The organism is Sphingopyxis granuli, from assembly GCF_001559015.1.
Lineage (GTDB): Bacteria > Pseudomonadota > Alphaproteobacteria > Sphingomonadales > Sphingomonadaceae > Sphingopyxis > Sphingopyxis granuli.
Window position 1 is genome coordinate 1977356 of the sequence record NZ_CP012199.1, and the last position, 225108, is coordinate 2202463.

Below are 225108 nucleotides of genomic sequence, written 5' to 3' on the forward strand. Positions count from 1 at the left end.
AAAGCCGCTGGCTTCCCGCCCCTCGACGATCTGTGACCGTCACCCTCGGGTCGCAGAGGGTTGAGGGCTCCATCGCCGCATTTGCCGTGGGTGTCATACCCCAAATGGGTGATCTGACATGTTTTTTCAGGACGTGCAGCCGACGATCGCGCCGCTTCGCCGGCGCGTTCCCGGTCGATTTCGACGGTCACGCAAATAGGGCGGGGTTTACGCTTGTCCGTTGCCCGCCGCGTCCCGGACGCGAATCAGACCTGCGGAGCGCATCGTCATCACCGGCTCGTCATGCTGGTTGAGCACCGTGAGCTTCGAGGACAGGATACCCATGTCGGGCCGCTTCGCAGAGCGGCGCTTTTCGACCACCTCCATCTCGCAGCGCAGCGTATCGCCGGGATAGACGGGCTTCAGCCAGCGCAGTTCGTCGATGCCGGGAGAGCCGAGCCCGGCCTGTTCGTGTGCCTTCATGTGATCGACCATCATCCGCATCGCCATCGCACCGGTGTGCCAGCCGCTCGCCGACAGACGGCCGAAATAGGTCTGCGCCGCCGCCTCGTCGTCGAGGTGAAAAGGCTGCGGGTCGTATCGGCTCGCAAAATCGACGACTTCCTCGCGCGTCACCAGCTTGCTGCCGAAGCGCTGAATCTTCCCGACCGCTATGTCCTCGTAATAAAGCATGGCGCGCCTATGCGCGGAAAGGCGCGGGCGAGGCAAGGGGCTTGTCGTCGCCGACCGGCCGGGCGGATTGCGCCTTGATTTGCACCGCGCGCATGGTGCATCCGGTTGCAACGGCAACGAAGGGGAATTTCCGATCATGAGAAGGACTTGGATCGCCATGGCGATGGCGGGGGCGGCGTTCGTCGCGGTGCCTGCGGCAGGACAGAAGGCGGACGACGCCGACACCAACGCGATCATCGACCAGGGCTTCAACCACAGCCAGGTGATGCGCATCGCGCAGGAGATGACCGACGGGCTGGGTCCGCGCCTCACCAATTCGCCCGCGATGCGCCGCGCCGAGCAATGGGCGATCGACCGTTTCGCCGGCTGGGGTCTCGCCAATGTCCGCCGCGAGGGGTTCGAGTTCGGCCGCGGTTGGGAAATCCTGTCGGTCGACGTGCGGATGACGGCGCCGCGACCGCTTGCGCTGACGGCGATTCCGATCGCCTGGACCCCTTCGACCGGCGGCGCGATCACCGCGCCGATCGTCGTCGCACCGATGAGCAAGGAAGAGCATTTCGCCGAATGGAAGGGCAAGCTGGCCGGCAAGATCGTGCTCGTCACGCTCCCCGGCACCGGCGACGAGCCTGAAAAAGCCCCCTTCCGGCGCCTTGGCGGCGAGGATTTCGAGAAGCTCGACGCCTATCGCCAGCCGAAATATGATCCCGACGCGATCAACAAGCGCCTCGAACGCGTCAGCTTCGCCGAAAAGCTCGACGCCTTCCTCAAGGCCGAAGGGGCGGTCGCCTGGGTTCGGCAGTCGTACCGCGACGGCAAGCTGGTGCATGGCGAGGGCTATAACTATCGCGTCGGCCACACGCTGTCGCTGCCCGGTGTCGAACTGGCGGCGGAGGATTATCGCCGCCTCGCGCGCCTCGCCAAGTCGGGCCCGGCGCCGCAGCTTTCGATCGACAGCAACGTCCGCTTCGACGACAGCGACACGAAGGCGTACAACATCATCGCCGACATCCCGGGCAGCGATCCGAAGGCCGGTTATGTGATGGCGGGCGCGCATTTCGACAGCTGGGTCGCGGGCGACGGCGCGACCGACAATGCCGCGGGCAGCGCGGTGGTGATGGAGGCGGCGCGCATCCTCAAGACGCTGGGCGTCCGGCCGAAGCGGACGATCCGCTTCGTGCTGTGGACGGGCGAGGAGCAGGGGCTGCTCGGCAGCCTCGCCTATGTCGACAAGCATCTGGCGACGCGCCCCGGCCCGACCGAGGGCGAGGACGGCAACGCGCTCTATTACGGGTGGCCGAACCGCTATCCGGTGACGCCGCGGCCCGGCTACGGCGACCTCAAGGCCTATTTCAACATGGACAATGGCTCGGGCAAGCTGCGCGGCGTTTATGCCGAGGGCAATGTCGCCGCGGTTCCGCTGCTCCAGGCGTGGCTCGCGCCCTTCGCCAGCATGGGCGCCGGAAAGGTCGTTGCGGCGCCCACCGGCGGCACCGACCATGTCTATATGCAATCGGTCGGCGTGCCGGGCTTCCAGTTCATCCAGGACCCGCTCGATTACGGCTCGCGCACGCATCACAGCAGCGCCGATACCTTCGATCATCTGAAGGCCGACGATCTGCGCCAGGCGTCGGTGGTGATGGCGGGGATGCTGCTGGCATCGGCGAACAGCGACAAGACGCTGCCGCGCTTCCCGGTCCCGTCGCAGCCGGCCCCCTATGACCCGTTCCAGTACAAGGACCCGGATCAATAGGATCGCAGCCGCCTCTTTTCCGTTCGTGTCTCGACTTCGCTCGACACGAACGGAAAAGAGAACCGGATTTGGCCTTTAGAGCATCCGTGCCTTAAATATGCACCGTTTGCCCTGAGCTTGTCGAAGCCTGTCCTGAGCGCCTGCAAGGCAGTCGAAGGGGGCCGTTCTTTCTGTCAGGCGCCGCAAGAAGAAGTAGAACGGTGCTTCGACAAGCTCAGCCCGAACGGCTGAGAGGGTGTGTCAGATTTCAGGCACGTCGCTCTAAGCCGACATGGTGATCCCGGGCCGGCCGTTCTCGACCACGCCGGTCGCGCGTTTCGACAGCGTGTTCACCGGCGTCGTCACCTTGTCGACGACCATGAAATGCGTCTGCCACGCCTCGCGGCCGACCTCGCAGACCAGATAGCCGCGCTGGTCGTTGGCGAATTTCAACTCGGGGTTGCGCGCCAGCCATTCGTCGGTCCCGGCGCGCTTGTCGCTGCCGTCGCCGCCGCTGGAGATCGAGGTGCCGACGAACTCGGCCGCGACCACCTTGTCCTTCAGCACCAGGTCGCCGCAGAAATTCTGGTGCTCGTCGCCCGTCAGCACGACGCAGTTCTTCAATCCCGCAAAGCGCGACAGGATGCGCTCGCGCGGCGCTTCATAGCCCGCCCAGCTGTCGATGTTGATGATCTTCTCGGGCTCGTCGGGCCGGCGGCGGCGGTCGAGCGACATCATCGTCACCTGCTGCGCGATCGTGTTCCACGTCGCGCCGCCCTTGGCGAGGTTGCGCGCAAGCCATTCCTCCTGCGCCTTGCCGAGCACCTGCGCATCCTTCGCATAGACGTCGGGACAGGCAGGCTTGAAGCCGTCGCCGCACGGCTGGTTGCCGCGATACTGGCGCGTGTCGAGCACCTGCATCGCCATCAGGTCGCCATAGCGCAGCTCACGATGCGCCGCGACCATGCCGCCGCGCGGCAGCAGCGCCCGGCGCACCGGCATATGCTCGTACCACGCCTGCATCGCCGCCTGCTTGCGCAGCATGAACACCTCGGGCGGCGGCGCGTCGGGGTCGTTGCCGTCGAGCCCCAGTTTCCAGTCGTCGAAGGTCGATACCCAGTCGTTGCGGATTTCGTGGTCGTCGAAGCTCGAGATGAAGCCATGCGCCGACCGCGCCGCCTGCATGTCGATATCGAGCAAGGTCTGGGTATAGGCGGTGCGGAAATCGCCCAAATCCTGCAGCCCGCGCAGCGCATATCTGCGCACCGGGCGGATCGGCAGGCCGCTGTCGTAGAGATAGTCCTGCTGATATTCGTAGATGAAGTCGCCATAATGATAGACGAAGGCCAGGTCCTCGCGCGCGAGGTGGCGATAGGCGCCGTAGAAGCCCGATTCATAATGCTGGCAGCCGCAGACCCCGAATTTCAGCGCGTCGGCGCGCGCGCCGGGGGCGGGAAGGGTGCGGGCGCGTCCGCGCAGGCTCCGCTCGCCGCCCGCGACGAAGCGATAATAATAGGGGCGGTCCGGCTGCAGGCCCGCGACCTCGACATGGACGCTGTGACCGAGCTCCGGGCGCGCCAGTTCGGTGCCCTTCGCGACGACGTCGCGAAAGCCGCCGTCGCTCGCCACCTCCCATTCGACCGGCACCGGGACGAGCGGCATGCCGCCGTGCGGCGCCATCGGTTCGGGCGCGAGGCGGGTCCAGATGACGAAGCCGTCGCTCGCCGGATCGCCCGCAGCGACGCCGAGGCTGAACGGAAAATCGCGGAAAAAGCCGGCCTCGGCGCGCAGGATCGCGGGGGCCGACAGTCCGGCAAGCGTGGCGGTGGCAAGGAAATGGCGGCGGTTCAGCATGGCAGGCTCCGCGGACGGGAAGGACGAATCGGATAGTGCCAGATAGCCGAGCCCGATGCGACTTCAATGACAGGAGTGCATGATGCCCGGCCGCTCTCAGAACCAGAGGTGAACCCCCGCGACGAACGCGGGGTGCGAGGCCTTTTCACCGGCGGCGCGTGCGATCCGCGCGGTGCGGCCGAGCTTGCGTTCCCAGGCGATGCCGACATAGGGCGCGAATTCGCGCGCGACCTCATAGCGCAGGCGCAGGCCCAGTTCGATGCCCGACAGACCGCCGCCGACAGCACGCTCGGGCACGTCTTGAAAGGCCAGTTCGATTTCGGCCATCGGCTGCGCGATCAGCCGCTGGGTGATGCGCTGGTCGTAGCTCGCCTCCAGCCGCGCCGCCGCGTCGCCCTTGTCCGACAGGAACAGCGCGCCCTCGATCTCGAACCAATAGGGGGCGAGGCCTTCGAAGCCGATCACGGCATGCGTCGGCGAAGCGCCGGGGCCGAAGTCCTGCCGGACGCCCGCCTGCAGGTTGAAATAGGGGCCGATGGCGCGGCTCCACAGCGCCTGGACCTCGGCCCCCTCGACCGCGCCGCCGAAATCGCCTTCGCCCTCGCTCTTGACCACCAGCCGATCGATGTCGCCGCCGAACCAGCCCTCGGCCTCCCAGGCGTAGCCATCGTGGCCCTTGCGCGCCCGCCATTCGGCGCGGTCGACCATGATGCGCGAAAAGCGGCCGCCGCCATGCTCGGCATAAAGGCGCGCGCGCGGCCCCGCCATCGCCTCGGCGCCGAACAGCCGGTCGGCGGCATCGACGCGCGGCGCGGGAGGTGCGGGTGCATCGCCCACCGGTTGGTCGGGGGTCATGGGAGAAGGCGGCGCGGCTTCGGCTGGCCGGCAATGGCCCATCGCGGCGTGCTCGGGCGGGCAGGGGACGGCGGGCTTCGCCGGTACCGGCGGCGGCGCTTCCAGTGTGCAGTGCCCCATGGCAGCATGCTCCGCCGTGCAGCCGGGTGCGTTCGGTTCGTGGCGCGGAGGCGCCGGGTCCATCGTGCAATGCCCCATCGCCGCATGCTCGGCGGAGCATGCGGTCGTAGGCTCTTCCGGCGCCGGCTTTTCGGGCGGTGGCGCCATCGTGCAATGCCCCATCGCCGCGTGGTCGGGCGTGCAGGCGGGCGCGGCGGCGGCCGGATGCTGCGCCGCCATCAGCAGGATCGCGAGCAGGCTCATGCCGCATCCCCCGCCGGGCGCACCGTCACCACCTGCATCATTCCGGCGTGCATGTGATAGAGCAGGTGGCAGTGGAAGGCCCAGTCACCATAGGCATCGGCGGTGAGGTCGAAGCTCAGCTTGCCGCCGGGCTGCACGTTGACCGTATGCTTGCGCGGCGCATGGTCGCCCTTGCCGGTGACGAGCTCGAAGAAATGGCCGTGCAGGTGGATCGGATGCGTCATCATCGTGTCGTTGACCAGCGTCACGCGCACCCGCTCGCCCTGCGTGAAGGGGATCGGTGCCTTGACCTCGTTCATCTTCACCCCGTCGAACGCCCACATATAGCGTTCCATATTGCCGGTCAGATGGATCTGCATCTGCCGCGTCGGCGCGCGCGTGTCGGGATTGCGGTCGAGCGCGATCAGATCGCGATAGGTCAGCGCCCTCTCGACTCCTTCGAGGCCGATACCCGGTTCGCCTGTGCGATCCGCGGGCATCGGCGAGATGCTCTGCACCGCCGGCGTGTCCCTGACCGTCGGGGCCAGCGTCATGTCGCGCATGCCGTGATCCATGCCGCCGCCATGACCGCCGGCCGCATCGGGCGTGCAATGCCCCATTGCGGCATGTTCGGGGGCGCAGGCCGGGCCGCCGCCATGGTTCCCCCCATGGTTCATGCCGCCCATTCCCATATCCTTCATGGTCAGCACCGGTCGCGGGCGCAACGCCGGGACCGGGGCCGCCATGCCCGCGCGCGGGGCCAGAGTCGCGCGCGCCATGCCCGACCGGTCGGATGTCTCGCCGACCAGCGTATAGGCGCGGTCCTCCGGCGTGACGATCACGTCATAGGTCTCGGCGACCCCGATCTGGAATTCGTCGACCGTCACCGGGCGGACGTTGCATCCGTCGGCCTGCACCACGGTCATCGGCAGGCCGGGAATGCGGATGTTGAAGGTCGTCATCGCCGAGGCGTTGATGATGCGCAGCCGCACGCGCTCGCCGGCGCGGAACAGCCCGGTCCAATTGTCGGCGGGGCCGTGGCCGTTGACCAGATAGCGATAGGCGGCGGCGGTGACGTCGCTGATGTCGGTCGGGTCCATCCGCATCGCGCCCCACGCGATCCGGTCCTTCAGCGGCTGGTCGCGCCCCGCCAGCAGGCCCGAAAGCGTCTGCTTGCGGTGGTTGAAATAGCCGCCCATCTGCTTGAGCTTCCGGAAGATGGCGTGCGGATGCAGCGGGCTGAAATCGGACAGCAGGATCACATGCTCGCGGTCGTGCGCGACGGGGTCGGCGCCGGCGGGATCGATGACGATCGGGCCGTAATGCCCCATCTGCTCCTGCAATCCCGAATGGCTGTGATACCAATAGGTGCCGGCCTGCCGCACCGGGAATTCATAGGTGAAGGTCGCCCCCGGTGCGATACCCGGAAAGCTGATCCCCGGCACCCCGTCCATGTGGAAGGGCAGGATCAGGCCGTGCCAGTGGATCGAACTGTCCTCGTCGAGCCGGTTGGTGACGTGAAGGCGCGCCTGCGTGCCTTCGGTCAGGCGGATCAGCGGACCGGGGATGGTGCCGTTGATGCCGATCGCATGGTGATCGCGTCCGTCGATCGCCAGCGTCTGATGCGCGATCGTCAGCCGGACGTCGGGGCCGGAGACGGTCGGCAGGCCGGCCGAAACCGGCTTCGCCCACAGCGGCAGCCACGGGGTCAGCGCCGCGGCGGCTCCCCCCGCGATCAGCGCGCGGCGTCCGATGGCGTCGATCACGGCAGCGTTCCGATCATCCACAGCGCCATTGCGATCATGCCCAGATTCTCGGTCAGCGAGACGAAGCCCAGCGGCACCTTGCTGCCGCCGCCGACGCAGGCGCATTTGATCGATCGCCTGTCGATATAGACCGCCTTGAACACCGACACCGCGCCGATGCCGCCGATGAACAGCGCGACCGGAATCGACAGCCAGGGCAGGGCATGCGCGGTCATCAGCACCCCGGCCAGTCCCTCGGCAAAGGGATAGATGCTGGCATAGGGCACCCAGCGGCGCGCCAGCAGGTCGTAGTTCAGGAACATGGTCGCGAACTTGTCGACATCCTGCAATTTCAGCAGCGCGAGCACGATCATGCTGAACGAGACGAACCACTCGGCGGCGCGCAGCGTGAAGGCGTCGCCATAGGCCGCGAAGCTTGTCGCAAGCGCCATCAGCGCGGTCATCGCGAACAGCGCGATCACGGGCGTGTAGCTGGTCGCGTCGGGGTCGGCGACCTTCAGCCCGAAATGGCGCCGCAGATCGTCGTGACCGCCGATGCGCACCCCGTCGATGAAGGTCTGCGGGGTTGTCTTGACGCCATGCTCGGTCTTGAAGGCGTCGGTTTCGGCGCGCGTCGTCAGCCAGCGATCATCGACCGCGAAGCCGCGGCTTTTCAGCAGATGCTTCGCTTTCAGCCCGTAAGGGCAGATATGGTCGGGCATGACCATGCGATAGAGGATGGCCTGTTTCGTCATGCGGCTCCTATACCGTCCGTACCATGGTACGGAGTCAAGCGATGCAGCTCACGATCGGGAAACTGGCCTCGGCGGGCGGTGTCGGGGTCGAAACGGTGCGCTATTACCAGCGGCGCGGCCTAATGGCGACGCCGGTGCGCAGCGGCGGTGAGCGCTGGGGCGGCGGCATCCGCCGCTATGGCGCCGACGACCTGCGGCGCCTTCGCTTCATCCGCTCGGCGCAGGCGGCGGGCTTCACGCTCGACGAGATATCGGAACTGCTCGCGCTCGAGGAAAGCAACGACCGCGCCCGCGTACGCCTGCTGGCGCGCCAGCGGATCGACGCGCTCGATCGGAAGATCGCGCAGATGACCGAAACCCGCGCCGCACTCGCCCGCCTCGCGGACCAGTGCGCGGCGAGCGACGCCGGGGACGGCCGCGGGCCATGCCCGATACTGGCGGCGTTCGAGCCATAATACGCCGTCATTGCGAGGAGCGCAGCGACGAAGCAATCTCCAGCCGTCAGCCTATCCGCCGGCCAGTTCCGGAAACAAGTCGCGCCATCCGGGGTTTTTGGCTTCGATCAGCGCGATTTTCCTGGCTCGCGACCCCGCCTTGATCTGCTTCTCGCGAGCGATAGCCGAGAGCATGTCGTCATATATTTCGAACCAGACGAGCTTGTCGCATCGGTAGCGTGCCGAAAAGCCGCTAGCCTTCTGCCGATGCTGCCACGTGCGGCCGATCAGATCCGAGGTGACGCCCGTGTACAGTACGCCGTCCTTTCGGTTGGCCATGATATATACTGCGGGCTGAGCGTCGGGGTGCATGGCTGGAGATTGCTTCGTCGCTGCGCTCCTCGCAATGACGGAGTTTTTGGAGACGCAGTTCGGTCAGCTATGCAGAAAGTGCATCACGTCCCCGTCCTGCACGACATAGCCTTTGCCCTCGGCGCGCAACTTGCCTGCTTCGCGCGCCTTCGCCTCGCCGCCCAGCGCGACATAGTCGGCAAAGGCGATCGTTTCGGCGCGGATGAAGCCCTTCTGGAAATCGCTGTGAATCTCGCCCGCCGCCTCGGGCGCGGTCGCGCCGGCGTGGACGGTCCAGGCGCGCGCTTCCTTCGGCCCGACGGTAAAGAAGGTCAGCAGGTGGAGCAGTTCGTATCCGGCGCGGATCACGCGCGCGAGACCGGTTTCGTGCAGCCCCATCTCTTCGAGGAACAGCATCCGCTCCTCGGCCTCCATACCGACCAGTTCGCTCTCGATCGCGGCAGAGACGAGCACCGCCTGCGCGCCCTCGGCCTTCGCGCGCGCGAACACCGCGTCGCTGTGCGCGTTGCCCGTCGCGGCGTTCGCTTCCTCGACATTGCAGACATAAAGGACGGGCTTGGTGGTCAGAAGCTGCGCCTGGCGGAGGATGCGCTCTTCCTCGGGATCCTTCGGCTCGGTCAGTCGCGCGGGCTTGCCGGCGCGCAGCAGGTCGAGCGCCTGGCCGAGCACCGAGGCCGCGGCCTTGGCCTCCTTGTCGCCGCCGGTCGCCTTCTTCTGGAAGGCGGGGACGCGCTTCTCGAGGCTTTCGAGGTCGGACAGCAGCAATTCGGTCTCGACCGTCTCGGCGTCGGCGACGGGGTCGACCTTGTTCTCGACATGCTGGATGTCGTCATCCTCGAAACAGCGCAGGACGTGGACGATCGCATCGACTTCGCGGATGTTGCCGAGGAACTGGTTACCCAGCCCTTCGCCCTTCGATGCCCCGCGCACGAGGCCGGCGATGTCGACGAAGGCGAGCTGTGTCGGAATGATCTTCTGGCTACCCGCGATCGCCGCCAGCTTGTCGAGCCGGTCGTCGGGCACCGCGACATTGCCGATGTTGGGCTCGATGGTGCAGAAGGGATAGTTCGCCGCCTGCGCCGCCTGCGTCTCGGTCAGCGCGTTGAACAGGGTGGACTTGCCGACATTGGGCAGCCCGACGATTCCGCATTTGAAACCCATGAATCTCGTCTTTCGATCATATTCGGCGCCGGTCGGGCGCGGATGGCAGGCGCGCTAGCCGTTTCGCATCGCTTTTTCCAGAGCGCGATGATCCCGGCCCGTCGGTTCGTGCCGGACGGGCGCGAAAGAAGGGGGCAGGGAAGGGCGCTGGGCCGATCCTCAGTCGTGGACCGCACGGATCAGCGGCCCCAGCGGGCTGCCGCCCAGCCATGCGACCTGCACCTCGGCCGCGACGCGATTGATCGCCTCCTGCGGCTTGGGGCCCGGATGGACCGCACGGCGCAGCGGGCGCGTGCCCGCGGGCATCGCCATGATCTCCGCAATCGCGCGCGGCACGTCGGCGGGGTCGGCGCTGCGTCCGCTGCCGTCCTCGGTCCCCATGCCGCGCGTGAAGGGCTCATAGGCCGCCAGCCGCTCGGGATCGCTGCGTTCCTTCAGCGCGCCGGTATAGACGTTGCGGTTCTGCCAGACGCGGGTGGGGTAGCCGCCGGGCTGAATGATCGTCACCTCGATGCCGTGCGGTACCAGTTCATAGGCAAGCTGTTCGGACAAGGCCTCCACCGCGAACTTGGTCGCCGAATAATGGCCGCCCCCGGGGACGATCACCCGGCCGAGCTGCGAGGAGATGTTGACGATCTGCCCGGCCCTGGCGGCGCGCATTTGCGGCAGCAGCGCGCGGATCATTCGCTGCATGCCGATGACGTTCGTATTGAAGGCGAGGTGCGTCGCCTCCATGTCCTGCACCTCGATCGGGCCGGAGATGCCGACCCCGGCATTGTTGATCAGCGTGTCGATGCGTCCGCCCGCGGCCTCGAGCGCGCTTGCGGTGCCCGCGGCGACCGAATCGTCGCTCGTCACGTCGATTTCGACGATATGCAGGTCGAGCTTTTCCTTCGCCGCTTCGGCCGCCAGCGTGTCCGCCTCGGGACGCGGCAGGTTGCGCATGGTCGCGATCACCTTCGCGCCGAGCCGGGCATAATGCAGCGCGCCGATCCGGCCGAATCCGCTCGACGTGCCGGTGATCAGGACGGTGCGGCCCGTCAGCGATGGCAGGGCGGTGGGCGCTGCTGCATGGAGCAAAGTGGGCGCCGTGGCGGCGAGGGCGGCGGCGCCCGCGATCAGGTCGCGGCGCGCGGGGCGATTGCGGTCGGGCATGAGGAGGCTCCTTTCAGGGCGCCATCATGCACGGCTTTCGTCGAAGCGCAAAATCGGACCGGGACGGGGGCCTTGCGGATCAGGTCAGCCAGCGGGCGAACACGCGGACGTCCTGCGGTTCCCACCCCAGATGTTCGTAGAGCCCCGATGCCGGATTGCCGTCGCGAAGCATCAGTTCGACCTTGGGACAACCGCGAAGCCTGAGCCATTCGCAAGCGGCATCCAGCAACCGGCGCGCAATGCCCTGTCCCTGCCGGTTCGGCGCGACGCCCAGATAATAAATCCAGCCCCGATGCCCATCAAAGCCGGTCATGGCGGTGCCGATTATCTCCGCACTTCGTTCGGCGACGAATATTGTCGAGGCGTCGTGATCCAGCGCGCGCTGAAAATCCGCCGCCGGATCGTTCCATGGACGTGTGAGAGCGCAGATTTCCCAGATAGCGATGACGGCATCGCGGTCGGCCGCCGTCGCCGCGCGAGTGATGGTCACGCCTGCAACCGCAGCGCGAGGTCGTTCAGGAAGCGCGCGTCGTCGCCGTCCGCCAGGCCGCCCGCCTCGGCGGCGATTGCACCCAGCAGGTCGGTCAGCGGCTCGATCTCGCTCTTGTGGTAAGGACCCAGCACATAACCGGTCACCCGGTCCTTGTGCCCCGGATGGCCGATCCCGATGCGCACGCGGCGGAAATCGTCGCCGATATGCTGGATCAGGCTGCGGATGCCGTTATGCCCCGCCGCGCCGCCGCCGCGCTTCACCTTCACCTTCATCGGCGCAAGGTCGAGTTCGTCATAGAAGACGGTGACGTCCTGCGGCGTCAGCTTGTAGAAATCGAGCGCGGCGCGGACGCTGCGGCCGCTTTCGTTCATGAAGGTCGACGGCTTGAGCAGCAGGATGCGGTGGCGACCGATCCGGCCGTCCTGCACCCAGCCCTGGAATTTCTTCGCGGGCGCCGCGAATCCGTGCGCGTCGGCGATGACGTCGACGGCCATGAAGCCGACATTGTGGCGATGCATCGCATATTGGGGACCGGGATTGCCGAGGCCGACCCAGAGCTGCATGTCAAAAACCCCTCACTCCCTGTCTTGTCACCCTGAACCTGTTTCAGGGTCGATGGCCTGCCCTCGAAACTGGCGCGGCGCAGAGGGAGAGGTCGGACCATGGATGCTGAAACAAATTCAGCATGACGAAGCGGGAAGAGGCGGCGTTTCGCCGAAATCGCCGCCTCTTCGCATATGCCCCCTCCCCCGGAAGGGGGAGGGGTGAAGTGTCGGTGTCAGGCTTCGCCTTCGGCGGCTTCGCCTTCATCCTTGGTCGTGTCGCCGTCGCTCGACTTGAGCGCCGACGGGGCGACGATCGTCGCGATGGTGAAGTCGCGGTCGGTGATCGCGCTTTCCACGCCCTGCGGCAGGGTGACGTGGCTGATATGGATCGATTCGCCGACGTCGAAGCCGGTGACGTCGATCGTGATGTCGTCGGGAATCTTGTCCGCTTCGCAGATCAGTTCCAGTTCGTGGCGCACGACATTCAGCACGCCGCCGCGCTTCAGGCCCGGGGACTTCTCCTCGTTCACGAACAGCACGGGGACGCCGACCTGCACCTTGGTGTCCTTCGACACGCGCAGGAAGTCGGCATGGATCGGACGATCCTTGACCGGATGGAAAGCGACGTCCTTGGGCAGGGTGCGGATGGTCTTGCCGCCCACCTCGATCATCACCACCGAGTTCAGGAACACGCCGGTCATCAGCTGCTTCATCAGCAGCTTTTCCTCGACGTGGATCATCAGGGGGTCTTCGTTGCCGCCATAGACGACGGCGGGGACGCGGCCATTACGACGCAGCTCGCGTGAGGCTCCCTTGCCTGCACGTTCGCGCGTCTCGGCCGTCAGCGTCAGCTGATCGCTCATATCATTTCTCCGAGAAACGGTTGCACACTCCGCCACGCCTCCAGGGATGACCATGACGGAAGCGCGGGCGCATAACGGGGAAAGGGCGAAAAGGCAAGCCGTCGGCGCGAAATGGCGCGGCGTGTCTTGCACCTTCACCATTCGTCATGCTGAACTTGTTTCAGCATCCATGGTCTGTCTTCCCGGTTTACGTCGCCGTTTGCCGCGTGGTCCGGTCATGGATGCTGAAACAAGTTCAGCATGACGCAGGTGGGGAGGGTGTACCGAATTCCTACAAGCCGAATCGCCGCCGCCGCGAATCCCCGCGATCTACTGCACCCGCGTCACCGTCAAACCGTCGGCCTCCAGCAGCGCGGGCACGCCCTCGGGGCCGATCAGGTGCCCCGCGCCGACCGCGACCAGCAGCGTGCCGGGGCGGTCCATCCGCCGTTTCACCCACGCGCTCCACCGCCGGTTGCGGTCGGTCAGGATCGCCTTGCGCGCCGCGGGCACCGCCTCGACGTCGGCATTGATGACCGCTTCGAGCGCCGCGACGTCGCCGCGCGACCAGGCGTCGGCCAGCGCGCCGACCTCGCGCGGCGCGCTGTCCGCGCGGCTGGCGGCGCGCTCCAGCAGCGTGCGCTGCGCCTCGGGCGGCAGCGTCTCGAACAGCAGCAGTTGCGCCTTCGCGGTCTCCAGCCCGCCGATCGGTTTGTCCGCGTCGCGGAAAGCGGCGGTCAGGCCGGCTTCGACGCCGGCGTCGGGCGATAGCTTCGCGAGCGCGGCAGTGCGCTGGCCCATCAGCACCATCACCGCCCAGTCGTCGAGGCGGTCGCCGCCGAAGTCGCCGCCCTTCGCCTCCAGCCTGCGATAGCCGCCGAGCGCTTCGCCCGACAGGCGCCGGTCGATCGCAAGCGGCGCGCTGCGCGGCGCAAGCTGTCCGAAGACCGCCCCGGCCGCCGCCAGTTCGTCGGGCGACAATTCCATCACCAGCGCGTCGGCGGCGCGCATCGCCTCGGCGACCTTGCCGCCGTCCCAATCGGTCCCCCTGGGCAGTGCGTGCATCGTGCCGAGCAGATAGATGCGCGTATCGGGATCGGCGACCAGCCACATCGCGGGTCGCGCCTCGCGCGGCGGTTCGGCCGAACCGCACCCGACGAACAGCAGGAAGGCGAGGGCGGCCGCCGCGCGGCCGCCCCGGCGCCGATGCCAACGGCGCCGCGTCATCCCTATTCGACCCGCGTCGCGGCCAATCCGCGTTGCTGGAGATAGGTCTGCACGCTCTGCGGTCCGGCGAGGTGTCCGGCGCCGACCGCGACGAACAGGGTGCCGGGTTGCTCCATGCGCGCCTGCAGCGTCTCGGCCCAGCGCGCGTTGCGGTCGGCCAGCAGGATCTTCGCCAGTTCGGGCGTGGTGGTCATGCTTTCGTTCATCAGCACGGCAAGCTGATCGGGGTCGCCGTTGCCCCACAGCGTCACAAGTCTGTCGATCGTCGGGCCGAGCTGGTCGATGTCCTTGACCGTCGCGTTGAGGTAGGCGACCTGCTGATCCTCCGGCAGCGTGTCGAAGAAACCGAGCTGCTCCTCCAACGTCTCCAGACCCTCGACCGGCTTGCCGGCGGCCTTGGCCGCGCGCGTCAGCGTCTTTTCCGCGCCCTGTTCGGGATCGTAGCCGAGGTTGGTCAGCGGCAGCACCGACAGTGTGACCGCGGCGAACCAGGGCTTGAACGCGTCGAACTGCGCCGGCGGGATGCCCAGCCCGGCGAGCGCCGCCTGATAGGCTTTCAGCGCATCGGGTTCGAGCCGCGACGACAGCGTCCTGCCGCTCTGGTCGAGCGCGAGGGGGATCGTCGCCTTGGCGGCCGCCATCTCGTCCTCGGGCAGCACGACCTCGAGCATCAGCGAATCGGAGGCATCGAAGGCCTGCTTCACCGCGCCGTCGAACCAGCTCAGCCCCGGTTTCAGCACGTGGATCGAGCCGAAGAGGTAGATCGTCGTATCCTCGTCCTTCACCACCCACAGCGCGGGCGCGGCGCGGGTTTCGGCCGGCGCTGCTGGGGCGGCGGCAGCCGGTTCGCTGACCTGCGCGAAGGCAAGGGGGGCGGCCGAGCCAAGCGCGAGGGGAAGCAGCGCGCACGCGGCGGCAAGCGTCTTGAACCAGGGTTTCGTTCGGTTTTTCATTCGGGGAAAGCCTTTCATCCGTTCGGGGCTATGTGCCGCAAGGGAAATGGGGAAAGCAAGCGCGGCGGGGTCAGCGGAATTTGAGCCAGAGATAGACGACCGCATTGACGACGAGCGTCAGCAGGAACAACAGCATCGCGTCGGGCGACGGTGCCAGTCCGGCGCGGTGCAGCACCCACCACACGGGCGCGGGAAATATCAGGGCATACCATCCCGCCGTGCTCGCCCACAGCCAGGCATGCTCCTCATGATCGTCGATCGCGCGGTGATAGAGGATCATCGCGATCGCGAGCCCGATCGTCCAGCAAAGCGCGGCCGCGATCGCGAAGCCGGGGGTGAGCGAGCCGGTCGCGAGCATCTCGGTCAGGCCGCGCCCTTTGGGCTGATCGACCACGAGCCAGCCGCCGATAAGCCCGCCGATCAGCGCGGCAAAGCCCAGTGACGTCCAATAGCGACGACGGCGCGGCGACATCGGGCGGCGCGTGCGCGGAGTTTCTGCATCAGTCATCGGCATGTCCTTTCTGGCCATCGTCGAAGATTTCCTCGATCGGCATGCCGAACAGGCGTGCCAGCTTGAAGGCGAGCGGCAGCGACGGGTCGTATTTGCCCGTTTCGATCGCATTGACCGCCTGCCGCGAGACATCGAGCCGCTCGGCCAGTTCGGCCTGGCTCCAGTTGCGCATCGCGCGCAATATCTTCAACTTGTTGTTCATCGGCGCCTCCAGGGCTCGTCGTGCCGCCAAGCAGCCGCCATCTCATGCGCGCGGCGACAACGCCACCATCATCAGCGCCATCTGCGCTTCGCCCCTTGCGGCCTGCGCAACGGCGTTCGCCGCTTGCGGTTGCGCGCCGGCGACCGTCTCGGCGATGCACTGTGCCTCGATCGCGCGGTCGGCGACGCTGCGCAGACCCGTGCGGCACAATTGGCGCGCCGCGCTTTTCAGCCGCGCGTCGAGCTGCGTCCGGCCCCGCGCCGAAGCGAGGTCGAGGTCAGCGGTGCGGACCGCGATGCGGCCGGTATCGGCATCGGCGCTCGCGGCAAAGGCGGGCGAGCCGCCGAGGGCGAGCGTCAGGGCGAGGATGGCGGCGCGAGTCGTCATGGCATCGGTTCCTTCATCGAAGTGACAGTCATGTTGGCCTGTCGTTTTGTCAGGTTTCCATGACTATATGTCGCGATTCGCTGACTATATCAATAAAACATGACAAAAAGTTCGGTGAGCCTGACACGGCTGGTGATTTTCCTCCGTGCCGATCGGGAGCGGAGCCTTGACCCTGCGCCGCTGCTGCGCCAATGCGGCGGCGATTTTGCACCTGCGAAGGAAATGCGGCCGTGGCCGACGCCGAAGCGAAGCGACCCCTCAGCTTTCAGGACGTGATCCTGACCCTGCATGCCTATTGGGGTGCGCGCGGCTGTGCGATCCTTCAGCCCTATGACATGCGCGTCGGGGCGGGGACCTTTCACCCGGCGACGACGCTGCGCAGCCTGGGGCCGGAGCCGTGGAATGTCGCCTATGTCCAGCCGAGCCGCCGCCCGACCGATGGCCGCTACGGCGAGAATCCCAACCGCCTTCAGCATTATTACCAGTATCAGGTGATCCTGAAGCCGTCGCCCGCCGACATTCAGGACCAGTATCTCGGCAGCCTCGCCGCGATCGGCATCGACCCGCTGCTCCACGACATCCGCTTCGTCGAGGACGATTGGGAATCGCCGACTCTGGGCGCATGGGGACTCGGCTGGGAAGTATGGTGCGACGGGATGGAGGTGTCGCAGTTCACCTATTTCCAGCAGATGGGCGGCTATGACTGCAAGCCGGTCGCGGGCGAACTGACCTACGGGCTCGAACGCCTCGCCATGTATATCCAGGGCGTCGACAATGTGTACGACCTGCGCTTCTCCGACCCGGTCGGCGACGTGCCGGGGGTCAGCTACGGCGACGTGTTCCTCGAGAATGAGCGGCAATTCTCGAAATGGAATTTCGAGGTTGCCGACACCGACACGCTGTTCGCGGGCTTCAAGGCGGCCGAGGCCGAATGCGAGCGCGCGATCGCCGCACAGGTTCCGCTCGCCGCCTACGATCAGGCGATCGAGGCGAGCCATCTTTTCAACCTGCTCCAGGCGCGCGGCGTCATCAGCGTGCAGGAACGCGCCAACTACATGGCCCGCGTCCGCGATCTCGCCAAGGGAAGCTGCAAGGCGTGGATCGACAGCCAGTCCGACCGCTGGACCGCAGCCTATCCGGGGTGGGTGTTGTGATGCGCGCCGCAAATCGTGTCACGCCCTCTCTTTCCGTTCGTGTCGAGCCCTTCGACGCCGCCTGCGGCGGCGCTCAGGATAAACTTTCGCCTTCGGGCGAAAGTCGAGACACGCATCGGAATGGCGCCGTCCTTCGGGGCATCTCGACTTCGCTCGATGCGAACGGGGTTTGGGGTTCGGAGGATCTGGCATGACCGACTTCCTTCTCGAACTGCGCAGCGAGGAAATTCCTGCCCGTATGCAGGCCGGCGCGCGCGCCGAGCTGGAAAAGCTGTTCCGCGCCCGGATGGCGGCGGCGGGGCTGGCGGTCGGCGAGCTGACCGTCTGGTCGACTCCGCGCCGCCTCGCGCTGATCGCGAAGGGCCTTCCCGACGCGACCGCCGCGGTCAGCGAGGAGTTGAAGGGCCCGCGCACCAGCGCGCCGCCGCAGGCGCTCGAGGGTTTCCTGCGCAAGACCGGGCTGACGCAGGACCGGCTCGAAGACCGCGACGGCGTCTGGTTCGCGGTGATCGACAAGCCCGGCCGTGCAACGAACGAGGTGCTGGCGGAGGCGATTCCCGCGATCGTCCGTGCCTTCGCCTGGCCCAAGTCGATGCGCTGGGGCCGCGACAGCGCGAACAGCGACAGCCTGCGCTGGGTGCGGCCGCTGTCGGGCATCGTCGCGCTGTTCGGCGAACGGTTGATTGCGTGTGAAGTTGGCGGGATTTCCGCGAGTTTCGCAACGCGCGGCCATCGCTTCCATTGCCCGGGCGAAATCACCATCGGCTCGGCGGCGGATTATGCCGACAAGCTGCGCGCCTGCCATGTCATCGTCGATCAGGAGGAACGCGCCCGCATCATCCGCGAAGGCGCGGCCAGGGTCGCGGCCGACGCCGGGCTGACGCTCGTCGAGGACGAAGGGCTGGTGGTCGAGAATGCCGGGCTCACCGAATGGCCGGTGCCGCTGCTCGGCCGCTTCGACGAGACCTTCCTCGAGGTGCCGCCCGAGGTGATCCAGCTCACGGCGCGGGTGAACCAGAAATATTTCGTCGTGACCGGCTCCGACGGCAGGCTGGCGAACGGTTTCGTCTGCACCGCGAACATCGCCGCGAGCGACGGCGGCGCGGCGATCGTCGCGGGCAACCGCAAGGTCCTCGCCGCGCGCCTGTCCGATGCGCGCTTCTTCTGGGAACAGGATCAGAAGAAGACGCTGGCGCAGCACGCGGAGAAGCTGGCGAGCATCACCTTCCACGAAAAGCTCGGCACCGTCGCCGACAAGGTCGAGCGCGTCGCGAAACTGGCCGAATGGCTGGCGAGCGAAGATATCGTCCCGAACTGCGACCCCGCGCTGGCGCGGCAGGCGGCCGAACTGGCGAAGGCCGACCTCGTCACCGAAATGGTCGGCGAGTTTCCCGAACTGCAGGGCCTGATGGGCGGCTATTACGCCCGCGCCGAAGGCCTGCCCGATGCCGTCGCCGACGCGATCCGCGATCACTACAAGCCGGTCGGGCAGGGCGATGAGGTGCCGACCGCACCGGTGACGGTAGCCGTGGCGTTGGCGGACAAGCTGGATACGCTGCGCAGCTTCTTCGCGATCGACGAGAAACCGACCGGATCGAAGGACCCGTTCGCGCTGCGCCGCGCCGCGCTCGGCATCATTCGGATCGTGACCGAAAACGGCCTGCGTTTCCCGGTCGGGGAGGGGGATCTGCTCGACTTCTTCGCCGATCGCCTCAAGGTCCAGCAGCGCGAGGCCGGCGTCCGCCACGACCTGATCGACGCGGTTTTTGCTCTCGGCGGCGAGAGCGATCTCGTTTGTTCGCTCGCGCGCGTGCAGGCGCTGCAAGCCTTCATGGCGACCGACGACGGCGCCAATCTTCTCGCGGGCTACAAGCGCGCCGCCAATATCCTGAAGCAGGCGGGCGAGGTGACCGATGCCGCTGCCGCCACCGCGCCTACGGAAGTCGATGCAACCCTGCTCGCCGCGCTCGATGCCGCCGAACCCGCGGCCTCGGCTGCGGTCGCCGCCGAGCATTTCACTGAGGCCATGGCCGCGCTCGCGACGCTTCGCGCGCCGATCGACGCTTTCTTCGACGGCGTGATGGTCAACGATCCCGATCCGGCGGTCCGGGCGTATCGCCTGGGCCTGCTCGCCCGATTTACCGGCGCCGTCCATGGCGTCGCCGATTTCTCGAAGATCGAGGGCTGACGCCATGGCTATGCGGCATCCCTTATAGTGCGCGAAGCAAATCTGAATCGACCATAGGGCGTGGCGTCCCTATTTCCCCGCCAACCCTCCTCCCCGGGGCAGCAGGAGCATGACATGACGACGATGGTGCATTTGTTCGGCGGCACGGCCACGACGGCCGAGCGTGCGAAGGAATTGCTGGGCGGCAAGGGCGCGAACCTGGCCGAAATGGCCTCGATCGGCCTGCCGGTGCCGCCGGGCTTCACCATCACCACCGAAGTCTGCACCGCCTATTACGACAATGCGGAGCAGTTCCCCGCCGGCCTGGCCGACGAGGTCGCGAGCGGCATCGCGCATATCGAGGGGCTGACGGGCCGCGCGTTCGGCGACCCCGCCAATCCGCTTCTCGTCTCGGTCCGCTCGGGCGCGCGCGTGTCGATGCCGGGGATGATGGACACCGTCCTCAACCTCGGCCTCAACGACCGCACCGTCGCCGGGCTCGCCGAAGCGTCGGGCGACCCGCGCTTCGCGTGGGACAGCTATCGCCGCTTCATCCAGATGTACGCCGACGTCGTCATGGGCCTCGACCATGCGGCGTTCGAGGAAGCGCTGGAAACCGCGAAGGAAGACAAGGGCTTCTATCTCGATACCGAGATGGCGGCAGAGGATTGGCAGGCGCTCGTCATCGAATATCAGGCGATCGTGCAGCGCGAGACCGGCGCGCCCTTCCCGCAGGAGCCGAAGGATCAGCTGTGGGGCGCGATCGGCGCCGTCTTCGCGAGCTGGGAAAGCGACCGCGCGAAAGTCTATCGCCGCCTGAATGCGATCCCCGGCGAATGGGGCACCGCGGTCAATGTGCAGGCGATGGTGTTCGGCAACATGGGCGACACGTCGGCGACCGGCGTCGCCTTCACCCGCGACCCCGCGACCGGCGAGCGCGCCTGGTACGGCGAATGGCTGATCAACGCGCAGGGCGAGGACGTCGTCGCGGGCATCCGCACGCCGCAATATCTGACCCGCGCGGCGCGCGAGAAGGCCGGCGCCAAGCCGCTCAGCATGGAAGAGGCGATGCCGGAGACCTTCGCCGAACTGGGCAGCGTCTTCGACACGCTCGAAAACCACTATCGCGACATGCAGGACATCGAGTTCACCGTCGAGCGCGGCAAGCTGTGGATGCTCCAGACGCGGAGCGGCAAGCGCACGGCGAAGGCGGCGCTGAAGATCGCGGTCGACATGGCGGCCGAAGGGCTGATCTCCGAGCAGGAAGCGGTGCAGCGGGTCGATCCCGGTGCGCTCGACCAGCTTCTCCATCCGACCCTCGACCCGAAGGCACCGCGCGACGTGCTGACCAAGGGGCTGCCGGCGAGCCCCGGCGCCGCGTCGGGCGAGATCATGTTCGATGCCGACAGCGCCGAAAAGGCTGCGGGCATGGGCAAGGCGGTGATCCTCGTCCGCATCGAGACGTCGCCCGAGGATATTCACGGCATGCACGCCGCCAAGGGCATCCTGACCGCGCGCGGCGGGATGACCAGCCACGCGGCGGTCGTCGCACGCGGCATGGGCCGCCCCTGCGTCTCGGGTGCCGGCGGGCTCAGCATCGACGGCGCGGCGCGCGTGCTGCGCGTCGCCGGGCGCGAACTGCGCGAGGGTGACGTCATCACCCTCGACGGGTCGACCGGCGAGGTGATGGCGGGCGAGGTGCCGACGCTGCTTCCCGAACTAGTCGGCGACTTCGGCACGCTGATGGGCTGGGCCGACAAGGTGCGCCGGATGAAGGTCCGCACCAACGCCGAGACCCCCGCCGACGCGCAGGTCGCGCGCGATTTCGGGGCCGAGGGCATCGGGCTTTGCCGCACCGAGCATATGTTCTTCGACGCCGCGCGCATCGCCGCGGTGCGCGAGATGATCCTCGCCGACAGCGAGGATGGCCGCCGCGCCGCGCTCGCCAAGCTGCTGCCCGAGCAGCGCGGCGATTTCGCCGCGATCTTCCGCGTGATGGCGGGCCTGCCGGTCACCATCCGTCTGCTCGACCCGCCGCTGCACGAATTCCTGCCGACGCGCGAAGAGGATTTCGCCGAGGTCGCCGCCGCGGCGGGCGTCGGAATCGAGGCGCTCAAGGCGCGCGCGAGCGAACTGCACGAATTCAACCCGATGCTCGGCCATCGCGGCTGCCGCCTCGGCGTCACCTATCCCGAAATCTACGAGATGCAGGCACGGGCGATCTTCGAGGCGGCATGCGACGTCGCTGCCGAGACCGGCTCGGCGCCGGTTCCGGAAGTGATGATCCCGCTCGTCGCCACGCGCCGCGAATTCGACCTGATGAAGGCGGTCGTCGATGCGGCGGCGAAGGCGGTGTTCGCCGAAAAGGGCCGCGAGATTGCCTATCTGGTCGGCACGATGATCGAACTGCCGCGCGCCGCGCTGATGGCGGGGGAGATCGCGCAGGCGGCCGAATTCTTCAGCTTCGGCACCAACGACCTCACCCAGACCACGCTCGGCGTCAGCCGCGACGACGCGGGCCGCTTCCTGACCCAATATGTCGACAAGGGTATCTTCGTCACCGACCCCTTCGTCAGCATCGATGTCGAGGGTGTCGGCCAGCTGATCGAGATCGCGGCCGAGCGCGGCCGCGGCGCGCGCGCGGGCATCAAGCTCGGTATCTGCGGCGAGCATGGCGGCGATGCGCCGAGCATCCATTTCTGCGAGCGGACCGGCCTCGACTATGTCAGCGCCTCGCCCTACCGCGTCCCGATCGCGCGGCTCGCGGCGGCGCAGGCGGCGCTGAAACGCGGTTGATCGCCGCGGCGGCGCGATCCCCTGTTCGCCGGTCGAAAAAGGCGAAATAGGGGGTTGCGCCCCCCCGCGACTGTCCGTAAAGGCACCGCTCCACGCACCCGTAGCTCAGCTGGATAGAGCACCAGACTACGAATCTGGGGGTCGGACGTTCGAATCGTTCCGGGTGCGCCATATTTTTCAATGACTTAGCGAAGAATATGGCCCCTCAGCGTTGTTGCACCATGTTCCACGCAATTCCGCAGATTTCCGTGGGTTTCAAACCGGTGACGGCGACTCCATGCAACATGGATGCAACACGGCGTGACATGGGAAACGGCAAAAACTCAGCCGTTGCGGTGCGATTCGCCGATTATCCCATAAATGTTATATCCCTTGCTGGCCTTTTTGCCGCTGAGGGCTTCCCGGCAGGCCGCCACTAGATCGAGGAACGATTCGGCGTCCGACGCTTTAGGGGGGTGTTTATGTTCCTCTTCCCACAAGCGGAACGCCATTTCGGATACTGCGGCTTCTAAGTTGTTTTTGATGTGAGTCATCACTCTGCCCAATCAATGAAGGATAGCGCGTCTTCCACCGCTTGCGGATCGAGACCCGCCTCCTTGGCCTGTGTCAGTGCCTGAACCATCGCGCCAAAAGCACGGGCACGACCGCCCGCATCAAAGGCTTGCGCTGGACGCACGACGTCAATGGAGATTTGGCTGGCAAGCTTGTCGCTTGCTTCTTCTGCCATCATAACGGCCATGGGCTGCAAAATCCACTGCGCCAAATGCCGTTGAGCTTCCCTGACAAGCGGCCCCTGCGCGTTGCTCGCAAACATAGCGGGCAAAACACCGAACGCGGCAAAGATTGCGCCACGGGCTTCGCTGAGGGACTGCAAGGCCTGCGACGGCTGAAGGTCTGGCGTCACACCTTGGGGCTTCCAGTCCTGCGCTGGCGTCGGCCCTCCGGCAGCCGTCACGTTCACAGACTCACGGAGCATGACCCGGCCCCGGCGAGCGCGGAAACCACGGCCCAGCGTATCGAGGTCCACGTCGGGGGATTCGGGAAACGGAACGACTTGCGAGCCGAGCGGCGCGTTTTCGTAAACCTCAGCCAGCGCCGATTCCAACGTGTGAAGCAACCCAGCCGTAAGCTGTGCCCGGCGCAAGGGAGCCTGTCCTGCCCACGGTGCACCCGGATCAGGGGCTACGCGAAAATGCAGCACCTCGGCAGCCAGCACGGTTTCGTTCCGCCCGCCGCCAATCTCGGGAATGGCAACACGATAGGCCTTAGGCACGCCGTCACGGGTAGAGAGGTCATAGTCCACAATCGGGATGAGCTGGTCACGGATCAGAAACACCGCCTCGCCGCGCAGAGCCAGCGCACGGGCCGCGATGGCCATGTCCTGTCGCCGTAGCATGTCGGTGCCGGTAATGTCGGCCAGCGCAAAGCCGGATTCCCATAGGCTAACGCACGTTTGCACTGTCGCAGTCAGATCGCCCAGACCCAAGCGCCCCGCCACATACGCCTCCCGCGCGGCCATGACCTGAGAAGTATATCCCGCATTTGACGCCGAGCGGGTTTCGGGCTTGTTGAAGAAACGCTGTAACAGGCCCATTTTAGACCCTCCTGTATGGACGCAGCAGATCGCCAGCGCCAGAGTTCGCCATTGCCATCGACGGGGATATTTGATCGCCACGGATCGACACGTCGGCGGAGCCGGAGCTGAACCTGTTGACTCCCACGGGCAGCCTGCTTCCAGCTTCGATATATTTTGCATAGCGGCGGACGGCTTCCAGAACGACAGCAGGAGCAGGGCCAGCGCCGACCGAGCCGGTGATCGTCACCAGACCGCAGGGGAGAATATAGCCTCCCAGAGGGCCAGTTTCAGGCGCATAGGGCGCATCGTCGCCGACCTGAATCGTTAGCGATGTAACAGGAGCCAGCGGCGGCACAAACTCGCAGCCAGTGGACAGCACGCGCCATTCCACCGAGCGCGGCGTATAGCGAAAGGCGATGTGATACTCGATACGCTGCCACGCGACGGCCAACGCTGAGCCGGTCACGCCCTCGACGGCGGGATAGCTTTCTGGAATCCCCTCGAGTTGCGTCAAAATGGCTTGCTCTTTCCTCACGCCCTCCACCTCCGCAAGGCGTTGAGATACGCCGCAGGGGGCACATCTGGGGCAGGATTGAAGTGGCGAAGATCGGCCTCCGTGTCGTGATACGCTGGCCGCGTCACCATCGAGAGTTCAAACAGGATCGCCGCGAAAATGGTGCGGATCAGGGCTTTCCCCTCGGCTGGATTCTCTTCCGTCGTCTCTTCCGGCTTGGCGACAACCTCAGGCGGGGCAACGCGAAAGCCGGGGCTAATGCCGCCGATAAGGCCAGCTTCGAATGCCGCGATAAAATCCTGTGCCCATGTGCTTCGTAAGATTTCCGGCGTTAAGATCGCTTCGAAATTCAATGCCGCTGATGTGTCGGAGAGCAGCAGGGTGCCCGCCTTGCGTGACGCCAGCGGTTTGTCGAACGAATGCCCGATTAAGAGGTGAACATCCCGGTCGGCGTCTTCCACGGCGTAGGAAAACGCACGGGGTGCAAACTCTTCTTTCTTAGGCCGACGCCCATTGCCGCCTGCATCCATCACCGCGCGCTTGCGATAGGGAAAGCTGCCCCTCAGGCGGCGAGTGCCATCACCCGCCGCCCTCAGTTCCAGCCCCGCATCAAAGACGGGGGCCATCAGCTCGGGTCCGTGATCTCAAGGCCGGTCACAACCTGAAGCTGCGCCGGTCGAGCCACCGTAACGTCGGCAGTCGTGAGGGCCGTGAGCCGGAGACCGCCCGATTGCGCGTCCGAGAACGGATCGCGGATCAGATCGACCGCACCCCACAGGCCGACGAACACCGGAGCCACACCGCCCGCGCTTGTGGTCAGCAACGCCACCGGCGGCGTGCCTCCCGGCGTCGGCAGGGCATTGGCGGTCTGGACGATTCCCCCGAGCTGCGCCTTCGCGCGATCAAACTCGGTGACGCCGGAGCCGGTGAAGGCCTCGGTGCCATCCATGTAGCTCCACATTTCGGGACGAATCAGCGCCTTCACCGCCTCGGGGCCAGATGCCGCGTTCGCCGCCATGAACCGCACCACCGCAGCCCGCAGCGCTGCCCACGTTGCCGGACCCGCCGCGCTCGTGCTCGTAATGCCATAGGTGCCAGCGCCCGCGACGACGCCGAGGGGCTGACCGTTCGCACCCGTGCCGAGGAAAATCGCCTTGTCGAGTTCGGCGCCCATGGTGCCGGACATATCGCGACGGATTGCCTGTTCCAGCGCATCGCCCGATTGCAGCATTGCTTTTCGGCTGACACGCATGTGAATGCCCAGCGTCTGTTCGGGTTTCAGGGCCTTGTCGGTCGTCGCATAGGTCGTCGGACCGGCCACATTGGCAAGTTCACCGTTCGCCCAGCCTGCCGTGACCGCGCTGGTCGTCACCGGCCATTCAACTGCACCGCTGCCGATTTGGATCAACTGCGCTCCCATCTGCGCCGCCACGCTACCCGGAAAGAGCCGGTCTATGACGGGTCGGGTCTGGATCGGGTCGGGCGTGCCGCTGGCGATAGTTTCGCCGGCGCGGGTTTCCAACGCCATGAGCGGGACAGGGACGCCGCGATAGCCACCAGCGCTGCGAAGTTCCTGCACAACCTCAGCAGTTCGGCCCTCAAGTGTCCGGCCCTCGTCGAGAGCAAGCACAACCTGCCGCATCTCGAAACCGGCAACAAGATCAGCAAACTCGCGGTCGCTGCGGGTTTCGAGTTCGGTGCCAGCTTCGCGGCGCTCGCCATCTTCAGCGATCAACGCGGCCCGATAGCGAGTCTCGTTTGCCCGATATTCGGCGTCGAGCGTTTCCATCGACCGGATTTCGTCCGCCGTAGCATCGGCCTTCCCGGCTAGAGTGGAGAGTTCGGAGCGGATTTCGCTCTGGCGGCGAGAGATTTTAACGGATTCAAGCATTCAAGGAGTCCTATTCAGAGAGTGTGGAGGGAGGAGAGAGGCGCATAAATTCGCGCCATTGCTGCCGTTCTGGCGACAATTCTGGGTGCCCGCATTCGACGCGGGTTTTCTTGCTGTGACATGTGCCGCACAAGGTCTGGGTATTGTTGATGTCGAAGGCGAGTTCGGGATTGGACCGAAGCGGCTTGATATGATCGACCTGCAACCGCTGACTGGAACCGCACTTTACGCACGCGAAACCGTCGCGCCGCTTGGCCTGTTGGCGTATCGCTTTCCAACGCGCCGTTTTGTAAATGCTGGCTCCGTGGCGTTCCCATTTCATGCCCAGCCTATCCGTGCCTTTTGGCGAGCAGGCCGGGCAACTTGTCGGGCGCCCTCAGCAACCGCGAGCACCGTGGCGGCGGCAGCATCAATGCGACCGAGGGAGCGACCCTTGGCGAGCTTGGCGTTGCCTGCCGGATCGACAAGCGTAATGGCGTCCGCGAAAGCAGACCGGAGCAGGAGAGAGGGAAGTGTCTTGACCTGCCCGTCGAACAAAGCCCGCCTGAAGCGCTCGATGTCTTCCGCGCCGTCTTTCCATCCGAAACCGCGCCAAATGAAGGGGACGCGCGAGAGGCCTGCCTTGGCCATTGCTTCCGTGAATTCAGCATGACGGAACCGGTCGCCCACGATGCAAGTCACCGGATAACCGTCCAGTTGCCGAACCACGCTGGCCAGCCAAGGACCGGGGGGCACGGTATTTTCGCCCAGCACGGATAGTTCGCCGCGCTCGTGCATCTCCGAATAGCGACCAGATACGCCATCCGCTGCGCCACGATCAACGAGGCCAGGAAGCGCCGGGAAGGTGCCGATGGACTCAAGCCGTCCCGTCATCGGCCAAAACATCGCCGCCGCCGACATAGACCGCGAGCCGCCAAGATCGACGCCGAGCACGCACGGGCCATCCCGTTCCGGTAGTTCAGAAACCTCAGCAGATAGCCATTCGTCCACCGTCACCAAAACGGAACGATCCTCAGTCGAGACGCGCTCGTTTCTGTTGAGATTACGGAAGGACGCAAGGGCCGAGCCGCCCCGCGCAATTGCCCGCTGTGCCTGCGCTTCCAGCCATTCCAGCGACGCACCGATGCCCTCCAACGCCCCCGGGTTAGCCTGTAGCAGGGAGTCCCTATCGTCAGCAGGGAGGCCAAACGGGGGCCGATGCTCTTGAACAAAAGTTCCCGGCGGAGGTTCGTCTAGCCAGCGCGAGAAAGTGTTGGCGTCATCTGGGGCAGAGGTGGAAATGATGAGCGCCTTGCCGTTTCGTTTGCCCAGACCTGACAAAATAGCGTTTTCGAGCAGATCGCCTTTGTCGCGTTCCCATGCCGCCCGTTCGTCGAGGATAGCCAGATTAGGTGCCCCGCCCAGAATCGAACGCCCGTCGGCGGCAATGCAGCGCGCCAGACCCGTGCCGTTGTTGTCGTATTCGATTTCGAGCCGTGAGCCGCGCCGGATCGTGAAAAGTTCGCGCTCCTCCTCAGGCAGGCCGTCGATAAAGCCGACCATGAATCCAAATGCCGTTTTGGCCTGATCGCGGTTGCGCGCCGCCATGATAATCTCGCGACGCGGCTGGTCATCCCAGACACCCATGACTGCGCCAAGAGCTATTCCAGCAGACAGCGCCGTTTTGGCATTGCCGCGACCGATGCTTAGACACCCGACCATGACATCGGGGGCCATCGCCCCGCGCACAAAGTCTTTTTGGTATGAGGCCAGCCTGAGGGGTTCGCCCGCCTTCGGACCCTCGGGAATTTTGAGCGTTTCGAGGAAGGAAATGACGGCCTCAGCGGTCATATTTTTCCCCGGAATTTTGGGGAGAGAGAAAGGAAGACCCCCACCCCCGAAGCCCCCCCCCACAGGGATGCCTACTATTGGAACCAAGTCCGAGGGGGGTGTCCCCCGCCCGTTCCGCCCGTTTGTGACACCGGACGAGCGAGCGAGGGACGGGTCGGCGCTTTGGTTCTTCTGGCCGCATGGGCCGCGCCGACGTAACCAGCAAGGAGGCGTTCTCACCTTGCCGGATCTGGTCTCTTGAAACTGTGCTGGAGGTCGAACGCATGCGAACCATATGCCCGCAGCGCCGGTGCTGAGTTACCGCCGCACCCTAGCCTATCGCCCTCCCACGGCATTCCCATGCGAAACCCAAAGTGTCTCGGGATACCGAGAGGATGGAATAAGTCTGCCCGCCAAACGGCCCATCCGTCACGCTAACCGTCGGAACCGAATCCAGAGCATCCGGCCCAAGGATCAAAAGCCGCACGTCGCGCTCCTGAAAGTCTGCATCAAGGCGCATGGCTTCCGTCACGTTGTCAACCTGCACGTGAACCGCAATGCTGTAAGGCGTGCCGGGGTCGATGATACTCCCGCCCAGATCGTAAACGGGTTCGCCCGGATAGTTGAGCGTTCCCGGATGATACGGCCCACCGACCGCAGAACTGATAGATAGGGCTATGTCACGGAAAGCATCGTCGAGCATTGTGCTCAGATACGATACCGGTGCGCTAGCCTTTACGTCCCTAGTCGATGTAACAACTGCGGCCTGCGCCAAACCCATCAGCTATATTGTTCTTTCTGCGAGCTTCCACTCGCGTCCCTTCATCGACGGAGCTGAGAGTATAATGAAAAACCACCCCTGCTGGTCCAACAGAAAATGTTACCTCGGTTCGACTGTCATCGCCGACAGCCAGCGGCGTTCGACCTACTGTACCCAGAGTTTGTAGCAGGCAATCTCTGACGTGAGCGAGTGTCCGGGAGGTCACTACGTCATCTTGCACTTCTCGGCCGCGAATATCGTTAAGCGTTGTAACGCACCCAGCAAGGGATGCAGCCATCGCACCTAGTAATACCAATCGCATCGATGTCTCCCCCTAACAGGTACAAATCTACACGATTTGCGGTTTCTCGTCAAAATACTGGCCATTGCCGATAGAAGCCTGTGGCAAGGCCTTAGGACGGATCAAGCGCGCAACCCGCGCCATCGTCGCCAACTTCTATCGCTCGTGCCAATTCCATGAAGAACGGAGCGTCGGTTTGATTGTAAACTACGCCGTTGCTTGGCGTGGCAGCTTCCCGCAAATTCCTGGCTATTGCCTCTATGGTGTCGTCGCTGAGCTGACCGCCCTCGCGCAGGCCATTAACAATTGCCATGAGCGTCATCCGAAATGCACGATTGCTTATATCTAACGACATAAATTAATCCTCCCGAAAATTCTCTATCATTTTGTAAATTTATAGAGATACCCCGGAGCAGGGAAATGTAATTGTCAGGAAGTTGCATAAGAACCGCAACCTAACGGGAAACGCAAGCGGTGATGGTCTGCGCTGACACCACACCTAAGCACCCTCCTGCCCCAGACTTAGAAAACATCTCGGCAAGCGATAACGCTGGAACCTAAACACCGACAGTGAAGTTTTGTCTCTATATATATTTGGGCAAAATTCGGTGCCACGGTGCCACGCTTTTTATACTAAATTCGGTGCCACGCTTACGCGGCCTTTTGCAACGGTGCCGAAAAAAAATCGTCGAGGCATATCCGCGTTGCCTTGCCGTTGACCCGGAGCTTGATAAACGGTCGCCCCGTCCCTTTGCGGTGGACCTTGTATGTCTTCCCGGCATATTCAACGGATTCAGGAACGGGCGGTTCGTCCGGTTTGACTCCGCTACGCAGCTTCTTCGCCAGCGCGAAAAGCAAGTGTTGAAGGGTCTTGTACTCCTTTTTCTGAATCCGAATCCCTTCGCGCTCCACCATCGCCTCCAAAGCCTTTTTTCCACCCTTAGGTATTTTCTGATACCAAACCCAGTTTTCGATCTCGTGGCCGATATATTTCTCTATCGCCTCGCGCGTGTCCCTGACGTGATACGGTGCGAAGTCATGCGCGATCAGCCCCGGGTTGCAGATCACCGCTTCGACAACATGCTGCTCAATCTTCGCTAGGTGCGCTGGCCGAGGCGTTGATTTGAAGACTCGGATTTCCGCATCGAGGCCAGCTTGCCGCGCCGTGTCGCGCATTTCCCGCTGCATATTCATGGCCCGTTGGAAATCGACCAATGAAGGAAGGTTCGCCCTCGGTGGAGCGCCAGCGGCGGTTGTTTGCGCGTATCGCGCCGCTACATTTGAAAGTGTCAATCGTCAATGACTCCGCCGGGCGACGTTAGCGCGTCGCCCGGCATTTTTTGTTGCTGATTAGGCCGCTGCTGCCGTGAAGGCGCGTTCCAGCTCCGATTTCCGAAACAAAAGTTTTGCGCCCATCCGAATCGCTGGAATCCGGCCCTCTGCCGTGAGATGGTAAACGGTTCGCGCGGGAAGCCCGAGATAGTCAGCAGCCGCCTTCGCGCCGTCGAGCAAGTCATTCTTCAATTCACTCAATTCTTCGACCTTTCCACAAGATTTAGCCACCCCCGATGGATGACCCACCACCATAGTATTGCGCGGAATTCGCGCGGCAAGGGCGTAGCATCCGAAGTGAAACGCAATACCGCCGTATGAGCACGCTTTGACGCAATTAGATTGACTTGCTCTGGATCGGTCGGACCGATTCGACGTAGGAGAACGGAATGGCAACGATTCGTAAACGTGAATGGACCAGCCCCAAGGGCGAAGAGAAAACCGCTTGGCTGGTCGATTACCGCGATGGCAGCGGGGCGCGGAGGTTTAAGCAGTTCAGCCGGAAGAAAGACGCAGACGCGTGGCTGACAAGCGCGGCGTGGCAAGTGTCTCAAGGGACACATACGCCGGATTCCCAGAGCATTACAGTTGCCCAAGCTTGCGACATCTGGATCGCAGCGGCGGAGAGCAAGGGGCGTGAACGCGGCACCATCCAACAATACCGGCAGCTCGCCGACCTCCACATCGCGCCGCTGATCGGGGCCGAGAAGCTGTCCCGTCTCACCCAGCCCAAAGTTGCGGCTTTCGTCGATAAACTATTGGAAGCGCGATCACGAGATATGACACACAAAGCGGTCCGGGCGTTGGCGCGCGTTTTGGGAGAAGCCCAGCGGCGGGGCTTGATTGCGCAGAATGTTGCTGCCGGAGTTAAGGTTGAGCGATCGTCCCGCGAAAAGGCGAAGGTCGAGATTCCCGGCAAGGACGAATTGCGCGCCCTGATCGAGCATGCCGACGCGGATATGAAGCCGCTGGTTATGACGGCAATTCTCACCGGCCTTCGAGCATCAGAGCTTCGTGGCCTCCGCTGGGCCGATGTCGATTTCAAGGCTGCCACGATTTCGGTCAACCAGCGAGCGGATAAGTTTTGCCAACTAGGTCCGCCCAAGTCGAAAGCAGGCTATCGCACAATCCCGATAGGCGCGGCGCTCGTGAAAGCGCTGAAGGAATGGAAACTGCGCTCCCCTAAAGGCGAGCAGGGCCTCGTGTTCCCGAACCGGCAGGGCGGCGTGCAGGATTACGGCAACCTCTTGCGTCGGCGCTTTTACGGTTTGCAGATCGAAGCTGGTCTCGCTGATCCTGTCATAGAGAAGGGAAAGCCTAAACTGGACGACAAGGGCAGGCCGGTGATGACGCCGCGCTATGGCATCCACGCTTTGCGACACGCCTGCGCGAGCGGATGGATCAAGCAGGGGGTGGACCTCAAACGCTTGACCACTTGGCTGGGGCATTCGAGCGTTCAAATGTCCATCGACGTTTACGGGCACCTGCTCTCTGACCCAGACGGCGACGCTGCGCTGGTCAATGCTGCCCACGCTGAATTGCTTGGATAGGTGGAACATAGATGTAACATGGGTGGACGAAACCCGCATAAAACCTATATTACAAAAAGACTACGAATCTGGGGGTCGGACGTTCGAATCGTTCCGGGTGCGCCATTTCAGTACAGAACCACTAACGCCGAATGCCGCCGATTTCCCGCTGGAAGCGGCAACCAGCGTGCGTAGCAGTTCCGCTTTCGATCCCATGATGCGAACTTCGTCGTCAGCGACCTCAACGCGCTGCGCCAGGGCGCGAAGGTGCTCGCGCCGATAGCCGCCCTCTTCGAGCCGAAGTCCTGCGCGCGCGGCGCTGGATAGCGAATCGAGCATGTCGACGGTGATCGTCTGATTGCCGGAGCTATCCAGCGTCGCCTGCAACCGCTCGGCTTCGGCCTTCGCCTGATCGCGAATCGCCTTGAGGCTGGTCATCCGCTCTTTCAGGTTCTCGTCGTTCAAATCGGCAAGGCCGGCTTCGATCGCGTCATAGAGACGATTGAGCCGTGCTTCCGTTTCCGTGACGCGCCGGTTGATTTCGGCGAGTTGTTCCCGACGGCGCTCGGCACGATCGCTGCGACGGTCGAGCAGACTGGAGAGGATCTTTTCCAGGCGCGCGGGCACCAACAGGCGCTCGTCCAGATGGTTCGCGACCAGATCGTCGAGCTTCCCCATCTGGATCGTGCGGCCGACGCAGCCGGTCTTGCCCTGCCGGGCCTTGGTCGAGCAGGTGTAGTAGCGATATTCAGCGCCCGTGCTTCCCCTGCCGGTGCGCAGCGTCATCGCGCCCCCGCACTTCGAGCAAAAGCAGATGCCCGTCAGTAGGGTCGGCCCGCTGGTGACGCGGGCGGGCACCAAGCTCGGGTGACGAGATTTCAACCGGGCCTGCACCAAGTGGAAGACTTCGCGCTCGATGAGCGGCGGCACCTCCATGATCGCGACTTCGCTCTCCGGCTTCTTCTCCCGGTTCTTATGAGTGCGCGTGTTGAAGCGATGCTGGCCGATATAGGTCGTGCGGGTGAGGATCGCGTGGATTTGCGCGAGGCCCCAGCGCCCGCCGTCGCGGGTGAACAGGCGGCGTTCGTTGAGATAGCAGGTGATCGCCTTGACGCCCAAGGGGCCGGTGTTGCCGTCCCCCTCAAGGAACAGGCGATAGATCATCCGCACGGTCTCGGCGTGCAGCGGATCGATCTCCAGCTTCTTCTTGGTCTTCGATCCCCGCTGCTCGGCCGCGATGATGCGGTAGCCGATCGGCGGCCGCGCGCCGTTCCAGAAGCCTTGCCGTGCATTCTCGTTCATGGCGCGCAGGACGTGCTTGGCGTTTTCCTTCGACTGATATTCGTCGAACAGGGCCATGATCTGCCGCATCATGACGTGCATGGGGTCGTCGCCCATCTCCTGTGTGATGGAGACGAGCTTGACGCCGTTCTTGGCGAGCTTGCGGACGTAGAACTCCAACTCGAAGTGATCGCGGAAGAAGCGCGAGAAGCTGTGAACCACGACGACATCGAACGGCGCGGGCTTGCTGGTCCCGTCTTCGATCATCCGCTGGAACTCGGGGCGCTTGTCGTTGGTGGCGGATGCGCCGGCCTCAACGAAGGTCTCGACAAGCTCATAGCCGCGCGCGGCGCAATAGGCTTCGCCCTGCTTGCGCTGATCGGGGATCGACACGTCATGCTCGGCCTGGCGCGTCGTGGAGACACGCAGATAGAGGGCGGCGCGCAGGGCGACATGCGGGGACTGAATGTTCATTGCTGGCCTCCCTTGACCTTCTGAGGCGCTTTGGCGGCGGTCAGCGGCAGCACCAGTTCGATACGATCATATGCGAGCTTGGGGGTCAGCTTGAGGCCCCGGCCCTTTTCCATGCGGATGAGGCCGTAGCCGGCCATCGTCTTGAGGGTGCGCGAGACATTCGGTTGCGCCCGCCCGGTGATCTTCGCCAGCTCTTCCACGGATTCGGGCGCCTGCTCGTGAATGATGCGCAACAGGTCGCGGTTCCCGGTGGACAGTATCCGCGCAAAGGATTCCGTTGATGGGAACCAGACGGTCGGATCGCCCGGCGCGGGTTTCTTCTCGCCCGCCGCGATCTGCCGCGTCCGGTCCTTCATTTCCTCATAGTCGGCGATGCCGACTTTCAGTGTAGCCATAGTCAATTCCGCCCATCGTTCACTCTTTGTCCATATCGTTTTCTGATATGATTTTCAAGTTATTTTCTCCGAGCTTGCTATAGAGAGGGCCACCGAACAGGCGGTCCAGCAAGTCGCCGAAATAGCGCTCGAAGACGTCGACCTCTTCTTCCGTGACGGGCACGAGATCGGGCCAATCGTCGTAAACCGGTAAGTCGTGCTTGTCGGTGCGAGGCGCGCGCCGCCCCTTTTGCGAGCGCGGCTCGGGATCGGCAGCATAGTCGTAAAGGTCGGTGGGCGTCGCCTTGGGGGCAACCCTGCGCGCGCGCCGTCGAGGCGCTGCCGTTCTTTCTGTGCTCATGGGATTCCTCCATTGTTCGGCTTATCGGATTGCGGGCGTCACGAGACCCCGGCGATCGGCGAACAGTGGAGAGGAAACGGCGGCCTGTAGCGTGCCGCATTCGCGCTTGCGCGCTGGCGGCACCCCCGCAAATCGGGGATGCCGAGGGCCGATCAGTCGGCCGAGCGCCGAGCCTTCGCGAACCCCCTATCTGTCGCGATGAAGCGCTCCAGCATCGGCACGATCAGCTTGGCGGGCTCGACCGGCGCACCGGCTCCAGCGAGAAGACGGCCGTAGTCGGTGAGATCGCGATGGAGCACGGCGGGCAACTCCACCGTGATCCTGACGGGTTTGTCGTCCGCAATGGGGCCGAGTTTCAGCTTGGTCATGGTCAGCTCCTGTAGGGTTCGAGCACCAAATCCTTGGTGACGATGACGCGCACCGGGAAACCGGGCCGGATGGTCAGGGTCGGTGCAACCTGCAACTGGCGCTGGACGATCTGCTGACCGGCCTGGTTGACCGTATCCTGCGCGCCGTCGCGGATGGCACGGATCAGGCGGTCATTGTCGTCGGTGGCGAGCTCGGCGCCGACGCCGAGCAGCGTTGAGAGCGCGGCAGCCTTGGCGAGATCCCACCAGTGGTAGTCAACGCCATCCTCCAGGCCGGCATAGCCTTGCGTGTCCGCTCCCGGCTGGCGCTCGAGGACGATGGAGCGGCCGTTCGGCATGATGAGCCGGTTCCAGACGAGCAGGACGCGGCGCTGACCGAACTGAACGGCGTTGTCGTACTGACCGATGAGCCGAGTGCCCTGCGGCACGAGCAGGATGCTGCCGGTCGGGCTGTCATAGATGTTCTCCGTGACCTGCGCGGTGATCTGGCCAGGAAGATCGGAGCGGATGCCGGTGATGAGCGCTGCCGAGATGACGGCCCCGGCCTGAAGCACGAAGGGCGACGCCGGCGGCGTGACGCGATCGGGCGTGACAGTGCGCCGGTCGGCCGCGGCGTTAAGGAACGCAAGCTGCCTGTCCTGCGCGGTCGGCTGTCCCGTCGCGCTGGCGGGATCGAAGCCGGCAAGCCCTGGCATCGTGCCGGGCGTGTTGGTTGTCGTCGATCCCTGCCGGGACTGGAAGAACACGGTGCTGAGACGGGCGGCCTCTTCCTCGGCGCGGCGACGCTGTTCGGCCTCGTCGATGCCGGGCGTCGGGACCACGGGCGGCACGACCGGCTGACCGGCATTCTGAGCACTTAAGATGGGGCCGCCGAGATCGCCCGGTAGCGCCGGCCCGAGGACCGGGCCGGTATAGTCGCGTGGCAGGCCGGCAAGACCATCCGCGGGCTGACGGTTGGCGGTGGAATAAAGCTCCTCGCCGCCGTCGCCGCCGGTGCGCGTCTGAAGCGCGTAGATCAGCGCCCCGCCGATCCCGACCAGGGCGACGGCCGCGACGCTGGCGAGCATCTTGCGGGACAGGCGCGTGACGCGGGGTGCTTCGGCGCGCAGGCGCATGGGAGCTGCATTGGATTCGGCTTCGGTCATGATTGCGGTCTCTCGTCGGTGCGGACGATCCTGACGGTCTGCTGGCGGTCGCCGGCGCCAAGGCGCAGCTCGGCCGCGCCGAACAGGCGATCGACGATCAGGATATGTTGGTAGATGCGGGTATTGGCGATCTGCGCCTCGCCCTCGGGACCGATGACGAAGATCGGCGGCATCTCGCCTTGCACGATGCCGCGCGGGAATTCGACATAGACACGGCGGCCGTCGTCATAGACTGCGACGGGCTTCCATGACGGATTGCTGGAGCCGGTCAGGCCGTAGCGATAGTTGCGGGCGGCGACGGCCGGGATGACCGGCGTTGCCGGGGTGGCCTGACGCCCGCCGCCGGCCGGTTGCGGATAGGCCCAGGCGACGGCCGGCATATAGGGCTTCTCGCCCGAGCGCAGCTCGACCATGTAGGTGCGCCGGTCGGTGGTGATGACGAGGTTCGTGGTGATGTCGGCGCGCGTCGGCTTCACCAGCACATGGACGCGGCGAGCGACGCCGGAGCCGGATTCCGTGTCGCCGATGATCCAGCGAGCGGTGTCGCCGGCTGCGATCGGGCCTGCGCCGGTCAGGCTCTCGCCCGGTTCGAGCGCGATGTTGGTGATCTGGCCGGGGGCGGCATAGACCTGATAGAGCGCGCCTTCGCTCCATGGATAAACCTGAATGGCGTTGAAGTAGCCTTCTCGGCGCGGCTGCACGCGGGCGGCGGCATTGGCGTTCTCGACGCGTGCGGTCGGCGTGCTGCCCGCAGTGCCGCCGCGCGCAACAGTCCAGGCGGGCGGGACATGGATCGGCTTCAGCCGCTCATCCGTCACAGCGGCAGGAATGGCCGGCAGCGGTGGGACGCTGGCGTCGTAGGAGATTTCCGGCGGGCGGTTCGTGGCGCAGCCGGCGAGCATGGTCGCCGAGAGCAGAACGGCCGCCATTGCGGGTTTGCGAACAGCACGGTTCATTGGCCCATCTCCCGCGACCAGTTGATGGCGTTGACATAGATGCCGAGCGGATTGGCTTTCAGCCGTTCGGCGTCTCGGGGCGGCTGAAGCGCGATGGTCAGGATGGCGGTCCAGCGCTCGGTCGTGGCGAGCTTGCCGTCCTCGTAGCGCCGCTCGGTCCAGGCGACGCGGAACGAATCCGGCGAGGCGCGGATGACGCTGGAGACCTCGACCGCGATCTGCTGCTTGCCGACCTTGGCGAAGGGATCGTTGGCGCGGGCATAGTCGTTGAGCGCGCCTGCGCCGCGATCGGTGGTCCACTCATAGGCGCGAAGCCAGTTCTGGCGGACGATAACGGGATCGGCCGGGATGCTTCTGACTTGCTCGATGAAGCGGGCGAGATGCCATGCGATCTGCGGATCGGTCGGCCGATAGTCGGCCGTCGCCGGCGCAACGGCCTGCGAGTGGCCGAGATTGTCGACCTGCACCACCCAGGGCACGACGGTCCCGCGCGCCGACTGGATAACGAGCGCGGCGGCAAAGCCGGTCGAGAGGAACAGCGAGCCGAAGGCCATATAGCGCCAGTTCTTCGCCTGCACGCGGGCCGAGCCGATACGATCGTCCCAGACCTGTGCCGCGCGCTGATAGGGCGTCTCGGGCTGCGGCGTCTTGCCGTAATGCGTGGCGGGTCGTCTGAAGAGGTTCATGAGCGGTCACTTTCTAAGAGGTTGACGGAGGAGCCGGAGGCGTGGCTGTCGCCGGAGCGGATGGCATGGGCGGTCGCCTGAACGCCGTGGCTCGTGCGCTGCGAGCGCTGCATTCGCTTCGCCCAATCGGGCTGGCCCTTAGCGGTGCGGGTGGCGGAAGCGGCGTCGGCTGCTGCATCGACGGAACCGCCGACCGTCCCCATGGTCGAAGAGCCGCCCGTGACGCCGAAGCCGCTTTTCACGCCATCGGAGAAGCTGGACTTGACGCTGGCTGCTGCACGGCGCAGCGGCGACATGGCGGCGGAGCCTGCCGCGCGTCCGACGCCTCCCATGCCGGAAGCGGCACCCGCCGCGCCGGACTGGCCGAGCGAACCAAGGCTGAAGGCTGCGGATGCCGCACCGGCGGCTGTCGCACCGCCGCGCACGGCTGCGGCTCCACCTGAGAGCATGGCGGCTCCAACGCGCGCAGCGAGTATCGCGCCACCGCCTGCGGCCATGGTCGCGCCGGCGGCGCCGAGACCCGTGCCGACGGCAGCGCCTGCGCCGAGCTGCGGACCGCCGGAGACGAGGCCGGACGCAATGCCCGGTCCGAAGATGCCGAGACCAAGAAGCGATAAGGCTGCGAGGACGACGGCCATGGCATCGTCGATGCTCGGGGTCTGGCCGCCGAACCCTTGCGTGAATTGCGAGAACAGCGTCGAGCCGATGCCGATGATGACGGCGAGGACGAGAACCTTGATCCCGCTGGAGATCACATTGCCAAGCACTCGTTCGGCCATGAAGGCGGTCTTCCCGAAGAGGCCAAACGGGATCAGGACAAAGCCGGCGAGCGTCGTCAGCTTGAATTCGATCAGGGTGACGAAGAGCTGGATGGCGAGAATGAAGAAGGCGAGAATGACCAGCGCCCAGGCGAAGAGCAGGCAGGCGATCTGGATGAAGTTCTCGAAGAAGGCGACCCAGCCCATCAGGTCGGAAATGGATTCGAGCAACGGCCGGGCCGCGTCGAGGCCCGTCTGCGCGACCTTGCCTGGCCGCATCAGGTCGGCGGTCGAGAAGCCTGTGCCGGAGCCCTTGAGGCCGAGGCCGGCGAAGCTCTCGAAGACGATCTTCGACAGGTTGTTCCAGTTGCCGATGAGATAGGCAAAGACGCCGACGAACAGCGTCTTCTTCACGAGGCGAGCGATGATGTCGTCATCCGCGCCCCAGGACCAGAACAACGCGGCGAGCGTCACGTCGATGACGATGAGCGTCGTGGCAATGAAGGCGACCTCGCCGCCAAGCAGGCCGAAGCCGCTGTCGATATAGCGGGTGAAGACCCCGAGGAAATTGTCGATGACGCCAGCGCCGCCCATGGCTCATCTTCCTTCCGGTGCAGCCGGAGCCGACTGACGGCCGAGGAAGCGGTCACGGGTCTCGGCCCAGACGCGCAAGCAATCGGCGTCGTTCGCCGCAGCCTGCCCAAGCTGCTGACATCGGCGCTGGCCTCCGCGCAGCGGGTCGGAAGCGGGTTGGTGAAGACGCACCGGCGAAGATGCCGTCGCGTCCTCCTTGCGGGTCAGCTCGATCACCGTCGCCGTGATGGCGGCGGCAACGAAGACGATAGCGCCGAGGCGAGCCAGCATCTTGCCGTCCATGGGAATGCTCCTTTCTGGCCCTCAATTGCCGTTGCTGAACATCTGCGCGTTGCCCGGCTGGTAGCCCGAGCCGGGCGTCAGGAACCGGCGGCGCTGTTCGCGGCCCTGTTCGGCGGCGGCGGCGCGCTCCGCATCGGTCAAAGCGCTCGCCCGGCCATTGGCCGAGATCACCGCGACGAGATCGGAAAGCTGCTGCGACTGGAGAGCGAGGAGCTGGTTGCCGGCCTGCGTGGCCTGTAGCGCGCCGGTCGCGCCCTGGCTCTGGCCGATCAGCGCCGACATCTGCGCGCGGTTGCTGTCGATATTGCCGACAGCACCGGCCTGCACGCGCATGGCGTCCTGCAAGCCGCCGACCGTGTTCTGCCAGCGCGAGCGCGCATTGGCGACGAGTTGCTGGTCGGTGGCCGACATCGAGACATTGCCGTACTGGCTCTGGAACGCCTGATCGATCTTCTGGACGTCGAAGGCGATGTTCTGCGCCTGCTGCAAAAGCTGCTGCGTCTTTTGGACGGACTGCTGAATCTGCTGGAGCGCGGAGAACGGCAGGCTCGCCAGGTTCTTCGCCTGATTGATGAGCATCTGCGCTTCGTTTTGCAGGCTCGTGATCTGATGGGTGATCTGCTCCAGCGAGCGTGCGGCGGTCAGGACGTTTTGCGCGTAGTTCGTCGGGTCATAGACGATGCGGCCGAAGCCGAAGGCGTGCGCCGGCTGCGTCGCCAGCATCGGCGAAACGGCCAGCATGGTCGCGGCGAGGATCGCAGCGCGCGAACGGGTGGAACGGGTCTTCATGGCAGGGTCTCCTTTTCTGCTTGGGGGAAGTTCGGGATGAGATCGACGGCCCAGGTCGCGTCGCGGGCGGCGAGCCACGCGGCGAGGAAGCCTTCGCGGCCGTGCTCGGCGACGAGATTGGCGATCAGGGTCTGGTCGGATTTCGAGGAGGCGGCGCAGAGCGCGAGGCCAACCTCGCTGAGCCCCAATTCGAACAGGCGATTGCCGCGTCGCGACTGGCAGTAATAGTCGCGCTTCGGCGTTGCCCGCGCCAGAATCTCGATCTGCCGGTCGTTCAATCCAAAACGCCGATAGATCGCCGTGATCTGCGGCTCGATCGCGCGCTCGTTCGGCAGGAGCAGCCGCGTCGGACAGCTCTCGATAATGGCCGGGGCGATATTGCTGCCGTCGATGTCCGATAGCGACTGCGTGGCGAAGATGACAGACGCGTTCTTCTTGCGCAGCGTCTTCAGCCATTCGCGGAGCTGGCCCGCAAAACCTTCGTCGTCCAGCGCCAGCCAGCCCTCGTCGATGATGAGCAGCGTTGGGCGACCGTCGAGCCGGTCGCCGATGCGATGGAACAGGTAGGACAGCACGGCCGGAGCCGCGCCCGTTCCGACAAGCCCTTCGATCTCGAACGCCTGCACGGCGGCGCGGCCGAGCTGTTCAGCTTCGGCATCGAGCAACCGGCCATAGGCCCCGCCAACGCAGTACGGCCGAAGCGCCTGCTTCAAGTCGTTGGACTGGAGCAGGACGCTGAGGCCGGTGATGGTCCGCTCTTCGACCGGCGCGGAGGCAAGCGAGGTCAGCGCCGTCCAGATATGCTCCTTGGCTTCCGGGGTGATCGTGATGCCTTCGCGCATCAGGATCGCCACGATCCAGTCGGCCGCCCAGGCGCGTTCATAGGTGTCGTGGATGCGGGCGAGCGGCTGGAGCGCGACGGAGAACTCGTCGCCCTCGGTCAACCCGCCGCCGAGGTCGTGCCAGTCACCGCCCATGGCGAGCGCGGCGGCGCGGATCGAACCGCCGAAGTCGAAGGCAAAGACTTGCGACCGCTCATAGCGCCGGAATTGGAGAGCCATCAGCGCGAGCAGCACGGACTTGCCCGCGCCGGTCGGGCCGACGACCAGCGTATGGCCGACGTCGCCGACATGCAGGGATAACCGGAACGGGGTCGAGCCTTCGGTCTTGCCATACAGCAAGGGGGGAGCACCGAAATGCTCGTCCCGTTCCGGCCCCGCCCACACGGCAGAGAGGGGAATCATGTGGGCGAGATTGAGCGTCGAGATGGGCGGCTGGCGGACGTTCGCGTAGGCATGTCCGGGCAATGAGCCGAGCCAGGCATCGACGGCATTGATGGTTTCGATCATGGCCGTGAAATCGCGGCCCTGAATGACCTTCTCGACGAGGCGGAGCTTCTCGTCGGCAAGACGCGGATCGGCGTCCCAGACAGTGATCGTCGCCGTGACATAGGCCATGCCGGCGACATCCTGCCCAAGCTCCTGCAAGGCCATGTCGGCATCGGCCGCCTTGTTCGCGGCGTCCGTATCCACGAGGGCGGACGCCTCGTTGGTCATCACCTCTTTGAGGATCGCGGCAATGCTCTTCCGCTTCGCGAACCACTGACGGCGGATTTTGGTGAGCAGCTTGGTCGCGTCGGTCTTGTCGAGCAGGATCGCGCGGGTCGACCAGCGATATGGGAACGCGAGCCGGTTGAGGTCGTCCAGCAGACCGGGCGTCGTCGCGGTTGGAAAGCCGATGATGGTGAGGACGCGCAGATGCTCGGACCCAAGGCGCGGCTCCAGCCCACCGGTCAGCGGTTGATCGGCGAGCAGCGCATCGAGATAGACCGGCGTCTCGGGCACGCGGACGCGATGCCGGTTGGTCGAGACGGTCGAGTGCAGATAGGTCAGCGTCTCGCCGTCATTGAGCCAGTCGCATTCGGGCATGAAGCCGTCGAGCAGTGCCAGCACGCGGTCGGTGCGATCGGTAAAGGCGCGCAGGATCTCGTGCGGATCGACGCCGCTGCACTCGCGGCCATCGTATAGCCAGGTCTCGGCGCGGGCGGCTTCCTCGGCCGGCGGCAGATAGAGGAAGGTCAGATAATAGCCCGACACGAAATGCGCGCCGGCTTCCTCGAAATCCGCTTTCCTCTCGGCATCGACCAGGCCGGAGGCCGGATCGGGGAATTGGCTGTCGGGATAGGTCGCGGCCTCGGAGCGCTGCGCCTCCACGAAGATCGACCAGCCGGAGCCGAGCCGACGGAAGGCGTTGTTGATGCGGGATGCGACCGCGACCAGCTCGGCGGCGACGGCGCTGTCGAGATCGGGACCGCGAAACGATGCGGTGCGCTGGAATGAGCCATCCTTGTTGAGCACGACGCCGGGCGCGACCAGCGCGACCCAGGGCAGATAGTCGGCAAGGCGGCTGGCAGAGCGGCGATATTCGGCGAGGTTCATCATGGTTGCGCCTCCCTCAGACCGCGAGGAAAGCCGGGATGCGCAGATGCCTGCGCCCGACTTCGACGAAGAGTGGATCGCGCTTGGCGGCCCAGACCGCCGCGAAATGCCCGATGACCCAGATAGCCAAGCCGACCAGCCAGAGGCGCAGGCCGAGGCCCACGGCCCCGGCCAGCGTCCCGTTGAGGATCGCGATGGAACGCGGTGCGCCGCCGAGCAGGATGTGCTCGGTCAGCGCCCGGTGGACCGGCACGGTGAAGCCCGGCACGTCCAGTTGCTCGAACGCGCCCGCCATCAGACCAGCGCTCCGCCGCCGAAGCTGAAGAAGCTGAGGAAGAAGGAGCTGGCTGCGAAGGCGATCGACAGGCCGAAGACGATCTGGATCAGGCGGCGGAAGCCGCCCGACGTGTCGCCGAAGGCCAGCGCGAGGCCGGTGGCGATGATGATGATGACGGCGACGATCTTGGCGACCGGCCCCTCGATCGACTGTAGGATTTTCTGGAGCGGCGCTTCCCACGGCATGGAGGAGCCGGAAGCGTAAGCCGGCGGCGTGGCCGTCATCATCATGATGGTGACGAGCGCGGTCGAGGCTGCGAGGCGATCATAGGCACCGCGCAGGACCGAGGGTTTCGACGGTTTTTGGACATTGATCGGGGGCTTCATGCGGAGTCTCCTGTGCTGCTGGGGATGGCCAAAGGGATGGCTTGGGTGACGCGGTAATCGCCGTCGGCCGTGAGCCCTTCGACGCGGGCGAGTTCGGCGAGCCGGCGCGCGGAACCGCGGCCGGAGAGGACGGCAACAAGGTCGATGGTCTCGGCGATCAGGGCGCGCGGGACGGTGACGACGGCTTCCTGGATGAGCTGTTCGAGCCGGCGCAGCGCCCCGATGCCGGTTCCGGCGTGGATGGTGCCGATGCCGCCCGGATGGCCAGTGCCCCAGGCTTTGAGGAGGTCGAGCGCTTCCGCGCCGCGCACCTCGCCGATGGGGATGCGGTCGGGCCGTAGCCGCAGCGACGAACGGACGAGATCGGAGAGCGTGGCGACGCCTTCCTTGGTCCGCATGGAGACCAGATTGGGGGCGCGGCATTGCAGCTCGCGGGTGTCCTCGATGATGACGACGCGATCGGCCGTCTTCGCCACCTCGGCGAGCAGCGCATTGGTCAGCGTGGTCTTGCCGGTGGAGGTGCCGCCCGCGACAAGGATGTTTGCGCGGGCCGCGACGGCTTCGCGCAGGGTCGCGGCCTGATCGGCGGTCATGATGCCGGCCGCCACATAGTCATCGAGGCCGAACACCGCGAAGGCGGGCTTTCTGATTGCGAAAGCCGGCGCAGCGACGACGGGCGGCAATAAGCCTTCAAATCGCTCGCCGGTTTCCGGTAGCTCCGCCGAGACACGAGGAGCGCGGGCGTGAACCTCCGCGCCGACATGATGGGCGACCAGGCGCACGATGCGTTCGCCATCAGCGGCCGACAGCGTCTCGCCCGTATCGGCCAGACCTTCGGACAGCCGATCCACCCAGATACGGCCATCCGGGTTCAACATGACTTCGACGACGGAAGGCTCTTCCAGAAACCGTGAAATCGCCGGCCCCAGCGCCGTGCGAAGCATCCGCGCGCCGCGTGCGATGGCTTCCGGTTTTTGATGGCTGGTCGTCATATCGGCCCCGTTTCTCCACGAGGCGCAACAGACGGTCCCCGGATCGGGGTCGATTAAAAGAGCCTGAAATCAGGCCGAATCAACAAGTATTGAGAGCCGTGCGGCGGTCGGCGGCTGACGGCGGCGAATGGGATGGACAGCAAAGGCGCGGTGTGGCTCGCGGCCAATGCTTCGGGTAGATACCGACACCATGAAGATTACCACCGAGGCGAATATCCCCGCGCCGATAGATGCGGTCTGGCGGGCGTTCAATGACCCCGACGACATCGTGCGATGGGATGCTTCTGCCGACTGGCTGATTGCCAGCGCGTCGAACGATTTGAAGGTCGGCGGCTTGCTGAAACTGCACATGACACCGAGCGACGGCGGATCGGGCAGCGATTTTGCCGCAATCTACACACGGATCGAGCCGAACCGGCTGCTCGAATGGCAGCAGTTGGACGATGGGCGGCATGTGCGTGTGGAATTCATCGACGCCGGCTCAAGCGTCACGGTGCGCCAAATCTTCGATGGTGATCCGGCGATTCCCTGCGAGGTGGAGCGCGCTGATTGGCAGGGTGTGCTCGACAATTTCGCGCGCTACGTGATGACGATCTACACGCCCTGAAGCGGTCTTGGGCGATCGGCATTGCTCACGAAGCGTCCGGCGCGGTGTCAGCCGTAGATGTATCCGGCGAAATGTCGGCCGGCATGTCGCGCGAAAGCTCTTTGAGGAACCGATCCCCGCTCGCCAGCCGCTTGCCGAGCGTCTGCATGAACCCCTCGAACCGTTCCAGCCCCTTAGCGCGGCTGGAGGCGTTCGTTGCGTCGGGCAAGACCGGCGTGAAGGTCAGCCAGTAGCGGACGAACAGCGAGACGGCTTCGCCGAGCACGGCAACATCTTCGTCGAGCGTGTCGATCTGCCGGCCGAGCTTGTCGAGACGGCGCGACATCGCCGCCTCCAGCTTCTCCGTCGTGTCGCCAGACAGGAAGGACGCCACGGCGGCTTCGACAATGGCGGACTTGGATATGTTCCGGCGTAGCGCCAGCGCCTCGACCTGTTTAAGCAAGGCCGGGTCGAAATAGACGTTCATGCGGGTGCGGGTCGTCATGGCGGTGTCCTCAAAGCTCGATGCCGTCGCCGGGGTCCAAGGACGCCTGCCGGGCAACCATGCGCATCCGGGCGCGCATGGCGTTGGCCTTGGCGGCGTCCACATCGGGTTCATCGTCCAGAAGCTCGAACTCCTGTGCCGGCGACGGCGGCGGCGCGACGATTTCCTCATGCTCGGGCAATTCCGGCTCGCGGCGGATGCCGGCATTGGCCGGATCGCCGCCGTCGACGCCGCCGCTACCCGCGCCGGACTGGGCCGCTGCCGCGACGATGCGGCCGGACCAGTCATCGGTCGCGGCGGCATTGGTGGGCACGGCCGCCAACTCGGGCGGCGCGATGATGCGTTCCTGCAAGCGCCTGTCCTCGAAATACCGGGCCTTGGTGGCACGGATCGGCGGCGTACCCGCGACCATGACGATTTCTTCGGAGGGCGGGAGCTGCATGATCTCGCCCGGCGTCAGCAGCGGTCGGGCCGTCTCTTGCCGCGAGACCATGAGATGGCCGAGCCAGGGCGCGAGCCGGTGACCGGCATAGTTGGTGGAATCGCGCAGCTCCGTCGCCGTGCCGAGCGCATCGGACACGCGCTTGGCGGTACGCTCGTCGTTGGCCGCGAAGCTAACGCGCACATGGCAGTTGTCGAGGATCGAATTGTTCTGGCCGTAGGCGCGCTCGATCTGGTTGAGGCTCTGGGCGATTAGGAAGCCCTTGATGCCGTAGCCGGCCATGAAGGCGAGCGCGGATTCAAAGAAGTCGAGACGGCCGAGCGCCGGAAACTCGTCCAGCATGAGCAGCAGCCGATGGCGCTTGCCGGAGGTGGTCAGCTCCTCGGTGAGCCGGCGGCCGATCTGGTTGAGGATCAGACGGATGAGCGGCTTGGTGCGATTGATGTCCGAAGGCGGCACGACGAGATAGAGGCTGACGGCCCTCCTGCCGCCGACGAGATCGGCGATGCGCCAGTCACAGCGCGCCGTGACGCGCGCGACGACCGGATCGCGATAAAGGCCGAGGAACGACATGGCGGTCGAGAGCACGCCCGACCGCTCGTTGTCGGATTTGTTCAGCAGTTCGCGGGCGGACGAGGCAATGACGGGATGAACGCCGGCTTCGCCGAGATGCGGCGTGTCCATCATTGCGCGCAACGTGGCTTCGACGGGGCGGCGCGGATCGGACAGGAAGTTGGCGACGCCGGCCAGCGTCTTGTCCTTCTCGGCATAGAGGACATGCAGGATCGCGCCGACAAGGAGCGAATGGCTGGTCTTTTCCCAATGATTGCGCTTGTCGAGCGACCCTTCGGGATCGACGAGGATGTCGGCGATGTTCTGGACGTCGCGGACTTCCCATTCGCCCTGCCGCACCTCCAGCAAGGGATTGTAGGCCGACGATTGCGCATTGGTCGGATCGAACAGCAGGACGCGGCCGTGCTTGGCGCGGAAGCCCGCCGTCAATGTCCAGTTCTCGCCCTTGATGTCGTGGACGATGCAGCTACCCGGCCAGGTCAGCAGCGTCGGCACGACGAGGCCAACGCCCTTGCCGGATCGCGTTGGCGCGAAGCACAGGACATGCTCGGGGCCGTCATGGCGCAGATAGTCGCGATCATAGCGGCCGAGCACCACGCCATCAGGACCGAGCAGGCCGGCGGCACGGATCTCCTTGTCCTCGGCCCATCGCGCCGAGCCGTAGGTCGCGACGTTGCGCGCCTCGCGCGAGCGAATGATCGACATCATGATCGCCGCAACGATCGCGAGAAAGCCGCCGGACACGGCGATGATGCCGCCCTCGGTGAAGATCGCGGGCGCGTAGGCGTCGAAGGAAAACCACCACCAGAAGAAGGCCGGTGGATAATAGACCGGCCAACCCGCCAGCTCGAACCATGGGGTGCCAAGCTGCGCCTGAAAGCCGAGCCGCCATGCGGTCCATTGCGTCGCCGCCCACAGCATCACGAACACGATGGTCAGGACGACGGCAATCTGACCCCAAAGAATTCGGCCTCCACGCATACAGGCTCCAATCGGCAAAAATGTCGGAGCCGATCAGAGAATGGAGGTTTTCGGGAGGTGCAACAACCAGGATCGGGCTGGAGAGCTATCGGATACGATCGGCGGCAAATCGGATGGTCCGGAGTCAGTGAAAGCTCTTGCGCCACTCGTCGTCGGCGGCCTGTTCGAGAATACGGCGATAGCCAGTGTGGGTCATCCATTGCGCGCGGGCCAGATGGCTCGCCCAGCATCGTCGCGTGCGGGCCTCGTCGTTCGTGGGATCGCGATGAAGGACGATTTGCGCGACTTCCTTCCAGTCAGCCCCGTCGGCCTCGGCGTCGAGCAGGCGCATGTAAGTTACGAAATGCGCCTCGTCGTAGAGTGTGATGTCGGGGCTGGTCGGCGCCTCGTCTTCCACGTCGGGGTCGAGTTCTGGTTGAATGCGCATGATGCAATCCTTTCCAGCCGAGCGCGGTTCATACATACGATGTGGCGCCAACAATATTGCCGGATAGCAGTATAGCACACGAATAGGAACGATCGTTCCTGGAATGATCATTCCTATGCTGGTTCCGCTGTCCCCCATGGATCTCAAGGAGGTCATGGCGAGGAATCTGCGTCGGATACGTCATGCGAAGAAACTGACGCAAGAGGAGCTGGCTGACCGGGCAAGCCTGAGTATGCGCTATGTCGGCGCGATCGAGCGCGGCGACGTGTCCGCCAGCGTCACAGTGCTTGGTCAGATTGCCGAAGCTCTTGAGGTCGATCCTGCCGAGTTGCTGCGGCAGTCAACTGGTACCGATTGAACGCCCCATCTTTCGAGCCAGGTTGAGCAGGTTTCGCAGCGTGGCGCTTTGATTGTAGGGCGACCAGACGGCCGAGAACGGAACGGGCTCCGGTTCATCATGGAACGGACGGAAGGTGACACCGGGAACGTCGATCAGCGCCGCCGCCTGTCCGGCGACCGTCACTCCGAAGCCTTGGGCGATCATCTGCATCAGCGTGCAGCGTTCTACATCGCAACGTAGGATGGCCGGAGCGGAGGTCCAGCGGCCGGCGAGACGTTGGATGATAAGTTCATAGACCTGCGGCCCGGTCCCGCTGTGGCGGACGAGGAAGGATTCGCCCGTCAAATCGCCCCAAGTCACGCCGTCGCTATCGGCGAGCGGGTGATCGGCCGGCAGCGCGGCCAGGAGGGCTTCGTTCCAGATGCGGCGCGTGTGGCAATCGGGAACCTCGGGCGCACCAGCGATAAAGGCGATGTCGAGCTGATCGGCGCGAAGCTGGAAGATGATGTCGCGCGCCGTGCCCTCACTGATCTCGATGGCAACGCCGGGATGTTCCTTACGGTAGCGTGCAAGAAGGCCGTCGAGAAAGCTGCCCGGTGTCAGCGCATAGACACCGACGCGGATGCGGCCGAGTTCGCCTTGCGCGAACGCGCCCGCCGTATTTACGGCATGTTCGAGCTGGTTGATGCCGACGGCTACGTCTTCGACGAAATGGCGTCCGGCCTCTGTGAGCCGAACGCCGCGCGCATGACGCTCGAAAAGGAGGATGCCAAGGTCTTCCTCCAGCGTCCTGATTCGCTCGCTGACGCTGGACGCGCTGATACCAAGGACGTTCGCGGCGTGACGGAAGTTCAGATATTCGGCGACCGTCAGCGCCTGGATCAGCGAAATCATCGGGATTCGCGCGCCAAGCCGTGAGGACGACTGCCAAGTCTCGGAGAGTTTGGTGAGGCGCCGCATCGTCAAACACCTGAGGGGACGCATCTTATCGGGTTCCGGAGGCGGGCCACGAGAGCCACTGGCGGCGTGGGGGAGCGTGTCTCACAACGCCGCCGCTCTATGTTCGGGTCGCCGCTACGGCAGGCTGAAACGGATGAAATGGTGAGTGCGCTCGCTAATCTCATCGACCACGACGGTCTGTTATCCGCTACGTCGTTCAGTGGCGCACCCATCTCCACTCCCCCACAGTTGGGATCAGTTTCTGGAAGAGACATCCCTCACAAAAGCCCGAAGATCGTCGGCTAGAAGGTCAGGCACCTCGAAGCCAGGAAAATGCCCGCCACTTGGCATTTCGGTCCATCGCGTAAGGTCATACCACCGCTCTCCCCATGAGCGGGGTGCTGGCAGTATGTCCTTTGGAAATACGGCAACCGCGACGGGCACACCCTGTTTCGGGGGCGGGGACATGACCCCAGAATCCGAGAAAGCCTCGTGATAGAGGTACATGGACGGCCCGATTGAGTCTGTTGCCCAATAGATGGTGAGCAATGAGCAAATGGCATCAAGCGTGATGCCGTCCGCGTGAGAGCTGTCCGACCATGCGTCCAGTTTTTCACCAATCCAGGCCGCCAAGCCAACCGGCGAGTCTCTTAGGGCCGCGGCAATGGTCTGCGGTTTGCTGGCATGCAGCATCGCATAAGCCCCCTCCTGCATCTGCCATGCCTGCGCGGATTTAAGATAAGCCTCTTCGAGGGAAGTGATATCGTCTGGCCGTGGATAAAACCAATTCACGTTGACCATATGAATCCCTAGCAGACTATCGCCGTGATTTGCCCTTAACCGCTCGACCACTCCCGCTCCCATATCGCTGCCGTGCGCGAAAAACCGCGTGTAGCCGAGACCTTTCATAAGCGCCGTCCAGAGTTCAGCGATGCGAGTGATATTCAGGCCTGATTGCTTCGGATGCTCGGAAAACCCGTATCCCGGCAACGAGGGAATGACGACATCGAACGAAACGCCATCCACCTCGCGGGTCAGCAACGGAACCAACGGCATCAGTTCGATAAAACAACTTGGCCAGCCATTAGTTAGAACGATGGGGATACTATTTTCGCCTTGCCCCCGCACATGAAGGAAATGAATGTGGGTGCCGTCGATCTCCGATTGAAAGGCAGGAACAGAATTGATTTCGGCCTCAGCCTTTCTCCAATCGAATGAAATCCAATGTTCGATGATTTGATTCAAACGATCAGAGCAGGCACCTAACATAGCATTTGGATTGGGAAGAATATCGGACACACGACTTTGCTTTAGACGACTCTTGAGATCGTTGAGTACGTCGTCAGAAATATGAATTTGGAACGATTTGGCGGCAAAGGTATTCACATGGATTCTTTCTGTTAAAAGACATTCGCACCATCCTGCACGCCCTTACATGGAAAATAAATTGCATGTCCCTGTAGAGATGCTATTCATTTTTGAATGACAATCTCACCACCTGACTGGTCCCTTTACCGTTCGTTCCTTGCTGTCTTGCGAGAGGGTTCGCTTTCGGCAGCGGGGCGACTCCTCGGCATGAGCCAGCCCACTCTCGGTCGCCACATTGCTGCGTTGGAAGACGCGCTAGGCCATCGGCTATTTACTCGCTCTCCAGATGGTCTCATCCCGACAAGCGCTGCGGAAGCCCTTCGACCGAAGGCCGAAGCGGTTGCTGCGGCTGCGAACGCATTGTTGCGTGCTGCGTCTGGTTTGCCGGGAGACGACGTTGGCACGATCAGGATCACGGCGAGCGAGATCATTGCGGCAGAAGTCATTGCCCCGATAATTTCGGACTTACAATGTCGTCATCCAGGAATCGTCGTGGAGTTGCTCGTGACCAATCGATTGCAAGACTTGTTACGGCGAGACGCCGATATCGCAATTCGCATGTCACCGCCTCAACAGGATGCTCTCTTGGCCAAGCGAATAGGAGAAGTGGATCTGGGCCTCTTTGCTGCCCCGAAGTATCTCTTGCGGAGGCGGTCCCCCAGAACCGTAGAGGACTTAATTGATAGTCACGCTATTGTCAGTTTCGATACGCCTGTGCCCTACACCCGGACATTCCAGCTTGAAGGCAAGCTCATGACCCGGGACCATTTCTCCTTCCGCACTGATAGCGATACCGGGCAGTTTGCTGCAATTCGCGCAGGGTGCGGAATCGGCGTTTGTCATGGCCCTCTTGCCCGACGGGAAGGTCTTACGCCGATCCTTCCTGAAGTGTTCGCCCCCAAGGTGGGTATGTGGCTATGTATGCACGAGGATCAGAAGACTGTTCCCCAATGTCGCCTTGTCTTTGATAGTCTTGCCGATGGGCTAAAAGTTTATGTGAATAGCTAAAATGACGATTGCTGGGTGCTCATTACGAACTGTTTTGGCGTTGAACCGAATGCTCGTTTGAAGGACGTTATAAACCTGCTCGCACCGTCATAGCCCAAGGCAAAAGCAGTTTCGGTGACAGTCCTTCCTGCTATTAGCATTTCCATCCCGCGCTGAATCCTAGCGGCATCACGCCATTCAATGATCGACAGTCCCGTTTCCGCTCGAAACTGGCGCGTCAACGCCCGCCGCGACATTCCAACTGCCCGCGCGATTTCATCAAGTGATCGTTTTGTCGATAGGGTAGCCGCAATTTCCTGGCCGATTGCCGCAAGCTTTTCTGTCGTAGGCATCGGCAAATACATCGGCTCCGGCACTAATGTCGCGATCTCATCAATTAAAACCCCAATCAGCCGCTGTTCGCGGTCCCCGTGAACAGCAGGAACCTCGCTTCGGAGAAATTTGCCGAAGACAGCTTTCGATAACGTGGTCTGCTTGAATACCGCCGGCTGACTGGGCAAGCTGCCACACAGTGTAGGATGCAAGTATCCAGTCCAGCCCGACATTGCACCATGGATGCAGGCACCATGGCTTATATCCGGGGGAATCCAGCCTATCTGGCCAGGGGACATCATCCATTTTCCTCGGTCGGTCGAAACTACAATCAACCCGCGCGCAACGGCATATAGCTGGCCTTCGGGATGCCGGTGCTGCGGCATCGATATGCCAGATGCATGAGATTGTTCGCGCAGCGCAAAGAGACTGCCTTGAATGAGGCGTGAAGCGTCCGATTCCATGGCCCGATATGCGTATTTATTGCCCAAATCGCAGTATCATGCTGTTGCGGCCTCAAGCAAGTAGTTGTCCGGCGCCATCAATAAAGAAAGGAAAACCCATGCGCTTGGACATGGATTATTGCGGCAGTTGTTTGCGAGGTATCACGGATCAACTCGCCTCCCGTGCCGGAGGATGCACGAGCGATGCTCGTGGGATGATCGAGCGTGTGCAAGACGCGAATCACTGGGCACGCCACTCACTGGAATCGGCACTCGCCCATGCCTATCCGCTTGTTCGCTGGGCGCATAGTGAAAGAGAAGAAGGAGGGAGCGAGCACGCAACCGAAGGTTTCAACTGGGTCTATGATCCCATAGACGGCGCATATCATTTTCTCCAGGGGCTTCCGCTGTGGTCCTCATCGCTCGCACTGGTTGAGAATGGCCGCACGATCGCTGCGCTCGTTTACGATCCAGCCGCTGGAGAAATGTTTACTGCGACAGCTGGCGCAGGCGCATTCTCGGGAGAGCGGCGGCTTTCAGCCTCGAATAGAACAGCGCTGGATGGTGCCGTTGTTTCCACCACGATGCCGTCTTTTGCGTTCGACGGAAAGGAAGCGACAGATGCGACAATCGCTTCGATCACGAAAATTGTCCCGGAAGTTTTCTCTTTGCGGATCATGGCCTCGTCGTCTCTGCAACTAGCCTATGTTGCTGCCGGGCGTCTTGACGCCTATTGGTCACTTGACGGCGATGTGAACGATTGGCTCGCCGGCGCACTTCTGGCACGCGAGGCCGGCGCCTACGTGGCAAATTCTGTACCATCGGAATTGGCATTCGGCGACACGGAAGTTCTGGCTGCGGCTCCCGCCCTGGCAGGCCCGATATCAAAACTTCTTTGGGGCATTGGCTAAATCTGTTGGCGCCAGAAGATGCGGGCGGCGACATTACTCCCCGGAATCGAACGCTTGTCGCGCATCTTCTATTTCAGGAAGATGCGCGCTTACCCACGAGCAGATGCCGCTTACCAAGGCCAACAGACTATGACCGAGCGGGGTTAACCGATACTCGACCCGCGGTGGGACCACTGGATAAACCTTACGGTTGAGTAAGCCGTCTCGTTCCAACTGTCGCAACGTCTTGGTGAGCATCTTCTGACTAATTCCCACGATTCCATCACGCAATTCGGTGAACCGCATGTGGTCCCTCTCGCCGAGGGCCGCAATGATGAGCAAGGTCCATTTATCGCCGATCCGATCGATCATCTCTCGCGTAAGAGCCCGATCCTTGCTGTCGTCGACGGTGGCCGTATTTCTGACTGTTCGCTTGGTATCCATAAAGAAACAATAGCACCGTGAAGTGCCTTCTTTCCATCAGAAACATGCTCTCTTACAGAAAGTGATATAACCAAAGGAGACCAACATGCGTGCATTGATCGCGACTGGAAACATTGACCGTTTAGTAGAAATGGGAGAGGTGGCTGTGCCCTCACCATCTGAACACGAAATTCTGGTAGAGGTGGAGGCATTCTCACTTAATCGGCCCGACTTCCTGTGGCTCGCCGCACCTGGCTCGCAGTGGCGCGTTGGGATCGACTTCGTTGGACGCGTTACTGAACCGGCGCGCGATGGGACAGGCCCCGCACGAGGGGACAGGGTCATGGTTCATGCGCCCCATGGCGGTGGCGGCGCGGAATTTGCAGTCGCACACGCGCGGCAGGCGGTCACGCTCCCCGCTGAAATCAGCAATCCCGTAGCGGCGGCACTCCCCTTAGCTGGCCTGGTTGCCTTGCGCTTGGTAAGAGAGGCCGGCATTCGTCGAGGGCATCGTGTCTTAATCACCGGGGCAACGGGCGGCGTAGGTCATTTGGCTGTCCAACTCGCGTTGAATATCGGCGCAACAGTAACAGCTCTGGCTCGACCCATCGAGAAGACAGACAGCATTGAGGCACGCGGGGCCAGAGTCATCCATTCGCTCGATGATGTATCAGAACCGTTTGACGTAATTCTCGAATCGATTGGTGGAGATACTTTAACTCAGGCCCTCCTGAAACTGTCACACAAGGGCTTGGTTATGTGGTTCGGTGCCGCCAGTGGACAGGCAGCCAGTATCGACTTTTTCAGCTTCTTCCCTGATCGCTCGAGTTTCACCATAAAGCACTTCGTCTATAATGAAGTTGGCGGGGATGATTACTTAGACCTTAGCCATCTTGTCGATCTCGTGACCAAAAACGTTCTAACTATCGATGTTTCCAGAGAAGCCAGCTGGAGCCAGACCTCTGAGATATTAAATGCAATCAAACTGGGAGCAGTGGCGGGAAAGTCAGTTTTGATAGTCAAGAACTGATAATGAATACTGCAGACCAGGCATTGTACCGCGTTATTTTCTACGTACGTCGAACCCCAGAGCTTCGGCAATCACTATTGTCTGGTCAATGGTGATTATAGCGTCCTTGAGCCGGACATTTTCCGGCTCAATTGCGCTCAAATCACTCCCTCGTAGATCACAACGCGAAAAGTCCGCGCTATGTAGCCACGCACCAGACAGATCGACATCGCAGATTGATCCACCCTGACAACGCGCTCCTGTCAAGTCTGCTTCTCGCAACCTCGTTCCTTTGAAGGATGTCCTTCGCAGATCGGCTCCAGGGAGACCGACAAAAGACCAATCTCCATCAACCACTTGCATTCCGTCGAGCTGGCACCCGTCGAACATGCTTCCCATAAGTTTACATTCAGTAAATTTGCTATCGAAGAAGCTGCAAGAAATAAAAGTGCAATTTAGAAAAGCAGCGCTGTGATGAGTTGATGAACTGAATCGTGCCCGGCGAAACGTGCATTCATTAAAGATCGTTCCAACATTCTTCGCATCTGTAAGATCAAGATCAACAAACAACGTACTTTGGTATTGTCGACGGTTCAACTCCTGTCCATACCAGTCAGCGCCAGAGATAGTGTTGGTAGTTCTTGGCGCTGCCTCGCCATATTTCCGCTCTGCCATTGGGGTACCGTTTACAATGTGACTCTTGCGCTGTGATAGGGTGCATTGAAACTAATGGGAAGCGGCGGATAGTGCATTGCATTAAAGACATGTGCACCATAGAGCGTTCATAGGAAGCGAGCGTGCCAACAAACCATCATAAACCCAATCCCCGTTGCCGCCCCAACTGCCACGACACCGATCCGCCCCGAACGACGCCGCTGACCTCACGGCCAAGCTGTCGGTCGATGACGGAACGCCACGGGACCATTGTGAACTCGTGGCTCTGCTCGACCAGGGCGAACTTGCCGCTCGTTAGTTGGACGGTTCCGGTGAACTTGCCAGTGACGGTTTCGCCATCGGCGGCGGCGCGGAACGGCAGGCCCTTGGTCGCGGCCAACTCGCCGCCGACGCGGGCAATCTCGCGTTCGCGCAGCGTGGCGAGAAGGTTGCGCCGATAGACTATGCCGCCGTCGGGCTGGTGGGCCGCGTCGCCCCGGTCGATGTGATGCTCGCGGCGCCGGTCCATCGCGTCGCGGACCTGCTGGCCGAAGCCGATGTGCGCAAGGTCGGAAGCGTCGGGCGTCACCAGCCGCCGGTCGAGCCAGGTCGCACCGTCCGCGCCGATCTGTTGTTCGAGCCGGGCGGCCGAGAGGATGCGGATATTGGCCTGCCGGTTGCGGCCCGCGTCATAGGCGGCGGCGCGGCTCTCGAAATCCTCGGGGATGCGCCACTGGTCAGCGTCGATCCGCTCGGCGATGCCGGCGCGGCGCAGGGCTTCCAGCCGGCGCACATGGGCATCGACATAGCCGTCATAGTCGCCGCCCGGCACGCGGCCCTCGAACTTCGCCCGTTCGAGATGCCGGCTCGGCCGATAGATGCCGCCTTCGGCGATCGTCGCGATGGTGCGGTCGGACGGACGGCTCGCGGTGTCGGGCGGGCCGATCTCGACGACGCTGCCGATCCGGGCGTCGGCGACGCGGGCCGGGTCGATGCCGGCGACATGATGCGTGCGGCCGTCGATGCCGTCGACCACGACGGTCAGGTTCTCGCCCAGCTCGTCGGTCAGATATTTGTCGACGACGCGGCCGGTGATCGGGACTTCCGGCGCAGCGTCGTGAATCTGGAAGGTCATGGGGTCGCGCTCCAGCCCGTCGGCCTTCAGCGCCTTGTGCATGGTGCGAATGATGTCGCCGCGCTCGCCCAGGTCGCGTAGCGCCGGCTCCATCCGCTCGCCGAGTTCCCAGACGCCCGGCGCGTGCTCGGTGGCGAGCCCCATCTTTTCCAGCTTGGCGAGACGGCGAAGCCGGAGCGTGCGGTCGAACTGACGGCGATGATCGGTCGGCTCGTGGCGCAGGTCGAGGAAGCGGTCCTCGGCTTCCTCAGTCATGGCGCGGTCGATGCGGGTGAAGCGATCCTGATCGACTTCGGCCGAGAGCTTGCGGCTCTGCTCGATCTCGGTGACGGGACCAAGCTCCAGCGTGGTCAGCTCGCTCGCCCGCTCGCGGATGCCGTTGGCGAGATAGTCGCCATTGATGACGAGGTTTTCGCCCAGCTCGTCCGTGCCGCGCACGATGACATGGATATGCGGATGGCCGGTATTGTGGTGATTGACCGCAACCCAATCGAGCCGGGTGCCGAGATCGGTTTCGACCTGGCTCATGAGGTCGCGCGTATAGGCCGTGAGGTCGGAAAGGTCCGCGCCATCCTCGGGCGAGACGATGAAGCGGAACTGGTGGCGATCGTCCGCGCCGCGCTCGACGAAGGTGGTCCCGTCGGCGCGGTCCTCGGTGGCGGAATAGAGCTGGCCGCGCTCGCCGTCGCGCGAGGTGCCGTCGCGCTGGATGTAACGCAGATGGGCGGCGGATTTTCCGTTCTTGCCCGCGCCCTGAACGTAGCGGGTTTTGACGACGACACGGCGCTGACCGGGCGTGCTGTGCTTCCATCCACCCGACAAGGTTCGGGCGCGGACGAAGGCCGCACCGCGTCCGCGCTTGAGGCCCGGCCCCTTGGCGGAGCGTGTGGCCTTGCCGCCCTTCGTGGTCGCCGCCGGTCTGGAGCGCGGCGACGATGACGACGATGACCGCGACGGGCTGTTGCTCTGCTGGCGGGCGAGCTTCTTCGCCTGCGTCAGAAAGCTCTTGGCCTTGCCCGCCTTGGGCGTGTCGGCGCGGATGCGGCCGGCCTTCGGGCGGAAGCGGAATTCGTCGTCGGCGCTCAATAGTGCGCCTCCGGCCCGAAATGCGGAAAACCGCTCGATTTCGGGCCATGGTGCCGGTCGAAACCCTGCAAAGCCAAGGCTTTGCGCCGAGACGCGGCACGCGGGCTCCATAAACAAGGTGCCACCAGCGCCGCCCCAAAACAGTGTGCAGACAAGGGCTTACCCAGAAACCGCCGCCCCATGGTGCCGGTTTCCTTTATCTTGCCCTCCGCCCTTTCTTCCCTTCCTGTCCTGAGAACCGGGAATGCAGCCAGGCGCGACCCTGCCTGACTGCACACCGGAACCAGCGCAAGCGGGCGCGGGAGCGCCATCCTCATGGCGTTCTCCCATCGTCGGCGCGCGCGACGAACATGCTGCCGTCACGCGGCTCCGCATCGCGACGCTCACGCACCGGAACGGTCGAGCGGGCGTCGCCTGATGTGCCGATAGTCTGCGCCGGATCGGCGCTGTGCCTGTCGCCCGGACGCATGACGAAGAGCGGCGCATCGCGCCAGTCGGGTGGCGGCGCGGATTGTTTCTCCGGTGTCTCGGCCGCGACCGCGCCGCCGAGCACCGGGGCGAGCCCGGCGACATAGGCGCGGGTCTCGGCGGGCAGCGGACGGCCTGTCGCGCGGTGCTCGTCATAGCGGCCGGGACCGGCATTGTAGGCGGCGAGCATCGCCGCGACATTGCCGTAGCGGTCCCACATCTCGCGCAGATAAGCGGTGCCTGCGAGGATGTTGTCGCGCGGATCGTAGGGATCGCGGCCGAGCCGATAGCGAGCGCGCAGGCCCGCCCAGGTATCGGGCATGACCTGCATCAGCCCGATCGCACCCGCCGCCGAGATCGCGCGCACGTCGCCCGCGCTCTCGGCGCGCAGCACAGCGCGAATCCAGTGCTCGGGAATACCGAAGCGCTGCGACGCCTCGGCGATGTGGCCGCTATGCGGATCGGCTGCGACCGTGCGCGTAACGGGCGCGGACTGCGCCAAGGTCGTCGCCGGCCCTGCACCGAGCGCGAGCGCGCCAGCGATCAGGATAACGGCATAGCGCCGTGCTTGCCTTTCTCCGCCGAACCACCAGCCTGCCAGCGTGCTCGCTGCGGTCAAGGGTGCGCGCGAAGCGCCGGCCGGTGGCCGCCCTTGACCTTCGCTGCGCGCGCCGGCCGACTTGTGGTCGAGCGGGACGAAGGAATGCGACGGCTTTCCCGCGAACAAAGGAATGAGGGCTTTGAGCGCGATGATGACAGAGGACCGCATGACTTCAGTCCCGCTCTTCGCGCGGTTTCGGGCGCGTCCAGTGCAGCGACCATAACGATCCCGCATCGTCGTCGCGGAACAGGTTCGCGCGGATCGGCTGCGGCAAGCCGGGATCGTCGAGCAGCACCGACAGATATTCGCCGGCCTTCTCGCCGGTGCGTTTCCACGCCGCGCCGATCTCCGGGCCGTCGTCGGCTCCGTGATGGACGCGATAGTCCGGCACGTTCTCCGAGTCCGAAGGATCGGCGGGAACAATGGTGAGTTCGCGGTATAGCGTGAGGGTATGAACGTGCCCGGTGAAGCCGGACCCTTCGCGCGTGAATTGACCGATTTGCGGCATGATTGTCTCCATGCGGTGGTGTTGGGAAAGCCATCGGCGGACACCGCTTCCGTCGATGGGGAAGCGGTCAGTGGATCGGCGCGCGCCAGACGAAGCGGCCGTCGCCGTCCTCGTCGGTCCAGAGCGGCAGCGCGCGGCCGATCACGGAACTTGCGGGGATCGGTCCGAAGTAGCGGCCGTCGAGGCTGTCGGAGACATCCCAATTCATGAGGAAGAGCTGGCCGTCGGCGATGACGCGGCAGCCCTGCCAGACCGGCAGAGCGCGGCCGATCCGGTCACGGTCGAGCGCATCGCCCATCTCGACGCCATCGACCGTGATGGCGCGGCCGGTGCGGCAAACCCGTTGGCCGGGGAGACCGACGACGCGCTTCAAGAGCGGCACGCCGCGCCCGACATAGCCGCGCTCTATCATGAAGCCGGCGAGCGGTTCCGGCGGCCTGACGGCGACCAGCTCCGGCACTTCGATCCGGTTGGCCGGCTCGATGGTGTAGAAGCCGACCGGCGCGCTCGCCGTGGCGTTCCAGAGGAGTTTTGTCGGCATATCGGCTGCGCTGGTGGCGGCGATACCTATGACGGCGAGCAACGTCACCGCGAGGATGCGGCGGCGGCTCATGGGTCGATCCTCCGGCGGCCGATCCACGCAGCATGGCGCTCGGGCGTGTAGGCGCTCGGCTCCAGTCCGGCGGAAAGCCGGTTATGGACGTGCCGCCAGTGATCGGGCGAAGCGTCGGCCGGATCGAGGCGGAGCGCTTCCACCGCGTCGATCGCGGCAAGCGCACGCTGGACCTTGGGCCAGCCGTCGATCCGCAAGAGGATGTCGCCACCAGGCCGGACGAAGGGCAGCGTCTGGAACGTCTCGCCGCGGCGGATGGCGCGCACGATGTCGATGCGCGAGACGATCGTGCCATGCTCGCCCGCCGCCCAGCGGACGAAGGCGAAGATGCTGTCGGGCGCGAAGCCGACGACGCTGCGGCGACGATCGAGGATCTGTTCATAGCTCTTGCGCCCGAACCTGATCCAGTGCTCGACCTTGCGTTTCTCGAAGGTCAGTTCGGCCAGTGTGGTGAACGGCGCTGGCCCGTCCGTCAGCGGACGGCCATGCGCGCGGTGGGAAGCCCTGTCGCTCATGACCGGCCTCCATGGCGGTCATCGGCGGCAAGCATGTCGCGCAGCACGTCGGCGATGGAACGAGCGGCACCGGCACCACGCCTCGCGTGCGCGTGCGTCAAAGAAGAAGAGTTAGATTCTCTGTTAGACTCTAAGTTAGCAGTCGGATTCTGCTTTTCAGGCCATAGGCTTAGCTGCGGTCCTTGCGCCTGATGTGCCGATAGAGCTGCGCCCGATGTGCCGATACCCCGTGCGCCTGATGTGCCGATGGTATTCACATCCTTTTCAACAGGCACTGTGGACAAGGTTTCGGGGCGTATGCGCAGCAGCTCGCGGCCGTGCTCCCGCTCGATCTCAAGGCGATAGCCGGGAAGCGGCTGGCGGGCGGCGATACGGCGCAGGTCGAGCGCGAAGTCGGAGACGCGGGCGAGACTGCCGGACTTCACATGAAGGTGCGCGACCTCGAACAGCCAGCCGTGGCGCTGGTGGCCGGCGTGCTTGCGGGCGACGCGATAGAGCCAGCGTTCTATGCCCCCGGTCAGCCGGAAATAGGCGGGGTCGATGGTGAGGACGAGCGAGCGGTCGACGACGCTGTTGTAGAACCATTCGGGCAGGACGAATTCCATGCCCTCGACGCGGCCCGTGCGCGTCGTCATTTCCTCCCACTCGTTGATCCACGAGAATTGCCGACGCCGCCAATGTGGGCCGTTACGGATCGTCGTGGCGATGACGGTAGATTGCAGGCGCGCGAGCGCGGCCTTCAGCAGCACATATTGGCGGTTGCCGGTCGGCCGCCCGATAGCGCGCAGCAGGTGATAGGGCGTGAAGCGGAAGAAACGCGAGGTACGCAGGCCGTCGTTCTCGGCCGCCACGATCTGCGAGGCGGCCCATATCAGCACATCGGCATCCCAGATGGTCGCCATGCCGTGTTCGGGCATGGCGAGCACCTGCACCTCGACATCGGCGGCCTTGTAGAGAATGGGTTTTGTGCGCGGCGTCTTCGCCAGAGAGAAGAAGGGCCGCTCCATCAGGTCGCGCTGGTCGCGCGGGGTGGCATCGCCAGTCGCGACCACGAAGGGGTTGAGGTGGCTGCGCTCGCTCGCATCGGTCGGCTGCGCGGGGCTATGATCGTCGTCGCGCAGCATTCAGCACTTGCCCCGCTCTTCCGGCGTCAGGGGACGCGCGGGGAAAACCGTGCCGGCCGTCGTCTCGCGGGTGGATTTGCGGGTGCCGATCTCCGACCAGGATTCGAGATCGTGGACGGTGTAGAGGACGCGGCCGCCGATCTTGCGATAGGTCGGGCCGGTTCCGTAGGTCCGGTGCTTCTCAAGGGTGCGGATGGAAATGCCGAGGAAGCGGGCGGCTTCCTGCGTGCGCAAGAGTCGTGGCGGCAGGCCTGCCAAGGGGTTGGCCATGGGATCACCTCTGGTTCGTCGTTGATGCGCGCGGCCTTCGTGGCGGCGGGCTGTGGCGAACCATGGCGAGGCATCGGCGGCGGGTAGCGTGCCGAATTTGCGCATACGCGCTGACGGCACCCCTGATGCGGCTGGTTATTTGCGCGGGGACTTGATCGGATAGTGGAGAAGAAGACGATAGCCGCCGCGCATCATGGCGATGCCGTTGGCGACAAGGCGGCGCACCTTGTTCTTTCGGGAATCGACCTCCCAATCCTCCTTCGTGCCCTCGAATCCGAGCAGCACTTCGGCGATGGCGCGATAGCTCTCGCCATGGAGCTTCGCGTCGAGGGCGCGCAGCGCGAGGATGTGGAGCTGCCGAAGCTGTGTCGGCATCGCTCGAAAGTCGCGGCCCGGCCGGTCGCCGCGGAAGGAACGCCGGAGTCGCTGGGAGGCATGCGCGCGCAAGTCATGAAAATCGTCCATCGGCAGGATCGAGGCATAGAATGCGGGGGCATCGGGCACGGCGTCGGGAAGCCAGAACTGATGTGTCACCCCATCGACCTGCCAGATGCCGTGCCAGCCATCAGCGGCGTGGCGCAGGTCGAGGCCGTCGAGATGGGCGAGCGTTACTATCGGCTCGGTGTCGCCGTCGTGATGCTCGACAGGCAGCAGCTTCACGGCCTGCGGCCGGACGCCAGGACTCCAGAAGAGTGCCTGTTCGTCTGCGGAGGTTTCAGGGTCGCTCGGGAAATCGCAACCCCCAGCGCCGTGTGAACGCCTCCAGCACATCGGTGCTCGGCTTCCGGTCACGGCTGATGGCCCGATAATCGCGATGGTAATCCGCATCGCGGCGAAGATATTCCCAGGCGAAACCGGCGGCAGCAATACTCTTGGTATGCCTGTACGCTGCCGCTGAACGCCAGTCGATGTTCAGCATGGCGTTACCTCTTTACGCGGGCGATCTACTGTGAAACCCGAGCAAAGAGTGTCCGATGCAAGTCTAAGTGGTTGAAGTTAGTGAAGCACGAAACCTGGTGCGGCTCTGCCGACCGGGTGTGGTTACTCTATTCTTAAGATGAAAGCTGTTGTTTTGCGAGCCGGGCGCAGCCCGGCGAGCGCGGCCATGATCTCGGGCATGGCCGCACCGCCGATCCGCAAGGCCGGATCGGCGCGATTATTTCCGCCTCTTTGATTGCGGGAAGAGGTAGGGCCGCCGGGGCGGCGGCCCTGTCGCGCTCGGGGTCAATTCCCCTTCAAGCGCTGCATCCCCTCGGCCAGCGTCCAGAGCGCGCGATTGAGGCCGACATTCTGATCGATGCCGTTGATGGCGCGGGTTTGCGTGCGGCGGATACGGCCATCCGACGTCTGGCGTCGTCCGCGCAAGCCGCCCTTGGTCAAATGCTCCTGAATGACATTGAACGTGCTCCAGACGCTTTGCCCCGCATCCTCATGGCGGCGTGGCATGATGATCTGATCCGGCTGAACCGGGCTTTCCTCCTCGCCATAGCGGGCGACAAGGCTGGCTTCGGCCAAAACCCGCTGCTCGTCCCGCGAAAGCAGTGTTTCTTTCATGGTCTCGGTGGCGTCGATAAGGCGCGGGAAATCCTCCGCGACGGTATAGACCCCCTCGATGATCTGCTCCTGAATGCCGCCCTTGTGGGGAACGCGGATTTCCTCGAACCGCTCGCCTGCAATCATGCTGTTGGTGCATACGAAACGCAGCATCCCCGCGAACATCTGGTAAGCGCTGGTCCCGTCATGGCTGTTGACGATGATGACTTCCGCCGCCTCCGGCTTGCCGATGCCGCCATCCCGGCGCAGGCGCAGCATGTGCTTGGCGTGGCCGTGGCGCGAACCGTCGCGCGGAACCGACTGCACGGCGAAGAACGGGAACCATCCTTCCCGGCGCAGGCCCTCCACGATGTCGATGGTGGGGACATAGACGTAACGCTCGGAACGGCTGTCATGGGCTTCGCTGGCGAAGATCGAAGGGACGTGCCGATAAAGCGCCTCATTATCCAGAGGCTCGCGCCCGCTGATCTGATGGCTGTTGCGGCCGAACCGGGTGGCAAGCTGATGATACATGGTCTTTCTCCTATGGGCTTGGGTTGGAGCGCAGCGCTGCGCTCCAACCCTGCCCGTCGGCGAGACCGGGGGGTGCAAGGTGCAAGGGCGACCGGGGCGGAGGGGGATCACCCGGCCTGCACGGAACGGCGGAACGACGTGGAGGAAGGCCGGGGAGACCGCCCCGGTCGAGCGCCAGCGATCCCTTGCGCCGCGCCGGGGGGAGACCCCCAAGCAACCTGCCCGGCGAGAGCGGAGCGGACGCCGGGGACGAGATCCGATCGGGATGCGCGCGAGCGCAAAGCCTGAAGGCCCTGCATCCCGATTCCTTGTTCTGAAGGCGGCGGACATGAGCATAGAGAAACCCCGCGCTTGGCGGGGCTTCTGGAGGGCCGGTCTCAGTCGCCGTTGCGGCGGGACCAGATGAGGTTGTGACCGCTGCCATCCTCGGCTTCGACCAGGCTGGCGTAGATCGGGGCCGGGAAGCTCGGATCGTCCAGCTTGACGGAGAGGTATTCGCGCTGCGTATCGCGGGCGGTCTTCTTCCAGGCTGCGCCGAACTCGGTCGCGCCGGCGAAAATGCGGAAGTCGGGGCCGCGCTCGCTTTCGCCCTCGGAGGGGACGAACTTGGCCTTGACGTTGAGGGTCAGGGTCTTGACCGCGCCGGTGAAGCCCGCGCCGTTTTCGTTCTTGGTGAAGGTGCCGATGGTCGCCATTGTTGTATTCCTTTTCCTGTCGGGCCGCTCCATTGCGACCTCGATGGGGGTCGTGAGACCGAGGACGATCGGCCCGCACCCGCTCGGGGTCCACGTCGCGCTTGCGCGATGGGGTGGGCTCAGGGCTGGAACGAAGTGGAAGGCGGCCGGCGACGGCTTTTTTGCTTCGCGATGCAAAGCCGAAGGCGGCGGAAAAAAGTTGGTGACGGACGTTGCGGGAGACGAGCGAGGCGAAGCCGGTCCTCGGTCAGACCCATGCCAATCGAGATCGCGGATGGAGCGCCCGTTTCAGGAAGTCGGGGGAATACGGCAATGGCGGCCGTCCCTGCGCCTCGACGCTCGAGAACGGAATCGACGCGGGCCTTGCTGGGCGTTGCGCCGTCGTCTGATCCTCGCCGTCATGGCCCGGACCCGGCCTTTTCGGGAGTGATTCCGAACCCATGGCCTGTTTCGGCACCCTCACTGCGCTGACCCTGCACGTCGCTGCCGAAAGTCCACCCGCATGATGCCGCGCCTGATCCCGACCAAGCGGGCGATCCGAGCATCCCGGCGTTGCCCTGTCAGCGGATCGATTCCGGGCGTCATGCTCCCCAACTCGCCGGTCTCGGCATGATGGCGACTAAGGCCAGCCCCTCGACCGCCTCGTGCTTGCGGGGCTTTCGGCGAAATGATCGCCGCCGCCTCTGTCGCATTAGTGATCGAAGCCGAATGGCGGAAACGCGCCATAGGCGTGGTTCCGGCGCAGCCGAGAGCGCGGCCCGAAGGGCAACGCCAAAAATTTCCGTCTGTTCTGATCTGTCGATCTGGACGCATCTCAATATATCCATTATTCTCGATATATGGATTCAGAATCGACCATTCTCGCTATGAGCGCTCTGGCGCAGCCGACGCGGCTCGACACGTTCCGTCTGCTGGTACGGCACGAACCTGACGGCCTGCCGGCGGGGGAGATCGCCCGTTTGCTCGATGTGCCGCAAAACACCCTGTCGTCGCATCTCTCGATCCTGACACGGGCGAAGCTGGTCACATCAGAGCGGCATAGCCGTTCCATCATCTATCGCGCGGAGCTCGGCACGCTTCGCGCGCTCACCCTCTATCTCGTCAAGGATTGCTGTGCGGGTCGGCCCGAACTGTGCGCGCCGATTGTCGAGGAACTGATGCCTTGCTGCGAAGGACCGCGCCCATGACCGACATCATCATCTACCACAATCCCGATTGCGGCACCTCGCGCAACACGTTGGGGATGATCCGCAATGCCGGGATCGAGCCGCATGTCATCGAATATCTCAAGACGCCGCCGGCCCGCGCGCTGCTCGTCCAGCTCATCGACCGGGCGGGCATGAAACCGCGCGATCTGCTCCGCGAAAAGGGAACGCCCCATACGGAACTGGGTTTGGGCGACGAGGCTCTGCCCGACGACGTGCTGATCGACGCGATGATGGCGCACCCGATCCTCATCAACCGGCCGCTGGTCGTCTCGCCGCTCGGCGTGAAGCTCTGCCGCCCATCGGAGGCCGTGCTGGACCTCCTGTCATCGCCCCAGCGCGGCGCGTTCGCGAAGGAGGACGGCGAACGGGTTGTGGACGAACATGGCAACCGGATCGTCTGAGGTTTCCATGTCCACGGCTCCTCTCGCGGCGACCGCGCCGCCACGCCCCGGCATCGGCTTTTTCGAGCGCTACCTGACCCTGTGGGTGGCGCTCTGCATCGTGGCGGGCATCGCGCTTGGCCATCTGCTACCGGGCCTGTTCAGCGCCATCGCCTCGGCCGAGATCGCCCGCGTCAACCTCGTGGTGGCGGTGCTGATCTGGCTGATGATCGTGCCGATGCTGCTCAAGATCGATTTCGGCGCATTAGGATCGGTGCGGCAGCATTGGCGCGGCGTCGGCGTCACGCTGTTCATCAATTGGGCGGTCAAACCTTTCTCGATGGCGCTGCTCGGCACGCTGTTCATCGGCTGGCTGTTCGCGCCGCTGCTGCCGGACGGACAGGGCTCGTCCTATATCGCCGGGCTGATCCTGCTCGCCGCCGCGCCCTGCACGGCGATGGTGTTCGTCTGGTCGAACCTCTGCGACGGCGATCCGACCTATACCTTGAGCCAGGTCGCGTTGAACGACGTGCTCATGGTGTTCCTGTTCGCGCCGCTGGTCGGGCTGCTGCTCGGTGTCGCCTCGGTGACGGTGCCTTGGGACACGCTGCTGATCTCGGTCGGCCTCTACATCGTCGTGCCGGTGATCGTCGCGCAACTCGTGCGGAGCCGCGTCTTGGCGAGGGGTGGACAGGCTGCGCTCGACGCGCTGCTGGCCCGGCTCGGCCCGATCTCGCTCGCCGCGCTGCTGGCGACGCTGGTGCTGCTGTTCGGTTTTCAGGGCGAGGCCATCGTGGCGCAGCCGCCGGTGATCGCCCTGCTGGCCGTCCCCATTCTGATCCAGGTCTATTTCAACGCGGGGCTGGCCTATTGGCTGAGCCGCCGCCTCGGCGTGGCATGGTGCGTGGCGGCTCCGGCCGCGCTGATCGGCGCGTCGAATTTCTTCGAGCTGGCGGTAGCTGCGGCCATCAGCCTGTTCGGCCTCAAGTCGGGTGCCGCGCTCGCCACTGTGGTCGGTGTGCTGGTTGAGGTGCCGGTGATGTTGTCTGTCGTGACGATCGTGAAGCGCTCGCGCGGTTGGTATGAGAAGGGAATGAGTGCGTGACGCGCCTGCGAGACCTTGCCGAGCCGGATCATATGCCGGCGCTCGACTGCCGTCATATCCACGAGCGGCCAGCCCTCGGGCTTGGTGCGGATAGCCCGCCGCCGCGCATTCTGCTGCTCTATGGTTCTCTGCGCGACCGTTCCTTCTCGCGCCTCGCCGTTGAGGAAGCGGCGCGGCTGCTCCAGTTCTTCGGAGCCGAGACGCGCATCTTCGATCCGTCCGATCTGCCGCTGCCCGATCAGGTGAAGGGAGACGATCATCCCGCCATCCACGAATTGCGCGAACATGCCCTGTGGTCGGAAGGGATGGTCTGGTGCAGCCCGGAACGCCACGGCCAGATCACGGGCATCATGAAGGCGCAGATCGATCATCTGCCATTGGAGATGAAGGGAATGCGTCCGACACAAGGGCGCACGCTCGCGGTGATGCAGGTCTCAGGCGGATCGCAATCGTTCAACGCGGTCAACACGCTGCGCCTGCTCGGCCGCTGGATGCGGATGTTCACCATCCCCAATCAGTCGAGCGTGGCGAAGGCGTTTCAGGAGTTTGATGCGGCAGGCCGAATGAAACCGTCGAGCTACTATGATCGCATCGTCGACGTGATGGAGGAGCTGGTGCGCTTCACGGTGCTGCTGCGCCCGCACACGGCGCAGCTCGTGGACCGCTACTCGGAGCGGAAACAAGCCGAGATCATCGTGAATCCCGCGACCGATCTTTCCTCAATCGCTATCGGCCGAGGCTGATGCCGAAAAGGTGATATAGGTCTGACATGAGCGTCTTCAAGCGACACACTATGACCTATCCGACATTCGGGACGTTGCAATATGGCAGCGGCTATTGGGAGGGAATGGTCGAACTGGAGCCATTCGGCGGTTCGTTTCAAGTGATCGTGCGCGCTACACGCGACGGCCCCTCGGACGCGCAGATTGCTGCGATGTCCCGCGTCATTGCGGATGCCGTCGCGATCAGAAAAGTGGCGACCAAGGAAATGGTCGACGTGCATGAGGAAAGTGAACTTCTCCCTGACGATCTAGGGTCGGATGCCGATGGCATCTGGCGGCACCTTCATCCCTCGCAAGTGGAGGTCGCCGACGAAAGCTACTACGAGGACGGTCGTATCGCGGTCCTCATCATTTTTGAATCGACGCAGCACGGCGATTTCGCGCCTGCTATCGAGACGGCGGACGGCTCCTTCGTGGAAGTGCTCTCGGGAACCTGATCGCCACTCGATCTAGTCTAGGCGCTTGGCGCGTTGGCCGATCCCGCCAGCCGCAACAGCGCCGAGACGCCGACGAACGCGCCGCCGATGATGCAGAAGATTTGCCGCCAGATTTCAGACGGCACGGCTTCCTTGGTGACGCCGTGGACGAGCGCATAGCCCGCGACGGCGGCGGGCGCGGCGAAGACCAGCGCCACGATCAGGCGCAGGATCGGTGAGCGCAGCGTGTCGAACAACAGCGCCAGCACGCCGAAGGCGGCGACGGCGGCGACAAAACCGACAAGGCCCGCGCCGATGAATCCCGCGCCGGTGTGATAGGCGAACTGCGCGGCGGTGACGCCGAGCATGAAGGGCAAGGCGTAGGTGGCGAGCGTATAGGCCAGGACGCAAAGCCCGGCGATCAACACGACGCTCATCAGCATGACGGCAACCATGGTTCTCCTCCTTCATGGTGGTTGCGACCGTGGCGACGGTCGAGGTGATCGGGCCGCGCGACGGCGCGGCCCGCGATTTTTTCGGATGGAAAGAAAGCCGGGGCCCCTTGCGCGCCCCCGGCCTGCCTTCTTCATTCCGCTGCGATGGCGAAATGGTCATCATGGGCTTCCTGCGAGAGGACAGGCTCGACGGGTGCGAGGGCGAAGGTCTCGGCCTGCCGGTCGAGCCAAGCGGGACGCGCGGTGCGCAGCACGGGCGGAAGCCAGCCGGTCCCGGCCAGAAGCTGCTCGGCGGCTTCGGCCATCGCCACCTTCTTCTTGTCCGCGATCCGCTCCGCTGCCTCGTCGCCAAGGGCTTCACGAACAGCGGCAAGGATATGGGCCTTGGTGATGCGCCCGAAGTAGCTCCGCACGGTCGGCGTCCAGTGCGCCGTCATGTCGAGCGTCACCGCCGTCGCCAGCTTGTCCGCCGTTTCATGGGCGCGGCGCTTGCTGGTTTCCCACGGCAGTTTCACCGCATTGACGGTCAGCGAGGCGCAATGCGCGAGCAAGGCCATGAGGCTCGCATGGTCGAGACCGGCGACGAAGCTCCAAAGGTCGGCCACATCGCGCGGCATGTCCGTCGCCCATCCGGCATGGCGGTCGTTCAGCATTTTCGCCGCCGCCGTATCCTCGATGCCGTCCGCGTGGGCGGGGAGGTAATTGCTCGTCGGGCTGATTTCGAGGCAATGGGCCGTGCTGCCGCCTCGATAGAAGGTCTGCGCAGCCAGCGTGTGGATGACGGCGATCAAGGCCATATCCGGCTGCTCGCCAAGGGCGAGGCGCAGGCCAAGGGTGCGGTGTGCTGTCAGGTCGCGAATGAGGGAATCGGGCAGCGGCTTGCCCGCATCCCCGGCTTCTTCTTCCGGCTCGGCTTCGGCTTCGGAGAGGTCATCGCCTTCGCCGTCACCGTCGAGGATTTCGCCGTCACCGTTGACCCGCACCCCGTCAATGATGGTTTCGCCATCCTCTGCGGTTTTCGCTTCCGGCTCCGGTGCCTCGTCCTCGGCGCGAATGAAGCCGCGCTCGATCCGAACATCGCCGCTAGGGCCGACGACGACGAACGCGCCGCCGCGCGCGATCTCGTCGGGATCATAGGCATGGCGCTTGGCGTCGATCCGCTCGATCTCGGCTTCGAGCTCCGCGAACCGCGCATCCACCTCGGGCGGGAGGTCAATATCGGCATCCTCCCATTCCGCATTCAGGCGCTCAAGCTCGTCCTGCGCGGCGTCGTAGGCGGCGGCGTCTTCCTCCGAAAGCTCCACGGAATGCGGATAGACGCGGCGCATCCCATGCGCATGAGGGAAATCGAGATAGCCGGCGGTCCACTTCCAGCCTTCGGTCTCCCGCACCTCGGCGGCGATCCGTTCCAGCTTCTCGACGGCCAGCCGGTCCAGCAACGTGGGGTCTTCAAAGAAGCCGCCGCGATCCTCGGTGAACAGGTCGCGGATGATGTTGCCGCCTGCCTCGGCATAGGTTTGCGCGCCGACGAAGACCGCGCGGCGATCCGTCGCCGCGACGTTCATCTTGGTTAGGTCGCGCCGGATGATGGAGGGATCGCGGTTGTAGGACAGATTCTCATAGACGTGTTCCTGTCGAGCGTGATCGTCGGTGATGGCGAAGGCCATCAACTGGTCCAAGGTCAGTTCGCCGTCGCGATAGACCTGCAACAGCTTGGGGCTGACCGCGCCGAGCCGCATCCGCTGCTTCACCACATGGGCGGTCACGCCGAACCGGGCGGCGATTTCCTCCGCGCCCCATCCCCGATCCTCCGAAAGCTCGCGGAAGCGCTCGAACTGGTCGGCAGGGTGCAGGTCCTCGCGGGTCACGTTCTCGTCGAGGCTGATTTCCGCGGCGTCATTCGCCGTGTCGATGACGCAGCGGATCGGCTCGGTCTTCTTGATCTCCTTGCGCTTCACGCGCAGCATCTGCGCCAGCCTGCGGCCTTCCCCGATGCTGACGAGGTAGAAGCCGGTCGGCGCACCCTCTGCGTCCGCTTCCGGCTCCACCACCAGATTTTGCAGGATGCCCTTGGCGGCAATGCTCGCCGCCTTCGCCTCGATAGACGCCTCGCTGTGCGGGGTCTTGCGGGCATTCTTCGGGTGCTTCTTGAGCTTGTTGAGCGGGATGAAGACGGTCGCGCCGTGTTCGTCGGTCGGGGTGTTGGTTTCGGTCGTGGTCATGGTCTTTCTCCTATGGGCTTGGGTTGAAGCGCAGCGCTGCGCTGCAACCCTGCCCGTCGGCGAGACCGGGGGGTGCAAGGTGCAAGGGCGACCGGGACGGAGGGGGATCACCCGGCCTGCACAAGCGGATCGAAGCCATGGCGAGAGTGGGAAACACGCATCCGCGCGGAAGGCTGGGAAGACCGTCCCGGTCGAGCGCCGGCGATCCCTTGCGCCGCGCCAGGGGGCAGAGCCCCCAAGCAACCGGCCCGGCCGGAGCGGAGCGGCGGCCGGGCGAAAGGACCGGATCAGGATGTGAAGGCCGATTGGTCCCGAACACCTCCATCCTGATCTCCATCTGATTTTGTGACGGTGCGACCATGCGAAAGCGCCCCGCCTGCAGCTTGCAGGCGGGGCGCGATGACGATGGTTCAATCGGTGACGATCCTGTCTTTCGGGGGAGTATGACCAAGTTCAACCGCCTTGCGACGCTGGGCGGTCGTCAATGCACTCCAGAAACGGTGGATGCGTGCGGTCGGCATCTGTCTCAGATCATCGATATGCTGGGCACGACGAAGTTCGATCTGGAAGAACGACGGATGATGGTCGATGTTGAAGGCCTGAAGCTTCCAGAACACGACTGCGGCGTATTTCGGCGTAAGCTTCTTGTTCTTCCGATAGTAGTCCAGAGCGCCAGACAGGATCGGATTGCTCTCTTTCGCGGCAAGCCGCTCAAGCGTGCGGATATAGGATTCCAACTGCATCTGCTGGGTCAGCTTGGCGAGGTGGCTCTTTGCCTCGGTTGGAGATAGGCGCTGGCCTTTCTCGATGACCGCCACATCGAATTGAAGGATGCAGTGGGAGCCGACCCAAAGCGTCGCATCGGTATAGTGATTGGCGATCTCGAAGTGATAGCGAAGGTCTTGCTGGCCGCAGAGTTCACAGGTCTCGATGGGTTACTCGTGATCGACCGTGTTGTCGGTGAAGGACCACTCATCAAACGCAGCCGGCAAGGTTCCCGCCGATGAAAGCGGAAGAATACTGTCACGAACCCGTTGGGTGTACCCGCCCATGATGGTGCCGCCGATTATTTAAGAGCGCTTACCTTAGCTCAACCGCTATTTAAGCCAAGCGCCAATTGCTTAAATAACGCGGCACCCGCATAATGGGGCATGCCCGAATCAGCTTCCAACCACCGGCTAGGCCGCTTTGTAGAGACTCCTGTTGCGGGCGAAATAGTGCGCGCCTTCGTGCCCCCCTCACTGCCACCGGAACCGTCGATTGATGTCCTCGCTCTGCTAGAAAAGCTGAGTTTGGCGGAGCGGGCTTTGGGACGCTTGGACGGCATCACCATGCTGCTGCCACGCCAGGAACTGTTCCTCTATATGTACGTGCGGAAGGAAGCCGTCCTTTCGTCCCAGATAGAAGGAACGCAATCGACCCTTTCGGACTTGCTCCGCTTCGAAACCGAGGCGCAGGCTGGCCAGCCGATCGACGATATCCGCGAAGTCTCGAACTACGTCGATGCGATGATGTATGGGCTGGAGCGTCTGGAAGACCTGCCGCTGTCGCTCCGTCTGATCCGCGAGATGCACCAACGGCTGCTACAGAGCGGGCGCGGCGGCACGAAAAATCCCGGCGAGTTTCGGCGGTCTCAGAACTGGATCGGTGGCTCACGTCCAGGCAACGCACTTTTCGTGCCGCCGCCGCCGACCGAGATGGATGGTTGTCTCGATGCGCTTGAGCGATTCATGCACGAGGATGGTTCGCGTTTGCCCGCCCTCATCAAGGCCGGGCTGCTGCATGTCCAATTCGAGACCATCCACCCTTTTCTGGACGGCAACGGCAGGATCGGCCGCTTGCTGGTGACGTTGTACCTGTGCGTCAACGGCGTGCTGCGCAAGCCGCTGCTCTATTTGAGCCTCTACTTGAAAACTCATCGCGCCGACTATTATCGACTGCTTCAGGAGGTGCGCGAGCACGGGGCATGGGAAGCCTGGCTCGATTTCTTCCTCACCGGCGTTGCGGATACGGCCAATCAGGCGTTCGAGGCCGCTACCCGTATTGTCGATCTGTTCAAGGAAGACCGCGAGCGGATCACGGCTGAGAGCGACCGGGCAGGCTCCGCATTGCGTATCCACGATCTGTTTCAGCAGAACCCGTTCCTGACAGCCAACCAGCTCGTCCAACAAACAGGGCTTTCTGCTCCGACCGTAAATGCGGCACTCGCCGATCTGGAACGGTTCGGCATCGTTGAGGAAATCACCGGGCGCAAACGGGGCCGCGTGTTCAGTTACCGGCGATATCTCGCCATTTTGAGCGAGGGAACCGACCCGCTCCCCACCATGGCCTGAAGGGGGAGTCAGTGCCAATAAAAACGATATCCGCTGCCCAATTCGCGACCGCCTTCGATCTTAGGCCAAATCTCGTGGCATGGTTCCTTGGCGCTGGCGCATCGGCCGCCTCCGGCATTCCGACCGGCTATGCCATGATCCGCGATTTCAAGGCGCAAATCTTTTGCCGTGAGACGAACCTGTCAAAGCGGGAGATCGATACGGCTGATCCAGTGTGGATCGACAGGATCGATGCCTTTTTCCGGCAAACGTCACTGTTGCCGCCTGACGGCGATCCTACGGAATATGCCAAGGCTTTCGAAGCGGTGTATCCAGAAGCCCGGCATCGCCGGCAATATATCGACGATGCGATCTCCAAAGGTACTCCCTGTTTTGGTCACAAGGTACTTGGCAGTCTTATGGCTGCCGGCAAGGTCGATTGCGTTTTCACCACGAACTTCGATCCGCTCATCGAGGAGTCGGCGCTTTCGGCAAACGGGATTCTGCCAGTAGACAACCAGAACCGTCCGACTGTGGCGGCGATCGATTCTGCCGACCGTGCCATGCGGTGCCTCAATGAATCGGACTGGCCGTTGGTCGCTAAGCTCCACGGTGATTATCAGTCGATCGCGATTAAGAACACGGGATCGGAACTGGAGGAACAGGACGCCCGAATGCGGCATGTGCTGGTGGAATCCGGCAAGCGCTTCGGAATGATCTTCGTCGGCTATAGCGGACGCGACGCTTCGATCATGGAGGCGCTGAACACGGTTCTCGATGCGCCGTCGCCATTTCCGAACGGAGTGTACTGGCTCACCTCTTCAGCTTCGCGTTTACTGCCCGCAGTGATCGAATTCCTAGAGCGCGCCGAAGCGGCTGGCGTGGACGTGGCCGTCGTTGAGTGCGCTACCTTTGACGAACTGGCTGCCGATATCATCAAGGTAACCGATTTACCCAAGCCGCTTCATGATCGGGTGATGGAAGGGCGACCTACGCCGCGTCTCGTACCCGTTCAGATTCCACATGCCAAAGCCCGCGCCTTCCCAGTGCTGCGCTATTCGGCAATTCTGCTCCAGTCGATGCCGGCCGCAGCCAGACGCATCAGGCTGAGCCAATCGACGACGTCGGCAGAGGTGCGCGAGATCTTCAGGGCGAAGGGATGTCGCGCAACGGCGGCCGCTTTGGGGCGTGAGCTAGCGGCGTTCGGTCGGGACCAAGAAATCCTGGATGCCTTGGCTCCGCTCAGCCCATCGCTCGCTGGAACGATCGACCTGGATCCGGTCGCCGATAGCTGGGCGATGGGATTGTTATACGACACGCTCGTGCGATCTCTCGCCCGACAGCGCCCGCTCATCCCACGCTACAGACGTTCGGGCCATTCGCTCGTCGTTGCGACACCGCGCGACGGCGATGATCCTGATCGAACGCGGCGTCAGCAGCAAATCCTATCCCGGCTGCGCGACGCCTACGGCACCAGCCTGTTTGGTACAGTGCCCAAGCTTGGCTTCCCGTTTCAGGAGGGGGTCCACCTCAAGCTGGAACAAGTCGATGGAAAGTGGTGGTGCGGCTTCGAGCCTTACACGTTCGTCCAGTTGCCCCGACAAGATACGCCACAAACGGAAGGTGCGGAGAATCTGGTCGCGCAAGAAGCTGCGGCTGAAATGGGCATGCAAGCCGAACAACGGGGTGATCCTGCCGGTGACTGGCGCCGCGAACGATGGGCCCCGCGATATAATAGGAATTGGGCCAGCATTATTGGGGCCTGGGCCCAGCTTCTGACCGAGACGGGCGGCACGCTTAGAAGCGCTTTCGGACTCGAAGATGGCTCTGGCATTGACGCCGTGTTCACGGTGTCACCCGTCACAGGGTTTAGCCGACCGTCGCATCACCATACCTACTTCGACAGGAGCAAATGATGGCGAACCCAGCCCTCTCCGAGCTGCCGCCATTCACGCTCTTGGATGAGCCAAACCTGTCGTTTTCGCCATCCGACGCCACCCAGGTAGATGTCCATCCGTTGCGCGGCCTCCTGAACTTCGGACCGTATTCGAAAGGATCGTTTAGCGGATACACTCCCCGCATTCGAATCGCGACTGTTGGCCCGGAGAGCGCTTTCCATCGTCGTGGCGATCTGATGAAGCTGTTGCGCGGCGTGCATCGGCCTTCCGACCGATCAGAATATGTGCCGGAATATCCTGGTTTTGAGCGTCTGTTCCGCGTGGCACTTGATCCCGCGCCAGCGAGCGCGCACATCAAGTGGCCTGAACGCCTCGACCAGTTGCCGGGTGACGGCAACGCGCAGCATCGCCTATACCTTGCAATGGATGCCGCGCTCCGCCGCCTTGACGCCGTTCGCAACGAGTTCGACGTTGTGCTGGTCCACTTTCCCGACAACTGGGACACGGCGACACGCGGAAAATTCTTTGACGCACACGACGTGCTGAAGGCTCTGGGCGCGAAGTATAATATTCCGACCCAGGTTCTGAACGATCGCGTCTTCACCTTCAGCTTTAAGGCCTCGCTCGCGTGGCGTCTTTCAACTGCGCTGTATGTGAAGGCTGCGGGTACGCCATGGAAGCTCGCGCCGCTGAAGGGTGTGCCGGCGGACACCGCCTACATCGGATTGGCTTATGCCCTGCGCGGTGACCAACAAGACGCGCATTATGTGACGTGCTGCTCGCAGGTCTTCGATATGGACGGTGGCGGCATGCAGTTCGTCGCGTTCGAGGCGCGAGACCCGGTGGCCGACGTGGCCGAAGCCCGCCGGAACCCCTTTCTAAGTCGCGACGACATGCGCGCGGTCCTCGCCCGTAGCTTGGAACTCTATCAGGGGCGCAATGGTGGCAACCTACCAAAACGCATGGTCATTCACAAAACGACCGCCTTCAAGGAGGCAGAAATCGAGGGCGCGTTCGACGCGCTTACCGGTGTAGCCGAAATCGAGTGTGTCGAGGTCAGCTCGGCGTCGTGCTGGCGAGGCGTCTGGCTCATCAAGTCGGGAGTAGAGAAGCCGCCGTCAAAACCGTCGGGATTTCCCGTACCGCGCGGGACGATGGTGATTCGCACGGGCAATTCTGCCTTGGTATGGGTGGCGGGCAATGCTCCCGAGGTTTCAACCAAAGGTGATTACTATCAGGGCAAGAAGAGCATCCCCCGGCCGCTGCAGCTGATCCGTCATGCTGGCAGCGGTCCGCTGGAATTGACCGCTCATGAGGCGTTGGCATTGACTAAGATGGACTGGAATAATGACGCACTATACGACCCGGTGCCGGTCAGCATTCGTTACTCACAGAAACTAGCGCGCACGATCGCGAATGTCCCCGACCTGCCTCGGAACGTCTATCCTTATCGTCTATTTATGTAATAAGCCTGCGCCCGAACCCAAGAGGGATTTTTCCGATAGATATCGACTTATCGTCTACTAACGTACTTATCGTTCATAAATCGTTGACTCATTGCCAACCAAAACCATCAACATTATGACCGCTTAAGGTGGCGGTGGATTGGCTGCGTAGTCATTTAGAGCCGCGACAATGCGATCAAGCAAACCCGAAAATTTTGAAAAGTCGATTGTGTCTTTCTGCGGCTGCACAACCTTTTCGGCAAATCTCTGCTTTCCATATTTCCCAGGCTCGCCATGCTTTTTGTTGGCGTCGAACTTTTTACCGTCGATTTCCGTTTTCAGCAGCGCCGGATCAAATAGGTCTTCGATACAACTTTTGCCCTTGGAGCCGATCTCCGGGGTCTTGATGAGATAGAGATTGGGGCCGAGCCGGTAGAAGGCGTCCGTGGAGGTGAGCGAAATTCCAGCGGCACCATGCCCCTTGGCAGCGCCGAAAATTTCCTTGGCGCCATCGTCGTTGTCGATCAGCACAATCACCGGGTTGGGCAAGGGTCGATGACGGTATTGTTTCAGCGTCTCTGGATACTTCCTGATGAAATGGAAGAGGTCGCCCGCCCCGTTGCCAAGCTGAAGCACGTCATGCACGGTGCTCGAAAAGTTCATGAACTTGAGCGCGGGTTTGAATTTCGCCTTATCCATCGTGCCTAATTGCGGGTGATAGGCAGTGAGCTTTTCCATTGCCGCTCGAAGATAGATCGAGTCCGTCTTGCCTTCGGGGATGATGAGCGCCTTGGGGGCGACGACGAAATTTCTGTAGAAAAGAAATCGGTGATAGAGTTTACGTGTCGCTGTAGCCGTCAGCTCTTTCTTCTTTTCAGCGGAAGGCCGTTGATCGACCTGATCGCGCACATGGTAGACATGGCCAAGCATCCCTTGCAGCGGCGCGAGCGACGTTGCTGGCTTCTGCACATCGGGATCACCTAGCTTGCCGCCCACCAAAGCGGCAGGCACCACACGATAGTAGCTCCCCTTGTTGAATAGCGACCAGCACATCGCTCGGACGGTGCGATAGTACTCTGGCAGAATGTTAGGCTTTTCGTTGACCAGCAGGCCGGTCGTCACCTGACGCGATCCACGATATTGCATCCGGGTCTTGGCTGGATTGATCACGAAGCCAGCTTTGCCGACCTCTTTGAGCAGCGCCGCGCCTAGCGTCCACTCGTGCTCCGATCCAACGATAGGGGCAGCAACGTCACTAGGAAATGTCTTGGCGTTCGTGGAGAAAGTGATGTCATCGGCATAGCGTGAATAGGTGCACTTCTGCGCTTTAGCGAAGCGGACGAGCCGAATATCGAGAAGGTGGCCAACGATGTTCGAGATGACGGGCGAGCAAGGGCTGCCTTGCGGCAACACATCTTCGTGACAAGCGATCTGCGCAATCAGGGTCGCGATCTTCGGTTCCAGCCCGAAGCGCTTGTCCTTTATGAACATACCGCGCACACGGCCGAAGTTGATCGAGGGGAAGAAATCCTTGAGGTCGAGGTTCAGCACATAGCGTCGCCGCCTGTGAGTATTTGCGTTGGTGACAATCGACAAATGCTTGGCGAAGCCGTGCGACAGATGCCGGCGGGGCGGCCCCGCTTTGTCGATGTCCGCCAGCGCTAGATAGAGGACGTTTGCGAGACGACGCTGGAGCAGCTTCAATTTGGGTGTCGGCGCCAGAATCTCTCGCGGCGTCCCGTCGCGCTTCGGAATCGTGAAAGCAATATATTTCTGCGCGGTGGGCAGGTGATAGAGGAGGTAGGCGAGTGCCGCTGGTTTGTACCCTAGGATCGCGGCTAGGTCGTCGAGCGACTTAGCCGATTGTAGTTTCGCCAGACTCGACACTCCGCCCCCCTAAACTGGCGGCTTACAGGCACTCCTATGCGATCGATCGATCGTCCGCTCAGCCGTAAAGCTGCAATAAGGGTAGATGGAAGCATCACTGCCCAACATCAATGTCTTATATCGCGATACGCGATAACAACTCTGCCTGTAAGCCTACGGCGTTTCTCGCCGAAACCGTTGAGATTTTCAAGAGCTGTCCAGCGATCGAGGTACGGCCTTTTGAGCCGAGTTCCTTGGCTGCTTCTGAACCTCGGCAAGCGCCGCGTCACGTGGCTGAATCCACTGCTAACCCGATTTCCGACCAAAGGAGGGCCTTAGAGGGCTATGGAGGAGATGTAGTTGTCATCATCGCTCGGTGCGGCGCGCCATTTCCGAACAGCATCACGAACACAAGGCTCGGCGGCCGGGAAATTATCCCGTTCAGGCTGAACCGGCTCCCACGTCCGCCCTGTTTTGATTGGGGTGGGCCCTGGCCTTGCGCAAGGCCAGGGCCCATCCTCCCCTACATGCCGAAGGCTATGCCGACGCGCCCGCCGGTCGAGCCCTTGACGGTGGACCCCGCAAAGCCGCCGCTGATATAGACGCGCGGCGCGGCGCGGACGACCACGGCGCCGGAAAAGCCCTGTTCGCCGCGATAGGTCGCGAGGTTGAACGAGACCGAAACATCGCTGTCCGGCACGATCATCGTACCCCCCAGCGCCATCGCCGTCGCGATGCCGCCGTTGGCGCGCCGAAATCCCTCTGTGGAGACGCTTTCGAGCGCGTGGACGCGGCTGTCCAGTTGCGACACGCCATCGTCGATCGCGGCGATCGCCGATCCGACGTCATGATAGGCGGCTCCCCCGACCATATAGGTCGGCGCGGCCATCGCCCCGCTTCCCACGTCATAGGCCGCCCCGCCGCCCAGCGCGGCCGTGACCGCGGTGGCGGCCCTGTTCACCTGGCCCACATTGACCGCGTCGGTGGCCGTCGTGCCAGCCGCAACGTTGACGACGCGCCGCTCCGCGCCCGCCGCGCCGACCGAAGCGACATTGTCCTGATCGGCGACCGACCCGGCGCCCAGCGCCACGGCATTGGTGCCGGTCGCCGACGCCGCATTGCCCAGCGCGACATTGCCGTCGCCTTTCGCGACCGACCGGTTGCCGAGCGCCACCGCGCCGTCGCCGAATGCGGTGTTGTCCGCGCCGATGGCGACGGCCCCGGTGCCGCTCGCGACATTGGGATCGCCGATCGCCACCGCGCCATCGCCCGACGCCAGTTGTTGAAAGCCGATCGCGACTGCCTTGCCGTCGCTGGCCCTGGAACCGGCGCCGATCGCCACCGCCGCGCCGCTGTCGGCCGCGGCACCGGTGCCGATCGCCACGCTGTTGATCTCGATACCCTTTGCACCGAAACCCAGGGCGACCGCCTGAATATCGGCGACGGTCTGAGGGCCGATGGCGATGCCGCCATTGCCGTTGGCCATGCTTTGTCGGCCCAGCGCGATGCTGTTGTTGCCGCTGGCCTCAGCGAAAGTGCCAAGGGCGGTGGAGCCATCGCCAATGGCCTTGGCCCCATATCCCGCGGCGGTCGCGCCGCCAGCGCCGGAGGCCTTTGCGGTGCCGAGCGCGGTGCCGGTCGCCTGCGTGACCTCCGCCCCATATCCCAAGGCCGAGCCAAAGTCGGCGGCTTTCGCGTAGAAGCCGAACGCCGCGGCGTATTCGCCGGCGGTGCTGTTGGTGCCGACGGCGGCGCCATATTTATCAGCTTCGGCCGCGCTGCCGACGGCGACGGCACTGTCTCCGGATGTGGCGATGCTTCCCAAGGCGACACCCCCAACGCCGGTTTGCGCGGTGGTACCGATCGCCGTGCCGTCTTTTTCAGCCCGGCTGTCGGCGCCAAGCGCCATGGCGCTCGCGCCGGCGGCCACAGCGTGGTAGCCGAGCGACGTGCTCGATTCGCCTTGCGCCACGGCCAATCCGCCCACGGCGGTACCATAGGCGCCGACGACATTGGCATTGGAACCCAGCGCGGTATCGCCTTCCTTGTTGGCATAGGCGCCGGATCCCAGCGCCGTGCTTTCCACGCCGGTTGCATAGGCTTCGGTGCCCAGCGCCGTTGCGCCCTTGTTGTCGGCATAAGCACCTGCGCCGACCGCTGTCGCCAGGTCCGCGTCGACGCGCGCCGATTCGCCGATGGCCGTCGATTGCGCTCCGCTCGCTACGCTGTTCGCGCCGCATTCGGTCGATTGGGTCCCGCTCCCGACATTGCATTCGGGCGTGGGGTCGGCCCACGCGGGCGCGGGGAGGGCGATCGCCAGGGGCGTGGCGGCCAGGAGCAGGGTCGAAATACGCGTCTTGTGCACGGTCAGGGTCTCCTTGTTATGGGACCGTGAGATGTGCGTTGAACCGTGCCTTTTCGGCCCGGCGACCCTGTTGCATCGTCTCTCGCGGCGGCTATGTGCCCTTGCCGATTGCCATGCCCGCCAGCGTCCGTCTTGGACGGCGCGGAACACGGCACGGACGGTGCGGAACAATGCCGAAAACAATTGATGACCGGCGCAATAGGTAAGCCGTCGATCGTTAGTTGTTTCTCACCGTGAAAAACGGGCCGGGATAAGTAGTCGTCCCCATTTTTCCCTATCTGCGGCCGACCGCACGGCTTTCCGGCCGGTCTGCCATCAGTTCAGCAGGGTGCGGATCGCCGGCGAAGCGGCGGCGAGGCCGTCGCGCTCCATTTCGTCGAGCGTGGCGCGCGCCATGGCGCGATAGGGGGCGCCCAGCCCCGGGCAATCGGCGTCGATCGCGGCGAGGTGCCGGGCGATCGTGTCGCCGTCGCCGCGCAGCAGCGGCCCCGACAGCGCGGAAAAGCCGTGCGCCAGACTGTTCTCCAGCGCGGCGCGGACCAGCGGCGCCAGCATCGCCTCGGGCGCGTCGGCGCCTGCGGTGCGCAAGGCCTGCGACGCACCGGCGAGCAATGTCACCAGATGGTTGGCGGCGTGGCAGAGCGCGGCATGGTAGAGGGTGCGCTGCGCCTCGTCGATCTCGACCGCGGTGCCGCCGAGCCGTTCGATCACCCCACGGGCGCGCGGCAGCGTCGCGGGGTCCGAAACCGTGACCGCGAAATGCGCGGCCGCCATCCGCTCGATTTCGGCGCGCGGATTGCCGGTGAAGGTCATCACCGGATGGATCGCCGCGATCTGTGCTCCCGCTGCCGCCAGCGGATCGAGAATCGCCGCGCCGCTGCGGCCGCTGACGTGAAAGACGAAGGGCGCATGCGGAGGCGCCAGATCGCGCGCCAGCCCGGCCGCGATGGCCGCAACCGCGTCGTCCGCGACCGCGATGACGATCAGGTCGCACGCTTCGGCGATCTCGCGCAGGTCGGTGGCGGCCGCGCCGGCAGCCTCCCGGGCGAGGGCCTCGGCCTGCTCCCGCGAGCGGCCCCAGACGAGCGGCGGCCGGTCGGCATAAGGGGCAAGCGCCAGCATCAGCGCATGCGCCACCCGGCCGGTCCCGATGATTCCCAGGCGGCGGCAAAGGCGTTTGTCGGTCATGCATTCGTCCCTAGCGCGCCGGCGCGCGGGCGGCCATGCCGGATCGGATCATGACGCCGCAATGCAATCCATGCATGGACGCGCGCGGCGCGATCGGCTTATCATCGGCGTCGATCAACGAAAGGGGACAGGGCGGCCATGGCGCACTACGGCGATTTTCAGCACGAGATCTATTTCGGCGGGCTCAGCGGCGTGCTGCCCAAATATCCTGTCGATTTCGCGGGGCTCGAGGCGCGCGCGCAGGCGGCGATGGCGCCGTCGCTGCTCAAATATGTCCAGGGCGGCTGCGGCGACGAGTTCACGCAGGACAGCAATGCCTCGGCCTTTCGGCACTGGGGCATCGTGCCGCGGATGATGGTCGATTGCTCGGTGCGCGACCTGTCGGTCGATCTGTTCGGCATGACGCTGCCGACGCCGCTGTTCATGGCGCCCATCGGGGTCACCGGCCTTTGCACGCAGGACGGGCATGGCGACATCGCCGCCGCGCGCGCCGCGGCGCTGACCGGGGTGCCGCTGACCGCCTCGACGCTGTCGAACGATCCGATGGAGGACGTCGCCGCGGCGATGGGCGACACGCCGGGCTTTTTCCAGCTCTATACCCCGAAGGACAAGGACCTGGCCGAGAGCCTCGTCCACCGTGCCGAAGCGGCGGGATACAAGGCAATCATCGTCACGCTCGACACCTGGGTGACGGGCTGGCGGCCGCGCGACCTCAACGATTCGAACTTCCCGCAGCTGCGCGGGCACGTCCTGTCCAACTATTGGTCCGACCCCCGCTTCCGCACGATGGTTGGCCGCCCGCCCGAACAGGATGTGCGCACCGGCGTGATGACCTGGGCGGGCACCTTCGGCAAGGTGCTGACGTGGGACGACATGCCCTGGCTGCGCTCGCTGACTACGCTGCCGATCGTCCTCAAGGGCATCTGCCATCCCGACGATGCCCGCCGCGCGATCGATAGCGGCGCCGACGCCATCTATTGCTCGAACCACGGCGGGCGGCAGGCGAACGGCGGCATCGCCGCGATCGACATGCTGCCCGACGTCGTCGCGGCCGCCGGCAGCACGCCGGTGCTGTTCGATTCGGGGGTCCGGTCGGGCAGCGACGTGGCGAAGGCGCTGGCGCTCGGCGCGACCGCGGTCGGCGTCGGACGGCCGTACAGCTATGGGCTGGCGCTGGGCGGTGCCGAAGGCGCGGCGCATGTGCTGCGCTCGCTGCTGGCCGAGGCCGACCTGCTGATGGCGGTCGACGGCTATCCGACCATCGCCGCGCTGCGCGAAGCCGGGGCGCGGCGCCTGCCCTGACGGCAATGGGGCGTGCCGAACGCGGAACGTCGGTCCCGGCGCGACGGATCGTGCCCGGCCCGCGACCGGCCGCCGCGATCGCCTAACCCTTCCTTTACGACGATCGGATAGACCGGGTTCGGGAAAACGCGGGGGGCGCCATGCGGCCGAAGGCCGCCGAACGGAGTGTCGTGGTGCTCGAAAATCAGAAGATTCGGCCGGCATCGGTGATCGGACCGATGGGCAGTGAGTTGACGCTGGCGGATTTGCCGAAGCGCAACACGCGGCGTTGGGTCAGCCGCCGCAAGGCGGAGGTGGTCGCCGCCGTCGAGGGCGGGCTGATCACGGTCGACGAAGCGTGCGAGCGCTATAATCTCAGCCTTGAGGAGTTCGCCTCGTGGCAGCGGGCCTACGACCGCCTCGGCGTTCGGGCGCTGCGCGCGACGCGCGTCCAATATTATCGGGAGAAGTTCGGCCTCTGACGGCCGACTCCCGGCCGACGCGCGCTCAGCCCAGCGGCACGGCTTCGCGGTCGGGCAGGTCGGGCTTCGGTCCGCCGCTTTCGGCATGGCGCTGCAGCACCACTTGGTCGCGCCCCGCATGCTTCGCTTCATAGAGCGCGTCGTCGGCGATCTTGTACAGCCGCTGGAAATCGCACGCGGGACGGACCTCGGCGACGCCGATGCTGGCGGTGACGGTCCGGTCGCCCAACGACGCGCTATGGTCGCAGGCGGCGATCTCCCGCCGGACGCTCTCGGCGAAGCGGTCGAGCGCTATGCCCTCCATCCCGATCGTCAACAGGCCGAATTCCTCGCCGCCAAGGCGCGCGACAGTGCAGATCGAACCTTCCCATCGCGCGATCCGGCGCGCGATCCGGCATAGCACCACATCGCCGATATCATGGCCATGGACGTCGTTGATCGACTTGAAGCGGTCGATGTCGACCAGCAGCAGCGCCGCCGGCAGGTCGTCCGCGCGCGCGCGGTCGAGCAGCGGCGTGACGCTTTCGATGAACCCGCGGCGGTTGGGAAGACCGGTCAGCGGGTCGCGGCGCGCCAGTTCGCGCGCCTGCGCCTCGGCCGCGCGTGCGTGATCGCGCTCGATCCGCAGCGAGGCCAGCCGGCGGGTCGCGGCGGCGGACAGCCACAGCGCCTGCCAGGTGGCGGCGAGCAGCACGGCCAGCTTGGAGCCGCCGCCCCAGAAGCCGTTCTCGACATCGACGAGGTGGATGAAGGCGAGCACCGCCATCGGCAGGCACCAGGCAGCGGCGAAATCGCGCGCCTCGATCGAACCGCGCCGCCAGCCCCAGCCAAGGCAGATCGCGACGGCGGCGAGGTTGCCGAGGATGGCGAGGCCCAGCACGTCGCCCCAATAGCCGAGGTCGCCGGACCGCATCAGCGCGAGCGGTATGCCAGCCAGCCCGACGCCGGCCCCGAGCGCCAGCGTTGCCCGGCGCAACGCGGCGGGAACGCCGCTGCGATCGAGCGCCGTCACCGCGCTCGCGGTGGCGACCGCGATCGCGAGGCAGGCGAGGAAAGTGCAGAGCTGGGCCGAGACGGTGCCCGCCATGAAGGGGAGCAGCGCCAGATGAATCTGCGACCACAAGGTTCCCCACAGAAGCATCGTCGCCGCCCACGCGGCCTGCCAGGCGAGATACTGGCGCCGCACCGCGACGGCGAGCGACAGGCTGTAGATGCCGCTGACGAGCAGGAGCATCAGCGCGGCGCCGGTCGCCGCCGCCATGCCAGCCGCCTGCATACTGCTCTGGTCGCGCGACAGGATATGGGCGCGCACCAGGTCGTGGGCGGCGAGCCGGTCGAAGCGCATCGTGATCGCCGTCACCGACGCGGGGCGGTCGGGTGCCTCGAACACGATCTGCCCGCCCGCGCGCCAATGCGAGCCATAGTCGCCCTGCCGGACCTGCTGCCAGCGCACCGCGCCGTCGGCATAGGAAAAGGCGACCGCGAGCCGGTCGAAGCGCGAATGATGCACCATCAGCGCGACCGAACGCTGCCCGCTGGCCCATTGCCGGTGGTCGGACCGCAGCCACAAGCTGTCGTGCTGATACCCCGCCGGCGCCCCGCTGCACGAAAAGCGAAGCGTCGGCAGGCTGGCATCCGCCGATTCGATCGGGCTGACGGCATGGCAGAGCGATTGGTTGAGCCGGAGCACCTCCGCGCTCGCGGGCGCGGCGCCGCACAGCGCGGCGAGCGCCGCCACTGCGAGCAGCAGCCGGGCGCAAGCGCGAATCGAAAGGTCCGTCATCGCCTCCATCGCGAACCCTATGGCATCAATGTCTTGGGAAAGCTTTACCAACGGAACGCATGTTGCGTCGACGGGCGTCGTGCGCCATCGCGGATCGCGATCCGCCGCCGGCCGGGCAAAGCGAGGACAGGACAAGGGATGACCGAACGCATCGTCGCGATCGATATCGGCGGCACGCACGCGCGCTTCGCGATTGCGGCGATTGCCGCTGGCCGCGTCGTTTCGCTGGGGCAGGCGGTGACGCTGCGCACCGCGGATCATGCGGGGCTGGAGGGTGCGTGGCAGGCGTTCGCGCGCCGGCTGGCCGAACCGCTGCCCCGCAGCGCCGCGATCGCCGTCGCGGCGCCGACGCAGGGCGACATCCTGCGCTTCACCAACAATCGCTGGACGATCGGCCGCGATCGAATCGGGGCTGACCTGGGCCTCGATCATTGCCTGTTGCTCAACGACTTCGAAGCGATCGGCCATGCCGTCGGCCAGGCGGAGGAATCCTGGTTCGAACCGCTCGCCGGGCCGGATATTCCGCTCCCCGCACGCGGCACGATCAGCGTCATCGGGCCCGGCACCGGCCTTGGCGCCGCCTATCTGTGGCGCGACGGCGACATCTGTCGCGTGCAGGAGGCGCAGGGCGGTCATATCGGCTTCGCGCCCTGCGATGCCGTCGAGGATGCCATCCTCGCGCATTTGCGCCAAAGATACGGCCGCGTCTCGGTCGAGCGCGTCGTGGCGGGGCCAGCCATCGTCGGCATCTATGAAATGCTCGCCGCACTCGACGGGCGCGCCGTTCCGCCGCTCGACGACCATGCGCTGTGGGCGCGCGCGCTCGGCGCGGAAGACGATCTCGCGGTCGCCGCGGCGGATCGTTTCTGCGCGATGCTAGGCAGCGTCGCGGGCGATCTCGCGCTGGCGCATGGCGCCGGTGGGGTGGTCGTGGCGGGCGGTCTCGGCCTGCGCATCCGCGACCGGCTCGTCCGTTCGGACTTTTCCGGGCGTTTCGCCGACAAGGGGCGGTTTGCCGGGATCATGGCGGCGATCCCGGTCAAGCTGATCACCCATCTGCAGCCGGGGCTGTTCGGCGCCGCCGCCGCTTTCGCGCGCCGCCATGCCGGTGATTCGCGGCGATAAGGCAAAGGCTTGTCGAAGCGTCCCCTTCTTCTTTACACCGCCAGCACACCCATCGAAGGAACCAGACGTCCATGCCATCCGGCCTCTTTGCCCTGCTCGACGACGTCGCCACCATCACCAAGGTTGCGGCGGCGAGCATCGACGATGTCGGCGCCGCGGCGTCGAAGGCGGGAGTGAAGGCGGCGGGCGTGGTGGTCGACGATACGGCGGTGACGCCGCGCTACGTCACCGGTTTCACCCCCGATCGCGAATTGCCGATCATCTGGCGGATCACCAAGGGATCGCTGTTCAACAAGCTGGCGCTGATCCTGCCGGTCCTGCTGCTCCTGTCGACCTTCGCGGAGTGGGCGATCACGCCGCTGCTGATGCTGGGCGGCAGCTATCTGTGTTTCGAAGGAGCGGAAAAGCTGCTTCATGCGTTGCGGAAGGATACGACCAGCCTCGACGAGGACGCGGCGATCGTCGCGGACGCGGATCACGAAGAACGGATGGTGAAGGGGGCAGTGCGCACCGACTTCATCCTGTCGGCAGAGATCATGGTGATCGCACTCAACGAAGTGCTCGACGAACATCTCGCGATGCGCGCCGCGACGCTGGCGATCGTCGCCGTTGCGATCACCATCGCCGTCTATGGCGTTGTCGGGCTGATCGTGAAGATGGACGACATCGGATTGCACATGGCGCGCAACGGCAGCGCGGCGAGGCGGGCGATCGGGCGCGGGCTGGTGACGCTGATGCCCCGGCTGCTCGCCGCCCTTGCGACGATCGGCACCGCGGCGATGCTGTGGGTCGGCGGCCAGATCGTGCTGCACGGGCTCGATGAATATGGTCTTGGCGCGATCGGCCATGCGCTTCATGATGGCGCCCATGCCGTCGCGGGCGGCCTCCCGGCGGCGGGCGTATGGGAATGGCTGATCAACGCGGCGGGAGCGGGCCTGTTCGGGGTGCTGCTCGGCAGCGCGATCGCCGGGGCGCTGCACTTCGTTCCGGGCAAGCGGGCGGAGCACTGACGGCAAAAGGCGAAAGGCGGCTGGGCGATGCAAGGCGACAATGACGGGCTGGCGTCCTTCTGGATGCCCTTTACCGCGAACCGCGCCTACAAGGCGCACCCGCGCCAGATCGTCTCGGCGAGCGGCATGCATTACCAGAGCGGCGACGGGCGGACGATCCTCGACGGCACCGCGGGGCTGTGGTGCAGCAACGCCGGACACTGCCGGACCGAAATCGCCGCGGCGATGGCCCGGGCGGCCGCGACGCTCGATTTCGCGCCGACCTTTCAACTCGGCCACCCCGCCGCCTTCGAACTGGCGCAGCGGCTGGCCGCGCTGATGCCGCCGGGGCTCGACCGCATCTTCTTCACCAACAGCGGTTCGGAATCGGTCGACACCGCGCTCAAGATAGCGCTCGCGGTGCAGCGGGCGCGGGGGCAGGGGACACGCACCCGGCTGATCGGGCGCGAGCGCGGCTACCATGGCGTCGGCTTCGGCGGCATCAGCGTGGGCGGCATCGTCGGCAACCGGCGTGCCTTCGCCCTGTTGCCCGGCGCCGACCATCTGCGCCACACGCACGACCCCGCGCGCAACGCCTTTTCGCGCGGTTTCCCGCCGCATGGCGCCGAACTGGCCGACGACCTCCAGCGTCTCGTCGACCTGCATGGAGCGGAAACGATCGCGGCGGTGATCGTCGAGCCGATGGCGGGGTCGACCGGCGTCCTCCTCCCGCCCGTCGGTTATCTCGAACGGCTGCGCGCCATCTGCGACCGCAACGGCATCCTGCTGATCTTCGACGAGGTGATCACCGCCTTCGGGCGCGTCGGCGCGGCGACCGCGGCGCAGGCGTGGGGCGTGACCCCCGACATACTGACGATGGCAAAGGGGCTGACCAACGCCGCCGTCCCGATGGGTGCGGTCGCGGTGAAGCGCGAGTTGCACGACGCGGTGATCGAAAGCGCCCCCGGCGGCATCGAGCTGGCCCATGGCTATACCTATTCGGGCCATCCGCTCGCCTGCGCGGCCGGGCTGGCGGCGCTCGACCTCTATGCGCGCGAGGGATTGTTCGAACGGGCCGCCGAACTGGCGCCCTATTGGGAGGCGGCGGCACACGGCCTGCGGGGGCGCCGTCATATCGTCGATATCCGCACCATCGGCCTTGTCGCGGGCATGGAGCTCGAACCGCGCCCCGACGCGCCGACTGCGCGCGCGATGGAACTGTTCCACCGCGCCTTCGACGCCGGTCTGCTGGTCCGCGCGACCGGCGACATCATCGCGCTGTCGCCGCCGCTGATCGTCGAGAAGGCGCAGATCGACCAGATGTTCGGGATGCTCGGCGAACTGCTCGACACCATCGCCTGAAATCGGCGCGATATCGTGAATTTACCACGCCTTGCGGTCTGCGCCTCGACCCTGTTCCGGATTGGGACAGCGCCGCGATAGGCAAGGCGCGTGAAATCGGCTAAGGGCCTCGCCGCATTCGGCAAATTCCCTTTTCCAGACAGGTTTTCAGAGTGTCCATTGCCTTTCGGCCGCTCGTCGCGACGGCTATTTTCGCGGCATCGCTGGCGGTTTTGCCCGCCCTTGCGCAATCCTCGTCACCCATTACCGGCCTCGACGCCCTGCGCGAGTGGAATCTTGTCGTTCTCGGCAATCTCGAATCCTCGTCAGAGGTCGAAGGGCGGACCTTCGTCGGCGGCAACCTGTCGGGGAATTCGTCCAACTATGCGATCCGCCCGCTGGCGCAATCGACGTCCGGCCAGCCCGGCCTGACCGTCGTCGGCGACGTCAACGGCGGTCACAAGAATCTGAACAACGGCTCGGGCGCGGTCGTCGGCGGCAATGTGAACAGCGGCTTCAACCTCAACGGCGCGGCGCAGACGGTGAAGGTGGGCGGGACGATCAGCAACACCAACGTCAATCAGAACAAGGTGTTGTCCGGCCTCGGCAACAGCGATCCGGCCTTCGTGGTCGGCCTGCAGCAGCAGAAGGAACAGCTCGTCTCCAGCCTCGACCGGCTGTCGTTCGACATGGGGACGCTGACATCGAACAGCCAGTTCGCCGTCCAGGGCAATCGCGGCGTCTTCACGGCAAAGCCGAATGCCGATGGGCTGGCGGTATTCGAGATCAGCTCGGCCGACCTCGACAAGATCGGCGAAATCCAGTTCGCTCTTAACGGTGCCGACACGGTCGTCGTCAATGTGAGCGGCCGCAATATCCTGCTCAACGACAATTTCCTCGGCGGCACCAACAACCTTGGCGAGCATGTGATCTGGAACTTCCCCGATGCCGAGAATATCCGCGTGACGACCGCGTGGGGCGGTTCGATCCTCGCGCCGTCCGCCGATGCGGAAACCGGGAACTACATCCAGGGCTCGGCGGTCTTCGGCAATCTGAAGCAGAATGGCGAGATGCATATCGGCACCTACAAGGGTGGGAATATCGGCACGCCGGGGGGCGGATCGTCCTCGGGCGGGTCTAGTTCGGGCGGCGATCCGGTTCCGATCCCCGAACCGGGTCTGTGGGGCCTGTTCGCGCTGGGCGTCGGCGGTCTGATCTATGCCCGCCGGTTTCGGCGCCGCCGCGACGGCTGACGACCGCCCCGAAGCGTTTCAGGCGGCGAGCGGAAAGACGACCGACACGCGCGTGCCTTTGCCGGGCTCGCTCGCGATGTCGAGTTGGCCGCGATGGCGCTCGGCGATGTGCTTGACGATCGCGAGCCCGAGCCCGGTGCCGCCCACCGAGCGGCTGCGCGCCTCGTCGACGCGATAGAAGCGCTCGGTCAGGCGGGGCAGGTGATCGGGCGCGATGCCGTCGCCCTCATCGCTGACCGACAGGCGCACCCGGCCCTCCTCGGGGATCAGCTCGACCGTTACCGGCGTGCCCGCGCGGCCGTATTTCAGCGCATTGGAAATGATGTTATGCACCAGCTGCGCCAGCTGCGCCTCGTCGCCGAGCACCGGTACCGCGGCGTCGCCGGGCAAGGCAATGATGTCTTTCGGCCGCGCTTCCTCGCTGTCCTGCAACTGCGCGATCGTCGTCCGCACGATCGCCGCGAGATCGACCGGCGTCGTGGGGCGGCGAAAGCGATCGGCCTCGACCCGCGAGATCGACAGCAGGTCGATGACGAGCTGCTGCATCCGCCGCGCCTCGCGTTCGATGATCGACAGGAAGCGGCGGCGCGTCGGCACGTCGGTTTCGCCGGTCAGGTCGTGCAGCGTCTCGACATAGCCGAGGATCGCCGCGAGTGGGGTGCGCAGCTCATGGCTGGCGTTGGCGACGAAGTCGGACCGCATGCGATCGGCGGCGTCGATCGCCGACCGGTCGGACAGGAAGATGATGCGGTCGCCCTCCGACAATTCGGCGATCCGCAGCGTCCAACGCTGGCCCGACCGGGGAAAATCGACGAGGTCGATCGGCGGCGGCGGGCTTGCGCCGTCCGCCGCCGCCAGCCCTTCGGTCGCGGCGGGATGGCGGATCGCGGTCCGGATGTCGGCGCCGACGATATGCCGGCCCAGCAGCCGGACCGCCGCGTCGTTGGCGATGGTGACGACATTGTCGGCGGTTCCGATCAGCGGCTCGCGCTCCTGGTCGGCCCAGTGGGCGAAATCGGGGTGCCGCAACAGCGACGGCGGCGGTGCTTCGGGTTCGGGCGTGCCCGTTCCGCCGTCGAAGTCGGGCGGGGGTCCCGGTACTGCGGCATGGACGATGGCGGCGGCGGCGGCGCCCGCTGCGGCCAGAAGCGTGATGGTCAGGGCATCGCCCCCGGCCAGTCCGGCGAAGATCGCCGCGACGGCGACCAGCGTCAATGCGATGACGAGGCTGGACAGGCGGTCGAACATCGGCACAGCGCCTCGCACGAAGCGCAGGCGCCCGCAAGGCCGTTTGCGCCGGTTACGCTTGCGCCCGCCCCTGTGCCAAAGCGGGATGCCGAATGCGGGGGGCCGGTCTTTTGCTTTTCCTCCCGCTCCCTATCGGGTAAGGGCGGAGCATGGAAAACAGCGAGATTCCGGGCCACGAGCCGGCAGATGGCGCCGATGAGGCCGTTCCGACGCGCCGCCGGATGCTGGCGCTCGGCGCCGCGGGCGTTTCGGCCGCGCTGACGATCCGTCCCGCCTTTGCGCAGACCGCCGTGTCGGTGATGAATTGCGAGATACCGGTTCCCGGCCCGACCGGCGCCGGTCGCTATATCGATCCCAACGGCAAGCTCGTCCCGCCGGGGACGAAGGGCGCCTTTCCGGGGTCGCCGCGCCCCTTCACGGGTGAACAGGTCAAGCGCGCCTTCCGCGGCCAGACGCTGCCCGGCGCGACCTACGACCAGTCGCAGGCCTATCTGCAATATATCCGGCGCTTGCAGGCGGGACAGAGCGGCTTTACCTGTTTCGCATCCATCCAGATGCCGCGCTGATCGTCGCTTGCCCTGTGGGCGATGATGCTTCGGCCGCATCGCAGACAAAGGGACCGATGTGAAACTCGCTTCGCTCAAAGCCGGCCGCGACGGCCGACTGGTCGTCGTTTCGGACGATCTTGCCTGGTATGCGGACGCCGGAGCGATCGCGCCGACGCTGCAGGCGGCGCTCGACGACTGGGCCGAAGCGGCGCCGCGGCTGAAGGCGCTGGCCGACGACGTCAATCACGAAGCGATCCCGCGCGAACGGTTCCACGAACGCGACGCCGCCTCGCCGTTGCCGCGCGCCTATCAATGGGCCGACGGCAGCGCCTATGTGAACCATGTCGCGCTCGTCCGTCAGGCGCGCGGGGCGGAGATGCCCGAAAGCTTCTGGCACGACCCGTTGATGTATCAGGGCGGCAGCGACGCCTTCCTCGCCCCGCGCGACCCGATCCCGCTCGGCGACCCTGCATGGGGCTGCGACATGGAGGCGGAGGTGGTTGTCGTGACCGACGACGTGCCCGCCGGCATCGACGCGCAGGCGGCACGCGACAGGATCCTGCTCGTCGGCCTGACCAACGATGTTTCGCTGCGCGGGCTGATCCCACCCGAACTCGCCAAGGGGTTCGGCTTCTTCCAGTCGAAGCCATCGAGCGCGATGTCGCCGGTGTTCGTGACGCCCGATGCGCTCGGCGACCGCTGGCGCGACGGCAAGCTGCACGGCACGCTGTGCGTCGACCTCAACGGCCAGCCGCTCGGCCGCGCCGATGCCGGGGTCGACATGACCTTCGATTTCGGCCGGCTGATCGCCCATGCGGCCCGGACGCGCCATCTGGGCGCCGGGACGATCATCGGGTCGGGGACGGTTTCGAACCGCGATGCCGACGGCGGTCCGGGCAAGCCGATCGCCGAGGGCGGGCTCGGCTACAGCTGCCTTGCCGAGGTGCGGACGGTGGAAACCATCCGCGGCGGCGCGCCGGCGACGCCCTTCATGCAGAAGGGCGACACGGTTCGCATCTGGATGGACGACGAGCGCCACCACAGCATCTTCGGCGCGATCGAGCAGACGGTCGCCTGACCGCCGGGGAAGCGGGCGGGCCCGCGCCCGCCCCGCCTTCAGCTTCCGCCGCCCATCGCGCCGGCGAGCGCGTCCTTGAGCGAGCAGGCCGCCGGACCCAGGATCACGATGAACAGGCACGGCAGGATGAACAGGATCAGCGGCACCGTCATGATCGCGGGCAGGCGCGCGGCCTTTTCCTCGGCGCGCATCATGCGCTCGTTGCGGAATTCCGCCGACAGGACGCGCAGCGCGCTGGCCAGCGGGGTGCCGTATTTCTCGGTCTGGATCATGGTCGTGACCACGCCCTTCACCGCTTCCAGATTGACGCGATAGGCCAGGTTCTCGAACGCCTGGCGGCGCTCGGTCAGGAAGCCCAGCTCGATCGAGGTCAGCGCGAACTCCTCGCCCAGTTCGGGATAGGCGCGGCCGAGCTCGCGCGACACGCGCGAGAAGGCGGCGTCGACGGTCAGGCCGGCCTCGGCGCAGATCACCAGCAGGTCGAGCGCGTCGGGAAGCCCCTTGCGGATCGCGTCGGTACGCTTCTGCCGCTTGTTCTGCACGAACAGGTCGGGCGCCTTGTAGCCGAGGATCAGCGCCGCCATGGTGAAGCCCGAACGCTTCATCGGCGTCAGGTCGGGCCACATGTCGATGCCATAGATCAGGAAGGCCGCCAGGCCGCCGAGCAGGATCGGCAGCACCAGCCGGCCGAAGATAACGGCGACGGCGAGGTCCTTGGAGCGGATGCCGGCCTGCGCCAGCTTCTGCTGCACATCCTTGATCTGCTCTTCCTGAAGCACCTGCAGCTTGCCGAGGAAGGTCCGCATCCGGTCGGCGGTCTGGTTCTTGCGGACCAGCCGCGCGCGGCGCTTCGCGGTCGATGCGGTGATCCCGGCCTTGAGCTGTTCGCGGCGTTCGTTGAGCGCCTTGACGCGCTTCGCCATCGGATCGCGCACGGTCAGCGCGCCATAGATGGCGACGAGCACCGCGAGCACGCCGACGACGGCGAGCATGGTCGCCGCCCAGACGACATCGACGCCCAGAAGCGTCGGGCCCGGCTGGGCTCCGGTGAAGGCGGTGAGGAGGAGGCTGCTGGTCATCGGGTCGGCGTCCTCAAATCTCGAAACTGATCATGCGCGACATGATGAAGGCGCCCAGGCTCATCCAGATCAGCCCGCCCATCCCGGCGATCATCAGCCGCTCCTCGTGGAAGAAGCCGCTCAGATATTCGGGGTTCATCATCCAGACGATACCGAACACGAAGAAGGGCAGCGAGCCGACGATATAGGCGGAGGCCTTGGCTTCCGACGACATGGCGCGGATCTTGAGCTTCATCTGCGCGCGCTTGCGCAGCACGTCGGACAGGTTGCCCAGCGTTTCGGCCAGATTGCCGCCGGTCTCGCGCTGGATCGCGATCGTGATGCAGAAGAACTGGAATTCGGGCGTGCCGAGCATGTCGGCCGATTCCTGCAGCGCGGCCTCCATCGTGTTGCCGATGCGGATGCGCTCGATGATTCCGCGGAATTCCTCGCCCACCGGACCGGGCAGTTCCTGGCTGACGACCTGAAAGGTCTCGGTGACCGGCAGGCCCGACCGCAACCCGCGCACCAGCAGGTCGATCGCATCGGGAAAGCGGGTGGTGAACTGGGTCACGCGTTTCTTGATCAGGCGGCCGACGATCATATAGGGCAGGCCGATCCCCGCCAGCAGGCCGAACAGGATCGCCAGCATGAACGGCGCGCGCATGATCAGCATCAGCGCCGCCACGACGACGAACAGGATCATCGTCGCGAACATATATTGGGTGATGTTCCACGTCTTGCCGGTCCGGCGCAGGCGCAGTTCCATCTGCTCGCGGCGCGGCATCAGGCTCGACAGCCGGTTGCTCCCGGCGCTCGACGCCTGGATCGTCTTGCGCATCTGCGCCGCGACCACCGCCTCGGTCGAGGCGGCGTGCCGATCCTTCACCGACGCCAGCCGCCGCGACTTGGCTTTCCCGGCCGAAGGGCCGCCCAGCAGGACGACAAGCGCCGCGAAAGCCAGAAAGGCGGTGGCGATGATGAGGATCACTGGCAGGTTCATGGTCGGATTCGTCCGGTTGAGGGGTGTCGCGCCGGCCGCCGGAGCGGCCGCTTCACCCCCTTATTTCGCGCCCTTTTTCGCCATCAGATTGCCGATGCCGCCCAGCTTGCCGAGCAGCGATCCGCTGGCCGCATCCTTCGCGCCGCCCTTTGCGGCCGGCGCCGCGACCTCCTCGCCGTCGCCGTCGGCGCCGTCGAGGATCAGGCGCATCAGATTGGTCCACGCCTGCGCGCCCTTGGTACCCTTGCAGATTTCCGCATAGGATTTGCCGAGCTTCGCCGCCTGGCTGACCAGCTTCGGATCGAAGGGGATGACGATGTCGATCGACCGCTCGATCGACGATTCGAATTCCTTGCGCGACAATTCGCCGATCGCGCTCTGGAACTTGTTCGCGACCAGGATCACCCGCGCCGCGGGGATGTTCTGCTTGAACCAGGACAGCAGGCGGATCGTGTCGCGCGCCGAGGCGAGCGTGACGTCGCTGACCAGCAGGATCGTCCCGGCTTCCGACACCAGGTGCGGGAAGGGGATCAGCACGTGCCGCGGGATGTCGACGATCGTCATCTCGAAGGCGCCGCGCAATTCCTCCTCGAGCTGGAAGAAGGCCGACCCGTCGGTCATCACCGGCTGGTGGATCGGCGCCTCGGCCGACAGCAGGCTCAGCTTGTCCGACGCGCGCACCATCGCGCGCTCGATGAACAGGCCGTCGATGCGGCTCGGATTGTCGATCGCGTCGATCAGGCCGCGCCCCGGCTCGAGGTCGAGCGTCAGCGCGCCGGTGCCGAAATGGACGTCGAGGTCGAGCAGCGCGGTCTGGCGGCCGGCCTGCTCGCTCATCACCCAGGCAAGCGAGGTGGATACCAGCGACGCGCCGACGCCGCCGCGCACCCCGACCACCGCCGTCATGTGGTGCGGCTTGTCGTCGTGCACGTCGCCGTGCTTGGGCGCGGTCAGCATCGCCTGCGCCATCGCCAGCGATTCGCGGACCTGATCGAGCGACAGCGGCTTCAGCAGATAGTCCTGGATGCCGCTCGACAGCAGGTCGCGATACAGGCGGACGTCGTTGACCTGCCCGGCGGCGATCACCACCGTTCCCGGCTCGCACACTTCGGCGAGCGCATTGATGTCGTTGATCGGATCGCCCGATTCGGACATGTCGACGAACAGGATGTTCGGGCTTGCCGACACCGACAGCGACTGCACCGCGTTGCGCAGGCCGCCCTTGTTGCACTTCTCGATCGGCCAGCCCATGTCGCCCGCGGCGACGCGGATCAGCTCCAGCGTATCGTCGTCGCAGACGAAGGCATTGAACGGGTCGCGCAGCCCAGCGGCTTTGAAGGGAGCGTTCACTTGGCACCTCCGTTGCTGGTCGACTGACCGCGCAGTTCGCCCGCGCCGGTCTGCGGCTTCTCGCGATAGGTCTTGATCGCCTTGGTCGCGGCGGCAGGGTCGCTGCGGTCGTTCGACGCGCCCTTGATCAGGTCGTTCGGGTCGGCGACCATCGCGGCGAGGTTGCTGTTGGTCGCGCAGCCATAGTTGGACGAGGTCGCGTTGGTCGGGTTGATCGAATAGTTGCTCGCCCAGTCGGGACAGCCCGGAACATGCGCGCTCGCCCGCGTGATCACGACGCGCAGATGGCCGGGCGCGACCGATCCTTCGGTCACCGGGGCCTCGCGGCTCAGCAGCAGCCCGCGCTTCTCGACGATCGAGCGCACCGTGGCCTGCGCCGCCGCGGCGCCATAGGTCGAGGAATCCTCGACCGCGATGCGGTCGCCATAACGCGCGCCCATCGCGTCGAGCCAGCCTTCGAGGCGACCCTGCTCGCTGGGCGGCAGATCGCCGTTCGCTGCCGCGACGTCGAAATGATAGGTGGCGTTGCGCACCAGCGGCTGGTGGACCGATTCGAGGCTGCGGTTGCTGTAGGCCGAGCCGGTGCATCCGGCCAGCGCGGTCGCCAGTCCCAGGGCGGTCAGAGTTGCGATCTTCTTCATCACTTTAGCTCCTGAAAACCAGCGCCTTACTTGCTGAGGCTGAAACCGGGCGAAACGTCGCCGCTGCCGCGCGGACGGGTGGCGTCGCCGGGCGCGCCGTCGAGCTGCGGCTTGGGACGATCGCCGCCGGTGACGCCGTCGCTCGATTTGCCGAGCAGCAGCCGCGACGCGTCGTCGGAGACGCGGAAGGCGTCGGTCGGCAGCTTGATCTCGTTCGCCGAAACCGGGTTCACCAGATAGGGGGTCACGACGATCACCAGCTCGGTTTCGCCGCGGCGGAAGCTGTCCGACTTGAACAGGCTGCCCAGGATCGGCACGTCGCCGAGGCCGGGAACCTTGTCGATCGCGCCGACCGAACGATTGTTCATCAGTCCCGCGATCATGAAGCTTTCGCCCGAGCCCAGTTCGACGGTCGTTTCGGCACGACGCACGGTGAGCGCCGGAACCTGGAACCCGTCGAGTTCGATCGCGCCGTCGGTCGTCAGTTCGGATACTTCCGGCCGCACGCGCAGGCTGATCCGGCCGTTCGACAGCACGGTCGGCGTGTAGGCGAGGCTGACGCCATATTTGCGATATTCGATCGTCGTTCCGGCGAAGTTGCCGGGGATCGGAACCGGATATTCGCCGCCCGCCAGGAAGTCGGCGGTCTCGCCGGAAATCGCGGTCAGATTGGGCTGGGCAAGCGTGGCGACCATCCCCGAGCGTTCGCCGAGGTCGAGCGAAGCGATCAGGTCGACGCCGAACAGCCGCCCGGCGGCCGCCAGGCTGTTGATTCCGGTGGGCGTCTCGACCGTATAGGTGGTCGATCCGTCGGGATTGGTGGTGATCGTGCCGGCCTTGCGCCCCCTGAACACGCCGCCCAGGAAGCCGCCCGTCATGTCCCGCGTCAGCAGGTTGCCGCTCATCTCCTTGACCAGCGAGCGGTTCACTTCGGCGATCCGCACCTGCAGATTGACCTGCAGCGGCGTCGCCGTGCGCAGGCGCGACAGCACCTTGGTCTGTTCGCCGACGAACGCCTGCACCAGCCGTTCGGCCTCGGCCGCGTCGTCGGGCGACTGGACGGTGCCGGTCAGCAGGACGAAGCCGTTCATCGTGTTCGCCGCGATCTTCGCGTCGGGCATCGCCAGCGTCAGCATCTGGTCGATCGTCTCGATATTGTTGCCGACCCGCGCGACCGTCGAATAGACGACGCGGCCGCCGGCGTCGGTCGCATAGATGCTCGTCTCGCCCGGCGCCTTGCCGAATATGTAGAGCTGGCGGTTCGACCGCACCTGCACGTCGGCGACCTTGTCGTCGGCGACGAAGACGTCGGCCATCGGGGCGGGCAGGTTGATCAGGCGCCCGCGGCCGACCGACAGGTCGATGCTGCTGCTGGCATTCTGCGTCGCCTGCGCGGTTGCGGGCTGCGACGGGGCGGCGGCCAGGGTTGCCGCGACCAGGCCGACGGCCAGGGTGCGGGCGAGCGCCGCTGCCTTGAAATTGGCTTTGCTGTTCATCTTACTTACCCCCAACCGGAACTTCGGTGGTCTTGTCGCCGCGCGTCACGCGGACGACCGGGCCCCGCGGCGCGGCCTGAGCCGCGCCCCCGTATGCCGCTGCCGGCGCGTCCGCCATCGACTGCTGCTGCGGCTGGCGCGGCGCCGCGACGCGGCCCCGGACCGGCACCCAGAAGCGCGAGACGTCGCCGCCGGTGGTGGCCGACGAGCGGCTGGCGGTGGGACGCGCGGCGGCTTCGGCCAGCATCTTGCGTTCGGCGACGGTGCCGCCCTTGGCCGGCACGTCGATCTCGCCCGACGCGATCGCCGATTCGAGGTCGCCGGTGCTTTCGGCCAGCGGACGCAGCGCCAGCGACAGCCGGCCCATGTTCTGGGCGACGGCGATCTTCTCGGCGATCTCGGGCGTCGCCTCGAGCGTCACCGAGCCGAAGGTGCGGACCGGCGTCTTGCCCGTCTCGTCCTCGGCATCGTAGCGCTGGTCGGTCGCCAGGACGCGCACGTTGCGCACGATCGTCTCTGCGGTGAAAAGCTGGTCGTCGGGATAGGCGCTGCCTTCCTTGACCGAAATCTCCTGCGACAGCAGCACGTCGACGCGGTCGCCCGGGAAGACGAAGCCCGCGACGCCCTGTTCCTGCGACACCTTCACCGTGACGGCGCGCATGCCCGGGCCGAGCGCCGCGGCCAGGAAGCCGCGGTCGTCGGGGTGGACGAGCGCGCCCTGCGTCAGCGGCTGGCCCGCGGTGATCGGATAACGCACCACGGTGCCGACCAGCGTGTTGACGTCGGTCTTGTCCTTCAGGAAATAGGCCTTCTCGACCAGCTCGGTCGGCCACGGCTGAAACCGGAAGCTGTCGGGGCCGATGATCGTGCCCACCGGCAGTTGCCGCGTTGCGACCAGGATCATCGGGCCGGAAATTTCCGGCGCCGCCGCCGCGCGGGCGGGCGGGGTCGAAGACCCGCGCATCATCAGATTGACTCCGAACGCCGCACTGACCGCAATGACCAGCGCGCCGACGATCAGCATAATCTTTCGCGTATCCATGACGATTTTTCGCCCTCCTGCACCCACCAGAAACGGCTGTGCCTACCCTCAGGCCGATCCGATAAACTGAAACTGGTTAAGATAGTGTTGGTGAAGCGCCCAAAGTCCGGCCGCCGCGATCGCGACCCCATAGGGGACCTCGACCGGCTTGCCCGACGGACGCAGCTTGATGTGAACGAGCATGATCGCGGATAGCAGGCCGCCGCCCAGTGCCATGACGGTCAGCATGGGAACGAACAGCGGCAACGGAATCCACAGCATCACCGCGCCGATCATCTTGACGTCGCCGCCGCCCATCGCGCCGATGGCGAACAGCCCGGCGAACAGCAGGAATACCGCGAAGGCGGCGCCGAACTGGATCGGAATGTCGGGCCACAGCGACAGACCGCTCGCGATCCAGAAGGGAATGGCGAGCAGCGCGATCGTGCCGTTCAGCCCGTTCGAGATCGACCGCGACCGCAGGTCGCTGACCGCGGCGGCGATCATCAGCGCGGCGAGCAATGCCATCAGGCCAAAAGCGATCGAGCTGCGGTCCATGGCTCTATCCCTTAAGCATGATGGCTTACCAAAGCGTAACCATGTGCAGAGCTGCGGTTCATTGGGCGCGCCGCTTGCATTCCGGCGTCCAGCCGATATGCGCGGCTGCATGGCCGCTGCTTTCCCTTCCGCAACCGATGTTCTCATCGTCGGGGCAGGCATGGCGGGAAGCGGGCTGGCGGCGGCGCTCGCGCCCCATCGCCGGGTGCTGATGATCGAAGCGGAGGACGCGCCCGGCTATCATGCGACGGGGCGGTCGGCGGCCTTCTGGCAGCAAAGCTACGGCGGGCCGGGCGTCCAGCCGCTCACCGCCGCCTCGTTCGAGGCGCTCGCGCATCCCGACCCGGCTTTTTCGGACCGGCCGTTCCTGTTGCCGCGCTCCTCGCTGATCGTCGGCCGCACCGAAGAGGCGCCGATGGTGGACGCGTTCATCGCCACCTTCGCCGCGCGCGGCGTCGACGTCGCGCCGCTGGCGGCCGCCGAACTCGCGACGCGGGTGCCGGGCCTGCGCGCCGGGTGGACCGCGGCCGCGTCCGAACCCTCGTGCCGCGACATCGACGTCGCGGCGCTGCATGCGGCGTGCCTGCGCGCGGCGCGGCGCGGCGCGGCGATGCTGGCGACGCGCGCGCCGCTGATCGCCGCGCGCCGCGAAGCCGACGGCTGGACGGTCGAGACCGGGCGGGGGACCGTGCGCGCCGCGGTGATCGTCAATGCCGCCGGGGCGTGGGCGGACCGCGTCGCGGCCGCCTGCGGCGCGGCGCCGATGGGCATCCGGCCCTATCGTCGCACCATGGCGCAGGTCCGGCTGGGCGCGCCGGTTCCGGCCGCGCTGCCGCTGATCGTCCATGTCGGCGGTGATTTCTATTTCAAGGGCGCGGGCGAGGGACGCATCTGGCTGAGCCCGCACGACGAAACGCCGTCCCCCCCCGGCGATGCCGCGCCCGAGGACATCGACGTCGCGCTCGCGATCGCGCGATTGCAGACGGTGGTCGACTGGCCGGTCGCGGCGGTCGAGCGCAAATGGGCCGGCCTGCGCAGCTTCGCGCCCGATCGCCTGCCGGTCTTCGGGGCCGACCCGCATGTGTCCGGTTTCGTCTGGTGCGCGGGGCAGGGCGGTTTCGGCATCCAGACCGCGCCCGCGATCAGCGCCCTGCTCGCCGCCGGACTCGGCGCGCCGATGCCGGGTGGCGCGATCGGCGCGATCGACCCCGCCGCCTTTTCGCCCGCGCGCTTCGCCTGACCGCAACGCGCGCTTGCAACGCGAAACGGGCGGCTTACCATGGCCTGGCCGCCGCGAACCGGCGGCACCCCGAAACGCGGAGGACCCGATGGCGCATTATTTCGAGATCAAGAAGAACAAGAAGGGCGAGTTCGTCGCCTATTTCAAATATAACAGCGAGCCGATCTTCTGGACCGAAGGCTATACCAGCAAGGCCTCGGCCAAGAATGCGATCGAGTCGATCCTGAAGAACGGCCCGGGCGCCGAAGTCCGCGAGGCCGAATAGGGACGCCGGACAGGCGCGCGCGCGCGGGCGTTCAGCGCGCCCGCGCGACCTCCAGCGCCGCGTCGCTCGCCAGCCGGTCGGCCAGTTCGTTGTCGCCGTGCCCGGCGTGGCCCTTGACCCACAGCCATTCGATGCGATGGCGTTTCGCCTCGCTCAGCAGCCTTTGCCACAGGTCGGCATTGGCGACGGGCTTCTTCGCGGCGGTCTTCCAGCCGTTCTTCTGCCAGCCGTGCACCCATTTGGTGATGCCGTCGCGGACATAGACGCTGTCGGTCGACAGCTCGATGTCGCAGCTTCGCCTGAGCGCGGCGAGCGCCTCGATCGCGGCCATCAGCTCCATGCGGTTGTTCGTCGTATCGGGTTCGCCGCCCGCCAGCGTCTTCACCGCATCGCCCCAGCGCAGCACCGCGCCCCAGCCGCCGGGTCCGGGATTGCCCTTGCACGCGCCGTCGGTGGCGATGACGACCGTCCGCGTGTCGTTCATACCGCGAACAGCGCCGCGGCGTCATGCGCCTGATAGCGGCGCAGGCGGGCGAGGAGCGGGGCCGGGTCCTTGCGGGTGACCAGCGCGTCGGCGGGGGTATGGACCCAGTCGTGCGCGCGGGTCAGCAGGAAGCGCAGCGCCGCGCCGCGCGCGAGCAGCGGCAGCGCCGCGACCTCGGCGTCGGTCAGCGCGATCTCGCGGGCATAGCCGCGCATCAGCGCCTGCGCGCGCGCCGGGTCGCAATGGCGGCCGTCGTCGGAGAATGTCCAAGAGGCATGCGTGACCGCGAGGTCATAGGCGCGGAAATCGCTCGCCGCGAAATAGAAGTCGATCAACCCCGTCACCCGGTCGCCCAGCATCAGCACATTGTCGGGAAACAGGTCGGCATGAATCACATGCGCGGGCAGATCGCCCGGCCAGTGGGCATCGAGGAAAGCGAGTTCGGCGTCTACGAGATCCTGCAAACCCGAAATCACCGCGTCGAGGTCGCCGGTCGCCTCGGCGATGGCGCGCCAGTGGCGATGGCCCATGCTGTTCTCGCGCCCGCCGGGGAAGCTGGCGGCCGCGCGGTGCATCGCGCCGAGCGCCGCGCCGACCGCCTCGCACTGGCTCGGCATCGGATGGCTCGGCGAGATGCCGGGCAGGAACTGGATGATGCACGCGGCGCGGCCCGAAATCCGCTGGATCGCCTCGCCGTCGCGGTCGCGGATCATCGCCGGAACCGGGCAGCCGTGATCGGCGAGATGGCCGAGCAGGTCGACGAAGAAGGGCAGGTCGCCCGCCTGCACCCGCTTTTCATAGAGGGTCAGGATGAAACGGCCGTCGGTCGTCTCGAGCAGGAAATTGCTGTTCTCGACCCCCTCGGCGATGCCCTTGCACGACACGACGGTGCCGATGGCGTAGCGGGCGACCAGCGCGGCGAGGTCGTCGGGGTCGACGTGCGTGTAAACGGCCATCGGGCTTTGATCCTTATGCCGCCGGTTCGAGCCCGCGGGGCAGCTTGAACACCATATTCTCCTCCGCCGACACGATCGTCTGCTCGGCGATCGGACGGTGGGCGGCTACGGCGTCGATGACTTCGCGGACCAACGTTTCGGGCGCGCTGGCGCCGGCGGTGATCCCCAGCGTGGCGATGTCGGCCAGCCACGCGGGGTCGATGTCCACCCCGCGCTGGATCAGGTGCGCCGGGGTGCCGAGCCGTTCGGCGACCTCGACGAGCCGCAGGCTGTTCGAACTGTTCGGGGCGCCGATCACGATCACCCGGTCGCAACGCGGCGCGATCGCCTTCACCGCGTCCTGCCGGTTCGACGTCGCATAGCAGATATCCTCGCCGCGCGGGCCCTGGATCGACGGAAAACGGTGGCGCAGCGCGGCGACGACGCTGGCGGTGTCGTCGACCGACAGCGTCGTCTGGGTCAGGAAGGCCAGCTTGTCGGGATCGGGCGGCGTCAGCGTCGCGACGTCGTCGACCGATTCCACCAGCGTCATCGCGCCTTCGGGAAGCTGCCCCAGCGTGCCGATCACCTCGGGATGGCCGGCGTGGCCGATGAAGATGATGTGGCGCCCCGCCTCGCTCGCGCGCTCGGCCTGACGGTGGACCTTGGACACCAGCGGACAGGTGGCGTCGATATAGTCGAGCCCGCGCGCCTCGGCCTTCGCGGGCACCGCCTTGGGAACGCCGTGGGCACTGAACACCACCGGCACGCCGTCGGGAACCTGGCTCAGCGATTCGACGAAGATGGCGCCCTTCGCCTTCAGCGCGTCGACGACATAGCGGTTGTGGACGATCTCGTGCCGGACATAGACGGGCGCGCCATAGCGTTCGATCGCCAGTTCGACGATGCGGATCGCGCGGTCGACGCCGGCGCAGAAACCGTGCGGAGCGGCGACCAGAACGGTCAGTTCGGCACGGCCCGGCGTCAGGGGGGAAAGGGCGTTCATGGTGCGCGCGCTCTAGCGCAGCAGGCGCCATGCGGTAAAGCTCCCCGTTGCGCCGCGTTCATCGCACCGATAAGAAGCGGCGCGCATAGGAGCATTCTCCAATCAGGTGGAATCACCTGACGACTCGGAGAATGCGGAAAACAATGAAGAAACTAAGGCTTGTGGGGATTCGGAGTCTATCGCCGCGATATTGTATAAAGCCGTGTTCCCCCGCGAAGGCGGGGGTCCATCTTCGGCCGGTTCCATCTCGAAACCGCCGCAGATGGGTCCCCGCCTTCGCGGGGACACACGATAAAGGACAGTTGCAAGACGAGTCCCCACACGCCTTAGAGCACTGAACGATTCAATCTAATCGTTCAGTGCTCTAGGGCGCGAGATTGTCCGTCCCGCCGCACCCGTTTGGAAAGCTCGATCATCATGACCCCCATTTCGCCTTCGCTCCGTAAGACAATGACGATGCTCTGCGGGGCGGCGGCCTTGACGATGGTGGCTGGCTGCGCCGGCGACAACGAGATCGACGTGTCGGCCGGCGTCGGCATCACCGCGACGCGCTCGACATGTCCGGCGGTGGCGGTGCCGCTCCATACCGGCGACATCACCCTGTTCGACCCGGCGACCAGCCGCGACGCCAGCGCGATCGACGTCGTCGCCTCGATCACCAACCTCGCGCCGCAGTGCAACGAGGGCGGCGAGAAGGTGTTCCAGCTCGCGTCGTTCGACGTCGTCGCGACGCGCCGCGACGCGGGGGCGGAACGCACGGTGACGCTGCCCTATTTCGCGACCGTCGTGCAGGGCGGCACCGCGATCGTCGCCAAGCGGCTGGGCCAGGTCAGCGTGACCTTCCCCGCCGGTCAGACGCGCGCGGTCGGGCACGGCCAGGCGTCGGCCTATGTCGACCGGGCCGCCGCGACCCTGCCCGCCGACATTCAGGAACGCATCACCCGCAAGCGCAAGGCGGGCGATCAGGACGCCGCGATCGACCCGCTCAGCCAGCCCGAGGTGCGCGCCGCCGTCCAGCGTTCGAGCTTCGAACTGCTCGTCGGCTTCCAGCTCACGCAGGACCAGCTCGAATACAACGTCCGACGATAGGGCGCGCGCCGCCGCCGCGGCGCCGTTCGCCAGCCTCCCGCGCCCCCGCCCGCGCCAGCACGCCGGCCCGGGCGACGCGGGGCTTTTCGTGCCCGCCAAGCTGCGGTAGGGCGCGCTCCATTCCGTTCGACCCAAGATAGGCCCGATGCCGTGACCCTGTTCAGCCGCTTTTCCGACCATATCAACGCCGCGCTCGATGCGCTCGTCGCGCAGGGCGCGCTGCCCGCCGGGCTCGACCGCGGCGCGATCAGCGTCGAACCGCCGCGCGATCCGTCGCACGGCGACGTCGCGACCAACGCGGCGATGGTGCTCGCCAAGCCGGCCGGCACCAACCCGCGCGCGCTCGCCGAACAACTCGTGCAGCAACTGGGCGCGCTGGACGAGGTGGTAGAGGCGAGCGTCGCCGGTCCCGGCTTCATCAACCTGCGCCTCGCCGACGAAAGCTGGCGCGCCGAACTGGCGCTGGTCCACGCGCAGCGCGAAGATTACGGGCGGTCGGCGGTCGGCGCGGGGCGCCGGGTCAACGTCGAATATGTCTCGGCGAATCCCACCGGCCCGATGCACGTCGGCCATTGCCGCGGTGCGGTCGTCGGCGACGCGCTCGCCGCGCTGCTCGAATATGTCGGGCATCGGGTCACGCGCGAATATTATGTCAACGACGCCGGCGCGCAGGTCGACGTGCTCGCGCGCTCGGCGCACCTGCGCTACCGCGAGGCGCTTGGCGAGGCGATCGGGGCGATCCCCGAAGGGCTCTATCCGGGCGACTATCTGAAGCCGGTCGGCGAAAGCCTCGCCGCCGAATATGGCGACCGCTTCGTGACGGCGCCCGAAAGCGAATGGCTGGTGCCGTTCCGCAAGGTCGCGGTGGCGGCGATGATGGACATGATCCGCGCCGACCTCGCCAAGCTGGGAATCCATCACGACCTGTTCGCGTCGGAGGCTGAATTGCAGGCCGCGGGCAAGCCCGCCGCCGCCGAGGCGTGGCTGCGCGAGCACGATCTCGTCTACGACGGCCTGCTCGAAGCGCCGAAGGGCGAGACGCCCGATGATTGGGAGCCGGTCGAGCTGCCGCTGTTCCGCTCGACGCGTTTTGGCGACGATCAGGACCGGCCGATCCGGAAATCGGACGGAAGCTGGACCTATTTCGGCGCCGACCTCGCCTATCATTACCAGAAGGCGCAGAATGCCGACGAGCTGATCGACATCTGGGGCGCCGACCATGCCGGCACGGTCAAGCGCATCAAGGCCGCGGTCGCCGCGCTGACCGGCGGCAAGACGCGCTTCGACGTCAAGCTCGTCCAGATGGTCCGCCTGCTCAAGAATGGCGAGCCGTTCAAGATGTCGAAGCGCGCGGGCAATTTCGTGACGCTCGCCGACATCGTCGACGAGGTCGGCAAGGACGCGGTGCGCTTCACCATGCTGACCCGCAAGGCCGATGCACAGATGGATTTCGATTTCGCCAAGGTGGTCGAGGCGTCGCGCGACAATCCGGTCTTCTATGTCCAATATGCGCATGCGCGGATCGCCTCGCTCAAGCGCAAGCTCGCGGAGGCGGGGATCGCCCCCGCGGCGCCGAACCCGGCGCGGCTCGACGATCATGAACTCGGTCTCGTCAAGCTGCTCGCGCAGTTCCCGCGCATCGTCGAATCGGCCGCGGCGGCGCGCGAGCCCCACCGCATCGCCTTTTATCTGGGAGAGGTCGCCGCCGCCTTCCACGCGTGGTGGAACATGGGCAACGACCGGCCCGAGGCGCGTATCATATTGACGCAGGACGCCGAACTGACCGCGACGCGGCTTTATTTGGCCGACGGAATCGGGCAGGTTATCCGCAACGGGCTGCACCTGATGGGGGTCGAGGCGCTCGAGGAGATGCTGTGATGGCCGAAGAGACGGACGCTGGGCTGGGTCTGGAGGGCGAGGATCGCCTGCCCTGGCTGGAGGCTGCGGAGGATTTCGAGGATGACGGCGAGGTGTCGCCGGTGCGCCTGCTCGTCATGGTACTCGGCGGGCTGCTGCTGATCGGCGCCGTGCTCGGCGGCCTGTGGTGGATCCAGAACGGCGGTGCGCGCGGCAAGGGCGAACTGATCGCCGCGCAGGAAGGCGATTACAAGGTCGTGCCGAGCAACGATGCCGCCCGGACGTTCGAGGGCGAAGGCGACGCCAGCTTCGCCGCGAGCGAGGGCGCCGAACCCGCGGGCCGCGTCGATCCCAGCCGCATGCCCGAAGAACCCGCGGTGACGCCGGCCGAGCGCGAAGCGGCGGCCAGGGCGGCCGCTGCAAAGACCAGCGCCGACAAGGCGACGGCCGCGAAGGCGGAGGCGGCGCGCATCGCGGCCGCCGACAAGGGCAAGCCGAAGCCCGCCGCCATGTCGGTCAAGACCGCCGACGACACGGCGAAAGAGGCGCCCGCGCCCGGCGGCACGACGATGGTCCAGCTCGGCGCCTTCAGCAGCGAGGCGGCGGCGACCAAGGCGTGGACGAACCTGTCGAAGCGTTTCGCCTATCTCGCGGAGCTCAACCGCTCGGTCTCCCCGGCGAAGGTCGGCGACAGCACCGTCTATCGCCTGCGCGTTTCGGCGGGAACGGCGGCCAATGCGGCCGGCCTGTGCGGAAAATTGCGCGTTGCCGGCGAAAATTGCGTCATCGTCCGCTGAATCGACCCGCCCCGCCGCACGCGGCATTGGTTCGGCGGCGCGGCTATGGCATGATGTCCGACTTGGTTGCCGCATGAGGGGGCGCCGACCGATGGAGGTTGACGCACGATGATACCCGCTATTTTCGGCCTGTCGGGCCTGACCCTGACCGAAGACGAGCGCGCCTTCTTCCGCGACAGCCAGCCCGCGGGCTACATCCTGTTCGGCCGCAATATCGCGAATCGCGACCAGCTGCGGCGCCTCACCGACGATCTGCGCAGCCTCGACGGCCGCGACCCGCTGCCGATCCTGATCGATCAGGAGGGCGGGCGCGTCGCGCGCATGAAGGCGCCCGAATGGCCCGATTTCCCCAGCGGCGCGGCCTTCGACGCGCTGTACGAACGCGCGCCGGCGAGCGCGATCGAGGCGGCGCGGCTCAACGCGATGGCGCTCGCGGTGATGCTGGCGGAGGTCGGCATCACGGTCGACTGCCTGCCGCTGCTCGACGTGCGCCAGCCGGGGGCGAGCGACGTCATCGGCGACCGGGCGCTGGGCAGCGAGCCGATGCGCGTCGCCGCGCTCGGCCGCGCGATCCTCGGTGGATTGCAGGCGGGCGGCGTGCTCGGCGTCGTCAAGCATATCCCCGGCCACGGCCGCGCCCGGTTCGATTCGCACGAGGCGCTTTCGGTCGTCACCGCGTCCGATCACGACCTCCAGACCGATCTCGCGCCCTTCGCCGCGCTGCGCGATGCCGCGATGGCGATGACCTGCCACGTCGTCTTCGACGCCTGGGACGCCGATCGGCCCGCGACGCTGTCGCCTTTCGTCATCGACCATGTGATCCGGCAGCGGATCGGTTTCCACGGCCTGCTGATGACCGACGACCTCGACATGAAGGCCTTGTCGGGCGGCGTGCCGCAGCGCGCGGCGGCGGCGATCGCGGCGGGGTGCGACATCGCGCTCAACTGCTGGGCGAAGATGGACGACATGATCGGCATCGCGCACGCGCTCGATCCGATGGGCCCGGCGTCGCTCGCGCGGCTCGAAGGCGCGATGGACCGCATCGCCGGCGCGCACGACCCGCGCGCGTTCGACCTGCTCGTCGACCAGCGCGACGCGCTGCTCGCGGTGGCCTGAGGCGCTGGTGGACGAACTGCCGCTCGCCTATGACGTCGTGCCGGCGGCAACGGAGCGCGAGGATGCGCTCCAGCTTTCGCTCGACAGCTGGGAAGGGCCGCTCGACCTGCTGCTGACGCTGGCGCGCAGCCAGAAGGTCGATCTGCGGCAGATCTCGATCCTCGCGCTGGTCGAGCAATATCTCGCCTTCATCGCGGAGATGCGGGCGCTGAAGCTGGAGGTCGCGGCCGATTATCTGGTGATGGCGGCATGGCTCGCCTACCTCAAGTCGGCGCTGCTGCTGCCGAAGGATCCGGCGGAGGACCCGTCGCCCGACGAACTGGCGCTGCGCCTGCAATTGCGGCTCCAGCGGCTCGCGGCGATGCGCGAAGCGGCGGCGCGGCTGCTCGCGCGCGACCGCGTCGGCCGCGACGTTTTTCTGCGCCCGCATCCGGAGGGGCTGCACGACGTCCGCAAGCGGCGCTGGGACGCCAGCCTCTACGACCTGCTCGCCGCCTACGGCCAGGTGAAGCTGCGGACCGAGCCGGTCGTGCACATGGTCGCGCGCCGGCCGGTGGTGACGCTCGACGCGGCGCTCCAGCATCTCGAACGCATGATCGGCGTCCGGCTCGACTGGGCCGAGCTGTCCGATTTCCTGCCGGCCGATTATGACGGACCCCTGCGCCGCTCGGCGATCGCGTCAAGCTTCCTCGCCGCACTCGAACTGGCGCGGCAGGGGCGCATCGATTTGCGGCAGGACGGCGCGTTCGAACCGCTCTATCTGAAGGCAGCAGGCGCATGATCGACGACCTCGAACGCGCGATAGAGGCGATGCTGTTCGCCAGCGACGAGGCGCTCGACGCGCGGCAGGTCGCGGCGCGCCTCGGCGGCGAGATGACGCCCGGCGCGGTGCGCGCGATCATCGCGGCGATCGCGGAGCGTCACGCCGGCAGCGGCATCGAACTGGTCGAACGCGGTGGCCACTGGCATTTTCAGACCCCGGCCGACCTCGCCCACCTGCTCCGCCGCGAACGCGACGACCCGCGCAAGCTGTCGCGCGCCGCAGCCGAGGTCCTCGCGATCGTCGCCTATCACGAGCCGGTCAGCCGCGCGGAGATCGAGGCGATCCGCGGCGTCCAGACGTCGAAAGGCACGCTCGACGTGCTGATGGAGGCCGAATGGATCGCCCCGGCGGGGCGGCGCGAAGTGCCCGGCCGGCCGCTGATCTACAGGACCACCGACGCCTTCCTCCAGCATTTCGGGCTGGCGAGCCGGAAGGACCTGCCGGGGATCGAGGATTTGCGTGCCGCGGGCCTGCTCGACCCCGTCGACCTTGCTTTCGAAGCGGCGATGGACGAGCTGGACCTAGTCAAAGACGGCGAAGATGCCTAGATGAGGCACCTCAAGGAGACGATAGATGGGTAGCTTCAGCATCTGGCACTGGCTGGTGGTCGGGATTCTCGTCCTGCTGCTGTTCGGCAAGGGCCGTTTTTCCGACATGATGGGCGATGTTGCCAAGGGCATAAAGAGCTTCAAGAAGGGCATGGCCGACGACGACGAGGCGCGCCCCGCGCCGCGGCAGATCGACGGACAGCGGTCGCCCGACGCGACGCCGACCCCGACAGCCGAAACCGAAAACCGCTGACCCCGGCCGTTACGACCGGCGCGGGATTGGGTTGAGCCATGTTTGACGTTGCACCGACCGAGTTGCTGCTCGTCGTGGTGGTGGCCTTGGTCGTCATCGGCCCGAAGGACCTGCCCAAGGCGATGCGCTTCGTCGGCAAGTGGGTCGGCAAGGCGCGCGGCATGGCGCGCCATTTTCGCGCCGGGCTCGACACGATGATGCGCGAGGCCGAGCTCGAGGAACTCGAAAAGCAGTGGCGCGCGCAGAATGAAGCGATCATGCGCGAATTTCCGAATATCGACGGCGTCGACGCGCCGACGATGCTGCCGGCGACGACGCTGCCTCCGGAGGCGAAGCGCGACGACGCGGGCGCCGGGCCCGATAGCCCCGGACCCGATAGCTCCGCTCCCGAAAATCCCGATCACGCCGCGGCAACCACAAAGCCCGAAACGCCGCGCGAAACGCACGAAGTGCCGCCGCCGGGCGGACCGCTGCCATGACCGTCGAGACCCCCGTGACCGCCGATGATGAGGATGGTGCCGGCGGCAAGATGCCGCTGCTCGACCATCTGATCGAATTGCGTTCGCGCCTGCTCAAATCCCTGGTGGCGATCGGGCTCGCTTTCGGGGTCTGCCTTTATTTCGCGCGCCCGATCTTCGGGGTCCTCGTCCATCCGCTCGTCGCGGCGGGGCAGGGCAAGCTGATCTATACCCAGCTTTTCGAGGCCTTCTTCGTCGAGATCAAGGTTGCGCTGTTCGCGGCGATGATGATCGCCTTCCCGGTGATCGCCAACCAGCTCTGGAAATTCGTCGCGCCCGGCCTCTACCGCAAGGAAAAGCGCGCGCTGCTGCCCTTTCTGTTCGCGACCCCGGTGCTGTTCGCGGTCGGCGCCTGCTTCGCCTATTTCATCACCGTGCCGATCGCGCTCAAATTCCTGCTCGGCTATCAGGGAGAGATCGGCGGCGTGACGCAGGAGGCGCTGCCATCGGTCGGCAATTACCTCAGCTTCATCATGCAGTTCATCATGGCGTTCGGCATCGCTTTCCTGCTGCCGATCCTGCTGATGCTGCTCGAACGGTCGGGGCTGGTGACGCGCGAGCAACTCGTCTCGGCGCGCCGCTACATGATCGTCGCGGCGTTCGCGGTCGCGGCGGTCTTCACGCCGCCCGACATATTGAGCCAGCTGCTGCTCGCGGTGCCGCTGGTCTTTCTCTACGAGCTGTCGCTGTTCGCGATCTGGTTCACCCAGCGCCGACGCAAGACAGGCGCCGAAACGGCGCCTGTCGAACCTCTCGAAGAGGCATAGGGGGTAAGCTTCCCGCCGATCAGTGGATGGCGTCGCTGCCGGCCTGGCCGACCGACTCGATGTCGCGGCCGACCCCTTTCACCGTATTGCAGGCAGCGACCAGAAAGCTGGCAAGCAGGGCAAGAAGGATAGCACGGTTACGCGTCGTCATTTTCCACCTCTACGGGTCTTGGTGCAAAATGGCCCGGCACGCTTCGAGGGGGGGGAGGGAATGCGGGCCGGGCCAATGTTGCTGAGCAGCGCTGCGGGGGGGCGTTGACCGCTGCTCGAAAGGGAAACCCGTGAAGGAGCCGGGGGTTCCCGAAAAAAGTGTCGGGGATGAAAATTTTTCCGGAAATCCCTGAATCGCGTGGTTTCGTCGCGTGGTTTCGCCGCGTGGAGTCCCGATGTCGATGTCAGAGCGTGGTGAGCCCGCTTGCCACCGCGAGCCCCAGGAATGCCAGAAACCCCATCGAATCGGTGGTCATGGTGACGAAGATCGAACTGGCGACCGCCGGGTCCTGATCGAGCCGGTCGAGCAGCAGCGGGATCGCGACCCCGGCGACCCCGGCGACGAAGATGTTGACGATCATCGCCGCGGCGATCACCCCGCCGAGCCCCGGATTGGCGAACCATAATGCCGTGGCGGTCCCGGCGATCAGCGCGATCGTCCCGCCGTTGAGCAGCGCGATCTTGATTTCGCGGAACACCGCGCGCCAGCTGTTCGAATCGGTGAGCTGGTTCATCGCCAGCGCGCGGACGGTGACGGCCAGCGTCTGCGTGCCGGCATTGCCGCCGACCCCGGCGACGATCGGCATCAGCGCCGCGAGCGCGACCATATGTTCGATCGCGCCGCCGAACATCCCGACGATGCTCGATGCGACGAGCGCGGTGCCCAGATTGGCGATCAGCCAGCGCACGCGCGCGCTGTAGGTTTCGCGGATCGGCTCGTTGATGTCGCCGTCGCCGGCGCCCGACAGCCGCAATATGTCCTCGCCCGCTTCTTCCTGGATGATGTGGACGACGTCGTCGACGGTGATCACGCCGACCAGGCGGCCCGCGCGGTCGACGACTGCGGCCGAAATCAGCGCATATTTCTGGAAGCGCAGCGCGACTTCTTCCTGATCCATGTCGACCGGGATCAGCGTCTGCTCGCGCTTCATCACGTCGCCGATCGCGATGTCGCGCGGGGTGCGCATGATCCAGCTGAGCTGACAGGTGCCGACCGGGCGATGCATCGGGTCGACGACGAAGATTTCCCAGAAATCGGTCGGCAGTTCGCGATCCTCGCGCAGCCGGTCGATGACGTCGCCGACGGTGACATGCTCGGCCACCGCGACGAACTCGCGCTGCATCAGGCGCCCGGCGCTCTCCTCGGGATAGGATAGCGCCTCTTCGATCGCGGCCCGGTCTTCGGGCTCCATCGCGTCGAGGACCGCCTGCTGTTCCTCTTCCTCCAGATCCTCGATGATCGCGACCGCATCGTCGGTGTCGAGTTCGGACGCGATCTCGGCGACCTGTTCGGGCGCGAGCAGGTCGATCAGCCCCTCGCGCACATGCTCGTTCATCTCGGCGAGCACGTCGGGGGACAGCATGTCGCCGAGGACGCGGGCGAGCGACGGCCGGTCCTCGTCCGATACCAGCTCGAACAGGTCGGCGATGTCGGCGGGGTGCAGGCGACCGATGCGCTCGCGCGCTGCCTCGTCCTCGCCCGCCTCGACCAGGTCGATGACGTCGCGAACGAATTCGGGCTTCAGCCGGTCGTCCTCGTCGAGCTCGGTCTCGGCTTCGCGCGGCGCGGGATCGCGATCATGCCCGCGGTCGTCGATGGTCGCGGTCGGGGCGTCATGGGGGGGCAGGGATTCTTCGCGTTTGTCCATCGCGGTCCTCCCTGTTGCTTGCGGGCGCTCGTCGCCGGCGGGCCGATCCTCCCCCTAGTCCGCGAACCGGGCGATGGCAACGCCGTGCACGCGCTGCGGCGGGTCCGGACCGCAATTAATGCGTGGCATCGCGGCCGGTGCCCGCTATGGCGCTGGCAAACCACTCACAGGAGCCTCCCTATGTCCGAACAGACCCTTACCCTGTCGCTGTCGACCGGCGATGTCGTCATCCGCCTGCGCCCCGACCTCGCCCCCCAGCATGTCGAGCGCATCACGACGCTGGCGAAGGACGGCTTCTACGACGACGTCGTCTTTCACCGCGTGATCCCCGGTTTCATGGCGCAGGGCGGCGATCCGACCGGCACCGGCATGGGCGGCAGCCCGCTTCCCGACCTGCCGGCCGAATTCAACGCCGAACCGCACGTGCGCGGCGTCTGCTCGATGGCGCGCGCGCAGAATCCGAACAGCGCGAACAGCCAGTTCTTCATCTGTTTCGAGGACGCCCGTTTCCTCGACAACCAGTACACCGTCTGGGGCGAGGTGATCGAGGGCATGGAGAATGTCGACGCCCTGCCCAAGGGCGAACCGCCGCGCGAGCCGGGCAAGATCGTCAAGGCGACGGTGGCCTGAATCGGCGTCCGCTCCCTCCCGCCTGCGGGAGGGGGCCGCGTCCGATAAATCAAACATCGAGTTGATTTGCCCCGCCCAGCCTCTATCGCGGGGGCCATGACCGATTTCACGCTCCCCGGCTTCGACCTCGACGCCTTCGTCCGCGCCACGCTTGCCGAGGATCTCGGCAGCGGCGGCGATATCACCTCGCAGGCGGTGATCCCCGCCGACGCGCGTTTCGACGGCGTGATGAACAGCCGCGACGCGATCGCCGTCGCCGGCCTGCCGATCGCCGAACGCTTCTTCCGCGCGCTCGATCCGGCGATGACGATCGAGATACTGGTGGAGGAGGGCGCGCAGGTGGTGCCGGGGACGCCGCTCATGCGCCTGTCGGGCAATGCGCGCGCGATGCTCACCGCGGAGCGTTCGGCGCTGAACAGCGTCCAGCATCTGTCGGGAATCGCGACGATGACGCGCCATTATGTCGATGCGCTCGCCGGGACGGGCGCGGTGCTGCTCGATACGCGCAAGACGATTCCCGGCCTGCGCATCCTCGAAAAATATGCGACGCGCATGGGCGGCGCGACCAATCACCGCATGGGATTGTGGGACGCCGCGATGATCAAGGACAATCATGTCGCGGTCGCCGGGTCGGTCGAGGAAGCGGTGCGCCGTGCCGTCGCGGCCGGAATCGCGACCATCATCGTCGAGGTCGACCGCGTCGATCAGGTCGCCCCCGCGCTCGAAGCCGGCGCGACGCATCTGCTGCTCGACAACATGGCCCCCGACCAGCTTCGCGAGGCCGTCGCCATCGTCGGGGGGCGTGTCCCGACCGAAGCGTCGGGCGGCGTGACGCTCGACACCATCGGCGCGATCGGCGCGACCGGCGTCACCTATGTGTCGGTCGGCCGGCTGACCCAGTCGGCGCCCGCCGCCGATATCGGGCTCGACTTTGCGCTGGCCTAGCGCCGTCGCGCTCGCCCTGGCGCTGTTCCCTGCCGTCGCCCAGGCCTGGGCGCCCGCCTGCACGCTTCCCGACCGCATCCCCGTTCCGCGCGTGGAAAAGCCGCCGCGCGGCGAGCCGGTGCGCACGCCGAAGATCGGCGGCTATCTGCTTGCCATGAGCTGGTCGCCGCAGCATTGCGCGCGCGTCCGCAATCCGAAGGGCGCGCGCGACCGCTTCCAATGTTCGGGCGAGGGCGGCCGCTTCGGCTGGGTGCTGCACGGCCTGTGGCCCGAAGCCGACGGACCCGCCTATCCGCAATGGTGCCGTCCGGCGAAGGTCGTGCCCGCGCCGGTGCTGCGCCGCCATCTGTGCATGACGCCGTCCGCGCAGCTCCTCCAGCACGAATGGGCGAAGCACGGCACCTGCATGAGCCCGCACCCCGCCGCCTATTTCCGCGCCGCCGAGATATTGTTCGGCGCGGTGCGCTTTCCCGACATGGCGGCGCTCGCCGCAACGCCACAAACCGCGCAAACCATCCGCCAATCCTTCGCCACCGCCAACAAGGGCATTACCGCGCCGATGGTCGCGGTGGCGGTCGATCGCGACGGCTGGCTCGACGAGGTGCGCCTGTGCCTTGGGCCGCGCATGCGCCCGCAGCGATGCAAGCCGTTTCAAGCAGGCGCCGGCGATCGCCGCTCGGTACGAATCCGCCCACCGCGTTGAGGCGGCGGCGTCCCGTCGCGGGACAGGGTGCGCGTTAACGCTCTTTTAACCTTACTCGGCCGTTAGGGATTCCCTAGCGTCGCAGCATGGATCGACTCGACCACGACGAACGCATCGACATCCGCGGCCGCGTGCGCGCGCACGGCATGCGCCAGGTAGCGATCGCACGACTGGCTGCGCCGAGCGACTGGCAGGGCGAATTGCGCGCCGCGCTGGCCGCGCGGCGCCGGCCGCACTCGATGTTTGATGGCGGAAGCGACCTGCGGCTGTTCCTCGAAAGCTTCGCGATCTTCTTCACTGCGACGATGATGTTCCTGCTTTAGTCGCAGGCCTTGTGGAGCCGCCAGGCAAGGAAGGCGGAGACGAGGCACATAGCCGCGACCATCAGCAACGTGTCGTCGATGGTGAGGCCGATCCCGATCAGTACGCTTAGCAGCAGCGTCGCGGCGACCATGAAGCCGGAGTTTACGATGTTGTTTGCGGCGATCGTCCTCGCGGTTTGCGACTTGGCGACCGTCGTGGTCAGGAAGGCGTAGAGCGGCACGACGAACATCCCGCCCGCGATCGCGATGCCCAACAGGTCGAAAATGATGCGGTCGCCCGCCGACAGCGACAGGAACTCGCGCCAGTCCATCAGGCTGCCGTCGCGATGCGGCCAGCCCTTCACCGACCACCAGAGGTCGAGCACGAACAGCCCCATCACGATTACCGACCCCGGCGAATAACGGGCCGATACGCGCCCCTTGAGCAGGCGGTTGACGACGATCGAGCCGGTCGCGACCCCGACCGAGAAGATGGCGGTGAACATCGTCGCGACGGTCTTGTCGGCCGCGAGTGCATTCTTGACCAGCGGCGGGAACTGCGCGGCGAGGATCGCGCCGATAGCCCAGAAGAAGCTGATCGACACGATGGCGAGGAACAGCCGCGGGATATGCATCGTCGAACTGACGATCTGCCACGACGACCGCAGGACATTATGGTCGATGATCAGCCCGCGCGCTTCGGCCTCGGGCGGGGCCGACGGCACGAAACTGGCGGTGATGCGGCCGATCAGCGCGACCGCGACGATGCCGGGAATGGCGATGTGCGGCGGCGTCAGCCCGCCGACGATGGTGCCGCCGAGGATCGCGATATAGGTGCCCGCCTCGACCCAGCCGGTGCCCGCCAGCACCTCGTCCGCCTCCAGATGCTGGGGCAGGATCGCATATTTGATCGGCCCGAAGAAGGTCGAGTGCATCCCCATCGAGAAGAGCGCGAGCAGCATCAGCGGGACATTGTGCAGCCAGATGCCGCACGCGCCGATGACCATGATCAGGATTTCCGCGCTCTTGATGATGCGGATCATCCGGGTCTTGTCGGTGCTGTCGGCAAGCTGGCCGGCGAGCGCCGAAAAGAGGAAGAAGGGCAGGATGAATAGCCCGCCCGCCAGCGCGTTGAACCACGCCTCGGTCTCCGGATCCTTGTAGATGGTGAAGGTGACGAGGATCACCATCGCCATCTTGTAGAAATTGTCGTTGAAGGCGTTCAGGAACTGGGTGGCGAACAGGGGCAGGAACCGGCGTTGCTTCATCAGCGCAAGGGAACCGGTCATGCGAAGCCCACTCTTGTTATTCGAACGCGCGACGGACGCTGCCGCTGCGGGCAATTCGGTTGTCGCTCGGGGGGCTTATCGGCTAGGGCACATGGGGTCAAAGCCCATTTTGGAACAGTCGCGCTTTGCGGGCGGGAATCAGGAACCATGCTCAGCCTTCCGAACCTTCTGACATTATCGCGGATCCTGGCGGTGCCGATCCTCTTGTTCCTGCTGTGGCCCGGCGCGCACGAGGGCACGCGCCATCAGCCGCTGCCGATCGACTATGCCTTCGCCTTCGGCCTCTACTGCCTGATGGGCATCACCGATTATTTTGACGGTTATGTGGCGCGGGCGCGCGGCACCGTGTCGCGGCTCGGCATCTTCCTCGATCCGATCGCCGACAAGATCATGATCGCGGCGGTGATTCTGCTGCTCGTCTTCACGCGCGACATACAAGGGTGGCACGTCATCGCGGCGCTGGTCATCCTGCTGCGCGAGATCATCGTGTCGGGACTGCGCGAATTCCTCGCGACCCTGCAGGTGTCGATGCCGGTGACGCGGCTCGCCAAATGGAAGACGGCCTTTCAGCTGATCGCTTTCGGTGCGCTGATCCTCGCGGGCGCGCTGCCCGCGATGGCGTGGATCAAAACGGTCGGGCTCGCCTCGCTATGGGGCGCCGCGGTGCTGACGCTGGTCACTGGCTGGGATTATCTGCGCGTCGGCCTCAAGCACATGGATTGACCAAAGCTGCGCGGCGATCAGTTCGCGCGGTGCTTGCGGAAAATGTCGGCGAGCATGTGGAATTCGTCGGCGCGCGGGCTACCCTTGCGCCAGACGAGTGCGATCGTGCGCCAGTCGTGATCCGACGCGAGCGGGCGGGTGTCGATCCCGGTATGGTCTAGGATACCCGCCTCGATCGCCATCTGCGGCAGCATGGTGATGCCGAGGCCGTTGTCGACCATCTGCACCAGCGTGTGGAGCGAGGTGCCCATCATCCGCGCGCCGGCGCGCAGTTCGGGCCGGTTGCACGCGGCAAGCGCATGATCCTTCAGGCAATGCCCGTCCTCGAGCATCAGCATCTGCGCGGGGTCGAGTTGATCGGCGGTGACGACCGCGGGCAGGTCCTCGGCCTGGTCGCCGGGAAAGGCGACGAACAGCGCGTCGTCGAACAGCGCCTCGCTTTCGACGTCGCCGCAGGCGTAGGGCAGCGCCAGCAGCACGCAATCGACCTGTCCGTGATGCAGCGACTCGCAGGCCTGCGCGCTCGGCTCCTCACGCAGGAAGAGTTTGAGGGCCGGGCGTTCCTTGCGCAACCGGGGCAGCAGGCCCGGCAGCAGGAAGGGCGCGATCGTCGGGATGACGCTCATGCGAAGCTCGCCGACCAGCGGCGCGGCGGCGGCGGCCGCCATGTCGGCCAGTTCCTCGGCCTCGCGCAGCACGCGGTGCGCCTTGTCGACGATGCGGTCGCCGAGCGAGGTGAAGCGGACAACGCGGCGCGTCCGTTCGACGAGCGTCTGGCCGAGCAGCGTCTCCAATTCGCGAACGCCCGCCGACAGTGTCGACTGGGTGACGTTGCAGGCGTCGGCGGCGCGGCCGAAATGCCCATGCTGGTGAAGCGCGACCAGATATTGCATCTGCTTCAGGGACGGGCGGTAGTTCTGCATTGATCGGATATAGCAATGATGCAGTCGATTTTGAACAATCCGCCCGATCTATATTTGCCGCCTCCTGCTGCACCATGTTAGCAGGCGCGGGGGGAGGAGGGAGGCCATGGCGATGTCCAGATTTCTGATCGGCGGCGTGGCGAGTGCGCTGTTGCTGACCGGCGGACTGTTCGTGTGGAAGGGGTATAGCCAGATCGCCGAGGAAGAGGTGCTGCCGGCGCCCCCGCCGGCCTTGCCGGCCATTCCCGTTGCGGGCGCGGGAGCACCGAAGCGCGGCCCGGCGCCGCCGGCATTGCCCGCCGCGAAGGCGGAGTCGCGCGAGGAGCGGCGCTTCAATCGCTACGATCGCGACCGCAACGAACGGATCAGCCGGATCGAGATGATGGCGACGCGCACCGCCGCTTTCCGCAAGCTCGACAAGAATGGCGATAATCTGCTGACCTTCGAGGAATGGGCGGCGGCGACGAGCGACCGTTTCGCCAAAGCCGATGCCGACAAGTCGGGCGATCTGACCCGCGCCGAGTTCGCGACGACGGCGCCGAAACCGGCGGCCAAGCCCAAGTGCAGTTGCTGAGCGGCGGGATGAGGTTGAGTGTCTGGTTTCGACCGATAAGCGACGCCAGCAGGATCGTCACCCCGGACTTGATCCGGGGTCCATTCGCGCAGCGCTGAGAGAATGGATTCCGGATCAAGTCCGGAATGACGAAGAATAGGAGATGTCTGGTTGCGACCGGAAGCGGACGTTTCTTCTCCCCTCCCGCAAGCGGGAGGGGTCGGGGGTGGGCAGCGACGGTGCAAAGGCCCACCCCGCTGCGACTAACGAACAAGTTCATAAGTCTCGCTGCCCCTCCCGCCTGCGGGAGGGGAAGCCGGGGCATGTCTCAAACGTCAGTTCCCCACCCCGAAACCGCCGCAACGATCCCTAGGCGACCACGCCTGCCAACTTCATCCATCCGGCCAGCGCCTGCCCCGCGCGCTGCGTATAGCCGAGTTTGCGGTCCTTCTTGCGCACCTCGTCGGCGAGCGGCGGGAAGAGGCCGAAATTGACGTTCATCGGCTGATAGCTCGCGGCATCGGCGCCGCCGGTGATATGGCCGAGCAGTGCGCCGAGCGCGGTTTCGGGTGGTGGCGGGGGCAGGTGGCGGCCCGCCAGTTCGGCGGCGGCGAAACGTGCGGCGATCAGGCCGATCGCCGCGCTTTCGACATAGCCTTCGCAGCCGGTGATCTGTCCCGCAAACCGGATATGCGGCGCCGACTTGAGGCGAAGCTGCGGGTCGAGCAGTTCGGGCGAGCGGATGAAACTGTTGCGGTGCAGCCCGCCGAGCCGCGCGAACTCGGCCTTTTCGAGCCCGGGGATGGTACGGAACAGTTCGACCTGCGCGCCATGCTTGAGCTTGGTCTGAAAGCCGACCATGTTCCACAGCGTGCCGAGCGCATTGTCCTGGCGAAGCTGGACGACCGCATAGGGCCAGCGCCCGGTGCGCGGATTGTCGAGCCCGACTCCCTTCATCGGGCCGAAGCGCAGCGTGTCGGGGCCGCGTTCCGCCATCACCTCGATCGGCATGCAGCCTTCGAAATAGGGGGTGTCGGTCTCCCAATCCTTGAACTCGGTCTTTTCGCCGTCGATCAGACCCTGGACGAAGGCATAATATTGGTCCCGGTCCATCGGGCAGTTGATATAGTCCTTGCCGTCGCCGATCGGCCCGACCTTGTCCCAGCGGCTCGCCATCCACGCGACATCCATGTCGATGCTGTCGCGATAGACGATCGGCGCGATCGCGTCGAAGAAGGCGAGCGAATCCCTACCTGTCGCCGCCCCGATGCTTTCTGCGAGACCTGCGGCGGTGAGCGGGCCGGTGGCGACGATCGTCAGGCCCTCGGCGGGCAGCGCGTCGATGCGTTCGCGCACGACGGTGATATTGGGATGTTCGGCGAGTGCGCGGGTGACGCCGCCCGAAAACAGGTCGCGGTCGACCGCGAGCGCCGAGCCCGCAGGAACTTTCGTCGCATCTGCCTCGCGCATGATGAGCGAGCCGAGCGCGCGCATCTCGCGGTGCAGCAGGCCGACGGCGTTGCTGTCGCCGTCGTCGCTGCGGAAACTGTTCGAGCAGACCATCTCCGCGAGCGCGTCGCCCTGGTGTGCGGGCGTCGTGTCGCCGCCCCCGCGCATTTCGGATAGGCGGACGCGGAACCCCGCCTCGGCGATCTGCCAGGCGGCTTCTGAGCCCGCGAGACCGCCGCCGATGATGTGAATGTCGTGGGTCGCCATATTCTATCCGTTGACTTGAGCGAGGTCTGCCGCGCAGGAGATCGGGGATGGAGCCGATCAATGACGCGATGCTCTAGGCGGTAGACAACGAGATGCAAAGGGGCGGACGATGAGCGGAGAACAGGGCTGGGATCGCGCGCGCTGGCTGTGGATCCTCGCGCTGATCGGCGGGATCAGCTTTTTCATCGCGGTGTATCAGCGCTGGGACGGTCCGGCGATCTGGGCGTGGAAGGCGACCGGCGTCGGTTTCCTCGCGCTGTGGGCGGCCGCCAATGCGCGCGGCACGAACGGCTGGCTGATCGCGGCCGCGCTTGGTTTCGGGGCGCTCGGCGACTGGATGCTCGATGCGATCGGCATGCTCGTCGGTGCGGCGGCCTTCGCGGCGGGGCACGGAATCGCGATCGTGCTTTATCTTCGCAATCGGCGGCAGGACCCATCGCGGTCGCAGACGCTGCTGGCCGTGCTGGTGGTGCCGCTGGCGCTGCTCATCGCCTGGGGCCTGACGCGCGCCGCGCCCGCGGACCTGATGGGGGCTGCGCTTGCCTATACCGCGATCGTCGCGGCGATGGCGGCCTGCGCGTGGATCAGCCGCTTCCCGCGCTATCGCACCGGGATCGGAGCGATGCTGTTCCTGGCGAGCGATCTCTTCATCTTCGCGGGCGAGGGCGGCGCGCTGCCGAAGGGGGTCACGCTGTGGCTCGTCTGGCCGTTCTATTTCGCCGGACAGGCGTTGATCGCGTGGGGCGTCGTGAAGACGCTGTCGAGCGAAGCGCGGGCGGGGTGACGGCCAACGGATAAGGCCCGCAATCCCTCCTTGCGGCCCCTTTGACCGTCAGGCGGGCGGGGCGGCCTCGTTCATTAGCAGCGCCTCGATATCGGGGGTCGGGCGGTCGGTCATCTCCTTGACATGCTCGCCGACGATGCGCGCGGCGACCTCCTTGTGCCAGAGCGGCCGCAGCACCCCCATGGTGCGCGCCGGGGCCACGACGACGAGCGCGTCCAATTCGCCCGCCAGCGCCATCGCGTTGATCCTTTCGGTAAGATCGCGCGCGAAGCGGTCCTCTTCCTGCTGGTGGAAATCGGGTTCCTCCATCGTGCCGCCGGGCAGACCGGTTCCGGCCGGGGCGGGCGACTGGCCGGCGGGTGCGGTCTTGATGTCGCTGTCCTTGCGATCCTCGCGCTCGCGGTGCGTTTCGGTGCGCAGGTCGATCTGCTGCTCGTCGCCATGGTTGCGCAGGATCAGCGCCTTGCGGCCGTCGGCAACGAGAACGAGGGTGTTATGGGCAATCGTCATGATGGCTTCCTTCCTGCCCGACCAACGCCTCGCCTGTCGATCTGGTTTCCCTATCCGTCCCACGCCGCGATCGTCGTGCGGTGAAGCAGTCGGTCGTGACCGTCGTAACCGCCGGTCGCGCGGTGGAGGACCGAGCGGTTGTCCCACATCAGCAGCATGTCGGGCTCCCAGACATGGCTGTAGCGGAACTCCTCGCGCCCCTGCCATTGCAGCAATTCGTAGAGCAGGAGCTGCGCCTCGGCATCGTCCATCCCCTCGACGCCGATGATATAGCCCGCGCAGCCGAACAGGCCCTCGCGGCCGGTTTCGGGATGCGCGCGAATGAATGGGTGACGCTGTGTCGCCATCGCTTCCTCGCCCGAGCGGATGTCCATGCTGCGGCCGGCGTCGCGCGCGCCATACATGCCCGAGGGGGCATAGCCGCCGCGCGCGCTGTGGATCGCATCGCGGCCCTCGATGCGCCGGCGCAGGCCGTCGGGCATGGCGTCGAGCGCGGCATGCTGGTTGGAAAATTCGGTGTTGCCGCCGACCGGCGGGATGGTGATGCCGAACAGGCAGGTGCCCGCGGGCGGCCGCGCCTGGAAACTCCAGTCGCTGTGCCAGTTTTCGGCGAACAGCGGTGCGGTCTCGTCGGCGCGGCGTTTCACCGCGATGATGTGCGCACGGCCGGGGATCGGCTTGATGAAGGGATCGTCGCCAAAGCCGCCGAAAGACGCGGTGAATCGTTCGAGATCGTCATCGCTCATCTTCTGGTCGGGGAAGGCGAGGACATGATGGTCGAGCCATGCGGCGCGGATTTCGGCGACGGTGGCGGGCGCGAGCGGCTGCGTCAGGTCCACGCCCGTCACGCGCGCGCCGCACGCCTGACCGCTGGGGGTGATGGTGAGCGTCATGGCGGGATGCTGCGCCAATCGGGGCGTGGGGTCAATCGAGTGCATCCGGCCCGAGACGGATATTCCAGCCGTCGTCACCCTGAACCTGTTTCAGGGGTCATTCTCCATCCCGAAGGGGTCGACCCCGTCAATCGCGCGTCCGCACTCCCACCACCGCGTGCATCGGCAGTTCGGCGTAGAGGTGCGGAAAGAGCGCGCCGCCGCGCGATTCCTCCCATCGCACCGCATCGCCGAACCGGGTCAGGTCGATTTCGGCGATGCGCAGGTCGGTCTGGCCGGCGAAATGCTTCGCCAGCGTTTCGTCGAGCTGTTCGGCGGTCGACAGGTGGATATAGCCGTCGGCGATATCGACCGGCGCACCCCGGAACACATGCTCGCGCTCGAAATCGGCCCATTGCTGTGCGGTCAGCACCTTGAAGGCCGTCGCGGCGCTCATTCCGAGGGCGCCTCCGTCGCGGTTTCGGCCTCGGCGGTTTCGACCGCCTCCTCCTCGTCGCTGTCCTCGATCAGCGCGGCCGAGACGACCTGCTCGCCCTCGGCGACGTCGAACAGGCGCACGCCGGCCGAACCGCGGCCGATGACGCGCAGGCTGTCGAGGCCCATGCGGATCAGCTTCGCCTGATCGGTGACGAGCATCAGTTGATGCGCCTGCGTCGCGGGGAAGCTCGCGACGACCAGCCCGTTGCGGCGGATGTTGTCGATGTTGGTGATGCCCTGGCCGCCGCGGCCGGTGCGGCGATATTCATAGGCCGACGACAGCTTGCCATAACCGCCCGCGCAGACGGTCAGGATGAACTGCTCGCGTCCCGCCAGTTCGGCGAAGCGCTCCTCGCTCATCTGGGGCGACCCTTCCTTTTCGGCCTTCCACGGCGCGAAGCGCAAATAATCCTCGCGTTCGTCCTGATCGCGCATTCCGCCGCGATGGAGGATCGACAGCGAGATGACCTCGTCGTCCTTGCCCAGCTTCATGCCGCGCACGCCGGTCGAATTGCGGCTCTGGAAGGCGCGCACCTCGTCGCCGGCGAAGCGGATCGCCTTGCCCTGCCGCGTGGCGAGCAGCACGTCGTCGTTATCGCCCAGCAGCGCGACGCCGATCAACCGGTCGTCCTCGTCCTCGCCCTCGAACTTCATCGCGATCTTGCCGTTCGACGGCACGTTGGTGAAGGCGTCCATGCTGTTGCGGCGCACGCTGCCCTTCGCGGTCGCGAACATGACGTGCAGCGCGCCCCATTCGGCCTCGTCCTCAGGCAGCGGCAGGACGGTCGAGATCGTCTCGCCCTGCGCCAGCGGCAGCAGGTTGATCATCGGCCGGCCGCGCGTCGCCGGCCCGCCCTCGGGCAAACGCCACACCTTGAGCCGGTAGACCTTGCCGAGCGTCGAGAAGAAGAGCACCGGCGTGTGCGTCGAGGTGACGAACAATTCGGTGACGACATCCTCGTCCTTCGTCGCCATGCCGGCGCGGCCCTTGCCGCCGCGGCGCTGGGCGCGGAAGGTGTCGAGCGGGGTGCGCTTGATATAGCCGTCGAGGGTGACGGTGACGACCATCTCCTCGCGCTCGATCAGATCCTCGTCGTCGATACCGTCGGCGGCGGGCGCCATCAGTGTCCGGCGCGGCGTCGCGAACTCCGCGCGCACCTGCACCAGCTCCTCGCGCATCACGCCATAGAGTTTGACGCGGTCGGCGAGGATCGAAAGCAGTTCCTCAATCTCGCTCGCCAGCTCCTTGAGTTCATTGCCGATCTCGTCGCGGCCGAGCGCGGTCAGCCGGTGCAGGCGCAGGTCGAGAATCGCCTTCACCTGGATTTCCGACAGGCGATAGGTGGCGGTGGCCTCCATCTCGCCCTCGATCGCCTCGACAAGGCGGATATAGGGCGCGATCTCGCCGATCGGCCATTCGCGCAGCAGCAGCGCCTCGCGCGCCGCGGCGGGCGACGGCGAGCCGCGGATGATGCGGACGACCTCGTCGAGATTCGACACCGCGACGACGAGCCCGAGCAAGATGTGCGCCCGGTCGCGCGCCTTGGCGAGTTCGAACTTGCAGCGGCGGGTGATGACCTCTTCGCGGAAGGCGATGAAGGAGGTCAGTATGTCCTTCAGCCCCAGCATCTCCGGGCGGCCGCCGCGGATCGCGAGCATGTTGGCGGGGAAGCTCGATTGCGCCGGGGTATGCCGCCAGAGCTGATTGAGCACCACGTCGGGCGTCGCGTCGCGTTTCAGGTCGATGACGACACGCACGCCGTCGCGGTTCGATTCGTCGCGGATGTCGGCGACGCCCTCGATCCGCTTGTCGCGCGCCGCCTCGGCGATCTTCTCGACCAGCCCCGACTTGCCGACCTGGAAGGGAATCGAGGTCAGCACGATCGACCGGCGCCCTTCGCCGCGCCCCCGGCTTTCCTCGATCTCGTGCGTCGCGCGCATCATGATCGAGCCGCGACCGGTCGCATAGGCGTTGCGCGCGCCGCCCTGACCCAGGATCATCGCGCCGGTCGGGAAATCGGGACCGGGGACGATTTGCATCAGTTCCTCGGTCGACAGCGGTGTCCCGCCCTCGAGCTGGCGGTCGATCATCGCCAGGCAGGCGTCGACCACCTCGCCCAGATTGTGCGGCGGGATGTTGGTCGCCATGCCGACCGCGATGCCGCCCGCGCCGTTGACGAGCAGGTTGGGGAAGCGCGCCGGCAGAACCTGCGGCTCCTCGCGGCTTGCGTCATAGTTGGGCTGGAAGTCGACCGTGTCCTTGTCGAGGTCGCCCAGCAACGACATCGCCGCCTTGGCAAGGCGCGCCTCGGTATAACGCATCGACGCCGGCGGATCGGGGTCCATCGATCCGAAATTGCCCTGGCCGTCGATGAGCGGCACGCGCATCGACCAGTCCTGCGTCATCCGCGCGAGCGCGTCATAGATCGCGCTGTCGCCGTGCGGGTGGTAATTGCCCATCACGTCGCCGACGATCTTCGCCGATTTCTTGTACGGGCGGCCGGGAATGAAGCCGCCTTCCTGTGCCGCATAGAGGATGCGGCGATGCACCGGCTTCAGCCCGTCGCGCACGTCGGGCAGCGCGCGGCTGACGATCACGCTCATCGCGTAATCGAGATAGCTGGTCTTCATTTCGTCGACGATATTGATCGGCGAAATGCCGTCCTCGGACGGCGGAACAGGCGTATTTTCTTCGGTCAAGACCCGGCCTTTTTTCTTCTTTCGGGAGGTGGTTCCGGCCTAGCCTATGGAGCCAGAGAATGCCAGCGATTCGGCCCGATTCTCGCTGATTTTTTGGCGAGTATCCGGTTTGCGATCATGCGGGCGATTTCGGGCAAAACGCCACTGCTCCAGCTTCGTCATGCTGAACTCGTTTCAGCATCCATGGCGGAGCCGCTCCTTCCGCGTTGCGCCTGTTTCGAGGGCAGGCCGTGGCCCCTGAACCAAGTTGGCAATTATCCCTTTCGGACAGGTAACCGTTCCCCGGCGAAAGCCGGGGGCCACGCGGGGCAGCGCCATCTGGGCCCCGGCTTTCGCCGGGGAACACGCCTTACGTGTCTGAAGGGCACATATGCCGATCAAGTTCAGGGTGACGAGGCGGAAAGGATCGAACTCGCCCGAAGCGGCGCCCTTCCGCGCCTTTTCGTGGCGTCATGGCGGCGGACAAGCTGCTTGCCAATCGCCTGTCGGCCCCTAAAGGTTCGCGGACGATGGTCTTTTGCCAGCCTGGGGGGTGCCGGTGGCCCTGATCGCGCTCGTCGGCGCCAGCGAAACGCTGCCCGACGGGGGGCTGCGCGCGCTCGTCGCGATCGCGGGCGAGACGCTGATCGAGCGACAGGCGGCGCGTCTCGCCGATGCCGGGGTCACCCATGTCGCGGTGGCGGTGGGCGCGGTGCCCGCCGAACTGCTCGCGACCTGCGACCGCATCCGCCGCCGTGGGCTCAAGATCACGCCGGTCCGCACGGCCGGCGACCTGATGGCGCTTGTCCAGCCGGACGACCGCATCATCCTGGTCGCCGACGGATTGCGCGCGGGCGGAACCCATTATGCCGCGATCGCGCGTCCGGGCGCGCCCGCAATTCTCGTCACCGGCGACACGATGCTGACGCAAGGGTTCGAGCGGATCGATGCGACCCGGCGCTGGGGCGGGCTCGCCTGCATTTCGGACACGATGGTCGCCGATCTCGCCTCGATGCCGGGCGAGTGGGACATGATGCTGACGCTGCTGCGCCTCGCGGTGCAGTCGGGTGCGCGCCGCCTCTATTGCGAACCCGCGCTGTTCGAACAGGGGGAGATCGCGATCGTCGCCGACCGGCCCACCGCGGCGCTGATCGAGCAATCGAGCCTGCAACAGGTCGAATATGGCGGCATGGGGCTGGGGCGCTCGGCGATCATGATGCCGCTGGTGCGGCTGGCCGGGCCGCTGTTGGTGCGTTCGCCCCGCACCGCGCGCTATCTACCCTATGTGACCGCGCTGCTGTGGGTCGCCGTCGCGCTGCTTGCCGCCGGCGGGCTGGCGGCGGCGGGGGCGCTGGTGGCGATTCTCGGCGGGCTCGGCCTCGCGGCGATGCGTTTCCTTGCCGCCTTTCGCGCCGAAAGCGCGGCGCAGAACCGGGTGCGCGGCGTGATCCGCACCTTCGGCTGGTTGCTTCTGGGCGCCTATCCGTGGCTGGTGTCGCTCGGCGGACCCGATCGTCTGATGCCGCGCTTCGCGGAGGCGGCACTTGCGCCCTGTCTCGCCGCGACGATCCTGCTCGCGCGCTGGCTCTATGAAGATTCGGGAAAGACGCGCCGCTTCCACTGGCTGCTTCCCGACACCGACGAGGCGTGGATTCTGCTGGCGCCAGCGCTGATTCTGGGAATCGCGCCGCTGATGTTCGCGATCCTGCCGCTGCTGGCGCTGTTCCAGATCCTGTTGTGGTTGCGCCTCGCGCGCCGGCCGGAACCCCGCTAAACCAAAGCGCTGGAAGGTTTAGGGCGCATTAACGCCATGCTGCTATGGCGACAGTCGCATGAGTGACTCTTCCGCCTTTTCCGGCATCGCCCTGCCGTCGCTGACGCTGTCGGCGCGTCTCGGCGAGGTTGCCGCGCATCTGGCGGCGCCGCTGACCGACCGGCTGACCGAGGAACAGCGCGCGCTGACTCTCGGGATCGCGCGCCGGCTCGTCGGTGAGGCGGCCGCGGCGCTCGGTGCGGGAATCGATGCGGCGGTGCTGTGGCGCGACTGGCTGGCGCAGGGGCTGCCCGGCGCTGAACGGCTCGCCGCGCCCTGTTTCGCGCGCGCGGAAGAGCATCGCTGGCGTGCGCTGCCGGCGCCGCACCGCGATACGTCTTCGCCCGTCGACGGCACCAGCGACGAGGGCGCGGCGGATGTGCCCCCGGCCGCTCCGCAGGCACCGCTTACACCAGTCGACAAGGCCTATCTCGACCTGACGATCGCCGACCGGCGCCGCTTCGATGCTTTGGGCAATCCCTGCATCGCGGTCGCGGACCTCGACCCCGAAATCTATCGCGCGCTGTTGGGTGACGTCGTGGAGTGGCAGGCACACGCAGGCGTGGATACGAACGCAGTCGCCGAGCTCGATGACGCGGCCTGCGCCGCCGCGGCGCGTCAGGCACCTGAAAGCGGGATTGACGCCGCCGCCGCCGCCTATCACACGGCGCTTGTCGCGGATGGGGCGCTGTCCGATGCCGCCGCCGCTGCGGCGATGCGCCATGACTGGCCCGCGCTGATCGGCCTTGCCGCTGCCGCGCATCGCCGTCCCTATGGAGAAATGGCGCTGGCGCTGGTGAGCGCGGAGGCCGCCGCCCTGCCACCACTGCTCGCGCCGCTGCGGATCGACCACGGGGCGATCGCCCCGATCGAGGCATCGCTGGCGCGCGTGCCCGCCAGGGCGCTTGCCGGGGCACCGGAGGGAGAAGGATGAGCGAGCGGATCGTCCGGGGCCGGGTCGACCGGTCGGGCGCGCTGGTCGACGGCGACGCACCGCTGCTGCGCCTTCAGCAGCGCGCGGGCGGCGGGTTGAATCGGCCGCTGGCCCTGCCACATCTGGCGCGGCTGGTCGCGCTCGCGCAACGGCTGCAGCGCGACGTCAGCCGCCCGCTTCACGCCGCCGACGATCACAGCGACATTTTTGCGCTCGTCCGCATCCTGCCCGATGCCGACGGCGCGAGCCTCGAAATCAGCGACTGGCGCGCCCGCCCGACCACCGAACCGCAGGGGCCAGCGATCGCCTATGCGGTCGAGCCGCAAGGGTGGGCGTGGGAGTGCGATCAGCATCTGCGCATGGTCGCCCTGCGTGCAGGTGCGGAAGCCCCGGCGATCCCCGGCGGCTGGGCCGGCCATTCGCTGTCCGAACTGTTCGAGTTGCAGCCCGACGGCGATGGTCGCTTTCCCGTGCTGCGCGCGCTGGCACGGCAGGTGCCGTTCGCCGACCAGCGGGTGCGTGTCGAGGGGGAGGAAGGTCCGCTAGCGATGCACTTGTCGGGCGAGGCGCTGTTCGATGCGACCGGGCGTTTCACCGGCTTTCGCGGTATCGCGACGCCTGATGAAGGGGCGGCGGCGGATGCGGCCGCGCCGGCGCGTGTCGATCCTGCCTTCGGATCGCTGCCGCTGTCCGACCCGCAGTTCGGCCGCCGCGTTGACGGCGCGCTGCGCGGGCCGCTGAGCCGGATCATCGCGACGGCCGAGACGATTTCGGGGCAGTTCGACGGTCCGATCCGCGCCGATTATGCCCGCTATGCCGGCGATATCGCGCATGCGGGGCGCCACCTGCTCGGGCTCGTCGACGACCTTGCCGACCTCCAGAATATAGAGCGGCCGGGCTTTCGCGCGGCGCGCGACGAGATCGACCTCGGCGATCTTGCGCGCCGTGCGGTCGGACTGCTCGGCATGAAGGCGGAAGAGAAGGGGATTCGCATCGACGTGCCGCGTCTCGACGACAAGGCACCCGCGTGGGGCGAGTTCCGCCGCGTGTTGCAGGTGCTCCTCAACCTGCTCGGCAACGCCATCCGCTATTCGCCTGAAAATTCGCAGATATGGATTCGCGTCGATCGCGAGGGCGACCGCGCGACCGTGACCGTTGCCGATCAGGGGCAGGGGATTGCGACGGATCAGCAGGATATGGTGTTCGAGAAGTTCGAGCGGCTCGGCCGCACCGACAGCGGCGGATCGGGGCTCGGCCTCTACATCGCGCGCCGTCTCTCTCGCGCGATGGGCGGCGACCTGACCGTCGACAGCGCGCCGGGACAGGGCGCGCGCTTCACGCTGAGCCTGCCGGCGCGGGATTAGGACCAGAGCGGGGGGCGATGGCTTGCGCCCCCGCCTTCGCGGGGACGCGGAACCCAGCGGTAGCTTGAGCGCCGAATGAGCTCAGCGCTGCTCCACCGACACATAAGGACGCTGCGTCGCGCCGGTGTAGAGCTGGCGCGGGCGGCCGATCTTCTGCGCGGGGTCGGAGATCATCTCGTTCCACTGCGCGACCCAGCCGACGGTGCGGGCGAGCGCGAACAGCACGGTGAACATCGTCGTCGGGAAACCGATCGCCGACAGGATCACGCCCGAATAGAAATCGACGTTGGGGAACAGCTTCTTCTCGACGAAATAATCGTCGCTGAGCGCCATTTCCTCGAGCTGCAGCGCGACGTCGAACACCGGGTCGTTGACGTTCAGCGCCGCGAACACCTCGCGCACCGTCTTCTGCATCACGGTCGCGCGCGGATCGTAATTCTTGTAGACGCGGTGGCCGAAGCCCATCAGGCGGAACGGATCGTCCTTGTCCTTCGCACGCGCGATATATTCGGGGATGCGCTCGGGGCGGCCGATCTCGCGCAGCATGTTGAGCGCGGCCTCGTTGGCGCCGCCATGCGCCGGGCCCCACAGGCAGGCGATGCCCGCCGCGATGCAGGCAAAGGGATTTGCGCCCGACGAACCGGCGAGGCGCACGGTCGAGGTCGAAGCATTCTGTTCATGGTCGGCATGAAGGATGAAGATGCGATCGAGCGCGCGCACCACCGCCGGATCGACCTCATAATCCTCGGCCGGGACACCGAAGGTCATGCGCAGGAAATTGTGGGTGTAGCCGAGGTCGTTGCGCGGATAGACGAAGGGCTGGCCGACCGCATATTTATAGGCCATCGCTGCGATCGTCGGCATCTTCGCGATCAGCCGGTGGCTGGCGACCATGCGCTGGTGCGGATCGTGGATCTCGGTCGAATCGTGATAGAAGGCCGACAGAGCGCCGACGATGCCGCACATGATCGCCATCGGATGCGCGTCGCGCCGGAACCCGCGATAGAAGGTCGCGAGCTGTTCGTGCAGCATCGTGTGGCGTGTGATGGTGTTGTCGAACTTTTCCAGTTCGCCGGCGGTCGGCAGCTCGCCGTTGAGCAGCAGGTAGGCGACCTCCATGAAGCTCGAATGTTCGGCGAGATCGCCGATCGCATAGCCGCGATGGAGCAGAACGCCCTCGTCGCCGTCGATATAGGTGATCTTCGATTCGCAGCTCGCGGTCGAGGTGAAGCCGGGATCATAGGTGAAGGCGCCGGTCTGGGCATAGAATTTGCGGATGTCGACGACATCGGGACCCACCGTGCCCTTCAGCACCGGATCTTCGACGGTCTTGTCGCCCAGGGTGATTTTTGCGATGTCGGTCATTGTTCTTCCCCTGATCTGTAAGGGCGGGAGCCGTTGCGGCTACGCCCCTGCCGGAAAATTGTGCGCTGCGTCAAGTCGTGCCAGGCTCGCATCGCGTCCCAGCAGCAGCAGGACGTCGAAAATTCCCGGCGATACCGTCCGTCCGGTCAGCGCGGCACGCAGCGGCTGGGCCAGCTTGCCGAGCCCGACTCCGGCCGACTCGCTCGTCTCGCGGACCGCCGCCTCGATATCTTCGGCGTTCCAGCCGGTCAGTACCCGCAGCCTTTCGGTGGCATCGGCGAGCAGGCCTTCGGGCGCATCCCTTAGCAGCCCTGCGGCCTTCTCGTCCACTTGCAGCGGCAGCGTCTCGAACAGGAAGAGCGCGCCTTCGGCAATCTCGTCCAGTGTTTTGGCGCGCGGCTTGAGCGCATCCATCGCCCGCACCAGTACCGCATGTCCGGCATCGCCCAGCGGTCGCCCGATGCGCCGCTCGACGCGTGGCGCGACAAGGCCGGCGAGCCGCGCATCGTCGGCCTCGCGTATATAATGGCCGTTCAGATTCTCGAGCTTCTTGAAATCGAAGCGCGACGGCGAGCGGCCGACATGCGCGAGATCGAACCACTCGATCGCCTGTTCGCGGCTGATGATCTCCGCATCGCCGTGCCCCCAGCCGAGGCGGAGCAGATAATTGTTCACCGCTTCGGGCAGGTAGCCGAGTTCGTCGCGATAGGCGTCGACGCCCAGCGCGCCGTGCCGTTTCGACAGCTTGGCGCCGTCGGCGCCGTGGATCAGCGGCACATGCGCATAGACCGGCTCGCGCCAGTCCATCGCGTGGATCAGCGCCCGCTGGCGGAAGGCGTTGTTGAGATGGTCGTCGCCGCGGATGACGTGGGTGACGCCCATGTCGTTGTCGTCGACGACGACGCTCAGCATATAGGTCGGCGTGCCGTCGCTGCGCAGCAGGATGAAATCGTCGAGCTCGGCATTCTGGACGGTGACCTCCCCCTGGACGCGGTCGCGGATCGTCGCCGCGCCGTCCTGCGGCGCGCGCAGGCGGATGACGTGCGGCGCGGCGGGATCGCCGTCGTCGCGGTCGCGCCACGGGCTGCGGACGCGGAACGGGACGCGCTTCTCCTGCGCCTCGGCGCGCATCGCGGCCAGCTCGTCCTGCGTCAGATAGCAGCGATAGGCCGCGCCCTTCGCGAGCAGTTCCTGCGCGACCTCGGCATGGCGGCCGGCGCGCGCGAACTGGAAGACGGCGTCGCCGTCCCAGTCGAGGTCGAGCCAGCGCATCCCGTCGAGGATCGCGTCGATCGCGGCCTCGGTCGAACGCGCGCGGTCGGTGTCCTCGATGCGGAGCAGGAACTTGCCGCCATGGTGCCGCGCGAACAGCCAGTTGAACAGCGCGGTGCGCGCGCCGCCGATATGGAGGAAGCCGGTCGGGGAGGGCGCGAAGCGCGTCACCACGTCGGTGCCGGTCGCTTCGGCGGGATCGGTCTTGTTTTCGGTTGCCACTCTGGCCTCTTTCACTCACCTTGCGGCCCCGGGCGGGGACCGGGGACGATGTCGGGGCAGCCCCTAGCATGGCGACAAGGAGGCTTCAAACGCCCATTGGGGAAAGCGCGGCCGCCGCGTTGCGGCGCGCCTTCGCGTGGCTGGAGGACCGGCTCGACCGCGAGCGCGAGCGGTTGGGGCTGTGGCTGCCGGTCGCGCTATCGGCGGGGATCGGCCTGTGGTTCGCGGCGCCGGCGCGGGCGCACTGGATCGGGGCGCTGTTCCTTCTTGGCGGCGGCGTCTGCGGCGGCTTGCTGATCGGCTGGCAGCGGCGGACCGGGCGCAGTCTTGCGATCGCCTGCGGTGCGATGGCTGTGGGACTGCTGCTGATCTGGGCGCGTGCCGAGTGGGTCGCGGCGCCGGTGCTCGCCTATCCGGCGACGACCGAATTTTCGGCGGTGGTCGAAAGCGTCGAGCCGCTGCCGGCGCGCGGCACGGTGCGGATGATCGTGCGGCCGCACGGGCGCGCCGACCTGCCGCCGCGCATCCGATTGACGCTGAGCGGCGAGCGCGCGGCGGGAATCGCACCCGGCGAGTCGATCGGCCTGCGCGCGCGGCTGATGCCGCCGCCGGCGGCCAACCTGCCCGGCGGCTACGACTTTGCCCAGCGCGCCTGGTTCGACGGCATCGGTGCGGTCGGGACGGTGCTGGGAGAGGTCGCGCGCGCGCGCGGAGCGGACGAGCGACGCCAGCCGCTGCGCGCGCGGCTCAGCGCACATATCCACACCGCGGTGCCGGGATCGCCCGGCGGTGTCGCCGCGGCGCTCGTCACCGGCGACCGCGGCGCGATCGCCGAGGCGGATAACGAGGCAATGCGCCGCAGCGGGCTCGCGCACCTGCTTTCGATCAGCGGCCTGCATGTGACCGCGGTGATCGGTTTCGTGATGCTGCTCGCGATGCGGCTGCTCGGGCTGAGCCGGCGCCTTGCGCTGGCGGGCCATGTGTTGCCGCTGGCGGCCGCCGCGGCGGCGCTGGCCGGGGCGGGCTATACCTGGCTGGCCGGAGCGGAAGTGCCTACACTGCGGTCGCTGATCGCGGCGCTGCTCGTGCTCGCCGCCTTCCTGATGGGGCGCGAGGCAATCACGCTGCGCCTCGTCGCGGCGGGTGCGCTGCTCGTGCTGCTGTGGCGCCCCGAAGCACTCGCCGGACCCAGCTTCCAGCTCAGCTTCGCGGCGGTGACGGCGATCATCGCATTGCACGAAAGCCGCTGGATGCGCGCGTTCCTGGCGCAGCGCGACGAAGGCACGGCGCTTCGTCTGCTGCGCGCCGCGGCGGGGTTGCTGCTGACGGGGCTGGTCGTCGAGGTCGCGCTGGCGCCGATCGCACTGTTCCATTTCCACAAGGCGGGGCTTTATGGCGCGCTCGCCAATATCGTCGCGATCCCGCTGACGACCTTCGTCATCATGCCGATGGAGGCGCTGGCGCTGCTGTTCGACGGCGTCGGGCTCGGCGCGCCCTTCTGGTGGGTCGCCGAACAGGCGCTGCGGCTGCTGATCGCGCTCGCCCACCGGGTCGCTTCGGCGCCGGGAGCCGTCGCGACGCTGCCCAGCTTTCCGCCGGGCGGCTTCGCACTCGCGCTATTCGGCGGCCTGTGGCTGCTGCTGTGGCAGACGCGCTGGCGGCTCGCCGGGGTGGTGCCGCTGCTGGCGGGGGCCGCCATCCTGCTCGCGCAGCCGCGCCCCGACCTGTTGATCTCCGGCGACGGACGCCACATCGCCGCGGCGGTTCCCGGCGGCGGCTATGCGCTGCTACGCGCGCGGGCGGGGGATTATATCCGCGATTCTATGGCCGAGGCGGCAGGGATCGACGCCCCGTTCGCCGCGCTCGCCGATCTCGACCATGTCGAATGCAACGACGATTTCTGCCGCTGGCAGCAGGGGCAGGGTGCGATAAGGCGCATCATCCTCGCCGCGCGCGGCCGCGACCGCATCGATGGACGCACCATGGCCGCCGCCTGCGCCGCGGCCGACGTGGTGATCAGCGACCGCTGGCTGCCACGCGAATGCATCGGGCGCTGGCTGACGATCGACCGCAACAGTCTGGAAGCGAGCGGCGGTCTTGCGCTCTATCTGGGCGAGCGGCCGCATGTCGCCACCGCGCTGCGCGCCGGCGACGCGCATCCATGGCGACGACCGCAACAGGTCAGTGGTAACGACGAAGCAATCCCGACAGGCGGCCCTGCACGATGACGCGCTCGGCCTCGTAGCGCTGCGGTTCATAGGCGCTGTTCGCGGGATCGAGCCGGATCATCGGCCCTTCGCGGCGGAAATATTTGAGCGTCGCATCCTGTCCGTCGACGAGTGCGACGACGATGTCGCCCTCGCGCGCGGTGTTCGCCTTCTGGATCAGCGCATAGTCGCCGTCGAGAATCCCCGCTTCGACCATCGAATCGCCCGACACTTCGAGCGCATAATGCTCGCCCGCACCGAGCAGCGCGGCGGGAACCGAAAGCTGGTTGTGATCCTCGAACGCCTCGATCGGCACGCCGGCGGCGATGCGGCCGTGCAGCGGAACCTCGATGATGTCGTTGGCGGCGATCGGCTTCAACGCCGGCGCCGGCTTGCGCAGCGGCACGACGGTGTCGCGCGCCGGTGCCTTCGCCGCCTCGGGCAGCTTGAGCACTTCCAGCGCGCGGGCGCGATTGGGCAGGCGGCGCAGGAAGCCTCGCTCCTCGAGCGCGCTGATCAGCCGGTGGATGCCCGATTTCGACTTGAGTCCGAGCGCATCCTTCATCTCCTCGAACGAGGGCGAAATTCCGCTCGCGTCGAGGCGCTGCTGGATGAAGTGGAGCAGTTCGTGCTGCTTCGCGGTCAACATCTCTCGGTCTCCATGCTGTCAATGGACATATAGAGAACGATAGTGGAACAGAGCGGAACTTGTCAAGCGATGACAGAACGGCCTGAGCCTAGGACGTCCTCAGCCCTCCAGTAACGTTCGGGTCGCCGCAGTCACGTCCGCCTGCCGCATCAGGCTTTCGCCGACCAGAAAGGCGTGGACGCCGCTCCAGGCGAGGCGCTGGCAGTCGGCATGGGCGGCGATGCCGCTTTCGCCGACGAGCAACGTGCCCGGCGGAACGCGCTGCGCGAGCCGTTCGGTGACGGCAAGGTCGGTCTCGAAGGTACGAAGATCACGGTTGTTGACGCCGATCAGGCGCGATCGGAGGTGGGTGAGCGCGCGGTCGAGTTCGGCCTCGTCATGTACCTCGACCAGCACGTCCATGCCGCGTTCGAGGGCGGCCGCCTCGATCTCGCGCATCGGCCCGTCGTCGAGGGCGGCGACGATGATCAGGATCGCGTCGGCGCCGATCGAGCGCGCTTCGGCGACCTGCCATGGGTCGATCATGAAATCCTTGCGCAGCACCGGCAGGGCGCAGGCGGTGCGCGCGGCGATCAGAAATTCCTCATGCCCCTGGAACCACGGTGCGTCGGTGAGCACCGACAGGCACGCCGCGCCGCCGGCTTCATAGGCGCGCGCGTGATCCGCCGGATTGAAATCCTCGCGGATCAGGCCCTTGGAAGGCGAAGCTTTCTTGATTTCGGCGATCAGGCCGAAGCCGCCCGCGGCGATCTTCTTTTCCAGCGCCGCCGCGAAACCGCGCACCGCGCCCGCGTCGATCGCATCGAGCTGCGTCACCGACCGGCTCTTGCGGCGTTCGGCGACCTCTTCGGCCTTGGTGGCGAGGATTTCGGTCAATTTGTTCATATGGAATGCTTTTCCGGGCACTGGGCGTCGTTCATCGGTAAGCGATCCAGCAATCGAGCAGCGCGTTGGCAAGACCCTTGTCGATCGCCTCGGCGGCTTCCTCGACCCCGTCGACGAGACGGTCGACCGCGCCCGCGACGACAAGCGCCTCGGCGGCGTTGTAGAGCACCGCGTCGCGATAGGGGCCGTGCTCGCCCTGCAGCAGGTCGCGCAAGGCCCTGGCATTATAGCTGGCGTCGCCACCGCGGATCGCGGCGATCGGATGCGAGGGCAGGCCGGCGTCGGCCGCGGTGCTACGCTGCATCTGCACGCCGTCGGGCGTCACCACCGCCACCTCGTTGCCGCCCGCGAGCGACAGCTCGTCGAGGCCCTCGTCGCCCGAAATGACGCGCGAATGGTCGGTGCCGAGACGGTGCAGCGCTTCGGCATAGACCGGAACATAGGCGGGGCGCGCGATGCCGATGAGCTGGCGCGTCACGCGCGCCGGATTGGCGAGCGGCCCCATCAGGTTGAAGATGGTGCGGCGCGCCAGCGCCTGGCGGATCGGCTGGATGCGCTTCATCGCCGGATGATGGTTGGCGGCGAAGAGAAAGCAGATGCCGAGGTCGGCAAGCTGCGCCTCCGCCATCCGCCCGGCGCGCTCCATGTCGAGGCCGAGCGCCTCGAGCGTGTCGGCCGCGCCGGATTTCGAGGAAGCGGCGCGATTCCCGTGCTTTGCGACGGGAACCTCGCACGCCGCGACGACGATCGACACCGCGGTCGAGACATTGAGCGTGTGGTGGCCGTCGCCGCCGGTGCCACAGACGTCGATCGCGCCCGCGGGCGCCCGGATCGGGATCAGCCGCTCGCGCATCGCCTGCGCCGCGGCGGCGATCTCGATCATCGTCTCGCCGCGATCCGAAAGCGCGGAGAGGAAATCCGCGACGTCCTCATCGCGGCCGCCGCCGTCGAGCATCGTCGCGAAGGCATGCGCCGCCTCGTCGGGCTCGAGGAAGCGGGCGGGGTCGGGAAAGGGGCCGAAGCGGCTCATGCCGCCTGCCGCTCGGCGACCGGCAGTCCCGCCAGCCGCATGAAATTGGCGAGCATCGCGTGGCCGTGCTCGGTGGCGATGCTCTCGGGGTGGAACTGCACGCCGTGGATCGGCAGATCGACATGGCGAAAGCCCATCACCGCGCCGTCGTCGCTCGTCGCATTGATCGCGAGCGCGGCGGGAATGTCGACCACCTCGAGGCTGTGATAGCGCGTCGCGGTGAGCGGCGAGGGCAGGCTGGCGAACAGCCCGGTGCCGTCGTGGCATACCGGCGAGGTCTTGCCGTGCATCAGGTGGCCGCGCTGCACCGTGCCGCCGAAATGCTGGCCGATCGCCTGATGACCGAGGCACACGCCGAGCAGCGGTCGCGCCGCATCGGCGCAGGCGGCGACGAGATCGAGGCTGATCCCGGCTTCGTTCGGGGTACAGGGGCCGGGGGAGATGAGGATCGCCTCGGCGCCGCTCGCCAGCGCCTCGGCTGCGGTGAGCGCATCGTTGCGTTCGACGCGCACCTCTGCCCCCAGTTCGATCAGATAATGAACAAGGTTGAAGGTGAAGCTGTCGTAATTGTCGATGACCAGGATCATGGCGGCGGGCCGTATCGCTTTTGAGAGGCGAGGGGAAGGGATAGAAGATTTCCGGCGGTCGATCACTCCGCCATCAGTTTCACGAGGTCGCCCTTCCAGAATTTCGCCCAGCTATGCGTGCTGTGGCCCTTCGTTTCGGGGCTGGCCGGGATCAGGACGAATGTCGCGCCGGGCATGCGGGCCGCCGCCTTTTCGGTGATCCCGTAGCCGGGCTGGTTGATGAAATCGTCGGCGGAGTTGATCCACAGCATAGGCACGGTGATCTTTTCGAGGTTCGGCCAGGGATTGTAATTGCGCGACGAATCAAGCTGATAGATCGTGTCATTTGCATCGCCGCGAGCGAAGGTGCGCGCGAACGCCTGATCCTTGTAAGCCTCCGCCGCGGCACGCGTCGGATATTGCGCCTGCAAGGCATAGGGATTGGAGCCCGCAATCAGCATGAGCGAGGCCACGGTGCGCAGACCCGCGAGCGGCGGATCGGTGTAGTTGCCGTCCTTCCACAACGGATCGGCCTTGATCGCGTCGATCGACAGCGCGCGCCACATCCGGTTCACGCCGGCAATCTCGACAGGCAGGCACGCGAAGGGTGCCAGCCTTTCGGCGAAACCCGGATGCGTCTCGCCCCAGACGAAGGCGTGCATGCAGCCCATCGAGGTGCCGAGGATCAGCTTTAGCTTCGTCACGCCGAGCTTTTCGGTGAGCATGCGGTGCTGCGCGGCGACCATGTCGTCATAATCGTAGCGGGGAAATTTCATCCGCAGGCCGTCGCTGGGCTTCGACGAGCCGCCATGGCCGATATTGTCGGGCAGGATGATATAATATCTGCTCGTATCGAGCGGCTGGCCGGGGCCGAAAAGCTCGTCGGCGAACTGGGGCTGAAAGAACTGCTTCCCGGTCCCGCCGGTGCCGTGGAGGATCATCACGGCGTTGGTGACACGGCCCCGTTCGTCGCGCTGCGGCTTGCCGAGCGTCGTATAGTGAAGCCGAAGCTCGGGCAGCTTTTCGCCCGTGCCGAAGGTGAAATCCTTAAGGATCGCATCGCCTTCGACGGCACCTTCAACCGTCTGGGCGTGGGTCGGGGCGATGCCGCCGATCAGCAGGGCGAGCGGAGCGAGATATTTCAGCATGGCGGCGACGCTAGCGCGTTTGCGTGCCGGATTTAAGCCCTCTTCGAGAGGGGGCGATCATTGCCCGTAACCCGGCGTTCCCGCGATCCGCACCGCCTCGCGCGCCGCGGCGAACAGCGCGCCCGCCTTGGCCTCGCACTCGCGCTGTTCGTAGGCGGGGTCGCTGTCGGCGACGATGCCCGCGCCCGCCTGCGCATGCATGACGCCGTCCTTGACGATCGCGGTGCGCAGCACGATGCAACTGTCCATATTGCCGTCGGGCGCGAAATAGCCGACGCCGCCCGCATAGGGCCCGCGCGCCTGGGTTTCGAGTTCGGCGATGATCTGGCAGGCGCGGACCTTGGGCGCGCCGCTGACGGTGCCCGCCGGAAAGCCCGCGAACAGCGCGTCGATCGCGTCCTTGCCGGGCGCGAGGCGGCCGATGACGTTCGACACGATGTGCATGACGTGGCTGTAATATTCGACCGTATAGCTGTCGGTGACGGTCACGCTGCCCCCGGTCGCGGCGCGGCCGACGTCGTTGCGGCCGAGGTCGAGCAGCATCAGATGCTCGGCGCGCTCCTTGGGATCGGCGAGCAGCGATTCGCGATTCTCGGCATCCTCGGCGCTGGTGCGGCCGCGCGGGCGGGTGCCGGCGATCGGCCGGATCGTGATCTCGCCATCGCGCACGCGGACGAGAATCTCGGGCGACGAGCCGATCAGTGCGAAACCCGGCAGGTCGAGGAAATAGAGGAAGGGGGAAGGGTTCACCCGCCGCAGCGCGCGATAGAGGTCGAAGGGCGGCAGGTCGAACGGCGCCGAAAAGCTTTGCGACAGCACGACCTGAAAGATGTCGCCGGCGCCGATATACGCCTTTGCGGCGCGCACCGTGCGCGCATAATCGTCTGGCGCGATCGCGGGGGTGGCGACGATCGTGGCCGGGTCGATGCGGGTTTCGGCGCGCGCGCCGTGCGCGCTGGCACTGGCGAGGCGCGCGGCGATCGTCTCGATCCGCTCCTGCGCCTCGTCGATCATCCGGTCGATGGCGCCGTCCGCATCGGGCCAGATCGGCGCGATCAGGAACAGTTCGTCGGCGAGCCGGTCGAAGACGAGGATCGTCGTCGGGCGCACGAAGATCATGTCGGGCAGGCCGAGCCCTGGTCCGGCGGCGCGCGGAATCCGCTCGACGAGGCCGATCGTCTCATAGGCGAAGAAGCCGACGAGCGTCGCCAGCGCCTTGGGCAGTCTCTCCGGCACCGCGAAGCGGCATTCGGCGACGAGGTCGCGCAGTGCCTGGAGCGCCCCACCCGCGACGGGGCGAAAGGCGGTGCGGTCATGGCGCCATTCGCGGTTGATCCGCGCGGCGTCGCCCGTCACCTCGAACATCAGGTCGGGATCGAGGCCGATCAGGCTGTAGCGGCCGCGCGTCTCGCCGCTTTCGACCGATTCGAGAACCCAGTCGCCGCGGCCCGGCTCGATCAGCTTGAGCGCCGCCGAAACCGGCGTTTCGACGTCGGCGATCTGGCGCTGCCAGACCACCGCGCCGCGTCCCTGCGCCAGCGCTTCGAGCGCTGCGGATCGGCCTTCGAGCGTCATGGCGCTATTCGACGGCGGCTGCCGTGCCGTTCAACTCCTGACGAAGCTGTTCGAGCAGGTCCTTGTCGATCTTCACCCGGACGCGGCGTTTGGCCTCGGCGGCAAGCTGCTCGACCAGTTCGCTGCCGAATGCGGGGCCGAGCGGCTGAGCGATGGCGGCGACGCGCGCGGGGTCGATCTGCTTGGGATCGGGACGGTCGACATGGCCGAGCGAAATCACCATCCAGCCGCGGTTGCCGGGAATTTCGAGCGTCTTCACGCTGCCCTGCGCCATCGAAAAGAGCAGCGCGAGTTCGGGCGGGACGCCCTGGCCGTCGCGGCCCAGTTCGGCGCGGCGGCCGCCGATCGTCTGGACGCTGCCGATATTGGGGCCGGCGGCGCGTACCGCTTCGGCCAGGCTCTTGCCGCCCTCGACCGCCTTGGCGATCGCGCGTGCCTTGTCGCGCGCGACCTTCTGCCCCTCGGCAAAGCGCCAGTCGGTCAGCAGGTCGCCGCGAATCTGCGCAAAGGGCGGCGGTGCGGCGGCAACGACCGACTTGACGGCGAACACCGCGAACTTTTCGTTCTCGACGAGCGTCGCGATCTGGCCCTCGCCCTCGTTCCCCTGAAAGGCCTGCGCGACCATCGGCGCCAGTTCGGGCGGCAGAGTGAAATCGGACGGTCCGGCCGGACGCCCGCTCGGCAGCAGCGGCGGGGTCTCGACGAGCTTGAGCTTGCGGTCGCTGGCGACCTCCTCGATCGCGGCGCCGCCGTTCACGGCGTCCTGGATGGCGTTGTAATAATCGACGATCGCCTCGTTCGCCTTGTTCTTTTCGAGTTCGGTGCGAATCTCCGGCGTCGCTTCGGCCAGCGTGCGTGTCGGCTGGGCGATGATGTCCTCGACACGCGTGACGGCCCAGCCGAGGCCGGTCTGCGTCGGGCCGAGCAGGTCGCCGCGCTTGGCAGCGAAGGCGGCCTTGGCCATCGCGTCGCTCGTCATGGCGGTATAGGCCGAACGGGTGAGTGTGCCGGTGGTCGAAGCCGAAAGCCCGGCGGCCTGCGCCGCGGCCTGGATGGTGGCGCCGCCGCGCACCTTCGTGGCGATGCCGTTCGCCGTTGCCTGGTCGGGCGCGATCACCTGCGCGAAGCGGCGGGTCTCGCTCGCGGAGAAGCGCGCCGCATTCGCCTTGTAATAGGCGGCGACCTCGTCGGCCGCGACCTCCGGAACCGGCGCGGAAGAGCGATCGAACAGCGCATATTGCAGCACACGGCGTTCGGGCACCGTGAACCTGGTCTTGTTCTGCGTCAGATATTTGCGCAGCGCGTCGTCGCCCGGATCGGTCTTTGGCGCAAAGGCGCTCGACGGGATGAAGGTCGCGTCGCCGCGGCGCGCCTCTAGCAACAGCGCCGCATAGGGCTGCGCCATGCCCGGCGCGAGGCGGGCGACGGTGCCGATCGGCGCGGCGAGCTGTTCGACGAAGAGCTGCTGGCGCAGGTCGCGGCGAAGCTGCGCCTCGCTGATGCCGTTTTCGCGCAGGAAAGCCTGAAAACGCGTCTGGTCGAACTTGCCCGACACGCCCGCGAAGACGGGCAGGTCGGCGATGCGTCCGTCGACCAGCCGCTTGCTGGTGCCGAACCCCAGCTTGACCGCGAACTGTTCGAAGGCAGCGCCCTCGATCAGCTGGTTCAGCACCTGGTCGAGTCCGCCCGATTCGACGAAGGACGCCATCGTCATCCCCGGCTGATCCTGCCGCGCCTGATTATAGGCGAGGCGGACGCGGTCGCGCAGCTCGCCGACGCCGATTTCCGTGTTGCCGACCTGCGCGACGTTGGCGCCGCCGATGCCGCCGAAGGTGCCGCTGCCGGTCACGTCGCTGAGCGCGAAGGCGAGACCGACGACGACGACGAAGGCGAGCGCGAGAAACTTGCCGACGGCGGAGCTGAAGAGGTTGCGGATGGCGGTGATCATGAAGCGGGCATTCTTTCGGCGAAGCGCGGCGTCGCGCGGCTTGGCGCTGCTTTAGGCGGGAGGCGGGGCGGCATCAAGGCGGGAAAGGCCTTTTCGTCCGCCGGCTTCGCCGCCAACGCCCTTCGCATGCGCACGGCTTCCTTTCCCCGGCGCGCGCCGCTAGGGCAGGCGCATTAACGGGCTCAACAAGGGAAAGAGGCAATGGCGCGGCGCAAATATGTGGTCGGCAACTGGAAGATGAACGGGCTGAAGGCGGCGCTGGACGAGGCGCGGGCGATCTTTGCCGGCGCGGCGGAGCATGCCGCGGTCGACGTCGCGCTGTGTCCGCCCTTCACCCTGATCGGCGCGATGGCGGACGCGGCGCCGGGGGCGGCGGTCGGCGGGCAGGACTGCCATGCCGCCGCAGCGGGCGCCTATACGGGGTCGGTCGCGGCGCCGATGCTGGCCGATGCCGGTGCGCGGCTCGTCATCGTCGGGCACAGCGAGCGGCGCGAGGGGTTCGGCGAAAGCGATGCCGATGTGAAGGCGAAGGCCGAAGCGGCGCTCGCCGCCGGCCTGTCGGTGATCCTGTGCGTCGGCGAACCGCGCGACGTGCGCGAATCGGGGGGCGCCATCGCCTATGTGCTGGCGCAGGTCGCGGGCTCGCTGCCCGCCGCCTTCGATCCCGCGCGCCTTGCCATCGCCTATGAACCGATCTGGGCGATCGGCACCGGGCTGGTGCCGACCGTCGTCGATGTCGCGGCGATGCACGGCGCGATTCGCGCCAGGCTGGGCGAACTGTCCGGTCCGGCGGCGGCGGAGGCGATGCGTCTTCTCTATGGCGGGTCGGTGAACGGCGACAACGCCGCCGAACTGCTGGACGCGGGCGACGTCGACGGCGCGCTGGTCGGCGGGGCTAGCCTGACCGCCGCCAAGTTCCTGCCGATCGTCGCGGCGGCGGCGCAGTTGGGGTGATCGCGATCGCCGCTGCGGCCCGCGGCGGCGACGTATGGCTTGAAGCGGCGCGGCTTCATCTCTATGTGCGCCGCGGGCGCGGTCCGTTTGGGGCCGGCGCGAGCTTTCGGGAATCGTCGATGTCGAGCCTCTTTACCTTCCTGCTGGTCGTTCAGGCCGTGATCGCGGCCGCGATGATCGGCGTCATCCTGATGCAGAAGTCGGAAGGTGGCGGATTGGGCGTCGGCGGTAGCCCGGCGGGCCTGCTCTCGGCGCGCGGCGCGGCGGATTTCCTGACCCGGGTGACGACGATCCTCGCGACGTTGTTCGTAGGCCTGTCGATCCTGCTCGCGGCGATGGCCTCGGTCGGCCGCGACGGCTCGACGATCGATACCTCGCTGTCGAAGACCGCGCAGCCGTCGAGCGGCGCAGCGGCGCCGTCGATGACCGGTCCGGCACCCGAAGCCCCCGCCCAGGCGGCTCCGGCCGCGCCGGCGAGTGACGATCCGCTGGCGGCGGCCGCTGCCGCGGCAAGCCAGGACGCCGCCCCGGCGCAGACGCCGCCCGCCAAGAAATAAGCGGCTTCGGCCCTGTCCACCCGCGCCGCGGAAAATATTTCCGCGGCGACCGATTCGGCGGCTTGCGCCGTCCCCCTCCTGTTGAGTAAGTCTTTCCTCCCATGGCGCGGTTCATTTTCATCACCGGCGGCGTGGTCTCCTCCCTTGGCAAAGGTTTGATGGCGGCTAGTCTCGCGGCTTTGTTGCAGGCGCGGGGCTATCGCGTCCGCATTCGCAAGTTCGATCCCTATCTGAACGTCGATCCGGGCACGATGTCGCCCTATCAACACGGCGAGGTCTATGTGACCGATGACGGGGCGGAGACCGACCTTGACCTCGGCCATTACGAGCGCTTCACCGGCGTCGCGGCGCGGCAGAGCGACAATGTCACCTCCGGCCGCATCTATCAGGACATCATCGCCAAGGAACGGCGCGGCGACTATCTGGGCGCCACGGTGCAGGTGATCCCGCACGTCACCGACGCGATCAAGGCCTTTGCCCGCGCCGAGACCGACGACCTCGATTTCGTGCTGTGCGAGATCGGCGGCACCGTCGGCGACATCGAATCGCTGCCCTTCATCGAAGCGATCCGCCAGCTTCGCAACGACGTCGGGCGCGAGAATACAGTTTCGGTCCACGTCACGCTGGTCCCCTATATCGCCGCGGCGGGCGAACTGAAGACCAAGCCGACGCAGCACAGCGTGCGCGAACTCGCCTCGCTGGGGGTGCAGCCCGACATCCTGCTGTGCCGCTGCGAAAAGCCGCTGCCCGACAGCGAGCGCGCCAAGATCGCGCAATTCTGCAACGTGCGGAAGGAAGCGGTGATCCCGGCGCTCGACGCCGACTCCATCTATTCGGTGCCGGTGCAATATCATGGCGAGGGGCTCGACAGCGAGGTGCTGCGCGCCTTCGGCATCGCCGATGCGCCCGACCCCGACCTGACCCGCTGGTACGACATCATGGATCGCAAGCGGAACCCCGAGGGCGAGGTGACGATCGGCGTCGTCGGCAAATATGTCTCGCTGCCCGACGCCTACAAGTCGCTCAACGAGGCGCTGACCCACGGCGGCCTCGCCAACCGGGTCAAGGTCAATATCCGCTGGCTCGACGCCGAGATGTTCGAGGACGGTGAGGCCGATCTTGCCGCCAAGCTGGAGCCGATGCACGGCATTCTCGTTCCCGGCGGCTTCGGCGAGCGTGGGTCGGAAGGCAAGATCGCGAGCGTGCGTTTCGCGCGCGAACGCGGCGTGCCCTTCTTCGGCATCTGTCTCGGTATGCAGATGGCGTGCATCGAGGGGGCGCGGAACACCAGCGGCATCGCCAAGGCGTCGAGCACCGAGTTCGGCCCGACCGACGAACCCGTCGTCGGGCTGATCACCGAATGGATGAGCGCCGAGGGGCTTCAGAAGCGCGGTGCCGACACCGACATGGGCGGCACGATGCGCCTCGGCGCCTATGAGGCGAAGCTGTCGCCGAACAGCCATGTTGCGAGCCTCTATGGCGCCGACACGATCAGCGAACGGCACCGCCATCGTTACGAGGTGAACGGCGCTTATCGCGAGCCGCTCGAAAAGGGCGGGCTGGTCTTTTCAGGGCTGTCGCCCGATGGCATGCTGCCCGAGATCGTCGAGCGGCCGGACCATCCGTGGTTCATCGGGGTGCAGTTCCACCCGGAGCTCAAGTCGAAGCCCTTCGATCCGCATCCGCTGTTCAAGGGCTTCATCGAAGCGGCGGTGAAGCAGAGCCGACTGGTCTGACGCGCCGGAGTGGAGGCAACAGGAAGGAAGTACAGGGGCATGGATCACGCAAAACTTGCCGAACTCCAAGGCCCCGACTCCATCTTTTCCGGCCTGACGCTTCAGGATTGGGCCGACATCGCCGGCCGCGCGGTCCATATGCACTTCGCCAGGGGCAAGGAATTGCTGGCGCAGGGCGAGGCGGGCGACAGCCTGCTGATCCTGACCGAGGGCAGCGCGCGCGTATTGATGCTGACCCCGAACGGGCGCGAGATCGTGTTGGCCTATGCCGAACCGGGCGCGGTGCTGGGCGAGATCGCGCTGCTCGATGGCGGCGAACGGACCGCGTCGGTGACGGCGACGAGCGCAGGCAGCGCACTCCAGCTCGGGCGCAACGCGATGCGTGATTTCGTGACCAGCCACCCCGATTTCGCCTGGTCGCTGATGCACCAGCTGGCGCGGCGGCTGCGCACTGCCGACCAGACGATCGAAAGCGACCGCGCCTATGCCTCGGGACCGCGGCTCGCGCGCTACCTGAAGCGCCTGATCCGCAAGGACGCGGGCGACGCCGCGCAGCGCCTCGAGCTGTCGCAGACCGAACTCGGCAATTTCGCAGGGATGAGCCGCGAACATATCAACCGCCAGCTGAGAAGCTGGGAGGAATCGGGGATCATTTCGCTTGAGCAGGGCCGCGTGCGCGTGCTCGACCCCGACATGCTGGAGGATATCAGCGAGAGCGAAGGGTAGGAGCGGCGTGCGGGGTAGCGGAACCTATCTCCCCTCCCGCAAGCGGGAGGGGAGGTGCCCGCTTGCCCCTGCTTCCATTCGTGTCCGGGCTTCGCTTGTCAGCGACCCGAATCACAACGCCCGGGCCTCTATCGAGACCCGGGCGCCAGTGACGAACGTCGCCATCCCCCTTGTGCGCAGACCGGCGAAGGATCTGCACTCCCTGGAGCCGGGCCTTTGGCCGCGTTGAACCAGAAGTCATGGGGCTAGGGCGACGATGGCGCTTTGTCACCCTCTGCCACGCCCGGATCGCCGCTTTTGCCCGCGGCTGTGGCGGATGGGCAACAGATTATGCGAATGATTCGCAAATGAACGGCGGTCGCCGCCCATTGCCAGCGGGCGGAGGCGCCCGTAAAGCAGCGGCATGCATGACCTTCCCCTGCGCTCCAGAAGGCCGGTTTTCCGATGATCCTGCGTCCTTACGAGCGTGCCATCTTCAAGCGCTACATGCTCCCTCAACGCGGCGAAGGCTTCATCTTCGTCGCCGCGGCGTTCAGTTTCGTCGCGGTGACGCTGGGCGTCGCGGCGCTCGTCATCGTGATGAGCGTGATGAACGGCGTGCGCGCCGACCTTTTCGACAAGATCGTCGGGCTCAACGGCCATGCGGTGGTGCAGGGATTCGGCGGGCGGCTCGACGACTGGCAGGGCGTGCTCAAGCAGGCGAAGGCCACCCCCGGCGTCGTTTCCGCGACGCCGCTGATCGAGCAACCCTTGCTCACCACCTTCGGCGGCCGCGTCGAAGGCGTGCTGGTGCGCGGGATGACCGTCCCCGACATCCGCCGCAACGAGACGCTGGGCGGCAAGGTGCTGCAAGGCAGCCTGGATACGCTGACGCCGGGGGCGGGCAATGTCGCGATCGGCAGCGAGCTGGCGAAGAATCTCGGCGCCACCGTGGGGTCGAACATCACGATCATTAACCCGGCCGGCCGCTCGACACCCTTCGGCACCGTCCCGCGCGAAATCGGCTATCGCGTCTCCGCCATCTTCGAGATCGGCGTCTATGATTTCGACAAGGCCTATGTCGTGATGCCGATGGAGGATGCGCAGTTGCTGCTCCTCACCGGCGACCAGGTCGGGATGATCGAGGTCAAGGTGACAGATCCCGACAAGGTCGGCCCGATCCTTCAGCCGCTCGCCGAGAAGGTGGCGGCGAAGGCAGTCATTTCCGACTGGCGGTCGATGAACAGCGCGCTGTTCGAGGCGCTGTCGGTCGAGCGCGTCGCGATGTTCGTCATCCTGTCGCTGATCGTGCTGGTCGCGGCGTTCAACATCGTCTCCTCGCTGATCATGCTGGTCCGCGCCAAGACGCGCGACATGGCGATATTGCGCACGATGGGAGCGCCGCGCGACGCGGTGCTGCGCATCTTCATGGCGATCGGCCTGTCGATCGGCATCGCCGGGACCCTGTTCGGCATGGCGCTGGGGTTCAGCCTGCTCTATTTCCGCCAGGGCGTCCTGCGCGGCGCCGAGTTCGTCACCGGCCAGCCGCTGTGGGACCCGTCGATCCGCTTCCTTGCCGAGCTGCCGTCGAAGCCCGATCCGTTCGAAATTGCCGGCATCGCGGTGATGGCGATCCTGTTCAGCTTCCTCGCGACGCTCTATCCGGCGTTCAAGGCAGCGAACACCGACCCCGTGCAGGTGCTGCGCTATGAATGATCTGGCGCTGGAACTGATCGGCCTGCGGCGCAGCTTCACGCAAGGCGAGGTGACGATCGACGTGCTGCGCGGGGTCGACGCCAGCCTGCGCCGCGGCGAGATCGTCGCGCTGCTCGGCCCTTCGGGATCGGGCAAGTCGACGATGTTGCAGGCCGTGGGCCTGCTCGAAGGCGGCTTCGAAGGGACGATCCGCATCGACGGCGAGGACGTCACGCGCTTCGATCAGGGGCAGCGGACGAAGACGCGGCGCGAGAAGATCGGCTTCGTCTATCAATTCCACCACCTGCTGCCCGATTTCACTGCACTCGAGAATGTCGCGCTGCCGCAGCTGATCCGCGGCGCCGACCAGGCCGGAGCGGAGGAGCGCGCCGCCGACCTGCTCGGCCGGCTCGGGCTCGCCGAGCGACTGCATCACAAGCCGAGCAAGCTGTCGGGCGGCGAGCAGCAGCGCGTCGCCGTGGCGCGCGCGCTGGCGAACCGGCCGCTGCTGGTGCTTGCCGACGAGCCGACGGGCAATCTGGACGAGGCGACCGCCGACCGGGTGTTCGAGCAGTTTGTGGGGCTGGTGCGCGACCATGGCTCCGCAGCGCTGGTCGCGACGCACAACGAGCGGCTGGCGGCGAAGATGGACCGCGTGCTGCGCTTGCACGAAGGGCATATCGAGGCGTAGGCAGACACCTCCCCTCCCGCTTGCGGGAGGGGTAGCGAGACTTGGCAGCTTGCTGCCTAGTCGTAGCGGGGTGGGCCGCGACCTAGCGTAAGGCCGCCGGCCCCCACTCCAACCCTTCCCCTGAAGGGGAGGGGCTTAAGAGGGAGAAGGCGAATGACGCTCTACGACCTTTCGGCGCCGCTGCCGGGCGGCGGGACGCAGTCGATGGCCGATTATCGCGGCAAGGTGCTGCTGATCGTCAACACCGCGTCGAAATGCGGCTTTACCCCGCAATATAAGGAGTTGGAGGCGCTTTACCGCGATTACAAGGATCGCGGGTTCGAGGTGCTGGCCTTTCCCTGCAACCAGTTCGGCGCGCAGGAGCCGGGCGACGCCGACGAAATCGCCAATTTCTGTTCGCTCACCTACGACGTGAGCTTTCCGGTGATGGCGAAGATCGACGTCAACGGGTCGGGCGCCGACCCGATCTTCAAGCATCTGAAGGACGAGAAGACCGGCCTGCTCGGTAGCGGGATCAAGTGGAATTTCACCAAGTTCCTGGTGGATCGCGAGGGCAATGTGGTGTCGCGCCATGCCCCGACCACGCGGCCGGAATTGCTGCGCGAGGAAATCGAGGCGTTGCTGGGAGCGTGACCGGCGGCACGGTGATTCGTCGGGCCCGGCCCGACCAGGTCGAGGAAATTCGCGGCCTGACGTTGCGGGCCTATGCGAAATGGATCGGCGTCACGCCCGTCAAGCCGCGTCCCATGACCGCCGATTATGACGCCGCGATGCGCGACCATCGCTTCGACTGCCTCTATCGCGACGGCACGCTCGCGGGGCTTGTCGAAACGGTGCCGCAGGCGGACGAATTGCTGATCGTCAATGTGGCGATCGAGCCGGGCCATCAGGGTCACGGCCTCGGTACCCGCCTGATGCGCCATGCGGAAACCCTGGCGGCCGAGGCAGGCCTGTGCGCCACGCGGCTCTACACCAACAAGCTGATGGCGGAGAATATCGCCCTTTACGAGCGGCTGGGCTACCGATTCGAGAAGGAAACACGGCATGGTCAGATCGTCGCGGTCCACATGGTGCGCCCGCTGCCGTAGCGGGGCCGCGCTTCTTCGGTCGGTGATGATCCATTCGACGATTTTGTGAAACCGGCCATGGTCGAATCGCCTCGGGCGCATTAGCGTCGCTCGCATGGCCTACAGCCCCTTCGTCCCTCTGCGCGTCTTTTCCAGTTTTACCATGCTGGAGGGGGCGATCGACCCGAAAGCCATTGCGAAGGCCGCGCGCGAGCGCGGGTTCCCGGCGATCGCGATCGCCGACCGCAACGGGCTTTACGGGGTCATGGCGTTCGGCGACGCGTGCAAGGCGGCGGGGGTGCAACCGATCGTCGGCACCTTCCTGTCGGTAGCGCGGCCGGGGCAGCGCCTGCCCAACGGTGCGCCGCTGATCGACTGGCTCGCGCTCTATGCGCAGGACGATATCGGCTACGACAATCTCTGCGCGCTCGTTTCGGCGGCGCATCTCGACCGGCCGATCGAGCAGGATCCGCACGTTGCGCTGTCGGCGCTCGCGGGAAAGACCGACGGGCTGATCTGCCTGACCGGCGGCGGCGAAGGCGCGCTCGCACGCCTGCTCGCCGATGAACAGGCGAGCGCGGCGGACGCCTATGTCGAACAGCTCGAAGCGTTGTTCGGCGGGCGGCTCTATATCGAGCTGTCGCGCCGCGGGGAGGCAGCCGAGATCGCGGCCGAGAATGCGCTGATCGACATGGCCTATGCGCGCGCGCTGCCGCTCGTCGCGACCAACCCCGCCAATTTCGTCGAGCCGCAATTCCACGCGGCACACGACGCGATGCTGTGCATCGCGCAATCGGCCTATGTTGAAAGCGAAGACCGCCGGGTGTCGAGCCCCGAGGCGTGGCTGAAGCCTGCCGAAGCGATGGAAGACGCCTTCTCCGATCTGCCCGAGGCGATCCGCAACACGCTCGTCGTCGCGCAGCGCTGCGCCTTCATGGCGCCGAAACGCAAGCCGATCCTGCCCAGCCTCGCCGGCGACCGCGAGGGCGAGGCAGCGCAACTGGCGCGCGATGCGCATGCCGGGCTCGAGGCGCGACTGGCGCTCTATCCCGACCTCAGCGAGGAAGAACGCAATGCCTATGTCGCGCGGCTCGATTTCGAGGTCGGCGTCATCACCCAGATGGGATTCCCCGGCTACTTCCTGATCGTCGCCGACTTCATCAAATGGGCGAAGGCGCACGATATCCCGGTCGGGCCGGGTCGCGGTTCGGGGGCGGGCAGCCTCGTCGCCTGGTCGCTGACCATCACCGACCTCGACCCGCTCAAGCTCGGGCTGCTGTTCGAACGCTTTCTCAATCCCGAGCGCGTGTCGATGCCCGACTTCGACATCGACTTCTGCGAAACGCGGCGTGGCGAGGTGATCCGCTATGTGCAGGAGAAATACGGCCGCGACACCGTCGCGCAGATTATCACCTTCGGAAAGCTGAAGGCGCGCGCGGTGCTCAAGGACACCGGTCGCGTCCTCCAGATGAGCTATGGCCAGGTCGACCGGCTGGCGAAGCTGGTCCCCAACCATCCGACCGATCCCTGGACGCTCGAACGCGCGCTGAACGGCGTATCCGAGCTGATGACCGAATATAAGCAGGACGATGGTGTCCGCCGCCTGTTCGACATGGCGCGTCAATTGGAGGGCCTGCCGCGTCACAGCTCGACCCATGCCGCGGGCGTGGTGATCGGCGACCGGCCGCTCGACCAACTCGTCCCGCTCTATCGCGACCCGCGCTCGGACATGCCGGTGACGCAGTTCGACATGAAATATGTCGAGACCGCGGGGCTGGTGAAGTTCGACTTCCTCGGCCTCAAGACGCTGTCGGTGCTGAAGGAGGCGCGGCGGCTGCTCGCGCTGCGCGGGGTCGACGTCGATCTCGATCAGCTCGCGTGGGACGATCCGGGCGTCTACGAACTGCTCCAGCGCGGCGACACGGTCGGGGTGTTCCAGCTCGAATCCGAAGGGATGCGGCGCACGCTGTCGGCGGTGAAGCCGACCAATTTCGGTGACATCATCGCGCTCGTCGCGCTCTATCGGCCGGGACCGATGGACAATATTCCGCTGTTCGGCGCGCGCAAGAACGGGCGCGAGGCGATCGCCTATCCGCACCCGCTGCTCGAGGGCATCCTCGCCGAAACCTATGGCATCTTCGTCTATCAGGAACAGGTGATGCAGGCGGCGCAGATATTGGCCGGCTACAGCCTCGGCGGCGCTGACCTGTTGCGCCGCGCGATGGGCAAGAAGATCAAGGCCGAGATGGACGCGCAGCGCGAAACCTTCGTCAAGGGTTGCGGCGAGCATAACGGCATCGATGCCAAGACCGCGAATGAGCTGTTCGACTTGATCGACAAGTTCGCCGGTTATGGTTTCAACAAGAGCCACGCCGCGGCCTATGCGTTGCTGTCCTATCAGACGGCCTGGCTGAAGGCGCATCACCCGCACGAATTCTTTGCCGCCTCGATGTCGTTCGACAGCCACCAGACCGACAAATTGTCGGTGTTCATCGACGACATGCGCCGGCTCGACATTGCGATCGCGCCGCCGTCGATCAACGAGAGCGAGGCGGATTTTTCGGTGGGCCGCACGGGGGACGGGCTCGCGGTGCGCTATGCGCTCGGCGCACTCAAGGGCGTCGGCGAAAAGGCGATGGAGGCGCTGGTCGCCGAACGCCGCGCCAGGGGCGATTTCGCCAGCCTCGACGATTTCGCGGGGCGTATCGATCCCAAGCAACTCAACCGGCGCCAGATCGAGGCGCTGGCGGGGGCGGGCGCGTTCGACTGCGTCGAGCCCGACCGCCCGCGCGCCTATGCCGGGGCCGAAGCGCTGCTCGGCTGCGCGAACAGCTCGGCGCATGAGCGATCGACGGGGCAGGGCGGACTGTTCGGCGGCGATGTCGATCTTGCGCCCGTGCTGCAGCTTCCCGCGGCCGAGCCATGGACGCTCGGGGAACGCATGACGCGCGAGAAGGAGGCGTTCGGCTTCTATTTCTCGGCCCATCCGGTCGAGCAATATGAGGCGATCCTCGCCGCGCGCGGCGTGCGTACCTATGGCGACATCTGCGACAATGTCGAAATGACGCCGGGCACGCGAATCCCGATGACGATGGCGGCGATGGTCGAAAACGCGCGCGCGCGCGTGTCGCAGCGCGGCAACCGCTTCCTCAACCTGACACTCTCCGACCGCAGCGGCCAGTTCCAGTCGAGTTGCTTCGACGAGGGCGCGGGCAAGGTGCTGGAAGCGCTCGCAGCGGAAGGAGGCTGCGCGCTGCTGTCGGTCGAACTCGACCTGCTGGAGGGCGAAGAAACGCCGCGCGTGACGGTGCGCGGGGCGCAGTCGCTCACCGACATCGCGGCGACAGCCGCCTTGCAGCTGACCTGTCGCGTCGAACTGGCCGAGGCGGTGGCCGAGATGGCGGCGCTGCTCGAACGCCGCGACGATGCACGCGGCCGGGTCGTCGTCGATACCCGCGATCCGTTGACCGAACATGATGTTCGCGTCGAACTCGGCCGTGGGTTCGCGCTGGGCCCCGACGTCGTCTCGCGGCTCGAAATGATCGCGGGCGTGAGCGATGCGGCGCTGTCGCTCGTCGCGCCGCGCGAGTTCCGGGTGCGCTAGGACTGCATGGCGCCGCTACGCCGAAAGCAAGCAGCAGGCTGACGGTTTTGTAATAAAATTGCGACTAACGCCCCGATTGCGCCTTTTGCAGTAGCTGATTCCCATCGAGCGCGCGCCCTGTCGGTGCGTGAGGCCTTGCATCAAGTGCGCGTCACGCCCTATCGCTGGGACAAATAATCTGGAGGGATGCCGAAGATGGGAATGCAGGGCCAGCCGTTACTCGTCACGAGCCTGATCGACCACGCCGCGCGCGAACATGCGACGCGGGAGATCGTTACGCGCTGGGCCGATGGCAGCATGACGCGATCGACATGGGGAGAAGTGGGACGCGACGCACGCCGCTTTGCCGCCGCGCTGACCCGGCTCGGCATGAAAAAAGGCGACCGCATCGCGACACTGGCGATGAACCATGGTCATCATCTGGTAAGCTGGTACGGCACCGCGGGGATGGGCGGGGTGCTCCACACGGTCAATCCGCGGCTTTTCGACGAGCAGCTCGTCTATATCGTCAACCACGCCGAGGATCGCGTGCTGTTCTTCGACGCGGCCTTCCTGCCGATCGTCGAGCGGCTGCGGCCGCAGTTCCGGACGGTCGAGCAGTTCGTGCTGTTCGACGCGCCGGCGCGGGACGGCTATCTGTCCTATCGCGATCTGGTGGAGGCCGAGGACACTGATTTCGAATGGGTCGCCCTCGACGAGCGCGATCCGGTCGGGCTTTGTTACACCAGCGGGACGACGGGCAATCCCAAGGGCGTGCTCTATGAGCACCGCTCGAACGTCATCCACGCGATCACCGAAATTCAGCCCGACGCTTTCAACCTGTCGAACCGCAGCGTTATCCTGCCGATCGTGCCGATGTTCCACGCAAATAGCTGGGGCGTGCCCTTCGCCGCCGCGACGGTGGGGGCGAAAATGGTCTTTTCGGCGACCAACGATGCGCAGGTGCTGTGCGACCTGATGCACGCCGAGGGAGTCACGCACAGCGCGGGTGTTCCGACCGTGTGGCTCGCGATGTTCGCGCACATGGACGCGACCGGCATCGGTTACGGGGCGCTTCAGCATGTCACGATCGGCGGCTCGGCGGCGCCGCGTGCGATGATCGAACGCTTCATGAAGGCGGGCGTCTATGTCGGGCATGCCTGGGGCATGACCGAAACCAGCCCGATCGGGACGATGGGCCGGCGCCCGTGGAACTGGGACAGCATGAGTTTCGACGAACAGGTCGACGTCATCTGCCGTCAGGGCTGCCCGCCGTTCGGCGTCGAACTGCGCATCGTCGACGACGAAGGTCATGTCCTGCCGCGCGACGGCAAGACGAGCGGCCGATTGCAGTGTCGTGGACCGTGGATCATCCAGCGCTATTTCAAGGCGGAAGAGGATGCCGCCGATGCGGACGGCTGGTTCGATACCGGCGACGTGTCGGTGCTGCACCCCGACGGGGTCATGCAGATCACCGACCGTGCGAAGGACGTCATCAAGTCGGGCGGCGAGTGGATCAGTTCGATCGAGCTCGAAAACGCGGCGGTGGGCGCGCCGGGCGTGCAGGAAGCTGCGGCGGTCGGCGTCTTCCATCCCAAGTGGGACGAGCGGCCGATCCTGCTGATCGTGAAGAAGCCCGGCGCGGAGGTGAGCGAGGCGAGCATCATCGACCATCTGCAGGACAAGGTCGCCAAATGGTGGCTGCCCGACGAGATCGTCTTCGTCGACGAACTGCCGCACACCGCGACGGGCAAGCTGTTGAAGCGCCAGCTCCGCGACGATTACAAGGATTACAAGCTGAAGTCGCTGGCGGAAGCGTAGGTCGGGCCAGACTGGAACAGGATGATATCGGAAAGGATTCGTCATTGCGAGCGGCGAAGCCGCGCGGCAATCCAGAGCAGGCGCAAACCGCCCTGGATTGCTTCGCTCCGCTCGCAATGACGAAACGCATCGATCCAAGGTTACTAGAATCTAGAAAAGCTCCATCTGACCGTCCCTTTCCGGTGGTCTGAACAGATCGCAGCGGATCGGCGGGAAACCCCCATCCAGTCCGTGCGCGCGGGCGGCGCGCCGGACGCGGGTGCGGATGAGCTGCGCCCAGACGCCGCGTCCCTTCATCCGGCTGAAGAAATCAGGATCATTGTCGCGCCCGCCCCGGATGTCCTGCACGATATGCATGACCTTGTCGGCGCGGTCGGGGTAATGGGCGGCCAGCCAGGCGCGGAACAGCGGCGCCACCTCGAACGGCAGGCGGAGCAGGATGTAGGAGGCGCGGATCGCGCCCGCTTCGGCCGCCGCGGCCATGATCGCCTCGATCTCCGGGTCGGTGATCGCCGGGATGATCGGCGAGATATTGACCTGTGTCGGCACGCCGGCATCGATCAGCGCCCGGATCGCGGCCAGCCGGCGCCGCGGGTGCGGCGCGCGCGGTTCCAGCGTGCGCGCGAGGGCGGGATCGAGCGTCGTCACCGACACCGCGACCCCGACCAGATCGTCGCGCGCCATCCGCGCGAGCAGGTCGATATCGCGCAACAGCCGGTCGGACTTGGTGGTGATCAGCAGCGGGTGCCTGGTCTCAGCCAGCACCTCGATCACCTGTCGCGTGATGCGCCATTCGCGTTCGATCGGTTGATAGCCGTCGGTGTTGGTCCCGATCGCCAGCGGCGCCGGCTTGTAGCCGCGCTTCGCCAGTTCGCGCCGTAGCAGCGCCGCAGCGCCGGGCTTGGCGAACAGGCGGCTTTCGAAGTCGAGCCCTGGCGACAGGTCGTGAAAGGCGTGCGTCGGCCGCGCGAAGCAATAGATGCAGCCATGTTCGCAGCCGCGATACGGATTGATCGAGCGGTCGAAACCGATGTCGGGCGAGCTATTGCGCGCGATGATCGTCTTTGGATGTTCGACCGTCACCGTCGTGCGCAGCGGCGGCGCGTCGCCGTCGATCTCCGCTGCCCCGTCCAGCCAGTCGCCGTCGGCCTCGCGATCCGGCGACCCGGTGCGTGTGGGGCACGGATTCGCCGGTGCGCCGCGACCGGCGATCGGGGGCAGGGGCTTGACGACCATCGGCGCAGGATAGAGCGCCGATAAGAACAAAGAAAGAACATTCTTGCTGTCTCAAGGCGACAGCGGGGCCGGGTCGAAAAGATTCAGGGCGCGATCAATTGGCGCTGGCGAGGCCGGTCGGGGCCGCATGGGTCAGGCGTACCCGATCCTTGCCGTCCGGAAAGCGTGGCCACTGGCCCTGCGCGAGCGCGGCGCGGCTGACCGACGGTTTGCCCTGCTGCGCCTCGTACATCCAGTAATTGCGCAGCACGATGCCGACATAACCGCGCGTTTCCCAATAGGGGATCGATTCCATGAACAATAGCGGATCGCCATTGTCGCGCACCTCTGTCGCCCAGCGCGCGACGGGCGCGGGACCGGCGTTGTAGGCGGCGATCACCTTGGGTAGCAGACCACCGGTCGATGCGTCGCGGCTCAGATATTGCAGATAGCTCTGGCCGAAATCCATGTTCACCGCGGGAATGCGCAGATCGGTCGTCGCCACTGCCTCGCCGCGCCAGCGCGCGACGTCGCGCGCGGTGCCGGGCAGCACCTGCATCAGGCCATAAGCACCCGCCGGGCTCACCACCGCGCGCTGGAACCGCGATTCCTGGAGGGTGTGCGCAAAAACGAGTGCCGGATCGACCTTCCAGCCGCCGTTGGGCTCCCATTTGGGCTGCGGATAGCGCGCCGCGGCGGCGAGCTTGCGGCCGCCGGGGGTGTTGTGCGCGAGATAAAGCTGGGTTTCGGGCAGGCTGAGCGCCTGCGCCATGCCGATGAGCTGGCCGTGCTGGCCGGGATTGCCGATGCGCGCTTGGTGTTTCAGCGCGTCGCCGGCATATTGATCTTCGTCGATCTCGGCAAAGGCCATCGCGATGCGGACGTTGGGCAGATCCTCCAGCGCGCGCCATGCGCTGCGGTCGGCGCGGACATTCTCGCGCTGGCTTCCCGTCTCGATACCCAGCGTTTCGGCGGCGAGCAGACCGTAGAGCGTTTCCTCGTTGGCGGCGGCGGCGCGCAGGCGTTGCTGCACCGACGCCGGCTCGCCGCTGGCGATCGCCGCGCGCGCGGCCCAGTAATAGCCGGCGGCGCGCAGTTCGCTGTCGGGCGCTTCGCGTCCGACCCGATCGAAGGCGACGAGCGCGGTGCGATAGTCGCGCAGTCGCCATGCCGCCAGACCCTGCACCCAGGCGCCCTGCGTCGCCCAGCCATTGTGGCCCGAAGCGCAGGACAGGGCGAGGCGCAGCGCGTTCGCGTCGTCATTCTCGATATAATAGGACCAGGCGACCTTTTGCGTCCATTCGGCGCGCGCGTCGGGAGAGAGCTGGTCGATCACCGCGTTGAGCAACGCCTCGGCCCCCGCCGGGTCGTCATTCTTGATCCGGTCGGGGATGGTGCGCGCCAGGCTGGCGGCCACCGGGTCGTTGACCGAATCGGCGCCGACGCGCCGTGGCGCGCTGCCTGCCCAGGCGAGACGCGTTTGCGGCGGCAGTGTCGGCAGGTCGGTGGCGCCGCGCTTGGCCGCCAGACGGCCGAGCCGGTCGGCTTGCGGGAGCCATGGCGCTCGTGCGAGCAGTGGCATGATGTCGGCGACCTCAGCGCGCGGACTGCCCGCCGCGAGCAGCAGTTCGGCGCGCAGAAAATCGCTGAGCGGAGCACCCTTCGCGTCCTGGTCGGCCCCGTCGAGCAGCGTCTTCGCCTCCGCCCAGCGCTGGCCGCGGATCGCGGCGAGAACCTGCTTGTAGAAGGCCTTCTGCTTCGACGAGAGAATGTCGGGCACGGTCTGCGGCGGCGCCGTCATCTCGGGCGCACCGGCGTCCGCGGCGAGTGCGGGCGCGCTGCCCGCGGCGATCGAAAACAGGAGAGCGGCGGTCACCGCCGTGATCGTTCTGGTCATCTGTCAACGTCCCCGGTTGAACAGTTTCAGGCTATCCCAGGCGGCCGCCTTCTGGACCGGCCGGGCAAGCAGAGTCGCGGGATGTGCGACTGCCACCGCCTCCACCTTGCCGCCATCTTGGTTAATATCGAGTAACCTTCCGCGCGCGTCGGGAAGGGCGATGCCCGCCGCCATTCGCACGATGTCGCCGCCGATCAGCAACAGCCGCTGCGGCCTCGCGAGCCGCAGATGGTGCCAGAGCAGCCGATCGAGTTCCGCCGCGTCGCGTGCGTCGCAGCGTCCGCCGGGCGGTCGCGTGACGGCGAGGCTCGCGACATAGCAGTCGGCGCGCGAAAGGCCGATCGCGCGCAGCATCGCGTCGAGCAGCTTGCCTGCCTCATCGGCGAAGAGAATGCCTTCGCGCTGATCGTCGATCTCCGGCCACGCGGTAAGCAGCATCAGCGGCGCCTCGGCCTTGCCGGCAGGCAGCACGCGGCGCGCGTCCCATTGGGTGCCGGGAACGTCTTCGCCTTCGCAAAGCCAGGTCTGGAATGCCTGCCAGTCACCGGGAAACACCGCGGGCGTTTTCGCCTGCGGCGCGGCGGGGTCCTCCTGGCGCTGAAGGGCGGCGTGCAGGACGACGCGCTCGGGTTCGGCCATCGGTGCCGAGCCGGACCTTGCCGTGCCCGTCTGGCCTGCGACGTCGTTCGCCACCGGCACGTCGAGCCAGCCGGCCGGAACCTCGCCGACGAGCGAGTCCACACCGGCTAGTGACCACCAGTCGCAATAGCTTTCGGCCAGCAAGGCTGAATATCGCCCACCCATGAAAATGTTTGAAACAGGAGGTTGACGGGCGCGTCAATTGGAAGGCATCGCAATTCGTGACAGAATGAGCGCGGGACGCGATGAATGATCCGCGCAGGGACGGCAGAAAGGTGATTGCGGTGAGCGAACGGGAATCGATGCCCTATGACGTCGTGATCGTCGGCGCGGGGCCTGCGGGGCTTTCGGCGGCGATCCGCCTCAAGCAGCTGGCGAACGAGGCTGGCAGCGAATTGTCGGTGTGTGTCCTCGAAAAGGGATCGGAAGTCGGCGCGCATATCCTGTCGGGTGCGGTGATCGATCCGAAATCACTCGACGAGCTATTGCCCGACTGGCGCGATCAGGGCTGTCCGCTCGCCGAGGTGCCGGTGAACGACAACCAGCATTGGGTGCTGACGAAGAAGAAGAAATTCTCTGTCCCGCACATCATCACGCCGGGCTTTATGCACAACAAGGGCACCTATACCGGCAGCCTCGGCAACCTCTGCCGCTGGCTGGCCGAGCAGGCGGAAGGGCTGGGGGTCGAAATCTTTCCGGGCTTTCCCGCCGCCGAAATCCTCTACAACGACGACGGGTCGGTGAAGGGCGTCGCGACCGGCGACATGGGCGTTGCACGCGACGGCAGCCACAAGCCCGACTATGCCCCGGGGCTCGAACTCCACGCCAAATACACTTTCTTCGCCGAGGGCGTGCGCGGCCATCTGACCAAGATATTGAAGCCGCAATTCGCGCTTGACGCCGAATGCGAGCCGCAGGTGTATGGCATCGGGGTCAAGGAACTGTGGGACATCGAACCCGCCAAGCACGCGCCGGGGCGCGTCATCCACACGCAGGGCTGGCCGCTCGATGAGAACGCCAACGGCGGCGGGTTCCTCTATCATCAGGCGAACGGGCAGGTCGCATTGGGCTTCGTGACCTGGCTCAACTATCGCAATCCGCACATCTCCCCCTTCCAGGAGATGCAGAAGTGGAAGATGCACCCCGCGATCGCGGAGATACTGAAGGGGGGCAAGCGCGTTTCCTATGGCGCGCGCGCGATCAGCGACGGGGGCTGGCAGTCGGTGCCGAAACTCACCTTCCCGGGCGGCGCGCTGATCGGCGACACCGCGGGTTTCCTGAACGTGCCGCGCATCAAGGGCACGCACACGGCGATGAAGTCGGGCATGATGGCGGCGGAAGCGGCCTTTGCCGCCGTCGCGGCAGGGCGCGAGGGCGATGTCCTGACCGCCTATCAGGACGCCTATGACGAAAGCTGGGTGAAGAAGGAACTCGGCGTCGTCCGCAACGTGCTGCCGCTGGTCGAGAAGTTCGGCGACCTCGCCGGCACGATGCTGGCGGGCATGACGATGTGGCTGGAGAATTTCGGCATCCGCGTGCCCTTCACCATGAAGCATCATCCGGACAATACGACGCTCTATCGCGCCGACCAGATGCCGAAGCCCGATTACCCGAAGCCTGACGGCGTGCTGACTTTCGACCGGCTGTCGTCGGTGTTCCTGTCGAACACCAATCATGAGGAGGATCAGCCGATCCACCTCCAGCTCAAGGACCCGTCGATCCCGATCGAATATAATCTGCCGCTGTATGACGAGCCGGCGCAGCGTTATTGCCCCGCCGGGGTCTATGAGGTGGTGGGACAGGACGAGGGCGACCCGAAGTTCGTGATCAACGCGCAGAATTGCGTCCATTGCAAGACATGCGACATCAAGGACCCGACCCAGAACATCAATTGGGTCACTCCCGAAGGTGGCGGAGGCCCCAATTATCCGAATATGTAAGTCTGTCGGCCTGATGACGGGGGCCGCGCTGCTCGCGGCCTTCACGGCGGCTGCGCCCGCGCAGGCGACCGAGAGCGGACGCGAGGTGCTGAATGCGCTGGCGCGTGCGCGCCTTGCGGAAGAGGCGGGCGATCCACGCGCCGCGCTGACGGCGCTGACCGATGTGGCGAGCCGGGCGCCCGGCCTGCCCGGCCTGCGCGGGCGGATGCTCGAACAGGCGATGCAGGGCGGCGACCTGGCGGCGGCGCGCAGTGCGGCGATGCAGCTATGGACCGGCGGCGAGCGGCGTTTCGATGCACGTCTGGTGTTGACGGTCGACGCGGTGCGGCGATCCGACTGGCGCGCGGCGCGCACCTTCGCCGGGGTGGACGGCGACAAGACTGGCGGCGACCCGATGACGCGGCTGCTGCTGCCCGTGATCGGCGCCTGGATCGAGGTCGGCGCGCGCGGCAAGCTGCCCGAGCGGCCTTTGCTCGCGGCGGGCGCCCGGGGGCGACCCGAGCCCGCCTTCATCCTCGAGGCGGCGCTGGTGCAACTTGCGGCAAAGCGGCCCGCCGACGCCGTAGCGCTGGCTGACGCGACGATGCTGACCGATCGCACCAGCCAGCTTGTCGCGCTGCGGCTTGCCGCGACGCTCGACGCGGCGGGCGAAGGCGAAGCGGCGAAGCGGCTGCGCGGCCGGATCGCGCTGGCGACCGGCGGGCGCGAGGACCCGCTGCTGCTGCTCTCGGACCGGCCGGTGTCGACGCCGCGCGGCGGGATCGCGCATTGGCTGGCCCTGCTCGCCGATGGATTTGCGCGCGCACCGGTGGGCAACTCGCGCCTTCCGCTGATGATCGCGCGCAGCGCGTGGTGGCTCGACGACAGCGATCCGACGGTGCGCTCGGCGCTGGTCGAGGCGCTCGACCGTGACGGACAGCGGCAAGCGGCGCTCGCACTGCTCGCGGATGATCGCGGTGCGCCGGCGCTTGCGATGCGCAAGGCCGAACTGCTCGCCGACGCCGGCGATCTGGGCGCCGCGACAACGCTTGCCGAGGCGGCCGCCGCGCAGGCGCCGGCGTCACGCAGCCTGCTCGTGCGCTTTGCCGACATTGCGCGGCGGTCCGACGATGGCACTGCGGCCGAGCGTGCTTATGCGCGGCTCGAGGCCGATCTCGGTGACAGCGAGGAGGATCGCGCGCTGCATGCCACCATCCTGATCGCGCGTGCCGATCTGTTGTTGCAGAAGGGAGAGTGGGACGAGGCGCAACCGATGCTCGACCGGGCGGTCGCACTGCGTCCGGGCGATCCGACCATCCTCAACTTCGCCGGCTATTCGGCGCTCGAACGGCGGCGGAACATCGATGCGTCGCTTGCGCAGATCGAGGCGGCGTGGAAGGCGGAACCGCAGAATCCCAGCATCACCGATTCGCTCGGCTGGGCCTATGTGCTGACCGGCCGGATCGCCGAGGCGGTGCCGCTGCTCGAAGCGGCGCAGCGCGGCGAACCCGAAAATCCGGTGATCGTCGAGCATCTGGGCGATGCCTATTGGCAGGCGGGGCAGCGTTTCTCCGCGCGCTATGTCTGGCGCGCCGCGGCACTGATCGCCGACGCCGACATGGCGACGCGGCTGGAGGCGAAGCTGCGCGACGGATTGACGCCGGCGACAATGGCGCCGTGATGGCGGAAATGCGCGAAACCGGCTGGGCGAAGATCAATCTGGCGCTGCATGTCCGCGCCCGCCGCGCCGACGGCTATCATGCCATCGAGACATTGTTCGCCTTTGTCGATGCAGGGGATGTGCTGATCGCGGAAGCGGCGGACAGCGATTCGCTGATCCTCGACGGCGAGTTTGCCGAGGGGCTGAGCACGGGCGAGGACAATCTGGTCCGGCGCGCGCTGGCGCTGCTGCGCGCGCGCCACGGCGCGGAGCGGGTGCCGCCGCTGGCGCTGCGGCTGACCAAGGTGCTGCCCGTCGCGGCGGGGATCGGCGGCGGTTCGGCCGACGCCGCCGCGCTCGCCCGGCTGGTGCGACGCCATTTCCTGCCCGAGGTCGGCAATGCTGCGCTGGCAAGGCTGGTGAGCCCGCTCGGCGCCGATGTCGCCGCCTGCGTCGCGAGCGAGACCTGCCTTGGCGTCGGGACGGGCAGCGAACTGAGCCCGGCGCCCGAACTGGCGCTGTCGGGCACGCCGGTGCTGCTCGTCAATCCGCGCCAGCCGGTGGCGACCGGACCGGTCTTCGCGGCGTGGGACGGGGTCGATCGCGGGCCGCTGTTCACCGGCGCCGACCTGCGCGCGCAGCTTTTCGCGGCGCGCAACGACCTGCAGCGCTCGGCGATCGCGCAATGCCCGGCGGTCGCCGACGTGCTCACCGAACTTGGCGGCCTGCGTCCGTGGCTGGCGCGGATGTCGGGGTCTGGCGCGACCTGCTTTGCCCTGTTCGATGCGCCCGCCGAACGCGATGCCGCCGCGCGCCACCTGAAGGATCGGCGCCCCGGCTGGTGGCAGATGGCGGGAGCTTTGCGGTGATCGAGGCTTGGCGCGACCTGGGCCGCCCGCGTGCCGGCGGCGTGCTGCTGATCGGTGATCATGCCTCCGCGCACGTGCCCGCGGACATCGACCTCGGCATCGATCCCGCGCTGCTGAGCACCCATATCGCGATCGACATCGGCGTCGCCGAGGTGGCCGGGCGCCTGGTCGCCGGCGGCGCGGTCGATGCCGCGATCCTCGGCGGCGTGTCGCGGCTGGTGATCGACTGCAACCGCGACGAGCGCGCGCCGGGCCTGATCCCGATCGCCAGCGACGGCCATGCGATTCCAGGCAACGCGCTGGGCGAGGCGGACCGCGCGGCGCGGATCGCGCGCTTCTTTCGTCCCTATCACGACCATATCGCCACGACGATCGCGGCGGCGCGCCCGGCGATGATCGTTTCGCTGCACAGCTTCACCCCCGAACTGGCGAGCGACCCCGCGCAGCGGCGGCCGTGGCACGTCGGCGTGCTCTACAATGACGACGACCGGCTGGCGCCGCTGGCGATCGCGGCGCTGCGCGAGGAAGGGCTGACCGTCGGCGACCAGCTTCCCTATTCGGGCAAGCTGCTCAACGCGACGATGAACCGCCATGCCGAAGCGAACGGCATCCCCTATATCGGCATCGAGATGCGGCAGGATCTGGTCGCCGACGCTGCCGGGCAGGCGCTGTTTGCCGACCGGCTCGCGCACATGGTTCGGAAAGCGTCGTTGAAACTGGCCGAAGAGGCGTGTAGAGGCGCTTCTATCCGCTCATTCGCGAAATAATATTATCAGGAATCCTCTTCATGCCTTCTTATCGTTCACGAACCACCACTCACGGGCGCAACATGGCGGGCGCGCGCGGCCTGTGGCGTGCGACCGGCATGAAGGACAGCGATTTCGGCAAGCCGATCATCGCGGTCGTCAACAGCTTCACCCAGTTCGTGCCGGGCCATGTCCACCTGAAGGACCTGGGCCAGATGGTCGCGCGCGAGATCGAGGCGGCGGGCGGCGTCGCCAAGGAATTCAATACCATAGCGGTCGATGATGGCATCGCGATGGGGCACGACGGCATGCTCTATTCGTTGCCGAGCCGCGACCTGATCGCCGACAGCGTCGAATATATGGTCAACGCCCATTGCGCCGACGCGATGGTGTGCATTTCGAACTGCGACAAGATCACCCCCGGCATGCTGATGGCGGCGCTGCGCATCAACATCCCGGTCGTCTTCGTCTCGGGCGGGCCGATGGAAGCGGGCAAGGTCGTGCTCAAGGGCAAGGAGGTCGCGCTCGATCTTGTCGATGCGATCGTCGCCGCCACCGACGAGCAGTATAGCGACGCCGAAGTCACGGCGATCGAGCAGTCGGCGTGCCCGACGTGCGGAAGCTGTTCGGGCATGTTCACCGCCAATTCGATGAACTGCCTGACCGAGGCGCTGGGCCTGTCGCTGCCGGGCAATGGATCGACGCTGGCGACGCATGCCGACCGCAAGGCGCTGTTCCTCCGCGCGGGACGCATCGCGGTGGAGATGTGCCGCCGCTATTATGAGGAGGACGACGCCAGCGTGCTGCCGCGCAATATCGCGACCTTCGAGGCGTTCGAGAATGCGATGAGCCTCGACATCGCGATGGGCGGTTCGACCAACACGGTGCTCCACCTGCTCGCCGCCGCGCACGAAGCGGAAGTCGATTTCACCATGGCCGACATCGACCGGCTGTCGCGCCGCGTTCCCTGCCTGTCGAAGGTCGCCCCGGCGAAGGCCGACGTCCATATGGAGGACGTCCACCGCGCCGGCGGGATCATGGCGATCCTGGGCGAACTGGAACGGGCGGGGCTGCTCCACGCGCATCTGCCGACGGTGCACAGCGCCACGCTGGGCGATGCGCTCAGCCAGTGGGACATCGGGCGGACGAACGACCCGGCGGTGCGGACCTTCTTCATGGCCGCCCCCGGCGGGGTGCCGACGCAGACGGCGTTCAGTCAGGACCGACGCTGGGAATCGCTCGACCTAGACCGCGAAAACGGCGTGATCCGTTCGGCCGAGCATGCCTTCAGCGAGGACGGCGGGCTGGCGGTGCTGTCGGGCAACATCGCGCGCGACGGCTGCATCGTGAAGACCGCTGGGGTCGACGATTCGATCCTGAAATTCGCGGGGCCCGCCAAGGTCTATGAAAGCCAGGACGCGGCGGTCGCAGGCATCCTGACCGGGCAGGTCGAGGCGGGCGACGTCGTCGTCATCCGCTACGAGGGGCCGAAAGGCGGACCGGGGATGCAGGAAATGCTCTATCCGACCAGCTACCTCAAATCGAAGGGGCTCGGCGCCGCCTGCGCGCTGATCACCGACGGGCGCTTCTCGGGCGGCACGTCGGGCCTGTCGATCGGCCATGTCTCGCCCGAGGCGGCCGAGGGCGGGGCGATCGGCCTCGTCGAGGACGGCGACCGGATCGAGATCGACATTCCGGGCCGCACGATCATCCTCGCGATCCCCGAATCCGAGCTGGCGGCGCGCCGCGCGGCGATGGAGGCGAAGGGCGACGCGGCCTGGCAACCCGCCAAGCCGCGTCCGCGCAAGGTCTCGGTCGCGCTGCAAGCCTATGCGGCGATGGCGACGAGCGCGGCGCGGGGCGCGGTGCGCGACCTGTCGCAGCTCAGGGGGCGGTGATGAGACGGCTGGGGGCTATCGGCGCGGTGCTGCTGCTCGCGGGCTGTAACGGCGCGCCCGACAACGGCACGCTGGCGGAAGCCGAGGCGCGGGGGGCGAAGACCGCCGCCGCCGACGGCCGCATCGAGTGCGCGCTCGAGGGCGCGAAGCTGTTCGACCGCACCTGCACCGTGACCGAGATGAGCGGCGCCGATGGCGCGATCCTCGTCGTCGGGAAACAGGATATCGGCTATCGGCGGCTCCAGATCACCACCGACGGGCGCGGCGTCGTATCGGCCGACGGCGCAGAGCCCGCGAAGGTGGCGATCGTCGGCGACGGGATGATCGAGGTGACGGTCGGCGGCGACCGCTATCGCCTGCCGGCCAATACGAGCGGGGCGCAATAATCATCCTTTGCGTCTGCACCGCCCGCAGACGATGACCGGGGTGGCTCGGCTTCGCTCGACAAGAATGGAATTGAAGCGTTTCCACCCCATGGCATCCGGTTTATGCCCGTGGGGTTTCGGGCGTCCGCTCCGTTTAGCCTTTCGTCACCCTGAACTTGTTTCAGGGTCCATGGCCCGTCCTCGAATGAAGGCGGTGCAAAAGGAAAGGCCCGGTCATGGATGCTGAAACGAGTTCAGCATGACGAAGGGATGGGGCAATGCGTCGAAATCCAAATCCCCACAGGCGTGGGACCGGCGGATGACCGTGCCAGCCGATGCCCCGATCCTGACCGCCGACGCGATGCGCGCCGCCGAGGCCGCGTGCGCGGCGGCGGGCGTATCCTTGTCCGAACTGATGGAGCGCGCGGGGGCGGCGGTGGCCGATGTCGCGTGGCGGATGGCGGCGGGCGCGCCGGTCCTGATCCTGTGCGGCCCCGGCAACAATGGCGGCGACGGCTATGTCGCGGCGCGCCTGTTGAAGGCGCGCGGCGCGAAGGTACGGGTCGCCGCGCTGGCGCCGCCGGCCACCGATCTGGCCAGGGCGGCGCGCGCCGCGTGGGACGGGCCGGTCGAGGCGTTCGCGCCCGACACCGCGCCGGCGCCGCTGATCGTCGACGCCTTGTTCGGCGTCGGACTGACGCGGCCGCTGTCGGACGAATGGTCCGCGATGCTGCGCCGCTTCGCAGGCCGGCGCGTGCTGGCCGTCGACGTGCCGAGCGGGATCGAGAGCGACGGCTTGCAGGACTGGCTGCCGCCGCTTCCCGCCGCCGTGACGCTGGCGCTCGGCGCGCTCAAGCCCGCGCACCTGCTGTTGCCGACCGCACCGGCCTGCGGACGCGTGCTGCTGGCGCCGATCGGGATCGATGCGGAGCGGCGGATGCGGACGCTGCCGCCCCTGCCGCCGGAGACGCCGACCGCCGACGCGCACAAGTTCAGCCGCGGCATGGTGCTGGTCCGCGCCGGGCCGATGAAGGGCGCCGCCGGGCTTTCGGCCGCGGCGGCGCTGCGCGCGGGGGCGGGCTATGTGGTGCTCGAAGATGGCGGGCCTGCGCCGCTGTCGGCGATCATCGCCGAAGCGCCCGCGGCGTTCCGTGCGCGGCTGGACGATCCGCGCGTCGGCGCCATCGTCGTCGGTCCCGGCTTTCCGGCGGGCGATGCCCTCGCGGCGGCAGTCGGGGAGGTACTGGACGCCGGCAAGCCGCTGGTGCTCGATGCCGCGGCGATCGGCGCTGCGCTGCCCCGTCTTGGCAAGGGCACGGCGGCGGCGATCCTGACGCCGCACGAAGGCGAGTTCGCGCGCGCCTTTCCGGATTTGCGGGGCAGCAAGATCGAACGCGCGCTGGCGGCGGCGCGGCGGGCGCAAGCGGTAGTGATCTACAAGGGCGCTGACACCGTCATCGCCGCCCCCGACGGGCGCGTCGTGGCGGCGTGGCCGGGCAGCCCGTGGCTTGCGACGGCGGGAACGGGCGATGTGCTCGCGGGGGTGTGCGGCGCGATGCTGGCGCGCGGCGGCGATGCGTTCGACGCGGCGGTCGCGGCGGTCGGCTGGCATATCGCGCGGGCGCGCTCTATAGGCCGCGGCCTTGTTGCGGATGACCTGGTGAAGACTGCGAAATGACCGATGACAATCTGATCGTGCGCATCGCCGCGCGCGGCGACGGCGTGACGGGGGACGGCCGCCATGTCGCCGGCGGCGTGCCGGGCGACCGTGTCGCGGCTGACGGCGCGTTGGTGCCCGGCCCGCATCGCGCCGATCCGGTCTGCCGCCATTTCGGCCAATGCGGCGGCTGCCAGCTCCAGCATGTCGCCGAGGACGCGCTTCTCGCCTATGTCGGCGACCGGGTGGCGGGGGCGCTCGCGGCGCAGCAGGTGACGGCGGATGCCATCCGACCCGCGCTTCTGTCGCCGCCGCACAGCCGCCGCCGCGCGGCGCTGACCGCGCTGCGGGCGGGCAGGCGAGTGGCCATCGGCTTCAATGCCGCGCAGAGCAGCCAGATCGTCGACATGCGCGAATGCCCGCTGCTGTTGCCGGAGCTGTTCGCGCTCGTCCAGCCGCTGCGCCGGCTGCTCGAAACGATCGCGCCGCAGCGCCGGCCGGTGAAGGTCAAGCTGCAAAGACTCGATCAGGGCGCCGAGGTGCTGCTGGAGGGCGTGCGCGCCGAGGGGCTCGATGCGGCGATGGCGTTGCAGGATTTCGCCGCAGCGCATCGGCTGGCGCGGCTCGCGATCGACCAGGGCGACGGGGTCGAGACGGTCTGGCAGCCCGAGCCGCCGACGATGCGCTTCGGTGCGATCGCGGTCGAGGTACCGCCCTTCGCCTTCCTGCAGGCGACGGCGGCGGGCGAGGCGGCGCTGGTCGCGGCGGTGCGCGAAGCGATCGGCGAGGCGGGCGCGGTGGCCGATCTGTTCGCGGGCATCGGCACCTTTGCGCTGTCGGTGCAGGCGGAGCGCAAGCTCTATGCCGCGGAGGGCGCGCGCGACGCGCTGCTCGCGCTGACCGGCGCGGCGAACCGCGCGCGAGCGCTGGTCGCGACCGAGCACCGCGACCTGTTCCGCCGTCCGCTGATCCCGGCCGAGCTGAACCGCTTCGGCGCGGTGATCCTCGACCCGCCGCGCGCCGGAGCGGAGGAGCAGGTGAAGCAGCTCGCGGCGTCCACCGTGCCCGCGATCGCCTATGTCAGCTGCAATCCGGCCAGCTTCGCGCGCGACGCGAAGCGGCTCGTCGCGGGCGGCTATCGCCTCGACTGGGTGCAGCCGGTCGGCCAGTTCCGCTGGTCCACCCACGTCGAACTGGCGGCGCGCTTCTCGCGATAGATCGTCGCCCCCGCTTTCGCGAGGACGACGTTTCTCAATGCACCACGAACCCGATGAAGGCGTGGATGCCGAGCGCGATCAGCACGAGGCTGGCGAGCGAAAAGACGGCGAAGCGCCACATCACCCGGTTCACCGTCGCCTGGATCAGGCTGTGGAGGATGCGCAATCCGACATAGGCCCAGGCGAGCTGCGCGTTGAGCCCGCCGCCCAGGCCGCCGACCGCGAGCGCCAGCGCGACGGCATAGAAGACCGTCGGCTGCTCCATCAGGTGGTTGTAGTTGTGCGCCTTCCACTGCACCTCTGCGGGCAGCACCTCGTCGAGATTCTTGCCGGTTCCGCCGACCATCTTCGCGGCGTCGATCTTCGCGCGGCTCATCGCGGGGATGCGCGTCGCGTACATCCACACCCACATGACCATCGACCACAGCGCGAGCGTCGCGACGGGTCCCAGTATCGCGTTCGTATCCATGGTTTTTCCCCCTCAACCCAGCGTCGCGATGACGGCGAGCACCGACAGCGCCAGCAGGCACAGCGTCGACAGCGCGAAGATGGTGAAGCGCACCGGGACGCGGTTCACCGTCGCCTGCCACAGGCTGTGGACGATGCGCAGCACGACATAGGCCCAGGCGAAACCCTGCGTCAGCGCGGTGTCGCCGCCCGACAGGTGCAGGAAGACGATCACCGCATAGAAGAGCGTCGGCTGTTCGAGCAGGTGCGTGTAATTGTGGGATTTCCAATTGGTTTCGGGCGGCAGCACGCCCTCCAGATCGACCCCGCGCCCGCCCGGCGGCGCGGTCTTGAGGTCGACGCCGGCCTTGGCCAGCGCCGAAAAGCGCGTCGTCGCGGTCCACAGCAGCATGACGAGCGTCCACAGCACGAGCACCGCGCCGGCCGCCAACAGATTTCCTGGCATCGCATTTCCCCTTCCCCGGCGGCGGGTCACGGCCCGGCCGTCCGGGGCGCGATGCTAGGGCATGCGGCGCGAGATGCAATGGGGAGCGCGCATCAGCCCCTGCGCGCCGCGGCCTCGGCGCGGATCGCTTCTCCATCCTGGTCGATCCGCGGCGCGAACCCCAGTTCGCCCGCCCGCGCGGCGCCATATTTCACTGGCGGCCGCATCTCGACGAAGCCGCCCGCCTCGGGATGCTCGCGGCGGCGGAAAAAGCCGGTCGCGGTCAGATGCGGATCGTCGCGCACCTCTTCCAGGTCGTGCGCGGCCATCGCCGGGATCGCATTCTCGGCAAAGATGGCGAGCCATTCGGCGGTGGTCTTTGCCGGCGTCCGCCGCGCGATCTCTTCGTAGATCAGCGTCATCTGCGTGCCCGCGGCCTTCGCGGCCGCATATTCGGGGCTGGCGAGCAGATCTTCGCCGCCGAGCAGTTCCATCAGCCGCGCGGTCGATGCGGGCGTATAAGGGACGATGGCGAGATGGCCGTCGGCGGTCGGGAAGGGCTGGCGCGCGGGGTCGAGCTGGCGCGGATAGCCCGCCGGGCCGATCGGCGGGTCGAGCGTCGCGTCGCGCAGATGCTCGGTCAGCATGAAGGCAGTGAAGCATTCGAACATCGGCACTTCGACATGCTGGCCCTCGCCGGTCCGCAGCTTGTGGACCAGCGCGGCGAGGATGGCCTGCGCGCCGAACTGCCCCGCGACCTTGTCGGCGATCAGCGACGGGATATAGCGCGGGCGCGGATTGCCGTCGACGCGCGGCAGCAGGCTGGTGGTCCCGCTCGCGGCCTGGATGACGTCGTCATAGGCCTGAAGGTCGGCATAGGGGCCGTCCTGCCCGAACCCGGTGCCGTGGACATAGATGATGTCGGGCTTGATCGCCTTGCAGCTTTCGTAATCGAAGCCGAGCCGCGCGATCGCCTTGCCACGGATATTGTGGAAGAAGACGTCGGCGGTCGCGATGATATCCGTCAGCACCGCGGCGTCCTCCGCCTGCTTGAGGTCGAGCGCGATCGAGCGCTTGCCGCGGTTCACCGTAAGGTGGATCGACCCCATCGTCGGATCGGGCTTGCCGGTGCCCAGATAGCGCGACACGTCGCCGAGCCCCGGCGTTTCGACCTTGATCACCTCGGCGCCGAGGTCGGCGAGCATCTGCGTCGCATAGGGGCCGAAGATGACGGTCGTCAGATCGACGATCCGGATTCCCTCGAGCATGGCCATCTTCGCCCCCTTTGCGCCGATCAGACGACGCCCAGCGCGCTCATCGCCTCCGCCACGCGCACGAAGCCGGCGATGTTGGCGCCCAGCACATAATTGCCGGGGGCGCTATATTCGTCGGCGGTCGCGGCGCAATCGTCGTGGATGCCGCGCATGATCTGCGCGAGGCGCGCCTCGGTCTGCTCGAAGCTCCAGCTGTCGCGCGAGGCGTTCTGCTGCATTTCGAGCGCGGAGGTCGCGACGCCGCCGGCATTGGCCGCCTTGCCCGGCGCGAACATCACGCCCTGACCGTGGAACAGGTCGACCGCATCGGGGGTGGAGGGCATGTTGGCGCCTTCGCCGACCACCTCGACGCCGTTCTTGATCAGCGTCGTCGCGTCCTTGCCGGTCAGTTCGTTCTGCGTCGCGCAGGGCAGGGCGATCTGGCACGGGACGTCCCAGATCGATCCGCCCTCGATATAGCGGGCGCCCGGCCCCTTGAGCTCGACATAGGTCGACAGGCGGGCGCGGCGGACCTCCTTGATCTCGCGTAGCAGGGCGAGGTCGATCCCCTCTTCGTCGACGATATAGCCGTTCGAATCGGAGCAGGCGACGACGGTTCCCCCGAACTGGCGGATCTTGTCGATCGCGTAGATGGCGACATTGCCCGACCCCGACACGACGACGCGCTTGCCGTCGAGCGACTGGCCCTTGGTCGCGAGCATCTGCTGGACGAAATAGACGAGGCCGAAGCCCGTCGCTTCGGTCCGCGCGCGCGACCCGCCATAGGCGAGCCCCTTGCCGGTCAGGACGCCGGCTTCGTATCGGTTGGTCAGCCGCTTGTACTGGCCGAACATATAGCCGATCTCGCGCCCGCCGACGCCGATGTCGCCTGCGGGAACGTCGGTATATTCGCCGAGGTGACGGTGCAGTTCGAGCATGAAGGCCTGGCAGAAGCGCATGATCTCCCGATCCGAGCGGCCGCGCGGGTTGAAGTCCGAACCGCCCTTGCCGCCGCCGATCGGCATGCCGGTCAGCGCGTTCTTGAAAATCTGTTCGAAGCCCAGAAACTTGATGATGCCGAGATTGACCGACGGGTGAAAGCGGATGCCGCCCTTGTAGGGGCCGAGCGCCGAATTGAACTGGACGCGAAAGCCGCGGTTGATCTGGACCTGGCCGTCATCGTCGATCCACGGAACGCGAAAGATGATCTGCCGCTCGGGTTCGCAGATGCGTTCGATCAGCGCGTGGTCGGCATAGTCGGGATGTTTCGCGACGACGCGCCCTAGGCTTTCCAATACTTCGTGAACCGCCTGGTGAAACTCGGCTTCCCCCGCGTTGCGGCGTAATACTTCATCAAGAACCGGCTGCAACTTTTCATCAATCTTGCTCAAAAGAACCTCCCGACAGCATGAATCGAACGTGCCTGTGGACCATGCGAGCCGATGTCGCAAGCTTCGCTTGTGCCGCGAAGGGACGGAAGGGTGGAGGTCGGGGAAGCCATCGACGATGGCGCTTCACCCGCGAACCGCGGAACCGCGCGGCAATCCGTAGTGGGCTTAATCACTCTGGATTGCTTCGCTACGCTCGCAATGACGGGGTCAGCCCGCCATTCCATCGAACTCCGGCAGTGCCAAAAGAAAAGGGCCGGCTCGCACATTGGCGAACCGGCCCTGCAACTATCGGCGCGGCAAAGCGATCAGAACAGCTTCGTCACCGTTGCCGTGCGGCGTTCGGGTTCGACTTCGCCGGTGTAGAGGCTAGTCATCGGCTCGTCGCTGACGACGTGGATTTCCTCGGCTCCGAAACCGTTGAACTTCGTCCGCATCGCGCAGCCATAGGCGCCGAGCATGCCGATCTCGATGAAATCGCCCGGCTTGACGTCGGCCGGCAGGTAGAAGGGGCCCGCCATATGGTCGAGGTCGTCGCAGGTCGGCCCATAGAAGCTGAACGCCGCCAGTTCCTCGCTCGCCGCATCGCGCAGCAGCGTGACCGGAAAGCGCCAGCCGACATGCGCGGCGTCGAACAGCGCGCCATAGGCGCCATCGTTGATGTAGAGCTCGTCGCCGCGGCGCTTTTCGACCCGCACGATCAGCGAGCTGTATTCGGCGGACAGCGCGCGACCGGGCTCGCACCACAGTTCGGCCGAATAGCTGATCGGCAGGCTTTCGAAGCTGCGGTGGATCGTGTCGAAATAGGCATCGAGCGGGGGCGGCTCCATGCCGGGATAGCTCGACGGGAAGCCGCCGCCGACATCGACGATGTCGACGGTGACCGACGCCGCGACGATCGCGGCGCGGACGCGCTCCATCGCCTGCGCATAGGCGTGCGGGGTCATCGCCTGGCTGCCGACATGGAAGCAGATGCCGAGCGCGTCGGCGGCCTGGCGGGTCGCCATCAGCAGTTCGGCGACCTCGTCGGGCTCGGCGCCGAACTTGGCGGCGAGGCTCAGCTTCGAATGGTCGGACGATACGCGCAGGCGCACGAGCAGGTTGAGGTCGGCCGCGTTTCGGGTCGCGCGGACGATCTTCTCAAGCTCTTCCATCGTGTCGAGCGAGAAGGTGCGGACGCCGTGCTGCCAATAGGCTTCGGCGATCGCTTCCTCGGCCTTCACCGGGTGCATGAAGCAGAGCGTCGCCCGCGGCAGGGTGCGCGCCACCAGCCGCACCTCGGCGATCGAGGCGACGTCATAGTGGGTGACACCCGAATCCCACAGCAGGCGCAGCAGGTCGGGCGACGGATTCGCCTTGACCGCATACATGGTCGTGCCGGGAAATCGCTCGATGAAAAACCGTGCCGCACGCCGCGCGGCGTGCGGGCGGACAAGCGTGACAGGTTCGATCGGCGAAAGTGCCTGAATCAGCCCGTGGGCGCTATGATGCTGGTGCAACTCAAGGGACCCCCAAAAAATAAGTTAAACGACAAGAGCTGCCTTGCGGTTATTGGAAGTCCCCATGGGGCAGCGGAGGGCGCATATATGGTCGGGGGACCCCCATGTAAAGAGCGAATCCGGCTTGCCATGCGACAGGGCGGCCCGCAGTAACGCTATGCGGTTTAGCGAAGGAAGCGGGGTAGACGCCGTGACGGAAGGTTCGACGCAGGCGAAGGGAGCGCCGCCGGAATTGCGGGCGGTCGAACTGTCGCGCGAAACGGCGGCGCGCCGCCACGCGCTGATGGAGGCTTATGCCCGTGACGTTTATATTCCCGCTTTCCCCGATGCGGTGATCCGCGAGGACCCGCGCTATTGGGTCGATCTGCTCGACGCCGCCGAGCCGCCGCCTCCGCCGCAGCCGCGAATCGAGGTCGTGCTGCTGCTCGACCCGGAGGACCATCCGGTGGCGGGCGTGACGATTGAATATTATCGCACTGCCCGGATCGGTCTGCTCACCTATATCGCGGTCGCGGAGGGCGCGCGCGGCAAGGGAATCGGGCGCCGCCTGATCGCCGCGGCGCGTGCCTGGCTCGACCGGACCGCCGACGCCGCGACGCCGATGCTGGCGGAGACCGAACGCTATCAGGACGCGCATGACGATGCCGAGCGGGGCGAGACCGACCTTCGGCAGAAAAGGCTCGCGGGGCTCGGCGCGCGGATGCTCGATTTCGATTATGTGATGCCACCGCTGCGCCCCGAACTGCCGCCCTATCGGCTGCACCTGATGTGTTTCCTGCGCGACGGTGAGGTGCGGGACAGCCTGCGCGCGCCGCAGGTCGCGGCCTTCCTGCGCGAACTGGCGGCGGCGCTCGGCGCCGACCTGACGGCGCATGCCGACACGGCGGGCATGATGGCGGCGCTGGAGACGCGCGATATCCTGCACCTGCTGCCGCTTCCGAGGGCGAAGGGATGACGGTGGTAATGCCGCGTTACGCCGAATGCCCGGTGTTCCCCGACATCGCCGATTTCGCGCTGACCTTTCTGTTCGAACTGCCGGTGCGGATCGGCGAAAGCGGCCATCCGGCGGCTTTCCGCCTCGAATCGATCCACCGTGCGATCGAACCGGAAGACGAATCCGATTCGCGCTTCCCGGCCTATGATGCGCTGGTCGAGCCTGTCCGTTCCTATCTGGATGATGTGACCAACGGCGGGCCGGGCCGCGGCGGCCGGCCTCTGATCTTCCTGGCCCAGCCCGAAAAGATCGAGGATGACCGCCGCCGCCTGACGCTTCATTGCCCCGCCCAGTGGCGATACCGTTCCGAGGGGCGCACGATGGAGATGGTGAGCGCCTGCGGCGGCGCGAAGACGATCGCGCTACGCTATCGCGACGCCTTCTGCCTGTTCGAAAGCGGGCGGCTTTTCTATTGCTTCAGCATGTTTCCCGAGGCCGACGGCAGCGGCAAGGGGGTCGACGAATATACGCTGATCGCAATGCAGCGGCTCGCGGCGGCGAAACCGGATCAGCAGGTGATCAAGGGATGGCGTTTCGCTCTCGACGGCGAATCGCCTGTTTCGTTGACCGATATGGCGACGGCGCGCCTCGCGATGCTCGCCGCCGACGACAGCGCGACGCACAATGGGCTGCGCCGCTATCTGCAACGGACGCTGGGGCTGAAGCCGCCCTTCGAGGTCGGTCCGCGCGCGGTGCGCAACCTGTTGATTTCGATCGAGGACGAACGGCTGCTCGGCATCGCCTCCTTTTCGGACGCGTTGCAGGAGGATTTTGCGCTGACCGACGAGGCGCGCGAGGCGGCGGCGGAGCTGGCGGCGCGGCGCGCGGCGTGCCTGGCGGGTGCGCAGCCGCACTATCCGGCGGAAAATCCGGACGAACTCCTGCCCTTTCTGGCGCTGTCGGGCGTGCTGCAATCGGTGGTCGATTTCCCCTTTCAGGACCCGGCCGAACTGTATGATTCGACGCGTCCGGCGATCCGCGGCGAAAGCTTCTTCAACTATGCGCACCCGCGCTATCATATCGAGATCAGCGAGGATTCGCGCTCGATGCACGATGCGCGACTCGCGCTCGGCAACTGCCCCTATCTGACGCTGATGTGGCTCGTCGCCGTGCATGACGAACTGATGGTGACCGAGATCGAGGAGGCGATCGACGTCCTCATCTATGGCAATGACGAAGCCGAACTGATCGCAGAGCCGCTGCGCCCGCTGGCGCAGGCCGTCCGTGCCATCACCTTGCCCTGGCGCTCGCCGATCCGCGAATTGCGCCGCAATCTGGAGGCGCGCTTCGACCTGTTCCGGCGCTATTCGATCAACCAGTCGAGCCATCTGTTCCGCTATGAAAAGGAACGCGAGGCGCTGGCGGCGGTCGAGGCGGGGATGGGCAATCGCGACCGTTACGAGCGGGCGCACCGGATGATCGACCGCATCGAGGGGCTGGTCGAGGACATGCATGCGGTCAACGGCGCCTACAACAGCGCGCGGACCGGGCGCATGGTGATGTTCATCACCCTGCTCGGGCTCATCAATTTCTACGACCAGTTGACCAGCGGGCTGGTCAGCATCTTCCGGATGGAATTGCTGGGGCAGGCGGCGTTCGTCCTGCTGCTGCTCGTGCTGCTGCTGCTGTCCTTCCCCTCCGAAGTCACGGCGTTTCCGCGCCGCGTCTGGCAAGGCGCGACGCGGCTGCTGCGGCCGCGCGACCGAGCGGGATAGGCGGGCTCAGCCGAGGCGCGTCCTGAAATCCTCATAGCCGAAGCGGCGGATTTCCTTCAGTTCGTCGGTCTCGCTGTCCCATAGCCAGATCGAGGGCAGGGGGACGCCGTTGAAGCTGTTGGTCTTGACCATCGAATAATGCGCCTGGTCGAGGAAGGCGAAGCGCCCGCCGATGCGCGCGCCGCCGGGCAGGCGATAGTCGCCGATTACGTCGCCGGCGAGGCACGAGGGACCGCCGAGCCGCACCACGGCGCCGCCGGTATCCTCGCCCAGCATCGCCGGGCGATAGGGCGCCTCGATCACGTCGGGCATGTGACAGGTGGCGCTGACGTCGGTGATGCCGATCGGCATGCCATTGTCGAACAGGTCGAGAATCTCGCCGACGAGGATTCCGGCATCGAGCGCGACCGCTTCGCCGGGCTCGATCATCACGTCGCAGTCGGTCGCCGCGCGCACCTGCTTCAGGAAGGCGATCAGGTCGTCGATCTGATAGTCGGCGCGTGTGACATGGTGCCCGCCGCCGAAATTGATCCAGCGGAGCTGGCGGACGAAGGGATGCAGCATCGGCTGCACCGCCGCCCATGTCCGTTCGAGCGGCGGAAAATCCTGCTCGCACAGCGTGTGCATGTGGATGCCGTCGACCCCCTGCATATGCTCGGGCAAAAGCTGGCTGACCGGGAAGCCGAGCCGGCTGCACGGCGCCGCCGGATCATATTTCGCCACCTCGCCCTCGCTGTGCATCGGGTTGATGCGCAGGCCGATGTCGAACTGCTCGCCCTCCGCGCGCAGGCGGTCGAGCAGCGGGCGGAAGCGCGCGATCTGTCCCGGCGAATTGAAGATCAGATGGTCGGAGAGCCGCGCGATCTCGGGCAGCTCGCTCTCCTTGTAGCCGGCGCAATAGGTCGCGACCTCGCTGTGCTTGCCGGGGGCGGCATATTCCTCGCGCCCCAGCTTCGCCTCGTAGAGGCCGGAGGCGCAGACGCCGTCGAGATATTCGGCGACGAGCGGTCCGAGCGACCACATCGAAAAGGCCTTGAGCGCGGCGAGCACGCGCGCGCCCGACGCGTCGCCGATATGGCGCAGCACCGTCAGGTTGGCGCGGACCTTCGCCGCGTCGACGACGAAGGCGGGCGTCGGGACGCGGCTGAGGTCGAAGCGGGCAAAGGCTCCGGGGTCGCCGGCTCTGGTTTCCATGATGCAATCGATCCTGTCAGGCCGCGATCGGCCCCCTGAAGATGAAGAAGGCGCCGGCCGCGATAAGGGCGAAGCCGACCAGATGGTTGTAGCTGAGCTTTTCGCCAAGCCAGAAGGTCGCGAATCCGGCGAAGACGATCAGCGTGATCACCTCCTGCATCGTCTTCAACTCGGCGGTCGAATAGACCGAATGGCCGATGCGGTTCGCCGGCACCGCCAGGCAATATTCGAAGAAGGCGATGCCCCACGCCAGCAGCACCGCGAGCCACACCGGACGCGACAGGTCGCCGAGGTGGCCGTACCAGGCAAAGGTCATGAAGATGTTCGAGGCGAACAGCAGGCCGATCGGCAGCAGATAGGCGGTCATGGACGGTCCTCGGTCAGCGGCAGAACGTCGCGGAGCAGCGCGGCGAAAAAGAGCCCCGGCTCCTCGACCATCGGCATATGCGCCGAATGCTCGAACCAGACGAGTGTCTTCGACGGCGCCCGGGCCTTTGCGAACCAGGCAGCCGCGACGGGCGACGGGACGGTATAGTCGTGGCGCCCGAGCAGGAAGACGATCGGAATGTCGAGCGCCTGCGTCCGCGCGAAGCTGACATCGGCGAGCCGTGGCCACAAGGTCGTGACCGTGAACGCGCTGCCCTTGCCCCACGCCTGCCGGTCGGCCTCCGTATATTCGGGCGACAGCCGCGGCTGCTCGAAATAGAGCGTCGTCGCGGGTGGGCGATTGTAGAGCAGCGAGCCATAGGGCATCGCATATTTGCGCCAGCCGTCCGCCTGTTCGATCGTGAACGGCCCCGACGAAGGATAGGGGGCGAGCGCATCGATGGCCGCGACCGCCGCGCGGTCGCCCGCCGCGAGCGCTTTGGCGCGCGTCCACGCCATGCCCACCTTTTCGCCCTCGCGAAAGTCGATGCCCTGGCCGACGCCGACATAGGCGTGGAGCAGGTCGGGACGTTCGAGCGCGACCGCGAGCCCGACGAACGAGCCCCAGCTATGCCCCATCAGCACGACCTTGCGCTGGCCGTAGCGCTTCTGCAGCAATTCGATCAGTTCGATCGCGTCGTCGCGATAGCGGTCGAGCGTCATCGTCGGCGCCAGCGTCGCGGGATCGTTCAGAGGATAGGAGCGTCCGGCGCCGCGCTGATCGTACTGGACGACCGTGAAGACGTCCTCCCACGGCCGCTGGAAGGCCCAGGCGAAGGGCATCTCGACCGCGCCCGGACCGCCGTGGACGAAAAGCAGGATCGGATTGCCGCGGTCCGCACCGCGCACGTTCACCACCTGCTTCGCGCCGCCGAGCGTCGCGATGAAGGTCTCCTGCACGCCGTTCGGCGTCACGATCCGGTTGAGGTCGGCGACGATCGCGCGCGCGGGCGCATAGGCGTCGTCGCCCTGCGCCTGCGCCGGTGCGGTGACGAGGAGGGCGGCAAAGGCTGCCGCGACGAATCCCAGCAGCGACTTCATCATGGCCTCAGAACTCCAGCGGCGCATCCAGTTCCTTCACCTGCCACGGCAGGCCGTGCCTGTTCAGCATGTCCATGAAGGGATCGGGATCCATTTGCTCCATGTTGAACACGCCCTTTCCGGACCAGGTGCCCGTCACCATCATCGCGGTGCCGATCATCGCCGGGACGCCGGTCGTGTAGCTGACCGCCTGGTTGCCGGTCTCGGCATAGGCGTCCTCATGGTCGCAGATATTGTAGAGATAGAGAGTCTTTTCCTTGCCGTCGCGGCCGAGGCCGGTCGCGATGACGCCGATGTTGGTCTTGCCCTTGGTCGTCTCGCCCAGGCTCGACGGTTCGGGGAGCACCGCCTTCAGGAATTGCAGCGGGACGATCTCGCGCCCTTCGTAGATCACCGGGTCGATGCGCGTCATGCCGACGTTCTGGAGCACGGTCAGATGCTGGATATAGGCGTCGCCGAAGGTCATCCAGAAACGGATGCGCCCGATCTCCGGCAGGTGCGTCTTCAGGCTTTCGATTTCCTCGTGATACATCAGGTACATGGTCTTCGGCCCGACGCCTTCGAAGTCGAAGTTCTGCTTGACCGACATCGGCGGGGTTTCGACCCAGTCGCCGTTTTCCCAGTGGCGCGCGACCGCGGTCACCTCGCGGATATTGATCTCGGGATTGAAATTGGTCGCGAAATGCTGGCCGTGATCGCCGCCGTTGCAGTCGAGGATGTCGAGCGTGTCGATGCGCTCGAAATGATGCTTCTTCAGCCAGGTGGTGAAGACGCTCGTCACGCCGGGATCGAATCCCGAACCGAGCAGCGCCATCAGCCCGGCGTCCTTGAAGCGGTCCTGATAGGCCCATTGCCAGTGATATTCGAACTTCGCTTCGTCGCGCGGTTCGTAATTGGCGGTGTCGAGATAATGCGCGCCGGTCTTCAGGCACGCCTCCATGATCGTGAGATCCTGGTAGGGAAGCGCGAGGTTGACGACATGCGTCGCACCGACCTGACGGATCAGCGCCGCGGTCGCGTCGATGTCGTCGGCGTCGACCTCTGCCGTCGCGATGGTCACTCCGGTGCGCGCCTTCACCGACTCGGCGATTGCGTCGCACTTGAACTGGCGGCGGCTCGCCAGCGTGATGGACGGGAAGATGTCGGCGTTCATCGCCATCTTGTGCACCGCGACCGAACCGACGCCGCCGGCGCCGATCACCAGAACCTTGCTCATCGAAAAATCTCCTGCGCGGCGTGTCGCCGCTTGTCATCCATGCCGCGCCCTATAGGACGAAGCCATGACACAGCAAAGCCCCGATCCCCTGCGCGACCCCGCGCGCGCCCCGACGCTCGCCGGCGTCGAGCGCGCCGCGGCGAAGGTCGCCGCCATCCTGCCGCCGACCCCGCTGTTGCCGCTGGAGGTCGACGGCGCGACGCTCTGGTGCAAGGCCGAATGCTTCCAGCCAGTGGGCGCCTTCAAGATTCGCGGGGCGTGGCACCGGCTGAGCGACCTGACTCCGGAAGAGGCGGCGGCCGGCGTCGTCGGCGTGTCGAGCGGCAACCATGCGCAGGGCGTCGCCTGGGCGGCGAAACGGCTAGGGATCAGGGCGACGATCGTCATGCCGAGCAATGCGCCGCAGATGAAGCTGGCGGCGACGCGCGCGCTGGGGGCGGAGGTCGTGCTCTATGACCGCGTCACCGAATCGCGCGATGCGGTGGCGGCGGCGCTGATCGCGGAGCGCGGGGGAACGCTGGTGCACGCCTATGGCGACCCGTGGATCATCGAGGGGCAGGGGAGCGCCGGGATCGAGGCGACCGCGCAGATGCGGGCGCGCGGCATCGCCGGGCCCGACACGGTCGTCGCCTGCTGCGGCGGGGGCGGATTGTCGGCCGGGCTCGCGCTTGCCTGCGGCGGCGCGGATATTTTCGCCGTGGAGCCCGAAGGGTGGGACGATGTGACGCGCAGCCTGGCCGCCGGCGAAATCCTGTCGGTCGCGGACATGAGCTATCCGACCGAATGCGATGCGCTCCAGACGCCCGAGACATGGCCGATCAATTTCGCGGTGTTGCAGGCGCGCGGCGTGCGCGGAGTTGTGGTCACGCGCGAAGAGGTGCGCCACGCGATGCGCGTCGCCTTCGAAAAGCTGCACCTTGTCGTCGAACCCGGCGGTGCGGCGGCGCTGGCGGCGGTGCTCGCGGGCAAGGTGACGCCGGGCGCGGCAACGCTGATCACGCTGTCGGGCGGCAATGTCGATCCGCAGAAATATGCGGAGATACTGGCGGGCTGACGGGCCTTCCAAGGGCCCGCAGCGCATCCCGGGCGGAAACTTATGCCGCGCGATGCGTTGGGCCGGTGGAAGGAGACGCATGATGAAGATGAGCCTGATCCTCGCGGCCCCGGTGGCGCTGGCGCTGCTCGCCGGCTGCGAAAAGGCGGAGGCGCCGGCCCTGGCGCCTACCGACACCACCGAGGTCCCGGTCGAAACCGTGCCGCCCATCGACACCACGACGCCCGATGCAGGGACCGATCCGGCGACCGCGTCGCACCGCTTCGCAAGCTGGGCGGGCAAATGGACCGGGGTCGAGGGCATGTATGTGACGATCACCCCGGCCGCCGAGCCCGGCAAATACAAGCTGGAGATGCAGTCCGACCTCGACACCAAGGGGACCTATGACGGGCAGGACAGCGAGCATGGCATCCAGTTCCGGCGCGGCGGCGAGCAACTGTCGCTCCATCGCGGCAACGGCGACGAAACCGGGCTCAAATATCTGGCCGGCAAGCAGCAATGCCTGATCGTCAAGCAGGGCGAGGGTTATTGTCGCGATTGAGGCGCCGCGGCAATCCGGAGCTTGCGTAAACCGCTCCGGATTGCTTCGCTCCGCTCGCAATGACGAATCGTGCGAACCGGACGGACCAAATCCTCGAGGCATGCGACGACGATCGGCCTGCCCTGGTCGAAACGCTGGCGCAGGCGTTTCAGACCGATCCCGCCTTGTCGTGGATATTGCCCGAACCCGACCGCCGCGCCCGCGCGTTGCGCGGCCTGTTCCGCGCCCTCGTTCCCGCCGACATGCGTGCGGGCGTCGCGTTGCGCGGGGCGGATGACGAATCGGCTTCGTTGTGGCGGGCGCCGGGCCGTGCTCACAGCGGCAGCCTCGAATTTCTGCGCACCGTGCTTCCGCTCGTCGCGGCCTTCGGCGCCGCGCTGCCGCGTGGTCTGAAAGTGCAGGGAAGCATCGACGCGCACCGACCGCCGGGGCGCTTCTGGTATCTCCATTATGTCGGCGTGCGTCCCACGCATCAGGGCAAGGGGCACGGCGGGCGGATCATCCGCGCGCAGACCGCAAGGGCCGATGCCGAGAGGCTGCCCTGCTGGCTGGAAACCGCGACGCCGCACAACGTGCCGCTTTACGAGCGGCTGGGGTTCGTCGCGCAGGTCGAATGGGACGTGCCCGGCGGCGGACCGCATTTCTGGGGAATGATGCGCCCGGCGGCCTGAGCGTCGTTTCGGCTTGAGAAGCCGAGTGCACCCGCGCAGGCGGGAGCCCAGAGTGGGACGAGCCAAGGTTGGCGCGACATCGCTCCGGGTCCCCGCCTGCGCGGGGACGCGGCATGGTTCATCCAAACATGAACGCCCTAGGACGGATCGACATTCAGCTCTGGCGGCCTGCAAATGGCGGCTTTTCGCGCTTCCGGTGCTCACGTGCCGTCAGCACGCTGCGCTCCGGGTCCCGAAAATCCACCATTTTCGGCTCGCCATCTTCTGAATGTCGATCCGTCCTAGTCGTCGAAGCCGACGAAGCGGACGGCCTCGTCGACGCTCTTGCGGTTCGACACGACGGCGTTGGCCGGAAATGTCTCGTCGGGCCAGCCCATGGCGACGCAGATCATGATGACCTGATCGTCGGGGATATGCGCATGTTCGCGCACCACGGGGCTTTGCATGATCCCCTGGCTGTTGATGACGCAGCCCAGCCCGCGCGACCAGGCGGCGTTGACCAGCGCGTTGGTCACCGCCCCGCAGTCGAAGGGGGCGATGTCGCTGCCGAGCAGCGCGCGATCATAGGTGACGACGACGCTCACCGGCGCGTCGAACTGGCGGAAACCGCGCAGCACCCAGTCCTGCCGCGCGTCCCGATCGTCGCGCGCGATTCCCATCGCGCCGAACAATTGCTTGGCGATTTCGATCTGGCGCGCGCGGTGCGCGTCGACGACCCGGTCGAAGCGGCGGAATTCGCGGCTGTCGGGCTTGCCGGCCAAGATGCCCTCGCTATTGCCGCGGCGGATCGCGTCGAGCGGTGCGCCGGTGACGACCGAGAAATTCCAGCACTGGTTGTTGAAGGAGGAGGGCGCGCGCATCGCGACCTCGATGATCTCGGCGATCAGCGCGCGTGGAACCGGCTTGTCGAGGAAGCCGCGGATCGACCGGCGACCGCGGACCACCTCGTCATAGGGCAATGCGCCCGTCACGCCGCCTTCTGGAATTCCAGTTCGAGCCGATCCCAGATTTCGACCAGCGCCGTGGTCAGGTCGCGCATCATCGCCTCGTCGTGCGTCGGGCCGGGCGTGAAGCGCAGCCGTTCGGTGCCGCGCGGCACGGTCGGGAAATTGATCGGCTGGACGTAGACGCCATATTCGGCGAGCAATATGTCGCTGATCTTCTTGGCGCGCACCGGGTCGCCGACCATCAGCGGCACGATGTGCGTCGTCGAATCCATCACCGGCAGGCCCGCGTCGCGGAAGCTCTGCTTGAGATAGGCCGCCGCCGCCTGCTGCGCGTCGCGCTCGACGCTCGACTGCTTGAGGTGGCGGACCGCCGCGAGTACCCCGGCGACCAGCACCGGCGACAGGCTGGTGGTGAAGATGAAGCCGGGCGCATAGCTGCGGATGACGTCGATGATATTCCGGTCGGCGGCGATATAGCCGCCCATCACGCCGAACGCCTTGCCGAGCGTGCCTTCGATGATGTCGACACGCGAAGCGCACTCGTCGCGGTCGGTGATGCCGCCGCCGCGCGGGCCGTACATGCCGACCGCGTGGACCTCGTCGCAATAGGTGAGCGCATTGTACTTCTCTGCAAGATCGCAGATCGCGTGGATCGGCGCGATGTCGCCGTCCATCGAATAGACGCTCTCGAACGCGATGACCTTGGCCGCCTGCGGATCGTCGGCCGCGAGCAGTTCCTCGAGATGGTCGAGGTCGTTGTGGCGCCACACGCGCTTTTCGCAGCCCGAATTGCGGATGCCCGCGATCATCGAGGCGTGGTTGAGCTCGTCCGAATAGATGATGCAGCCCGGCAGCAGCTTGCCCAGCGTGCCGAGCGTCGCCTCGTTCGAGATATAGCCCGAGGTGAAGAGCAGCGCGCCTTCCTTGCCGTGCAGGTCGGCGAGTTCGGCCTCCAGATCGATATGATAATGGGTGTTGCCCGCGATGTTGCGCGTACCGCCGGCACCCGCGCCGACGTCGTGCAGCGCTTCCTCCATCGCGGCGACGACCTTCGGGTGCTGGCCCATCGACAGATAGTCGTTCGAGCACCAGACGGTGATCGGTTTCGGTCCGTTGTGCCCGGCAAAGCAGCGCGCGTTGGGAAAGGCGCCCTTGTTGCGCAGGATGTCGATGAAGACGCGGTAGCGGCCTTCCTCGTGCAGCCGGTCGATGGCTCGGGCGAAAATATCGTCGTAGTTCACTTGCATGCCCCGCAGCTTCGGGTGCGCCGCCCCCTCCGGCGACGAACGGACGGGGCAATAGCGTCGATTTTCCGCGAAGGCCAGTGCGAACGATTCGCAAGCATGGGTCAAATTGTCTCAGTCCGCCCAATGCCATAAGGACGCAGCGCGGCGAGCGGCGGCGGCGGAATCGCGTCGCTGCGGGTGAAGGCGGCAAGGCCTGGAGTCGGCGTGGCGGGCCAGTCCTGCCCCGCGGTCAGCTGGGCGACGCGCCGCGCGATGCCCGACGCGCCGTCGATCAACTGCACGCCGGGGCCCGCCGCGGTGCGCAGTTCGCCGAGCAGCAGCGGGAAATGCGTGCAGGCGAGCACGATGACGTCCATCGCCTCGCCGCCGGGCTGATCGGTCAGGCCCGCGATCGCGCGCGCCACCACCGCCGGATCGACCGTCTCGCCGCGCAGCCGCGCCTCCGCCGCCGTCACCAGTTCGGGGCTGCCGTGGCGCAGCACCGTCTTGCCTGCGGCGAAGCGCGCGCTGAGGTTGTCGACATAGGGCTGGCGTACCGTCGCCTCGGTACCGAGCACGCCGATGACGCCGCTATGGGTCAGCGCGGCGGCGGGCTTGATGGCGGGGACGGTGCCGACGATCGGCAGGTCGAGCGCGGCGCGGACATGCGAAAGCGCAATCGTGGAAGCCGTGTTGCAGGCGATCACGGCCAGCCGCGGCTGAAAGCGTTCGACGAGCCGACCGAGCAGCGCGGGAACGCGCGCCGCAAGCTCCTCGTCGCTTTTCCGCCCATAGGGCAGGCCGGCATAGTCGGCGGCATAGACGAAGGGCGCGTTCGGCAGCAGGGCGCGTGTCGCGGCGAGCACGGTCAATCCGCCGAGACCGCTGTCGAAGAAGAGGATCGGGGCGTCGAGGTAGGGGGGGGCATGACCGGCGCCTAGCAGGCGCGCGCGTCGCGCTCAATCGCTTCGCGCCGAACGGCTTTCGCAGCGGCGACGTTGGTCCGTTTTGGCAGTCACCCGATCCGAATCCGTTGATCGCCGGGCGCATTGGCTGCACAGTGCGGCCGAAGAACTCTGGGGGACCGAGATGACCGTCTATCTGCTGATCGCCGCCGGCTACCTGCTCGGCTCCATCCCCTTCGGTGTCCTGCTGACGCGCGCGTTCGGCGCGGGCGACCTCCGGCGGATCGGGTCGGGCAACATCGGCGCCACCAACGTGCTGCGGACCGGGCGCAAGGGACTCGCGGCGGCGACGCTGCTGCTCGACGGTGCGAAGGGTGCGGTGGCGGTGTTGCTCGCACGGCATTTCGTGCCCGGCCTCGGCGATCATGGCGCGATGATCGCGGGCGCCGCGGCGATGATCGGTCATTGCTATCCCGTCTGGCTGCGCTTTCGCGGCGGCAAGGGGGTGGCGACGCTGCTCGGCGTGTCGCTCGCGCTCGCCTGGCCGATCGGGCTCGTCTTCGCCGCCTTCTGGCTCGGCGCCGTGCTGCTGCTCCGCATCTCTTCGCTCGGCGGCATGGCGGGAGCGGTCGCGGCGCCCGTCGCGGCGCTCGTCCTCGGCTATCCGGTCTATGCCGTCGGGCTGGCCGGGCTGGCGGCGATCCTGCTGTGGCGGCATCGTGAGAATATCGCCCGGCTGCGCGCGGGGACCGAACCCCGCATCGGGGCGGGGAAGGGCGCGCCCGAGCCGGACGCGGCCGCGTGACCGATGCCGAACGGCTGGCGCGGCTGCGGCTGATCCGCACGCCGCACGTCGGCCCGGTGAGCTGGCACCAGCTGATGCAGCGCTTCGGGTCGGGCGAAGCCGCACTTGCGGCGCTCCCCGACCTCGCGCTGCGCGGCGGCGGAAAGCCGCGCATCGCCCCGGCCGAAGTCGCCGAGCGCGAGGTCGCCCGCGTTTCGGCGCTCGGCGCGCGCCATGTCTTCAGCGACGAAGCCGATTATTCGCCCTTGCTCCGCGAGGTGGAAAGCGCGCCGCCGGTGCTGATCGTGCGTGGCGACGGCGCGATGCTCCATCGTCCCTGCGTCGCGATCGTCGGTGCGCGCAACGCCTCCGCCGCGGCCTGCCGCTTTGCGCGCCAGCTCGCCGCCGATCTTGCGGCGCGCGGTGTCACCGTGGTCAGCGGGCTGGCGCGCGGGGTCGACACTGCGGCACATGTCGGCGCGCTGGGCGGCGCGACTGCGGCGGTGATCGCGAGCGGTATCGACATCGCCTTCCCGACCGAGAATGCCGCCTTGCAGGACCGGATCGCGACCGACCATCTGCTGATGACGGAACAGCCGCCGGGTACCGAGCCGCTCGCACGCCACTTTCCGGCGCGCAACCGGATCATCGCCGGGCTGGCGCAGGGAACGGTGGTGATCGAGGCGGCGCCCCGATCGGGCTCGCTGATCACCGCGCGCCGCGCCGGCGACTATGGGCGCGAAGTGATGGCCGTTCCCGGCTCGCCGCTCGACCCGCGTGCGCAAGGGTGCAACCTGCTGATCCGCGAAGGCGCGACGCTGGTCCAGAATGCCGACGACGTGGTCGAGGCGCTCGGGCCGATCGACGCCCGCATGACGCGCGCGGCACCACCGCTTCGCGATGTCGCATCGACCGGGCCGCAGGTGGCGGAGGGCGATCGCGGCGCCATCGCCAGCCTGCTCGGCGCCACCCCGGTCGCCATCGACGAACTGGTGCGCCAGTCGGGCCGCCCGGCGGCGGCGGTGCAGCTCGTGCTGCTCGAACTCGAACTGGCGGGCCGGCTGGAACGCCACGCCGGCGCCCGGGTCAGCGTCGCCTAGGGCGCGAAACGCCGCTCACGGATCCAGCGCGAGGCCAAATATTTGGTGCCGCTGATAATCGACGATCCCTCATGCTCGGACATTGGATCGACAGATCCATCGGACAATGTATTGCGGAACAACAGCAGGTCGCCCTTGCGTCCTTTAACTTTCAGTGCCGTCTTGATAAAGCTTGTCTCACCACCTTTGTAATCGTGATTCAGATAGATGAGCGCAGTGAGCTCTCGTTGATTGTCTAGACCCGGATTGTAATCATAGTGAGCGCGGTAGCGCTGACCGGGACGATAGCGCAGCAATTGCATGGCCTCGCCACGATCGGCCTCGCTTGCAGCCACTGCCGCGATCCGGCGATTGATCGCATGAACCACTGGATCTTCGATTAGCCAATGAATGGTAAACTCGTCGCTGTTGCGAATTGGATCGAGGCGCGTGCCGCCGCGGCCATCATTGATCTCTGCCGGTCGGTAGTTGCGGCTGCCGAGCTCAAGCAAGTATGCGCATTCGGCGGCGGTAGCAAAGCCGGGAAAAAGCTGAGCGTCGGGTAAATCCGACAATCGCTCTGGTTTACGTAGCCGTTCAGGCTGACCAGCGGAATTCAATGTCATTCTAGAGAGCAACTCAATCTGAAGCTTGCGACGCGGATCAATTGCTCTCTCGTCCGACATCCGGCTCAGCGCCGTGAGCCAGTTGCGTGGGCCGGCGATGCCGCTGGCAAGTAGATTCGTGCTCAGGATTCGCGCAGGGCCATGCCCTGCGCGCGCTGCACGATCGAATTGTTCGCGTGCTGCAACAGGATCAGAGGTGACGAGGCCACCGCTCCAGAGATGGCGGCCAAGCACGAACAGGCCATCCGGATGCCCATGCGCTGCAAGCTGACGGACTAGGAACATGGCTTCCTCGCCGCGTCCGGCATTTGCCAACGCTGCCGCTTGCGCAATCGCGGGGTGAGGGGAGGAGTTTTGCTGTTGCGTCGCCATAACAAGGCTTCTAGCGCATCAGTTTGGCGAAAAACAGAGGGCGCGCAACCCCTATGAACGCACTTGCCGCTGCCGAAGAGTGTCGTCGCTAATACGCGCATGAAAATCCAAAGTTCGACTGCCTTGGATATCCTGGTTAAGCCATGGTTCAGCGCTCCACCGACAGGTTGATGATATTGTATCACATGGTGGGGAGAGGGATGATGCGGAGTCGCTTGCTGACGGGCGTAACGATGGCGGGGCTGCTCGCTGCCGGGCCGGCACCGCTTCCGGCGGCGAGTGCCGCCGCGAAGCCCGTGACGGGGCAGCAGGGTTTTTGCCGCACCGCCGACCCGCTCCCGCGCCTGCCTGCGGAGACCGAGGCGGGGCAGCAGCGGCCCGACCGCCCGCTCAAATCCCGTGGCGGCTCCGGACGCGACCGTGCGATGTCTGCCGAGCCACCGCCGCCACCAGCTCCTCCTCCCCCGCCGCCGCCTCCGCCACCGCCGCCGGCGATGGCGCCCATGGCGGCGGACGCTGTCGCGGTGACGGGTGCGCGCGCTGCGGGCGATGCGTCGCGGACGGCCGAGAGCGCGGCATCCGGATCGTCCGACGCCTCCCGCTACCCGCCATCGCCGCGGCCCTGGCCGCAGCCGCAGCCCCAGTCGGGCATCCTGACCGCGGGCGAGCATGACGACCTGCTCAATCCCGAACTCTACGCCGCCTATGTCAATCGCAGCGACCTGGGGCAGGAGGTGCGCGCCCTGCCGCGCGTCGACACGATGCGCGTGGTGACGGTTCGGGTCGCCGACCGCAACGGCCAGCCGATTCCCTTCGCCGACGTCGTCGTGACGTGCAGCGACGGCAACAGCATCACCATGGCGACGCAGGCCGATGGCAGCGTGGTCTTCTTTCCTGGCCTCGACCGGCTGAGCGAGCGGATCACCGTGTCCGCGCGCCAGGCGGGCCGGGCGATCGCCGACGCGCGCCCGGTGCTGGTGTCGGCGGCGGCCGGCGGCCAGCTCGTCGGCCTCACCGCGGACCGGACGGCGGCGAAGGCGACGAAGCTCGACCTGATGCTCGTCGTCGACACCACGGGCAGCATGGGCGACGAGATCCGGTATCTGCAGGCCGAACTGCGTTCGATCATCGCCGCGATCACCGCCAGGCATCGCGACCTCGATATCCGTGTCGGCTTCGTCTTCTATCGCGACGAGGGCGACGATTACGTCACCCGCAGCTTTGCCTTCGACCGCGACATCGGCGCGGCGCAGGGACGGCTCGCGCAGCAATATGCGAGCGGCGGCGGCGATTATCCCGAAGCGATGGACCAGGCGCTGATCCGCGCGGTCGGGCAGGACTGGCGCCCCGATGCGGTGAAGTCGCTGTTGCTCGTCGCCGACGCGCCGCCGCATGACGATCGCTTCGGGCGGACGTGGCAGGCAGCGGAAACCGCGCGCGCGAAGCGGATCCACATCACCCCGGTCGCCGCGTCGGGCGTCGCCGACAAGGCCGAATATGCGATGCGCGCGATGGCCGCGGCGACCCAGTCGCGCTATCTGTTCCTGACCGACGACAGCGGCGTCGGCAATCCGCATGCGCCGCCGGCGATCGATTGCTATCTCGTCACCCGGCTCGACGCGCTCGTCCGCCGCGTGATCGACAGCCAGATCAGCGGCCGCCGCATCGAGCCCGAACGCAGCGAGGTGATCCGCAGCGTCGGCGATTACGATGCCGGCAAATGCCGCCTGCCCGCGAGCTTCCGGTGGGACAATCAGTAAGCGATTGACACGCCCTCGCATCTGGCGGATGCGCGGGATCGTGGGTTGCTTCGCGAACATCTCGCACCGCCGGGCGGTCGCGGGGTGCGGAGGAACGACCCATGAGGAAATTGTTGTCGGCGCTCGCCGTCGCGGCGCTGCTGGCCCAGCCCGCCGCCGCCATCGCCAGGGACCAGGAACCGGTCAAGATTTCGGGGCCCGCCAATGCGAAGGGCGTCGGCACAGTGGCGATCGGCGCGTTCAACGTCGGCTTCATCTTCGAATCGATCGACCAGACGCAGGCGAGCGGCGGCTTGATGGGCGCCTTCGGCGGCACCACCAAGGCGAAGAGCGAACTGGTCGGGGTGACGCCGGCGATGATGCAGACGATCGCCGATGCGGCCTATGCCGATTTCGTGGCGCAACTGACCGCAAGCGGCTACGCCGTCCAGACGCCCGCCGACCTGTTCGGCCATGCGGCGCTCGCCAGGAGCAAATCGCAGGACGTGCCGCTCGACATCAATATCGCGCTCGAAAAGGGCAGCAAGGGCAAGGCAACCTATTTCAAGCCCAATGACCTGCCGTCGCTGCTGATGATCCCCGGCGACTTCCTGGGATCGGGAATGAGCAGCATCGGCATCAATATGGCCGCTGGCCAGACCGGCATGGCCTTCGCCAACTATGCGAAACAGGCGGGGGTCGGCGTGATCGACGTCGTCTATCTGATCGACTTTTCGAACCAGAAGCGTCCCGGCGCCTTCAGCTTCGGCGGCATTCAGGTCAACAGCGGCCTGTCGGTCGCGGCCGACTATTCGCGCCTGACGCTGATCGCGCCGAGCGGCAAGCAGTCGGTCATCACCGTCAAGGCCCCCGTCGCGGTCGAGGGCGATTTCATCGAAAAGGACGATGCGACCAGCGGCGCGGACAAGGCGCTGCAATCGGGCGCCAACGTTGCTGGCGGCCTCGCGGCGGTCGCCGGGCTGGGCGGGCTGCGCTTCGGCAAGACGCGCAAGTTCGAATTCGCGGCAAAGCCCGGCGCCTATGAAGAGGGTGCGGCCAAGGCGGCAAGCCTGGCGAGCGAGATGCTGATCGGGCGGCTGGGCGCCTTGCGCTGATCCCCACCGTCGCCCCGCGAAGACGGGGACCGCCGGCAGCCTTGTGCGACACCGCGAGCGGTCCCATCTTCGCGGGCGGCGACGGTTGCGCCAAATCCCTCTTGACGAAGGGCCAAGCGCTCCGCAACCCTCGCGCACACGTGTAAGGGTTCCCAGCGAACGGATTTTCAATGCAATTGGTAATTGTCGAATCGCCTGCCAAGGCGAAGACGATCGAGAAATATCTCGGCCGTGATTTCAAGGTGCTCGCATCCTACGGCCATGTCCGCGATCTGCCGCCCAAGGACGGCTCGGTCGATCCGGACGACGGCTTCGCGATGCAGTGGCAGCTCTATCCCGACAAGGCGAAGCGGCTGAAGGAGATTCAGGACGCGGCGAAGCAGGCCGACCGCCTGATCCTCGCGACCGACCCCGATCGCGAGGGCGAGGCGATCAGCTGGCATGTGCAGGAATTGCTGCGCAGCAAAAAGGCGCTGCCGCAGGCGGTCGAGCGCGTCACCTTCAACGCGATCACCAAGCAGGCGGTGACCGATGCGATGGCGCATCCGCGCGACCTCGACACCGATCTGATCGATGCCTATCGCGCGCGGCGCGCGCTCGACTATCTGGTCGGTTTCACCTTGTCCCCGGTGCTGTGGCGCAAGCTGCCCGGCGCCAAGTCGGCGGGCCGCGTCCAGTCGGTCGCGCTGCGGCTGGTGGTCGAGCGCGAGCGCGAGATCGAAGCATTCGTCACGCAGCAATATTGGTCGGTGACCGGGCTGTTCGAAATGGGCGGGACGCCGTTCAGGGCGCGCCTCGCGCGCTGGCGCGGCGACAAGATCGAGCGACTGTCGATCACCACCGAGGCCGATGCGCGCGCCGCCGAGGCCGATGTGAAGGCAGGCCATTTCACCGTCGACGCGGTCGAGACCAAGCCGCTGACCCGCAACCCGCCGCCGCCCTTCACCACCTCGACGCTCCAGCAGGAGGCGGCACGCAAGCTCGGCTTTTCCGCCAGCCACACGATGCGCGTCGCGCAGGACCTCTACGAGGACGGCGCGATCACCTATATGCGGACCGACGGCGTCCAGATGGACGGCAGCGCGATCAGTGCCGCGCGTCGCGCGATCGCCGACCGCTACGACGGCGGTTATGTCCCCGACAAGCCGCGGCAGTATCAGACCAAGGCGAAGAACGCGCAGGAAGCGCACGAAGCGATCCGGCCGACCGATTTCGGCAGGGACCGCGTCGGCGGCGGCGACCACGCGCGGCTCTACGAACTGATCTGGAAGCGCGCGCTGGCGAGCCAGATGGCGTCGGCGCGGCTCGAACGCACCAGCGTCGATCTGTCGGACGGCACCGGCAAGACGATGCTGCGCGCGACCGGACAGGTGGTGAAATTCCCCGGCTTCCTCGCCCTTTATGATGAAGGACGCGACGATAACAGCGACGACGAGGATGGTCGTCTGCTCCCCGCGATGGGCAAGGGCGATGCGCCGGCGAAGACCGGTGTCGAGGTCGAGAGCCACGAGACGCAGCCGCCGCCGCGTTATTCCGAGGCGAGCCTCGTCAAGAAGATGGAGGAACTCGGCATCGGGCGGCCCTCGACCTATGCCTCGATCCTCCAGGTTCTCAAGGACCGCGCCTATGTGCGCATCGAGAAGAACCGCTTCATCCCCGAGGAGAGCGGGCGGCTGCTGACGGCGTTTCTCGAACGCTTCTTCGCGCGCTACGTCGGCTATGATTTCACCGCCGGGCTCGAGGAGGAACTCGACGACGTGTCGGGCGGCCGCGCGCAGTGGCAGGCGGTGCTCGACCGCTTCTGGCGCGATTTCAAGCCGCGCACCGGCGAGGTGATGGAACAGAAACCGTCGGAGATTACCGCGGCGCTCGACGAATTCCTCGGCGCCTATCTCTTCCCCGACAAGGGCGACGGCAGTGATCCCCGGCTTTGCCCGAATTGCGGCACCGGCCGGCTCGCGCTGCGCGGCGGGCGTTTCGGGCCGTTCATCGCGTGCAGCAACTATCCCGAGTGCAAATATACGCGCAAGTTCGCGCAGCCGGGCGGTGCCGACAATGGTGCCGACAGCGGCCCCGAGGCGATGGGAACCGACCCCGACAGCGGGCTCGAGGTGACGAAGCGCAGCGGTCGCTTCGGCCCCTATATCCAGCTCGGCGAGGGCAAGGAGGCGAAGCGTTCGTCGATCCCGAAGGATATCCCTGCCGAGGATTTCGACCTCGACTATGCGCTGCGGCTGCTCAGCCTGCCGCGCGAGGTCGGCATGCATCCCGAAAGCGGCAAGCCGATCGTCGCGGGGCTGGGGCGCTATGGTCCCTATCTGCTCCACGACGGTAAATATGCGAAGTTGACCGGCACCGCCGAAATCTTCGAGATCGGCATGAACGCCGCGGTGGCGCGCATCGCCGACGCGGCGAACGGCGGAGGCCGCGGCGCGCGCGGCAAGGCAGAGCCGCTCAAGACCTTCGGCCCGCACCCGACGAGCGGCGGCGAGATGAAGCTGATGGCGGGGCGTTTCGGCCCCTATGTCACCGACGGCACGACCAACGCGACGCTGCCCAAGACGGTCGAACCCGACGCGCTGACCGTCGAGGAAGCGGTCGCGCTGATCGACGCGCGCGCCGCGAAGGGACCGGCCAAGGGGAAGAAGAAGGCCGCGCCCAAGAAAAAGGCGCCCGCGAAGAAAGCCCCGGCGAAGAAGAAGGCGAAGGAATAGAGTTCCGCGCCTTAACCCAACCCCGTTCGCCCTCAGCACGAACGAAGGCAAGGATAGTCCAGGCGACTTCAGGGCAGGATCAATCGACCCAGTCGAGCCCCATGTCGCGATAGACGCCGCGGTCCTCGTCCCAGTTCTCCTTCACTTTCACGTGCAGGAACAGGTGGACCTTGCGCCCCATCAGCTCGGCCAGCTCGGCGCGCGCCTTCGCGCCGATTTCCTTGATCCGGCTGCCTCCCTTGCCGAGGACGATCGCGCGCTGGTTGTCGCGCGCGACAAATATCTGCTGGTGGATTTCGGCGCTGCCGTCGGGACGCGTCTTGAACAGCTCGGTCTCGACCGTCGACTGATAGGGGAGTTCCTCGTGAAGCTGGCGATAGAGTTGCTCGCGCGTGATTTCGGCCGCGAGCATGCGCTCGGGCGCGTCGCTCACCTCGTCCTCGGGGAAATGCCACGGTCCCTCGGGCATCAGCGACGCCAGATGCGCCTTGAGGTCGGCGACGCCGTCGCCGCTGCTCGCAGCGATGAAGAAGGTCTCGTCGAAGGGCAGCTTCGCATTCAGCTCGTTCGCGATCGTCAGCAGCTTGTCCTTGCGCGTCAGGTCGACCTTGTTGAGGACGAGAAACTTTTTTTCGGGCCGCCCCGCCACGCCTTCCAGCACGCGCTCGACGCGGCCGCTCAGCTTCGCCGCGGCATCGACGATGACGAGGATCGCCTCCGCCTCCTCCAGGCTGCCCCACGCGGCCGCGACCATCGCGCGGTCGAGCCGGCGCGTCGGCGCGAAGATGCCGGGGGTGTCGATCAGCACGATCTGCGTGTCGCCCGCCATCGCGACGCCCATCAGCCGGGTGCGCGTCGTCTGCGCCTTGGGGCTGACGATCGCGACCTTCTGGCCGACGAGCGCATTGACGAGGGTCGACTTGCCCGCATTGGGGGCACCGACGACGGCCACGAAGCCGCAGCGTTGGGTCATTGTTTCTCTTCCTGTGTCAGCCGGTCGAGCAGGGCGGCCGCTGCGGCCTTCTCGGCCGCCTGTTTCGATGCGCCTTCGCCTTCGGCCTCGGCCAGCTTGCCGATCGCGACCGCGACGCGAAAGCGCGGCGCATGGTCGGGGCCTTCGCGGCGGACGAGGCGATATTCGGGCGGACGGCGCTTGCGGGCGAGCGCCCATTCCTGGAGCGCCGCCTTTGGATGCTTGGGCGCCGCGGTCTGCCCCTCGATCATCGCGCCCCATTCGCGGACGATGAAGGCGCGCGCCGCTGCCTCGCCCCGGTCGAGCCACAGCGCGCCGATCAGCGCTTCGAGCACGTCGGCGGCGACATTGTCGCTCTGCCGCCCGCCGTCGCTGATCGCCTGCGCGCCGAAGCGGACATGCGCGTTGAGGTCGAGCCGCTGCGCGATGCGCGCGCAGGTTTCGCCCGACGCCAGCGCATGCAGGCGCGACGAAAGCTCACCCTCGCTCGCCTTCGGAAACCGGCGGAACAGCTCGGATGCGATCACCAGCCCCAGCACCCGGTCGCCCAGGAATTCGAGCCGCTGATAATCGCCCGCGCCGCTGCTGCCATGGGTCAGCGCGCGGTGATAAAGGCCAAGGTCGCCGGGCGGCGCGCCGGTGATCGCGGCGATGGTTTCGGCGGACGCGCCTTCGCTCAAAAGCCGTCCCCGATGCGGCTCCACCGCGCGGCGGTGAACCAGCTGATCGGGTTGAGCCAGCTCGCCGAGCCGTCGGTCGAGAACATGCCGACCAGCGCGTGGCCGACCAGATTCTCTTCGGGAACCAGGCCGATCCCCTCATTCTCCACCGCCGGGAAACGGCTGTCGGCGCTGCGGTCGCGATTGTCGCCCATCAGGAACAGATGCCCGGCCGGCACCGTGACCGGCGGCGTATTGTCCTGCTGGATCGTTGTGATGTCGAGGATCGGATAGCTTTTGCCGTTCGGCATCGTCTCGCGGAACTGCTTGTAGCGGCACTGGCGCCCGCCGTCGGCGGCGGTCTCCTCGAACTCGGGCGAATAGCAGGGCAGGGTGCCCATCGCGCGCGAGGCGTCGATCATGTTCTGCGTCACCGGAATGACGAAATCGGGCATCGGCTCACGCTTCAGCGGCCGGCCGTTCAACCAGACGGCGCCGTCCTTCACCTGCACCGTGTCGCCGGGCAGGCCGATGACGCGCTTGATATAATCGTTGTCGTTGACCGGCGGCGCCTTGAACACGACGACGTCGCCGCGTTCGGGGGTACGCGGAAAGATGCGGCCGGGGATCAGCGGCACGCTGAACGGCAGGCTGTATTTCGAATAGCCATAGGCCATCTTGTTGACGAGCAGGTAATCGCCGATCAGCAGCCGCGGCTGCATCGATTCCGACGGAATGTTGAAGGGCGACAGAAAGAAGCTGCGGAAGATCAGCACCGCGACCGCGAGCAGTGCGAGGAAGCGGATGGTGTCTACGGCCTCCTCCTTTGCGGACATCGGAGCGGGGGCCGGGGGCGCGGGAGTCGGGGCGGCGGAATTTCTGGCGGTTGCGCTGGCGTCGGTCATGCCGCGCATTGGCGACGAATGGACGCGAAGGTCAAGCGAATATCGGCGGACGACGCTGGCATGGGCACCGCCGCTGGCTTATGGAGACAGCCACATCCCGATCCCGTTCGCATCGAGCGGAAACCAAGAGGACATCCGATGACCACCGCCACCGAAGCCTGGCAGGCCCTCGCCGACTGGCAGCCCCGTCCGCTCGCCGAGCTTGTCGCCGCCGATCCCGATGCGCGGTTTCAGGCGTTCGTCCGCCGCGTCGCCGATATCCGCTTCGATTTCGCCAAGACGCACCTCGACGATGCGGCGCTCGCCATCCTGTCGCGGCTGGCCGAGGCGCAGGATTTCGCGGGGCGGCGCAAGACGCTGTTTTCGGGCGGCATCGTGAACCCCACCGAGGATCGCGCCGCCGAGCACAGCGCCGAACGCGGCGACGGGGCGCCCGATTCGGTGCATCGTGCGCAGGCGCTCCACCAGCGGATGCGCATGCTGGTCGACGCGATCGAGGCCGGGGCGTTCGGTGAAATCCGCCATCTGCTGCACATCGGCATCGGCGGTTCGGCGCTCGGCCCCGACCTGCTCGTCGACGCGCTCGGGCGGCACGACCGGCGCTATGACGTCACCGTCGTCTCGAACGTCGACGGCGCTGCGCTGAGCGAGGCCTTCGCGAAATTCGACCCCGAATATACGTTGGTCGCGGTCGCGTCGAAGACCTTCACGACGACCGAGACGCTGCTCAACGCCGCGTCGGCGCTGCAATGGCTGGAGGAGGGCGGGGTCGAGGACCCCAGCGGACGCTTCGTCGCGCTGACCGCCAATCCCGACAAGGCGATGGAATGGGGGATCGACGAGACGCGCATCCTGCCGTTCAGAGAGACGATCGGCGGGCGCTATTCGCTGTGGTCGTCGATCGGCTTTCCGGCGGCGCTCGCGCTCGGCTGGGATGCCTTCGCCGAACTGCTCGAAGGCGCGGCGGAGATGGACCGGCATTTCCGGCTGGCCGAGGGCGCCGACAACATCTGCCTCCTCGCCGCCTTCGCCGACCAGCTTTATGCCAACCGCCTCGGCTGCCAGACGCGCGCGGTTTTTGCCTATGACGAGCGGCTGCGGCTGCTTCCCTCCTATCTGCAGCAGCTCGAAATGGAATCGAACGGCAAGGGCGTCACGCTGGACGGCGAGCCGCTGGGCCGCGCGAGTGCCGCGATCACCTGGGGCGGCGTCGGCACCGATGCCCAGCATGCGGTATTCCAGCTGCTCCATCAGGGCACGCATCTGGTTCCGGTCGAATTCGTCGTCGCGCGCGAGGCCGACGATCTGCTCGACGCCGCGCACCACGAAACGCTCGTCGCCAACTGCATCGCGCAGGGGGCGGCGCTGATGGCCGGACGTGCGAGCGAGGACGGCGCGCGCGCCTATCCGGGCAACAGGCCCTCGGCGACGATCCTGCTCGAACAGGTCACGCCGCATCAGCTGGGCGCGCTCATCGCCTTCTACGAGCATCGCGTCTTCGCCAACGCGGTGCTGCTCGGCATCAACCCGTTCGACCAGTTCGGGGTCGAACTTGGCAAGGAAATGGCGAAGGGTCTGGCCGAGGGGACGGTCGATTTCGATCCGGCGACGCAGGCGCTGATGCAGGCGGTGCTGGGGGAATAACCTATGCCCTATATGGATTCCGCAATGATCCCCTTCCGACAGGTGAGCGTTCCCCGGCGAAAGCCGGGGTCCAGATGGCACAGCGCTGCCTCGCATGGACCCCGGCTTTCGCCGGGGATCACCAGCGTCCCTGTCTCAGGGGTATAAACGCCTATGGATTCGGGGTTCGGCGCGCTGCCTCATTCGTTCGTCATGCTGAACTCGTTTCAGCATCCATGGCCGGACCTTCCCTTTTGTGCCGCCTTTCAGGTGAAGGCAGACCATGGACCCCCGGATCGGGCCCGGGGCAGGCTCTGAAACAAGTTCAGGGTGATGAAAGGGAGAAACCGCGCCGAAACCCGGATCCCCACAGAGTGTCATTGCGAGGAGCCGAAGGCGACGAAGCAATCTCCAGCTATCGACCTGCGCAGGCCGACAGCTGGAGATTGCTTCCCCCGGCTTTCGCCGGGGTCGCAATGACGTGCTGTTATGCTGACCGCAAAATTCGATTGGCAAGCCGGCGCCGCCCACCCACATAGGCGCCAGCCAATCATTCCAGTGCGGGGGCTCTGCCATGTCCAAGTTCGACTATGATCTTTTCGTCATCGGCGCCGGGTCGGGCGGGGTGCGCGCCAGCCGCGTCGCGGCGTCGCACGGCGCGCGCGTCGCGGTGGCGGAGGAGCATCGGGTCGGCGGCACCTGCGTCATCCGCGGCTGCGTTCCCAAGAAGCTGCTCGTCTATGGCGCCCATTTCGCCGAGGACCTGAAGGACGCGCGCCACTTCGGCTGGGACGTCCCCGATTGCCGCTTCGACTGGGCGCGGCTGCGCGACAATGTGCTGGCCGAGGTGACGCGGCTCGAAGGGCTTTACGGGCAGACGCTCGACAATCACCAGGTCGAGGTCTTCAAGACGCGCGCGACGGTCGCCGGGCCGCAGACGGTGCGCCTGGCCGACGGGCGCGAACTGACCGCCGGGCGTATCCTGATCGCCACCGGCGGCTGGCCCTTCGTCCCTGACTTTCCAGGCAGCGAGCATGCGATCACCTCGAACGAGGTCTTTCACCTCGAAACGCTGCCGCAGCGCGTGGTGATCGCGGGCGGCGGCTATATCGCCAACGAATTCGCCGGCATCTTCAACGAATTCGGCAGCAAGGTGACGATCGTCAATCGCGGCGACGCGATCCTGCGCGGCTATGACGAGCAGATTCGCGACCGGCTGTTGCAGATCTCGATGACCAAGGGCATCGAGTTCCGCTTCAACGCCCCGTTCCAGTCGATCGAGAAGCAGGCCGATGGTTCGCTGATGGTCCACCTCGCCAATTGCGACCCGATTCCCGCCGACGCGGTGCTGGTGGCGACCGGACGGGTGCCGAACACCCGCGGGCTGGGGCTCGCGGAGGCGGGCGTCGAGCTCGACGCGGACGGGGCCGTGAAGGTCGACGAGGGCAACCGGTCGTCGGTGCCGAGCATCTACGCCGTCGGCGACGTCACCAACCGCATCCAGCTCACCCCCGTGGCGATCCGCGAGGGGCAGGCGTTCGCCGACTCGGTCTTCGGCGACAGGCCGACGACGGTCGATTATGCCAATGTTCCGAGCGCGGTGTTCAGCCATCCGCCGATCGGCGCCGTCGGCATGACCGAGGCCGAGGCGCGCAATAAACTGGGCTCGATCCGGGTTTATACGAGCGATTTCCGCGCGATGAAGAACGTCCTCGCCGGCCGCAACGAACGCGCACTCTACAAGATGGTGGTCAACGAGGCGACCGACCAGGTCGTCGGCCTGCACCTGATCGGCCCCGACGCGCCGGAGATATTGCAGGCAGCGGCGGTTGCGGTGAAGGCCGGGCTGACCAAGGCCGATTTCGATGCCACGGTGGCACTGCACCCGAGCATGGCGGAAGAACTGGTGCTGCTGAAATGACAATCTTGTCCACCGAGGAACGCGAGCGGCTTCTGGCGGTCAAGGGCGTCGGCTCCACGATCGTCGCGCGGCTTGAGGACGTCGGCATTGGCTCGCTGGCCGATCTGGCAGCGCAAAATGCCGAGGATATCTGCGGCCGCGTAAGCCTGCTGACGGAGGCGACCTGCTGGCGCAACAGCCCGCAAATGCGCGCGGCGATCGCGGTGGTGCCGAAGTGATGACGGAAAGATTCCATATCGTCACGGGCGGTCCCGGTTCGGGAAAGACCAGTGTGATCGAAGCGCTGGCGGCTCAGGGCTTTCCGTATATGCCGGAGGCGGGGAGGGCCATCATAAAGGATCAGGTGGATATCGGGGGCCTCGCCCTGCCTTGGTCGAACAGCGCTGCATATGCCGAGCTGATGCTTGGGTGGGAGATGCGATCCTGGCGCGAGGCCCAAGCCCTCGACGGCCCCGTCCTTTTCGATCGCGGCATTCCTGACGTGATCGGCTATCTTCGCCTGAGTGGTCTGCCAATATCCGAAGCGACCATGCGTGCTGCCCACGTGCGTCGATATGCCCGGCGCGTTTTCATCGCGCCGCCTTGGCCGGCAATTTTTATGCAGGATGCCCAACGGAAACAGACGGAGGCTGAAGCCGAGGCGACATATCACGCCATGGTCGCGGCCTATACCGATCTTGGATATGAAATGGTGCCGCTTCCGCTTGCTTCGGTCGCCGAACGGGCGAAGTTCATCCGCGCGAATATTTGAGCTTACACCCCTCCCGCAAGCGGGAGCGGAATTGGTCACCCGATCCGATAGGGCACCACGTCCCGGCGGTCCGGATCGACCAATATCGGCCGGTCACTGGGCGGGAAGGCGCGCTGGTCGCAGTCGTCGCGCGGACAGATGCGGCACGACGGGCCGATGCGCGCCGCCGCCTGCGGCGCATCGACGTCGACCCCGTCGGCATAGACGAAGTCGGCGGCGTATCGCGCCTCGCATCCCAGCGCGACGGCATAGCGGCGCGGGGCGCGCGCGTAGCTGCCCGACGGTTTCACCAGCCCCTTGGCCATCGAGACATAGCGCAGGCCGTCAGGCGTCTCGGCGAGCTGGAACAGGATGCGATCGGGGATCGCCGCCGCCTCGTGGACGATCCACAGCGGGCAGGCCCCGCCGAAGCGCGCGAATTGCAGCCGCGTCGCGCTGTGCCGCTTGGTGATGTTGCCCGCCATGTCGACGCGGCAGAAGAACATCGGGATACCGCGCGCGCCGGGGCGCTGGAGCGTCGAGAGGCGGTGGCACGCCTGTTCGAAGCTGACCCCATATTCGAGCCGCAGGCGGTCGATGTCGTGCCGCACCGCGCGGGCGCTGGCGCGAAAGGGCGTATAGGGCATCAGCACCGCGCCCGCCGCATAGTTGGCGAGACCGACGTGGAGCAACTGGCGCGCCGCGGCGGTGCGTAGCGGCGACGCCTCGACCACCGCCGCGATCTCGTCCGCGAGCGCCAGCGCCGCAAGCTGGTGCGCGAGCTGGAAGCGGCGGCTCTCGGGCGGCTGCGACGGATCGATGACGAGGTGGCGCATCGTCGCGTCGAAATCGCGCAGGCTCTCCGACTGCCGATAGACGATCGAGATGCCGAGCCCGCCCTGCAACCGCCGCTCGATCGCCTCGACGGCGGGGGAGGGGCTGGGGGAGGGGGCGGAGGACGCGCCGCGCAGCCCCTTCGCCAGTTCCTCGGCGGCGCGGTCGAGCCGGTCGACATAATTGCCCGCGTCGTGAAACCAGTCGCGCACCTCCTCCCATGGCAGGCGGCTGCCCTCGGCGGTGCCGCCGGTCAGCGCCTCGTCGATGATCTGGAGCCGCTGTCCGGCGCGGCGATAGGCGGCGTGCAGCGCGACGAACTGGTCGGCGAGCTGCGGCTGCTGAAGCGCCGCGCGTTCGAGCTGTTCGGGCGCGATCGGTGCGGCGGCGAACAGCGGATCGGCCGCCGCCTCGCGCAGCGCGCCCGCGCGCCGGTCGCCCGCGTCGGCGGCGACCTCCTCCCATTCGAGCGGAAAGAGCTTTTGCAGCCGGTCGAGCAGCGCGGGGGTCAGCGGCCGGTCGTCATGCTCGATCTGGCTGAGATAGGAGGTCGAGATGCCGAGCTTCGCAGCAAATCCGGCCTGCCGCAGGCCGCGCTCGGCGCGAAGCTGGCGCAGGCGGCTGCCGGCAAAGATGCGTTGGCGGGTCACAAGCGCCCTCTCTTATTCCGCTCGTGCTGAGCTTGTCGAAGCACCGTCCTTGTCTTCGAGTAAGGAAGAACGGCCCTTCGACAAGCTCAGGGCGAACGGATAGAAGGGTTCTTACTTTGCAAATTCATAGTTTGCAATTTTGCAATTTCACATTTGCATGATTGCCAATGCGAGGGCAGACGGCAATTTCAAGATCAACCGGAGAGCCGCATGTCCGCCAATATCGCCGAAATGGAACGCCGCCGCGCCGCCGCCGCGCTGGGGGGCGGGCAGAAGCGCATCGACGCGCAGCACGCCAAGGGCAAGCTGACCGCGCGCGAGCGGCTGCTCGTGCTGCTCGACGAAGGTTCGTTCGAGGAATTCGACACCTATGTCGAGCATGACTGCGTCGATTTCGGCATGCAGGACCAGAAGATTCCCGGCGACGGTGTCGTCACCGGCGCGGGGACGATCAACGGCCGCCTCGTTTATGTCTTCAGCCAGGATTTCACCGTCTTCGGCGGTTCGCTGTCGAAGCGCCATGCCGAGAAGATCTGCAAGGTGATGGACAAGGCGATGCTCGTCGGTGCTCCGGTCATCGGCCTCAACGACAGCGGCGGCGCGCGCATCCAGGAAGGCGTCGCATCGCTCGGCGGTTATGCCGACGTGTTCCAGCGCAACGTGCTGGCGTCGGGGGTGGTGCCGCAGATTTCGCTCATCATGGGGCCGTGCGCGGGCGGGGCGGTCTATTCGCCCGCGATGACCGACTTCATCTTCATGGTGAAGGATTCGAGCTACATGTTCGTCACCGGCCCCGACGTGGTCAAGACGGTGACCAACGAGGTGGTGACGCAGGAGGAACTGGGCGGCGCGATCACCCACACGACGAAAAGCTCGGTCGCCGACCTGGCGTTCGAGAACGATATCGAGGCGCTGCTCGCGGCGCGCGACTTCTTCGACTACCTGCCGGAGAACAACCGCGCCGGCGTGCCCGTGCGGCCGACGAGCGATCCCTACGACCGTTCCGAGGACAGCCTCGACACGCTGATCCCGCCCAATGCGAACCAGCCCTATGACATGCACGAGCTGATCCGCAAGACGGTCGACGAAGGCGATTTCTTCGAGGTGCAGCCGGCGCACGCCGCAAACATCATCTGCGGCTTCGGACGCATCGAGGGGCGGACGATCGGCATCGTCGCCAACCAGCCGCTGGTGCTCGCCGGGGTGCTCGACATCAATTCGTCGAAGAAGGCGGCGCGCTTCGTGCGTTTCTGCGACGCGTTCGAGATTCCGATCGTCACCTTCGTCGACGTTCCGGGCTTCCTGCCCGGCACCGCGCAGGAATATAACGGCATCATCAAGCATGGCGCGAAGCTGCTCTTCGCCTATGCCGAGGCGACGGTGCCCAAGATCACGGTCATCACGCGCAAGGCCTATGGCGGCGCCTACGACGTCATGGCGTCGAAGCATCTGCGCGGCGACCTGAACTATGCGTGGCCGACCGCCGAGATTGCGGTGATGGGCGCGAAGGGCGCGGTCGAGATCATCTTCCGCAGCGACATCGGCGACGCGCAGAAGATCGCAGAGCGCACCAAGGAATATGAGGATCGCTTCGCCAACCCCTTCGTCGCGGCGTCGCGCGGCTATATCGACGAGGTCATCCATCCCCGCAACACGCGGAAAAGGATTGCGCTGGGGTTAAGGAAGCTGCGGAACAAGCAGTTGGAGAACCCCTGGAAGAAGCATGACAATATTCCGCTATGACCGATCAAAGGCGCAAAGACTTGAGGACTGCGGTGTTTTTTGCAGCCGCGGTGATTCTGGCAATGGCCGCCATCTTTGTCGGTGAACCCGGTCGGCGGTCAGTCGGTGGCTTGATATTGGGATCAATATTGATTGGGTATGCTTTGCACGGACTGTCGAAAGGCAGTTTTCCGGAGCTTTCGAAAAGCAATCGGGAAGCGAATCAAGTGCATTTCTGGTTCGTGTTCGGGGTCTTCGCCTTGTTGGGAGTGGCGCTGCTAGCCATTGGCATTGAAGCCTTGGGAAGGGATTGAAGAATGAAACTGGGCCGCCTCAACCATATCGGCGTCGCGACGCCGTCGATCGCCGACAGCATCGTCTTTTATCGTGATGTCATGGGCGCGACGACGATCTGCGAACCGTTCGACATGCCCGATCAGGGGGTGAAGGTCTGCTTCGTCGATACGCCCGGCGATGGCGGGACGAACGGCACGCAGATCGAACTGATCGAGCCGCTGCCCGGCAATGCGTCGATCGCGGGCTTCCTCGAACGGAACCCGCAGGGCGGGCAGCATCATATGTGCTATGAGGTTCCCGACATTCACGCCGCGAAAGCGGAGTTCGAGGCGATGGGCAAGCGCGTGCTCGGCGAACCGCGCATCGGGGCGCACGGAACGCCGATCTTCTTCGTGCATCCGCGCGACATGGGCGGCGTGCTGACGGAGATCATGGAGACGCCGAAGGGCGACCATTGACGCCTATTTCATCGTCACCCCGGACTTGATCCGGGGTCCATTCTTTCGGTGCCGAGGGAATGGATGCCGGATCAGGTCCGGCATGACGAAAAGAGAGAAACGAGACTGCATATGACCGACAAACCGACCCTCGACCAATGGGCTGCCGCCGCCGAGAAGGAGGTGAAGGGCAAGGACCTGACCTGGCGCACGCCCGAAGGGATCGACGTCAAGCCGCTCTATACGGCCGAGGATGTGAAGACCGACCCCGGCCTGCCCGGCTTCGCGCCCTTCACGCGCGGCGTGCGCGCGTCGATGTTCACCGGGCGGCCGTGGACGATCCGGCAATATGCGGGCTTTTCGACCGCCGAGGAATCGAACGCCTTCTATCGCCGCAACCTCGCGGCGGGGCAGAAGGGGCTATCGGTCGCTTTCGACCTCGCGACGCACCGCGGCTATGACAGCGACCATCCGCGCGTCGTCGGCGACGTCGGCAAGGCGGGCGTCGCGATCGACAGCGTCGAGGATATGAAGATCCTGTTCGACGGCATCCCGCTCGACCAGATGTCGGTCAGCATGACGATGAACGGCGCGGTGATCCCGATCCTCGCCTTCTTCATCGTCGCGGGCGAGGAGCAGGGGGTGGCACGGTCGCTGCTCGACGGGACCATCCAGAACGACATCCTCAAGGAGTTCATGGTCCGCAACACCTATATCTATCCGCCCGAACCATCGATGCGGATCATCAGCGACATTTTCGGCTACACGTCGCGCGAGATGCCGAAGTTCAACAGCATCTCGATCTCCGGCTATCATATGCAGGAGGCGGGGGCGACGCAGGTGCAGGAACTCGCCTTCACCATCGCCGACGGCATCGAATATGTGAAATATGGCGTCGCATCCGGCCTCGACATCGACAAGTTCGCGGGGCGGCTGTCCTTCTTCTTCGCGATCGGCATGAACTTTTTCATGGAGGCGGCGAAGCTGCGCGCGGCGCGGGTGCTGTGGCATCGCGCGATGACAAAGCTCGGCGCGCAATCCGAACGCTCGAAGATGCTGCGCACCCATTGCCAGACGTCGGGCGTGTCGCTGACCGAGCAGGACCCCTACAACAACGTCATCCGCACGACGATCGAGGCGATGGCGGCGATGCTCGGCGGCACCCAGTCGCTCCACACCAACGCGCTCGACGAGGCGATCGCGCTGCCCACCGATTTCTCGGCGCGCATCGCCCGCAACACGCAGATCATCATCCAGGAAGAGACCGGCATGTGCAATGTCGTCGATCCCTTGGGCGGCAGCTATTATGTCGAGGCGCTGACGCAGGAACTGGTCGACAAGGCGCAGGCGATCATCGACCGCGTCGAGGCCGAGGGCGGCATGGCGAAGGCGGTCGCGGCGGGCTGGCCCAAGGCGATGATCGAGGAAGCCGCCGCGGCGCGGCAGGCGCGCGTCGACCGCGGCGACGACGTGATCGTCGGCGTCAACAAATATCGCCTGAAGGACGAGGACCTGCTCGAAACGCTCGAGGTCGACAACACCAAGGTGCGTGAGGCGCAAGTCGCGCGCATCAACAAGGTGAAGGCGAGCCGCGACGAGGCGGCGTGCCAGGCGGCGCTGGGCGCGCTGCGCAAGGCCGCCGCCGCGCCGCAGTCGATCGAGACCAACCTGCTCGCCCACGCGGTCGATGCGGCGCGCGCCCGCGCGACGCTCGGCGAGATTTCGGCGGCGATGGAGGAAGCCTTCGACCGCTATGCGACCGTGCCGACCCCGGTGAAGGGCGTCTATGCCGCGCCCTACAAGGACGACGGCCGCTGGCAGCAGGTCGTCGACGGGGTCAAGGCGGTCGAGCGCCGGCTGGGCCGCGCGCCCAAGCTGCTGATCGCCAAGATGGGGCAGGACGGGCACGACCGCGGCGCCAACGTCATCGCCTCCGCCTTCGGCGACATGGGTTTCGACGTCGTCTCCGGCCCCCTGTTCCAGACGCCGGAGGAAACGGTGGTGCTCGCGCTCGAAAGCGGGGTCGATGCGGTCGGTGCGTCGAGCCTCGCCGCCGGGCACAAGACGCTGATCCCCGAACTGATCCGGGGCCTCAAGGAAGCCGGGCGCAGCGACATCAAGGTGATCGCGGGGGGCGTCATCCCGCCGCAGGATTATGATTATCTGCGCGACGCCGGGGTGCAGGGTATCTATGGACCCGGTTCCAACGTGGTCGAATGCGCCGCCGACGTGCTGCGCCTGCTCGGCCACAATATGCCGCCACTGGAGGATGCCGCATGACTGAGATGAAGCCCGAAACGCTGACCGTCCACGCCGGGACCCAGCCCGATCCGACGACCAAGGCGCGGATCACCCCGATCTATCAGACCTCCTCCTATGTCTTCGACAGCGTCGAACATGCCTCGCGCCTGTTCAACCTCGAAGAGTTCGGGAACATCTACACGCGGATCATGAACCCGACCAACGGCGCGCTGGAGGGCAAGATCGCCGCGCTCGAAGGCGGCGCGGGCGCGCTGGCGGTGGCGTCGGGCTATGCGGCGCAGTTTCTGACCTTTCACACGCTGATGGAGCCGGGCTGCGAGATCGTCGCGGCGCGCAAGCTTTATGGCGGCTCGCAGAACCAGCTTGGCCAGAGTTTCCGCAAGATGGCGTGGACGACGCATTTCGTCGACGCCGACGACGCCGGCAACGTCGCCGCCGCGATCAACGAGAACACCCGCGCGATATTCATCGAAAGCCTCGCCAATCCGGGCGGGGTCGTGCAGGACATCGAGGCGATCGCCAAGGTCGCGCACGATGCCGGGGTGCCGCTGATCGTCGACAACACGATGGCGACCCCGATGCTGTGCCGCCCGATCGAGCATGGCGCCGACATCGTCGTCCATTCGACGACCAAATTCCTCAACGGCCATGGCAATGCGATCGGCGGGGTGATCGTCGACGCGGGATCGTTCGACTGGACGAAGGGCGGCAAATATCCGACGCTGACCGAGCCCAACGCCTCCTATCACGGCATCAAGTTCGCCGAAGCGTTCGGCAACCTCGCCTTCATCCTCGCCGCGCGCACGCTCGGCCTGCGCGACCTCGGCCCGGCGCTCGCACCGATGAACGCGTTCCTCGCGCTCACCGGCATGGAGACGCTGGCGTTGCGGATGGAGCGGCATTGCAGCAACGCGCTCGCGCTCGCCAAATGGCTGCGTGCGCATCCGAAGGTCGATTGGGTATCCTACGCCGGGCTGGAGGACGACCCCTATCACGCGCTCGCGAAACGCTATCTCGGCGGCAAGGGCGGCGCGGTGTTCACCTTCGGGCTCAAGGGCGGCTACGACGCGGGCGTCAAGCTGGTGTCGTCGGTGAAGATGTTCAGCCACCTCGCCAACCTCGGCGACACACGCTCGCTCATCATCCATCCCGCCTCGACGACGCACAGCCAGCTTTCCGAAGCCGAACTCGTCGAGACGGGCGCGGGTCCCGACGTGGTGCGCGTGTCGGTCGGCATCGAGCATATCGACGACATCATCGCCGACCTGGCGCAGGCGCTGGAGGCGATCGCGTGACCGAGACCCGCAACGACTGGACACGCGCGGAAATCGCCGAGCTGTTCGACCTGCCGTTCGACGAACTGATGTGGGAGGCGCAGGGCATCCACCGGCGCCACCATGCGCGCGGCGAGGTGCAACTCTGTACGCTCTTGTCGATCAAGACCGGCGGCTGCGCCGAGGATTGCGGCTATTGCTCGCAGTCGGCGCACGCCGAGACGGGGCTGAAAGCGACCAAGCTGATGGACGTGCGCGCGGTGCTGCAGGCGGCGGCCGAGGCGAAGGATGCGGGCTCGCAGCGCTTCTGCATGGGCGCCGCGTGGCGCAACCCCAAGGACCGCGACATGCCCGCGATCGTCGAGATGATCGAGGGCGTGCGCCAGATGGGCATGGAAACCTGCATGACGCTGGGGATGCTCACCCGCGAGCAGGCGCAGACGCTCGCCGTCGCGGGGCTCGATTATTACAACCACAACATCGACACGAGCCCGGAGAATTACGGCAACATCATCTCGACCCGCACCTTTCAGGACCGGCTCGACACGCTGGAGGAAGTGCGCGCGGCGGGCATCAACGTCTGTTCGGGCGGCATCGTCGGCATGGGCGAGACGCGCGAGGATCGCGTCGGCTTCATCCACGCGCTCGCGACGCTGCCGCGCCATCCCGAAAGCGTGCCCGTCAACGCGCTGGTGCCGGTGAAGGGCACGGTGCTCGGCGACATGCTCGCCGACACGCCGCTCGCGCAGATCGACGACATCGAATTCGTCCGCACCGTCGCGGTCGCGCGCATCACCATGCCCAAGTCGATGGTCCGCCTGTCGGCGGGGCGCGAGAGCATGTCGGAGGCGACGCAGGCGCTCTGCTTCATGGCGGGCGCGAACAGCATCTTCACCGGTGACAAGCTGCTGACCACGGCGAACGCGGGCGACAGCAAGGACGCGGCGTTGTTCGCGAAGCTAGGGCTCAAGCCGATGGAGGCTGAGGAGCCGATGCGGATGGAGGCGGCGGAATAGAGTTCCCCTCCCGCTCGCGGGAGGGGCTAGGGGAGGGCTTGTTCCCTTCGAATGAGTTTCGAATTTCGCAAGCGGGACAGGCCACCCCCGGCCCCTCCCGCAAGCGGGAGGGGAGTCTAAGCGTGTTCAAGAAAATCCTGATCGCCAACCGCGGCGAAATTGCCTGCCGCGTCATCAAGACCGCGCGCCGCATGGGCATTGCGACCGTTGCCGTCTATTCGGACGCCGACGCGCGCGCGCCGTTCGTGCGGATGGCCGACGAGGCGGTGCACATCGGCCCGTCGCCTGCATCCGAATCCTACCTGATCGCCGACAGGATCATCGAAGCGTGCAAGGCGACGGGCGCAGAGGCGGTGCATCCGGGCTATGGCTTCCTGTCCGAACGCACCAGCTTCGCCGAGGCGCTGGCCAAGGAAAACATCGCCTTCATCGGCCCGCCGGTGAACGCGATCGCCGCGATGGGCGACAAGATCGAGTCGAAGAAGCTCGCCAAGGAAGCGGGCGTCAACGTCGTCCCCGGCTTCGTCGGCGAAATCCGCGACACCGAGCATGCGGTCGAGATTTCGAACGAGATCGGCTATCCGGTGATGATGAAGGCCTCGGCGGGCGGCGGCGGCAAGGGGATGCGCCTCGCCTATGACGAGAAGGACGTCCGCGAGGGCTTCGAGAGCGTCAAGCGCGAGGGGCTCAACAGCTTCGGCGACGACCGCGTCTTCATCGAGAAGTTCATCCTCAACCCGCGCCATATCGAGATCCAGATCCTCGGCGACCAGCACGGCAACATCCTCTATCTGAACGAGCGCGAATGCTCGATCCAGCGCCGCCACCAGAAAGTGGTCGAAGAGGCGCCGTCGCCCTTCGTCACGCCCAAGATGCGCAAGGCGATGGGTGAACAGTGCGTCGCGCTGTCGAAGGCGGTCGGCTATTACAGCGCGGGCACGGTCGAGCTGATCGTCTCGGGTGCCGACCCGACGGGCGAGAGCTTCTATTTCCTCGAAATGAACACCCGGCTTCAGGTCGAGCATCCGGTGACCGAGACGATCACCGGCATCGACCTGGTCGAACAGATGATCCGCGTCGCGGCGGGCGAGAAGCTTGAACTGACGCAGGACGATGTGAAGATCGACGGCTGGGCGATCGAGAACCGCGTCTATGCCGAGGACCCGTATCGCGGTTTCCTGCCCTCGACCGGGCGGCTGACGCGCTACAGGCCGCCGGTGCCGGGCTGGACCGACGACGGCGCGGAGAATGGCCGCCGCGGCGTCGACGGCGTGCGCGTCGACGACGGCGTCTATGACGGCGGCGAGGTGTCGATCTTCTACGACCCGATGATCGCCAAGCTGATCACCTGGGGCAAGACGCGCGACGAGGCCGCCGATCTGCAGGTCGCGGCGCTCGACCGCTTCGAGCTCGAAGGGCTCGGCCACAATATCGATTTCGTCTCGGCGATCATGCAGCATCCGCGCTTCCGCTCGGGCGAACTGACGACGGGCTTCATCGCCGAGGAATATCCGGAAGGGTTCCACGGCGCGCCCGCCGACGAAGCGGTGACGCGCGCGCTGGCGGCAATCGCGGGCTTCATGGCGAGCGCCGAGGCCGATCGCGCGCGGCGCGTCGACGGTCAGCTCGGCGACCGGCTCGACCCGCCCGCCAGGTGGCAGGTGACGATCGGCGACGCGAGCCACAAGGTGAAGCTCGGCCGCAAGCATATCAAGGTCGACGGCGAAAAGGTCGACATCGCGCTCGAATATACGCCGGGCGACCGGCTGGTCGTCGCGGAGATCGACGGCAGCGAACTCGCGGTGAAGGTGGCGAAGACGCGCACCGGCTGGCGCATGACGACGCGCGGGGCGATCCATGACGTGCGGGTACTGCCGTGGCATGTCGCACCGCTGTCGGCGCACATGATCGAGAAGGTCCCGCCCGACCTGTCGAAATTCCTCATCTGCCCGATGCCGGGCCTGCTCGTCGCGCTGCACGTCGGCGCCGGCGACAAGGTCGAGGCAGGCCAGCCGCTCGCGACGGTCGAGGCGATGAAGATGGAGAATATCCTGCGTGCCGAAAAGACCGGCGTGGTGAAAAGCGTCAACGCCGCGCAGGGCGACAGCCTGGCGGTCGATGCGGTGATACTGGAGATGGAATAGCCTTTTCGCTCCTCGTCATTGCGAGGAGCGAAGCGACGAAGCAATCCAGAGCGGCGAAAACCCGCTCTGGATTGCTTCGCTTCGCTCGCAATGACGGAGTTTGTTGGATGCACATGAACCACGATCAAGGGGCGGGGGCAGCCGACCCCATCGCCTTCGACGATTTCCTTCGCGTCGATATCCGCATCGGCACGATCGTCGAGGCCGAACCCTTTCCCGAAGCCCGCAAACCGGCGTTCAAGCTGAAGATCGACTTCGGCCCCGCCATCGGCGTCAGGAAGAGCAGCGCGCAGATCGTCGCGCGTTATGGCCTTGAGGAACTGCCGGGGCGGCAGGTCGCGGCGGTGGTCAATTTCCCGCCGCGCCAGATCGGCAAGTTCATGTCCGAGGTGCTGACGCTGGGTTTCGCCGACGCGGAAGGCGCGGTGATCCTCTTCGCCCCCGACCGGCCGGTGCCGAACGGGTCGCGGCTGTTCTGACGCCGCTAATCCTCCACCAGCGCCACCGCCCTGATCCACCCCGCGCTCGCGCGTTCGATCTTCACCGGGAAGCAGGACAGCGTCCAGCCGGTCGGGGGCAGCGCGGAAAGGTTCGTCAGCTTCTCGATCTGGTAATAGGGCCTGATCCGCCCCGCCTTGTGGCCTTCCCAGATGATCGACGGGTCGCGCGTCTCGGCCCAGCGCCTTGCGGTGTGGCTGAACGGCGCGTCCCAGCTCCACGCGTCGGTGCCGACGACCTGCACCCCGCGCTCGGTCAGCCAGAGCGTCGCCTCGGCGCCCATGCCGCAGCCCTGGTCGGTGAAATCGGCGGTGCCGTAGATCGCGCCCGACTGGACGAGCACGATGTCGAGCGGCTGCAAGGCGTGGCCGATGCGCGCGAGTTCGGCCTCGACCTCGGCGGCGCCGACGACATGGCCCGCGGGCCGGTCGGAGAAATCGAGCTTCACGCCGGGGCGGAAGAACAGATCGAGCGGCGCCTCGTCGATGCTCGGCGCCGCGCGCGCGCCGCTGTCGGTCGTCGAGTGGAAATGCCACGGCGCGTCCATGTGCGTGCCGTTGTGCGTCGACAGCGTCAGGCTCTCGACCGCCCAGCCTTCGCCGTCGGGCAGGTCCTCGCGCGTCAGGCCGGGAAAGAACAGCGCGATCTGCTCCCACGTCGTCTCGTGGGTCATATAGCTGATCTGCGGACGCATCACCGGCGGGTCGGACACGACGTCGTTGGTGATCGGGATCGAAAGGTCGATGAAGCGTGTCATCGCGCCAGTCTGCCATCAACGGGCGCTGGCGCCAAGAAGGCTTGCGCGGCGGCGCGGGGGAATTAGACAGGGAGCATCCGTTCGCCGCGAAACGGGCGGGCAGGGGGGAGGCCTTCAGGGGAGGGGCGTCGTATCCTGCACGGGCTAGGGAGAGGATATGACCGATCAAGCCGCCGGCGCCGACCACGGCGCGGCCTATCAGCCGACCGCGAAGGATATTCGCATGGTCATCGCCGCCTCGTCGGCCGGGACCGTCTTCGAATGGTATGATTTCTTCATCTACGGCACGCTGGCGGCGATCATCGGCAAGGCTTTCTTTCCCAGCGACAATGCGACGCTGGAGGTGCTGCTCGTCTGGGCCGGCTTCGCGGTCGGCTTCGGCTTTCGGCCGCTCGGCGCGGTGTTGTTCGGCTTTCTCGGCGACCGGCTCGGGCGCAAATACACCTTCCTGATCACCGTCACGCTGATGGGCGTCGCGACGGCCGGGGTCGGCATGATCCCGTCGGCCGCGACGATCGGCATCGCGGCGCCGGTGATCGTCATCCTGCTGCGCGTCCTCCAGGGGCTCGCGCTCGGCGGCGAATATGGCGGCGCCGCCATCTATGTCGCCGAACATTCGCCGCCCGAACGGCGCGGCTTCTATACCAGCTTCATCCAGGCGAGCGTCGTCGGCGGCTTCGTCCTCAGCCTGATCGTCGTGCTGGGATGCAAGGCGGCGATGTCCGACGCGGTCTGGGACGCCTGGGGCTGGCGCGTGCCCTTCCTGCTGTCGCTGCTGCTGCTCGCCATCTCGTTGTGGATGCGCCTGAAGCTGTCGGAAAGCCCGGTGTTCCGCGCGATGAAGGCCGAGGGCGAACTGGCGCGCAATCCGCTCAAGGAAAGCTTCACCTATCCGGGCAACAGGCTGCGCATCTTCGTCGCGCTGTTCGGCATCGCGGCGGGGCTGACGGTCATCTGGTACACCGCGATGTTCTCCGGCCTGTCGCTGCTCAAGGGGCCGATGAAGGTCGAGGAGACCGCGGCGGAGATCATCGTCGGCATCGCCGCGGCGCTCGGCATGGGCTTTTTCCTGATCGCCGGCCATCTGTCGGACCGCATCGGCCGCAAGAAGCCGATCGTCTGGGGCTATGCCGCGACGCTCGTCCTGCTCTTCCCACTCTTCTGGCTGATGGGCGGCGCGGCCAATCCCGCGCTGCACCGCGCCGCCGAGCGCGCGCCGGTCGTGGTGACGGGATCGCAGTGCAGTTTCGACCCGATGGCGAAGCAGCAGGCGACGGCGTGCGCGCGGACGCTGGGCGAACTCACCCGCCTCGGCGTGCCCTACAAGGTCGTCGCGAGCGGCGGCGGCTTCGACAGCGTCGACATCCACATCGGCGGCAAGCAGGTCGCGAGCGACGACCCCGCGCTGCTCAAGCCCGCGCTCGAGGCGATGGGCTACGGCTTCGAACCGCAGGTGCCCGGCGCGGGCGGCATTGCGGTGATCCTGCTCGCGCTGCTCGGCCTCAGCGCGCTCTCGGGCTTCACCTATGGCCCCGTCGCCGCGCTGCTGGCAGAGATGTTCCCGCCGCACGTCCGCTATTCGTCGCTGTCGATTCCCTATCATATCGGAACCGGCTATTTCGGCGGTTTCCTGCCGCTGATCGCGAGCTATATCATCGCCCGGACCGGCGACGCCTATGCCGGGCTCTGGTATACATGGGGCGTCGTGCTCGTCGCCTTTATCGTCTCGGCCGTCTGGCTGAAGGAACCCGACAAGGCGCAATGGGACAAGCCCGGCTGATACCCGCCCGTGCGCATGTTGCGATGCATCATAATTTGGTGCTAATGCCCGTCCTTACCCCTTTGACCCCTCAGGAGCGCGAGGCATCATGGCGAAGTCCAAGACGGCGGCGGACGGCGATGTCGTCACGATCAAGAAATATGCGAACCGCCGCCTCTACGATACCGAGCGGAGCTGCTACATCACGCTCGACGACCTCGGCGCCATGGTGCGCGACGGCCGCGATTTCCGCGTCGTCGATGCCAAGAGCGGGGACGACATCACGCACAATGTGCTGACGCAGATCATCATGGACACCGAAACGCGCGGCGAGACGCTGTTGCCGGTGAATTTCCTGCGCCACCTGATCGGCCTCTACGGCGACAAGATGCAGGGCATCGTCCCGCAATATCTGGAAGCCTCGATGGCGGCCTTCCGCAAGAACCAGCAGGACGTGCGCTCGGCTTTCGAGGGGGCGCTGGGGTCGAACCCGCTCGCCGAACTGACGCGCCGCAATCTCGAAATGTTCCAGCAGGCGGCGGGTGCCTTCATTCCCGGCGCCGGCAAGGCGAGGGATGCGGAGATCGCGGCGCTGAAGGCCGAGATCGCCGAGCTCAAGGCCGAACTCGCCAGGAAGAAATAATCCGGGGCCTCTTGCCCCGTCAGGGACGAAAACAGGATCGATGATCAAGCATGCGCTCAGCGTAACCCGCCAGGCCGACTTCGCGGGCTGGTATCAGGATGTGATTGCAGAGGCCGACCTCGCCGAGGAATCGGGCGTGCGCGGCTGCATGGTCATCAAGCCGTGGGGTTATGGCATCTGGGAACGCATCCAGAAAGTGATGGACGCGGCGATCAAGGATGCCGGGGTCCAGAACTGCTATTTCCCGCTGTTCATTCCGCTGTCCTTCTTCGAGAAGGAGGCCGATCACGTCGACGGCTTCGCCAAGGAAATGGCGGTCGTCACGCATCATCGCCTGATCGCAGACGGCAAGGGCAAGCTCGTTCCCGACCCCGAGGCGAAGCTGGAGGAGCCGCTGATCGTCCGCCCGACGTCGGAGACGGTGATAGGCTCGGCGATGAGCCGCTGGGTGCAAAGCTGGCGCGACCTGCCGCTGATGGTCAACCAGTGGGCCAATGTCGTGCGCTGGGAAATGCGCACCCGCATGTTCCTGCGCACCAGCGAATTCCTGTGGCAGGAAGGCCATACCGCGCACGCGACCCGCGAGGACGCGATGGCGGAGACGCTGCGCGCGCTGGAAATGTATCGCGCCTTTGCCGAAGAGGTGCTGGCGATGCCGGTGATGGCCGGAGAGAAGCCGGAGAACGAGCGCTTCCCCGGCGCCGTCGCGACCTATTCGATCGAGGCGATGATGCAGGACGGCAAGGCGCTGCAGGCCGGCACCTCGCACTATCTCGGCACCGGTTTCGCGGAGGCGGCGAACATCCGCTATCAGGACAAGGACGGCGGCCACAGCCTCTGCCACACGACGAGCTGGGGCACATCGACGCGCATGATCGGCGGCGTCATCATGACGCACGGCGACGACGACGGGCTGCGCTGCCCGCCGCGCATCGCGCCCTATCAGATCGTCATCGTCCCGATGCTGCGCGACAATGACGAGGATGCCGCGATCCTCGATTATTGCCGCGCGCTCGAAACCGAACTCAGGGCGCTCGACGCCTTCCGCGAGCCGGTGCGCGTGCTGCTCGACGCGAGCGCGAACAAGGCGCAGGCCAAGCGCTGGGGCTGGGTCAAGAAGGGCGCGCCGATCGTGCTGGAGATCGGCCCGCGCGACGTCGCCGGCGGCAATGTCGCGGTGATCCGCCGCGACCGCCTCTATCAGGACAGCGGCAAGCTCAACACGGCCTTCGTCGCGAAGCGCGAGTTCGTCGCCGGCGCCGTGGCGATGCTCGAAGATATTCAGGCGAACCTCCATGCCGAAGCGAAGGCGCGACTCGACGCGAACATCCGCCGCGACGTCACCGACCTTGCCGCGCATTTCGGCGGCGATGACAAGTTCACCGGCTGGGTCGAAGTCCAATGGTCGCGGCCGACGGGCGCGGTGCTCGACGGCATCGTCGAGCAGTTGAAGGCGCTCAAGCTGACGATGCGCAACACGCCGCTGGACGCGGCGCCCGCCGACGGTACCTGCTTCTTCACGGGCGAGCCCGCGGTCGAGCGCGTGCTGATCGGGCGGACCTATTGATTTTGTTCGCGCGGCGACGCGGAGACGCGGAGATGTCGCGCCTGCCGCGAAGCGGCTTTCTCGTTTTGACGCTGCGCCAAGGCGCGTCGTTTGATGGAGAAAGGGGCCTGTCGGCCCGAGCGGTCGCCTCCGCGTCTCCGCGTCTCCGCGCGAACCATTTGGACGACCCGCGATGAAAAAGCCCAAACCGCAACCCGGACTCCCTTCGCGCGAGCAAATCCTCCGCTTCATCGAGGACAGCCCCGGCGCGATCGGCAAGCGGGAGATCGCGAAGCATTTCGCGGTGCGCGGTGCCGACAAGATCGCGCTGAAGGCGCTGCTCAAGGACATGACCGACGAAGGGCTCGTCGACATGGCGCCCGGCCGCGCCTTTCACAAGCATGGCGGGCTGCCCCGCGTCACCGTCTTCCGCATCGCGGCGGCCGAGGGCGACGCCGTCTGGGCGGTGCCCGAGCGTTGGGAAGCGAGCGGCCCGCCGCCGCGCGTGCGGGTGATGGAGAAGGGACGGCGCGGTGCGCTCGGCGTCGGCGACCGCATCCTCGCGCGCACCGAGGAGCGCGGCAGCGGCCATGTCGCGCATCCGATGAAAAAGCTCCAGTCGGGCGGCGAGAGCATCATCGGGGTGCTGGTGTCCGACATGGGACCGGGCGGCAAGCCGATGACCTGGCTGCGCCCCGCGGACAAGCGCGCGCGTTTCGATTTCGCGGTCGCCGAGATGGGCGACGCCGCGATCGGCGACCTCGTCCGCGCCGAACTGTCGGGGCGCGGCGCCACGACGAAGGCGAAGGTGATCGAGCGCATCGGCGATCCGTTCGCGCCGCGCTCTCTGAGCATGATCGCCATCGCCCGGCACGAAATCCCGCATGTGTTCGGCGAGGAGACGCTCGCCGAGGCGGGGCGCGCGGCGAAGCTGCCGCTCACCCCCGACGGGCGCGAGGATCTGCGCGACCTGCCGATCGTCGCGATCGACCCGCGCGACGCGCGCGACTATGACGACGCGGTCTGGGCCGCGCCCGACGGCGACGAAACGAACAAGGGCGGCTGGCGCGCGATCGTCGCGATCGCCGACGTCAGCTATTATGTTCGTCCCGACGGTGCGCTCGACCGCGAAGCGCGGCGGCGCGGCAACAGCGTCTATTTCCCCGACCGCGTCGTGCCAATGCTGCCCGAAGCGCTGTCGGCGGGCGTCTGCTCGCTGAAGGCGGGCGAGGATCGCGCCGCGATGGCGTGCCATCTGACCGTCGACCGGCACGGCAAGGTGACGGCGTGGCGTTTCGCGCGCGCGCTGGTGCGGCTGCGCGCCAACATCGCCTATGAGGATGCGCAGGCGATGATCGATGCCGCCTCCCCGCTCCCAAATGCGGGAGGGGACGAGGAGGTTGTCTCCGCTCTGAAAAATCTCTGGGGCTGCTGGACCCTGCTCGCGAAGGCGCGCGCCGCGCGGGCTCCGCTCGACCTCGATCTGCCCGAGCGGCAGGTGATCCTCGACGAGCAGGGCGGCATCGCGGAGATTCGCGTGCGCGAGCGGCTCGACGCGCACCGGCTGATCGAGGATTATATGATCGCGGCGAACGTCGCGGCGGCCAAGGCGCTCGAGGCGGAGAAATCGCTGGTCATGTACCGCATCCACGAGCCGCCGAGCCGCGAGAAGCTGGTCAGCCTCAAGGATTATCTCGATACCTTCGACCAGAGCTTCGCGCTGGGGCAGGTGATCACCCCCGCGGTGTTCAACCGGCTGATCGACGGCTTTTCCGGCGACGACCGCCTGCCCGAGATCATGGAGGCGATCCTGCGCAGCCAGACGCAGGCCTATTACGGCCCAGCCAACGCTGGCCATTTCGGCCTCGCGCTCGGCAGCTATGCGCATTTCACCTCGCCGATCCGCCGCTATGCCGACCTGATCGTCCACCGCGCGCTCGTCGATGCCTGGCGGCTCGAGATGCCGGGCAAGCCGAAGGACCTGCCCGCGCGCACCGGACTGGGCGAGGCCGACCGCAAGGGACTGTCGCGTATCGGCGAGGCGATCAGCGCGCTCGAACGCCGCGCGATGGAGGCCGAGCGCGAGACCGTCGATCGCTATGTCGCGGCATGGCTGGCGACGAAGGTCGGGGAGATCGTGCCGGCGCGGATCACCGGGGTGCAGCCATTCGGCTTCTTCGCGACGGTTGACGGGCTCGGCGGCGACGGGCTGGTGCCGGTGTCGACGCTGGGCAGCGAGCGCTTCTTCTATGACGAAGCGGCGCGGACGCTTGACAGCGAGCATGGCCGGGTGAGCTATGGCGTCGGCCAGCGGCTCGACCTGCGCCTGATGGAGGCGAACCCGATCAGCGGCGCGCTGCGCTTCGAACTGCCCGACGCCGAGGATCGCCCGCCGGCGAAACGCCCGCCGCGCCGCGACGGCAAGGGTCGGCATCCGGTCGGCCGCCGCGGGCGCCCGGCGAACATCCGGCATCAGGGGCGGCGGCGCTGACCTTTCCCGCCAGGCGCGGACGCTTGCCGGGCGCCGTATAAGATCGTTGCGCCCAACGGTTGCAAAGCATCGCGGCCGCGCGCACGATCCTGCGCGGAAGACATCGACATCAAGGGGGTTCGCATGGTCCGCTCGTTCCTGTTCATGACCTTGTCGGCGGTCGCGCTGGCCGGCGCGTCGCTGACCGGCGCGGCCGAGGCGCCCAGGTCCACATCGACCGCGAGCGACATTCCGGACAGCTTCACGATCCCGAGCGACCACGCCGATTACGACAAGCGCGTCGAGATGATCCCGATGCGCGACGGCACGCGCCTCTATACCGTCATCGTCGTGCCCAAGGGGGCGAAGGACGCCCCGATCGTCCTCACCCGCACCCCCTATAACGCCAAGGGCCGAGCGAACCGCATGGACAGCGCCAGCATGCTGTCGACGCTGCCGCTCGCCGACGAGATGTTCGTGAAGGACGGCTATATCCGCGTCTATCAGGATGTCCGCGGCAAATACGGGTCGGAGGGCGATTATATCGTCAACCGCCCGCCGGTCGGGCCGCTCAATCCGACCAGGGTCGATCATATCACCGACGCGTGGGACACGATCGACTGGCTGGTGAACCGCAGGAACCTGCCCGAATCGAACGGCCGCGTCGGCATGATCGGATCGTCCTACGAGGGCTTCACCGTCGTCATGGCGCTGCTGAATCCGCATCCGGCGCTGAAGGTCGCGGCGCCCGAGAGCCCGATGATCGACGGCTGGATGGGCGACGACTGGTTCCATCACGGCGCCTTCCGCCTCGCCAACATCGCATGGATCGGCGGCCAGACCGGCTACAAGGCGGAGGGCAAGGTGCCGTCCACCGGCGGCTATGACGACTATGACAATTTCCGCCGCGGCTCGGCGAACGATTGGGCGAAGGCGGTCGGATACGACCAGCTGCCCTTCTGGCAGAAGATGCTGAAGCACGTCGCCTATGACGATTTCTGGCAGCAGCAGGCGCTCGACAAGCTCGTCGCCGCAAACCCGTCGAACGTCCCGACTCTGTGGGAGCAGGGATTGTGGGACCAAGAGGACATGTATGGCGCGATCACGACGTGGGAGGCGCTGAAGGCGAAGGGCCGGATGGGCAATAATTTCCTCGTCATGGGCCCGTGGCGCCACAGCCAGGTCAATCGCGAGGGGCGCTCGCTCGGCCCCTTCCAGTGGGACGGCGATACCGCGGCGCAGTTCCGCGAGGACATGGTGCTGCCCTTCTTCAACCATTATCTGAAGGACGGTCCGCCGGTCGCGATGCCCGCCGCCGCGATCTACAACACCGGCGAGAATCGCTGGGACCGTTTCCGCACCTGGCCGCTTGCCTGCGAAAGCGGATGCCAGGCGCCGCTGACCCCCATCTATGTCGGCCCCGACGGCACGCTCGGCTTCGCGCCGCCGCAACCGGGCAGCACCAGCTATGTCTCCGATCCGGCGAAGCCCGTGCCGCACCTGCCGCGCCCGGTGAACTTCCGCGACGGGCGCTGGGGCGACTGGCTGGTCAGCGACCAGCGCCACGTCGACGGCCGCCCCGACGTGCTGACCTGGCAGACCGACGTGCTGACGGCGCCGGTGCGCGTTTCGGGCGCGCCGCTGGCGAACATCTTCGCGCAGATCACGGGCTCGGACGTCGATTTCATCGTCAAGCTGATCGACGTCTATCCGGCCGAGGTCGCGGCGAAGCCCGAAATGGGCGGCTATCAGCTCGCGATCAGCCAGGACATCTTCCGCGGCCGCTATCGCGACAGCTTCGCGAAGCCGACCGCCATCCCTTCGGGCGTCACCCAGACGTACAAATTCCGCCTGCCGACCGTGAACCATGTGTTCCAGCCCGGGCATCGCATCATGGTGCAGATTCAGTCGAGCCAGTTCCCGCTCTACGACCGCAACCCGCAGACCTTCGTCCCCAACATCTTCCTCGCGCGGCCCGAGGATTACCGGAAGCAGGAGGTGACGATCCTGCAGGGCGGCGACACCGCGAGCGGCGTGCTGCTGCCCGTGGTGCCCGTCGACCAGTCGGCGGCCAAGGTGGCGCGATAGGGACGATCGGCTCGCGCGCGGAATCCGGTCGAAACCATCCCTCGACCGCCGTCCCGGCGAAAGCCGGGGGCCACGCGAAGCAGCGCCATGCCATCTACGTCCCGGCTTTTTTACATCGGAAAAACGCTAGAGCCTGATGCCATGCGTTGGAATCGTCATTGCGAGGAGCGAAGCGACGCGGCAATCCAGAGTGTGCGCAAACCGCTCTGGATTGCTTCGCTCCGCTCGCAATGACGAAGTGGGTCAATCTAAAGTCATCAGAGTCTAGCTCAGCGCGTCGAGCCGCGCGATGTCGATGCCGCCCGGGACCAGCATCACCGGACAGGGCAGGGTGCCCGCATCGTGCCCGGTGAAATGGGTGACGAGTGGGCCCGGCGCGCCGCTGGCGGCGGTCGCGAGCACCAGCGCCGCGACCTCGTCGCTTTCGCCGATCACCTCGCGCACCACCTCCGCGGGCTTGCCCGATTTGATCAGGATCTGCGGCGAGATATTGGCTTCCTGCGCGATCGCGGCGGCGGCGGACGATGCCAGCGCTTCCGCCTGTTCGCGCGCCTCTGCCTCGATCGTCGCCTGTGCGCTGCCGAAGGCGAGGAAATCCTGCGGCGGCACGATGGCCAGCACCATCACCCCGCCGCCCGTCCGCGCCGCGCGCCGCGCCGCAAAGCGCAGCGCCAGCGTCGCTTCGGGGCTATCGTCGATCACCACCAGATAGGTCCGCATACCCCCGACCCCTTATGCCTTTTGCCACTGGAAGAGTGCGGCACATTCGTATGAAACGCAAGTTCCACCCGCTGGACCTTGACCCGGCGAATGCGTATGGCGAGGGGGAAAGCCGTTACGGCAGGCTTCGCCTCCCAAGTGACAGGAACCAGAACAACGATGCCCATCGAACTCAAAATGCCCGCCCTTTCGCCGACGATGGAGGAGGGGACGCTTGCCAAATGGCTGGTCAAGGAGGGCGACACGGTCCAGTCGGGCGACCTGCTCGCCGAAATCGAGACCGACAAGGCGACGATGGAATTCGAAGCGATCGACGAGGGCACGATCGCGCAGATTCTCGTTCCCGAAGGCACCGACAATGTGAAGGTCGGCACGGTGATCGCGGTGATCGCGGCTGAAGGCGAGGACGCCGGTGCGGCGAAGGCGGCGCCTGCGCCCACGCCAGCGCCTGCCGCTGCTGCTTCCGCACCCACCCCTGAACCCGTTCGCGCTGAGCCCGTCGAAGCGCCGTCCTCCTCTTCGGCGACCGCCGCGAAAAAGGACGGTCCTTCCCCCGGACGCGATCCGGGGTCAGGACAAATGGAAAAGGGGGAGAGGATCAAGGCCAGCCCGCTCGCCAGGCGCATCGCCGCTGAAAAGGGCATCGACCTGTCGGCGGTCAATGGCAGCGGCCCCGGCGGCCGCATCGTCAAGGCCGACCTCGAGGGCGCGCCCACCGCCGCCGCCGCTCCGGCGCAAGCCGCCGCGGCGGCCGCGACTCCGGCCCCGGCCGCTGCGCCGCAGCAGGCGGCACCGTTCGAAACCGATATCCCGCATACCGCCGACAAGCTCAGCAACATGCGTAAGACGATCGCGCGCCGCCTGACCGAGGCGAAGCAGACGATCCCGCACATCTATCTGACCGTCGACATCCAGCTCGACCGGCTGCTCAAACTGCGCGGCGAGCTCAACGCGGCGCTTGAGCCGCAGGGGGTCAAGCTCAGCGTCAACGACCTGCTCATCAAGGCGCTTGCCAAGGCGCTGATGCAGGTGCCCAAGTGCAACGTCAGCTTCGCCGGCGATCAGCTCATCAGCTACAGCCGCGCCGACATCTCGGTCGCGGTCAGCGTCCCCGCCGGCCTGATCACCCCGAT

Annotated in this window: 215 protein-coding genes and 1 tRNA gene (1 of these 216 running past the window's edge); 96 read left to right on the forward strand and 120 right to left on the reverse strand. The window is 66.3% G+C overall.

Annotated elements, in window-relative coordinates; translation table 11 throughout:
• Positions 1 to 207: 207 nt before the first annotated feature.
• Positions 208 to 672, reverse strand: a complete 465-nt coding sequence (locus tag SGRAN_RS09110; protein WP_067182821.1) for a MaoC family dehydratase — start codon at positions 670 to 672, stop codon at positions 208 to 210.
• A 136-nt stretch (positions 673 to 808) separates the two neighbouring features.
• Here SGRAN_RS09110 and SGRAN_RS09115 point away from each other — a divergent pair, with 136 nt between their 5' ends.
• Complete coding sequence (locus SGRAN_RS09115; protein ID WP_067186996.1) at positions 809 to 2422, forward strand: M20/M25/M40 family metallo-hydrolase; 1614 nt, start codon at positions 809 to 811, stop codon at positions 2420 to 2422.
• Positions 2423 to 2683: 261 nt separating this feature from the next.
• On the opposite strand, the gene SGRAN_RS09120 is transcribed toward SGRAN_RS09115, so the two are convergent.
• The 4 genes from SGRAN_RS09120 to SGRAN_RS09135 all read right to left on the reverse strand — a co-directional run bounded on the left by SGRAN_RS09120 (position 2684) and on the right by SGRAN_RS09135 (position 7952).
• A complete protein-coding gene (locus SGRAN_RS09120; RefSeq protein ID WP_067182824.1) occupies positions 2684 to 4255 on the reverse strand; it encodes an alkaline phosphatase D family protein in 1572 nt (523 codons plus the stop codon).
• A gap of 96 nt (positions 4256 to 4351) precedes the next feature.
• Positions 4352 to 5473 (reverse strand): copper resistance protein B, encoded by a 1122-nt coding sequence (locus SGRAN_RS09125; RefSeq protein WP_082737175.1) that lies wholly within the window; start codon positions 5471 to 5473, stop codon positions 4352 to 4354.
• Positions 5470 to 7218 (reverse strand): copper resistance system multicopper oxidase, encoded by a 1749-nt coding sequence (locus tag SGRAN_RS09130; protein WP_237233992.1) that lies wholly within the window; start codon positions 7216 to 7218, stop codon positions 5470 to 5472. Before SGRAN_RS09130 ends, SGRAN_RS09125 begins: the two co-directional genes overlap by 4 nt.
• Entirely contained in the window at positions 7215 to 7952 is a 738-nt protein-coding gene (locus tag SGRAN_RS09135) for a glutaredoxin family protein (protein ID WP_067182826.1), read from the reverse strand. Before SGRAN_RS09135 ends, SGRAN_RS09130 begins: the two co-directional genes overlap by 4 nt.
• Before the next feature lie 41 nt (positions 7953 to 7993).
• Between SGRAN_RS09135 and SGRAN_RS09140 the strand changes: the two genes are divergently transcribed.
• Positions 7994 to 8407 (forward strand): MerR family transcriptional regulator, encoded by a 414-nt coding sequence (locus SGRAN_RS09140; RefSeq protein WP_067182829.1) that lies wholly within the window; start codon positions 7994 to 7996, stop codon positions 8405 to 8407.
• Between the two features lie 51 nt (positions 8408 to 8458).
• Here the strand turns inward: SGRAN_RS09140 and SGRAN_RS09145 are convergent, their stop codons facing one another.
• The 11 genes from SGRAN_RS09145 to SGRAN_RS09195 all read right to left on the reverse strand — a co-directional run bounded on the left by SGRAN_RS09145 (position 8459) and on the right by SGRAN_RS09195 (position 16234).
• Positions 8459 to 8725: a GIY-YIG nuclease family protein gene (locus SGRAN_RS09145; protein WP_237233993.1), complete on the reverse strand. Its 267-nt coding sequence runs from the start codon at positions 8723 to 8725 to the stop codon at positions 8459 to 8461.
• Positions 8726 to 8821: 96 nt separating this feature from the next.
• Complete coding sequence (gene ychF, locus SGRAN_RS09150) at positions 8822 to 9919, reverse strand: redox-regulated ATPase YchF (protein WP_067182835.1); 1098 nt, start codon at positions 9917 to 9919, stop codon at positions 8822 to 8824.
• A gap of 159 nt (positions 9920 to 10078) precedes the next feature.
• Positions 10079 to 11074, reverse strand: coding sequence for an SDR family oxidoreductase (locus SGRAN_RS09155; RefSeq protein WP_067182837.1), 996 nt, complete (start codon positions 11072 to 11074; stop codon positions 10079 to 10081).
• Positions 11075 to 11153: 79 nt separating this feature from the next.
• The gene (locus SGRAN_RS09160; protein WP_067182840.1) at positions 11154 to 11564 is read right to left on the reverse strand and encodes a GNAT family acetyltransferase; all 411 of its coding nucleotides are present in this window, start codon (positions 11562 to 11564) and stop codon (positions 11154 to 11156) included.
• Positions 11561 to 12130, reverse strand: coding sequence for an aminoacyl-tRNA hydrolase (gene pth, locus SGRAN_RS09165; RefSeq protein WP_067182843.1), 570 nt, complete (start codon positions 12128 to 12130; stop codon positions 11561 to 11563). Before pth ends, SGRAN_RS09160 begins: the two co-directional genes overlap by 4 nt.
• A 215-nt stretch (positions 12131 to 12345) precedes the next feature.
• A complete protein-coding gene (locus SGRAN_RS09170) occupies positions 12346 to 12975 on the reverse strand; it encodes a 50S ribosomal protein L25/general stress protein Ctc (protein ID WP_148650843.1) in 630 nt (209 codons plus the stop codon).
• Between the two features lie 309 nt (positions 12976 to 13284).
• Positions 13285 to 14181 (reverse strand): TraB/GumN family protein, encoded by an 897-nt coding sequence (locus SGRAN_RS09175; protein WP_067182846.1) that lies wholly within the window; start codon positions 14179 to 14181, stop codon positions 13285 to 13287.
• 2 nt (positions 14182 to 14183) lie between these two features.
• Entirely contained in the window at positions 14184 to 15134 is a 951-nt protein-coding gene (locus SGRAN_RS09180) for a TraB/GumN family protein (protein WP_082737177.1), read from the reverse strand.
• A gap of 70 nt (positions 15135 to 15204) precedes the next feature.
• On the reverse strand, positions 15205 to 15642 hold the full coding sequence (locus SGRAN_RS09185; RefSeq protein ID WP_148650844.1) for a hypothetical protein: 438 nt from the start codon (positions 15640 to 15642) through the stop codon (positions 15205 to 15207).
• A complete protein-coding gene (locus tag SGRAN_RS09190) occupies positions 15635 to 15847 on the reverse strand; it encodes a helix-turn-helix transcriptional regulator (RefSeq protein WP_067109053.1) in 213 nt (70 codons plus the stop codon). The genes SGRAN_RS09185 and SGRAN_RS09190 overlap by 8 nt, the downstream gene beginning before the upstream one ends.
• 42 nt (positions 15848 to 15889) lie before the next feature.
• Positions 15890 to 16234 (reverse strand): UrcA family protein, encoded by a 345-nt coding sequence (locus SGRAN_RS09195; RefSeq protein WP_067182851.1) that lies wholly within the window; start codon positions 16232 to 16234, stop codon positions 15890 to 15892.
• Between the two features lie 191 nt (positions 16235 to 16425).
• Here SGRAN_RS09195 and SGRAN_RS09200 point away from each other — a divergent pair, with 191 nt between their 5' ends.
• The 4 genes from SGRAN_RS09200 to SGRAN_RS09215 all read left to right on the forward strand — a co-directional run bounded on the left by SGRAN_RS09200 (position 16426) and on the right by SGRAN_RS09215 (position 22522).
• On the forward strand, positions 16426 to 17388 hold the full coding sequence (locus SGRAN_RS09200) for a glycine--tRNA ligase subunit alpha (RefSeq protein ID WP_067182853.1): 963 nt from the start codon (positions 16426 to 16428) through the stop codon (positions 17386 to 17388).
• Between the two features lie 190 nt (positions 17389 to 17578).
• Positions 17579 to 19576 carry a glycine--tRNA ligase subunit beta gene (gene glyS, locus SGRAN_RS09205; RefSeq protein ID WP_067182856.1) on the forward strand — a complete coding sequence of 666 codons (1998 nt, stop codon included), beginning with the start codon at positions 17579 to 17581 and terminating at the stop codon, positions 19574 to 19576.
• Between the two features lie 114 nt (positions 19577 to 19690).
• Positions 19691 to 22351 carry a pyruvate, phosphate dikinase gene (gene ppdK, locus SGRAN_RS09210; protein ID WP_067182859.1) on the forward strand — a complete coding sequence of 887 codons (2661 nt, stop codon included), beginning with the start codon at positions 19691 to 19693 and terminating at the stop codon, positions 22349 to 22351.
• A 94-nt stretch (positions 22352 to 22445) separates the two neighbouring features.
• A tRNA-Arg gene (locus tag SGRAN_RS09215) sits at positions 22446 to 22522 on the forward strand.
• Positions 22523 to 22674: 152 nt separating this feature from the next.
• Here the strand turns inward: SGRAN_RS09215 and SGRAN_RS09220 are convergent.
• The 11 genes from SGRAN_RS09220 to SGRAN_RS21675 all read right to left on the reverse strand — a co-directional run bounded on the left by SGRAN_RS09220 (position 22675) and on the right by SGRAN_RS21675 (position 30735).
• Complete coding sequence (locus tag SGRAN_RS09220; protein WP_067182862.1) at positions 22675 to 22884, reverse strand: hypothetical protein; 210 nt, start codon at positions 22882 to 22884, stop codon at positions 22675 to 22677.
• A complete protein-coding gene (locus SGRAN_RS09225) occupies positions 22884 to 23945 on the reverse strand; it encodes a phage portal protein (protein ID WP_067182865.1) in 1062 nt (353 codons plus the stop codon). Before SGRAN_RS09225 ends, SGRAN_RS09220 begins: the two co-directional genes overlap by 1 nt.
• Before the next feature lies 1 nt (position 23946).
• A complete protein-coding gene (locus SGRAN_RS09230) occupies positions 23947 to 24462 on the reverse strand; it encodes a hypothetical protein (RefSeq protein WP_148650846.1) in 516 nt (171 codons plus the stop codon).
• Positions 24459 to 25067, reverse strand: a complete 609-nt coding sequence (locus tag SGRAN_RS09235) for an HK97 family phage prohead protease (protein WP_067182870.1) — start codon at positions 25065 to 25067, stop codon at positions 24459 to 24461. Before SGRAN_RS09235 ends, SGRAN_RS09230 begins: the two co-directional genes overlap by 4 nt.
• Positions 25067 to 26332, reverse strand: coding sequence for a phage major capsid protein (locus SGRAN_RS09240; RefSeq protein ID WP_067182871.1), 1266 nt, complete (start codon positions 26330 to 26332; stop codon positions 25067 to 25069). The genes SGRAN_RS09235 and SGRAN_RS09240 overlap by 1 nt, the downstream gene beginning before the upstream one ends.
• 10 nt (positions 26333 to 26342) lie before the next feature.
• Positions 26343 to 26654: an HNH endonuclease gene (locus SGRAN_RS21670; protein WP_082737178.1), complete on the reverse strand. Its 312-nt coding sequence runs from the start codon at positions 26652 to 26654 to the stop codon at positions 26343 to 26345.
• Positions 26651 to 28162 carry a terminase large subunit domain-containing protein gene (locus SGRAN_RS09245; RefSeq protein ID WP_148650847.1) on the reverse strand — a complete coding sequence of 504 codons (1512 nt, stop codon included), beginning with the start codon at positions 28160 to 28162 and terminating at the stop codon, positions 26651 to 26653. Before SGRAN_RS09245 ends, SGRAN_RS21670 begins: the two co-directional genes overlap by 4 nt.
• A gap of 310 nt (positions 28163 to 28472) precedes the next feature.
• A complete protein-coding gene (locus tag SGRAN_RS09250) occupies positions 28473 to 28844 on the reverse strand; it encodes a hypothetical protein (RefSeq protein WP_067182874.1) in 372 nt (123 codons plus the stop codon).
• 470 nt (positions 28845 to 29314) lie between these two features.
• Positions 29315 to 29557, reverse strand: a complete 243-nt coding sequence (locus SGRAN_RS22825; RefSeq protein ID WP_067182877.1) for a hypothetical protein — start codon at positions 29555 to 29557, stop codon at positions 29315 to 29317.
• 296 nt (positions 29558 to 29853) lie between these two features.
• On the reverse strand, positions 29854 to 30378 hold the full coding sequence (locus SGRAN_RS09260; protein ID WP_210434219.1) for a hypothetical protein: 525 nt from the start codon (positions 30376 to 30378) through the stop codon (positions 29854 to 29856).
• Positions 30379 to 30552: 174 nt separating this feature from the next.
• The gene (locus tag SGRAN_RS21675; protein WP_237233994.1) at positions 30553 to 30735 is read right to left on the reverse strand and encodes a helix-turn-helix domain-containing protein; all 183 of its coding nucleotides are present in this window, start codon (positions 30733 to 30735) and stop codon (positions 30553 to 30555) included.
• A 188-nt stretch (positions 30736 to 30923) separates the two neighbouring features.
• On the opposite strand from SGRAN_RS21675, the gene SGRAN_RS09265 reads away from it, so the two are divergent.
• A complete protein-coding gene (locus SGRAN_RS09265) occupies positions 30924 to 32084 on the forward strand; it encodes a tyrosine-type recombinase/integrase (protein WP_067182882.1) in 1161 nt (386 codons plus the stop codon).
• Between the two features lie 60 nt (positions 32085 to 32144).
• Here the strand turns inward: SGRAN_RS09265 and SGRAN_RS09270 are convergent, their stop codons facing one another.
• From SGRAN_RS09270 to trbB, 14 genes are all read right to left on the reverse strand, one after another.
• The gene (locus SGRAN_RS09270) at positions 32145 to 33818 is read right to left on the reverse strand and encodes a recombinase family protein (protein WP_067182885.1); all 1674 of its coding nucleotides are present in this window, start codon (positions 33816 to 33818) and stop codon (positions 32145 to 32147) included.
• Positions 33815 to 34213, reverse strand: a complete 399-nt coding sequence (locus tag SGRAN_RS09275; RefSeq protein ID WP_067182888.1) for an HVO_A0114 family putative DNA-binding protein — start codon at positions 34211 to 34213, stop codon at positions 33815 to 33817. The genes SGRAN_RS09270 and SGRAN_RS09275 overlap by 4 nt, the downstream gene beginning before the upstream one ends.
• Positions 34214 to 34232: 19 nt before the next feature.
• Entirely contained in the window at positions 34233 to 34553 is a 321-nt protein-coding gene (locus tag SGRAN_RS09280) for a hypothetical protein (RefSeq protein ID WP_067182889.1), read from the reverse strand.
• Positions 34554 to 34705: 152 nt separating this feature from the next.
• Positions 34706 to 34921, reverse strand: a complete 216-nt coding sequence (locus tag SGRAN_RS09285) for a DUF2274 domain-containing protein (protein ID WP_067182892.1) — start codon at positions 34919 to 34921, stop codon at positions 34706 to 34708.
• Between the two features lie 2 nt (positions 34922 to 34923).
• Positions 34924 to 36036, reverse strand: a complete 1113-nt coding sequence (locus SGRAN_RS09290; protein ID WP_455363801.1) for a TrbI/VirB10 family protein — start codon at positions 36034 to 36036, stop codon at positions 34924 to 34926.
• A gap of 26 nt (positions 36037 to 36062) precedes the next feature.
• Positions 36063 to 37022 carry a P-type conjugative transfer protein TrbG gene (trbG, locus tag SGRAN_RS09295; RefSeq protein ID WP_067182896.1) on the reverse strand — a complete coding sequence of 320 codons (960 nt, stop codon included), beginning with the start codon at positions 37020 to 37022 and terminating at the stop codon, positions 36063 to 36065.
• Positions 37019 to 37708, reverse strand: a complete 690-nt coding sequence (gene trbF / locus SGRAN_RS09300; protein ID WP_067182899.1) for a conjugal transfer protein TrbF — start codon at positions 37706 to 37708, stop codon at positions 37019 to 37021. The genes trbG and trbF overlap by 4 nt, the downstream gene beginning before the upstream one ends.
• A complete protein-coding gene (gene trbL, locus SGRAN_RS09305; RefSeq protein ID WP_067182901.1) occupies positions 37705 to 39060 on the reverse strand; it encodes a P-type conjugative transfer protein TrbL in 1356 nt (451 codons plus the stop codon). The genes trbF and trbL overlap by 4 nt, the downstream gene beginning before the upstream one ends.
• Positions 39061 to 39063: 3 nt before the next feature.
• Positions 39064 to 39342, reverse strand: a complete 279-nt coding sequence (gene trbK-alt, locus SGRAN_RS09310) for a putative entry exclusion protein TrbK-alt (protein ID WP_067182904.1) — start codon at positions 39340 to 39342, stop codon at positions 39064 to 39066.
• Between the two features lie 21 nt (positions 39343 to 39363).
• Positions 39364 to 40131, reverse strand: a complete 768-nt coding sequence (gene trbJ, locus SGRAN_RS09315; protein WP_067182906.1) for a P-type conjugative transfer protein TrbJ — start codon at positions 40129 to 40131, stop codon at positions 39364 to 39366.
• The gene (gene trbE, locus SGRAN_RS09320; protein WP_067182908.1) at positions 40128 to 42572 is read right to left on the reverse strand and encodes a conjugal transfer protein TrbE; all 2445 of its coding nucleotides are present in this window, start codon (positions 42570 to 42572) and stop codon (positions 40128 to 40130) included. Before trbE ends, trbJ begins: the two co-directional genes overlap by 4 nt.
• A gap of 13 nt (positions 42573 to 42585) precedes the next feature.
• Positions 42586 to 42864 (reverse strand): VirB3 family type IV secretion system protein, encoded by a 279-nt coding sequence (locus SGRAN_RS09325; RefSeq protein WP_067182911.1) that lies wholly within the window; start codon positions 42862 to 42864, stop codon positions 42586 to 42588.
• Positions 42864 to 43232 carry a TrbC/VirB2 family protein gene (locus tag SGRAN_RS09330; protein ID WP_082737180.1) on the reverse strand — a complete coding sequence of 123 codons (369 nt, stop codon included), beginning with the start codon at positions 43230 to 43232 and terminating at the stop codon, positions 42864 to 42866. The genes SGRAN_RS09325 and SGRAN_RS09330 overlap by 1 nt, the downstream gene beginning before the upstream one ends.
• Positions 43229 to 44224, reverse strand: a complete 996-nt coding sequence (gene trbB / locus SGRAN_RS09335) for a P-type conjugative transfer ATPase TrbB (protein ID WP_067182913.1) — start codon at positions 44222 to 44224, stop codon at positions 43229 to 43231. The genes SGRAN_RS09330 and trbB overlap by 4 nt, the downstream gene beginning before the upstream one ends.
• 190 nt (positions 44225 to 44414) lie before the next feature.
• Here trbB and SGRAN_RS09340 point away from each other — a divergent pair, with 190 nt between their 5' ends.
• Positions 44415 to 44831, forward strand: coding sequence for an SRPBCC domain-containing protein (locus SGRAN_RS09340; RefSeq protein ID WP_164477466.1), 417 nt, complete (start codon positions 44415 to 44417; stop codon positions 44829 to 44831).
• A gap of 25 nt (positions 44832 to 44856) precedes the next feature.
• On the opposite strand, the gene SGRAN_RS09345 is transcribed toward SGRAN_RS09340, so the two are convergent.
• The 3 genes from SGRAN_RS09345 to SGRAN_RS09355 form a co-directional block, all read right to left on the reverse strand.
• On the reverse strand, positions 44857 to 45315 hold the full coding sequence (locus tag SGRAN_RS09345; RefSeq protein WP_067182918.1) for a ribbon-helix-helix domain-containing protein: 459 nt from the start codon (positions 45313 to 45315) through the stop codon (positions 44857 to 44859).
• A gap of 10 nt (positions 45316 to 45325) precedes the next feature.
• A complete protein-coding gene (locus SGRAN_RS09350; RefSeq protein WP_067182921.1) occupies positions 45326 to 47311 on the reverse strand; it encodes a conjugal transfer protein TraG in 1986 nt (661 codons plus the stop codon).
• A gap of 124 nt (positions 47312 to 47435) precedes the next feature.
• Positions 47436 to 47738, reverse strand: coding sequence for a DNA -binding domain-containing protein (locus SGRAN_RS09355; RefSeq protein ID WP_067182922.1), 303 nt, complete (start codon positions 47736 to 47738; stop codon positions 47436 to 47438).
• Between the two features lie 115 nt (positions 47739 to 47853).
• Here SGRAN_RS09355 and SGRAN_RS09360 point away from each other — a divergent pair, with 115 nt between their 5' ends.
• A complete protein-coding gene (locus SGRAN_RS09360) occupies positions 47854 to 48096 on the forward strand; it encodes a helix-turn-helix domain-containing protein (RefSeq protein ID WP_197717627.1) in 243 nt (80 codons plus the stop codon).
• Here SGRAN_RS09360 and SGRAN_RS09365 read toward each other — a convergent pair.
• Entirely contained in the window at positions 48079 to 49038 is a 960-nt protein-coding gene (locus SGRAN_RS09365) for a LysR family transcriptional regulator (RefSeq protein WP_237233996.1), read from the reverse strand. The genes SGRAN_RS09360 and SGRAN_RS09365 overlap by 18 nt on opposite strands.
• 234 nt (positions 49039 to 49272) lie before the next feature.
• Positions 49273 to 50403: an epoxide hydrolase family protein gene (locus SGRAN_RS09370; protein ID WP_164477465.1), complete on the reverse strand. Its 1131-nt coding sequence runs from the start codon at positions 50401 to 50403 to the stop codon at positions 49273 to 49275.
• Between the two features lie 96 nt (positions 50404 to 50499).
• On the opposite strand from SGRAN_RS09370, the gene SGRAN_RS09375 reads away from it, so the two are divergent.
• Complete coding sequence (locus SGRAN_RS09375) at positions 50500 to 51393, forward strand: LysR family transcriptional regulator (protein ID WP_067182931.1); 894 nt, start codon at positions 50500 to 50502, stop codon at positions 51391 to 51393.
• Here SGRAN_RS09375 and SGRAN_RS21680 read toward each other — a convergent pair.
• Positions 51390 to 52169, reverse strand: a complete 780-nt coding sequence (locus tag SGRAN_RS21680; RefSeq protein WP_082737183.1) for a helix-turn-helix transcriptional regulator — start codon at positions 52167 to 52169, stop codon at positions 51390 to 51392. The two genes, SGRAN_RS09375 and SGRAN_RS21680, sit on opposite strands and share 4 nt — an antisense overlap.
• Positions 52170 to 52267: 98 nt before the next feature.
• On the opposite strand from SGRAN_RS21680, the gene SGRAN_RS21685 reads away from it, so the two are divergent.
• Entirely contained in the window at positions 52268 to 53059 is a 792-nt protein-coding gene (locus SGRAN_RS21685) for an inositol monophosphatase family protein (RefSeq protein WP_164477464.1), read from the forward strand.
• Between the two features lie 33 nt (positions 53060 to 53092).
• On the opposite strand, the gene SGRAN_RS09385 is transcribed toward SGRAN_RS21685, so the two are convergent.
• Positions 53093 to 53410 carry a winged helix-turn-helix transcriptional regulator gene (locus SGRAN_RS09385; protein WP_237233997.1) on the reverse strand — a complete coding sequence of 106 codons (318 nt, stop codon included), beginning with the start codon at positions 53408 to 53410 and terminating at the stop codon, positions 53093 to 53095.
• 157 nt (positions 53411 to 53567) lie between these two features.
• On the opposite strand from SGRAN_RS09385, the gene SGRAN_RS21690 reads away from it, so the two are divergent.
• Positions 53568 to 54491, forward strand: a complete 924-nt coding sequence (locus SGRAN_RS21690) for a zinc-binding dehydrogenase (RefSeq protein ID WP_082737185.1) — start codon at positions 53568 to 53570, stop codon at positions 54489 to 54491.
• Positions 54492 to 54524: 33 nt separating this feature from the next.
• On the opposite strand, the gene SGRAN_RS21695 is transcribed toward SGRAN_RS21690, so the two are convergent.
• The 13 genes from SGRAN_RS21695 to SGRAN_RS09445 form a co-directional block, all read right to left on the reverse strand.
• Positions 54525 to 55145 carry a pentapeptide repeat-containing protein gene (locus SGRAN_RS21695; RefSeq protein WP_082737186.1) on the reverse strand — a complete coding sequence of 207 codons (621 nt, stop codon included), beginning with the start codon at positions 55143 to 55145 and terminating at the stop codon, positions 54525 to 54527.
• A 136-nt stretch (positions 55146 to 55281) separates the two neighbouring features.
• Positions 55282 to 57456 (reverse strand): relaxase/mobilization nuclease domain-containing protein, encoded by a 2175-nt coding sequence (locus SGRAN_RS09395; RefSeq protein WP_404950411.1) that lies wholly within the window; start codon positions 57454 to 57456, stop codon positions 55282 to 55284.
• The gene (locus SGRAN_RS22205; RefSeq protein ID WP_104754019.1) at positions 57342 to 57662 is read right to left on the reverse strand and encodes a hypothetical protein; all 321 of its coding nucleotides are present in this window, start codon (positions 57660 to 57662) and stop codon (positions 57342 to 57344) included. Before SGRAN_RS22205 ends, SGRAN_RS09395 begins: the two co-directional genes overlap by 115 nt.
• The gene (locus tag SGRAN_RS09400; RefSeq protein WP_404950412.1) at positions 57659 to 58432 is read right to left on the reverse strand and encodes a lytic transglycosylase domain-containing protein; all 774 of its coding nucleotides are present in this window, start codon (positions 58430 to 58432) and stop codon (positions 57659 to 57661) included. The genes SGRAN_RS22205 and SGRAN_RS09400 overlap by 4 nt, the downstream gene beginning before the upstream one ends.
• Positions 58433 to 58586: 154 nt before the next feature.
• Positions 58587 to 58922 (reverse strand): DUF736 domain-containing protein, encoded by a 336-nt coding sequence (locus SGRAN_RS09405; protein ID WP_067182945.1) that lies wholly within the window; start codon positions 58920 to 58922, stop codon positions 58587 to 58589.
• Positions 58923 to 58989: 67 nt separating this feature from the next.
• Complete coding sequence (traF, locus tag SGRAN_RS09410) at positions 58990 to 59535, reverse strand: conjugative transfer signal peptidase TraF (protein ID WP_067182948.1); 546 nt, start codon at positions 59533 to 59535, stop codon at positions 58990 to 58992.
• Positions 59532 to 60050 carry a DUF2840 domain-containing protein gene (locus SGRAN_RS09415; protein ID WP_067182951.1) on the reverse strand — a complete coding sequence of 173 codons (519 nt, stop codon included), beginning with the start codon at positions 60048 to 60050 and terminating at the stop codon, positions 59532 to 59534. The genes traF and SGRAN_RS09415 overlap by 4 nt, the downstream gene beginning before the upstream one ends.
• Complete coding sequence (locus SGRAN_RS09420; RefSeq protein WP_067182953.1) at positions 60047 to 61174, reverse strand: replication initiator protein A; 1128 nt, start codon at positions 61172 to 61174, stop codon at positions 60047 to 60049. Before SGRAN_RS09420 ends, SGRAN_RS09415 begins: the two co-directional genes overlap by 4 nt.
• Positions 61175 to 61444: a helix-turn-helix transcriptional regulator gene (locus SGRAN_RS09425; RefSeq protein WP_067182956.1), complete on the reverse strand. Its 270-nt coding sequence runs from the start codon at positions 61442 to 61444 to the stop codon at positions 61175 to 61177.
• Between the two features lie 135 nt (positions 61445 to 61579).
• Positions 61580 to 62104: a DUF2285 domain-containing protein gene (locus tag SGRAN_RS09430; RefSeq protein ID WP_237233998.1), complete on the reverse strand. Its 525-nt coding sequence runs from the start codon at positions 62102 to 62104 to the stop codon at positions 61580 to 61582.
• A 55-nt stretch (positions 62105 to 62159) separates the two neighbouring features.
• The gene (locus SGRAN_RS09435; RefSeq protein WP_067182957.1) at positions 62160 to 62363 is read right to left on the reverse strand and encodes a transcriptional regulator domain-containing protein; all 204 of its coding nucleotides are present in this window, start codon (positions 62361 to 62363) and stop codon (positions 62160 to 62162) included.
• A 305-nt stretch (positions 62364 to 62668) separates the two neighbouring features.
• Positions 62669 to 63511 (reverse strand): DUF932 domain-containing protein, encoded by an 843-nt coding sequence (locus tag SGRAN_RS09440; protein ID WP_067182960.1) that lies wholly within the window; start codon positions 63509 to 63511, stop codon positions 62669 to 62671.
• 377 nt (positions 63512 to 63888) lie between these two features.
• Positions 63889 to 64206: a DUF736 domain-containing protein gene (locus SGRAN_RS09445; RefSeq protein ID WP_067182961.1), complete on the reverse strand. Its 318-nt coding sequence runs from the start codon at positions 64204 to 64206 to the stop codon at positions 63889 to 63891.
• An 839-nt stretch (positions 64207 to 65045) separates the two neighbouring features.
• Here SGRAN_RS09445 and SGRAN_RS09450 point away from each other — a divergent pair.
• From SGRAN_RS09450 to SGRAN_RS09470, 5 genes are read left to right on the forward strand one after another with little or no spacing between them, the layout of a single operon-like run.
• Positions 65046 to 65393 (forward strand): ArsR/SmtB family transcription factor, encoded by a 348-nt coding sequence (locus SGRAN_RS09450; RefSeq protein ID WP_067182964.1) that lies wholly within the window; start codon positions 65046 to 65048, stop codon positions 65391 to 65393.
• Positions 65390 to 65815, forward strand: a complete 426-nt coding sequence (gene arsC / locus SGRAN_RS09455; RefSeq protein ID WP_067182966.1) for an arsenate reductase (glutaredoxin) — start codon at positions 65390 to 65392, stop codon at positions 65813 to 65815. Before SGRAN_RS09450 ends, arsC begins: the two co-directional genes overlap by 4 nt.
• 7 nt (positions 65816 to 65822) lie before the next feature.
• Positions 65823 to 66899 (forward strand): ACR3 family arsenite efflux transporter, encoded by a 1077-nt coding sequence (arsB, locus tag SGRAN_RS09460; RefSeq protein ID WP_067182968.1) that lies wholly within the window; start codon positions 65823 to 65825, stop codon positions 66897 to 66899.
• Between the two features lie 32 nt (positions 66900 to 66931).
• Positions 66932 to 67642, forward strand: a complete 711-nt coding sequence (gene arsH / locus SGRAN_RS09465; RefSeq protein ID WP_067187005.1) for an arsenical resistance protein ArsH — start codon at positions 66932 to 66934, stop codon at positions 67640 to 67642.
• Between the two features lie 50 nt (positions 67643 to 67692).
• The gene (locus SGRAN_RS09470) at positions 67693 to 68118 is read left to right on the forward strand and encodes a hypothetical protein (RefSeq protein WP_197717559.1); all 426 of its coding nucleotides are present in this window, start codon (positions 67693 to 67695) and stop codon (positions 68116 to 68118) included.
• 17 nt (positions 68119 to 68135) lie between these two features.
• Here SGRAN_RS09470 and SGRAN_RS09475 read toward each other — a convergent pair whose 3' ends face one another.
• The 3 genes from SGRAN_RS09475 to SGRAN_RS22830 all read right to left on the reverse strand — a co-directional run bounded on the left by SGRAN_RS09475 (position 68136) and on the right by SGRAN_RS22830 (position 71592).
• Entirely contained in the window at positions 68136 to 68552 is a 417-nt protein-coding gene (locus SGRAN_RS09475; protein WP_067182973.1) for a hypothetical protein, read from the reverse strand.
• Positions 68553 to 68683: 131 nt separating this feature from the next.
• Positions 68684 to 70774 carry a ParB/RepB/Spo0J family partition protein gene (locus SGRAN_RS09480; protein WP_067182974.1) on the reverse strand — a complete coding sequence of 697 codons (2091 nt, stop codon included), beginning with the start codon at positions 70772 to 70774 and terminating at the stop codon, positions 68684 to 68686.
• 410 nt (positions 70775 to 71184) lie between these two features.
• Entirely contained in the window at positions 71185 to 71592 is a 408-nt protein-coding gene (locus tag SGRAN_RS22830; protein ID WP_210434220.1) for a hypothetical protein, read from the reverse strand.
• A 333-nt stretch (positions 71593 to 71925) separates the two neighbouring features.
• On the opposite strand from SGRAN_RS22830, the gene SGRAN_RS09490 reads away from it, so the two are divergent.
• From SGRAN_RS09490 to SGRAN_RS09500, 3 genes are read left to right on the forward strand one after another with little or no spacing between them, the layout of a single operon-like run.
• Positions 71926 to 73107, forward strand: a complete 1182-nt coding sequence (locus SGRAN_RS09490; protein ID WP_082737188.1) for a Fic family protein — start codon at positions 71926 to 71928, stop codon at positions 73105 to 73107.
• Positions 73108 to 73118: 11 nt separating this feature from the next.
• Complete coding sequence (locus tag SGRAN_RS09495) at positions 73119 to 75002, forward strand: SIR2 family protein (protein ID WP_067182977.1); 1884 nt, start codon at positions 73119 to 73121, stop codon at positions 75000 to 75002.
• Positions 75002 to 76450 (forward strand): argonaute/piwi family protein, encoded by a 1449-nt coding sequence (locus SGRAN_RS09500; RefSeq protein WP_067182979.1) that lies wholly within the window; start codon positions 75002 to 75004, stop codon positions 76448 to 76450. Before SGRAN_RS09495 ends, SGRAN_RS09500 begins: the two co-directional genes overlap by 1 nt.
• Positions 76451 to 76573: 123 nt before the next feature.
• On the opposite strand, the gene SGRAN_RS09505 is transcribed toward SGRAN_RS09500, so the two are convergent.
• From SGRAN_RS09505 to SGRAN_RS09515, 3 genes are all read right to left on the reverse strand, one after another.
• The gene (locus SGRAN_RS09505; protein ID WP_082737189.1) at positions 76574 to 78316 is read right to left on the reverse strand and encodes a retron Ec67 family RNA-directed DNA polymerase/endonuclease; all 1743 of its coding nucleotides are present in this window, start codon (positions 78314 to 78316) and stop codon (positions 76574 to 76576) included.
• A 502-nt stretch (positions 78317 to 78818) separates the two neighbouring features.
• Positions 78819 to 80660: a YadA family autotransporter adhesin gene (locus SGRAN_RS09510; RefSeq protein WP_067182985.1), complete on the reverse strand. Its 1842-nt coding sequence runs from the start codon at positions 80658 to 80660 to the stop codon at positions 78819 to 78821.
• Positions 80661 to 80975: 315 nt separating this feature from the next.
• Complete coding sequence (locus SGRAN_RS09515; protein ID WP_067182988.1) at positions 80976 to 81848, reverse strand: Rossmann-like and DUF2520 domain-containing protein; 873 nt, start codon at positions 81846 to 81848, stop codon at positions 80976 to 80978.
• A gap of 138 nt (positions 81849 to 81986) precedes the next feature.
• Here SGRAN_RS09515 and SGRAN_RS09520 point away from each other — a divergent pair, with 138 nt between their 5' ends.
• Positions 81987 to 83150: an alpha-hydroxy-acid oxidizing protein gene (locus tag SGRAN_RS09520; protein ID WP_067182991.1), complete on the forward strand. Its 1164-nt coding sequence runs from the start codon at positions 81987 to 81989 to the stop codon at positions 83148 to 83150.
• 173 nt (positions 83151 to 83323) lie between these two features.
• The gene (gene sciP, locus SGRAN_RS09525; protein WP_067109134.1) at positions 83324 to 83611 is read left to right on the forward strand and encodes a CtrA inhibitor SciP; all 288 of its coding nucleotides are present in this window, start codon (positions 83324 to 83326) and stop codon (positions 83609 to 83611) included.
• A 25-nt stretch (positions 83612 to 83636) separates the two neighbouring features.
• Here the strand turns inward: sciP and SGRAN_RS09530 are convergent, their stop codons facing one another.
• Positions 83637 to 85394 (reverse strand): GGDEF domain-containing protein, encoded by a 1758-nt coding sequence (locus SGRAN_RS09530; protein ID WP_067187007.1) that lies wholly within the window; start codon positions 85392 to 85394, stop codon positions 83637 to 83639.
• 138 nt (positions 85395 to 85532) lie between these two features.
• Here SGRAN_RS09530 and SGRAN_RS09535 point away from each other — a divergent pair, with 138 nt between their 5' ends.
• The 4 genes from SGRAN_RS09535 to SGRAN_RS09550 all read left to right on the forward strand — a co-directional run bounded on the left by SGRAN_RS09535 (position 85533) and on the right by SGRAN_RS09550 (position 90102).
• Complete coding sequence (locus SGRAN_RS09535) at positions 85533 to 86519, forward strand: glucokinase (RefSeq protein ID WP_067182994.1); 987 nt, start codon at positions 85533 to 85535, stop codon at positions 86517 to 86519.
• 71 nt (positions 86520 to 86590) lie between these two features.
• Positions 86591 to 87529, forward strand: coding sequence for a DUF808 domain-containing protein (locus tag SGRAN_RS09540; RefSeq protein WP_067182997.1), 939 nt, complete (start codon positions 86591 to 86593; stop codon positions 87527 to 87529).
• A 27-nt stretch (positions 87530 to 87556) separates the two neighbouring features.
• Entirely contained in the window at positions 87557 to 88870 is a 1314-nt protein-coding gene (locus SGRAN_RS09545; protein ID WP_067183000.1) for an aspartate aminotransferase family protein, read from the forward strand.
• Between the two features lie 152 nt (positions 88871 to 89022).
• Positions 89023 to 90102, forward strand: coding sequence for a choice-of-anchor A family protein (locus SGRAN_RS09550; RefSeq protein ID WP_237234000.1), 1080 nt, complete (start codon positions 89023 to 89025; stop codon positions 90100 to 90102).
• 18 nt (positions 90103 to 90120) lie between these two features.
• On the opposite strand, the gene SGRAN_RS09555 is transcribed toward SGRAN_RS09550, so the two are convergent.
• On the reverse strand, positions 90121 to 91350 hold the full coding sequence (locus tag SGRAN_RS09555) for a sensor histidine kinase (RefSeq protein WP_067187009.1): 1230 nt from the start codon (positions 91348 to 91350) through the stop codon (positions 90121 to 90123).
• A 149-nt stretch (positions 91351 to 91499) separates the two neighbouring features.
• Here SGRAN_RS09555 and SGRAN_RS09560 point away from each other — a divergent pair, with 149 nt between their 5' ends.
• Complete coding sequence (locus SGRAN_RS09560; protein ID WP_067183003.1) at positions 91500 to 91916, forward strand: hypothetical protein; 417 nt, start codon at positions 91500 to 91502, stop codon at positions 91914 to 91916.
• A gap of 58 nt (positions 91917 to 91974) precedes the next feature.
• Positions 91975 to 92976, forward strand: coding sequence for a fumarylacetoacetate hydrolase family protein (locus tag SGRAN_RS09565; protein ID WP_067109094.1), 1002 nt, complete (start codon positions 91975 to 91977; stop codon positions 92974 to 92976).
• Positions 92977 to 93014: 38 nt separating this feature from the next.
• Here SGRAN_RS09565 and SGRAN_RS09570 read toward each other — a convergent pair whose 3' ends face one another.
• From SGRAN_RS09570 to SGRAN_RS09600, 7 genes are read right to left on the reverse strand one after another with little or no spacing between them, the layout of a single operon-like run.
• Positions 93015 to 94055 carry a type II secretion system F family protein gene (locus SGRAN_RS09570; protein ID WP_210434221.1) on the reverse strand — a complete coding sequence of 347 codons (1041 nt, stop codon included), beginning with the start codon at positions 94053 to 94055 and terminating at the stop codon, positions 93015 to 93017.
• A 13-nt stretch (positions 94056 to 94068) separates the two neighbouring features.
• A complete protein-coding gene (locus tag SGRAN_RS09575) occupies positions 94069 to 95037 on the reverse strand; it encodes a type II secretion system F family protein (RefSeq protein WP_067109097.1) in 969 nt (322 codons plus the stop codon).
• Between the two features lie 60 nt (positions 95038 to 95097).
• Positions 95098 to 96387 carry an AAA family ATPase gene (locus SGRAN_RS09580; RefSeq protein ID WP_067109100.1) on the reverse strand — a complete coding sequence of 430 codons (1290 nt, stop codon included), beginning with the start codon at positions 96385 to 96387 and terminating at the stop codon, positions 95098 to 95100.
• Positions 96384 to 97028 (reverse strand): CpaD family pilus assembly protein, encoded by a 645-nt coding sequence (locus SGRAN_RS09585; protein ID WP_067183005.1) that lies wholly within the window; start codon positions 97026 to 97028, stop codon positions 96384 to 96386. The genes SGRAN_RS09580 and SGRAN_RS09585 overlap by 4 nt, the downstream gene beginning before the upstream one ends.
• Before the next feature lie 26 nt (positions 97029 to 97054).
• Positions 97055 to 98524 carry a type II and III secretion system protein family protein gene (locus SGRAN_RS09590; RefSeq protein ID WP_067183007.1) on the reverse strand — a complete coding sequence of 490 codons (1470 nt, stop codon included), beginning with the start codon at positions 98522 to 98524 and terminating at the stop codon, positions 97055 to 97057.
• Between the two features lies 1 nt (position 98525).
• A complete protein-coding gene (gene cpaB / locus SGRAN_RS09595) occupies positions 98526 to 99566 on the reverse strand; it encodes a Flp pilus assembly protein CpaB (protein WP_067183010.1) in 1041 nt (346 codons plus the stop codon).
• Positions 99567 to 99614: 48 nt separating this feature from the next.
• Positions 99615 to 100103 carry an A24 family peptidase gene (locus tag SGRAN_RS09600; protein WP_067109112.1) on the reverse strand — a complete coding sequence of 163 codons (489 nt, stop codon included), beginning with the start codon at positions 100101 to 100103 and terminating at the stop codon, positions 99615 to 99617.
• Between the two features lie 109 nt (positions 100104 to 100212).
• Between SGRAN_RS09600 and SGRAN_RS09605 the strand changes: the two genes are divergently transcribed.
• Together SGRAN_RS09605 and SGRAN_RS21700 are read left to right on the forward strand one after the other, a co-directional pair.
• Positions 100213 to 101343 (forward strand): NAD(P)/FAD-dependent oxidoreductase, encoded by a 1131-nt coding sequence (locus SGRAN_RS09605; RefSeq protein WP_067187011.1) that lies wholly within the window; start codon positions 100213 to 100215, stop codon positions 101341 to 101343.
• 88 nt (positions 101344 to 101431) lie between these two features.
• Complete coding sequence (locus SGRAN_RS21700; protein WP_076074922.1) at positions 101432 to 101608, forward strand: YegP family protein; 177 nt, start codon at positions 101432 to 101434, stop codon at positions 101606 to 101608.
• 31 nt (positions 101609 to 101639) lie between these two features.
• Here SGRAN_RS21700 and rnhA read toward each other — a convergent pair whose 3' ends face one another.
• From rnhA to ispH, 3 genes are read right to left on the reverse strand one after another with little or no spacing between them, the layout of a single operon-like run.
• Positions 101640 to 102092 carry a ribonuclease HI gene (gene rnhA / locus SGRAN_RS09610; protein ID WP_067183013.1) on the reverse strand — a complete coding sequence of 151 codons (453 nt, stop codon included), beginning with the start codon at positions 102090 to 102092 and terminating at the stop codon, positions 101640 to 101642.
• Entirely contained in the window at positions 102089 to 103048 is a 960-nt protein-coding gene (gene thrB / locus SGRAN_RS09615; RefSeq protein ID WP_067183015.1) for a homoserine kinase, read from the reverse strand. The genes rnhA and thrB overlap by 4 nt, the downstream gene beginning before the upstream one ends.
• 13 nt (positions 103049 to 103061) lie before the next feature.
• On the reverse strand, positions 103062 to 104033 hold the full coding sequence (gene ispH / locus SGRAN_RS09620) for a 4-hydroxy-3-methylbut-2-enyl diphosphate reductase (RefSeq protein WP_067183018.1): 972 nt from the start codon (positions 104031 to 104033) through the stop codon (positions 103062 to 103064).
• Between the two features lie 483 nt (positions 104034 to 104516).
• Here ispH and SGRAN_RS09625 point away from each other — a divergent pair, with 483 nt between their 5' ends.
• The 9 genes from SGRAN_RS09625 to tatC all read left to right on the forward strand — a co-directional run bounded on the left by SGRAN_RS09625 (position 104517) and on the right by tatC (position 111801).
• On the forward strand, positions 104517 to 105122 hold the full coding sequence (locus tag SGRAN_RS09625) for a hypothetical protein (RefSeq protein ID WP_237234017.1): 606 nt from the start codon (positions 104517 to 104519) through the stop codon (positions 105120 to 105122).
• 150 nt (positions 105123 to 105272) lie between these two features.
• Positions 105273 to 107000, forward strand: coding sequence for an arginine--tRNA ligase (gene argS / locus SGRAN_RS09630; protein WP_067183022.1), 1728 nt, complete (start codon positions 105273 to 105275; stop codon positions 106998 to 107000).
• Positions 107000 to 107776, forward strand: coding sequence for an SPOR domain-containing protein (locus tag SGRAN_RS09635; RefSeq protein WP_067183025.1), 777 nt, complete (start codon positions 107000 to 107002; stop codon positions 107774 to 107776). The genes argS and SGRAN_RS09635 overlap by 1 nt, the downstream gene beginning before the upstream one ends.
• A gap of 108 nt (positions 107777 to 107884) precedes the next feature.
• The gene (nagZ, locus tag SGRAN_RS09640; protein WP_067183027.1) at positions 107885 to 108892 is read left to right on the forward strand and encodes a beta-N-acetylhexosaminidase; all 1008 of its coding nucleotides are present in this window, start codon (positions 107885 to 107887) and stop codon (positions 108890 to 108892) included.
• A gap of 7 nt (positions 108893 to 108899) precedes the next feature.
• A complete protein-coding gene (locus SGRAN_RS09645) occupies positions 108900 to 109673 on the forward strand; it encodes a segregation and condensation protein A (RefSeq protein WP_067106537.1) in 774 nt (257 codons plus the stop codon).
• Entirely contained in the window at positions 109670 to 110263 is a 594-nt protein-coding gene (scpB, locus tag SGRAN_RS09650; RefSeq protein ID WP_067183031.1) for an SMC-Scp complex subunit ScpB, read from the forward strand. Before SGRAN_RS09645 ends, scpB begins: the two co-directional genes overlap by 4 nt.
• Positions 110264 to 110288: 25 nt before the next feature.
• On the forward strand, positions 110289 to 110516 hold the full coding sequence (locus SGRAN_RS09655) for a twin-arginine translocase TatA/TatE family subunit (RefSeq protein WP_067106498.1): 228 nt from the start codon (positions 110289 to 110291) through the stop codon (positions 110514 to 110516).
• A 38-nt stretch (positions 110517 to 110554) separates the two neighbouring features.
• A complete protein-coding gene (gene tatB / locus SGRAN_RS09660; protein WP_067183033.1) occupies positions 110555 to 110995 on the forward strand; it encodes a Sec-independent protein translocase protein TatB in 441 nt (146 codons plus the stop codon).
• Positions 110992 to 111801, forward strand: a complete 810-nt coding sequence (tatC, locus tag SGRAN_RS09665; protein ID WP_067183036.1) for a twin-arginine translocase subunit TatC — start codon at positions 110992 to 110994, stop codon at positions 111799 to 111801. Before tatB ends, tatC begins: the two co-directional genes overlap by 4 nt.
• 19 nt (positions 111802 to 111820) lie before the next feature.
• Here tatC and SGRAN_RS09670 read toward each other — a convergent pair whose 3' ends face one another.
• Positions 111821 to 111952 carry an entericidin A/B family lipoprotein gene (locus tag SGRAN_RS09670; RefSeq protein ID WP_067106494.1) on the reverse strand — a complete coding sequence of 44 codons (132 nt, stop codon included), beginning with the start codon at positions 111950 to 111952 and terminating at the stop codon, positions 111821 to 111823.
• Positions 111953 to 112196: 244 nt separating this feature from the next.
• Positions 112197 to 113660: a magnesium transporter gene (mgtE, locus tag SGRAN_RS09675; protein WP_067183039.1), complete on the reverse strand. Its 1464-nt coding sequence runs from the start codon at positions 113658 to 113660 to the stop codon at positions 112197 to 112199.
• 180 nt (positions 113661 to 113840) lie between these two features.
• On the opposite strand from mgtE, the gene SGRAN_RS09680 reads away from it, so the two are divergent.
• From SGRAN_RS09680 to SGRAN_RS09695, 4 genes are all read left to right on the forward strand, one after another.
• Positions 113841 to 114290 (forward strand): peptidylprolyl isomerase, encoded by a 450-nt coding sequence (locus SGRAN_RS09680; RefSeq protein ID WP_067183041.1) that lies wholly within the window; start codon positions 113841 to 113843, stop codon positions 114288 to 114290.
• A gap of 96 nt (positions 114291 to 114386) precedes the next feature.
• Positions 114387 to 115235, forward strand: coding sequence for a carboxylating nicotinate-nucleotide diphosphorylase (gene nadC / locus SGRAN_RS09685; protein WP_067183044.1), 849 nt, complete (start codon positions 114387 to 114389; stop codon positions 115233 to 115235).
• A complete protein-coding gene (locus SGRAN_RS09690; protein WP_067183047.1) occupies positions 115222 to 115938 on the forward strand; it encodes a ribonuclease T2 family protein in 717 nt (238 codons plus the stop codon). Before nadC ends, SGRAN_RS09690 begins: the two co-directional genes overlap by 14 nt.
• Before the next feature lie 86 nt (positions 115939 to 116024).
• Positions 116025 to 116261, forward strand: a complete 237-nt coding sequence (locus SGRAN_RS09695; RefSeq protein WP_067183050.1) for a hypothetical protein — start codon at positions 116025 to 116027, stop codon at positions 116259 to 116261.
• Here SGRAN_RS09695 and SGRAN_RS09700 read toward each other — a convergent pair.
• The gene (locus SGRAN_RS09700; RefSeq protein WP_067183053.1) at positions 116258 to 117529 is read right to left on the reverse strand and encodes an MFS transporter; all 1272 of its coding nucleotides are present in this window, start codon (positions 117527 to 117529) and stop codon (positions 116258 to 116260) included. The genes SGRAN_RS09695 and SGRAN_RS09700 overlap by 4 nt on opposite strands.
• A 147-nt stretch (positions 117530 to 117676) precedes the next feature.
• Here SGRAN_RS09700 and pgsA point away from each other — a divergent pair, with 147 nt between their 5' ends.
• Positions 117677 to 118252, forward strand: a complete 576-nt coding sequence (gene pgsA, locus SGRAN_RS09705) for a CDP-diacylglycerol--glycerol-3-phosphate 3-phosphatidyltransferase (RefSeq protein ID WP_067183055.1) — start codon at positions 117677 to 117679, stop codon at positions 118250 to 118252.
• Positions 118253 to 118269: 17 nt separating this feature from the next.
• Here pgsA and SGRAN_RS09710 read toward each other — a convergent pair whose 3' ends face one another.
• Positions 118270 to 119175 (reverse strand): hydrogen peroxide-inducible genes activator, encoded by a 906-nt coding sequence (locus SGRAN_RS09710; RefSeq protein ID WP_067183058.1) that lies wholly within the window; start codon positions 119173 to 119175, stop codon positions 118270 to 118272.
• 112 nt (positions 119176 to 119287) lie between these two features.
• Between SGRAN_RS09710 and SGRAN_RS09715 the strand changes: the two genes are divergently transcribed.
• Complete coding sequence (locus tag SGRAN_RS09715) at positions 119288 to 119749, forward strand: EF-hand domain-containing protein (RefSeq protein WP_067187012.1); 462 nt, start codon at positions 119288 to 119290, stop codon at positions 119747 to 119749.
• A gap of 348 nt (positions 119750 to 120097) precedes the next feature.
• Here SGRAN_RS09715 and trmFO read toward each other — a convergent pair whose 3' ends face one another.
• Positions 120098 to 121444 (reverse strand): methylenetetrahydrofolate--tRNA-(uracil(54)-C(5))-methyltransferase (FADH(2)-oxidizing) TrmFO, encoded by a 1347-nt coding sequence (gene trmFO, locus SGRAN_RS09720; RefSeq protein ID WP_067183061.1) that lies wholly within the window; start codon positions 121442 to 121444, stop codon positions 120098 to 120100.
• A 109-nt stretch (positions 121445 to 121553) separates the two neighbouring features.
• Between trmFO and SGRAN_RS09725 the strand changes: the two genes are divergently transcribed.
• Positions 121554 to 122228, forward strand: coding sequence for a lysoplasmalogenase family protein (locus SGRAN_RS09725; protein WP_067183063.1), 675 nt, complete (start codon positions 121554 to 121556; stop codon positions 122226 to 122228).
• A gap of 48 nt (positions 122229 to 122276) precedes the next feature.
• On the opposite strand, the gene SGRAN_RS09730 is transcribed toward SGRAN_RS09725, so the two are convergent.
• The 5 genes from SGRAN_RS09730 to SGRAN_RS23140 all read right to left on the reverse strand — a co-directional run bounded on the left by SGRAN_RS09730 (position 122277) and on the right by SGRAN_RS23140 (position 126970).
• Positions 122277 to 122738, reverse strand: coding sequence for a host attachment family protein (locus tag SGRAN_RS09730; protein ID WP_067183066.1), 462 nt, complete (start codon positions 122736 to 122738; stop codon positions 122277 to 122279).
• 50 nt (positions 122739 to 122788) lie between these two features.
• Entirely contained in the window at positions 122789 to 123631 is an 843-nt protein-coding gene (locus SGRAN_RS09735; protein ID WP_067187013.1) for a TauD/TfdA dioxygenase family protein, read from the reverse strand.
• Between the two features lie 127 nt (positions 123632 to 123758).
• Entirely contained in the window at positions 123759 to 124067 is a 309-nt protein-coding gene (locus SGRAN_RS09740) for a DUF952 domain-containing protein (protein WP_067106476.1), read from the reverse strand.
• Positions 124064 to 126808, reverse strand: coding sequence for a DNA gyrase subunit A (gyrA, locus tag SGRAN_RS09745; RefSeq protein WP_067183069.1), 2745 nt, complete (start codon positions 126806 to 126808; stop codon positions 124064 to 124066). Before gyrA ends, SGRAN_RS09740 begins: the two co-directional genes overlap by 4 nt.
• A 39-nt stretch (positions 126809 to 126847) precedes the next feature.
• Entirely contained in the window at positions 126848 to 126970 is a 123-nt protein-coding gene (locus tag SGRAN_RS23140; RefSeq protein WP_311880697.1) for a hypothetical protein, read from the reverse strand.
• 376 nt (positions 126971 to 127346) lie between these two features.
• Between SGRAN_RS23140 and SGRAN_RS09750 the strand changes: the two genes are divergently transcribed.
• From SGRAN_RS09750 to SGRAN_RS09760, 3 genes are read left to right on the forward strand one after another with little or no spacing between them, the layout of a single operon-like run.
• Positions 127347 to 128561 (forward strand): hypothetical protein, encoded by a 1215-nt coding sequence (locus tag SGRAN_RS09750; protein ID WP_067183071.1) that lies wholly within the window; start codon positions 127347 to 127349, stop codon positions 128559 to 128561.
• A 58-nt stretch (positions 128562 to 128619) separates the two neighbouring features.
• The gene (locus SGRAN_RS09755) at positions 128620 to 129534 is read left to right on the forward strand and encodes a hypothetical protein (RefSeq protein ID WP_067183073.1); all 915 of its coding nucleotides are present in this window, start codon (positions 128620 to 128622) and stop codon (positions 129532 to 129534) included.
• Positions 129531 to 130898, forward strand: coding sequence for a sensor histidine kinase (locus SGRAN_RS09760; protein ID WP_067183075.1), 1368 nt, complete (start codon positions 129531 to 129533; stop codon positions 130896 to 130898). Before SGRAN_RS09755 ends, SGRAN_RS09760 begins: the two co-directional genes overlap by 4 nt.
• Positions 130899 to 130979: 81 nt before the next feature.
• On the opposite strand, the gene SGRAN_RS09765 is transcribed toward SGRAN_RS09760, so the two are convergent.
• Together SGRAN_RS09765 and gltX are read right to left on the reverse strand one after the other, a co-directional pair.
• Positions 130980 to 132263 carry a citrate synthase gene (locus SGRAN_RS09765; protein ID WP_067183078.1) on the reverse strand — a complete coding sequence of 428 codons (1284 nt, stop codon included), beginning with the start codon at positions 132261 to 132263 and terminating at the stop codon, positions 130980 to 130982.
• A 39-nt stretch (positions 132264 to 132302) separates the two neighbouring features.
• On the reverse strand, positions 132303 to 133757 hold the full coding sequence (gltX, locus tag SGRAN_RS09770; RefSeq protein WP_067183081.1) for a glutamate--tRNA ligase: 1455 nt from the start codon (positions 133755 to 133757) through the stop codon (positions 132303 to 132305).
• Between the two features lie 68 nt (positions 133758 to 133825).
• Between gltX and SGRAN_RS09775 the strand changes: the two genes are divergently transcribed.
• The gene (locus SGRAN_RS09775) at positions 133826 to 135985 is read left to right on the forward strand and encodes a ComEC/Rec2 family competence protein (RefSeq protein WP_067183084.1); all 2160 of its coding nucleotides are present in this window, start codon (positions 133826 to 133828) and stop codon (positions 135983 to 135985) included.
• Here the strand turns inward: SGRAN_RS09775 and lexA are convergent.
• The 7 genes from lexA to SGRAN_RS09810 all read right to left on the reverse strand — a co-directional run bounded on the left by lexA (position 135939) and on the right by SGRAN_RS09810 (position 143765).
• A complete protein-coding gene (gene lexA, locus SGRAN_RS09780; RefSeq protein WP_067106468.1) occupies positions 135939 to 136613 on the reverse strand; it encodes a transcriptional repressor LexA in 675 nt (224 codons plus the stop codon). The two genes, SGRAN_RS09775 and lexA, sit on opposite strands and share 47 nt — an antisense overlap.
• Before the next feature lie 99 nt (positions 136614 to 136712).
• Positions 136713 to 137498 (reverse strand): indole-3-glycerol phosphate synthase TrpC, encoded by a 786-nt coding sequence (gene trpC, locus SGRAN_RS09785; protein ID WP_067183087.1) that lies wholly within the window; start codon positions 137496 to 137498, stop codon positions 136713 to 136715.
• Positions 137499 to 137529: 31 nt separating this feature from the next.
• Complete coding sequence (gene trpD, locus SGRAN_RS09790; protein WP_067183090.1) at positions 137530 to 138528, reverse strand: anthranilate phosphoribosyltransferase; 999 nt, start codon at positions 138526 to 138528, stop codon at positions 137530 to 137532.
• On the reverse strand, positions 138525 to 139115 hold the full coding sequence (locus SGRAN_RS09795) for an anthranilate synthase component II (protein ID WP_067183093.1): 591 nt from the start codon (positions 139113 to 139115) through the stop codon (positions 138525 to 138527). The genes trpD and SGRAN_RS09795 overlap by 4 nt, the downstream gene beginning before the upstream one ends.
• A 62-nt stretch (positions 139116 to 139177) precedes the next feature.
• Complete coding sequence (locus SGRAN_RS09800) at positions 139178 to 140242, reverse strand: alpha/beta fold hydrolase (RefSeq protein WP_067183096.1); 1065 nt, start codon at positions 140240 to 140242, stop codon at positions 139178 to 139180.
• A 57-nt stretch (positions 140243 to 140299) separates the two neighbouring features.
• A complete protein-coding gene (gene trpE / locus SGRAN_RS09805; protein ID WP_067183099.1) occupies positions 140300 to 141817 on the reverse strand; it encodes an anthranilate synthase component I in 1518 nt (505 codons plus the stop codon).
• Between the two features lie 4 nt (positions 141818 to 141821).
• Positions 141822 to 143765 carry a peptidylprolyl isomerase gene (locus SGRAN_RS09810; protein WP_067183101.1) on the reverse strand — a complete coding sequence of 648 codons (1944 nt, stop codon included), beginning with the start codon at positions 143763 to 143765 and terminating at the stop codon, positions 141822 to 141824.
• 201 nt (positions 143766 to 143966) lie between these two features.
• Here SGRAN_RS09810 and tpiA point away from each other — a divergent pair, with 201 nt between their 5' ends.
• The 10 genes from tpiA to SGRAN_RS09860 all read left to right on the forward strand — a co-directional run bounded on the left by tpiA (position 143967) and on the right by SGRAN_RS09860 (position 156574).
• A complete protein-coding gene (tpiA, locus tag SGRAN_RS09815) occupies positions 143967 to 144719 on the forward strand; it encodes a triose-phosphate isomerase (RefSeq protein ID WP_067183104.1) in 753 nt (250 codons plus the stop codon).
• 119 nt (positions 144720 to 144838) lie between these two features.
• The gene (gene secG / locus SGRAN_RS09820; protein WP_067187014.1) at positions 144839 to 145276 is read left to right on the forward strand and encodes a preprotein translocase subunit SecG; all 438 of its coding nucleotides are present in this window, start codon (positions 144839 to 144841) and stop codon (positions 145274 to 145276) included.
• Positions 145277 to 145377: 101 nt separating this feature from the next.
• Positions 145378 to 147012, forward strand: a complete 1635-nt coding sequence (locus tag SGRAN_RS09825) for a CTP synthase (protein WP_067183107.1) — start codon at positions 145378 to 145380, stop codon at positions 147010 to 147012.
• Positions 147013 to 147051: 39 nt separating this feature from the next.
• A complete protein-coding gene (locus SGRAN_RS09830; RefSeq protein ID WP_067183111.1) occupies positions 147052 to 147738 on the forward strand; it encodes a Crp/Fnr family transcriptional regulator in 687 nt (228 codons plus the stop codon).
• A gap of 444 nt (positions 147739 to 148182) precedes the next feature.
• Positions 148183 to 149433: a lipoprotein-releasing ABC transporter permease subunit gene (locus tag SGRAN_RS09835; RefSeq protein ID WP_067106453.1), complete on the forward strand. Its 1251-nt coding sequence runs from the start codon at positions 148183 to 148185 to the stop codon at positions 149431 to 149433.
• Positions 149426 to 150103 carry an ABC transporter ATP-binding protein gene (locus SGRAN_RS09840; RefSeq protein ID WP_067183113.1) on the forward strand — a complete coding sequence of 226 codons (678 nt, stop codon included), beginning with the start codon at positions 149426 to 149428 and terminating at the stop codon, positions 150101 to 150103. Before SGRAN_RS09835 ends, SGRAN_RS09840 begins: the two co-directional genes overlap by 8 nt.
• 153 nt (positions 150104 to 150256) lie before the next feature.
• A complete protein-coding gene (locus SGRAN_RS09845; protein ID WP_067183116.1) occupies positions 150257 to 150736 on the forward strand; it encodes a glutathione peroxidase in 480 nt (159 codons plus the stop codon).
• Positions 150733 to 151191 carry a GNAT family N-acetyltransferase gene (locus SGRAN_RS09850; protein WP_067183118.1) on the forward strand — a complete coding sequence of 153 codons (459 nt, stop codon included), beginning with the start codon at positions 150733 to 150735 and terminating at the stop codon, positions 151189 to 151191. The genes SGRAN_RS09845 and SGRAN_RS09850 overlap by 4 nt, the downstream gene beginning before the upstream one ends.
• A 94-nt stretch (positions 151192 to 151285) precedes the next feature.
• Entirely contained in the window at positions 151286 to 154774 is a 3489-nt protein-coding gene (gene dnaE / locus SGRAN_RS09855) for a DNA polymerase III subunit alpha (RefSeq protein ID WP_067183121.1), read from the forward strand.
• Positions 154775 to 154969: 195 nt separating this feature from the next.
• On the forward strand, positions 154970 to 156574 hold the full coding sequence (locus SGRAN_RS09860) for a long-chain fatty acid--CoA ligase (protein WP_067187015.1): 1605 nt from the start codon (positions 154970 to 154972) through the stop codon (positions 156572 to 156574).
• A gap of 150 nt (positions 156575 to 156724) precedes the next feature.
• On the opposite strand, the gene SGRAN_RS09865 is transcribed toward SGRAN_RS09860, so the two are convergent.
• The 3 genes from SGRAN_RS09865 to SGRAN_RS09875 form a co-directional block, all read right to left on the reverse strand.
• Positions 156725 to 157810, reverse strand: a complete 1086-nt coding sequence (locus SGRAN_RS09865; RefSeq protein WP_067187016.1) for a PA0069 family radical SAM protein — start codon at positions 157808 to 157810, stop codon at positions 156725 to 156727.
• A 94-nt stretch (positions 157811 to 157904) separates the two neighbouring features.
• Entirely contained in the window at positions 157905 to 159686 is a 1782-nt protein-coding gene (locus SGRAN_RS09870) for a lytic transglycosylase domain-containing protein (protein WP_067183124.1), read from the reverse strand.
• A gap of 3 nt (positions 159687 to 159689) precedes the next feature.
• Positions 159690 to 160490, reverse strand: coding sequence for a uracil-DNA glycosylase family protein (locus tag SGRAN_RS09875; RefSeq protein WP_067183127.1), 801 nt, complete (start codon positions 160488 to 160490; stop codon positions 159690 to 159692).
• A gap of 119 nt (positions 160491 to 160609) precedes the next feature.
• Here SGRAN_RS09875 and SGRAN_RS09880 point away from each other — a divergent pair, with 119 nt between their 5' ends.
• The 8 genes from SGRAN_RS09880 (at position 160610) to SGRAN_RS09915 (ending at position 170656) form a co-directional block, all read left to right on the forward strand.
• A complete protein-coding gene (locus tag SGRAN_RS09880; RefSeq protein WP_067187017.1) occupies positions 160610 to 162265 on the forward strand; it encodes an electron transfer flavoprotein-ubiquinone oxidoreductase in 1656 nt (551 codons plus the stop codon).
• A gap of 13 nt (positions 162266 to 162278) precedes the next feature.
• Complete coding sequence (locus SGRAN_RS09885) at positions 162279 to 163925, forward strand: tetratricopeptide repeat protein (protein ID WP_237234002.1); 1647 nt, start codon at positions 162279 to 162281, stop codon at positions 163923 to 163925.
• Positions 163925 to 164773, forward strand: coding sequence for a 4-(cytidine 5'-diphospho)-2-C-methyl-D-erythritol kinase (locus SGRAN_RS09890; protein ID WP_067183129.1), 849 nt, complete (start codon positions 163925 to 163927; stop codon positions 164771 to 164773). Before SGRAN_RS09885 ends, SGRAN_RS09890 begins: the two co-directional genes overlap by 1 nt.
• On the forward strand, positions 164770 to 165540 hold the full coding sequence (locus SGRAN_RS09895; protein WP_067187018.1) for an N-formylglutamate amidohydrolase: 771 nt from the start codon (positions 164770 to 164772) through the stop codon (positions 165538 to 165540). Before SGRAN_RS09890 ends, SGRAN_RS09895 begins: the two co-directional genes overlap by 4 nt.
• Before the next feature lie 20 nt (positions 165541 to 165560).
• On the forward strand, positions 165561 to 167417 hold the full coding sequence (gene ilvD / locus SGRAN_RS09900) for a dihydroxy-acid dehydratase (RefSeq protein ID WP_067183132.1): 1857 nt from the start codon (positions 165561 to 165563) through the stop codon (positions 167415 to 167417).
• Positions 167417 to 167803 (forward strand): hypothetical protein, encoded by a 387-nt coding sequence (locus tag SGRAN_RS09905; protein WP_067183134.1) that lies wholly within the window; start codon positions 167417 to 167419, stop codon positions 167801 to 167803. The genes ilvD and SGRAN_RS09905 overlap by 1 nt, the downstream gene beginning before the upstream one ends.
• A gap of 238 nt (positions 167804 to 168041) precedes the next feature.
• Positions 168042 to 169460, forward strand: a complete 1419-nt coding sequence (locus tag SGRAN_RS09910) for an NAD(P)H-hydrate epimerase (RefSeq protein ID WP_311880698.1) — start codon at positions 168042 to 168044, stop codon at positions 169458 to 169460.
• A complete protein-coding gene (locus SGRAN_RS09915; protein ID WP_067183137.1) occupies positions 169457 to 170656 on the forward strand; it encodes a class I SAM-dependent RNA methyltransferase in 1200 nt (399 codons plus the stop codon). The genes SGRAN_RS09910 and SGRAN_RS09915 overlap by 4 nt, the downstream gene beginning before the upstream one ends.
• A gap of 34 nt (positions 170657 to 170690) precedes the next feature.
• On the opposite strand, the gene SGRAN_RS09920 is transcribed toward SGRAN_RS09915, so the two are convergent.
• The 5 genes from SGRAN_RS09920 to SGRAN_RS09940 form a co-directional block, all read right to left on the reverse strand.
• A complete protein-coding gene (locus tag SGRAN_RS09920; RefSeq protein WP_067183140.1) occupies positions 170691 to 171125 on the reverse strand; it encodes an MAPEG family protein in 435 nt (144 codons plus the stop codon).
• Positions 171126 to 171137: 12 nt separating this feature from the next.
• The gene (locus SGRAN_RS09925; protein WP_067183143.1) at positions 171138 to 171569 is read right to left on the reverse strand and encodes an MAPEG family protein; all 432 of its coding nucleotides are present in this window, start codon (positions 171567 to 171569) and stop codon (positions 171138 to 171140) included.
• Between the two features lie 92 nt (positions 171570 to 171661).
• Entirely contained in the window at positions 171662 to 172822 is a 1161-nt protein-coding gene (locus SGRAN_RS09930; RefSeq protein WP_067183146.1) for a CaiB/BaiF CoA transferase family protein, read from the reverse strand.
• Positions 172823 to 172842: 20 nt separating this feature from the next.
• Complete coding sequence (gene gdhA, locus SGRAN_RS09935) at positions 172843 to 174192, reverse strand: NADP-specific glutamate dehydrogenase (RefSeq protein ID WP_067183149.1); 1350 nt, start codon at positions 174190 to 174192, stop codon at positions 172843 to 172845.
• 305 nt (positions 174193 to 174497) lie between these two features.
• The gene (locus SGRAN_RS09940) at positions 174498 to 175688 is read right to left on the reverse strand and encodes a type III PLP-dependent enzyme (RefSeq protein ID WP_067183152.1); all 1191 of its coding nucleotides are present in this window, start codon (positions 175686 to 175688) and stop codon (positions 174498 to 174500) included.
• Between the two features lie 190 nt (positions 175689 to 175878).
• Between SGRAN_RS09940 and SGRAN_RS09945 the strand changes: the two genes are divergently transcribed.
• Together SGRAN_RS09945 and SGRAN_RS09950 are read left to right on the forward strand one after the other, a co-directional pair.
• Positions 175879 to 176643 carry a GNAT family N-acetyltransferase gene (locus SGRAN_RS09945; protein WP_067183156.1) on the forward strand — a complete coding sequence of 255 codons (765 nt, stop codon included), beginning with the start codon at positions 175879 to 175881 and terminating at the stop codon, positions 176641 to 176643.
• The gene (locus SGRAN_RS09950; RefSeq protein WP_148650854.1) at positions 176640 to 178397 is read left to right on the forward strand and encodes a hypothetical protein; all 1758 of its coding nucleotides are present in this window, start codon (positions 176640 to 176642) and stop codon (positions 178395 to 178397) included. Before SGRAN_RS09945 ends, SGRAN_RS09950 begins: the two co-directional genes overlap by 4 nt.
• Positions 178398 to 178403: 6 nt before the next feature.
• On the opposite strand, the gene SGRAN_RS09955 is transcribed toward SGRAN_RS09950, so the two are convergent.
• Genes SGRAN_RS09955 through SGRAN_RS09970 form a run of 4 tightly spaced genes read right to left on the reverse strand, consistent with a single transcriptional unit; the run spans position 178404 to position 182274 of the window.
• Positions 178404 to 179591: a carboxynorspermidine decarboxylase gene (locus SGRAN_RS09955; protein ID WP_067183160.1), complete on the reverse strand. Its 1188-nt coding sequence runs from the start codon at positions 179589 to 179591 to the stop codon at positions 178404 to 178406.
• A gap of 16 nt (positions 179592 to 179607) precedes the next feature.
• Complete coding sequence (locus tag SGRAN_RS09960; protein ID WP_067183163.1) at positions 179608 to 179958, reverse strand: DMT family protein; 351 nt, start codon at positions 179956 to 179958, stop codon at positions 179608 to 179610.
• Positions 179955 to 181061 (reverse strand): alpha/beta fold hydrolase, encoded by a 1107-nt coding sequence (locus SGRAN_RS09965; RefSeq protein WP_067183166.1) that lies wholly within the window; start codon positions 181059 to 181061, stop codon positions 179955 to 179957. The genes SGRAN_RS09960 and SGRAN_RS09965 overlap by 4 nt, the downstream gene beginning before the upstream one ends.
• A gap of 4 nt (positions 181062 to 181065) precedes the next feature.
• A complete protein-coding gene (locus SGRAN_RS09970) occupies positions 181066 to 182274 on the reverse strand; it encodes a saccharopine dehydrogenase family protein (RefSeq protein WP_067183169.1) in 1209 nt (402 codons plus the stop codon).
• 64 nt (positions 182275 to 182338) lie between these two features.
• On the opposite strand from SGRAN_RS09970, the gene SGRAN_RS09975 reads away from it, so the two are divergent.
• The 3 genes from SGRAN_RS09975 (at position 182339) to SGRAN_RS09985 (ending at position 184540) form a co-directional block, all read left to right on the forward strand.
• Positions 182339 to 183328, forward strand: coding sequence for a threonine ammonia-lyase (locus tag SGRAN_RS09975; RefSeq protein WP_067183171.1), 990 nt, complete (start codon positions 182339 to 182341; stop codon positions 183326 to 183328).
• Between the two features lie 79 nt (positions 183329 to 183407).
• Positions 183408 to 183869, forward strand: coding sequence for a hypothetical protein (locus SGRAN_RS09980; RefSeq protein ID WP_237234003.1), 462 nt, complete (start codon positions 183408 to 183410; stop codon positions 183867 to 183869).
• Between the two features lie 59 nt (positions 183870 to 183928).
• Positions 183929 to 184540: a GNAT family N-acetyltransferase gene (locus SGRAN_RS09985; protein ID WP_067183174.1), complete on the forward strand. Its 612-nt coding sequence runs from the start codon at positions 183929 to 183931 to the stop codon at positions 184538 to 184540.
• A 281-nt stretch (positions 184541 to 184821) separates the two neighbouring features.
• Here SGRAN_RS09985 and SGRAN_RS09990 read toward each other — a convergent pair whose 3' ends face one another.
• The 3 genes from SGRAN_RS09990 to murI all read right to left on the reverse strand — a co-directional run bounded on the left by SGRAN_RS09990 (position 184822) and on the right by murI (position 187657).
• The gene (locus tag SGRAN_RS09990) at positions 184822 to 185511 is read right to left on the reverse strand and encodes a nitroreductase (RefSeq protein ID WP_067183177.1); all 690 of its coding nucleotides are present in this window, start codon (positions 185509 to 185511) and stop codon (positions 184822 to 184824) included.
• Positions 185508 to 186734 carry a 5-aminolevulinate synthase gene (gene hemA, locus SGRAN_RS09995; protein ID WP_404950414.1) on the reverse strand — a complete coding sequence of 409 codons (1227 nt, stop codon included), beginning with the start codon at positions 186732 to 186734 and terminating at the stop codon, positions 185508 to 185510. Before hemA ends, SGRAN_RS09990 begins: the two co-directional genes overlap by 4 nt.
• Positions 186735 to 186835: 101 nt before the next feature.
• A complete protein-coding gene (gene murI / locus SGRAN_RS10000) occupies positions 186836 to 187657 on the reverse strand; it encodes a glutamate racemase (RefSeq protein WP_067183179.1) in 822 nt (273 codons plus the stop codon).
• A gap of 145 nt (positions 187658 to 187802) precedes the next feature.
• Here murI and plsY point away from each other — a divergent pair, with 145 nt between their 5' ends.
• Both plsY and dprA read left to right on the forward strand, forming a co-directional pair.
• The gene (gene plsY / locus SGRAN_RS10005) at positions 187803 to 188423 is read left to right on the forward strand and encodes a glycerol-3-phosphate 1-O-acyltransferase PlsY (RefSeq protein ID WP_067183181.1); all 621 of its coding nucleotides are present in this window, start codon (positions 187803 to 187805) and stop codon (positions 188421 to 188423) included.
• Entirely contained in the window at positions 188420 to 189502 is a 1083-nt protein-coding gene (dprA, locus tag SGRAN_RS10010) for a DNA-processing protein DprA (protein WP_067183184.1), read from the forward strand. The genes plsY and dprA overlap by 4 nt, the downstream gene beginning before the upstream one ends.
• Here dprA and SGRAN_RS21705 read toward each other — a convergent pair.
• Entirely contained in the window at positions 189499 to 190479 is a 981-nt protein-coding gene (locus SGRAN_RS21705) for a 2OG-Fe(II) oxygenase (RefSeq protein WP_082737190.1), read from the reverse strand. The two genes, dprA and SGRAN_RS21705, sit on opposite strands and share 4 nt — an antisense overlap.
• A 203-nt stretch (positions 190480 to 190682) precedes the next feature.
• On the opposite strand from SGRAN_RS21705, the gene SGRAN_RS10020 reads away from it, so the two are divergent.
• The 3 genes from SGRAN_RS10020 (at position 190683) to topA (ending at position 196047) form a co-directional block, all read left to right on the forward strand.
• Positions 190683 to 192239 carry a VWA domain-containing protein gene (locus tag SGRAN_RS10020; RefSeq protein WP_237234005.1) on the forward strand — a complete coding sequence of 519 codons (1557 nt, stop codon included), beginning with the start codon at positions 190683 to 190685 and terminating at the stop codon, positions 192237 to 192239.
• A 101-nt stretch (positions 192240 to 192340) separates the two neighbouring features.
• Entirely contained in the window at positions 192341 to 193333 is a 993-nt protein-coding gene (locus SGRAN_RS10025; RefSeq protein ID WP_067183192.1) for a hypothetical protein, read from the forward strand.
• Between the two features lie 170 nt (positions 193334 to 193503).
• On the forward strand, positions 193504 to 196047 hold the full coding sequence (gene topA / locus SGRAN_RS10030) for a type I DNA topoisomerase (protein WP_067183193.1): 2544 nt from the start codon (positions 193504 to 193506) through the stop codon (positions 196045 to 196047).
• Between the two features lie 79 nt (positions 196048 to 196126).
• Here the strand turns inward: topA and era are convergent, their stop codons facing one another.
• The 3 genes from era to lepB are packed head-to-tail and all read right to left on the reverse strand — an operon-like array spanning position 196127 to position 198515.
• On the reverse strand, positions 196127 to 197020 hold the full coding sequence (gene era, locus SGRAN_RS10035; protein WP_067183196.1) for a GTPase Era: 894 nt from the start codon (positions 197018 to 197020) through the stop codon (positions 196127 to 196129).
• A complete protein-coding gene (gene rnc, locus SGRAN_RS10040) occupies positions 197017 to 197700 on the reverse strand; it encodes a ribonuclease III (protein WP_067183199.1) in 684 nt (227 codons plus the stop codon). The genes era and rnc overlap by 4 nt, the downstream gene beginning before the upstream one ends.
• Positions 197697 to 198515: a signal peptidase I gene (lepB, locus tag SGRAN_RS10045; protein ID WP_067187022.1), complete on the reverse strand. Its 819-nt coding sequence runs from the start codon at positions 198513 to 198515 to the stop codon at positions 197697 to 197699. The genes rnc and lepB overlap by 4 nt, the downstream gene beginning before the upstream one ends.
• Before the next feature lie 207 nt (positions 198516 to 198722).
• Between lepB and pgi the strand changes: the two genes are divergently transcribed.
• The 4 genes from pgi (at position 198723) to SGRAN_RS10065 (ending at position 202879) form a co-directional block, all read left to right on the forward strand.
• Positions 198723 to 200228: a glucose-6-phosphate isomerase gene (gene pgi / locus SGRAN_RS10050; RefSeq protein WP_067183201.1), complete on the forward strand. Its 1506-nt coding sequence runs from the start codon at positions 198723 to 198725 to the stop codon at positions 200226 to 200228.
• A 553-nt stretch (positions 200229 to 200781) separates the two neighbouring features.
• On the forward strand, positions 200782 to 202128 hold the full coding sequence (gene gor / locus SGRAN_RS10055; protein WP_067183203.1) for a glutathione-disulfide reductase: 1347 nt from the start codon (positions 200782 to 200784) through the stop codon (positions 202126 to 202128).
• Positions 202125 to 202346: a helix-hairpin-helix domain-containing protein gene (locus tag SGRAN_RS10060; RefSeq protein ID WP_067183205.1), complete on the forward strand. Its 222-nt coding sequence runs from the start codon at positions 202125 to 202127 to the stop codon at positions 202344 to 202346. The genes gor and SGRAN_RS10060 overlap by 4 nt, the downstream gene beginning before the upstream one ends.
• Entirely contained in the window at positions 202346 to 202879 is a 534-nt protein-coding gene (locus SGRAN_RS10065) for an AAA family ATPase (protein ID WP_067183207.1), read from the forward strand. Before SGRAN_RS10060 ends, SGRAN_RS10065 begins: the two co-directional genes overlap by 1 nt.
• 35 nt (positions 202880 to 202914) lie before the next feature.
• Here SGRAN_RS10065 and SGRAN_RS10070 read toward each other — a convergent pair whose 3' ends face one another.
• Positions 202915 to 204342, reverse strand: coding sequence for a helix-turn-helix domain-containing protein (locus tag SGRAN_RS10070; RefSeq protein ID WP_067183210.1), 1428 nt, complete (start codon positions 204340 to 204342; stop codon positions 202915 to 202917).
• Between the two features lie 210 nt (positions 204343 to 204552).
• Between SGRAN_RS10070 and SGRAN_RS10075 the strand changes: the two genes are divergently transcribed.
• The 8 genes from SGRAN_RS10075 to SGRAN_RS10110 all read left to right on the forward strand — a co-directional run bounded on the left by SGRAN_RS10075 (position 204553) and on the right by SGRAN_RS10110 (position 213973).
• Positions 204553 to 206085, forward strand: a complete 1533-nt coding sequence (locus SGRAN_RS10075) for an acyl-CoA carboxylase subunit beta (RefSeq protein ID WP_067183213.1) — start codon at positions 204553 to 204555, stop codon at positions 206083 to 206085.
• A 20-nt stretch (positions 206086 to 206105) separates the two neighbouring features.
• Positions 206106 to 206378 (forward strand): hypothetical protein, encoded by a 273-nt coding sequence (locus SGRAN_RS10080; RefSeq protein WP_210434222.1) that lies wholly within the window; start codon positions 206106 to 206108, stop codon positions 206376 to 206378.
• 3 nt (positions 206379 to 206381) lie between these two features.
• Complete coding sequence (gene mce / locus SGRAN_RS10085; protein WP_067183219.1) at positions 206382 to 206819, forward strand: methylmalonyl-CoA epimerase; 438 nt, start codon at positions 206382 to 206384, stop codon at positions 206817 to 206819.
• Between the two features lie 111 nt (positions 206820 to 206930).
• Positions 206931 to 209078, forward strand: a complete 2148-nt coding sequence (scpA, locus tag SGRAN_RS10090; RefSeq protein WP_067183222.1) for a methylmalonyl-CoA mutase — start codon at positions 206931 to 206933, stop codon at positions 209076 to 209078.
• Positions 209075 to 210355 (forward strand): O-acetylhomoserine aminocarboxypropyltransferase, encoded by a 1281-nt coding sequence (locus SGRAN_RS10095; protein ID WP_067183223.1) that lies wholly within the window; start codon positions 209075 to 209077, stop codon positions 210353 to 210355. Before scpA ends, SGRAN_RS10095 begins: the two co-directional genes overlap by 4 nt.
• Positions 210352 to 211350: a biotin synthase BioB gene (gene bioB, locus SGRAN_RS10100; protein ID WP_067183226.1), complete on the forward strand. Its 999-nt coding sequence runs from the start codon at positions 210352 to 210354 to the stop codon at positions 211348 to 211350. The genes SGRAN_RS10095 and bioB overlap by 4 nt, the downstream gene beginning before the upstream one ends.
• A gap of 122 nt (positions 211351 to 211472) precedes the next feature.
• Positions 211473 to 213494 (forward strand): acetyl-CoA carboxylase biotin carboxylase subunit, encoded by a 2022-nt coding sequence (locus SGRAN_RS10105; RefSeq protein WP_067183228.1) that lies wholly within the window; start codon positions 211473 to 211475, stop codon positions 213492 to 213494.
• 107 nt (positions 213495 to 213601) lie between these two features.
• Positions 213602 to 213973: a tRNA-binding protein gene (locus SGRAN_RS10110; protein WP_067183230.1), complete on the forward strand. Its 372-nt coding sequence runs from the start codon at positions 213602 to 213604 to the stop codon at positions 213971 to 213973.
• Positions 213974 to 213978: 5 nt separating this feature from the next.
• Here SGRAN_RS10110 and SGRAN_RS10115 read toward each other — a convergent pair whose 3' ends face one another.
• Positions 213979 to 214749, reverse strand: coding sequence for a cyclase family protein (locus SGRAN_RS10115; RefSeq protein WP_067183232.1), 771 nt, complete (start codon positions 214747 to 214749; stop codon positions 213979 to 213981).
• A 157-nt stretch (positions 214750 to 214906) separates the two neighbouring features.
• Between SGRAN_RS10115 and SGRAN_RS10120 the strand changes: the two genes are divergently transcribed.
• From SGRAN_RS10120 to SGRAN_RS10140, 5 genes are all read left to right on the forward strand, one after another.
• Entirely contained in the window at positions 214907 to 216529 is a 1623-nt protein-coding gene (locus SGRAN_RS10120) for an MFS transporter (protein WP_067183235.1), read from the forward strand.
• An 88-nt stretch (positions 216530 to 216617) separates the two neighbouring features.
• The gene (gene phaR, locus SGRAN_RS10125) at positions 216618 to 217151 is read left to right on the forward strand and encodes a polyhydroxyalkanoate synthesis repressor PhaR (protein ID WP_067183237.1); all 534 of its coding nucleotides are present in this window, start codon (positions 216618 to 216620) and stop codon (positions 217149 to 217151) included.
• 40 nt (positions 217152 to 217191) lie between these two features.
• A complete protein-coding gene (proS, locus tag SGRAN_RS10130) occupies positions 217192 to 218718 on the forward strand; it encodes a proline--tRNA ligase (RefSeq protein WP_067183240.1) in 1527 nt (508 codons plus the stop codon).
• Between the two features lie 172 nt (positions 218719 to 218890).
• Positions 218891 to 221188 (forward strand): ribonuclease R family protein, encoded by a 2298-nt coding sequence (locus tag SGRAN_RS10135; protein WP_067183244.1) that lies wholly within the window; start codon positions 218891 to 218893, stop codon positions 221186 to 221188.
• A gap of 123 nt (positions 221189 to 221311) precedes the next feature.
• Complete coding sequence (locus tag SGRAN_RS10140; protein WP_067183246.1) at positions 221312 to 223255, forward strand: CocE/NonD family hydrolase; 1944 nt, start codon at positions 221312 to 221314, stop codon at positions 223253 to 223255.
• A 264-nt stretch (positions 223256 to 223519) separates the two neighbouring features.
• Here SGRAN_RS10140 and SGRAN_RS10145 read toward each other — a convergent pair whose 3' ends face one another.
• The gene (locus SGRAN_RS10145) at positions 223520 to 223975 is read right to left on the reverse strand and encodes a universal stress protein (protein ID WP_067113297.1); all 456 of its coding nucleotides are present in this window, start codon (positions 223973 to 223975) and stop codon (positions 223520 to 223522) included.
• 159 nt (positions 223976 to 224134) lie between these two features.
• Between SGRAN_RS10145 and SGRAN_RS10150 the strand changes: the two genes are divergently transcribed.
• Positions 224135 to 225108: the 5' portion of a pyruvate dehydrogenase complex dihydrolipoamide acetyltransferase gene (locus SGRAN_RS10150; RefSeq protein ID WP_067183249.1), read on the forward strand. 364 nt of this gene lie beyond the right edge of the window; 974 of the gene's 1338 nt are visible here — the first part of the coding sequence; its start codon is at positions 224135 to 224137; its stop codon lies beyond the right edge, outside the window.

Excerpts from the sequence above, each read along its gene's own strand:
- SGRAN_RS09575 (WP_067109097.1), bottom strand. The coding sequence starts at position 95,037 with ATGAACCTGCCAGTGATCCTCATCATCGCCACCGCCTTTCTGGCTTTC.
- SGRAN_RS10120 (WP_067183235.1), top strand. The coding sequence starts at position 214,907 with ATGACCGATCAAGCCGCCGGCGCCGACCACGGCGCGGCCTATCAGCCG.
- arsH (WP_067187005.1), top strand. The coding sequence starts at position 66,932 with ATGCCGGCGCTCGACTGCCGTCATATCCACGAGCGGCCAGCCCTCGGG.
- SGRAN_RS09330 (WP_082737180.1), bottom strand. The coding sequence starts at position 43,232 with ATGAAGCCCCCGATCAATGTCCAAAAACCGTCGAAACCCTCGGTCCTG.
- trpC (WP_067183087.1), bottom strand. The coding sequence starts at position 137,498 with ATGAACAAATTGACCGAAATCCTCGCCACCAAGGCCGAAGAGGTCGCC.
- SGRAN_RS09115 (WP_067186996.1), top strand. The coding sequence starts at position 809 with ATGAGAAGGACTTGGATCGCCATGGCGATGGCGGGGGCGGCGTTCGTC.
- SGRAN_RS09405 (WP_067182945.1), bottom strand. The coding sequence starts at position 58,922 with ATGCCGCAAATCGGTCAATTCACGCGCGAAGGGTCCGGCTTCACCGGG.
- SGRAN_RS09135 (WP_067182826.1), bottom strand. The coding sequence starts at position 7,952 with ATGACGAAACAGGCCATCCTCTATCGCATGGTCATGCCCGACCATATC.
- topA (WP_067183193.1), top strand. The coding sequence starts at position 193,504 with ATGCAATTGGTAATTGTCGAATCGCCTGCCAAGGCGAAGACGATCGAG.
- SGRAN_RS09475 (WP_067182973.1), bottom strand. The coding sequence starts at position 68,552 with ATGGTTGCCGTCATGCTGATGAGCGTCGTGTTGATCGCCGGGCTTTGC.
- SGRAN_RS09110 (WP_067182821.1), bottom strand. The coding sequence starts at position 672 with ATGCTTTATTACGAGGACATAGCGGTCGGGAAGATTCAGCGCTTCGGC.
- SGRAN_RS09355 (WP_067182922.1), bottom strand. The coding sequence starts at position 47,738 with ATGCGCATTCAACCAGAACTCGACCCCGACGTGGAAGACGAGGCGCCG.
- SGRAN_RS09145 (WP_237233993.1), bottom strand. The coding sequence starts at position 8,725 with ATGGCCAACCGAAAGGACGGCGTACTGTACACGGGCGTCACCTCGGAT.
- SGRAN_RS09275 (WP_067182888.1), bottom strand. The coding sequence starts at position 34,213 with ATGGCTACACTGAAAGTCGGCATCGCCGACTATGAGGAAATGAAGGAC.
- trbK-alt (WP_067182904.1), bottom strand. The coding sequence starts at position 39,342 with ATGGACGGCAAGATGCTGGCTCGCCTCGGCGCTATCGTCTTCGTTGCC.
- SGRAN_RS09260 (WP_210434219.1), bottom strand. The coding sequence starts at position 30,378 with ATGCGCGACACGGCGCGGCAAGCTGGCCTCGATGCGGAAATCCGAGTC.
- trbB (WP_067182913.1), bottom strand. The coding sequence starts at position 44,224 with ATGACGACCAGCCATCAAAAACCGGAAGCCATCGCACGCGGCGCGCGG.
- SGRAN_RS09555 (WP_067187009.1), bottom strand. The coding sequence starts at position 91,350 with ATGTTCGACCGCCTGTCCAGCCTCGTCATCGCATTGACGCTGGTCGCC.
- SGRAN_RS10110 (WP_067183230.1), top strand. The coding sequence starts at position 213,602 with ATGCACATGAACCACGATCAAGGGGCGGGGGCAGCCGACCCCATCGCC.
- SGRAN_RS09795 (WP_067183093.1), bottom strand. The coding sequence starts at position 139,115 with ATGATCCTGGTCATCGACAATTACGACAGCTTCACCTTCAACCTTGTT.
- SGRAN_RS09970 (WP_067183169.1), bottom strand. The coding sequence starts at position 182,274 with ATGAGCAAGGTTCTGGTGATCGGCGCCGGCGGCGTCGGTTCGGTCGCG.
- SGRAN_RS09200 (WP_067182853.1), top strand. The coding sequence starts at position 16,426 with ATGCGGCGGCGATTTTGCACCTGCGAAGGAAATGCGGCCGTGGCCGAC.
- SGRAN_RS09545 (WP_067183000.1), top strand. The coding sequence starts at position 87,557 with ATGCAAGGCGACAATGACGGGCTGGCGTCCTTCTGGATGCCCTTTACC.
- SGRAN_RS09635 (WP_067183025.1), top strand. The coding sequence starts at position 107,000 with ATGGCCGAAGAGACGGACGCTGGGCTGGGTCTGGAGGGCGAGGATCGC.
- SGRAN_RS09340 (WP_164477466.1), top strand. The coding sequence starts at position 44,415 with ATGAAGATTACCACCGAGGCGAATATCCCCGCGCCGATAGATGCGGTC.
- SGRAN_RS09800 (WP_067183096.1), bottom strand. The coding sequence starts at position 140,242 with ATGCTGAAATATCTCGCTCCGCTCGCCCTGCTGATCGGCGGCATCGCC.
- SGRAN_RS09435 (WP_067182957.1), bottom strand. The coding sequence starts at position 62,363 with ATGCTGAACATCGACTGGCGTTCAGCGGCAGCGTACAGGCATACCAAG.
- plsY (WP_067183181.1), top strand. The coding sequence starts at position 187,803 with ATGACCGTCTATCTGCTGATCGCCGCCGGCTACCTGCTCGGCTCCATC.
- SGRAN_RS09825 (WP_067183107.1), top strand. The coding sequence starts at position 145,378 with ATGGCGCGGTTCATTTTCATCACCGGCGGCGTGGTCTCCTCCCTTGGC.
- SGRAN_RS09810 (WP_067183101.1), bottom strand. The coding sequence starts at position 143,765 with ATGATCACCGCCATCCGCAACCTCTTCAGCTCCGCCGTCGGCAAGTTT.
- era (WP_067183196.1), bottom strand. The coding sequence starts at position 197,020 with ATGACCCAACGCTGCGGCTTCGTGGCCGTCGTCGGTGCCCCCAATGCG.
- SGRAN_RS21680 (WP_082737183.1), bottom strand. The coding sequence starts at position 52,169 with ATGGAATCGGACGCTTCACGCCTCATTCAAGGCAGTCTCTTTGCGCTG.
- SGRAN_RS09695 (WP_067183050.1), top strand. The coding sequence starts at position 116,025 with ATGGATCGACTCGACCACGACGAACGCATCGACATCCGCGGCCGCGTG.
- tpiA (WP_067183104.1), top strand. The coding sequence starts at position 143,967 with ATGGCGCGGCGCAAATATGTGGTCGGCAACTGGAAGATGAACGGGCTG.
- rnhA (WP_067183013.1), bottom strand. The coding sequence starts at position 102,092 with ATGAACGACACGCGGACGGTCGTCATCGCCACCGACGGCGCGTGCAAG.
- SGRAN_RS09490 (WP_082737188.1), top strand. The coding sequence starts at position 71,926 with ATGCCCGAATCAGCTTCCAACCACCGGCTAGGCCGCTTTGTAGAGACT.
- SGRAN_RS09125 (WP_082737175.1), bottom strand. The coding sequence starts at position 5,473 with ATGAGCCTGCTCGCGATCCTGCTGATGGCGGCGCAGCATCCGGCCGCC.
- tatB (WP_067183033.1), top strand. The coding sequence starts at position 110,555 with ATGTTTGACGTTGCACCGACCGAGTTGCTGCTCGTCGTGGTGGTGGCC.
- SGRAN_RS10075 (WP_067183213.1), top strand. The coding sequence starts at position 204,553 with ATGTCCGCCAATATCGCCGAAATGGAACGCCGCCGCGCCGCCGCCGCG.
- SGRAN_RS09590 (WP_067183007.1), bottom strand. The coding sequence starts at position 98,524 with ATGAACAGCAAAGCCAATTTCAAGGCAGCGGCGCTCGCCCGCACCCTG.
- SGRAN_RS09395 (WP_404950411.1), bottom strand. The coding sequence starts at position 57,456 with ATGGAGCCCGCGTGCCGCGTCTCGGCGCAAAGCCTTGGCTTTGCAGGG.
- SGRAN_RS09865 (WP_067187016.1), bottom strand. The coding sequence starts at position 157,810 with ATGGTCGTCAAGCCCCTGCCCCCGATCGCCGGTCGCGGCGCACCGGCG.
- SGRAN_RS09415 (WP_067182951.1), bottom strand. The coding sequence starts at position 60,050 with ATGAGCGACAGGGCTTCCCACCGCGCGCATGGCCGTCCGCTGACGGAC.
- SGRAN_RS09730 (WP_067183066.1), bottom strand. The coding sequence starts at position 122,738 with ATGACGATTGCCCATAACACCCTCGTTCTCGTTGCCGACGGCCGCAAG.
- SGRAN_RS09680 (WP_067183041.1), top strand. The coding sequence starts at position 113,841 with ATGTCCGAACAGACCCTTACCCTGTCGCTGTCGACCGGCGATGTCGTC.
- SGRAN_RS10115 (WP_067183232.1), bottom strand. The coding sequence starts at position 214,749 with ATGACACGCTTCATCGACCTTTCGATCCCGATCACCAACGACGTCGTG.
- trbE (WP_067182908.1), bottom strand. The coding sequence starts at position 42,572 with ATGATGAACCTCGCCGAATATCGCCGCTCTGCCAGCCGCCTTGCCGAC.
- glyS (WP_067182856.1), top strand. The coding sequence starts at position 17,579 with ATGACCGACTTCCTTCTCGAACTGCGCAGCGAGGAAATTCCTGCCCGT.
- SGRAN_RS09185 (WP_148650844.1), bottom strand. The coding sequence starts at position 15,642 with ATGACTGATGCAGAAACTCCGCGCACGCGCCGCCCGATGTCGCCGCGC.
- SGRAN_RS09600 (WP_067109112.1), bottom strand. The coding sequence starts at position 100,103 with ATGGACCGCAGCTCGATCGCTTTTGGCCTGATGGCATTGCTCGCCGCG.
- SGRAN_RS10135 (WP_067183244.1), top strand. The coding sequence starts at position 218,891 with ATGAAAAAGCCCAAACCGCAACCCGGACTCCCTTCGCGCGAGCAAATC.
- SGRAN_RS09385 (WP_237233997.1), bottom strand. The coding sequence starts at position 53,410 with ATGATCGATCGGATCGGCGATAAATGGACCTTGCTCATCATTGCGGCC.
- SGRAN_RS10145 (WP_067113297.1), bottom strand. The coding sequence starts at position 223,975 with ATGCGGACCTATCTGGTGGTGATCGACGATAGCCCCGAAGCGACGCTG.
- SGRAN_RS09980 (WP_237234003.1), top strand. The coding sequence starts at position 183,408 with ATGATGAAGATGAGCCTGATCCTCGCGGCCCCGGTGGCGCTGGCGCTG.
- SGRAN_RS09540 (WP_067182997.1), top strand. The coding sequence starts at position 86,591 with ATGCCATCCGGCCTCTTTGCCCTGCTCGACGACGTCGCCACCATCACC.
- SGRAN_RS09265 (WP_067182882.1), top strand. The coding sequence starts at position 30,924 with ATGGCAACGATTCGTAAACGTGAATGGACCAGCCCCAAGGGCGAAGAG.
- SGRAN_RS09420 (WP_067182953.1), bottom strand. The coding sequence starts at position 61,174 with ATGCTGCGCGACGACGATCATAGCCCCGCGCAGCCGACCGATGCGAGC.
- SGRAN_RS21690 (WP_082737185.1), top strand. The coding sequence starts at position 53,568 with ATGCGTGCATTGATCGCGACTGGAAACATTGACCGTTTAGTAGAAATG.
- SGRAN_RS09625 (WP_237234017.1), top strand. The coding sequence starts at position 104,517 with ATGGTGGCTGGCTGCGCCGGCGACAACGAGATCGACGTGTCGGCCGGC.
- arsC (WP_067182966.1), top strand. The coding sequence starts at position 65,390 with ATGACCGACATCATCATCTACCACAATCCCGATTGCGGCACCTCGCGC.
- mce (WP_067183219.1), top strand. The coding sequence starts at position 206,382 with ATGAAACTGGGCCGCCTCAACCATATCGGCGTCGCGACGCCGTCGATC.
- SGRAN_RS09515 (WP_067182988.1), bottom strand. The coding sequence starts at position 81,848 with ATGACCGACAAACGCCTTTGCCGCCGCCTGGGAATCATCGGGACCGGC.
- trpE (WP_067183099.1), bottom strand. The coding sequence starts at position 141,817 with ATGACGCTCGAAGGCCGATCCGCAGCGCTCGAAGCGCTGGCGCAGGGA.
- SGRAN_RS10060 (WP_067183205.1), top strand. The coding sequence starts at position 202,125 with ATGACAATCTTGTCCACCGAGGAACGCGAGCGGCTTCTGGCGGTCAAG.
- SGRAN_RS09180 (WP_082737177.1), bottom strand. The coding sequence starts at position 15,134 with ATGAAAAACCGAACGAAACCCTGGTTCAAGACGCTTGCCGCCGCGTGC.
- SGRAN_RS09425 (WP_067182956.1), bottom strand. The coding sequence starts at position 61,444 with ATGGCCAACCCCTTGGCAGGCCTGCCGCCACGACTCTTGCGCACGCAG.
- SGRAN_RS09915 (WP_067183137.1), top strand. The coding sequence starts at position 169,457 with ATGACCGATGACAATCTGATCGTGCGCATCGCCGCGCGCGGCGACGGC.
- SGRAN_RS09325 (WP_067182911.1), bottom strand. The coding sequence starts at position 42,864 with ATGGCGGGCGCGTTCGAGCAACTGGACGTGCCGGGCTTCACCGTGCCG.
- SGRAN_RS09755 (WP_067183073.1), top strand. The coding sequence starts at position 128,620 with ATGAGTGACTCTTCCGCCTTTTCCGGCATCGCCCTGCCGTCGCTGACG.
- SGRAN_RS09950 (WP_148650854.1), top strand. The coding sequence starts at position 176,640 with ATGACGGTGGTAATGCCGCGTTACGCCGAATGCCCGGTGTTCCCCGAC.
- SGRAN_RS09740 (WP_067106476.1), bottom strand. The coding sequence starts at position 124,067 with ATGAGCGCCGCGACGGCCTTCAAGGTGCTGACCGCACAGCAATGGGCC.
- SGRAN_RS09520 (WP_067182991.1), top strand. The coding sequence starts at position 81,987 with ATGGCGCACTACGGCGATTTTCAGCACGAGATCTATTTCGGCGGGCTC.
- trbF (WP_067182899.1), bottom strand. The coding sequence starts at position 37,708 with ATGAACCTCTTCAGACGACCCGCCACGCATTACGGCAAGACGCCGCAG.
- SGRAN_RS21685 (WP_164477464.1), top strand. The coding sequence starts at position 52,268 with ATGCGCTTGGACATGGATTATTGCGGCAGTTGTTTGCGAGGTATCACG.
- SGRAN_RS09245 (WP_148650847.1), bottom strand. The coding sequence starts at position 28,162 with ATGACCGCTGAGGCCGTCATTTCCTTCCTCGAAACGCTCAAAATTCCC.
- trmFO (WP_067183061.1), bottom strand. The coding sequence starts at position 121,444 with ATGGCGACCCACGACATTCACATCATCGGCGGCGGTCTCGCGGGCTCA.
- SGRAN_RS09570 (WP_210434221.1), bottom strand. The coding sequence starts at position 94,055 with ATGACCAGCAGCCTCCTCCTCACCGCCTTCACCGGAGCCCAGCCGGGC.
- phaR (WP_067183237.1), top strand. The coding sequence starts at position 216,618 with ATGGCGAAGTCCAAGACGGCGGCGGACGGCGATGTCGTCACGATCAAG.
- SGRAN_RS09955 (WP_067183160.1), bottom strand. The coding sequence starts at position 179,591 with ATGGAAACCAGAGCCGGCGACCCCGGAGCCTTTGCCCGCTTCGACCTC.
- SGRAN_RS09440 (WP_067182960.1), bottom strand. The coding sequence starts at position 63,511 with ATGTATCATCAGCTTGCCACCCGGTTCGGCCGCAACAGCCATCAGATC.
- SGRAN_RS09930 (WP_067183146.1), bottom strand. The coding sequence starts at position 172,822 with ATGGCCATGCTCGAGGGAATCCGGATCGTCGATCTGACGACCGTCATC.
- SGRAN_RS09240 (WP_067182871.1), bottom strand. The coding sequence starts at position 26,332 with ATGCTTGAATCCGTTAAAATCTCTCGCCGCCAGAGCGAAATCCGCTCC.
- SGRAN_RS09860 (WP_067187015.1), top strand. The coding sequence starts at position 154,970 with ATGGGAATGCAGGGCCAGCCGTTACTCGTCACGAGCCTGATCGACCAC.
- SGRAN_RS09875 (WP_067183127.1), bottom strand. The coding sequence starts at position 160,490 with ATGGGTGGGCGATATTCAGCCTTGCTGGCCGAAAGCTATTGCGACTGG.
- SGRAN_RS21670 (WP_082737178.1), bottom strand. The coding sequence starts at position 26,654 with ATGAAATGGGAACGCCACGGAGCCAGCATTTACAAAACGGCGCGTTGG.
- SGRAN_RS21705 (WP_082737190.1), bottom strand. The coding sequence starts at position 190,479 with ATGGCGACGCAACAGCAAAACTCCTCCCCTCACCCCGCGATTGCGCAA.
- SGRAN_RS09235 (WP_067182870.1), bottom strand. The coding sequence starts at position 25,067 with ATGGCCCCCGTCTTTGATGCGGGGCTGGAACTGAGGGCGGCGGGTGAT.
- SGRAN_RS09890 (WP_067183129.1), top strand. The coding sequence starts at position 163,925 with ATGGCGGAAATGCGCGAAACCGGCTGGGCGAAGATCAATCTGGCGCTG.
- pgi (WP_067183201.1), top strand. The coding sequence starts at position 198,723 with ATGACCACCGCCACCGAAGCCTGGCAGGCCCTCGCCGACTGGCAGCCC.
- SGRAN_RS09765 (WP_067183078.1), bottom strand. The coding sequence starts at position 132,263 with ATGACCGACATCGCAAAAATCACCCTGGGCGACAAGACCGTCGAAGAT.
- SGRAN_RS09760 (WP_067183075.1), top strand. The coding sequence starts at position 129,531 with ATGAGCGAGCGGATCGTCCGGGGCCGGGTCGACCGGTCGGGCGCGCTG.
- trpD (WP_067183090.1), bottom strand. The coding sequence starts at position 138,528 with ATGAGCCGCTTCGGCCCCTTTCCCGACCCCGCCCGCTTCCTCGAGCCC.
- ilvD (WP_067183132.1), top strand. The coding sequence starts at position 165,561 with ATGCCTTCTTATCGTTCACGAACCACCACTCACGGGCGCAACATGGCG.
- pgsA (WP_067183055.1), top strand. The coding sequence starts at position 117,677 with ATGCTCAGCCTTCCGAACCTTCTGACATTATCGCGGATCCTGGCGGTG.
- SGRAN_RS09830 (WP_067183111.1), top strand. The coding sequence starts at position 147,052 with ATGGATCACGCAAAACTTGCCGAACTCCAAGGCCCCGACTCCATCTTT.
- SGRAN_RS09845 (WP_067183116.1), top strand. The coding sequence starts at position 150,257 with ATGACGCTCTACGACCTTTCGGCGCCGCTGCCGGGCGGCGGGACGCAG.
- SGRAN_RS09975 (WP_067183171.1), top strand. The coding sequence starts at position 182,339 with ATGACACAGCAAAGCCCCGATCCCCTGCGCGACCCCGCGCGCGCCCCG.
- tatC (WP_067183036.1), top strand. The coding sequence starts at position 110,992 with ATGACCGTCGAGACCCCCGTGACCGCCGATGATGAGGATGGTGCCGGC.
- SGRAN_RS09905 (WP_067183134.1), top strand. The coding sequence starts at position 167,417 with ATGAGACGGCTGGGGGCTATCGGCGCGGTGCTGCTGCTCGCGGGCTGT.
- SGRAN_RS09535 (WP_067182994.1), top strand. The coding sequence starts at position 85,533 with ATGACCGAACGCATCGTCGCGATCGATATCGGCGGCACGCACGCGCGC.
- SGRAN_RS09345 (WP_067182918.1), bottom strand. The coding sequence starts at position 45,315 with ATGACGACCCGCACCCGCATGAACGTCTATTTCGACCCGGCCTTGCTT.
- SGRAN_RS09710 (WP_067183058.1), bottom strand. The coding sequence starts at position 119,175 with ATGCAGAACTACCGCCCGTCCCTGAAGCAGATGCAATATCTGGTCGCG.
- SGRAN_RS09280 (WP_067182889.1), bottom strand. The coding sequence starts at position 34,553 with ATGAGCACAGAAAGAACGGCAGCGCCTCGACGGCGCGCGCGCAGGGTT.
- lepB (WP_067187022.1), bottom strand. The coding sequence starts at position 198,515 with ATGTCCGCAAAGGAGGAGGCCGTAGACACCATCCGCTTCCTCGCACTG.
- ychF (WP_067182835.1), bottom strand. The coding sequence starts at position 9,919 with ATGGGTTTCAAATGCGGAATCGTCGGGCTGCCCAATGTCGGCAAGTCC.
- SGRAN_RS09985 (WP_067183174.1), top strand. The coding sequence starts at position 183,929 with ATGACGAATCGTGCGAACCGGACGGACCAAATCCTCGAGGCATGCGAC.
- SGRAN_RS09725 (WP_067183063.1), top strand. The coding sequence starts at position 121,554 with ATGAGCGGAGAACAGGGCTGGGATCGCGCGCGCTGGCTGTGGATCCTC.
- SGRAN_RS09480 (WP_067182974.1), bottom strand. The coding sequence starts at position 70,774 with ATGACCACGACCGAAACCAACACCCCGACCGACGAACACGGCGCGACC.
- SGRAN_RS09885 (WP_237234002.1), top strand. The coding sequence starts at position 162,279 with ATGACGGGGGCCGCGCTGCTCGCGGCCTTCACGGCGGCTGCGCCCGCG.
- SGRAN_RS10140 (WP_067183246.1), top strand. The coding sequence starts at position 221,312 with ATGGTCCGCTCGTTCCTGTTCATGACCTTGTCGGCGGTCGCGCTGGCC.
- SGRAN_RS22825 (WP_067182877.1), bottom strand. The coding sequence starts at position 29,557 with ATGTCGTTAGATATAAGCAATCGTGCATTTCGGATGACGCTCATGGCA.
- SGRAN_RS09735 (WP_067187013.1), bottom strand. The coding sequence starts at position 123,631 with ATGACGCTCACCATCACCCCCAGCGGTCAGGCGTGCGGCGCGCGCGTG.
- SGRAN_RS09585 (WP_067183005.1), bottom strand. The coding sequence starts at position 97,028 with ATGAAGAAGATCGCAACTCTGACCGCCCTGGGACTGGCGACCGCGCTG.
- cpaB (WP_067183010.1), bottom strand. The coding sequence starts at position 99,566 with ATGGATACGCGAAAGATTATGCTGATCGTCGGCGCGCTGGTCATTGCG.
- SGRAN_RS09445 (WP_067182961.1), bottom strand. The coding sequence starts at position 64,206 with ATGGCGACCATCGGCACCTTCACCAAGAACGAAAACGGCGCGGGCTTC.
- SGRAN_RS09470 (WP_197717559.1), top strand. The coding sequence starts at position 67,693 with ATGACCTATCCGACATTCGGGACGTTGCAATATGGCAGCGGCTATTGG.
- SGRAN_RS09920 (WP_067183140.1), bottom strand. The coding sequence starts at position 171,125 with ATGGATACGAACGCGATACTGGGACCCGTCGCGACGCTCGCGCTGTGG.
- mgtE (WP_067183039.1), bottom strand. The coding sequence starts at position 113,660 with ATGGACAAACGCGAAGAATCCCTGCCCCCCCATGACGCCCCGACCGCG.
- SGRAN_RS09560 (WP_067183003.1), top strand. The coding sequence starts at position 91,500 with ATGGAAAACAGCGAGATTCCGGGCCACGAGCCGGCAGATGGCGCCGAT.
- SGRAN_RS09175 (WP_067182846.1), bottom strand. The coding sequence starts at position 14,181 with ATGACGCGGCGCCGTTGGCATCGGCGCCGGGGCGGCCGCGCGGCGGCC.
- SGRAN_RS09220 (WP_067182862.1), bottom strand. The coding sequence starts at position 22,884 with ATGACTCACATCAAAAACAACTTAGAAGCCGCAGTATCCGAAATGGCG.
- nadC (WP_067183044.1), top strand. The coding sequence starts at position 114,387 with ATGACCGATTTCACGCTCCCCGGCTTCGACCTCGACGCCTTCGTCCGC.
- ispH (WP_067183018.1), bottom strand. The coding sequence starts at position 104,033 with ATGAACGCCCTTTCCCCCCTGACGCCGGGCCGTGCCGAACTGACCGTT.
- SGRAN_RS09270 (WP_067182885.1), bottom strand. The coding sequence starts at position 33,818 with ATGAACATTCAGTCCCCGCATGTCGCCCTGCGCGCCGCCCTCTATCTG.
- SGRAN_RS09225 (WP_067182865.1), bottom strand. The coding sequence starts at position 23,945 with ATGGGCCTGTTACAGCGTTTCTTCAACAAGCCCGAAACCCGCTCGGCG.
- SGRAN_RS09500 (WP_067182979.1), top strand. The coding sequence starts at position 75,002 with ATGGCGAACCCAGCCCTCTCCGAGCTGCCGCCATTCACGCTCTTGGAT.
- SGRAN_RS09775 (WP_067183084.1), top strand. The coding sequence starts at position 133,826 with ATGGCGACAAGGAGGCTTCAAACGCCCATTGGGGAAAGCGCGGCCGCC.
- thrB (WP_067183015.1), bottom strand. The coding sequence starts at position 103,048 with ATGGCCGTTTACACGCACGTCGACCCCGACGACCTCGCCGCGCTGGTC.
- proS (WP_067183240.1), top strand. The coding sequence starts at position 217,192 with ATGATCAAGCATGCGCTCAGCGTAACCCGCCAGGCCGACTTCGCGGGC.
- SGRAN_RS10095 (WP_067183223.1), top strand. The coding sequence starts at position 209,075 with ATGACTGAGATGAAGCCCGAAACGCTGACCGTCCACGCCGGGACCCAG.
- lexA (WP_067106468.1), bottom strand. The coding sequence starts at position 136,613 with ATGTTGACCGCGAAGCAGCACGAACTGCTCCACTTCATCCAGCAGCGC.
- SGRAN_RS09670 (WP_067106494.1), bottom strand. The coding sequence starts at position 111,952 with ATGACGACGCGTAACCGTGCTATCCTTCTTGCCCTGCTTGCCAGCTTT.
- SGRAN_RS09530 (WP_067187007.1), bottom strand. The coding sequence starts at position 85,394 with ATGACGGACCTTTCGATTCGCGCTTGCGCCCGGCTGCTGCTCGCAGTG.
- nagZ (WP_067183027.1), top strand. The coding sequence starts at position 107,885 with ATGATACCCGCTATTTTCGGCCTGTCGGGCCTGACCCTGACCGAAGAC.
- SGRAN_RS21695 (WP_082737186.1), bottom strand. The coding sequence starts at position 55,145 with ATGGCAGAGCGGAAATATGGCGAGGCAGCGCCAAGAACTACCAACACT.
- trbG (WP_067182896.1), bottom strand. The coding sequence starts at position 37,022 with ATGAACCGTGCTGTTCGCAAACCCGCAATGGCGGCCGTTCTGCTCTCG.
- SGRAN_RS09700 (WP_067183053.1), bottom strand. The coding sequence starts at position 117,529 with ATGACCGGTTCCCTTGCGCTGATGAAGCAACGCCGGTTCCTGCCCCTG.
- scpA (WP_067183222.1), top strand. The coding sequence starts at position 206,931 with ATGACCGACAAACCGACCCTCGACCAATGGGCTGCCGCCGCCGAGAAG.
- traF (WP_067182948.1), bottom strand. The coding sequence starts at position 59,535 with ATGAGCCGCCGCCGCATCCTCGCGGTGACGTTGCTCGCCGTCATAGGT.
- SGRAN_RS09190 (WP_067109053.1), bottom strand. The coding sequence starts at position 15,847 with ATGAACAACAAGTTGAAGATATTGCGCGCGATGCGCAACTGGAGCCAG.
- ppdK (WP_067182859.1), top strand. The coding sequence starts at position 19,691 with ATGACGACGATGGTGCATTTGTTCGGCGGCACGGCCACGACGGCCGAG.
- hemA (WP_404950414.1), bottom strand. The coding sequence starts at position 186,734 with ATGCAAGTGAACTACGACGATATTTTCGCCCGAGCCATCGACCGGCTG.
- SGRAN_RS09715 (WP_067187012.1), top strand. The coding sequence starts at position 119,288 with ATGTCCAGATTTCTGATCGGCGGCGTGGCGAGTGCGCTGTTGCTGACC.
- SGRAN_RS09925 (WP_067183143.1), bottom strand. The coding sequence starts at position 171,569 with ATGCCAGGAAATCTGTTGGCGGCCGGCGCGGTGCTCGTGCTGTGGACG.
- SGRAN_RS09120 (WP_067182824.1), bottom strand. The coding sequence starts at position 4,255 with ATGCTGAACCGCCGCCATTTCCTTGCCACCGCCACGCTTGCCGGACTG.
- SGRAN_RS23140 (WP_311880697.1), bottom strand. The coding sequence starts at position 126,970 with ATGACGAAGCTGGAGCAGTGGCGTTTTGCCCGAAATCGCCCGCATGAT.
- SGRAN_RS09910 (WP_311880698.1), top strand. The coding sequence starts at position 168,042 with ATGACGAAGGGATGGGGCAATGCGTCGAAATCCAAATCCCCACAGGCG.
- SGRAN_RS09350 (WP_067182921.1), bottom strand. The coding sequence starts at position 47,311 with ATGCGTGGAGGCCGAATTCTTTGGGGTCAGATTGCCGTCGTCCTGACC.
- SGRAN_RS09835 (WP_067106453.1), top strand. The coding sequence starts at position 148,183 with ATGATCCTGCGTCCTTACGAGCGTGCCATCTTCAAGCGCTACATGCTC.
- SGRAN_RS09840 (WP_067183113.1), top strand. The coding sequence starts at position 149,426 with ATGAATGATCTGGCGCTGGAACTGATCGGCCTGCGGCGCAGCTTCACG.
- SGRAN_RS09605 (WP_067187011.1), top strand. The coding sequence starts at position 100,213 with ATGGCCGCTGCTTTCCCTTCCGCAACCGATGTTCTCATCGTCGGGGCA.
- SGRAN_RS09965 (WP_067183166.1), bottom strand. The coding sequence starts at position 181,061 with ATGATGAAGTCGCTGCTGGGATTCGTCGCGGCAGCCTTTGCCGCCCTC.
- SGRAN_RS09365 (WP_237233996.1), bottom strand. The coding sequence starts at position 49,038 with ATGCGGCGCCTCACCAAACTCTCCGAGACTTGGCAGTCGTCCTCACGG.
- SGRAN_RS09170 (WP_148650843.1), bottom strand. The coding sequence starts at position 12,975 with ATGAGCGATCAGCTGACGCTGACGGCCGAGACGCGCGAACGTGCAGGC.
- scpB (WP_067183031.1), top strand. The coding sequence starts at position 109,670 with ATGATCGACGACCTCGAACGCGCGATAGAGGCGATGCTGTTCGCCAGC.
- SGRAN_RS09655 (WP_067106498.1), top strand. The coding sequence starts at position 110,289 with ATGGGTAGCTTCAGCATCTGGCACTGGCTGGTGGTCGGGATTCTCGTC.
- SGRAN_RS10020 (WP_237234005.1), top strand. The coding sequence starts at position 190,683 with ATGCGGAGTCGCTTGCTGACGGGCGTAACGATGGCGGGGCTGCTCGCT.
- SGRAN_RS09290 (WP_455363801.1), bottom strand. The coding sequence starts at position 36,036 with ATGCGCCTGCGCGCCGAAGCACCCCGCGTCACGCGCCTGTCCCGCAAG.
- secG (WP_067187014.1), top strand. The coding sequence starts at position 144,839 with ATGTCGAGCCTCTTTACCTTCCTGCTGGTCGTTCAGGCCGTGATCGCG.
- gor (WP_067183203.1), top strand. The coding sequence starts at position 200,782 with ATGTCCAAGTTCGACTATGATCTTTTCGTCATCGGCGCCGGGTCGGGC.
- pth (WP_067182843.1), bottom strand. The coding sequence starts at position 12,130 with ATGCAGCTCTGGGTCGGCCTCGGCAATCCCGGTCCCCAATATGCGATG.
- SGRAN_RS09870 (WP_067183124.1), bottom strand. The coding sequence starts at position 159,686 with ATGACCAGAACGATCACGGCGGTGACCGCCGCTCTCCTGTTTTCGATC.
- SGRAN_RS09155 (WP_067182837.1), bottom strand. The coding sequence starts at position 11,074 with ATGCCCGACCGCAATCGCCCCGCGCGCCGCGACCTGATCGCGGGCGCC.
- trbL (WP_067182901.1), bottom strand. The coding sequence starts at position 39,060 with ATGGGCGGCGCTGGCGTCATCGACAATTTCCTCGGGGTCTTCACCCGC.
- SGRAN_RS21700 (WP_076074922.1), top strand. The coding sequence starts at position 101,432 with ATGGCGCATTATTTCGAGATCAAGAAGAACAAGAAGGGCGAGTTCGTC.
- SGRAN_RS09960 (WP_067183163.1), bottom strand. The coding sequence starts at position 179,958 with ATGACCGCCTATCTGCTGCCGATCGGCCTGCTGTTCGCCTCGAACATC.
- SGRAN_RS09250 (WP_067182874.1), bottom strand. The coding sequence starts at position 28,844 with ATGCTCGACGATGCTTTCCGTGACATAGCCCTATCTATCAGTTCTGCG.
- SGRAN_RS09285 (WP_067182892.1), bottom strand. The coding sequence starts at position 34,921 with ATGACCAAGCTGAAACTCGGCCCCATTGCGGACGACAAACCCGTCAGG.
- arsB (WP_067182968.1), top strand. The coding sequence starts at position 65,823 with ATGTCCACGGCTCCTCTCGCGGCGACCGCGCCGCCACGCCCCGGCATC.
- SGRAN_RS09450 (WP_067182964.1), top strand. The coding sequence starts at position 65,046 with ATGGATTCAGAATCGACCATTCTCGCTATGAGCGCTCTGGCGCAGCCG.
- SGRAN_RS09140 (WP_067182829.1), top strand. The coding sequence starts at position 7,994 with ATGCAGCTCACGATCGGGAAACTGGCCTCGGCGGGCGGTGTCGGGGTC.
- dnaE (WP_067183121.1), top strand. The coding sequence starts at position 151,286 with ATGGCCTACAGCCCCTTCGTCCCTCTGCGCGTCTTTTCCAGTTTTACC.
- trbJ (WP_067182906.1), bottom strand. The coding sequence starts at position 40,131 with ATGAAGACCCGTTCCACCCGTTCGCGCGCTGCGATCCTCGCCGCGACC.
- SGRAN_RS09195 (WP_067182851.1), bottom strand. The coding sequence starts at position 16,234 with ATGACGACTCGCGCCGCCATCCTCGCCCTGACGCTCGCCCTCGGCGGC.
- SGRAN_RS09360 (WP_197717627.1), top strand. The coding sequence starts at position 47,854 with ATGCTGGTTCCGCTGTCCCCCATGGATCTCAAGGAGGTCATGGCGAGG.
- SGRAN_RS10025 (WP_067183192.1), top strand. The coding sequence starts at position 192,341 with ATGAGGAAATTGTTGTCGGCGCTCGCCGTCGCGGCGCTGCTGGCCCAG.
- SGRAN_RS09375 (WP_067182931.1), top strand. The coding sequence starts at position 50,500 with ATGACAATCTCACCACCTGACTGGTCCCTTTACCGTTCGTTCCTTGCT.
- SGRAN_RS10065 (WP_067183207.1), top strand. The coding sequence starts at position 202,346 with ATGACGGAAAGATTCCATATCGTCACGGGCGGTCCCGGTTCGGGAAAG.
- SGRAN_RS22205 (WP_104754019.1), bottom strand. The coding sequence starts at position 57,662 with ATGAGGATGGCGCTCCCGCGCCCGCTTGCGCTGGTTCCGGTGTGCAGT.